The sequence below is a fragment of the Mesorhizobium sp. M0816 genome (assembly GCF_040320005.1).
Lineage (GTDB): Bacteria > Pseudomonadota > Alphaproteobacteria > Rhizobiales > Rhizobiaceae > Mesorhizobium.
This window is the reverse complement of record NZ_JAMYOT010000013.1, coordinates 1-180,961: the sequence shown is the minus strand read 5'-3', so window position 1 is coordinate 180,961 and position 180,961 is coordinate 1. Positions and strand designations below refer to the sequence as shown.

General features: G+C 62.3%; 175 protein-coding genes, 1 tRNA gene and 1 pseudogene. 113 read left to right on the top strand and 64 right to left on the bottom strand.

The features are described 5' to 3' along the window. Positions 1–502 precede the first annotated feature (502 nt). The gene (gene dnaE, locus NKI17_RS21480; RefSeq protein ID WP_352568807.1) at positions 503–4,030 is read left to right on the top strand and encodes a DNA polymerase III subunit alpha; all 3,528 of its coding nucleotides are present in this window, start codon (positions 503–505) and stop codon (positions 4,028–4,030) included. Positions 4,031–4,044: 14 nt separating this feature from the next. Here dnaE and NKI17_RS21475 read toward each other — a convergent pair whose 3' ends face one another. Then, entirely contained in the window at positions 4,045–4,926 is an 882-nt protein-coding gene (locus tag NKI17_RS21475) for a DMT family transporter (protein ID WP_023679994.1), read from the bottom strand. A 173-nt stretch (positions 4,927–5,099) separates the two neighbouring features. Here NKI17_RS21475 and NKI17_RS21470 point away from each other — a divergent pair, with 173 nt between their 5' ends. Continuing rightward, positions 5,100–5,606: a hypothetical protein gene (locus NKI17_RS21470; protein WP_352568806.1), complete on the top strand. Its 507-nt coding sequence runs from the start codon at positions 5,100–5,102 to the stop codon at positions 5,604–5,606. A gap of 623 nt (positions 5,607–6,229) precedes the next feature. Here NKI17_RS21470 and NKI17_RS21465 read toward each other — a convergent pair. Both NKI17_RS21465 and NKI17_RS21460 read right to left on the bottom strand, forming a co-directional pair. Next, positions 6,230–6,517, bottom strand: a complete 288-nt coding sequence (locus NKI17_RS21465; RefSeq protein ID WP_352568805.1) for a GIY-YIG nuclease family protein — start codon at positions 6,515–6,517, stop codon at positions 6,230–6,232. 248 nt (positions 6,518–6,765) lie between these two features. Beyond that, on the bottom strand, positions 6,766–8,094 hold the full coding sequence (locus tag NKI17_RS21460) for a DNA polymerase IV (protein ID WP_352906778.1): 1,329 nt from the start codon (positions 8,092–8,094) through the stop codon (positions 6,766–6,768). Positions 8,095–8,162: 68 nt separating this feature from the next. Between NKI17_RS21460 and NKI17_RS21455 the strand changes: the two genes are divergently transcribed. Next, entirely contained in the window at positions 8,163–8,738 is a 576-nt protein-coding gene (locus NKI17_RS21455) for a GNAT family N-acetyltransferase (protein ID WP_352906777.1), read from the top strand. A gap of 110 nt (positions 8,739–8,848) precedes the next feature. Then, entirely contained in the window at positions 8,849–10,336 is a 1,488-nt protein-coding gene (locus NKI17_RS21450; RefSeq protein ID WP_352786508.1) for a hypothetical protein, read from the top strand. Positions 10,337–10,402: 66 nt separating this feature from the next. Here NKI17_RS21450 and NKI17_RS21445 read toward each other — a convergent pair whose 3' ends face one another. Further along, positions 10,403–10,702, bottom strand: coding sequence for a DUF3572 domain-containing protein (locus NKI17_RS21445; protein ID WP_352455643.1), 300 nt, complete (start codon positions 10,700–10,702; stop codon positions 10,403–10,405). 217 nt (positions 10,703–10,919) lie between these two features. On the opposite strand from NKI17_RS21445, the gene NKI17_RS21440 reads away from it, so the two are divergent. The 8 genes from NKI17_RS21440 (at position 10,920) to NKI17_RS21405 (ending at position 19,444) form a co-directional block, all read left to right on the top strand. Next, the gene (locus NKI17_RS21440) at positions 10,920–11,291 is read left to right on the top strand and encodes a response regulator (RefSeq protein WP_006334976.1); all 372 of its coding nucleotides are present in this window, start codon (positions 10,920–10,922) and stop codon (positions 11,289–11,291) included. Positions 11,292–11,324: 33 nt separating this feature from the next. Further along, positions 11,325–12,698 carry a PleD family two-component system response regulator gene (locus NKI17_RS21435; RefSeq protein ID WP_352692320.1) on the top strand — a complete coding sequence of 458 codons (1,374 nt, stop codon included), beginning with the start codon at positions 11,325–11,327 and terminating at the stop codon, positions 12,696–12,698. Positions 12,699–13,160: 462 nt separating this feature from the next. Beyond that, on the top strand, positions 13,161–13,895 hold the full coding sequence (locus NKI17_RS21430; RefSeq protein WP_023679986.1) for a FadR/GntR family transcriptional regulator: 735 nt from the start codon (positions 13,161–13,163) through the stop codon (positions 13,893–13,895). Then, positions 13,892–15,079 (top strand): PLP-dependent transferase, encoded by a 1,188-nt coding sequence (locus tag NKI17_RS21425; RefSeq protein ID WP_352568800.1) that lies wholly within the window; start codon positions 13,892–13,894, stop codon positions 15,077–15,079. The genes NKI17_RS21430 and NKI17_RS21425 overlap by 4 nt, the downstream gene beginning before the upstream one ends. A gap of 29 nt (positions 15,080–15,108) precedes the next feature. Continuing rightward, entirely contained in the window at positions 15,109–16,386 is a 1,278-nt protein-coding gene (locus NKI17_RS21420) for an ABC transporter substrate-binding protein (protein ID WP_031212851.1), read from the top strand. Between the two features lie 214 nt (positions 16,387–16,600). Continuing rightward, positions 16,601–17,524, top strand: a complete 924-nt coding sequence (locus NKI17_RS21415; protein WP_352455645.1) for a carbohydrate ABC transporter permease — start codon at positions 16,601–16,603, stop codon at positions 17,522–17,524. Next, positions 17,524–18,372 (top strand): carbohydrate ABC transporter permease, encoded by an 849-nt coding sequence (locus NKI17_RS21410; protein ID WP_352455646.1) that lies wholly within the window; start codon positions 17,524–17,526, stop codon positions 18,370–18,372. The genes NKI17_RS21415 and NKI17_RS21410 overlap by 1 nt, the downstream gene beginning before the upstream one ends. Positions 18,373–18,376: 4 nt before the next feature. After that, the gene (locus NKI17_RS21405) at positions 18,377–19,444 is read left to right on the top strand and encodes an ABC transporter ATP-binding protein (protein ID WP_352568799.1); all 1,068 of its coding nucleotides are present in this window, start codon (positions 18,377–18,379) and stop codon (positions 19,442–19,444) included. A 67-nt stretch (positions 19,445–19,511) separates the two neighbouring features. Here the strand turns inward: NKI17_RS21405 and rpmG are convergent, their stop codons facing one another. From rpmG to NKI17_RS21360, 9 genes are all read right to left on the bottom strand, one after another. Beyond that, a complete protein-coding gene (rpmG, locus tag NKI17_RS21400) occupies positions 19,512–19,679 on the bottom strand; it encodes a 50S ribosomal protein L33 (protein ID WP_006201775.1) in 168 nt (55 codons plus the stop codon). 319 nt (positions 19,680–19,998) lie between these two features. Continuing rightward, entirely contained in the window at positions 19,999–20,367 is a 369-nt protein-coding gene (locus tag NKI17_RS21395; RefSeq protein ID WP_352455648.1) for a YybH family protein, read from the bottom strand. Positions 20,368–20,418: 51 nt separating this feature from the next. Next, positions 20,419–20,880, bottom strand: coding sequence for a YqfO family protein (locus NKI17_RS21390; protein ID WP_352906776.1), 462 nt, complete (start codon positions 20,878–20,880; stop codon positions 20,419–20,421). 109 nt (positions 20,881–20,989) lie between these two features. Further along, positions 20,990–22,165, bottom strand: a complete 1,176-nt coding sequence (locus tag NKI17_RS21385; RefSeq protein ID WP_023679978.1) for an MFS transporter — start codon at positions 22,163–22,165, stop codon at positions 20,990–20,992. A gap of 16 nt (positions 22,166–22,181) precedes the next feature. Then, on the bottom strand, positions 22,182–22,916 hold the full coding sequence (locus NKI17_RS21380) for an NUDIX hydrolase (protein ID WP_352568797.1): 735 nt from the start codon (positions 22,914–22,916) through the stop codon (positions 22,182–22,184). A 72-nt stretch (positions 22,917–22,988) separates the two neighbouring features. Continuing rightward, positions 22,989–23,441 carry a DUF983 domain-containing protein gene (locus NKI17_RS21375; protein WP_023679976.1) on the bottom strand — a complete coding sequence of 151 codons (453 nt, stop codon included), beginning with the start codon at positions 23,439–23,441 and terminating at the stop codon, positions 22,989–22,991. Continuing rightward, a complete protein-coding gene (gene rnr / locus NKI17_RS21370; protein WP_023679975.1) occupies positions 23,441–25,747 on the bottom strand; it encodes a ribonuclease R in 2,307 nt (768 codons plus the stop codon). Before rnr ends, NKI17_RS21375 begins: the two co-directional genes overlap by 1 nt. Before the next feature lie 6 nt (positions 25,748–25,753). After that, on the bottom strand, positions 25,754–28,369 hold the full coding sequence (topA, locus tag NKI17_RS21365) for a type I DNA topoisomerase (protein WP_352906775.1): 2,616 nt from the start codon (positions 28,367–28,369) through the stop codon (positions 25,754–25,756). 448 nt (positions 28,370–28,817) lie between these two features. Continuing rightward, positions 28,818–29,195 carry a COG4315 family predicted lipoprotein gene (locus tag NKI17_RS21360; protein ID WP_352568795.1) on the bottom strand — a complete coding sequence of 126 codons (378 nt, stop codon included), beginning with the start codon at positions 29,193–29,195 and terminating at the stop codon, positions 28,818–28,820. Positions 29,196–29,382: 187 nt separating this feature from the next. Here NKI17_RS21360 and NKI17_RS21355 point away from each other — a divergent pair, with 187 nt between their 5' ends. Beyond that, positions 29,383–30,129: a cytochrome c biogenesis CcdA family protein gene (locus NKI17_RS21355; protein ID WP_031212847.1), complete on the top strand. Its 747-nt coding sequence runs from the start codon at positions 29,383–29,385 to the stop codon at positions 30,127–30,129. 53 nt (positions 30,130–30,182) lie between these two features. On the opposite strand, the gene NKI17_RS21350 is transcribed toward NKI17_RS21355, so the two are convergent. Beyond that, the gene (locus NKI17_RS21350; RefSeq protein ID WP_352906774.1) at positions 30,183–31,088 is read right to left on the bottom strand and encodes an SDR family oxidoreductase; all 906 of its coding nucleotides are present in this window, start codon (positions 31,086–31,088) and stop codon (positions 30,183–30,185) included. A 129-nt stretch (positions 31,089–31,217) separates the two neighbouring features. Here NKI17_RS21350 and NKI17_RS21345 point away from each other — a divergent pair, with 129 nt between their 5' ends. After that, positions 31,218–32,165 carry an AraC family transcriptional regulator gene (locus NKI17_RS21345; protein WP_352646445.1) on the top strand — a complete coding sequence of 316 codons (948 nt, stop codon included), beginning with the start codon at positions 31,218–31,220 and terminating at the stop codon, positions 32,163–32,165. A gap of 129 nt (positions 32,166–32,294) precedes the next feature. Then, entirely contained in the window at positions 32,295–33,656 is a 1,362-nt protein-coding gene (gene glmU / locus NKI17_RS21340; protein ID WP_352906773.1) for a bifunctional UDP-N-acetylglucosamine diphosphorylase/glucosamine-1-phosphate N-acetyltransferase GlmU, read from the top strand. A 1-nt stretch (position 33,657) separates the two neighbouring features. Here the strand turns inward: glmU and NKI17_RS21335 are convergent, their stop codons facing one another. Continuing rightward, positions 33,658–34,011 (bottom strand): ADP-ribosylation/crystallin J1, encoded by a 354-nt coding sequence (locus NKI17_RS21335; protein ID WP_352906772.1) that lies wholly within the window; start codon positions 34,009–34,011, stop codon positions 33,658–33,660. Positions 34,012–34,238: 227 nt separating this feature from the next. Here NKI17_RS21335 and glmS point away from each other — a divergent pair, with 227 nt between their 5' ends. Together glmS and NKI17_RS21325 are read left to right on the top strand one after the other, a co-directional pair. Then, positions 34,239–36,062 (top strand): glutamine--fructose-6-phosphate transaminase (isomerizing), encoded by a 1,824-nt coding sequence (gene glmS, locus NKI17_RS21330; RefSeq protein WP_352455656.1) that lies wholly within the window; start codon positions 34,239–34,241, stop codon positions 36,060–36,062. Positions 36,063–36,142: 80 nt separating this feature from the next. Further along, positions 36,143–36,895 (top strand): DUF502 domain-containing protein, encoded by a 753-nt coding sequence (locus tag NKI17_RS21325; RefSeq protein WP_023680026.1) that lies wholly within the window; start codon positions 36,143–36,145, stop codon positions 36,893–36,895. Here the strand turns inward: NKI17_RS21325 and recG are convergent. Next, positions 36,847–38,955, bottom strand: a complete 2,109-nt coding sequence (recG, locus tag NKI17_RS21320; RefSeq protein WP_352906771.1) for an ATP-dependent DNA helicase RecG — start codon at positions 38,953–38,955, stop codon at positions 36,847–36,849. The two genes, NKI17_RS21325 and recG, sit on opposite strands and share 49 nt — an antisense overlap. Positions 38,956–39,046: 91 nt before the next feature. On the opposite strand from recG, the gene NKI17_RS21315 reads away from it, so the two are divergent. From NKI17_RS21315 to NKI17_RS21295, 5 genes are all read left to right on the top strand, one after another. Further along, a complete protein-coding gene (locus tag NKI17_RS21315; RefSeq protein ID WP_352692317.1) occupies positions 39,047–39,334 on the top strand; it encodes an FAD assembly factor SdhE in 288 nt (95 codons plus the stop codon). A 13-nt stretch (positions 39,335–39,347) separates the two neighbouring features. Next, complete coding sequence (gene mfd, locus NKI17_RS21310) at positions 39,348–42,845, top strand: transcription-repair coupling factor (protein ID WP_352692316.1); 3,498 nt, start codon at positions 39,348–39,350, stop codon at positions 42,843–42,845. 179 nt (positions 42,846–43,024) lie between these two features. Beyond that, a complete protein-coding gene (locus NKI17_RS21305) occupies positions 43,025–44,398 on the top strand; it encodes a class II 3-deoxy-7-phosphoheptulonate synthase (RefSeq protein ID WP_352448710.1) in 1,374 nt (457 codons plus the stop codon). A gap of 149 nt (positions 44,399–44,547) precedes the next feature. Beyond that, on the top strand, positions 44,548–44,967 hold the full coding sequence (locus NKI17_RS21300; RefSeq protein ID WP_352574951.1) for a GFA family protein: 420 nt from the start codon (positions 44,548–44,550) through the stop codon (positions 44,965–44,967). A gap of 77 nt (positions 44,968–45,044) precedes the next feature. Continuing rightward, positions 45,045–45,404 (top strand): diacylglycerol kinase, encoded by a 360-nt coding sequence (locus tag NKI17_RS21295; protein WP_254820160.1) that lies wholly within the window; start codon positions 45,045–45,047, stop codon positions 45,402–45,404. Between the two features lie 22 nt (positions 45,405–45,426). On the opposite strand, the gene NKI17_RS21290 is transcribed toward NKI17_RS21295, so the two are convergent. Continuing rightward, a complete protein-coding gene (locus tag NKI17_RS21290) occupies positions 45,427–45,723 on the bottom strand; it encodes a hypothetical protein (protein WP_352692315.1) in 297 nt (98 codons plus the stop codon). A 4-nt stretch (positions 45,724–45,727) separates the two neighbouring features. Between NKI17_RS21290 and NKI17_RS21285 the strand changes: the two genes are divergently transcribed. After that, the gene (locus NKI17_RS21285) at positions 45,728–46,033 is read left to right on the top strand and encodes a hemerythrin domain-containing protein (protein WP_352692314.1); all 306 of its coding nucleotides are present in this window, start codon (positions 45,728–45,730) and stop codon (positions 46,031–46,033) included. Between the two features lie 3 nt (positions 46,034–46,036). On the opposite strand, the gene NKI17_RS21280 is transcribed toward NKI17_RS21285, so the two are convergent. Beyond that, the gene (locus NKI17_RS21280; RefSeq protein WP_352574954.1) at positions 46,037–46,624 is read right to left on the bottom strand and encodes a DedA family protein; all 588 of its coding nucleotides are present in this window, start codon (positions 46,622–46,624) and stop codon (positions 46,037–46,039) included. After that, positions 46,621–47,184, bottom strand: a complete 564-nt coding sequence (locus NKI17_RS21275; protein WP_023680015.1) for a DUF1003 domain-containing protein — start codon at positions 47,182–47,184, stop codon at positions 46,621–46,623. Before NKI17_RS21275 ends, NKI17_RS21280 begins: the two co-directional genes overlap by 4 nt. 83 nt (positions 47,185–47,267) lie before the next feature. On the opposite strand from NKI17_RS21275, the gene NKI17_RS21270 reads away from it, so the two are divergent. The 5 genes from NKI17_RS21270 (at position 47,268) to gltX (ending at position 53,865) form a co-directional block, all read left to right on the top strand. Beyond that, complete coding sequence (locus tag NKI17_RS21270) at positions 47,268–47,981, top strand: DNA-3-methyladenine glycosylase I (protein WP_352754784.1); 714 nt, start codon at positions 47,268–47,270, stop codon at positions 47,979–47,981. Between the two features lie 65 nt (positions 47,982–48,046). Next, on the top strand, positions 48,047–49,729 hold the full coding sequence (locus NKI17_RS21265) for an NAD+ synthase (protein ID WP_352754783.1): 1,683 nt from the start codon (positions 48,047–48,049) through the stop codon (positions 49,727–49,729). A gap of 27 nt (positions 49,730–49,756) precedes the next feature. Continuing rightward, positions 49,757–50,170, top strand: coding sequence for a GNAT family N-acetyltransferase (locus tag NKI17_RS21260; RefSeq protein WP_352619846.1), 414 nt, complete (start codon positions 49,757–49,759; stop codon positions 50,168–50,170). A gap of 382 nt (positions 50,171–50,552) precedes the next feature. Continuing rightward, complete coding sequence (locus tag NKI17_RS21255; protein WP_352568776.1) at positions 50,553–52,358, top strand: ABC transporter ATP-binding protein; 1,806 nt, start codon at positions 50,553–50,555, stop codon at positions 52,356–52,358. A 133-nt stretch (positions 52,359–52,491) separates the two neighbouring features. Further along, positions 52,492–53,865: a glutamate--tRNA ligase gene (gene gltX, locus NKI17_RS21250; RefSeq protein WP_352568775.1), complete on the top strand. Its 1,374-nt coding sequence runs from the start codon at positions 52,492–52,494 to the stop codon at positions 53,863–53,865. Here gltX and NKI17_RS21245 read toward each other — a convergent pair. Next, positions 53,783–54,997 carry a DUF2865 domain-containing protein gene (locus NKI17_RS21245; protein ID WP_352568774.1) on the bottom strand — a complete coding sequence of 405 codons (1,215 nt, stop codon included), beginning with the start codon at positions 54,995–54,997 and terminating at the stop codon, positions 53,783–53,785. The genes gltX and NKI17_RS21245 overlap by 83 nt on opposite strands. Positions 54,998–55,260: 263 nt before the next feature. On the opposite strand from NKI17_RS21245, the gene NKI17_RS21240 reads away from it, so the two are divergent. Continuing rightward, entirely contained in the window at positions 55,261–55,881 is a 621-nt protein-coding gene (locus NKI17_RS21240) for a DUF1287 domain-containing protein (RefSeq protein WP_051406245.1), read from the top strand. 12 nt (positions 55,882–55,893) lie between these two features. On the opposite strand, the gene NKI17_RS21235 is transcribed toward NKI17_RS21240, so the two are convergent. The 5 genes from NKI17_RS21235 to NKI17_RS21215 all read right to left on the bottom strand — a co-directional run bounded on the left by NKI17_RS21235 (position 55,894) and on the right by NKI17_RS21215 (position 60,296). After that, positions 55,894–58,218, bottom strand: coding sequence for an NADP-dependent malic enzyme (locus tag NKI17_RS21235; protein ID WP_352568773.1), 2,325 nt, complete (start codon positions 58,216–58,218; stop codon positions 55,894–55,896). Between the two features lie 214 nt (positions 58,219–58,432). Then, positions 58,433–58,741: a hypothetical protein gene (locus NKI17_RS21230; RefSeq protein WP_352568772.1), complete on the bottom strand. Its 309-nt coding sequence runs from the start codon at positions 58,739–58,741 to the stop codon at positions 58,433–58,435. After that, complete coding sequence (locus tag NKI17_RS21225; RefSeq protein ID WP_352568771.1) at positions 58,738–59,001, bottom strand: hypothetical protein; 264 nt, start codon at positions 58,999–59,001, stop codon at positions 58,738–58,740. Before NKI17_RS21225 ends, NKI17_RS21230 begins: the two co-directional genes overlap by 4 nt. Positions 59,002–59,053: 52 nt before the next feature. Next, the gene (locus NKI17_RS21220; RefSeq protein ID WP_352568770.1) at positions 59,054–59,353 is read right to left on the bottom strand and encodes a hypothetical protein; all 300 of its coding nucleotides are present in this window, start codon (positions 59,351–59,353) and stop codon (positions 59,054–59,056) included. 163 nt (positions 59,354–59,516) lie between these two features. Continuing rightward, the gene (locus NKI17_RS21215) at positions 59,517–60,296 is read right to left on the bottom strand and encodes an SDR family oxidoreductase (RefSeq protein WP_352448726.1); all 780 of its coding nucleotides are present in this window, start codon (positions 60,294–60,296) and stop codon (positions 59,517–59,519) included. Between the two features lie 120 nt (positions 60,297–60,416). Between NKI17_RS21215 and NKI17_RS21210 the strand changes: the two genes are divergently transcribed. Both NKI17_RS21210 and NKI17_RS21205 read left to right on the top strand, forming a co-directional pair. Continuing rightward, complete coding sequence (locus tag NKI17_RS21210; RefSeq protein ID WP_352568769.1) at positions 60,417–61,238, top strand: UDP-2,3-diacylglucosamine diphosphatase; 822 nt, start codon at positions 60,417–60,419, stop codon at positions 61,236–61,238. 127 nt (positions 61,239–61,365) lie between these two features. Beyond that, on the top strand, positions 61,366–62,583 hold the full coding sequence (locus tag NKI17_RS21205; protein WP_352502483.1) for an MFS transporter: 1,218 nt from the start codon (positions 61,366–61,368) through the stop codon (positions 62,581–62,583). Here NKI17_RS21205 and dgcA read toward each other — a convergent pair. Beyond that, positions 62,554–63,537: an N-acetyl-D-Glu racemase DgcA gene (gene dgcA, locus NKI17_RS21200; RefSeq protein ID WP_352646457.1), complete on the bottom strand. Its 984-nt coding sequence runs from the start codon at positions 63,535–63,537 to the stop codon at positions 62,554–62,556. The two genes, NKI17_RS21205 and dgcA, sit on opposite strands and share 30 nt — an antisense overlap. A 78-nt stretch (positions 63,538–63,615) precedes the next feature. Here dgcA and NKI17_RS21195 point away from each other — a divergent pair, with 78 nt between their 5' ends. From NKI17_RS21195 to NKI17_RS21180, 4 genes are read left to right on the top strand one after another with little or no spacing between them, the layout of a single operon-like run. After that, entirely contained in the window at positions 63,616–64,800 is a 1,185-nt protein-coding gene (locus NKI17_RS21195) for an MlaE family ABC transporter permease (RefSeq protein WP_352568764.1), read from the top strand. Position 64,801: 1 nt separating this feature from the next. Next, positions 64,802–65,620, top strand: a complete 819-nt coding sequence (locus NKI17_RS21190; RefSeq protein WP_352568763.1) for an ABC transporter ATP-binding protein — start codon at positions 64,802–64,804, stop codon at positions 65,618–65,620. Positions 65,621–65,633: 13 nt separating this feature from the next. Then, positions 65,634–67,007, top strand: a complete 1,374-nt coding sequence (locus NKI17_RS21185) for an MlaD family protein (RefSeq protein WP_023679998.1) — start codon at positions 65,634–65,636, stop codon at positions 67,005–67,007. A 37-nt stretch (positions 67,008–67,044) separates the two neighbouring features. Then, complete coding sequence (locus NKI17_RS21180; RefSeq protein ID WP_352568761.1) at positions 67,045–67,698, top strand: ABC-type transport auxiliary lipoprotein family protein; 654 nt, start codon at positions 67,045–67,047, stop codon at positions 67,696–67,698. 104 nt (positions 67,699–67,802) lie between these two features. Here the strand turns inward: NKI17_RS21180 and NKI17_RS21175 are convergent, their stop codons facing one another. Then, entirely contained in the window at positions 67,803–74,189 is a 6,387-nt protein-coding gene (locus tag NKI17_RS21175) for an apolipoprotein A-IV repeat region-like domain-containing protein (protein ID WP_352906770.1), read from the bottom strand. 285 nt (positions 74,190–74,474) lie between these two features. On the opposite strand from NKI17_RS21175, the gene NKI17_RS21170 reads away from it, so the two are divergent. From NKI17_RS21170 to NKI17_RS21160, 3 genes are all read left to right on the top strand, one after another. Then, the gene (locus NKI17_RS21170) at positions 74,475–74,843 is read left to right on the top strand and encodes an Hpt domain-containing protein (protein ID WP_292660938.1); all 369 of its coding nucleotides are present in this window, start codon (positions 74,475–74,477) and stop codon (positions 74,841–74,843) included. A gap of 97 nt (positions 74,844–74,940) precedes the next feature. Continuing rightward, positions 74,941–75,261, top strand: coding sequence for a 2Fe-2S iron-sulfur cluster-binding protein (locus NKI17_RS21165; protein ID WP_023674833.1), 321 nt, complete (start codon positions 74,941–74,943; stop codon positions 75,259–75,261). A gap of 82 nt (positions 75,262–75,343) precedes the next feature. Further along, positions 75,344–76,372, top strand: coding sequence for an NAD(P)/FAD-dependent oxidoreductase (locus tag NKI17_RS21160; RefSeq protein ID WP_352906769.1), 1,029 nt, complete (start codon positions 75,344–75,346; stop codon positions 76,370–76,372). A gap of 26 nt (positions 76,373–76,398) precedes the next feature. Here the strand turns inward: NKI17_RS21160 and NKI17_RS21155 are convergent, their stop codons facing one another. Both NKI17_RS21155 and NKI17_RS21150 read right to left on the bottom strand, forming a co-directional pair. Continuing rightward, positions 76,399–77,880, bottom strand: coding sequence for an MDR family MFS transporter (locus NKI17_RS21155; RefSeq protein WP_352455682.1), 1,482 nt, complete (start codon positions 77,878–77,880; stop codon positions 76,399–76,401). Positions 77,881–78,082: 202 nt separating this feature from the next. Next, positions 78,083–78,700 (bottom strand): DUF922 domain-containing Zn-dependent protease, encoded by a 618-nt coding sequence (locus NKI17_RS21150; protein WP_023674836.1) that lies wholly within the window; start codon positions 78,698–78,700, stop codon positions 78,083–78,085. A gap of 96 nt (positions 78,701–78,796) precedes the next feature. Between NKI17_RS21150 and folP the strand changes: the two genes are divergently transcribed. The 3 genes from folP to folK are packed head-to-tail and all read left to right on the top strand — an operon-like array spanning position 78,797 to position 80,513. Continuing rightward, a complete protein-coding gene (gene folP / locus NKI17_RS21145) occupies positions 78,797–79,642 on the top strand; it encodes a dihydropteroate synthase (RefSeq protein ID WP_352906768.1) in 846 nt (281 codons plus the stop codon). Between the two features lie 3 nt (positions 79,643–79,645). After that, positions 79,646–80,005 (top strand): dihydroneopterin aldolase, encoded by a 360-nt coding sequence (folB, locus tag NKI17_RS21140; RefSeq protein WP_023674838.1) that lies wholly within the window; start codon positions 79,646–79,648, stop codon positions 80,003–80,005. Beyond that, positions 79,989–80,513 carry a 2-amino-4-hydroxy-6-hydroxymethyldihydropteridine diphosphokinase gene (gene folK, locus NKI17_RS21135; protein WP_352568754.1) on the top strand — a complete coding sequence of 175 codons (525 nt, stop codon included), beginning with the start codon at positions 79,989–79,991 and terminating at the stop codon, positions 80,511–80,513. Before folB ends, folK begins: the two co-directional genes overlap by 17 nt. Before the next feature lie 24 nt (positions 80,514–80,537). On the opposite strand, the gene NKI17_RS21130 is transcribed toward folK, so the two are convergent. Both NKI17_RS21130 and NKI17_RS21125 read right to left on the bottom strand, forming a co-directional pair. After that, positions 80,538–81,089 carry a DUF924 family protein gene (locus NKI17_RS21130; protein WP_502894566.1) on the bottom strand — a complete coding sequence of 184 codons (552 nt, stop codon included), beginning with the start codon at positions 81,087–81,089 and terminating at the stop codon, positions 80,538–80,540. Between the two features lie 17 nt (positions 81,090–81,106). Continuing rightward, positions 81,107–82,942, bottom strand: a complete 1,836-nt coding sequence (locus tag NKI17_RS21125) for a monovalent cation:proton antiporter-2 (CPA2) family protein (protein WP_352754780.1) — start codon at positions 82,940–82,942, stop codon at positions 81,107–81,109. A gap of 229 nt (positions 82,943–83,171) precedes the next feature. Between NKI17_RS21125 and NKI17_RS21120 the strand changes: the two genes are divergently transcribed. Continuing rightward, on the top strand, positions 83,172–83,438 hold the full coding sequence (locus NKI17_RS21120) for a hypothetical protein (protein ID WP_352906767.1): 267 nt from the start codon (positions 83,172–83,174) through the stop codon (positions 83,436–83,438). Positions 83,439–83,501: 63 nt separating this feature from the next. Here NKI17_RS21120 and NKI17_RS21115 read toward each other — a convergent pair whose 3' ends face one another. The 4 genes from NKI17_RS21115 to NKI17_RS21100 all read right to left on the bottom strand — a co-directional run bounded on the left by NKI17_RS21115 (position 83,502) and on the right by NKI17_RS21100 (position 87,279). Beyond that, the gene (locus tag NKI17_RS21115) at positions 83,502–84,056 is read right to left on the bottom strand and encodes a hypothetical protein (protein WP_352697724.1); all 555 of its coding nucleotides are present in this window, start codon (positions 84,054–84,056) and stop codon (positions 83,502–83,504) included. An 87-nt stretch (positions 84,057–84,143) separates the two neighbouring features. Further along, positions 84,144–85,238 (bottom strand): YcjF family protein, encoded by a 1,095-nt coding sequence (locus NKI17_RS21110; protein WP_352448741.1) that lies wholly within the window; start codon positions 85,236–85,238, stop codon positions 84,144–84,146. Continuing rightward, positions 85,235–86,713 (bottom strand): YcjX family GTP-binding protein, encoded by a 1,479-nt coding sequence (locus NKI17_RS21105; protein WP_352697722.1) that lies wholly within the window; start codon positions 86,711–86,713, stop codon positions 85,235–85,237. Before NKI17_RS21105 ends, NKI17_RS21110 begins: the two co-directional genes overlap by 4 nt. A gap of 62 nt (positions 86,714–86,775) precedes the next feature. Beyond that, positions 86,776–87,279, bottom strand: a complete 504-nt coding sequence (locus tag NKI17_RS21100; RefSeq protein ID WP_352574988.1) for a SixA phosphatase family protein — start codon at positions 87,277–87,279, stop codon at positions 86,776–86,778. Between the two features lie 260 nt (positions 87,280–87,539). Between NKI17_RS21100 and dksA the strand changes: the two genes are divergently transcribed. Further along, complete coding sequence (gene dksA, locus NKI17_RS21095) at positions 87,540–87,956, top strand: RNA polymerase-binding protein DksA (RefSeq protein ID WP_023674847.1); 417 nt, start codon at positions 87,540–87,542, stop codon at positions 87,954–87,956. An 83-nt stretch (positions 87,957–88,039) separates the two neighbouring features. Here dksA and NKI17_RS21090 read toward each other — a convergent pair whose 3' ends face one another. Further along, positions 88,040–88,792, bottom strand: a complete 753-nt coding sequence (locus tag NKI17_RS21090; protein WP_352754776.1) for a hypothetical protein — start codon at positions 88,790–88,792, stop codon at positions 88,040–88,042. A 203-nt stretch (positions 88,793–88,995) separates the two neighbouring features. Between NKI17_RS21090 and cckA the strand changes: the two genes are divergently transcribed. Together cckA and NKI17_RS21080 are read left to right on the top strand one after the other, a co-directional pair. Continuing rightward, positions 88,996–91,569, top strand: a complete 2,574-nt coding sequence (gene cckA / locus NKI17_RS21085; RefSeq protein WP_352906766.1) for a cell cycle histidine kinase CckA — start codon at positions 88,996–88,998, stop codon at positions 91,567–91,569. An 83-nt stretch (positions 91,570–91,652) separates the two neighbouring features. Continuing rightward, positions 91,653–92,363, top strand: a complete 711-nt coding sequence (locus NKI17_RS21080; protein ID WP_352448746.1) for a purine-nucleoside phosphorylase — start codon at positions 91,653–91,655, stop codon at positions 92,361–92,363. A 45-nt stretch (positions 92,364–92,408) separates the two neighbouring features. Here the strand turns inward: NKI17_RS21080 and NKI17_RS21075 are convergent, their stop codons facing one another. Next, positions 92,409–92,804, bottom strand: coding sequence for a hypothetical protein (locus tag NKI17_RS21075; RefSeq protein WP_352455693.1), 396 nt, complete (start codon positions 92,802–92,804; stop codon positions 92,409–92,411). Between the two features lie 301 nt (positions 92,805–93,105). Between NKI17_RS21075 and urtA the strand changes: the two genes are divergently transcribed. The 6 genes from urtA (at position 93,106) to NKI17_RS21045 (ending at position 99,295) form a co-directional block, all read left to right on the top strand. Next, entirely contained in the window at positions 93,106–94,416 is a 1,311-nt protein-coding gene (gene urtA / locus NKI17_RS21070) for an urea ABC transporter substrate-binding protein (protein ID WP_352906765.1), read from the top strand. A gap of 100 nt (positions 94,417–94,516) precedes the next feature. After that, entirely contained in the window at positions 94,517–96,133 is a 1,617-nt protein-coding gene (gene urtB, locus NKI17_RS21065; RefSeq protein ID WP_352574996.1) for an urea ABC transporter permease subunit UrtB, read from the top strand. Then, positions 96,130–97,362 (top strand): urea ABC transporter permease subunit UrtC, encoded by a 1,233-nt coding sequence (gene urtC / locus NKI17_RS21060; RefSeq protein ID WP_352568744.1) that lies wholly within the window; start codon positions 96,130–96,132, stop codon positions 97,360–97,362. The genes urtB and urtC overlap by 4 nt, the downstream gene beginning before the upstream one ends. 7 nt (positions 97,363–97,369) lie before the next feature. After that, a complete protein-coding gene (gene urtD, locus NKI17_RS21055) occupies positions 97,370–98,116 on the top strand; it encodes an urea ABC transporter ATP-binding protein UrtD (RefSeq protein WP_023674855.1) in 747 nt (248 codons plus the stop codon). Positions 98,117–98,186: 70 nt separating this feature from the next. Next, entirely contained in the window at positions 98,187–98,882 is a 696-nt protein-coding gene (urtE, locus tag NKI17_RS21050) for an urea ABC transporter ATP-binding subunit UrtE (RefSeq protein ID WP_352568743.1), read from the top strand. 212 nt (positions 98,883–99,094) lie between these two features. Then, complete coding sequence (locus tag NKI17_RS21045) at positions 99,095–99,295, top strand: hypothetical protein (protein ID WP_023674857.1); 201 nt, start codon at positions 99,095–99,097, stop codon at positions 99,293–99,295. Positions 99,296–99,340: 45 nt separating this feature from the next. On the opposite strand, the gene NKI17_RS21040 is transcribed toward NKI17_RS21045, so the two are convergent. From NKI17_RS21040 to NKI17_RS21000, 9 genes are all read right to left on the bottom strand, one after another. Continuing rightward, on the bottom strand, positions 99,341–100,147 hold the full coding sequence (locus NKI17_RS21040) for a DUF72 domain-containing protein (RefSeq protein ID WP_352568741.1): 807 nt from the start codon (positions 100,145–100,147) through the stop codon (positions 99,341–99,343). Positions 100,148–100,175: 28 nt separating this feature from the next. Continuing rightward, positions 100,176–100,646, bottom strand: a complete 471-nt coding sequence (locus NKI17_RS21035) for a GNAT family N-acetyltransferase (protein ID WP_352568740.1) — start codon at positions 100,644–100,646, stop codon at positions 100,176–100,178. After that, positions 100,643–101,053 (bottom strand): DUF302 domain-containing protein, encoded by a 411-nt coding sequence (locus NKI17_RS21030; protein WP_352568738.1) that lies wholly within the window; start codon positions 101,051–101,053, stop codon positions 100,643–100,645. The genes NKI17_RS21035 and NKI17_RS21030 overlap by 4 nt, the downstream gene beginning before the upstream one ends. Further along, complete coding sequence (gene uvrA, locus NKI17_RS21025) at positions 101,053–103,974, bottom strand: excinuclease ABC subunit UvrA (protein WP_352646465.1); 2,922 nt, start codon at positions 103,972–103,974, stop codon at positions 101,053–101,055. The genes NKI17_RS21030 and uvrA overlap by 1 nt, the downstream gene beginning before the upstream one ends. Before the next feature lie 696 nt (positions 103,975–104,670). After that, positions 104,671–105,069, bottom strand: a complete 399-nt coding sequence (locus tag NKI17_RS21020; RefSeq protein WP_352593513.1) for a hypothetical protein — start codon at positions 105,067–105,069, stop codon at positions 104,671–104,673. Then, the gene (locus NKI17_RS21015; protein WP_352502501.1) at positions 105,066–105,671 is read right to left on the bottom strand and encodes an ATP-dependent Clp protease proteolytic subunit; all 606 of its coding nucleotides are present in this window, start codon (positions 105,669–105,671) and stop codon (positions 105,066–105,068) included. Before NKI17_RS21015 ends, NKI17_RS21020 begins: the two co-directional genes overlap by 4 nt. 26 nt (positions 105,672–105,697) lie before the next feature. Continuing rightward, complete coding sequence (locus NKI17_RS21010) at positions 105,698–106,192, bottom strand: SRPBCC family protein (RefSeq protein ID WP_352646467.1); 495 nt, start codon at positions 106,190–106,192, stop codon at positions 105,698–105,700. Positions 106,193–106,218: 26 nt separating this feature from the next. Further along, entirely contained in the window at positions 106,219–106,533 is a 315-nt protein-coding gene (locus NKI17_RS21005) for an ArsR/SmtB family transcription factor (RefSeq protein ID WP_352448759.1), read from the bottom strand. Between the two features lie 83 nt (positions 106,534–106,616). Next, the gene (locus tag NKI17_RS21000; protein ID WP_352906764.1) at positions 106,617–107,006 is read right to left on the bottom strand and encodes a cupin domain-containing protein; all 390 of its coding nucleotides are present in this window, start codon (positions 107,004–107,006) and stop codon (positions 106,617–106,619) included. A 209-nt stretch (positions 107,007–107,215) separates the two neighbouring features. Between NKI17_RS21000 and NKI17_RS20995 the strand changes: the two genes are divergently transcribed. Further along, complete coding sequence (locus NKI17_RS20995) at positions 107,216–107,728, top strand: single-stranded DNA-binding protein (protein ID WP_023674867.1); 513 nt, start codon at positions 107,216–107,218, stop codon at positions 107,726–107,728. Positions 107,729–107,851: 123 nt separating this feature from the next. Further along, the gene (locus tag NKI17_RS20990; protein WP_352455706.1) at positions 107,852–108,277 is read left to right on the top strand and encodes an OsmC family protein; all 426 of its coding nucleotides are present in this window, start codon (positions 107,852–107,854) and stop codon (positions 108,275–108,277) included. An 8-nt stretch (positions 108,278–108,285) separates the two neighbouring features. Here NKI17_RS20990 and NKI17_RS20985 read toward each other — a convergent pair whose 3' ends face one another. Continuing rightward, positions 108,286–108,915, bottom strand: a complete 630-nt coding sequence (locus tag NKI17_RS20985) for a MarC family protein (RefSeq protein WP_023674869.1) — start codon at positions 108,913–108,915, stop codon at positions 108,286–108,288. Positions 108,916–108,989: 74 nt separating this feature from the next. After that, positions 108,990–109,520 (bottom strand): hypothetical protein, encoded by a 531-nt coding sequence (locus tag NKI17_RS20980; RefSeq protein ID WP_352455708.1) that lies wholly within the window; start codon positions 109,518–109,520, stop codon positions 108,990–108,992. Between the two features lie 86 nt (positions 109,521–109,606). On the opposite strand from NKI17_RS20980, the gene NKI17_RS20975 reads away from it, so the two are divergent. Both NKI17_RS20975 and gyrA read left to right on the top strand, forming a co-directional pair. Then, on the top strand, positions 109,607–110,434 hold the full coding sequence (locus NKI17_RS20975) for a helix-turn-helix transcriptional regulator (RefSeq protein ID WP_352682886.1): 828 nt from the start codon (positions 109,607–109,609) through the stop codon (positions 110,432–110,434). 148 nt (positions 110,435–110,582) lie between these two features. Next, positions 110,583–113,393 carry a DNA gyrase subunit A gene (gyrA, locus tag NKI17_RS20970; RefSeq protein WP_352906763.1) on the top strand — a complete coding sequence of 937 codons (2,811 nt, stop codon included), beginning with the start codon at positions 110,583–110,585 and terminating at the stop codon, positions 113,391–113,393. Positions 113,394–113,446: 53 nt separating this feature from the next. On the opposite strand, the gene NKI17_RS20965 is transcribed toward gyrA, so the two are convergent. Continuing rightward, positions 113,447–113,599 carry a hypothetical protein gene (locus tag NKI17_RS20965; RefSeq protein WP_254817366.1) on the bottom strand — a complete coding sequence of 51 codons (153 nt, stop codon included), beginning with the start codon at positions 113,597–113,599 and terminating at the stop codon, positions 113,447–113,449. Positions 113,600–113,794: 195 nt separating this feature from the next. Between NKI17_RS20965 and coaD the strand changes: the two genes are divergently transcribed. From coaD to NKI17_RS20925, 8 genes are all read left to right on the top strand, one after another. Next, on the top strand, positions 113,795–114,295 hold the full coding sequence (gene coaD, locus NKI17_RS20960) for a pantetheine-phosphate adenylyltransferase (protein WP_023674874.1): 501 nt from the start codon (positions 113,795–113,797) through the stop codon (positions 114,293–114,295). A gap of 75 nt (positions 114,296–114,370) precedes the next feature. After that, positions 114,371–114,961: a peptidylprolyl isomerase gene (locus tag NKI17_RS20955; protein WP_352471695.1), complete on the top strand. Its 591-nt coding sequence runs from the start codon at positions 114,371–114,373 to the stop codon at positions 114,959–114,961. A gap of 29 nt (positions 114,962–114,990) precedes the next feature. After that, the gene (locus NKI17_RS20950) at positions 114,991–115,503 is read left to right on the top strand and encodes a peptidylprolyl isomerase (protein ID WP_023674876.1); all 513 of its coding nucleotides are present in this window, start codon (positions 114,991–114,993) and stop codon (positions 115,501–115,503) included. Next, positions 115,500–115,898: a hypothetical protein gene (locus tag NKI17_RS20945; protein ID WP_352568726.1), complete on the top strand. Its 399-nt coding sequence runs from the start codon at positions 115,500–115,502 to the stop codon at positions 115,896–115,898. The genes NKI17_RS20950 and NKI17_RS20945 overlap by 4 nt, the downstream gene beginning before the upstream one ends. 12 nt (positions 115,899–115,910) lie before the next feature. Continuing rightward, complete coding sequence (gene queA / locus NKI17_RS20940) at positions 115,911–116,996, top strand: tRNA preQ1(34) S-adenosylmethionine ribosyltransferase-isomerase QueA (protein WP_352906762.1); 1,086 nt, start codon at positions 115,911–115,913, stop codon at positions 116,994–116,996. Continuing rightward, on the top strand, positions 116,986–117,255 hold the full coding sequence (locus NKI17_RS20935; RefSeq protein ID WP_023674879.1) for a hypothetical protein: 270 nt from the start codon (positions 116,986–116,988) through the stop codon (positions 117,253–117,255). Before queA ends, NKI17_RS20935 begins: the two co-directional genes overlap by 11 nt. An 8-nt stretch (positions 117,256–117,263) precedes the next feature. Then, entirely contained in the window at positions 117,264–118,394 is a 1,131-nt protein-coding gene (tgt, locus tag NKI17_RS20930) for a tRNA guanosine(34) transglycosylase Tgt (RefSeq protein WP_352906761.1), read from the top strand. Positions 118,395–118,615: 221 nt separating this feature from the next. Further along, positions 118,616–119,995 (top strand): glycosyltransferase family protein, encoded by a 1,380-nt coding sequence (locus tag NKI17_RS20925; RefSeq protein WP_352906760.1) that lies wholly within the window; start codon positions 118,616–118,618, stop codon positions 119,993–119,995. A gap of 9 nt (positions 119,996–120,004) precedes the next feature. On the opposite strand, the gene NKI17_RS20920 is transcribed toward NKI17_RS20925, so the two are convergent. After that, the gene (locus NKI17_RS20920; RefSeq protein ID WP_352568720.1) at positions 120,005–120,424 is read right to left on the bottom strand and encodes a DUF4864 domain-containing protein; all 420 of its coding nucleotides are present in this window, start codon (positions 120,422–120,424) and stop codon (positions 120,005–120,007) included. Between the two features lie 242 nt (positions 120,425–120,666). Between NKI17_RS20920 and NKI17_RS20915 the strand changes: the two genes are divergently transcribed. The 15 genes from NKI17_RS20915 (at position 120,667) to glpK (ending at position 137,121) form a co-directional block, all read left to right on the top strand. Beyond that, the gene (locus tag NKI17_RS20915; RefSeq protein ID WP_023674883.1) at positions 120,667–120,903 is read left to right on the top strand and encodes an Lrp/AsnC ligand binding domain-containing protein; all 237 of its coding nucleotides are present in this window, start codon (positions 120,667–120,669) and stop codon (positions 120,901–120,903) included. 173 nt (positions 120,904–121,076) lie between these two features. Next, complete coding sequence (locus NKI17_RS20910) at positions 121,077–122,489, top strand: circularly permuted type 2 ATP-grasp protein (RefSeq protein WP_352448777.1); 1,413 nt, start codon at positions 121,077–121,079, stop codon at positions 122,487–122,489. A 185-nt stretch (positions 122,490–122,674) separates the two neighbouring features. Continuing rightward, positions 122,675–123,616 (top strand): alpha-E domain-containing protein, encoded by a 942-nt coding sequence (locus tag NKI17_RS20905; RefSeq protein ID WP_023674885.1) that lies wholly within the window; start codon positions 122,675–122,677, stop codon positions 123,614–123,616. Between the two features lie 61 nt (positions 123,617–123,677). Beyond that, on the top strand, positions 123,678–124,472 hold the full coding sequence (locus NKI17_RS20900; protein WP_352455718.1) for a transglutaminase family protein: 795 nt from the start codon (positions 123,678–123,680) through the stop codon (positions 124,470–124,472). A 31-nt stretch (positions 124,473–124,503) separates the two neighbouring features. Continuing rightward, positions 124,504–125,235 (top strand): proteasome-type protease, encoded by a 732-nt coding sequence (locus tag NKI17_RS20895; RefSeq protein WP_352593478.1) that lies wholly within the window; start codon positions 124,504–124,506, stop codon positions 125,233–125,235. Between the two features lie 61 nt (positions 125,236–125,296). Continuing rightward, positions 125,297–126,709, top strand: coding sequence for a pyridoxal phosphate-dependent decarboxylase family protein (locus tag NKI17_RS20890; protein WP_352906759.1), 1,413 nt, complete (start codon positions 125,297–125,299; stop codon positions 126,707–126,709). Positions 126,710–126,838: 129 nt separating this feature from the next. Further along, positions 126,839–127,606, top strand: coding sequence for a DeoR/GlpR family DNA-binding transcription regulator (locus NKI17_RS20885; protein ID WP_023674889.1), 768 nt, complete (start codon positions 126,839–126,841; stop codon positions 127,604–127,606). A 125-nt stretch (positions 127,607–127,731) separates the two neighbouring features. Continuing rightward, positions 127,732–129,258 (top strand): glycerol-3-phosphate dehydrogenase, encoded by a 1,527-nt coding sequence (gene glpD, locus NKI17_RS20880; RefSeq protein ID WP_352636767.1) that lies wholly within the window; start codon positions 127,732–127,734, stop codon positions 129,256–129,258. 39 nt (positions 129,259–129,297) lie between these two features. Next, positions 129,298–130,377, top strand: a complete 1,080-nt coding sequence (locus NKI17_RS20875; RefSeq protein ID WP_352636766.1) for an ABC transporter ATP-binding protein — start codon at positions 129,298–129,300, stop codon at positions 130,375–130,377. Between the two features lie 9 nt (positions 130,378–130,386). After that, the gene (locus tag NKI17_RS20870) at positions 130,387–131,454 is read left to right on the top strand and encodes an ABC transporter ATP-binding protein (protein WP_352455722.1); all 1,068 of its coding nucleotides are present in this window, start codon (positions 130,387–130,389) and stop codon (positions 131,452–131,454) included. 1 nt (position 131,455) lies between these two features. Continuing rightward, positions 131,456–132,322, top strand: a complete 867-nt coding sequence (locus tag NKI17_RS20865) for a carbohydrate ABC transporter permease (RefSeq protein WP_023674893.1) — start codon at positions 131,456–131,458, stop codon at positions 132,320–132,322. Between the two features lies 1 nt (position 132,323). Continuing rightward, positions 132,324–133,238, top strand: coding sequence for a carbohydrate ABC transporter permease (locus tag NKI17_RS20860; protein ID WP_352523506.1), 915 nt, complete (start codon positions 132,324–132,326; stop codon positions 133,236–133,238). 173 nt (positions 133,239–133,411) lie between these two features. Continuing rightward, complete coding sequence (locus NKI17_RS20855) at positions 133,412–133,678, top strand: DUF2160 domain-containing protein (protein ID WP_031193610.1); 267 nt, start codon at positions 133,412–133,414, stop codon at positions 133,676–133,678. A gap of 78 nt (positions 133,679–133,756) precedes the next feature. Beyond that, positions 133,757–135,481: an ABC transporter substrate-binding protein gene (locus NKI17_RS20850; protein WP_352906758.1), complete on the top strand. Its 1,725-nt coding sequence runs from the start codon at positions 133,757–133,759 to the stop codon at positions 135,479–135,481. 146 nt (positions 135,482–135,627) lie between these two features. Further along, on the top strand, positions 135,628–137,121 hold the full coding sequence (glpK, locus tag NKI17_RS20845) for a glycerol kinase GlpK (protein WP_352593470.1): 1,494 nt from the start codon (positions 135,628–135,630) through the stop codon (positions 137,119–137,121). Between the two features lie 86 nt (positions 137,122–137,207). Here the strand turns inward: glpK and NKI17_RS20840 are convergent, their stop codons facing one another. Continuing rightward, on the bottom strand, positions 137,208–137,681 hold the full coding sequence (locus tag NKI17_RS20840; protein ID WP_023674898.1) for a BA14K family protein: 474 nt from the start codon (positions 137,679–137,681) through the stop codon (positions 137,208–137,210). A 317-nt stretch (positions 137,682–137,998) separates the two neighbouring features. Here NKI17_RS20840 and NKI17_RS20835 point away from each other — a divergent pair. After that, positions 137,999–138,074, top strand: a tRNA-Lys gene (locus tag NKI17_RS20835). A gap of 88 nt (positions 138,075–138,162) precedes the next feature. Here NKI17_RS20835 and NKI17_RS20830 read toward each other — a convergent pair. From NKI17_RS20830 to NKI17_RS20810, 5 genes are read right to left on the bottom strand one after another with little or no spacing between them, the layout of a single operon-like run. Continuing rightward, a complete protein-coding gene (locus tag NKI17_RS20830; protein WP_352646487.1) occupies positions 138,163–138,558 on the bottom strand; it encodes a hypothetical protein in 396 nt (131 codons plus the stop codon). Between the two features lie 46 nt (positions 138,559–138,604). Next, positions 138,605–139,729: a DNA-processing protein DprA gene (gene dprA, locus NKI17_RS20825; protein ID WP_352540581.1), complete on the bottom strand. Its 1,125-nt coding sequence runs from the start codon at positions 139,727–139,729 to the stop codon at positions 138,605–138,607. Then, positions 139,726–140,313 carry a glycerol-3-phosphate 1-O-acyltransferase PlsY gene (gene plsY / locus NKI17_RS20820; protein ID WP_352455728.1) on the bottom strand — a complete coding sequence of 196 codons (588 nt, stop codon included), beginning with the start codon at positions 140,311–140,313 and terminating at the stop codon, positions 139,726–139,728. The genes dprA and plsY overlap by 4 nt, the downstream gene beginning before the upstream one ends. 58 nt (positions 140,314–140,371) lie before the next feature. After that, entirely contained in the window at positions 140,372–141,658 is a 1,287-nt protein-coding gene (locus NKI17_RS20815; protein WP_352646489.1) for a dihydroorotase, read from the bottom strand. Then, positions 141,658–142,620, bottom strand: a complete 963-nt coding sequence (locus NKI17_RS20810) for an aspartate carbamoyltransferase catalytic subunit (RefSeq protein ID WP_023674903.1) — start codon at positions 142,618–142,620, stop codon at positions 141,658–141,660. The genes NKI17_RS20815 and NKI17_RS20810 overlap by 1 nt, the downstream gene beginning before the upstream one ends. Positions 142,621–142,775: 155 nt before the next feature. Here NKI17_RS20810 and NKI17_RS20805 point away from each other — a divergent pair, with 155 nt between their 5' ends. The 3 genes from NKI17_RS20805 to NKI17_RS20795 all read left to right on the top strand — a co-directional run bounded on the left by NKI17_RS20805 (position 142,776) and on the right by NKI17_RS20795 (position 145,429). Next, a complete protein-coding gene (locus tag NKI17_RS20805; RefSeq protein WP_352455730.1) occupies positions 142,776–144,404 on the top strand; it encodes a DNA alkylation response protein in 1,629 nt (542 codons plus the stop codon). Positions 144,405–144,563: 159 nt separating this feature from the next. Further along, positions 144,564–145,118, top strand: coding sequence for a hypothetical protein (locus tag NKI17_RS20800; RefSeq protein ID WP_352646491.1), 555 nt, complete (start codon positions 144,564–144,566; stop codon positions 145,116–145,118). After that, on the top strand, positions 145,118–145,429 hold the full coding sequence (locus tag NKI17_RS20795; protein WP_352448794.1) for a DUF6105 family protein: 312 nt from the start codon (positions 145,118–145,120) through the stop codon (positions 145,427–145,429). The genes NKI17_RS20800 and NKI17_RS20795 overlap by 1 nt, the downstream gene beginning before the upstream one ends. On the opposite strand, the gene ruvX is transcribed toward NKI17_RS20795, so the two are convergent. Next, on the bottom strand, positions 145,396–145,881 hold the full coding sequence (gene ruvX / locus NKI17_RS20790; RefSeq protein ID WP_023674907.1) for a Holliday junction resolvase RuvX: 486 nt from the start codon (positions 145,879–145,881) through the stop codon (positions 145,396–145,398). The genes NKI17_RS20795 and ruvX overlap by 34 nt on opposite strands. A gap of 116 nt (positions 145,882–145,997) precedes the next feature. On the opposite strand from ruvX, the gene NKI17_RS20785 reads away from it, so the two are divergent. The 6 genes from NKI17_RS20785 (at position 145,998) to NKI17_RS20760 (ending at position 150,365) form a co-directional block, all read left to right on the top strand. After that, on the top strand, positions 145,998–146,705 hold the full coding sequence (locus NKI17_RS20785) for a metal-dependent hydrolase (protein ID WP_352620060.1): 708 nt from the start codon (positions 145,998–146,000) through the stop codon (positions 146,703–146,705). Between the two features lie 24 nt (positions 146,706–146,729). Next, complete coding sequence (locus NKI17_RS20780; protein ID WP_352471669.1) at positions 146,730–147,146, top strand: hypothetical protein; 417 nt, start codon at positions 146,730–146,732, stop codon at positions 147,144–147,146. A gap of 76 nt (positions 147,147–147,222) precedes the next feature. Further along, a complete protein-coding gene (gene gatC / locus NKI17_RS20775) occupies positions 147,223–147,510 on the top strand; it encodes an Asp-tRNA(Asn)/Glu-tRNA(Gln) amidotransferase subunit GatC (protein ID WP_023674910.1) in 288 nt (95 codons plus the stop codon). Between the two features lie 7 nt (positions 147,511–147,517). Then, the gene (locus tag NKI17_RS20770; protein ID WP_352620059.1) at positions 147,518–147,976 is read left to right on the top strand and encodes a GNAT family N-acetyltransferase; all 459 of its coding nucleotides are present in this window, start codon (positions 147,518–147,520) and stop codon (positions 147,974–147,976) included. Continuing rightward, positions 147,976–149,541 carry an amidase gene (locus NKI17_RS20765; RefSeq protein ID WP_352624901.1) on the top strand — a complete coding sequence of 522 codons (1,566 nt, stop codon included), beginning with the start codon at positions 147,976–147,978 and terminating at the stop codon, positions 149,539–149,541. The genes NKI17_RS20770 and NKI17_RS20765 overlap by 1 nt, the downstream gene beginning before the upstream one ends. A 29-nt stretch (positions 149,542–149,570) precedes the next feature. Next, the gene (locus tag NKI17_RS20760) at positions 149,571–150,365 is read left to right on the top strand and encodes a YdcF family protein (RefSeq protein WP_023674913.1); all 795 of its coding nucleotides are present in this window, start codon (positions 149,571–149,573) and stop codon (positions 150,363–150,365) included. Here NKI17_RS20760 and NKI17_RS20755 read toward each other — a convergent pair. After that, a complete protein-coding gene (locus NKI17_RS20755) occupies positions 150,314–151,057 on the bottom strand; it encodes a DUF599 domain-containing protein (RefSeq protein ID WP_023674914.1) in 744 nt (247 codons plus the stop codon). The two genes, NKI17_RS20760 and NKI17_RS20755, sit on opposite strands and share 52 nt — an antisense overlap. Positions 151,058–151,227: 170 nt before the next feature. Here NKI17_RS20755 and NKI17_RS20750 point away from each other — a divergent pair, with 170 nt between their 5' ends. From NKI17_RS20750 to NKI17_RS20735, 4 genes are all read left to right on the top strand, one after another. Continuing rightward, positions 151,228–152,631 carry an L-serine ammonia-lyase gene (locus NKI17_RS20750; RefSeq protein WP_352906757.1) on the top strand — a complete coding sequence of 468 codons (1,404 nt, stop codon included), beginning with the start codon at positions 151,228–151,230 and terminating at the stop codon, positions 152,629–152,631. Between the two features lie 85 nt (positions 152,632–152,716). Then, positions 152,717–153,154 carry a DUF1489 family protein gene (locus NKI17_RS20745; RefSeq protein ID WP_352697684.1) on the top strand — a complete coding sequence of 146 codons (438 nt, stop codon included), beginning with the start codon at positions 152,717–152,719 and terminating at the stop codon, positions 153,152–153,154. Between the two features lie 124 nt (positions 153,155–153,278). Beyond that, positions 153,279–154,010, top strand: coding sequence for a vWA domain-containing protein (locus tag NKI17_RS20740; protein WP_352593453.1), 732 nt, complete (start codon positions 153,279–153,281; stop codon positions 154,008–154,010). Continuing rightward, positions 154,010–154,708 carry a DnaJ domain-containing protein gene (locus NKI17_RS20735; protein ID WP_352906756.1) on the top strand — a complete coding sequence of 233 codons (699 nt, stop codon included), beginning with the start codon at positions 154,010–154,012 and terminating at the stop codon, positions 154,706–154,708. Before NKI17_RS20740 ends, NKI17_RS20735 begins: the two co-directional genes overlap by 1 nt. 47 nt (positions 154,709–154,755) lie before the next feature. On the opposite strand, the gene NKI17_RS20730 is transcribed toward NKI17_RS20735, so the two are convergent. Further along, complete coding sequence (locus tag NKI17_RS20730) at positions 154,756–156,144, bottom strand: SPOR domain-containing protein (RefSeq protein WP_352906755.1); 1,389 nt, start codon at positions 156,142–156,144, stop codon at positions 154,756–154,758. 297 nt (positions 156,145–156,441) lie between these two features. Between NKI17_RS20730 and NKI17_RS20725 the strand changes: the two genes are divergently transcribed. From NKI17_RS20725 to clpA, 3 genes are all read left to right on the top strand, one after another. Beyond that, positions 156,442–156,771: a phasin family protein gene (locus NKI17_RS20725; protein WP_352471661.1), complete on the top strand. Its 330-nt coding sequence runs from the start codon at positions 156,442–156,444 to the stop codon at positions 156,769–156,771. A gap of 274 nt (positions 156,772–157,045) precedes the next feature. Further along, complete coding sequence (gene clpS / locus NKI17_RS20720; RefSeq protein WP_023674921.1) at positions 157,046–157,372, top strand: ATP-dependent Clp protease adapter ClpS; 327 nt, start codon at positions 157,046–157,048, stop codon at positions 157,370–157,372. Between the two features lie 6 nt (positions 157,373–157,378). After that, entirely contained in the window at positions 157,379–159,847 is a 2,469-nt protein-coding gene (clpA, locus tag NKI17_RS20715; RefSeq protein ID WP_352906754.1) for an ATP-dependent Clp protease ATP-binding subunit ClpA, read from the top strand. Between the two features lie 94 nt (positions 159,848–159,941). On the opposite strand, the gene NKI17_RS20710 is transcribed toward clpA, so the two are convergent. The 4 genes from NKI17_RS20710 to NKI17_RS20695 all read right to left on the bottom strand — a co-directional run bounded on the left by NKI17_RS20710 (position 159,942) and on the right by NKI17_RS20695 (position 162,955). Next, positions 159,942–160,373 carry an HIT family protein gene (locus tag NKI17_RS20710; protein WP_352575014.1) on the bottom strand — a complete coding sequence of 144 codons (432 nt, stop codon included), beginning with the start codon at positions 160,371–160,373 and terminating at the stop codon, positions 159,942–159,944. A 119-nt stretch (positions 160,374–160,492) separates the two neighbouring features. Next, entirely contained in the window at positions 160,493–161,707 is a 1,215-nt protein-coding gene (locus NKI17_RS20705) for a GNAT family N-acetyltransferase (protein ID WP_352705692.1), read from the bottom strand. A gap of 40 nt (positions 161,708–161,747) precedes the next feature. Continuing rightward, positions 161,748–162,476 carry a glycerophosphodiester phosphodiesterase gene (locus NKI17_RS20700; protein ID WP_023674925.1) on the bottom strand — a complete coding sequence of 243 codons (729 nt, stop codon included), beginning with the start codon at positions 162,474–162,476 and terminating at the stop codon, positions 161,748–161,750. Positions 162,477–162,490: 14 nt separating this feature from the next. After that, positions 162,491–162,955, bottom strand: coding sequence for a RidA family protein (locus NKI17_RS20695; RefSeq protein WP_352448812.1), 465 nt, complete (start codon positions 162,953–162,955; stop codon positions 162,491–162,493). A gap of 138 nt (positions 162,956–163,093) precedes the next feature. Between NKI17_RS20695 and NKI17_RS20690 the strand changes: the two genes are divergently transcribed. The 5 genes from NKI17_RS20690 (at position 163,094) to tsf (ending at position 167,721) form a co-directional block, all read left to right on the top strand. Then, positions 163,094–163,921 (top strand): cell envelope integrity EipB family protein, encoded by an 828-nt coding sequence (locus tag NKI17_RS20690; protein ID WP_023674927.1) that lies wholly within the window; start codon positions 163,094–163,096, stop codon positions 163,919–163,921. 135 nt (positions 163,922–164,056) lie between these two features. Further along, positions 164,057–165,355, top strand: a complete 1,299-nt coding sequence (locus NKI17_RS20685) for a lysophospholipid acyltransferase family protein (protein WP_352754763.1) — start codon at positions 164,057–164,059, stop codon at positions 165,353–165,355. 43 nt (positions 165,356–165,398) lie between these two features. After that, positions 165,399–165,677, top strand: a complete 279-nt coding sequence (locus NKI17_RS20680; protein ID WP_352471792.1) for a DUF4031 domain-containing protein — start codon at positions 165,399–165,401, stop codon at positions 165,675–165,677. Between the two features lie 203 nt (positions 165,678–165,880). Next, positions 165,881–166,678: a 30S ribosomal protein S2 gene (gene rpsB / locus NKI17_RS20675; RefSeq protein WP_352568701.1), complete on the top strand. Its 798-nt coding sequence runs from the start codon at positions 165,881–165,883 to the stop codon at positions 166,676–166,678. A gap of 119 nt (positions 166,679–166,797) precedes the next feature. Further along, positions 166,798–167,721, top strand: a complete 924-nt coding sequence (gene tsf, locus NKI17_RS20670; RefSeq protein WP_352906753.1) for a translation elongation factor Ts — start codon at positions 166,798–166,800, stop codon at positions 167,719–167,721. Here the strand turns inward: tsf and NKI17_RS20665 are convergent, their stop codons facing one another. Beyond that, on the bottom strand, positions 167,722–168,660 hold the full coding sequence (locus NKI17_RS20665; RefSeq protein WP_352624880.1) for a LysR family transcriptional regulator: 939 nt from the start codon (positions 168,658–168,660) through the stop codon (positions 167,722–167,724). It abuts the gene before it with no gap. A gap of 114 nt (positions 168,661–168,774) precedes the next feature. Between NKI17_RS20665 and NKI17_RS20660 the strand changes: the two genes are divergently transcribed. The 13 genes and pseudogenes from NKI17_RS20660 to NKI17_RS20600 form a co-directional block, all read left to right on the top strand. Then, positions 168,775–169,203: a nuclear transport factor 2 family protein gene (locus NKI17_RS20660; RefSeq protein WP_352624878.1), complete on the top strand. Its 429-nt coding sequence runs from the start codon at positions 168,775–168,777 to the stop codon at positions 169,201–169,203. Between the two features lie 55 nt (positions 169,204–169,258). Next, positions 169,259–170,365, top strand: a complete 1,107-nt coding sequence (locus tag NKI17_RS20655; RefSeq protein WP_352568697.1) for an aldo/keto reductase — start codon at positions 169,259–169,261, stop codon at positions 170,363–170,365. A 132-nt stretch (positions 170,366–170,497) separates the two neighbouring features. Then, positions 170,498–171,220 (top strand): UMP kinase, encoded by a 723-nt coding sequence (gene pyrH / locus NKI17_RS20650; protein ID WP_023674934.1) that lies wholly within the window; start codon positions 170,498–170,500, stop codon positions 171,218–171,220. Between the two features lie 91 nt (positions 171,221–171,311). Beyond that, positions 171,312–171,866, top strand: a complete 555-nt coding sequence (gene frr / locus NKI17_RS20645; protein ID WP_084640965.1) for a ribosome recycling factor — start codon at positions 171,312–171,314, stop codon at positions 171,864–171,866. A gap of 32 nt (positions 171,867–171,898) precedes the next feature. Continuing rightward, the gene (locus NKI17_RS20640; protein ID WP_352906752.1) at positions 171,899–172,621 is read left to right on the top strand and encodes an isoprenyl transferase; all 723 of its coding nucleotides are present in this window, start codon (positions 171,899–171,901) and stop codon (positions 172,619–172,621) included. Positions 172,622–172,624: 3 nt separating this feature from the next. Beyond that, positions 172,625–173,458: a phosphatidate cytidylyltransferase gene (locus NKI17_RS20635; protein WP_352474281.1), complete on the top strand. Its 834-nt coding sequence runs from the start codon at positions 172,625–172,627 to the stop codon at positions 173,456–173,458. Positions 173,459–173,562: 104 nt separating this feature from the next. Next, positions 173,563–174,705 carry an RIP metalloprotease RseP gene (gene rseP, locus NKI17_RS20630; protein WP_352906751.1) on the top strand — a complete coding sequence of 381 codons (1,143 nt, stop codon included), beginning with the start codon at positions 173,563–173,565 and terminating at the stop codon, positions 174,703–174,705. Positions 174,706–174,922: 217 nt separating this feature from the next. Beyond that, the gene (bamA, locus tag NKI17_RS20625) at positions 174,923–177,277 is read left to right on the top strand and encodes an outer membrane protein assembly factor BamA (protein WP_352906750.1); all 2,355 of its coding nucleotides are present in this window, start codon (positions 174,923–174,925) and stop codon (positions 177,275–177,277) included. A 179-nt stretch (positions 177,278–177,456) separates the two neighbouring features. Next, positions 177,457–178,515: a UDP-3-O-(3-hydroxymyristoyl)glucosamine N-acyltransferase gene (gene lpxD / locus NKI17_RS20620; protein WP_352448823.1), complete on the top strand. Its 1,059-nt coding sequence runs from the start codon at positions 177,457–177,459 to the stop codon at positions 178,513–178,515. Further along, the gene (fabZ, locus tag NKI17_RS20615; RefSeq protein WP_023674942.1) at positions 178,508–178,972 is read left to right on the top strand and encodes a 3-hydroxyacyl-ACP dehydratase FabZ; all 465 of its coding nucleotides are present in this window, start codon (positions 178,508–178,510) and stop codon (positions 178,970–178,972) included. The genes lpxD and fabZ overlap by 8 nt, the downstream gene beginning before the upstream one ends. A 13-nt stretch (positions 178,973–178,985) precedes the next feature. Beyond that, positions 178,986–179,819 carry an acyl-ACP--UDP-N-acetylglucosamine O-acyltransferase gene (lpxA, locus tag NKI17_RS20610; RefSeq protein ID WP_352906749.1) on the top strand — a complete coding sequence of 278 codons (834 nt, stop codon included), beginning with the start codon at positions 178,986–178,988 and terminating at the stop codon, positions 179,817–179,819. A gap of 6 nt (positions 179,820–179,825) precedes the next feature. Beyond that, complete coding sequence (locus NKI17_RS20605; RefSeq protein WP_352448825.1) at positions 179,826–180,728, top strand: LpxI family protein; 903 nt, start codon at positions 179,826–179,828, stop codon at positions 180,726–180,728. After that, a pseudogene (locus NKI17_RS20600) lies at positions 180,718–180,961 on the top strand (lipid-A-disaccharide synthase); the annotation flags it as partial. The gene NKI17_RS20605 and the pseudogene NKI17_RS20600, both read left to right, overlap by 11 nt.

The following is a 180,961-nucleotide window of genomic DNA, read 5'->3' as shown; positions in this document are numbered from 1 at the left end:
CGAAGCTCAACGCCAAGCCCGGCGACAGCCTTGCCGTCGACGCGGTGATCATGGAATTTGCGTGAGTACTGAAATCCGCCCTCGACGCCCGTCAGAAGTTGGCAGGACAGAGGGGGGCGCGAAGGAACGCGACTTTGCAATTGGTTGAGCATGCTCGCTTGAGGAGGGACAAGGCGAGGCCGTGAGGAATTCGCACTTTTTTGCCGTCACAGCGTATTTTGTTCTTGCTTTGTGCCGGCAGCTATGCTACTAATTTGGCTATGGTGCTAATTGGCTCCAATGACCCGCCCGCTGTGGCGGGTTTTGTGTTTCCGACCTGAGGTTGGCGGGACAGCGCCCTCTCTGTCCTGCCGGACATCTCCCCCACGAGGGGGGAGATTGGCAGCTTCGGCGGTTGCTCTAAACTTCCAAAGCTCCAATCACTACCGCTGGACTCGTGTTACCCGGTGCCGGACAATACATCTTCATCGACTGAGTCCTTGTGAGGCGGCGCGAAAAAACCATGGCGGATGAAAGACTTCCACGCGATCCCTTGCTGCGCGAGGCCTATGCAAAGGCGTCGCGGGCGGAGGCGGCGGCGCGTCGGTTCATTCATCTGCGCGTGCATTCGGCCTATTCGCTGCTCGAAGGTGCCTTGCAGCTCGGCAAGATCGTCGGCCATGCGGTGCAGGACGAATGCCCGGCAATCGCCGTCACCGACACCAACAATCTGTTCGGCGCGCTGGAATTCGCCCAGAAGGCGGTAAAGGACGGCATCCAGCCGATCATCGGCTGCCAGATCGACCTCGCCTTTTCCGGCGAGGCGAGCGACAGCCAGCGCGACCGCAGGCGGCAAGGACCGGAGATGCGGCCGGTCGTCCTGATCGCCGCAACCGAGGCCGGCTACGGCAATCTGGTCAGGCTGGTCAGCCGCGTCTACCTCGAGACACCGCCCGGCGAAGCGGTGCATCTGACGAGCGAGATGCTGCAGGGCCACACCGACGGATTGATCTGCCTTACGGGCGGGCCGCGCGGTCCGATCGGCACTGCCTTGAAACAGGATCGCCGCGAACTCGCCGAGACCCGGCTCTCGGCGCTCAAGAGCCTGTTCGGCGACCGGCTCTATGTCGAGCTTGAGCGGGTCTCCGGCTACGACCGCGCCATCGAGCAGTCGTCGGTCGATCTCGCCTACCGCCACGATCTGCCGCTGGTTGCCACCAACGAGGCGTTTTTCTTCTCTCGTGAAGACTATGAGGCGCATGACGCCCTGATCGCCATCGCCGAAGGTTCCGTGGTTGCGGCCGACAATCGCCGCCGCCTTTCGCCCGACCACTTCCTGAGAAGCCAGGCCGATATGGCGAGGCTGTTCGCCGACCTGCCGGAAGCAATCGACAACACCGTCGAGATCGCGCTGCGCTGCTCGTATTACCCGAAGACCCGCAATCCGATTCTGCCGCGCTTTGCCGGCCGCGATGTCGCCGACGCCGATGCTGCGGTGAAGGCTGAGGCGCAGGAGCTTGCCAGGCAGGCGCATGAAGGGCTAGAGGCGCGGCTGGCGGCGCACGGGCCGACGCCCGGCTATACCGTCGAGCAATATCGCGAAAGGCTGGATTTCGAGCTCGGCGTCATCGAGAAGATGAAATATCCGGGCTATTTCCTGATCGTTGCCGACTTCATCAAATGGGCCAAGGCACAAGGGATTCCGGTCGGCCCGGGCCGCGGTTCGGGCGCCGGCTCGCTGGTCGCCTATGCCACGACCATCACCGACATCGACCCACTGCGTTTTTCGTTGCTGTTCGAGCGCTTCCTCAATCCCGACCGCGTGTCGATGCCCGACTTCGACATCGACTTCTGCCAGGACCGGCGCGAGGAAGTCATCCGCTACGTCCAACGGAAATACGGCCGCGACCAGGTTGGCCAGATCATCACCTTCGGCACGCTGCAGGCGCGCGCGGTGCTGCGCGACGTCGGCCGCGTGCTGCAGATGCCTTACGGGCAGGTCGACAAGCTGAGCAAGATGGTGCCGTCGAACCCGGCCAATCCGGTCAAGCTCGCCGACGCCATCGCCAACGAGCCGCGCTTTGCCGAAGAGGCGGAGCGTGAGCCGATCGTGCAGACGCTGCTCGATACGGCGCAGAAACTGGAAGGTCTTTATCGGCACGCCTCGACGCACGCCGCCGGCATCGTCATCGGCGACCGGCCGCTGTCGGAGCTGGTGCCGATGTACCGCGATCCGCGCTCGGACATGCCGGTCACGCAGTTCAACATGAAATATGTCGAGCAGGCCGGGCTGGTGAAATTCGACTTCCTTGGCCTGAAGACGCTGACGGTGCTGGACAGGGCCGTCAAGCTGATCCGCCGCCGCGGCATCGAGATCGATCTTGCCCACATTCCGCTCGACGACCCCGAAACCTACGCCATGCTGTCGCGCGGCGAGGTGGTCGGCGTGTTCCAGGTGGAAAGTGCCGGCATGCGCAAGGCGCTGATCGGCATGCGGCCCGACTGTATCGAGGACATTATCGCGCTGGTCGCGCTCTACCGGCCGGGGCCGATGGAGAACATACCGACCTACAACGCCAGAAAGCACGGCGAGGAGGAGATGGCGTCGATCCACCCGAAGATCGACCATCTCGTCAAGGAGACGCAAGGCGTCATCGTCTACCAGGAACAGGTGATGCAGATCGCGCAGGAGCTCTCCGGCTATTCGCTGGGCGAAGCCGATCTGCTGCGCCGCGCCATGGGCAAGAAGATCCGCGCCGAGATGGACAAGCAGCGCGAGCGCTTTGTTTCGGGCGCGGTCGAGCGCGGCGTCGGCAAGCCGCAAGCCGACTTCATCTTCGACCTGCTGGCAAAGTTTGCCGACTACGGTTTCAACAAATCGCATGCCGCCGCCTATGCCGTCGTCTCCTACCAGACCGCCTATCTGAAGGCGCATTACCCCGTCGAATTCCTGGCGGCATCGATGACGCTCGACATGGGCAATACGGACAAGCTCGCCGATTTCCGCCAGGATGCGCTGCGCCTCGGCATCGAGGTGGTGGCGCCGTCGGTCATGACGTCGTTCCGGGATTTCGAGGTAGGCGAGAACCGCATCTTCTATTCGCTGGCCGCGCTCAAGGGCGTCGGCGACGCGGCGGTCGAGCACATCGTCGCCACGCGCGGCGAAAAACCCTTCAAGAGCCTCGCCGATTTCTGTGAAAGGGTCGATCCGAAGATCGTCGGCAAGCGCGTCTTCGAAAGCCTGATCATGGCCGGCTCGCTCGACTGCTTCGGTCATGACCGCGCGGCGATGATGGCCGGCGTCGAGCGGATGATGGGGCTGGCGTCGCTGGCGCAGCAGAATGCCGTCACCGGCCAGCATGACATCTTTGGCGCCTCGCTCGGCGCACAGTCGCAGGCGCTCAACTTGCCGGCGACCGATCCCTGGCTCGCCGCCGACCGCCTGCACCGTGAATTCCAGGTGGTCGGGTTCTATCTCTCGGCGCATCCGCTCGACGAATACAAGGCGGCGCTGCAGAAAATGCGGGTGCAGACCTGGGGCGAGTTTTCGGCCGCCGTTAAACGCGGTGCTGCCGCCGGCCGGCTCGCCGGCACGGTGACCACCAAGCAGGAGCGCAAGACGCGCACCGGCAACAAGATGGGCGTCGTGCAATTCTCCGACACGTCCGGCCAGTATGAAGCGGTGCTGTTTTCCGAGGGGCTGGCGCAATACCGCGACTTGCTCGAACCCGGCCGCTCGGTGGTGATCACCGTTTCGGCCGAGGACAGGCCTGAAGGCGTCAATCTGCGCATCCAGACCGTGCAGTCGTTGGAGGAAGAGGCAAGCCGTATCCAGAAAGCGTTGCGCATCTTCGTCAGAAATGACGCACCGGCATCGACAATCCAATCGCAGCTTGGCCAGCGTGGCGACAGTCAGGTGAGCATCATCGTCATCAAGGAAGGCGGCGAGGGCGAGGTCGAGATCGAGTTGCCCAACCGCTACCGCGTATCGCCTCAGATCGCGTCGGCGATGCGGGCGGTGCCGGGCGTGGTCGAGGTGGAACTGGTCTAAGAGTTAGCGCACGCTTATGAAGCGGCGATCTCCGCCGGTTGCGGTGCTCTCCGCTGCAGGTTGAGCAGATTTCCCATGAGGATCAGCAGGGCGCCACCGGCGGTGAAGGCGTCGATCTGCTCGTGATAGAGCAGCCATCCGATCACCGCCGACAGCGGCACGCGCAAAAAGTCCATTGGCGAGATGACCGTCGCATCGGCATAGACAAGTGCGCGGGCCATGCAGAAATGCGACGACATGCCGGTGAAGGCGATGAGCAGGATCCACGGCCAGAGCTCAAGCGGCGGGTTTTGCCATTCGTAAAGCGCCGGGACCAGGCCAAGCAGCGACTGGATGATCAGCATCCAGAAGATGATGCGCACGACGCTGTCCGTCCGCGTCAGCGACTTGACGAGGACCACCGAGACGCCGAAGCAGACCGCGGCTCCCAGCACGATTACATGTCCCGGATTGACCGCGCCGACGCCCGGACGCACGATGATCACAACGCCGATCAGCCCGAGCACGATCGCTGCGAGCCGTGGCCGGGAGAGCCTTTCGCCGAGGAAACCGACGGCCAGCAAAGCAGTCCAGATCGGCGTCGTGAATTCGATCGAGATCAGTACCGCAAGCGGGATCAGCGTCAGGGCGTAGAGCCAGGCAGCCTGGCCGGTATAGTGGACGACGTTGCGGGCGATATGAGCCAGCGGGCGTCCGGTGCGCATCGCCGCAAAACCGCCTGACATCATGACCAGCGGCAACAGGATGAAAAAGCCGATCACCGAGCGCAGCTCGAGCACCTGGAAGACGTTTAGTTCGGCCGTCGTGGCGCGGCCAGCCACCGACATCGCCAGGAACGAGGCGATCGACAGCGCCATCCAGAACGCGGCCTTGGGGATCGAGGGTGCGGGTGCCATGCGGCTATGTCGCAAGCCGGAGCGCTCATCGCAACCGCTAGCCGACGCATTCGGCTGGGCCAGCCGTGCAGCGCTTCACGCAGTGATGTTGAAGCCGGAACTCGCGACTGAGGGAAGCGTTGGTCTGTCACTGCTTGCGTTCTGTGTTTTGGATACCAACGAGGAGCGGTCCGATGAAATCATTCGCACGATTTGTACTTGCCGGCTGCCTGACGGCCGGGGCCGGCGCAGCGCATGCCGACGATCCGGATTTTCTTCGCTCATTCCAGGGGAATTTCGCCGGCAAAGGCATCGTCAAGGTGACCACCGATGCGCCGACGGTGAATGTCTCCTGTCATTTCAATTCCGACGCAACGTCGAGCTCGCTATCGCTCGACGGCAGCTGCCGCGGTCTTATCGTGGTAACGCGCGCCATCAGCGCCGATCTCAAATCGAGCGGGACGAAATACACCGGCACCTATGTCGGATCGCGCACCGGGCCGGCGCAATTGAGCGGCAGCCGCTCCGGCAACGCAATCAATCTCGGCATCCGTTGGGCGAAGGAGGTCAATGGCGATCGCAAGGCGCAAATGACGGTCGAGAAGAACGGCGAGGATGGCATGCGGCTGATCGTCGTCGATACCGATCCGAAAACCGGGAAAAGTGTGGTGACCACCCGGATCGATCTGCAGCGCACGTGATCTTCTTGTTTGATCATGATCTTTTCGCGTACGCGGACCTTCGGTTCGGGATCATGGTCTGGTTGTGAAAATCTGACGCTTAGTACCGACGCGAACGACGGCTCGGGGTGGGCAGCAGTCAGTCCCGGCACAGCGATCTTGACAGGTTGGAAGCCGATCGGCAGCCAAGATTTCATCGTTCGTTTCGTTGGACCTTCATAAACATTCGGGATCGGCCGAAACTTCCCCAACTTCGTCATCCTTGGGCGAAGCAGGAGCGAAGCGCCGTCGCGGAGACCCTGGGATCCATGCGGTAACCTTAGCCGAAGAGTGCAGCGGAGCACAATTCCGCACCACGGCAGCGCTCTGATGTCGCGGCATGGATCCAGGGGTCTGCGCCGCGTCGCTTCGCTCCTTGCTCCGCCCCAGGATGACGAAGCGATGGGCGTTTGCGCTAATCGCTAAGCCGATCGGCAGCAACCGTCGATAGTTCTGTCAGCGGCCAATTTCAGTGGCAAACCGCTAACTTCGGAGATTGGCTGAAACATCCCTCCAATTCGTCATCCCAGGGCGGAGCAAGGAGCAAAGCGACGCGGCGCAGACCCTGGGATCACGCGGCAGTGCGCCTGCGGACCAGAACCGAACTACCACCCCGTTCCGCGAAAAAGCTCGAACCACTCTGGATTGGTCTTCTCGATCAGCTCGATCTTCCACTGCCGCGGCCAGCGCTTCAGCGACTTCTCGCGCTGAATGGCGTCACGAATGTCGAAATGTTCCTCGTACCAGACCAGGCGCTGCACGCCGTAGCGGCCGGGGAAGCGCGAACCTTGGCCGGATTTGTGCTCCGGCATGCGGCGGCCGAGATCGTTGGTGACGCCGATGTAGATCGTGCCGCGCTTCTGGCTCGCGGTCATGTAGGTATAGCCGGTCATGGCTGAAGGGTAGCTGGCACAGTTGCGGATACAAGCGCCGTTCTGAGCCGCTGTATTCTTCGGCTGACGTCACGGCATGGATCCCAGGGTCTCCGCGACGTCGCTTCGCTCCTGCTCCGCCCTGGGATGACGAAGACGTGGTGGCTTATCGCTAATCGCAACCTTGGAGATTGGCAGCCCGATCGGCAGGCTCCCATCCACAGCCCTTTCAGGCTCTGTCAAAGAACCAAAACCTCTGTGCAGAGGAACTAGTCCTCGACCGGTTCGGGCGGATGGGCATCGCGGCCCTTGCCGAAGGTATAGCCGGTTTCCACCGCCCTGCGGCCGAACTTGCCGCGCAGCGTGTCGATGGCGCCTTCGGCCATGGCGCGCTTGCGTAACTGGACGTCGACCAGGTCGGGCGGGTCCGCCCGGTCATCGTCGGAGAGATCGCTGACGCCAATGCCGAGCAGCCGGTATTTCGTGCCATCCGCTTCCTTGCGCAGCAGCTCGAGCCCGGTCTGAAAGATGCGGTCGGCCAGCCGGGTCGGATCGCCGAGCTGGCGATTGCGCGTGCGGATCTTGAAATCCTGGGTCTTCAGCTTGAGGACGACGGTGCGTCCGGCAATGCCGGATTTCTTCAGCCGGGCCGAGACTTTTTCCGACAGCGCCCTCAGCACCGAAACCAGTTCGTCGACGGAGGCGATGTCGGTATCGAAAGTGGTTTCTGCCGACACACTTTTCGCGTCCTGGTCGGGAACGACGCGACGGTCGTCCTCGCCGCGCGAAAGCCGGTAGAGCCGGTCGCCCATGACGCCGTAGCGGCGCATCAGATCGCCACGTTCCATGCGCTGCAACTGGCCGATGGTGCGGATGCCGTCGCGCTCGAGCGTGGCGGCAAAGGCCTTGCCGACCCCCCAGATCAGCGTCACCGGCTGCTCGGCCAGGAAGCCGATAGCCTCGGCCTCGCCGATCACCGAAAAGCCGCGCGGCTTGCGGAAGTCCGACGCCACCTTGGCCAGGAACTTGCAGTAGGAAAGGCCGGCCGAAACGGTGATGCCGATCTCCTTTTCCACGCCGAGTGCGAAGCGCGCCAGCACCACCGCAGGCGGCAGGCCATGCAGGCGCTCGGTGCCGGCGAGGTCGAGAAAGGCCTCGTCGATCGAGAGCGGCTCGACCAGCGGCGTCAGCGCCTGCATCATGGCGCGCACCTCGCGGCCGACGCGCACGTATTTTTCCATGTCCGGCGGCAGGACCACCGCTTCCGGGCAGGCTTCGAGCGCCTTGAACATCGGCATTGCCGAGCGCACGCCGTGGATGCGGGCAATGTAGCATGCGGTGGAGACGACGCCGCGCTTGCCGCCGCCGATGATCAATGGCCGGTCCTTCAACGCCGGGTTGTCGCGCTTTTCGACCGCCGCGTAGAACGCGTCGCAATCGATATGGGCAAGGCGCAGCCGGTAGAGCTCCGGATGGCGGGCGAGCCGTGGACTGCCGCAGCGCTCGCAACGGCCTGCCTCGCTGCGCTGAAAACTCAGGCAGTCGCGGCAAAAACCGTGTTCGGGATTGTTGACAGGGGCCGCCATCGCTGCGAACATAAAGAGAACAAATGCAATGGTACGTCAGGACGGACGCCACGACAAGGCGGTGGGCCGGGAGAGAGCTCATGAATACGACCATAGCGCCGCTAGTGCCCGAGCTTTGGGCGGATTTCGAAGATCTTTTCGGTAGGCAAGGCGCCTGCTACGGCTGCTGGTGCACACATTTCCGGCTGTCGCCCGCAGCGCGCCGCGCGAGCAACCGGGAGCGCAACAAGGACCACATCAAGGCGCGGATCGAGGCCGGGCCGCCGCCCGGCCTGTTGGCTTTCGAGGGTGGCCAGGCGGTCGGCTGGATGCAGATCGGCCCGCGTGCCGACGTGCCCGAATGGAACAATAAGGGCAGGGGGTCGGCTCCCGTCGACCCAGCCGATGCGACCGATCCGGGTGTCTGGGCGATCTCCTGTTTCTTCATCCGGACCAAGGCGCGGGGTAGGGGCGTGTCGCACCGTCTGGTCGCGGGCGGCATCGAGTTCGCCCGCCAGAACGGCGCGCGGCTGATCGAAGCCTGCCCGATCGATCTATCGAAGGATTCGCGCTCGATCGGGCTGTTCGTCGGCTCGTCGCGGGTCTTCGAAAAGGCCGGGTTCCAGCGGTTGGTCGAACGTAAGCCAGGCCGACCGCTGATGCGGCTGGTGCTTTAGGCAATGCCGCGGTCGACATCGATCCGTCCGGCTCGCCTTGCGGTTGTGATAGTAATTCCCTACGAAATGAGAAAGGGCAGAAAATTCCCATGGCCCAACGGAGAACAAGCGTGAACCGTGTCCTGCCAGTCGTCTTTGTTCTCGCGCTCAGCGCGCCTGCCTTCGGCCAAACCGTTGATGAGCAGGGCGCGAAGCAGCTGTCCCAAGATTTGTCTCGCTATGTCGGCAAAAAGGCGGTCGATATCGGAATGATGAAGGTTTCGGTTGAAGGCGGTGCCTACAAGATCGCCGTCGACTTCAAACCTGTCGTCGACTTGCTTGCTAAGCAGCAGCCCTCCTTCAGGTTCGACTTCACCCCCTACGTTCTGCTGGCTAAGCCGCGCAAAGACCGTTTGTGGGACGTCTCGCTGGACACTTCGCCGAAGGGATCGTTTGACCTGGCTGGCCCCCAAATTCCGCAGCACTTCAGCATTTCAATCGCGAACAACAAGTTCTCTGGCGTTTATGATCCTGGCCTAGCCGCATTCTCGAGCGCTGCTGGTTCTACGGCAGGCATGACGATGATTTCGCGAAATCCCATGCAGAGCGTGGAAGCAACGATCGGTGCCGGGGCTGGCAGCATGAATGCGACCAAATCCGCGAATGGCGGGATTGATTTTACTTATTCGCAGACGATGGCTGACTTTGCCGAGGCTGTCAGATTTGACGATCCTAAGCACGCACTCAAATTTTCGTACACGGTCAAGTCTCCCGCACTTTCGGTGAATGCAACAGGAAAAGGACTGAAGACAAAGCCGCTCCTCGACCTTTTGGCATTTGCGGTGGCTAATGAGGACGAGGCCACACTCAAAGCCAACCAGGCGCAACTCAAATCGCTCTTGCTCGCCGCATTGCCACTATGGGAGCGGATCGACGGAACCTACGGGTTCAAGGATCTAGCGGTGGAAAGCCCCGTCGGGTATTTCGGCGCGACGGAACTGGGCACGAGCTTCGGGAGCGACGGCATCGCGCAGAATGGGACGATTAATTATTCGATCACAGCGGCAGGGCTGACGATCCCTCGAAACGTGGTGCCCGCCTGGAGTGCCGCGCTGCTGCCCACCGAAATCGACCTGAATTTCGGCGGCGCCAACATCGATCTCGACAGCGTGACTAAGAAAACGATCGAAGCCTTTGATCTGAATAAGAATCCGCCGCTGCCGGCCGACTTTGGCGATCAGATCAAGGCCGATTTCATGGCCAAGACGCCGAAATTCGTCATCGGACACAGCACGGTGAAAAACGGCGGCATCGAGATCGCGCTGGAAGGCGAGATGATGTTTCCAGGGGCGAAGCCCGTGGCAAATGTAACCCTCGACGTCACCGGCTACGACAGAATTGTCGAGAGTCTGCAGACCGCGGCAAAAACCGATCCGGCGGCCGCGCAGTATTTTACCGGCGCGCTGGCGATCAAAGGGTTTGGCAAGACGCTGCCGGACGGCCGGCTTGAATGGGTGATCAACACCAAAGCCGACGGTTCGGTGACGGTCAACGGCGCCATGCTGAAGCCGGCCGACCCCGTTGGGACGGACAACAGTGGGGAAGAGGCAACGCCATAAAGCACCAGCAGCGGCCCATCGCCGGCGGCAGGTTCTTCGATCTGCCCGCAGTCTCGGGATCGCCGCTTATATCGAATGCTCATGATTGTCGTCGCCGAGCGGCAGCGCCCGCAATGCCTTGCCGACTGCGGCGGGCGGCGTTCCGGTCTCCTCGGAAAAACGCATCAGCGTCGGCTCGTGGGCAAGGATGAACTGCAGCACGCCGGCCAGGAATCCCGGCTCGCCGGCCGCCCGGCGGATGGAATGGGCTTCGATGCCGGTGATCGCCAGGAAGCGGGGCAGAAGTTCCGGATCGGCGGCGACGAAGCCCAACGCCTTTACGGCAACCGTTTCCGCTTCCTCGCGCATTGACGCTGCGTTTGCCATCGCTACCTTCCTTCATGGGCGGAATCGTTCTGTTTTCGCAGTAGTGGCAAGTGTCGCCGGCAGCAAGCTCGCCGACCTGGAATCCGAACGCTTTTAGGGCGACCGGTTTCCGTTTCGTCAATCATATTGCCGTATAGTGGGAACAGGTTTGGTGCGTGCCGACAAGGGGCGCATGACGGCACCCTTCGCGTGGAAGGCCAGCCGGGACGGGAAATCGATGCCAAAGAAGGTTATGATCGTCGAAGACAACGAGCTCAACATGAAGCTCTTTCGCGACCTCATCGAAGCGAGCGGCTACGAGACGGTGCGCACACGCAACGGCCTGGAAGCGCTGGATCTGGCGCGGCAGCACAGGCCGGACCTCATCCTGATGGACATCCAGCTGCCGGAAGTGTCGGGCCTCGAGGTCACCAAATGGCTGAAGGAGGACGATGATCTTCACGTCATCCCGGTCATCGCCGTCACCGCCTTCGCGATGAAGGGGGACGAGGAGCGCATTCGCCAGGGCGGCTGCGAGGCATATATCTCCAAGCCGATCTCGGTGCCGCGTTTCATCGAAACAATCAAATCCTACCTGGGCGATGCCTGATGTATCTTTCCAGCCGAGCCGGAGCTTTGTGAAATGACCGCGCGGATCCTCGTCGTCGACGACATCCCAGCAAATGTCAGGCTGCTGGAGGTTCGGCTGCTCGCCGAATATTTCGAGGTCCTGACCGCCACCAACGGGCCGGACGCGATCGAGATCTGCGAGAACGGCAAGGTCGACGTCGTGCTGCTCGACGTGATGATGCCCGACATGGACGGGTTCGAGGTCTGCCGGCGGCTGAAGGGCGACCCGGCGACATCGCACATCCCTGTCGTGATGATCACCGCGCTCGACCAGGTTTCGGACCGGGTGCGCGGCCTCGAGGCCGGCGCCGATGATTTTTTGACCAAGCCGGTCAACGATCTGCAGTTGATGACGCGCGTCAAGAGCCTGGTCAGGCTGAAATCGCTAACCGACGAGCTGCGGCTGCGCGCCTCGACGACACGCAATATCGGCATCGAGGAGCTTTTGAGCCGCAACTTCGCTACCGACGATGCGGTGCCGAAGGTGCTGCTGGTCGACGAGCGCAAATCCTCGTTCGAGCGCATCCAGAAGATGCTGCGCGGCAGTGCCGATCTCGACGTCGCCAACGATCCGCATGCCGGCTTCTTCCAGGCCGCCGAGCAGCCGTATGAATGCGTGATGATCTCGACGGCCTTCGCCGATTTCGACCCGCTGAGGCTCTGCTCGCAATTGCGCTCGCTCGATCGCACCCGTTTCCTGCCGATCATCCTTCTGGCGGACGAGGGCGAGGAGGGGCGTATCATCCGCGGCCTCGAACTCGGCATCAACGATTATCTGATGCGGCCGATCGACCAGCAGGAGCTGACCGCGCGGCTGCGTACGCAGGTGCGCCGCAAGCGCTACAACGACCAGCTTCGCGCCAGCGTCACCCAGACCATCGAGATGGCGGTGACCGATGCCCTGACCGGCCTGCACAACCGCCGCTATCTCGACAGCCATTTGCAGACGCTGTTCGACCGCGCCGTGGCACGGCGCCGGCCGCTGTCGGTGATGATCACCGATCTGGACCGCTTCAAGAGCATCAACGACGCGCATGGCCATGACGGCGGCGACGATGTGCTGCGCGAATTCGCGCGGCGGCTGCGCAAGAATGTGCGCGGCATCGATCTAGCCTGCCGCTTCGGCGGTGAGGAGTTCGTCGTGGTGATGCCGGACACCGACGGCGCGGTAGCCGAAAAGGTCGCCGAGCGCATTCGCGCCGAAATCGCCCAGCTGCCGTTTGCCGTCGGCACCGAAGGCAAGGCCGTTGAAGTCACCGTCAGCGTCGGCGTGTCGTCGGTGCTGAAAGGGGTAGACACGGTCTCGGCGCTGATGAAACGCGCCGACCTCGCGCTCTACGAAGCCAAGAGCGGCGGCCGCAATCGCGTCGTCGCCAAGGCGGCTTAGCACCGAACACCAATTGCCCGGTCAACGCGACAAGGTTACGAATTTACCTTAATCCAAGCGATTTGCGAGGCTTGGTTAAGAAACGGTTGATTTCCATAAGTTGTTGCGCAAATGTGCAGCCCTTAGACGTAACCGGCACGAGGCTAGATCGCCGGTTCGACCCGAAGAATACCCCATGATGCTCAGGTCCGCCGCATCTCCTGGGTCCGTGGGGTCGGCCGGCCGGCGCTGGCACATAGTGGCCTCCTCGTACCGCTGCCAAACGCCGGCCGGCCCCCAATTTTCAAAACACATCAGGATTCTACGCCAAGACCCGGAAAACGCTTGGTTTTTGTTGCGGCAGCGACAGCGCCCTTTGAAATAGCCGGCTGGGCAGAGCGTATGCGCCCGCAGTCGGTTGACAGGGCCTGTCTTCTATGCAGAAATTGGTTGGACCATTGAGCCATTTGGTGACCCGTTGGCATGACCGAATTCGGCCTTTCCCCCATACAGGCAACTGCTCGCGACGACGCGGTGCTCAAGGCGCTGGCCGGCTTTGTGATGCGGGAAGCTCTCGGGCCCGGCCAGAGACTGCCGACCGAACGCATCCTTGCCGAGCGCCTCAAGGTGAGCCGCAACACCGTGCGCGAGGCGCTGACGCGCTGGGAAGGGCTCGGCCTGGTCGAACGGCGGCAAGGCAGCGGCACCTATCTCAAGGGAGTGGTCTCGCTGGACATGCTGCACATGCCGCTGACGCTGGCCGGCGGCAATGATTTCACCAGCCTGATGCAGACGCTGGAAATCCGCCGGGCACTGGAAGCGGAAGCCGCCGCCCTGTGCGCCGTCCGCGCGGGCCAGGCAGATCTCGTCGAGATCGGGCGCAAGCTCGACATTATGGAGCAGGCCTTCCACACCCGCGCCGGGATGTCGGCGGAGGAGGACTGGGAATTCCACCAGTCGATCTACCGCAGTTCCGGCAATCCGCTGTTCGAGCAGATCATCGCCGCCATGCACGAACTGTTCCATCGTTTCTGGGAGCATCCGCTCGGCGTGCGTGATTTCGGCCACGCCAGCTTTCCTTACCACCGCACCATCTACGAACGCATCGCCGCGCACGATCCGGAGGGGGCCCGGGCCGAGGCGCTCAAGCTGATCGCCACCGTCGAGGACGATCTGAAGCGCGGCGCGGCCAAACTCGAACTTTCAGGCCAGAAATGAGCGATCATCCCGCCGGTTTCGAAAACGACTATCTCGCCGAGGCAGCGACGCTTCTCGCCCATGACGAGCCTTTCCCCGGCGGCGCGGTGGTCCCGCCGATCTACCAGACTTCGCTCTTCACCTTCGCCGACTATGCCGAGATGGCCGACACATTCGCCGGCAGGCGACGTCAGCCGATCTATTCGCGCGGCGACAACCCGACGGTCATGGAGTTCGAGGCGCGTGTCGCCGCTCTCGAAGGCGCGGAGGCCGCGCGCGGCTTTTCCAGCGGCATGGCGGCGATCAGCGCCACGGTGCTTGCTTTCGTCGGTGCCGGTGAGCGCATGGTTGTCGTGCGCAATTGCTACGGCGATGCCTACCGGCTGTTCGAACGGCTTTTGCCACGGCTCAACATCAAGGTCGACTATGTCGACGGTTCCGATCCGGACGCGGTCGCGGCAGCACTTCCCGGCGCCAAGCTGCTCTACCTGGAAAGCCCGACGTCGATGATGTTCGAACTCCAGGACATAACCCACCTGGCGCGGCTGGCCAAAGAGCAGGGCATCATCACCTCGATCGACAATTCCTGGGCGACGCCGGTGTTCCAGAAGCCGATTTCGCACGGTGTCGACCTGGTGCTGCATTCGGCCTCGAAATATCTCGGCGGCCACAGCGACACCGTCGCCGGTGTGGTGGCCGGTTCGGCCGCCCATATCCGACATATCAACGAGCAGACCTATTCCTATCTCGGCGGCAAACTTTCGCCTTTCGAGGCCTGGCTGTTGCTGCGTGGCCTGCGCACATTGCCGCTGCGGTTGCCGCATCACATGAAGAGCGGGCTGACCATCGCCGAACGGCTGAAAGCGCATGACCATGTCGAGCGGGTCAACCACCCGGCCTATTCCAACCATCGAGGCAAGGCGACGCTTGCCGGCTATGCCGGGCTGTTCTCGTTCGAAGTGACGGAAGACGTCGATATCCCGGCTTTCGTCGATGCGCTGAAACTCTTTCGCATCGGCGTCAGCTGGGGCGGCCATGAGAGCCTGGTCGTTCCGGCAAAGGCCTCGCTCGAGCAGACGCCGGGCCTGAATTCGATGGCGCGCTTCGGCGTCAGCCCACGAACCATCCGCTTCAGTGTCGGATTGGAAAGTGTCGAAGACCTGTGGGCGGATGTTGCCCAGGCCTTCGACAGAGCAAAAAGATAAAGGAGCCGTTCAAAATGGGAGTGCTGAACATGAAAAAACTGAGCATCCTTCTTGGTGCCGTCGCGGGTCTGGCGATTTCCGCCGGCAGCGTGCTGGCCGATTCCACGGTCAAGATGGTCGAGGTCATCACCAGCCCGCCGCGTACCGAATTCCTCAAGAAGCAGATCGCCGAATTCGAGGCGGCCAATCCGGGTGTCAAGGTCGAGCTGGTATCGCTGCCCTGGGGCCAGGCGTTCGAGAAGTTCCTCACCATGGTGCAGGCCGGCGACACGCCCGACATCGTCGAGATGCCGGAACGCTGGATGGGTCTTTATGCGACCAACGGCCAGCTCGAGGATCTCGGGCCATACATGGCCAAATGGGACGATGCCAAAACGCTTGGCGAGCGTGCCAAGCAGTTCGGCTCGACGGTCGATAATAAGCAGTACATGATCCCTTACGGCTATTACCTGAACGCGCTGTTCTGGAACAAGAAGCTGTTCAAGGAGGCCGGTCTGGACGGTCCGCCGGCGACGCTCGATGAATTCGTCGAAGACTCCAAGAAGATCTCGGCGATACCGGGCAAATACGGCTACTGCCTGCGCGGCGGCCCGGGCGCCTTCAACGGCATGCATATGTTCATGAACATCGCCGCCGGCAAGGGCGGCTATTTCAACGAGGACGGCACCTCGACCATCAACGAGGAAGGCTCGGTCAAGGGCCTGCAGATGCTCGCCGACATGTACAAGAACGGCCTGGCGCCGAAAGATGCGGTGAGCTGGGGTTTTAACGAGACCGTCACCGGCTTCTACAGCGGCACCTGCGCCATGCTGAACCAGGATCCCGACGCGCTGCTCGGCATCGCCGACAAGATGAGCGCCGACGATTTCGCCGTGGCGCCGATGCCGGTCGGGCCGAGCGGCAAATCCTATCCGACGCTCGGTTATGCCGGCTGGGCGATGTTCGCCAATTCCCAGCACAAGGACGATGCCTGGAAGCTGATGGCGACGCTGTTGTCGCCCAAGGACAATCTGGAATGGGCAAAGGAAGTCGGTGTCATTCCAATCCACAACGGCGCCGACCAGGACGCCCACTTCAGGACCGAGCAGTTCAAAGGCTGGTTCGAGGAACTGAACAACGGCGACAAATACGAGATGGTGACGCCTCCGACGCATCTGGAAAACCTTGGCAATTTCGTAGACCAGGTGGCGATCAAGAATTTTCAGGAAGTGCTTCTTGGCCAGAAGGCGGCCAAGGACGTGGCCGACGAATGGGCCAAGTTCCTGACCAAGGAACAGCAGGACTGGCTGGCCAAGAACAAGAAATAGCTTTTGTTCCTTCTCCCCGTTCACGGGGAGGGGGTGTCACGACGTGACGGATGAGGGGCGGCGCCAACCCGACTTGGCTCGCGCTGCTTCTCATCTGCCTGCCCGTCCTCCGCAGCAGCTGCGCTGCAGCTGCGGAGGGTGGACCGGCATCTCCCCGTAAACGGGGAAGGCGCTGTCGCCAGCCCGTGCTTACCCAGGAGACGATCAAGTACCAATGACCTATGCCGTGTCCGAAATCCGATCCGCCGGCAGGCCGCGAAAGAAGCGGCTATCCCATGCCGCGATCGAGCCTTGGCTCTATCTCAGCCCGGCGATCGCGCTGCTGGTCGTCGTGCTCCTGGTGCCGCTGGTTATCGGTGTCGGCTACTCGTTCCGCAAATTCTCCGCTTTCAAATCCGAATATGTCGGGCTTGGGCAGTATCAGGCGATGCTGTCGGATCCTGTGCTCGGGCAGGCGCTCGTCAACACGCTATGGTGGACGGCAGCCAGCCTGTTCTTCCAATTTTTCCTTGGACTTGGCCTGGCGCTGCTGCTCGATACGCCGTTCCGGGGCAGAAAGATCGTGCAGGCCGTGGTGTTCCTGCCTTGGGCGGTACCGTCCTTCCTCTCGGGCCTGACCTGGGCCTGGCTGTTCAACCCGATCATCGGGCCGCTGCCGCATTGGCTCTACGCCTTGGGGCTGAAAGCCGAGCCAACCAACGTGCTCTCCGATCCCTCGACAGCCATGTGGGGGCCGATCGTCGCCAATGTCTGGTTCGGCATTCCCTTTTTTGCCGTCACGCTTTTGGCGGCGTTGAAGTCGATCCCGTCAGAACTGCATGAGGCGGCGGCGATCGACGGCGCCTCGCCGTGGCAGCGCTTCACCAAGGTGACGCTGCCGTTCCTGGCGCCGACCATCGTCATTACCGTCATGCTGCGCACGATATGGATCGCCACATTCGCCGACCTGATCTTCGTCATGACCGAAGGCGGGCCTGCCGGTTCGACCGCCACGGTGCCGGTCTATATCTATGTCAGCGCGTTCAAGTCACTGGATAAGGGCTATGCCTCGGCGGTGGCGGTGCTGCTGCTTGTGCTGCTCATCGTCTATGCGATTGCGCTGATAGGCATCCGCCGCTCGCTGGTGAGGCACGTCTGATGATTGCCGGACGCTCCGTCTCCTCGCGCATTCTCGGCGGCATCGGCCTTTACGGCGCCATCGCCGCCTATATGGCCTTCGCGCTGTTCCCGATCTTCTGGACGTTGAAGATCTCGGTCACGCCGGAGCGGCTGCTCTATTCCGAAGGCATCACTTTCTGGCCGTCGCAAACGACGCTGCAGAACTTCGTCACCGTGCTCGAAGCCACCGATTTTCCGCGCTATTTCCTGAACAGCGTTATCGTTTCGGTGTCGACGGCAGCCTTCGTAACGGTCATTGCCACGCTGGCCGGCTACGCCATGTCGCGATTTTCCTTCCGCGGCAAGGCGACCCTGGCCATCCTGCTTTTGCTCACCCAGACTTTTCCGCTGGTGATGGTCATTCCGCCGATCTACCGCATCATGGGACAGATCGGCCTCATCAACAGCCTGACCGGCCTCGTCATCATCTACACCGCGTTCAATACGGCCTTTGCGACCTTCCTGATGCAATCTTTCTTCGACGGCATCCCGCGAGACCTGGAAGAGGCAGCCATGATCGACGGCTGCACGCGCCTGCAGGCGATGCGCAAGGTGATCGTGCCGCTGACGCTACCCGGCATGGGCGCGACGCTCGGCTTCGTCTTTACCGCCGCCTGGAGCGAGTTGCTGTTTGCGCTGATGCTGATTTCCAGCGACGACCAGAAGACCTTCGCGGTCGGCCTGCTCACCTATATCGGCAAATTCGCGGTCGACTGGGGACAGATGATGGCTGCTTCCATCCTGGCGCTGATCCCGGTCTGCGTCTTCTTTGCCTTCCTGCAACGCTACCTCGTCACCGGCCTTACCGCCGGTGCCGTCAAGGGATAGATCGATGGCCTCCGTTACACTCGACAAAGTCCGCAAAGACTATGGAGCCGTGCGCGTTCTGCACGCGGTCGATCTCGAAATCGCCGACGGCGAGTTCGTCGTTCTGGTCGGCCCGTCCGGCTGCGGGAAATCGACACTGCTGCGTATGATCGCCGGGCTGGAGGAAGTCTCCGACGGCGAAATCCATATTGGTGAGCGCCTGGTCAACGACATTGCGCCAAAGGACCGCGACATTGCCATGGTGTTCCAGTCCTACGCGCTCTATCCGCACATGGACGTGTCGAAGAACATGGGTTTCAGCCTGATGCTGAGAAAGGCCGGCAAGCCGGCGATCGATGCAAGGGTGGACAGTGCCGCCAAGCGGCTCGGGCTCGATGCGCTTCTGCAACGCCTGCCGCGGCAATTGTCCGGCGGCCAGCGCCAGCGCGTCGCCATGGGACGGGCCATCGTGCGCGACCCGAAGGTCTTTCTCTTCGACGAGCCGCTTTCGAACCTCGACGCCAAGCTGCGCGTCCACATGCGTGCCGAGATCAAGGCGCTGCACCAGCAATTGAAGACCACTTCGGTCTATGTCACCCACGACCAGACCGAAGCGATGACAATGGCCGACCGCATCGTCGTCATGCATGACGGCCTCGTCCAGCAGGTCGGTGTGCCGCTCGATCTGTACGACCGGCCGGTCAACATGTTCGTCGCCGGGTTCATCGGCTCGCCCGGCATGAATTTTCTGCCTGCCGTAGTTGAAAAGGGCGCCAAGCCGGATGCCATCCTGGCCGACGGCCAGAAGCTGAGGCTGCCGGACGGCCTGCCGCTCAGGGATGGCGATGCGATCACCGTCGGCTTGCGGCCCGAGCATATCCGGCTCGCCGACAATGGCGCGCTGAAGGGCGAGGTGGGTGTCGTGGAGCCGCTCGGCCTGTCCACCCAGTTCTATGCCGGGCTTGCCGGCCAGCAGGTCTGCGTGTTTGCCATGGGCCGGGCCAGCGTGAAGCCGGGTGAGGCCGTGCGCCTATCGGCTGATCCGGCATCGCTCCATCTGTTCGATCCGGCAAGCGGCGATCGCATCGGCTAATCCTGCATCCCGAAATGAAAAACGCCGCCCGGAAGGCGGCGTTTCGGTACTGCGAGAGAAAACCCGATTACTTGATCTTGGTTTCCTTGAATTCGACGTGCTTCTTGGCGACCGGGTCGTATTTGCGGAACGACAGCTTGTCCGTCTTGGTGCGGCTGTTCTTGCTGGTCACGTAGAAGAAACCGGTGTCGGCGGTCGACAGAAGCTTGATCTTGATGTTTGCGGCTTTGGCCATGATGTTCGTCCGTTAATGTTCGTGGAGTTTTGGCCGCTGGAGCACGGGAAACACCCGGACGCGGGAAACTTGCCGCGACACATAAAGAACGCGCCCGGAAAGTCAACCCTTGTCCAGGTTCTGTGTCGTAAGCAGATGAGTTGTCCGGATTAGGTAGCACATGAGTTGTCCGGGTTTATTGCCAGCCGATGGAGGCTGGGGACGAAGCGGACATTGATGTGCTACCAAAACCCGACAATTTGATTGGGTGCCGACAGCCGCGGGAGGCTCCTGTGTGCCTCCGGCCGTCCTCCGGGTGGCGTCTCAGTTTGAATGCTAGCTATGAGTATCGAGCGATGGACGGCTGATCGATCACCCAAAGCCAGTTCCCGTCACCTTGCCGGCGAGCGATTTCCGCAGTAACGGTGCCATCGGCAAGGCGCGTGGAAGTGAGCGCCAAATCCCTGTTGATGATAGCCGGACGCTGATCTCCGAGATCAAACTTTCGTCCCGCTGCCACCAACTTGGCGTAAAATCGGCGGATGGCATCTCTGCCGCAGGCCAACTGTCCGTTGCCGGTAGCGAGGATGGCACCGGGTTCGTAAAGAGCAGCCATTCCTTCCGCGTCTCCCGCTTGCTCGCGAGAAACCAATAGCCGCGCCAGGTCCTGGGGATCGCTTGCCGGTTTGCGGTTTGCTTCATCATTCATCGGCAGGCTTCCTGACAGCCAAATTCAAACCGAGATACGACCAGGTTCCGGTCACTCCGCCGCGACGGTTTCCGGTTGCAACGCCTTCTTCCAGTCTCCCGTCGTGTTCCACCAGCGGTTCGGGTTGGCGCGGTCGTCGAGACCCTTGGAGCGGCTGGCAAGCAGTGGCTGAATGCGGATCACCGGCTCCTGATAGCTATGAACCTGGTAAATCGCTTCGACGACGCGAGCGGCGAGCTTCTGGTCGTCAGGCAGTTCGAACGACACCTCGACAGTCCCTGGCCGCCTGCGCAATTCCGTCTCGGCGCCGGCGGCGGCACCTTCAAGCGGCCGGTAGCGTTCGATGCCGTCCGCCGACTGGAAAGCATTGCTGTCATATTTGCCCATTCCGAGCGGTACGATCGCGACCACCGCCTCCATGATGCGGTCGACATCGGCTGCCGGTGCCTGAAAGGTCACCAGCAGCAGCATTTCCATCCGCAGCGATTTCGTTTCAAAGCCACTATCGATCATCCGAGGTCTCCCTGCTATGCATTTTGGGGGAGCATATACTCGAGCCCTCCTGACATGGTTGTGTCAGGAGTTGGTCAGCAGTGGGAGCGATGTCGGCAGCTGGGCCGACTCAGAGGATTTTGCGGAGCAGCCTGGTGCCGACCAGCACGATATAGCAGGCGAAGAACAGGCCGAGCGCCCAACCGAAGCCCGACGGCCCGAAAGCGTCCATGCCGATGCCGATTGCCTGCGGGCCAAGCACCATGCCGACGCCGTAGCAGAGAACGAAGGCGGCGTTGGCGGAGGCCAGTTCGTGGCCGGAAAGCTGGGAGCCGAGGTGAGCAAGACCGATTGTATACATAGCGGCGACCACACCGCCCCAGATGAACAGAAGCGCTGCCATCAAATGCCAGTTATGCGCGAAGAACGGCATGAAGACCGTGCCGGCAAGCCCGACAGTGGCACAGGCCATCAGCAGATAGCGGCGGTCGCTGACGCGGTCGCTGATCATGCCGATCGGGATCTGCAACAGCACATTGCCAAGCCCGATCATGGTGAGCAAAAGGGCGGCGTCCGCCTCTGAGTAGCCGATGCGGCTACCGTAGACCGGGAACAGTGCAAAGCCGCCGGTCTCGACCGCGCCGAACACCAGCACGGCGGCGGTTGCCGTCGGCACCAGCCAGATGTAACGCAGGAAATTGCTGGTTTCGCCGTCCGAGACGATCGTCGGGCTCTCGTTGCGTGCCGCCAGGACCGGTATGGCAGCGAGCGTAACCAAGGCGATGGTAACGCCGAAGGGCAGGAAGCCACTGCTGCCGAGATGGGCGAACAGCCAAGGCCCGGCGGCAAAGCCGAGAGACAGCACGGTGGCATAGATGCCGAGGACCAGTCCGCGCCGGTGTGGCGGCGCCGAGGTGCTGATCCAGAATTCCGACAGGATGAACAGCACCGTCAGCGCGATATGCAGCAGCACGCGCAGCGGAAACCACATCCAGAAAGCTGGCGCGAAATGGAAACCGACAAATGCCAGCGCCCCGGCGGCGATCATGGCAAGCATCGTCCAGGCGACCCCGAACCGCATGGCGAGCGGGGTGGCGAGCGGCGCGCCGGCGATAGAGGCGAGGCCGGCGACCGCGGTGTTGAGACCGATCATCGACGCGGAATGGCCACGCGTTTCCAGGATCACGCTGAGCAGCGGCATGCCAAGGCCGATGGCAATGCCGACGACGCTGATCGACGAGATCGCCGCGACCATCGGCAGCCAGTGTACGCGTTCCTTGCCCTGCGGCTGGATATCGACTGTCATGGAATGCCTGGCTGCTCTAGAGAATTTCGCGGACGAAGCGATTGCGGACAAGCCGGTAGAACGGCACGGGACCGCCGGGGCTCAGCAGCGGATCCCGGACGAGCCGGGTTTCCAGCTCCTCCAGGACCGTGCGCGTGATGTCTGGAATATCGACTTGCCGGGCCTTGGCCAGCGGCAGCCAAACGACGTCTTCCAACTCGTCGGTCGGACCGCCATCCGGCAGTTGCACGGCGACATCGTCGCGCCATGCGGCGAGAAAGCGCGTATCGAAGCGGCGCACCCGGTTGGGCGGGGTGATGGCGCGTGCGACGAAGCGCAGCGCTTGCAGTGATGGGATGACGCCGTGTTCGACAAAGCCCTGCCAGTCGCGCCTGGCGGTTGCGAACACGCCTTTTTGACCGATCAGCAGGCCGGCCTCCTCATAGGTTTCGCGGATTGCCGACAAGGCAATGGCGCGGGCGCGAGCCGGGCTGGTGCGACCGATGCCAGCGGTCAATCTCGCTTCTTCCTCGGGATGAAGTGCGGTGGCTATCGGGATGCGGCTGTCGGCCGGATCTGTGCGGCCGCCAGGAAACACGAATTTTCCCGGCATGAAGGCATGACGGGCGTGGCGCCGGCCCATCAGCACCAGGAATTCGTCGCTTTTGCGATCGAGCAGGATCAGCGTCGCGGCGTCGCGCGGGCGTATAGGCTTGGCCTCGAGCGCGTTCCGCTCAACCTTGTCGACTTCCGCCTTGGTCATAACGTCCATGCGCTCGACCTAGCGGAATCTTCTCCGATGCGAAAGTGGCGTCCAGCCATGCCGATTGCGCCAGCCTCGGTTTCAAGCCTCGGGATGCGACTCGATCAGATCTTCTTCACCGCCAAAGCCGTGCATATAAAACGCCCATTGCAGGCCGATGACAGCGCCCTTGACCGGCTGCAGCAGGACGACGGCGAGAATGATGGTCAATGGCACCCAGATGGCGATGTGCTGCCAGGTCGACAGCGTCGAGGTTGCCTCGACACCCATGAAGGCGCCGAGCACGATGTGGCCGACAATGACCACCACAAGATAGGCCGGCAGGTCGTCGGCGCGATGGTGGTGAAGTTCCTCGCCGCAATGATCGCATTTGTCGACGGTTTTGACGAAGGCGCGAAACAGCTTGCCCTCGCCGCAATGCGGGCAGCGGCCGAGCATGCCGCGCTTCATTGCCGTCCATAGCGGCCGGGCGGTCCGGCCCGAGTGATGTTCGCCGCCGAAAATCCGTTCTTCCACCTGCAGTTCTGTTGGCATTACCGTCTCCTGCCGCGCGAGCCTGGACGCGATTGCGACGCCCGGGCGCGGCCTTTGGCCTTGTGGAACGACCGTTTGGAGCCGGGCAGCGGCTTTGGCTCGGTCAGCATCTCGAAACGCATCGCGCCGGCCATCGGCGCCACCTCGATCAGGCGAACCTCGACGCGATCAGCAAGCTGATAGCCCTTGCCGGTGCGTTCTCCGAAAAGCGATCGAGCAGTTTCGTCGTATATATAGTAGTCGCCGCCCAGGGTTGAAACCGGAATGAAGCCATCCGCGCCATACTGCGGCAATTGGACAAACAGGCCCGATTTGGTGACGCCCGAGATGCGGGCGTCGAAACGGTCGTCGATGCGCTCGGCGAGATAGGCAGCGATCAGCCGGTCGACCGTGTCGCGCTCGGCGGCCATCGCGCGCCGCTCGGTCGCCGAAATCAGCGCCGAGACCTCTTCCAGCCGCTCCGCCTCGTCCTGCGTCAGGCCCCCCGGACCAAGGCCGAGTGCGGCAATCAGCCCGCGATGCACGATCAGATCGGCATATCTGCGGATCGGCGAGGTGAAATGCGCGTAGCGCTTCAGGTTGAGGCCGAAATGGCCGATATTGGCGGGCGAATATTCGGCCTGGCTCTGCGAGCGCAGCACCACTTCGTTGACGAGCCCCTCATTGTCGGCGCCGCGCACGCGAGCGAGGATGCCGTTGAACTGGTTCGGCCGCATTTGCGCGCCGCGCGCCAGCGACAGGCCGAGCGTCTGCAGGAATTCACGCAACGATTCCTGCTTGGCGAGCGAGGGCGCATCGTGGATGCGGTAGACCAGCGCCTGGCGCTTCGCCTCGAGTGTCTCGGCGGCGGCGACATTGGCCTGGATCATGAACTCTTCGATCAGCTTGTGCGCGTCGAGCCGCTCCGGCACGACGACCTTGTCGACGGTGCCGTCCTGCTTGAGCAGGATCTTGCGCTCGGGCAGATCGAGCTCAAGCGGCTGGCGCGTGTCGCGGCCGCGCTTCAGGATCGTGTAGGCGTCCCATAGCGGCTTCAGCACCGTATCGAGGATCGGGCCGGTCGTGTCGTCCGGTGCGCCGTCGATCGCCGCTTGCGCCTGCTGATAGGCGAGTTTCGCCGCCGACTTCATCATGACGCGATGGAAGGAGTGTCTGAGTTTGTGGCCATCGGCCGAGAAAGTCATACGCACCGCTATCGCCGGACGATCCTGGCCCTCGCGCAGTGAACAGAGGTCGTTCGAGATGCGCTCCGGCAGCATCGGTACGACGCGGTCGGGAAAATAGACCGAATTGCCGCGCTTCAGCGCTTCGCGATCGAGCGCCGTGGCATAGCGCACGTATGCAGCGACATCGGCAATGGCGACGGTGACAACCACGCCGCCGGCGTTCTTCTCGTCGGTGTCGGGCATGGCGAACACCGCGTCGTCATGATCCTTGGCGTCGGCCGGATCGATGGTGAGCAGCGGCAGCTCGCGCCAATCCTCGCGTCCGGCAAGCGTCGCCGCCTTGACCGCCTCCGCCTCGGCGATGACGTCGGTGGGAAAAATATGTGGAATGTCGTGTGCATGGATGGCGATCATCGAGACCGCCTTTTCGCTGGTCAGCGACCCCAACACCGCCAGAACCTTGGCTCGCGGCAGCCCGTAGCGCGAGGCCCGCGCCGGCTCGACTTCGACCAGGTCGCCGTTCTTGGCGCCGTTCTGGAATTCCTTGTCGACGACCAGCTCCGGCTGGCGCCTTTCCACCGGCTCGATGCGGAACGTGCCGTCCTTCAGCACACGGAAAACGCCGAGAACCGCATCGGTGCGCTTCTCGAATATCTTCATCACCCGGCCGGTATAGGCCGGGCCTGCCGGATCGTCGGTCGGAAAGGTCTTGGCCAGCACGCGGTCGCCGATGCCAGGCGTCGGCCCATTGCCGCCGCGCGACACGCGGATCGCTATGACCGGAGGTTCGCCATTGCCGATCGCTTCGGTCGGGTGCGCCAGCAGCACACCGTCGGCGTCACGGCCGAAGATGTCGAGCACCGCGACGTGGGGCAGGGCGCCGACACGGGCAAGCCGCTTGCGCTCCTTGGTCAGCAGGCCTTCATCCTGCAGGTCGCGCAAGACGTCCTTCAGCCAGATGCGGTCTTCGCCGCGCAGCGCAAACGCCTTGGCGATGTCGCGTTTTCCGGCGCGGTCCGGATTTTCGGCGATGTAACGCAGTATCTCGTCGCGTGAAGGCCGGTAATTGTCCCTGACCTTGGCACGGGTATCGGCGGTGCGCAGATCGCCGTGGCTTCTTCCGGAGACTTTGCGCGCCAACCCGTCCTATCCCTTTTTCCTGGCCGCCGGTTTTTTGGCCGCAGCCGATTTCTTCGCAGGCGCGGCCGCTTTGCGGAAGGGCTTCCTGGGGCCATTGCCGCCCTTGGCTTCCTTTTCCGCAATGAGCGCCACCGCATCCTCGATCGTCACCGATTGCGGATCCTTGCCCTTCGGCAGCGTCGCATTGACCTTGCCGAAATTCACATAAGGCCCGTATTTGCCGTCGCGCACGACGATCTTGCCGCCGCCGGCAGGATGCTCGCCAAGTTCCTTGAGCGCAGCGGCTGTGCCGCCATTGCGGCCGCCTTTGCCCTTCAATTGCTTCTCGGCGATCACGGAGACGGCGCGATTGAGGCCGATCGAGAACACGTCCTCGATGCTGTCGAGATTGGCGTAGGTGCCGTCATGCAGCACGAACGGCCCGTAGCGCCCCAGCCCGGCCGAAATCATCTTGCCGGATTCCGGATGCTTGCCGACGTCGCGCGGCAGCGACAAAAGGGCGAGTGCTTTTTCGTGATCGATCGAATCGACAGTCCAGCCCTTGGGCAGGCTGGAGCGCTTGGCATCCTTGCCGTCGCCGCGCTGGATATAGGGGCCGAACCGGCCATTGCGCAGCGTGATCTCCTCGGCGGTATAGGGGTCCTTGCCGAGCACTTTGGTGCCGTCTTCGCCACCGCCGTTCTCGCCATTGGGATTGGCGGCGTCGCCGAGCTGGCGGGTGAAGGAGCATTCGGGATAGTTCGAACAGCCAACGAAGGCGCCGAACTTGCCGAGCTTCAGCGACAGGTTGCCGGTGCCGCATTTCGGACAGATGCGCGGGTTCGAACCGTCTTCCCGCGCGGGAAAGACCAGCGGCGCCAGTTCCTCGTTCAATGCATCGAGGACGTCGGTGACGCGCAACTCCTTGATGTCGGCGACGGCGCCGGAAAAATCCTTCCAGAAATCGCGCAGCACGTCCTTCCATGCGAGCTTGCCGTCGGAAATCTCGTCGAGCTTTTCCTCCAGCGAAGCGGTGAAGTCGTACTCGACATAACGCTCGAAGAAGCTTTCGAGGAAGGCCGACAATAGCCGGCCCTTTGCCTGCGGCACCAGCTTGCGCTTGTCGATGGTGACATAGTCACGATCCTCGAGCGTCTTCAGGATCGCCGTATAAGTCGACGGCCGGCCGATGCCCAACTCTTCCAGCTTCTTGATCAGCGAAGCTTCCGAATAACGCGGCGGCGGCTCGGTGGTGTGCTGGGTGGCGTTGATCGCCTCGCGTGTGAGCTGCTCGCCGGCACGGATCTCGGGCAGGCGGCGGCTTTCCTCGTCTTCCGAATCTTCTTCCTTCTGCTCGATGTAAGCGGCAAGGAAGCCGTCGAAGCGAACAACCGAGCCTACAGCGCGAAGCTCGGCGGTGCGCGGGCCGTTGACTGCCTCTATCTCGACCGTGGTGCGCTCTATCTCGGCCGGCTGCATCTGGCTGGCGATGGCGCGTTTCCAGATCATCTCGTAAAGCCGCGCCTGGTCGGCGTCGAGATACTGCTTGACGGAAGCAGGCGTGCGCATGAAATCGGTCGGACGGATCGCTTCGTGCGCCTCCTGGGCATTCTTGGCCTTGGCGGAATAGACGCGCGGCTTTTCAGGCAGGTATTTAGAGCCGAATTCCTTGGCAATCGCATCGCGCGCGGCAGAGATCGCCTCCGGCGCCATCTGCACGCCGTCGGTTCGCATGTAGGTGATCAGGCCGGTGGTCTCACCGCCGATCTCCATGCCCTCATAGAGCCGCTGCGCCACCTGCATGGTGCGGTTGGCCGAAAAGCCGAGACCCGATGAGGCTGCCTGTTGCAGCGTCGAGGTGGTGAAGGGCGGCCCGGGATTGCGCTTGGTCGGCTTGGCTTCGACAGACGCCGCCTTGAAGCTGGCGCCTTCGAGCATCGCTTTGATGTCGTCGGCCTGCGCCTTGTTGGAAATGTCGAGCTTTTGCAGCTTCTTGCGCTCGAAGGCGGTCAGCCGCGCCTCGAAATTTTCCTTGCGCGGCGTGCCGAGAATGGCGGCGACCTGCCAGTATTCCTCGCGGATGAAGCGCTCGATCTCGGATTCGCGGTCGCAGACCAGACGCAGCGCCACCGACTGGACGCGGCCGGCGGAGCGGGCGCCGGGCAGCTTGCGCCACAGCACGGGCGACAGCGTGAAGCCGACCAGATAGTCGAGCGCACGGCGGGCGAGATAGGCATCGACTAGCGGCGCGTCGATCTGGCGCGGATTGGCCATCGCCTCCAGCACGGACGCCTTGGTGATGGCGTTGAAGACGACGCGGCTGACCGGCTTGTCCTTCAACGCGCGCTTTTGCTTCAGCACTTCCAGGACATGCCAGGAGATCGCTTCGCCCTCGCGGTCCGGATCGGTGGCGAGAATCAGGCCGTCGGCGTCCTTGACCGCCTTGGCGATATCGGCGAGACGCTTTCCAGACGCGGTGTCGACGGCCCAGGACATGGCAAAGTCCTCATCCGGACGCACCGAGCCATCCTTGGCCGGCAGATCGCGGACATGGCCGAACGAGGCCAGAACCTTGTAGTTCTTGCCGAGGTATTTGTTGATTGTCTTCGCCTTGGCCGGCGATTCGACGACGACGACGTCCATACGGTCTCATATCAGTTGTGATGCGGCAGAAGAATTCCGCTGCGCGCGACGAAATCTCGTTCAATGTGTCGCTCACATGGCCGCGCTTTTGCATCCGGTCAAGGCCAAGCAGTCAAAATGCGGCCCTGTACCGAATGCGCAACCCAGCGGCGCGCCATGCGATTTTCCGCAATCCTGGATAAGGGAAATGGCCAGCCTATCACTGGACAAGCCCGGCAATTGATCCTGGAGAACGGGACAAACTCTCCCGCGGATATAAGAGAAACATCGAGCACGCGCCAGCCCTGCTTGAACAGATGCTGTGAAGCGCGCAATCGGTAGCCCGGCATTTTGCTCGGACAGTCGCAAGGAAGTACCGTGCTGAAAAGCTGGCCGCCGGGGCGGTTGGGTCGAGTTCCCAGCGACCAGCCGTGTTACCGCCTGTTACAGCCGATCAGAAGCTCAAGGCCTAGTCGGCCTTGGCGATATGCCAGACGCCGCCGACACCCTCGCCGGTCACGTCGCCGGCCTTCTTGTCCTTGATGAACGTGTAGAGCGGCTTACCTTCGTAGGCCCACATCCTGGTGCCGTCGGTGCGGTCGACGATCGTCCACTCGCCCTCGGCCTTGGCGTTGGCGTCAGCCTTCAGCGGCGGCCAATTGGCGGCGCATTTGTCGTAGCAGTTCGACTTGCCCGCCTCGTCCTTGTCGTAGGTGTAGAGCGTCATGCCGCTGGCGTCGGTGTAGATCTTGGTGCCGCCGACCTCCGCTTCCTTCCACGCCTCGGCGGCGAAGGATGCGGCAGTGCCGAGCAAAAGCGCGGCCATGCCAGTTGCGATCGTTTTCATGGATTTCTCCCTGGATCATTCGAAAAGCGCGCGGAACAACGCAGCTTCGTATGATCAACGCTGCCTGGCTGCCCTTTCTTCCCGGGCGGGCGTCGACTTGCTACCCAATGTGATGGGGCCACGCGATGGTGATTGGCGGACAGCTGTTGTCGCGGCTATATGGCTGCGCAGTCATCGGGAGACGGAAATGGCATTGGACGTCGGCTATGTCAGTGCGATCGGGGCGGGAGCGATTTCGTTCCTGTCGCCTTGCGTGCTGCCGCTGGTGCCACCGTACCTGTGCTATATGGCCGGCGTGTCGGTCGACGATTTCCGCGGCGAGGCCGGCATTACGGCAAAGGCCGGTGCGCGAGGCGCGCTGGTTAATTCCTCGATCGCCTTCGTGCTCGGCTTCTCGACCGTCTTCGTCGCGCTCGGCGCCGGCGCCTCGACCATCGGCCATCTGCTGCGAGTCTGGCAGGAGCCGCTGGCAATGGCGGCCGGCGTGCTGATCATCCTGATGGGGCTGAATTTCCTCGGCGTACTGCGCATCCCTTTGCTTTCACGCGAGGCGCGCTTCCAGTCACAAGGCAAGCCGGCCAGCCTGATCGCCGCTTACGTAATGGGCCTGGCCTTCGCCTTTGGCTGGACGCCCTGTATCGGCCCGGTGCTGGGGCCGATCCTGACGCTTGCCGGCGGCCGCGAGACGGTGGGCGAGGGCGCGCTGCTGCTTGCCGCCTATTCGCTCGGCCTCGGTATTCCCTTCCTCGTTGCGGCGCTGTTTTCAGGCGCCTTCATGCGCTTTCTCGGGAAATTCCGCGTCCATCTCGGCCGCGTCGAAAAGGCCATCGGCGCGTTGCTGGTGGTCGCCGGCGTGTTTTTCCTGACCGGCGGCGTGCAGGCGGTGTCCTATTGGTTGCTCGAGAATTTTCCGGTGCTGGGGCAATTGGGATAGGTTTGCCGCCCGGCCGAAGCGCGAGGCCGTAGCTGCGGCGCAAGGCACCGCAGCTACGCGGTCCATTCACCTTCGAAATAGCCCGGCTGGTCGATATCGGCGATGAGCCCGGGTCCGCTCGGCGCCCACCCCAGCAGCGCGCGAGTCCGCTCGCTTGAGGTCGGGACATCCATCGCCGCGAACATCGCGAACCAGCCAAAATGATCGGCGGCTTCTTCCGCGGACTTGGCGACGACCGGCACGTTCAGGCGCCGGCCGATCACGCCAGCGATGTCCTTGAACGGCACGCCTTCTTCGGCGATCGCGTGATATCGCCCGCCATCGGCTCCATGCTCGAGCGCAAGCCGGTAAACGCGGGCGGCATCGAACCGATGCACGGCAGGCCAGCGATTGAGCCCTTCGCCGATATAGGCCGACACGCCCTTCTTGCGAGCGAGGTCGATGAGAATAGGAACGAAGGCGTGGTCGCCTTGGCCATGGACCGACGGAGGAAGGCGCACAACCGACGCGCGCACGCCGCGTGCCGTCAGCGCGGCGGCTGTCGCTTCGGAGGCGCGGGGATACGAAGCGGAAGAGGGGACAGGCGCATCTTCCTCGGTCGCGATACGGCCCCGCGCCTGGAGCGCGGTTCCGGAGGTGACGAGCAGGGGCCGCTCGGAGCCTTCGAGTGCACCGCCCAAGGCCTCGATGGCGCGCCGGTCCATCTCGCAATTTCGCGCGAATTTCGAGAAGTCGTGGTTGAAGCCGGTATGGATCACTCCATCAGCTGCCGCTGCGCCCCTGCTGAGGCTTTCGAGGTCTTCGAGGTCGCCTCGATGCACCTCGGCTCCGGTGGCTGCAAGCGACTTGGCCGACGCCGCCGAGCGGGCGAGGCCGAGCACCTGATGGCCGGCGCCGATGAGTTCTTGAACGACGGCAGAACCGACGAATCCGGTCGCTCCGGTAACGAAAACACGCATCACGACTTCTCCTTGTTCGTTTCTGACCACGACCATTTTCGCGGCTCAGTTATGTCGTGATAGGCGCTTGAGAAAATACGATCTATGCGATAAAGTCCGTATTATCTTCGCAATCGTCCGGAATGACCTGTGGATCCCCTTTCAGATGTGCTCTCGCTGCTGAAGCCGCGAAACTATATGTCGGCCGGTTTCGATGCTGGTGGTGAATGGTCGATCCAGTTCCCCGACCAGCAGCAAAGCATCAAGACCGGAGCGGCGGTCTCCGGCCGGTGCTGGCTATCTGTGGAGGGCGTTGCTGACGCAGTGCGCCTTGAGACGGGAGACTGCTTCCTGCTGCCGAGTGGACGGCCTTTCCGCCTTGCAAGCGACATGAGCTTGACGCCTGTTGAAGCCGTCAAGATTTTTCCGCCTGCGCGAGCCGGCGGTGTCGTGACCCACAATGGCGGTGGTGATTTCTTTCTGGTCAGCAGCCGCTTCGCGCTTGGCGGCAATCATGCCGGCATCCTGTTGCGGATGCTGCCAGCCATTGTGCATATCCGCAAAGAGTCGGACCAGTCGGCGCTGCGCTGGTCGGTGGAGCGGATGATGCAGGAGCTGCGCGAGCCACAACCGGGCGGCTTTCTGGTGATCCAGCACCTCGCCCACATGATGCTGGTTCAGGCGCTGCGGCTGCATCTTTCGGAAGGATTGAAAGGTGGCATCGGCTGGCTCTTTGCCCTGGCGGACAAACAGATCGGCGCGGCGATCAGCGCCATGCATGACGATCCGGCGCATGGCTGGACGTTACAGGAACTGGCGGAACGGGCCGGCATGTCGCGATCGACCTTTGCGCTCAGATTCAAGGAGACGGTTGGCGCGTCGCCGATGGACTATTTGACGCGCTGGCGAATGCTGCTGGCCGGCGAACGGCTGACGAATTCCAGCGATCCCGTCGCCGTCATAGCGCTTTCGCTCGGCTACGAATCCGAAAGCGCCTTCAGCACAGCCTTCAAGCGGGTCATGAACTGTTCGCCACGGCAATACGGCCGTGGCCGAGCCTCCAGTTTCGCATCACGCAACGAGGCGGAAGCCGCGTGAGCCGATCGGCTTGAGCGTGTCGCGGGTTGGAGGTTCCACCGTCTCACCGGAATTTAACCGCATTGGTGCAGCATGGCGCCAGTGCTACTAACGCTTCGATTCCAGACCCCTTTCAACGGTTGCCATCCCATGAGCCAGAGAACCTGCCTGTCCATCATCCTCGCCGCCGGCGAAGGCACGCGCATGAAGAGTGTAGTGCCGAAAGTGCTGCACACAATCGCCGGCCTGCCGATGGTTGCCCATGTCGTCAAGGCGGCCGAAGCCGCCGGCAGCGGCGAGTTGGCGCTGGTGATCGGCCATGGCGCCGATGAGATGCGCAAGGCGGCACTCAAGTTTGCGCCGAAGGCCGAGGCTTTCGTCCAGGAAAAACGTCTCGGCACCGCGCACGCCGTGCTTGCCGCACGCGCAGCAATATCAAAAGGTTATGACGACATCTTGGTGATGTTTGGCGACACGCCGTTGATCGATCCGGAAGCGCTCGCGGCGGCGCGGCTGAAGCTGGCGGAAGGTGCGGCCGTCGTCGTGGTCGGCTTCCGTACGGAAAATCCTTCGGGCTACGGCCGGCTTATCGAAAAGGCCGGCAAGCTCGTGGCCATCCGCGAGGAGAAGGACTGCTCGGACGAGGAGAAGAAAATCACCTTCTGCAATGGCGGGCTGATGGCGGTCGCCGGCAGGCACGCGCTGAATCTGCTCGATCAAGTCGGCAGCAAGAACGCCAAGGGCGAGTATTATCTCACCGACATCGTCGAGATCGCCGCTGCGCAGGGACTTGATGTCGTAGCCACCGAAGCCAGTTTCGAGAACGCGCTCGGCATTAACAACCGTGCCGAGCTTGCCCAGGCGGAAGATATCTGGCAGCAGCGCCGCCGGCGCGAGGCGATGCTTTCTGGCGTTACGCTGATCGCGCCCGAAACCGTGTTCTTCTCGCACGACACCGAGATCGGCGCCGATACGATCGTCGAACCCAATGTCTGGTTCGGGCCGGGCGTGAAAATCGCCACGGGGGCCAAGATCCATGCCTTCAGCCATATCGAAGGCGCCACCATCGCGTCGAATTGCGATGTCGGGCCGTTCGCGCGGCTGCGGCCCGGGGCCGATCTGAGAACCAAGGCCAAGGTCGGCAATTTCTGCGAGGTAAAGCAGGCGATCGTCGAGGAGGGCGCGAAGGTCAACCATCTGACCTATATCGGCGATGCCCGCATCGGCGCCGGTGCCAATATCGGCGCCGGCACCATCACCTGCAATTATGACGGCTATTCGAAATTCTTCACCGATATCGGCGAAGGTGCCTTCATCGGCTCAAACTCCTCGCTGGTGGCGCCGGTGTCGATCGGCAAGGGCGGCTACATCGCCTCGGGCAGCGTCATCACCGAAAGCGTACCCGACGATGCGCTGGCCTTCGGCCGCGCCCGCCAGCGGACTCTACCCGGCAAGGGCAAGGAGTTGCGAGAGCGTTTTTCTCAGGCCGCGGCGGCCCGCAAAAAAGGGTAGACTAGCGGAACTCGGCGACAAGCTCGATTTCGCCAACGATTGCATCGTTGAAGGCCGACAGGTCTTCGGCCGGGATCCAGTATTCCAGATGCGCCCGGCTGCCGGCATGCTGGACGCTGTAACGGTCCAGAAAGTTGCGACGCACCTCGAAACGCGTCACGAAACCTGATCCGCTCGCGGGCACATTCCAGTCTCGGGCGATCTGGGTGGCATAGGCCTCGCTGGTGACCGGATAGAAGATCGGCTGATCGGCAAATCGAGGAGGAAAGGCGCGCATCCCTGCCCTCTGGATCAACTCCAGTTCGCGGGGCCCAACCGGACGCCAAAGCGTCACCGTGTCAATTCGTTCGTTCATAGCCGCATCATGTCTTTGACTGATTTCTGGAGCCGTTGAGCCGAGATAGGATACATAAGCGGAGAAACTGAGCAATTGCAGTAACCGGATTGCAAGTGCGCCCTGTCATGGTGCATCTGTGCAGGATAGTCCGGCTGATACCGGACGAAATGGAATGTGATTTTTCGCGACAGCCCGGCAGTCTCTAAATAGCGCCGGGTTTGAGGTCGGAATCGGGGGCAAGCGCCATGTGCGGTATCGTTGGAATTGTCGGTAACTCGCCGGTCGCGCCGCTTATCGTCGATGCGCTGAAAAGGCTCGAATATCGCGGCTATGACTCGGCCGGCGTCGCCACGATCGAGCACGGCAGGCTTGACCGCCGCCGTGCCGAGGGCAAGCTGGTCAATCTCGAGCGCCGGCTGAAGGACGAACCGCTCGACGGCATGATCGGCATCGGCCACACGCGCTGGGCCACACATGGCGTTCCGAACGAGAGCAATGCGCATCCGCATTTTTCCGACGGCGTCGCCATCGTCCATAACGGGATCATCGAGAATTTCGCCGAATTGCGCGACGAGCTGATGCGCGACGGCTACAGCTTCGCCTCGCAGACCGATACCGAAGTCGTCGCTCATCTGGTGGCGCGCGAACTGGCCAAGGGGCTGAAGCCGGTTGAGGCGGCGCACAAGGCGCTGAAGCGGCTGGAAGGCGCCTTTGCGCTCGCCATCATGTTCAAGGGCGACGAGGATCTGATCGTCGGCGCGCGCAATGGCCCGCCGCTCGCGGTCGGTCATGGCGACGGCCAGATGTTCCTTGGCTCCGACGCCATTGCGCTTGCCCCTTTCACCAATTCGATCACCTATCTGGAAGACGGCGACTGGGCGGTGGTGCGCCGCAACGAGGTCGATATCTTCGACATGGGCGGCAACAAGGTCGACCGCAAACGCCAACAGTCGCTCAGCACGAGCTTCATGGTCGACAAAGGCAACCGCCGCCATTTCATGGAAAAGGAAATCCATGAGCAGCCGGAAGTGATCTCGCACACGCTGGCGCATTATGTTGATTTCGTCAGCGGCGTCTCGAAGCCGCTCGACCTGCCGTTCGATTTCGCCAAGATCGACCGGCTGGCGATCTCGGCCTGCGGCACCGCCTATCTCGCCGGGCTGATCAGCAAATACTGGTTCGAGCGCTATGCGCGGCTGCCGGTCGACATCGATGTCGCTTCGGAGTTCCGCTACCGCGAGATGCCGCTGTCGAAGAACGATGCCGCTTTCTTCATCTCGCAATCGGGTGAGACCGCCGACACGCTGGCGTCGCTGCGCTACTGCCGCAAGGCCGGCATGAAGATCGGCGCGGTCGTCAATGTGCGCGAATCGACCATGGCGCGCGAATCCGACGTCATCCTGCCGACGTTGGCCGGCCCGGAGATCGGCGTCGCTTCGACCAAGGCGTTCACCTGCCAGCTTTCCGTGCTGGCCTCGCTGGCGGTGCGGGCGGGCGTGGCGCGCGGAACGATTTCGCAGGAGCAGGAGAAAACGCTGATACGCGAGCTGTCGGAAGCGCCGCGTTATGCGAACCAGGTGCTAAAGCTCGACGGGCAGATCGAAAAGGTCGCGCGCGACCTCTCGCACTACAAGAATGTGCTTTATCTCGGCCGTGACACCAATTTTCCGCTGGCCATGGAAGGTGCGCTGAAGCTCAAGGAGATCTCCTACATCCATGCCGAAGGCTATGCTGCCGGCGAGTTGAAACACGGCCCGATCGCGCTGATCGACGAGAACATGCCCGTCATCGTCATCGCGCCGCATGACCGCATCTTCGAAAAGACCGTGTCGAACATGCAGGAGGTCGCGGCACGCGGCGGCAAGATCATCCTGATCACCGACAGCAAGGGCGCCGCACACGCTACGGTGAAGACGATGGAGACGATCGTTTTGCCGGACGTGCCGGAAATCATCTCGCCGATCATCTACGCGCTGCCGATCCAGATGCTCGCCTACTTCACCGCCGTGTTCATGGGTACGGACGTCGACCAGCCGCGCAATCTGGCGAAATCGGTAACGGTGGAATAGGTCTCGTTTAAAAACTTCGCCATTCCAAAGCGCCTTGGGGTTCAGTAGTGTCGCGCTGCAAACACACGCTGCGGTGAACCATGTCGGATGCTCTCAAGACCTCAGGCATGACCCGGCTGAGAAACTATTTCCTGACCGGCTTCGTCGTTTGCGCGCCGCTGGCGATTACCGCCTACATTGCCTGGTCGCTGATCGGCTGGGTTGATTCCTGGGTGAAACCCTACATTCCGGTACGCTACAATCCGGACACCTACCTGCCGTTTCCAGTGCCGGGTTTTGGGCTGATCGTTGCCTTGATCCTCATCACCTTCATCGGCTTTATGACCGCCAATATCGTTGGCCGCGCCATCGTCAATTTCGGCGAGCGCCTGCTTGGCCGCATGCCGCTGGTGCGCGGCATCTACCGTTCGCTGAAGCAGATTTTCGAGACCGTGCTGTCGAACAAGGGCGACATGTTCCGCCAGGTCGGGTTGGTCGAATATCCGCGCAAAGGGGTCTGGTCGCTGGTCTTCGTCGCCAGCGAGAAGGAAACCGAGATCAACCAGAAGCTCGACCGGGAAGGCGATCCGCTGATTGCCGTATTCATGCCGTGTACGCCCAACCCGACGACGGGCTTTCTGATGTATGTGCCGAAATCCGACATCGTGCTGCTCGACATGACAATCGAGGACGGAGCCAAGCTGATCGTGTCGGCCGGCTTGGTGGCGCCGGCGGTCAAAATGGTGACGGTGAACGGCGAGCAGATCCACGGCGCGCTTGCCAATCCTCCGCTCGACACGATGCCTCAGCCGGCACGCAGGAGCCGCACGGCCTCGTCGCGGCCGAACAGATAGAGCAACAGGCGCAGCGCCGTGCCGCGTTCGGACTGCAATTCCGGATCGCGCGACAGGATCAGCCGCGCATCGTCGCGAGCGGCCTCGAGCAGGTCGGCATGCGCCTCGATGCGCGCCACCTGGAAGCCCGGCGTGCCGGACTGGCGGGTGCCGAGCAACTCGCCTTCGCCGCGCAGCTTCAGATCCTCTTCGGCGATACGGAAACCGTCCTCGGTCTCGCGCATCACCGACAAACGGAGTTTTGCCGTCTCGCCGAGCGGATCCTTGTAGAGCAGCACGCAGGATGAAGGCTTGTCGCCACGCCCGACCCGGCCGCGCAATTGATGCAACTGGGCGAGGCCAAAACGCTCGGCATGCTCGATGACCATGATCGTCGCATCAGGCACATCGACGCCGACCTCGATGACGGTGGTGGCGATCAGGATACGGGTGTCGCCCTGCTTAAAGGCGCGCATCGCCTCGTCCTTGTCGGCGCCTTTCATGCGACCATGCACCAGGCCGACGCGGTCGCCGAACAGCGGCTTCAGCGAGGCAAAACGGTCCTCGGCCGACATCAGCTTGATCTCCTCGGATTCCTCGACCAGCGGACAGATCCAGTAGATTTTCTGGCCATCGGCGACGGCGTCGAGCATGCGTCCGATCAGTTCGTCGAGCCGTTCAAGCGGCAAGGTGACGGTGCGGATCGGCTGGCGGCCGGCCGGCTTTTCCGTCAGCTTCGACACATCCATGTCGCCGAATGCAGTCAGCACCAGCGTCCGCGGTATCGGCGTTGCCGTCATCACCAGCATGTCGGGCGCGTCGCCCTTGGCGGTGATCGCAAGGCGCTGGTGGACACCGAAACGGTGCTGCTCGTCGACGACGGCGAACACGAGGTCACGGAACGTCACCGTTTCCTGGAACAGCGCATGGGTGCCGACGACAATGTCGATGTCACCATTGGCCAGCCCGGTCAGCGTGTCGGCACGCTCGCGGCCCTTTTCGCGACCTGTGAGGACAGCGACACGCAGGCCGGCCCGTTCCGCCAACGGCGCAATCGTTGCCAGATGCTGGCGCGCCAGGATTTCGGTCGGCGCCATCAATGCCGCCTGGCCGCCGGCCTCGACGGCACGCGCCATGGCAAGCAGCGCGACCACCGTCTTGCCGGAGCCGACATCGCCCTGCAAAAGGCGCAGCATGCGTTCGGGGTCACCGAGATCGGCGTTGATTTCGGCAAGCGCCATTTCCTGCGACATGGTCAGCGAATAGGGGAGTGCCACGCGCAGTTGTTCGACTATGCGGCCGTCGCCGACGAGTGGCCGGCCAGATAATCGGCGGACCTTGGCCCGCACCAGCGCCAGCGATACCTGGCCGGCCAAGAACTCGTCATAGGCAAGGCGCCGCCACGCTGCGCCGTCGACAGAGACGTCGATCGGGTCGGCAGGATTGTGGATGCGGTTGAGCGCATCGCTAAAAGCAGGAAAGGCGTGGCGGCGCCGGAACTCACCGTCCTGCCATTCGGGCAGCACCGGCAGGCGGGCCAGCGCCTGGCCGATGGCCCGGCGCAGCACCTTGCCCGAGAGCCCGGCGGTCAGCGGATAGACCGGCTCGACCAGCGGCAGGTTTTCCGCGTCGCCGGCAAGTGCGATATGGTCGGGGTGAACCATGGTCGGGCGGCCGTTGAACCATTCCATGCGGCCGGAGACGACGACATGCTCGCCTGCGGGCATTGCTTTTTCGAGATAGGCGGCATGGGCATGGAAGAAGGTCAGCGCGATCTCGCCGGTGTCGTCATGGGCGTAGACCCGGTACGGGACCGACCTGTTGCCGCGTGGCGGCGGCTGGTGGCGATCGATGCGGACGTCGAGCGTAACGATGGCGCCTTCCGCCGAGCCGGCGATGCCAGGCCGGTTGCGGCGGTCGATGACAGTATGCGGCAGCACGAACAAGAGATCCCCGGCGCGCGCGGCCCGGTCGCCGAGGTCGGCTGCTACGACTTTTTCGATCAGGGCGCCAACTTTTGGCCCGACCCCGGCAAGCGAGGTGATCGGGACAAACAGCGGATCGAGGAGGGAGGGACGCATGATGTCAGCTTATGTTGCGGCGACTGTAGCGCAAGGCTGACACCGCCTTCTATCCACGCTATATGCGCCGCCTGGGCAAGGATGTTGCAAGATGACCGGAACGAAACGATCAAGCGAGGGGCTCGATGCCCGCCGCCGCAAGCTTCTGTTTCGTTCGTGGCACCGCGGCATGCGCGAGATGGACCTTATACTCGGCAGCTTCGCCGACGCCGAGATCGGCGCCTTGACCGTCGACGAAATCGACCAATATGAGAGGCTCCTCGACATTCCCGACACCGAATTCCTGCCTCTCGTCACTGGCGAACGCCCGGTTCCGGCGGATATCGACTGTGCCGTCCTGCAAAAAATCCTGGCTTCGCGCCGGGAGATGACCTTCTGAACAACGTGTAGCCATGAGCCTTATCCCTACGATCGGTCTGCCGAAAGGCCGCGCCGGCCAGTTCATCGTCGATGGCGTCGCCGACGGCTACGAAGCCTTTGCGCTGGTGCAGGCTGCGCACGAGATCGCCCCCGACAAGCCGGTGCTGTTCGTGGCGCGCGACGGCCAGCGTCTGCCGGCGATCGTCGAGGCGCTTGCCTTTGCGGCGCCGGGCCTGCCGGTGCTGGAACTGCCGGCCTGGGACTGCCTGCCTTACGACCGCGTCTCGCCCGGCGCCGATGCCGCCGCAAGGCGGCTCGATGCACTGGCCGCAATGATTGCGCTGGCGAAGAAGCCGCACCGCGCCGTCGTCCTCACCACTGCGAATGCGCTGTTGCAACGCATTCCGCCGGCTGAACTCGTCGAGGCGCAGACCTTCCACGCCAAACCCGGCAACCAGATAGACATGAACGTGCTGGTGTCGCGGCTGGAGAATTCCGGCTTCGAGCGAGTGCCGACAGTGCGCGGCATCGGCGAATTTGCGGTGCGCGGCGGCATTCTCGATCTCTTCGCGCCCGGCTGGACGGAGGCACTGCGCCTCGATTTCTTCGGCGATACGCTGGAATCGATCCGCGTCTTCGACACCGCAACCCAGCGCACCATCGGCCAACGCAAATCGATGGCGCTGCAGGCGATGAGCGAGGTGGCGCTGACGCCGGAAACCATCAGCCGCTTCCGCCGCGCCTACATCGAAGCCTTTGGCGCGCCCTCCCGCGACGATGGGCTCTATGCGGCGGTCAGCGAGGGCAGGCGGTTTGCCGGCATGGAGCACTGGCTGCCGTTCTTCTATGAGCGGCTGGAAACCGTCTTCGACTACCTGCCCGATGCGCCTGTGGTTTTCGACCATCTGGCGCATGAGGCACTGGCCGAGCGCCACACTCTGATCCTCGACCACTACGAAGCGCGCAAGAAGCAGGCCGACGGCGCCTTGAAGGACGCGGTGCCCTACAAGCCGGTGCCGCCGGATCTGCTCTATCTGTCGCCCGAGAACCTGATTGCCTCGCTTGGCCCGCGCGAGGCGATAGATTTCACGGCCTTCGACGCGCCCGATGCCGGCGCGAAAAAGGTGTTCCATGCCGGCTCGCGCCACGGCCGCAGCTTCGTCGAGGAACGCGCCGATCCTAACGCCAACGTTTTCGACGTCGTCGTAAAACACATTTCCGACGAGCGCGCTGGACGCCGCCGTGTCGTCGTCGCCGGCTGGACTGAAGGTTCGCTCGACCGGCTCGGCCAGATCCTGGTCGAGCATCACCTTGGCAATCTGAAGCCGGTGGCGACGCTTGCCGAAGCCGAAAGGCTTGAGCCAGGGCAGGCGGGACTGGCCGTGCTGCCGCTCGAATCCGGCTTCGAGACTGAGAAACTGGTCGTCGTCGCCGAGCAGGACATTCTCGGCGACCGGCTGATCCGGCGCTCGAAGCGCAAGAAGCGCGCGTCCGACTTCATCGCCGAGGCTTCGGCATTGTCTTCAGGCGATATCGTCGTCCATGCCGACCATGGCATTGGCCGCTTCATCGGGCTGCGCACCATCGAGGCGGTCGGTGCGCCGCACGATTGCCTCGAAATCCACTATGCCGGCGACGATCGGCTATTCTTGCCGGTGGAAAACATCGAGCTGCTGTCGCGCTATGGCTCGGATTCGGCCGAGGCGACGCTCGACAAGCTTGGCGGCGGCGCCTGGCAATCGCGCAAGGCGCGGCTGAAGAAGCGCCTGCTCGACATGGCCGGGCAACTGATCCGCATCGCGGCCGAGCGACAAATGCGGGCCGCGCCGGCGTTGGTGCCGGCGGAAGGCCTCTATGGCGAGTTTGCAGCGCGTTTTCCCTATGAGGAGACCGATGACCAGCAGACGGCGATCGATTCGGTCATGGATGATCTAGGCGCCGGAAAGCCGATGGACCGGCTGATCTGCGGCGATGTCGGCTTCGGCAAGACCGAAGTTGCACTTCGCGCCGCCTTCATTGGGGCGATGGAAGGCTTTCAGGTGGCCATAGTGGTGCCGACGACATTGTTGTCGCGCCAGCATTTCAAGACCTTCTCGCAGCGCTTCTCCGGCCTGCCGATCCGCGTCGCCCAGGCCTCGCGGCTGGTCGGCGCCAAGGAATTGGCGGAGACCAAGAAGGGCATCGCCGAAGGCCAGATCGATATCGTCGTCGGCACGCATGCACTGCTCGGCTCCTCGATCTCGTTCAAGAATCTTGGTCTGCTGATCATCGATGAGGAGCAGCATTTCGGCGTCAAGCACAAGGAGCGGCTGAAGGATCTCAAGACCGACGTCCACGTTCTGACTTTGTCGGCGACGCCGATCCCACGCACGCTGCAGCTTGCCTTGACCGGCGTGCGCGAGTTGTCGCTGATCGCTACGCCGCCGGTCGACCGCCTGGCGGTGCGCACCTTCATCTCGCCCTTCGATCCGCTGGTCATCCGCGAGACGCTGCTCAGAGAACGCTACCGCGGCGGCCATTCCTTCTACGTCGTACCGCGCATCAGCGATCTCGCGGAAATCCATGATTTTCTGCGCGAATCTGTACCTGAGCTGAAAGTGGCGGTGGCCCATGGCCAGATGCCGCCCGGCGAGCTCGACGATATCATGAATGCCTTTTATGACGGCCAGTACGACGTGCTTTTGTCGACCACAATCGTCGAATCCGGCCTCGATATACCGACCGCCAACACGCTGATCGTGCATCGCGCCGACATGTTCGGCCTGTCGCAGCTCTATCAGTTGCGTGGCCGCGTCGGCCGTTCGAAGGTGCGCGCCTATGCGCTGTTCACGCTGCCCGCCAACCGCAAGCTAACCGATACAGCCGAGCGTCGGCTGAAAGTGCTGCAGTCGCTCGATACGCTAGGCGCCGGTTTCCAGCTGGCCAGCCACGACCTCGACATCCGCGGCGCCGGCAATCTGCTTGGCGAAGAGCAGTCGGGCCACATCAAGGAGGTCGGTTTCGAGCTCTACCAGCAGATGCTGGAGGAGGCGGTGGCCGAAGTGAAGGATTCCGGCGAGGTGCAGGACGGCGGCTGGTCGCCGCAGATCGCCGTCGGCACGGCGGTGATGATCCCGGAAAGCTACGTCCCGGATCTGCAGCTCAGGCTGGCGCTCTATCGCCGTCTTGGCGATCTCGAAAATACGGAAGAGATCGATGCTTTCGGCGCCGAGCTGATCGACCGGTTCGGGCCGCTGCCGGAAGAGGTTGAACATCTGTTGAAGATCGTCTTCATCAAGGCGCTTTGCCGCAAGGCCAACGTGGAGAAGCTCGACGCCGGGCCGAAAGGCGTCGTCATCCATTTCCGCAAGCGGGAATTCCCCAATCCGGTCGGGCTGGTCAAGCTCATCGGCGAACAAGGCTCGCTGGCCAAGATCCGACCCGACCAGAGCGTCGTCTTCAGCCGTGACTGGGCGACGCCCGAGAAGCGGCTGGCTGGCTCAGCGGTTGTCATGACGCAGCTGGCGCGGCTGGTGGAGAAGGCGGCGTAGCAGCGCGTCGGTGGTGCTCTGGGCACAACCGCACCGGCACTTTCGCAGTGCCGTGCTCATTCGCCACGCGACCACTTCCGGTCTAGAATAGGAAATCGGCTTCGTGTATGGAGCCGCGACCCCATATGGGGCGGATTGGCGGGCGATGGCGTCCGTGTGAAAGAGCGTTAGGTGCTTCGATGACGAAATGGTCGCCGAATTCGTGGAGAGCTAAGCCGATCCAGCAGGTTCCTGCCTATCCGGATCTTGCCGCGCTGAGGAACACGGAAGCCCAGCTTGCCACGTTTCCGCCGTTGGTTTTTGCAGGTGAGGCACGCAAGCTGAAGAAGCAGCTTGCAGCCGTCGCTGCCGGTGACGCATTCCTTCTGCAGGGCGGCGATTGCGCCGAGAGCTTCGCCGAACATGGCGCCGACAATATCCGCGACTTCTTCCGCGTCTTCTTGCAGATGTCGGTGGTGCTGACCTTCGCCGGCGCCCAGCCGGTGGTGAAGGTCGGCCGTGTCGCCGGCCAGTTCGCCAAGCCGCGCTCGTCCGACAATGAGACCAAGGGCGGCGTGACGCTGCCGAGCTATCGCGGCGACATCATTAACGGCATCGAGTTCGACGCCAAGTCGCGCATTCCCGATCCTGCAAGACAGGAGATGGCGTACCGCCAGTCGGCGGCCACGCTCAACCTTTTGCGTGCCTTCGCCCAAGGTGGCTATGCCAGCCTGGAGAACGTGCATCAATGGATGCTTGGCTTCGTGTCCGACAGCCCGCAGGGGGAGAAATACGAGTCGCTCGCCAACCGCATCACCGAGACGATGGACTTCATGAAGGCCGTCGGCATCACCTCGGAGACCAATTACGCGCTGCGCGAGACCGACTTCTATACCAGTCATGAGGCGCTGCTGCTCGGTTATGAAGAGGCGCTGACTCGCGTCGATTCGACTTCGGGCGACTGGTACGCCACCTCTGGCCACATGATCTGGATCGGTGATCGCACGCGCCAACCCGACCATGCGCATGTCGAATATTGCCGCGGCATCAAGAACCCGCTCGGGCTGAAATGCGGTCCGTCGCTGACGCCGGATGGCCTCTTGCAGCTCATCGACCTGCTCAATCCGGAGAACGAGCCCGGCCGGCTGACGCTGATCGCGCGCTTCGGTTCCGACAAGGTCGCCGATCATTTGCCGAAGCTGGTGCGCGCGGTGCAGAAGGAAGGCCGCAGCGTGGTGTGGTCGTCGGACCCGATGCATGGCAACACCATCGAGGCCGCCGGATACAAGACACGGCCATTCGACCGCATCCTGAAGGAGGTGCAGACCTTCTTCGAGGTGCATCGCGCCGAAGGCACGCATCCGGGCGGCATCCATGTCGAGATGACCGGCAAGAACGTCACGGAATGCACCGGTGGCGCCCGCGCCATCACCGCCGAAGAGCTGCAGGATCGCTACCACACCCATTGCGATCCGCGCCTCAACGCTGACCAGGCGATCGAGTTGGCGTTCCTGGTCTCCGATCTGCTCAAGAAGACCCATCCGGTCCAACACAAGCAGGCCGTCAATGGCTGATACGATCTGAACTGTGATGTCATTGAAGAAGCGCCGGGCGAAAACCGGCGCTTTTTCTATTCAATCCCGCCGGTGTCGCATTTGCTCGTGCCTAACGCGCGCAAAACTGGAATCCTGCCAGGCGATGGCAATTGCATCGGGAGGCCGACATGGCTGACAGTCACAGCGGATCATGCTTGTGCGGGGCAGTGCGGTTCCAGACACGAGGACCGCTACGCGGTGTCGTCTACTGCCATTGCTCGCAGTGCCGGAAGCAGAGCGGGCATTTTTATGCGGCGGCCAACGTTGCCGACCGCGACATCACAATCACCGGCGCGGAGAGCATCACCTGGTACGAGGCCTCTTCGTTCGCCAGGCGCGGCTTCTGCAAGACATGCGGCTCTCTGCTGTTCTGGAAGCCGAGCGATGACGGCTATGTTTCGGTCATGGCAGGGCTGTTCGACGCGCCAACCGGGCTTCAAGGAGAATGCCATATCTTCGTCGGCGACAAGGGCGATTATTACGCCATCGATGACGGGCTGCCGCAGTTCGAGAAGTCGACGCCGTCGATCAAGGTGGCAGGCGACTGATTTTTGAAGAGGTCGCCTTATTCCCTTGGTCCAGCCATTGCGCTAATCCCCTGCCGGTGATTCCGAAGGGTTTTGGCATGCAGCGGCTGATCGACGCTTTTTACAACTCGGTGCGGGCGTTTCGCAAACTGGCCGCCAGCGAGGAGGCCTTCCAGCTGGAGCTGACGCTGCTTGTGCTTGCCTTGCCGCTCGGCTGGTTCCTTTCGGAATCGTGGCGCGGCTATGCGCTGCTTATCGGCGCGGTGCTGCTCATGATCATGATCGAGGTGTTGAACACCGGCATCGAGGCGGCATGCGACGCGTTCAGCCGCGAATTCAACATCGATATCCAACTGGCCAAGGATTGCGGTTCGCTGGCGGTGCTTATTTCGGTGGTAATCGCTGCAGGCGTCTGGGGCGTCGCCATCGTCGAGCGGATCCTCGGGGTACCGATCTGACGTTTCAAACACTACATGCCGGTCAATTGAGGGAACCGACATGACCGATACCGCCGGATTTCTGCTGCTCGAACGTGAGGGCCTGCCGGACGATCTGCGCTGGCTGGCCGAAAAATATCCGCGCGAGATCTGGCAGGCGCATGCCAACATCCACGGCGTGGCCAATATGTGGCTGCAGCGGCACGATATGTTCCGCGAGCTTGGCGGCATGCTCACCAATGGTATCGGCGATTATCGAGAAGGTAGGCTGAACGCGCCGGAATTCGCGCGCTGGTTCGCGCCGCGCCTCAACCATTTCCTCGGCAATCTCGACGGCCATCACAATGTCGAGGGACCATCATTATTTCCCGGTCTTCGCCAGGGCCGAGACCCGTCTGAAGCGCGGCTTCGAGATTCTCGATGCCGATCACCACACAATCCATGAGGGACTGGAGCGCAATGCCGAGGCGGCAAATGCCTTCATCCGCACGCTTCAGGAGAGCGAAGACAAACAGCGTTTCGCCGCCGATGCCTATGCCGACGAGAACAGCCGGCTGATCGCCATGCTGACCAGGCATCTTGCCGACGAGGAAGACCTGATCATCCCGCTGATCCTGGAAAAGGGTGACCGTGCGCTCGGCATAGATTGACGATCAGCTTCCCTTGCGAAGCTCCTTCTTGGCGAGGAAGTGCGACGCCAGCCAGCCGAGGATAGCCACAACGAGGCCGATTGCCAGAGCGATCAGCAACCGCTCGTGGCGGGCCAGCGCCTGGCCGACGATGTGCTCCGCGCCCAGCCCGAAGACATAACCGACAGTGCAGAACAGTGCCGCCCAGACTACCGACGAGATGGCGTTGAGGATGATGAAGCGCGCCGCGGCGATGCCCGACAGCCCGGCCGCGATTCCGCCGACCAGTCGCAGGCCATAGATGTAACGGTTCGACAGCACGAAAATGTTGGGATGAGAGGTGACAAGGCGGTAGGCGTGGCTGAAGCCCGGCCGGGCTCGGAGCCTGATCACGAATTTATGGTCGGCGAAGCTCCGTCCCAAGATGAAGAACAACGTGTCGCCACCGAAGGCGCCGAGCGCGGCTGCGAGAAACGCCTGCCACGGGACGAAGACATGCTGATGCGCAAAAAAACCGCCAAGAATTGCGGCGCTTTCGCCCTCGGCGACGCAGCCCAGAAAAACCGCGACCAATCCATATTGCTCAATGAGACGATGGATGACTTCCGTCATGAAGACGTTCGCTGCTTCGACAGAATGTCGTCGATGCGCTTCACCTGCTCGGCCAGCCGGGCGATCTCGTCTCGCATGCCGATGATCTGGCTGTGGCGCAGTTCGTCGAGCTTTTCGTGTAACGCCATGATCTCGATCTCGGCCTTGAGATTAACCTCATAGTCGTGGGCGGCGTCGATTCGATCGCGCTCCGTCTGGCGGTTCTGCGCCATCATGATCACTGGCGCCTGCAGGGCGGCAACCATGGAAAGCACGAGATTGAGGAAGATGAAGGGATAGGGATCGAAGGCGGCGCGCGACAAGAGCCAGACATTGCCTGCCGTCCACAGGATCAGGAAGCCAATGAATGCCAGGATGAAGGACCACGAGCCGCCGATCCGGGCGATGGTGTCGGCCAGGCGATCTCCAAACGTCTGGTGAAAGGCGACGGCCTTGTTGGTGTCCTTGGAGATCGTGGTGCGCTCGAGCGTAGATTGCAGTACCCGGCTTTCGAGCGCGCTCAGGCCGTCCGGCTTTCGCTTCAGCCAGCGGCTTGCCAGGTCCTCGATCGTTTTGTTCATCGTCGCCTCCGTCGTCAGCGATGAGGTAGAAGCTGCCGGTTCATACGGGAAGTGGTAGATTGACGCGATGGGGTCAGGAAACAATGGTGGATTTTCAGAAAATTCGCGCCCGTGCAGCGAAGCGCAAAGGCGGTGAGGCAGCGCTGACGTCGCTGCTGGGTCCTATGCCCGACAATGCCGCGGTGGCAAAGATTGCGGACGACCGGATCCTGTCGACCATGGCCGAGCGGGTTTTTGCCGCCGGCTTTGTCTGGCGCGTCATCGAGCAGAAATGGCCGGGTTTCGAGGAAGCATTTCTTGGCTTCGAGCCGAAGCGGCTGCTGTTCCAGCCTGACGATTTCTGGCACGATCTCACAGCCGACAAGCGCATCGTCCGCAATCCGCAGAAGATCAAATCCGTACGCGACAACGCAGCCTTCGTCGAGCGCGTGTCGAAGGAGCATGGCAGCTTCGGCAAGTTCCTGGCCAATTGGCCGGCGGATGACCAGGTCGGATTGATGGCCTATCTCGGCAAGCATGGCAGCCGGCTCGGCGGCAATACCGGCCAGTATTTTCTGCGCTGGCTGGAGTGGGACGCCTTCATCGTCTCGGCCGACATGGCGGCAGCGCTGCGCGACGCCGGGCTCGACCTCGCGCAGAGCCCAACATCGAAGAAGGACCTGGGCAAGATCCAAGTGCAGATAAACGCCTGGGCGGCGGAAACCCGGCTGCCGCGCCGGCACATTTCGCGCATTCTGGCAATGTCGATCGGCGAGAACCATCCGCCGGAAGCCTTGCGCGAATATATGGGCGAATAGGATCGACTGTTTGGTCCAAACGAACGCCATTGCTCGACGAATTTTGCCGCGCTAAACCCACGGGCATGACAGAAAAGACCGCTCCAGACATATTGCGCATCGCCGTCGCCCAGCTCAATCCGACGGTCGGCGACGTCGCCGGCAATCTTGCCAAGGCACGCGAGGCGAGGGCGGATGCCGCCCGCCAAGGCGCCGACCTCGTGCTGTTTACCGAGCTTTTCCTTGCCGGCTATCCGCCTGAGGATCTGGTGCTGAAGCCCGCCTTCCTGAAGGCCTGCGAGCGGGCGGCGGAGGATTTCGCCGGCGATACCGCCGACGGCGGCCCGGGTTTCGTCATCGGCACGCCGTTGAAGCGCAAGACCGGCACGCACAATTCGATCATCTTTGCCGATGGCGGCAAGATCCTTGCCGAACGCTACAAGCTCGATCTGCCGAATTACGGTGAGTTCGACGAGAAGCGCGTCTTCCAGGCCGGCCCCGAGATCCAGGGGCCGGTCAATTTCCGCGGCGTGCGCGTGGGAGTGCCGATCTGCGAAGATATCTGGGGCGAGGTTGCTGTCTGCGAGACGCTGGCCGAAAGCGGCGCGGAAATCCTGCTGGTCCCGAACGGCTCGCCCTATTACCGCGGCAAGGTCGACGTCCGCCACCAGATCGTCATCCGCCAGGTCATCGAATGCGGACTGCCGATTATCTATGCCAACCAGCTTGGCGGCCAGGACGAGCTGGTTTTCGATGGCGCATCGTTTGCCATAGGTTCTGACAAGACGCTGGCCTTCCAGATGAGCCAGTTCGAGGAGACGGTCAACGTCACCACCTGGAAGCGAAAGAATGACATCTGGTTCTGCTCTGACGGACCGATGTCGAAAATCCCGGAGAAGGAGGAGGCCGACTACCGCGCCTGCATGTTGGGCCTGCGCGATTACGTCAACAAGAACGGCTTCAAGAATGTCGTGCTCGGCCTTTCCGGCGGCATCGATTCGGCGATCTGCGCGGCACTTGCCGTCGATGCGCTGGGCGAGGAACGGCTGCGCGCCGTGATGATGCCTTACCGCTACACTTCGAAGGACTCGCTGAAGGATGCCGAGGACTGCGCCCGCGCACTCGGCTGCCGCTACGATATCGTGCCGATCTTCGAGCCGGTCGAGGGCTTCCTGCACACGTTGACACAGCTTTTCGAGGGCACCAACGAAGGCATCACCGAGGAAAACCTGCAGAGCCGGGCCCGCGGCACCATCCTGATGGCGATTTCCAACAAGTTCGGCTCGATGGTGGTCACCACCGGCAACAAAAGCGAGATGTCGGTCGGCTACGCGACGCTCTATGGCGACATGAATGGCGGCTTCAATCCGATCAAGGACCTCTACAAGATGCAGGTCTATGCGCTGTCGCGCTGGCGCAACGCGCATGTGCCGCCGGGTGCGCTCGGTCCGTCCGGCGAGGTGATCCCGACCAACATCATCGACAAGGCGCCCTCGGCGGAACTGCGAGAGAACCAGACGGACCAGGATTCGCTGCCGCCCTATCCGGTGCTCGACGACATATTGGAGTGCCTAGTCGAAAACGAGATGGGTGTCGACGACATCGTCGCGCGCGGCCATGACCGGGCGACGGTGACGCGCGTCGAGCACCTGCTTTACGTCGCCGAATACAAGCGCCGGCAGGCGGCACCCGGTGTGAAGATCACCAGGAAGAATTTCGGCCGCGACCGCCGCTATCCCATTACCAACCGGTTCAGGGATGGCGGGTAGGCGATTGGCCTGTTTAACGGTTTAGCCATGGCCAACCTTGAAATCAGCTTCGACCCGTCGCGGATCGACTTCCGGGCGACGTCCGACATTTTGAAGGAGAGCTATTGGGGCAGCGGCCGCAGCGATGAACTGCACCGCCGCGCCTTCGCCAACTCACTGTGCGTCGGCGCCTATGTCGGCGGCAATCAGGTCGGCTTCGGCCGGGCGATCACCGACCGTACGGTATTTGCCTATCTCGCAGACATAATTGTCTGGCCCGGGTATCGCGGACAAGGCATCGGAACCCGGCTTGTCCAGGCGCTTATCGACCACTCGGACGTCAAGACGGTCACGCATTGGAGCCTGTCGACCAACGACGCCCATGCGGTTTACGAAAAGCTCGGCTTCAGGCCTTCCACCGACGGCCGCTATATGCGCTTCGACCGTATCCCGGCAACCTGAACAGAGGCAGCGCACAACCCGCGATTGTTGCAAAATCGTCTCACTGCTTGGACCAGATGCGCTTTTGGCTATCTACTGACTTGGCGCGGCGTTGAGGCGTCTCTATAAACACCTCTCCGCGATTCCCCTTCAGGAGGAACCGAATGCCAGGATTTGACATCGTTATGCGAGGCCGCGAAGCCTAGGTCTTGGTCAGTGCGCCGCGAGATAGCCTCGCGGCAAGGCTGAACCGAGGCAGGTATTTCGCCGCTGCCGGTCGCCGCCCCTCTACAGGGCCGCCAAATACGCCAAACCTCCGCATCTCCGGGCGCCAAACGGCGCCGACGCGGTTTTTCAATTTCTACTTTCGTGGGATCGGGCTCGTTTGCGCCCGAATGACATCATGACTCGTTTTCGAATAGATTTGCGCGCGGGCGCCTTTCGCAGCGTTCTTGGCTTCACGCTCAGCCATTGGCGGCGTCAGCCGTGGCGACTTGCCGGCATTATGGGCACGTTCCTGCTGTCGACCTTGGCCGACGTGCTGACGCCGCTCTATTCCGGCCGGCTGGTGGATGCCGTCGCCAGCAGTGCTGCGGCCGACGATGTTGCGTGGAACGCGGCGACAGCGGCCTTTTCGATGCTGGTGGCCCTGGCGCTCACCGGTGTCGTGCTGCGCAATCTCGCCTTCATGGCCATTGTCGAGCTGACGTTGAAGATGATGGCGGATATCGCCGCCGACGCCTTCCACCGCGTCCAGCGCTTCTCCACCGACTGGCACGCCAACAGCTTCGCCGGATCGACGGTGCGCAAGATAACGCGCGGCATGTGGGCGCTCGACCTGCTCAACGACACGATCCTGATCGCGCTGCTGCCATCGGTCGTCATGCTCGTCGGCTCGACGCTGCTGCTTGGCTGGTTCTGGCCGCTGATGGGTGCTGTCGTCGCCACCGGTTCGGTTCTGTTCATCGCGGTGACGACGATGCTGTCGCTTGGCTATGTCGCGCCCGCGGCAAGGCTTGCCAATGCGTGGGATACACGGCTCGGCGGCTCGCTGGCCGACGCGGTGAGCTGCAATGCCGTGGTCAAGGGTTTTGGCGCCGAGGAACGCGAGGAGACACGGCTTGCCGAGGTCGTCGCTAAATGGCGCGGTCGCACGCGCCGCACCTGGATGCGCGGCACCGTCAACGGCACCACGCAAGGGACGATGCTGCTGCTTTTGAGGGCAGCGGTTATCGGATTCTCCCTGCTGTTGTGGTCGTGGGGGCAGGCGAGCGCCGGCGATGTCGCCTTCGTGTTGACCTCATTCTTCGTGCTGCAAGGCTATCTGCGCGACATCGGCACACATATCCGCAATCTGCAGCGCTCGATCAACGACATGGAGGAACTGGTCGACTTCCAGTCCGAACCACTCGGCATCGAGGATCGGCCCGGAGCCAAACCGATCCGGATCACCGATGGCCGTATCACCTTCGACAAGGTCACGTTCCATTATGGCAGCCACCGCCTGCCGCTCTATCGCGACTTTTCGGTGGACATCGCGCCGGGCGAACGGGTTGGGCTGGTTGGCCATTCGGGCTCCGGCAAGACGACATTCGTCAAGCTGATCCAGCGCCTCTACGACGTGACTGCGGGCAATATCCTGATCGACGGCCAGGATATTGCCAATGTGGCGCAGGCGTCGCTGCGCGCACAGATCGCGATTGTCCAGCAGGAGCCGATCCTGTTTCACCGGTCGCTGGCCGAAAACATCGCCTATGCCCGGCCGGCCGCCATGCAGGCCGAGATCGAGCACGCGGCGCGATTGGCCAGCGCGCATGACTTCATCGCCAATTTGCCGAAAGGCTATGGCACGCTGGTCGGCGAGCGTGGCGTAAAGCTATCGGGTGGTGAGCGTCAACGCGTTGCAATCGCACGCGCCTTTCTTGCCGATGCGCGCATTCTCATCCTGGATGAGGCAACGTCGAGCCTCGATTCGGAATCGGAGGTGCTGATCCAGCAGGCGATGGAGCGCTTGATGGTCGGCCGCACGACGCTGGTCATTGCCCACCGGCTGTCGACGGTGCGGGCGCTGGACAGGCTTTTGGTGTTCGATCGCGGCCGCATCGTCGAAGAGGGCTCGCATGACCAGCTGATCCGGCTGCAAGGCGGCATCTACCGCCGGCTGTTCGAACGCCAGGCGCTTGAGCTGACCAAAGGCATGGTGATCTGACGGTTGCGGCGCCGCGCGTCCTGATGGACGCGTGGCGCTGCAGTCTTTTCTTCGCCTTCGTCATGTTCTATGTCTGCCGCCGAGCGCGGGGGCGCGTCTTGTCAATAGCAAAACCATCCGGTACGCCCCGCTCATGACAGTTACCGTCCGTTTCGCCCCGTCACCGACCGGCCGCATCCATATCGGCAATGCGCGCACCGCTCTGTTCAACTGGCTGTTCGCCATCAAGAACAAGGGCCGCTTCATCCAGCGCTTCGACGACACCGACGTTGCCCGTTCGACGCAGGAATTTTCCGACGCCATCCTTTATGACCTGCATTGGCTGGGCATCTTCCCCGACGCCACGGAGTATCAGTCGCGGCGGGTCGAAATCTATGATGCCGCACTGCAGAAGCTGAAGGAGGCGCGCCTCGTCTATGCCTGCTATGAGACGCCTGAAGAGCTCGACCTGAGGCGCAAGGTGCGCCGCACGCGTGGCCTGCCGCCAGTCTATGGCCGCGAGGCGCTGACGCTGGCACCCGAGCAGGTGGCGGAATATGAGGCCGATGGCCGGCGGCCGCACTGGCGCTTTCTGCTGCCCAACTTCAGCAGCGATCCGCTGCAGCCGGAGCGCACCGAAATCCAGTGGAACGACCTGGTGCGCGGCGAAGAGACCGTCGACCTCGCCTCGCTTTCAGACCCGGTTCTGCGGCGTGAGGACGGCACCTACCTCTATACATTGCCTTCGGTTGTCGACGACATCGACATGGGCGTCAGCCATGTCATTCGCGGCGACGACCACGTCACCAATACCGGCGTCCAGATAGCCCTGTTCCGAGCACTTGGCGCGGAGCCGCCGGTGTTCGGCCACCACAATCTCCTGACAACGGCATCAGGCGAGGGACTTTCGAAGCGCACCGGCGCGCTGTCCATCCAGAGCCTGCGTGAGAGCGGCATCGAGCCGATGGCGATCGCTTCGCTGGCGGTGCTCGTCGGCACCTCGGAAAACGTCGTGGCGGTGCCAACGATGGCCGAGCTAGCCGAGCGCTTCGATCCGGCTGCAACATCGAAATCCGCCGCCAAATTCGACCCGGACGAGCTCTTCGTGCTCAACCGCACGCTGCTGCATCACATGCCGTTTTCCGAGGCGCGCGACCGGCTGATCGTGCTCGGCATCTCCGGCGAACAGGCCGAGCCTTTCTGGCTGGCCGTGCGCGGCAATCTCGACAGGCTGGCCGATGCGGCGATCTGGTGGCGTACGCTTCGAGACGGTCCAGAGGAGCCGGCGGAGTTTTCCGACGATGACCGCGACTTTCTTCGCCAGGCGTTCGAACTGCTGCCGGAGGAGCCTTGGAACGGCACCGTCTGGAAAGACTGGACCGGCAAGATCCGAGAGGCGAGCGGCCGTAAGGGCAAGGCGCTGTTCATGCCGCTCAGGCTGGCGCTTACGGGACAGCCTTCGGGTCCGGAGCTTGCAGATCTGTTGCCGCTGCTGGGTCGGGAAGGAACGTTGGCCCGACGACCCTGACCTTGCGCTGTTCTGGCGGGGGCAGGGACGTCGGCGAAGGCACGGGCTTGACGGCAAGGCGTCTGATCGCCTCACGGTCGAGACCGTCTTGCGCATTGGCCAAGGACTCCGGGTCGGCGCCCGGATCAGGCCTAGCAACCGGCAGCGGAATGAACGGGGTACTCTCTACATTCGCCTCAGATTGTGCCCGGGTTGGCGGGTTGCCGGCGATGATCTCGAAATTCTGCGCGGCATTGCAGCCGCAGGTCGGCGGCCGCGGCATGTCGGACTGCTTGTAGAGGTAGGCCGTCGGCAGTTCGATATAAGGCCTGCCGGTCACCGAAGACGTCATGGACGCCGAATCGCCATTCATGCCGCGCGTGTAGAAAACCTGCATTTCTGTGCCGGGGCAGCTCGATTCGCAATTCTTCTGGTCGCGCTCGAAATCGCCCAGTGAGGCGGCATTCGACATCGGAAAGAAATAACCGTCGCAGGTCCGCACGCACATGGTGCGGAATTCGCCTCGCGGCTGGCCCAACTCGTCGGCGTTGTTGAGCATGGTGCGAATGTTGCGCGGCTGACTTAGTTCTTCAGCCTGGTCGGGCTCTTCAGGCTGATCGGGCGCACCGGGTTCAGTTGCGTCACTGCCCAAAAGCTGGTCGAGCAGGTTTCGCTTGCCGTTTTCACGGCTGGCTTCGCGGACCGGCGCGGGCGTCCGCGCCGCCCCATCATCGCGGCAGCCATTGGCGTCAAGCAACGTCAATATGCGCGCGCGATCGCGTCGCGAACCACCGCCGGCAAGGTCGGCGCGCTTGGCCTGGAGGGCGTCGAGATTGGCTGCCATGCGATCGATGGTGGCGTCGAGTGCCGCGCATGCATTGGCGTTGCGGCGAGACAGCGAAAAGCCGCAGCCGGCGCTGCTGGCCTGGCTGACGGCCTTTGAAATCTGCTGGCGCTGCCGGACGATTGCGTCGTCATATTTCCTGAGCAAAGCCGGTTTGCCGCCGCCACCACGAGAAGCGGCGGCAAGATCGGCTTCAAGCTGGCGGCAGAGGCGCGGAGCGGCCTGCGCCTGAGTGACGGCAATGCCGCACAGTAGCAGAGCGCCGAGCAGCGCGGCGGCCCGCGTCAGCTTCCAACATGCGCCCGTCATCCCTCCGAAACTCCGCCTGCCTGTCGTTCAGAAAGCTACCGCGCTTGCGGTTAACCGTTTGTTTAGCATACCGCCGATTCCGGCTTCATCCCAAATCGGATGGCTTGCGCCGGTGCGCGGCTTCGACCACGACCAGCGCTGTCATATCGACCACGCCGCACGACATACTCGGACAGAGCCACGACCGAGACATCCTGGCGATGCACGAAAAAGGCGTATTCGCCCAGAAGAATGCCCGGATCCAGAATGCCCGGAGGCTTGGCATGACCGCGATTACCCGTCGAGCCGCAGTGCAGTTTGGTCTTTTGTGCCTGGCGATGCCGGATGCCATGGCGCAGGAAAAGCCCATCACGCCGGATTGGGGTACCAAATTGGTCGAAGCTGCCCGTGAGCAGATCGGCGTCACCATGCTCTACGATCCGACCTATACACGCCTGGCCTATCCGGGCGGGGACGTTGGGCCCGAGCGGGGTGTGTGCACGGATGTCGTGATCCGTGCCTATCGCCGCGCCTTCGATCTCGACCTGCAAGAATTGGTGCATGAGGATATGCGGGCCAATTTTGCCGCCTATCCGAAGGCTTGGGGCTTGAAGGCGCCCGACCGCAACATCGACCACCGCCGTGTGCCCAACCTTGCGGTCTATTTCGAGCGGCGCGGTGCTGCCTTGCCCGTCAGCCAAGACCCGGCCGACTATCGGCCAGGGGATCTCATCGCCCAGATGCTGCCCGGCAATCTGTCGCATATTGCCATCGTGTCGTCCAATCGCTCCACTTTGGTACCGACAAGAAGACTGGTCATTCACAATATCGGCGGCGGCGCCAGGGAAGAGGACACTTTGTTTGCCTTCAGGCAGACAGGACATTTCCGGTTCAGGCCAATCTGAGAAAGCCCGCGGCTATTCCAGATCGACGATGGCTTGCGCCTTGTGCGCGGCTTCGACCACGGCCAGTGCCGTCATATTGACGACGCCGCGCGACGTCACCGACGGCGTCAATATATGCGCCGGGCTGTCGGTGCCGAGCAGGATCGGGCCGACATGCAGCGCGTCCATCATTGTGCGCAGCGCCGTCAGTGTGATGTTCGCCGAATCGAGATTGGGGAACACCAGCAGATTGGCTTCGCCTTTCAGCCGCGAATGCGGATAGACGCGTTGGCGCAGCTGCTCCGATAGTGCCGAGTCGGCATGCATCTCGCCGTCGCATTGCAGGTCGGGCGCGATGCGCGCCAGGATTGCCGCTGCCTGCCGCATCTTCATGGCGCTTGGCGAATCGCGAGAGCCGAAATCAGAATGCGAAAGCAGGGCTGCCTTGGGCTCGATGCCGAAACGCTGAATTTCCTCGGCCGCCAAAACGGTCATTTCCGCTATTTCTTCGGCGGTCGGGTCGACGGAGACATGGGTGTCGGTGAGGAAAATGATGCCGCGCTGCGAGATCAGCATGGAGAGCGTCGACAGGTCGCGATCCCTAATGCCGGCGCGTGGCCCGATGATCAACGTCACGTTGCGCAGATGGCGCTCGAATCGGCCTTCGAGGCCGCAGACCATGGCGTCGGCGTCGCCGCGCTTCAGGGCAAGGGCCGCGATCACCGTATTATCGGTGCGCACCATGGTGCGCGCGGCTTCCGTCGTCACCCCACGCCGGCCGGCAAGCTCGATCAAAAGGTCGACATAGTGGCGGTAACGCGGATCGTCTTCCGGGTTGATCAAGCCGAAATCGATGCCCGGCTTGATGCGCAGCCCGTAGCGCTTCAGCCGCACCTCGATGACATGCGGGCGGCCGATCAGGATCGGTTCGGCAATGCCTTCCTCGAGCACGACCTGCGCGGCGCGAAGCACGCGCTCGTCCTCGCCGTCGGCATAAATGACGCGCTTGGCGCTCGACGTCTTGGCCATCGAGAATACCGGCTTCATGACCAGGCCGGAGCGGAAGACGAAGCGGTTCAGCTTGTCGATATAGGCGGCGAAATCTGTGATCGGCCGGGTCGCGACGCCGGTCTCGCACGCTGCCTTGGCGACAGCAGGGGCAATGCGCAGGATCAGCCGCGGATCGAAAGGCGAGGGGATCAGGAACTCCGGACCAAAGATCGGCGTCTCGCCGGAATAGGCACGCGCGGCAACGTCGGACGGCTCTTCGCGGGCAAGCGCTGCAATCGCTCGCACGGCGGCCATTTTCATCTCTTCGTTGATGGCGCTTGCACCACAATCCAGCGCGCCACGGAAGATGTAGGGAAAACAGAGTACGTTGTTGACTTGGTTGGGGAAATCGGAGCGGCCTGTGCAGATCATCGCGTCGGGCCGTGCTGCCCGCGCCGCTTCCGGCATGATCTCGGGATTGGGGTTGGCCAGCGCGAGGATCAACGGCTTGGGCGCCATGTGGTGGAGCAGTTCCGGTTTCAGTACGCCGGCGGCAGACAGGCCGAGAAACACGTCGGCGCCGGGCAGAACGTCAGCCAGCGCGCGCGCCTCGGTATCCTTCACGTAGGGGTCTTTCCAGCGGTCCATCTCCTCGACGCGGCCCTTATGGGCGACCCCGAACCGGTCGGTGACCCAGATGTTTTCGACCCGCGCGCCGAGCGAGACCAGAAGGTTGAGGCACGCAAGCGCCGCAGCACCTGCGCCCGACGTGACGATCTTGATGTCGGAGATGGACTTGCCGGCGAATTCCAGCCCATTGAGCACAGCGGCGGCGACGATGATGGCGGTGCCGTGCTGGTCGTCATGGAAGACCGGTATGCCCATGCGGGCTTTCAACTGTTCCTCGACTTCGAAGCATTCGGGCGCCTTGATGTCTTCCAGGTTGATGCCGCCGAAGGTTGGTTCCAGCGCCGAGATCGTCTCGACCATGCGCTCGATGCCCGGTGCATCGATCTCGATGTCGAAGACGTCGATGCCGGCGAACTTCTTGAACAGTACGGCCTTGCCTTCCATCACCGGCTTGGAGGCGAGCGGACCGATATTGCCGAGGCCCAGCACCGCCGAACCGTTGGTGACAACGCCGACCAGATTGGCGCGGGCTGTATAGTCGGCGGCGGTTGCCGGGTCGTCGCGGATTTCAAGGCAGGGGGCGGCGACCCCCGGCGAATAGGCAAGCGCCAGGTCGCGCTGATTGCCCAGTGGCTTCGTCGCCTGGATTTCCAGCTTTCCGGGACGGGGGTGCTTATGGAAATAGAGCGCTGCTTCGTCGAGGTCGGATCGGGCCGCCTTCTTGCTTTCGCCTGTCATGACGGCCGCCTCCTCAGTTCAGTCCGTTTGGTGTTTTGAGTCTCTTAGCATGCAGCCGCAGCTTTTCGAGGGGTGATATGTCGCAAGCGCGACGCTCTGCCTCGCATTAGCCTAACTTTGCGATCTGCTGTGGAAGATGTTTGCGACGAAGTAGTGCTGCGGCGAGCTATGTCGGCGCCGGTTCGAATGATCATTATGTGTGGAGGGCGGTCGCTTAGTTCTCGACGATAAAGGTGCCGTCCGTGTCTTGGTAGACGAACAACTCGACGGCGTCGTGCTTTTGACGGTCGGTCGAGATCGCGACGAAGTCATCCCCTTCCAAGTGAAAGGTAATCTCTTGATCGGTAGATGTGACGCGTTCGATGTGCGAACCGCTTGCTGCGTCACTCATGCGCAGCGACACCTCTGAATAGGCGGTAAGGCCGGTGCCGTCGGAGAAAAGAACAGTAATCCCGTACCCTTCTTCACTTCTTCCAACGGACCGTATCGACTTGCCGATCATTCTTTCTGCGAAGGTTTTCACAGTACTCCTCCCGATCCGTCGTTAGGAGAAACAGGATCAGTCGGTGGCAGGCGAACCTTGGCTTTAGCAATCATCCATTCGACTACTTCAACGGAAACCTCGGGCTGACCTAAGGTAATCGTCATCTTTCCATCAATGTCCGAGAAAAAAATCTCGCCCACTATGTGATTGTCCTGGTCGACGAGCTCCAGGTACATGCCATCCCGTTGAACATCACTGCCAATCGTTGCTTCATAATTCCGCCCGGCCAGTTCAACCATGCCGCCAGTATCTGCGAAAGACGCAAGGCCCGCAATGGATGGAAAGCGGACGCTACAGTCCCGTCGAAAGGCGGCTCTGCAGCGCTTGCACCTCTTCTCGCGAAAGGGGCGCGCTCTCGTCTGACAGGAAGAACAGAACCTCCAAGACGCCCTCGTCCGCAAAGTTGAAGTCGTCGCTCATGATCAGCGCATCGGCAACATAGGCGGCGGCTTGGACCGGGAGCGTGCCGTCCGCCAGCCCGTTAACCAGCACGTCCACATGCCGACGGTCAATGATCGTATTTGGCCCCTCAGTGATGATGACATGCCCCACGGAGCCAGGCTTGGATGCGGCGGTCACGCATTCGGTCACTTCGGCTTCAATCTCCTGCCAAAGCTCGTCCGGTAGTTTGTCGCCGTTGAGGAAGGATACGAGGGACGAGTGTTGCATTGGCGGAGCTTATGCTGATGGCTACAACGTCCGCAATGGGTCGTTTCCCGCCGTTCCCAGCGGATACCAAAGCGTCAGATACCCACTAAAACGCGCTGACATAGAGGCCGCCGTCCACCGGTATGTTCTGTCCGGTCAGATAGCCGGCATGGACCGAGCACAGGAAGGCGCAGATCTGGCCGAATTCCTCCGGCGTGCCGAGTCGCTTGGCCGGAACATTGGCCGCTGCTTGCGCCTTGCGCGCGGCGGCGGCGGCCGGATCTTCGGGCGTGCCGGCCTCGTGCGGGCCGCGCAGCCGGTCGGTATCGAGTTTTCCCGGCAGCATGTTGTTGATCGTCACATTGCGGTCGATCACCGTGCGCGCGACGCCGGCGAGGAACGAAGTGAGGCCGGCGCGGGCGCCGGACGACAGGTCGAGGCCGGGGATAGGAACATAGACCGACAGCGAGGTGATGTTGACGATGCGGCCGAAGCCGCGCGCCGCCATGCCGTCGATCACCGCCTGAACCAGTTCGACAGGGGTCACCATGTTCTGGGTGACGCCTTCGAGGATCTTTTCGCGGTCGAGCGCGCGGAAATCGCGAAACGGCGGACCGCCATTGTTGTTGACGAGGATGTCGGGATCGGGGCAGGCGGCAAGCAGCGCCTTCTGGACATCGGGCTTGGATACGTCGCCGACGATTTCGGTCACCTTGACGCCGAATTTCTCGCGCAGTTCAGCGGCAGTTTTGGCCAGCACGTCGGCGTTGCGGCCATTGACCACCAGATCGCAACCTGCCTCTGCCAGTGCCATGGCGCAGCCGCGTCCCAAGCCTTTGCTGGAAGCGCAGACGATGGCCTTCTTGCCGCGAATGCCGAGATCCATGGTGATTTTCTCCTCCGATTGCCGCGGCAACCTATCCGGATGGCTGGACCAATCGCAACCGTCATACGGTTGTTGCATGAATCGGGGCATAGCCTCACGCGAAAGCAACGGTGACAAATGATGTCCGGCGCAGAGCCCCGCACTTTCCGCAGCATGTTCATCTCCGACGTCCATCTCGGATCGAAGGCGGCGAAGGCCGAGTTCCTGATCGATTTCCTGCGCCATCACGATGCCGATATCATCTATCTCGTCGGCGACATCGTCGACGGCTGGCGCTTGAGACGAAGCTGGCATTGGCCGCAGAGCCACAATGACGTCGTCCAGAAATTGCTGCGCAAGGCGCGCAAGGGCGCCAGCATCACCTACATCGCCGGCAATCACGACGAGTTCGCGCGCCAGTTCCAGGGCGTGCATTTCGGCGGCATTGTCGTCGCCGATCGCGCCATCCACGAGACGGCCGATGGCAAACGCCTTCTTGTCATCCATGGCGACCAGTTCGACACCGTCGTCCATAATGCGCGCTGGCTGGCCTATCTCGGCGACTACGCCTATGACGCGGCGATGCTGGTCAACCGCGTCATCACGCGCCTGCGCCAGGTGCTCGGCCTGCCTTACTGGTCGTTCTCGTCCTGGGCCAAGGTCAAGGTCAAGAAGGCGGTGAATTTCATCGGCTCGTTCCAGACCGTGCTGACCGAGGAGGCGCGCCGCTCGCATGTCGACGGCGTGATCTGCGGGCACATCCACCATGCCGCGATCGAACGCTATGAGGACGTGCAATACATCAACACCGGCGATTGGGTGGAGAGCTGCACGGCGGTGGTCGAGCATTTTGACGGCCGGATGGAGATCCTGCACTGGGCGCATGTCCTGCCGGAGACTCCGGTCGGCAGCGAGGTGCTCGTGCCGATCGACATCAAGGGCAGGGCAGTCCAGGCGGCTTGACCAAATCCGGCCGCATCTCGCTTCAATCGGTTAGTCCAGCGGTTTCATCGACTTTTTCGCCGTGTTAAGCAGCGGCAGGTGTGGCGGGCCGACCCGGCTGAATGCCGTGCCGACGGATCGCCTGTCAATGTCCTCGCTGCCGCCGCTTTCGCCCGAACAGCTCGTCAAGCCACGCCATTTCGAACTGCGCATGAGCTTGATCTTCTTTACGCTCTTCGTTCCGCTCGGGACGCATGTGCCGTATTTCCCGCTGTGGCTGCAGGCGAAGGGGTTCCATGCCGAACAGATAGCCGTGATCCTCGCCGCGCCGATGTTCCTGCGCGTGGCGACGACGCCTTTTCTTACTGCGCTGGCAGACAAAGCGAGCGACCGCGCCAATGTCTATGTTGCGCTGGTCGCCGCATCGCTGATCCTGTCCGCCGGCTACCTCCTGCCGCCGACCTACGCAACGGTACTTGCCGTGTCGTTGGCCCTGACGGTCGTCTGGACGCCGCATTCGCCGATTGCCGATTCGCTCGCCCTTTCAGGTGTTCGCCGCTTCGGCTCGAATTACGCAAGCATGCGCAAATGGGGCTCGATCTCCTATCTCTGCGCCAATCTCGCCGGCGGTTTCATCCTGTCGGCGAGCGGTGCCCAGGCTGTCCCGGTGATCATCTTCGCGGCGCTGTTTGCCGCGCTAGCCGCCGGACTGATTGCGCCGCGCCTCGGCCGTCCACGCCGCGCCTCGCCGCTTTCGGCCGCCGATATCCAGCAATCGGCACCGAAACTCCTCAACCGGTACTTCCTCTATTTTTCGACAGGCGTCGGCGTCATCACCGCCAGCCACGCATTTCTCTACGGTTTCGTGTCGATCTACTGGAAGTCGATCGGCATCAGCGATTCGGTTGTCGGGCTTCTGTGGGGGTGGGGCGTCGTCGCCGAGATATGCATGTTCGTCGTTTTCACCCGCGCTTTCGCCTCCTTCTCGGTCGTCTCGATCATGCTGATTGCCGGGATTGGCGCGATCGTGCGCTGGTTCGCCTTTCCGCTGATCTGGCCGCTTGGGCTTGGCGTTGGCGGGTTTTTCGCGATCCAGACGCTGCACGCGGTTTCTGTGGCGCTGGTGCTGATCGGCCTGCAAAAGATGATCGGTGAGACGGTCGCGGAAGAACGCACCGGGGCGGCGCAAGGCATCGCCTACTTCTCCAATGGCTTCTTCATGGCGGCGGCGACGCTGATTTCCGGTCCTCTTTACGACCGCTTCGGCGCGAATGGCTTCTTTGCGATGATCCCGATCGCCCTGACGGGCCTGGCTCTGATCGGGCTTGCCGCGCGTTCAGCCCCACAGCGCCCGCTCGGGCGGTGACACCAGCGAACCTTGGTAGACGAGACCGGGAACGCGGTCGCGGGCCAGCAGCAGCGGACCGTCGAGATCGACGAAATCGGCATCCTGCGCCAACAGCACGGCCGGCGCCATCGCAAGCGATGTGCCGACCATACAGCCGACCATGACACCAAGACCCAGTTCGCGGGCGCGGTCGCGAAGCACGAGTGCAGCGGTCAGGCCACCCGATTTGTCGAGCTTGATGTTGACGGCGTCATAAAGGCCGACAAGCGCTTCAAGGTCCTTCGCCTCGTGCACGCTTTCGTCGGCACAGATCGGTACCGGATGCGCGATGTGGCGAAGAATACGGTCATGTCCCGCCGGCAGCGGCTGTTCGATCAAGGCGATACCGTGCTCGGCGGCAAAGGCGAGGTTTGCGACGATATTGTCGTCATTCCAGCCCTCATTGGCGTCGAGAATGATTCGGCTGTCGGGTGCTGCCGCCGTCACTGCACGGATGCGCGCGATGTCGTTGTCGCCGCCGATCTTGACCTTGAGTAGCGGGCGCTGGGCGTTAGCGCGGGCCTGCGCCGCCATCGCCTCCGGCTCGGCGAGCGACAATGTATACGCCGTCTCAAGCGGTCGTAACGGAACGGTTCGTATCGTATGCGCCACCGGTGTTCCGCTGATCTTCGCTTCCAGGTCCCAGAGCGCGCAGTCGATGGCACTGCGTGCCGCGCCGGCAGGCATGGCATCGAGCAGGGCGATGCGGCTGATGCCGCGCGAGATCTCGCTGCGCATCGCCTCGATCGCGTCGCGCACACCCTCCATGGTCTCGCCATAGCGCTTGTAAGGGACGCATTCGCCGCGTCCTGTACGGCCGTTTTCGGTGATGGCGCAGGAAATCACCTCCGCTTCGGTCTTCGAGCCGCGCGAAATGGTAAAGGTCCCGGCTATCGGAAAGCGCTCGGCCTCGACCGAAATGACACGCGCCATATTTTTCTGCTCCAGCTGTGCGACAAGGAGGATATCGGCAAATCGACAGGTCGGCCCCGTCAGGCTAAACAGGATGCCATGTTGACCATCCGCAAACGCGACGCAAGCGGCCCTGCCACGGAGCCCGACCACCAGCCGCGCATCGCGATCGGCGAGGAGGGCGACGTTCTCGGCTGCGCTTTCTCGGGAACCTGGACGACACGTACCGTTGCCCTGGTCGATGCCGAGATGCGTAAGATCGAGAAGCGCGGCGGCTTCAAGACGCTGGCGCTCGACCTTTCACAAATCGAGAAGATGGACACTGCCGGGGCGTGGCTGATCGACCGCCTGGTCAGCAGCTTCGAAAAGAAGAGCGTCGAGATCACGATGCAGGGGCAAAGCGAGATTGCCTCGATCCTGCTCGGCGCCGTCGGTGATGCGGTCCGACGCGAGCCCGAATCAGGTCCGGCAAAGCCGCCCAACATCATCATTCGCGGGCTCGAGGCGGTTGGCCGGCGCGTTTATGAGATGCGCGACGATTTCCTGGCCGCAATGAATATCCTCGGCGCCACGATACGCGGCTCGCAGATGAAGCTTGGCCGTGGCCATGCCGTCAACATGGCGGCGATCTTCAACCAGATCGATCGCATGGGTGTCGGCGCCATACCGGTAGTCGTGCTGATGTCGGCCATCGTCGGTGCGATCGTCGCCCAGCAAGGCGCTTATCAGCTCAGCTATTTCGGCGCCGACATCTTCGTCGTCGACCTGGTCGGGGTGCTGATCCTGCGCGAGCTCGGCGTGCTGATGACGGCGATCATGATCGCCGGCCGCTCCGGCAGTGCGATCACCGCCGAGATCGGCTCGATGAAGATGCGCGAGGAGGTCGATGCGCTGAAGGTGATCGGTCTTAATCCAATCGGCGTGCTGGTGTTTCCGCGGCTGGTCGCGCTGGTCATCGCGCTGCCTTGCCTGACGATCGTCGCCAACTTTGCCGCGTTGGGCGGCGGCATTTTGGCTGCATGGCTCTACTCCGATATTGCACCGGCAGCGTTCATCGACCGGCTGCGTGTCGCAATCGACCTCAGCACCATCTTTGCCGGCCTGATCAAGGCGCCGTTCATGGCCATGATCATCGGCATAATTGCCTCGGTCGAGGGCATGAAGGTTGGCGGCAGCGCCGAATCGCTTGGCCAGCATGTGACCGCCTCAGTGGTGAAGTCGATCTTCGTGGTCATTATCCTCGACGGGCTTTTCGCCATGTTCTATGCAGCGATCGAGTTCTGACATGGCGCTGCCGGGCACAAACACGACCAAGGTGGCGGCGAAAGCCAAAGAAGACGAGATCGTGCTGTCGGCGCACGACATCACGGTGTCGTTCGGCGACCAGGTCGTTCTCGACAAATTGTCGCTCGATATCTGGCGCGGGGAGATTCTCGGCTTCGTCGGTGCCTCCGGTGCCGGCAAATCTGTTCTCTTGCGCACCATCCTTGGCTTGACGCGCAAGCAATCGGGAACAATCAAACTGTTCGGCGTTGACGTCGAGAAGGCAACCGAAAGGGAGCGCCTTCGCATCGACATGCGGCTTGGCGTGCTGTTCCAGCATGGCGCCCTTTTTTCGGCGCTGACGGTCCTCGAAAACGTCCAGGTGCCGATGCGCGAATATCTCGATTTGCCGAAGAAGCTGATGGACGAACTTGCCATGCTCAAGGTCGAGCTGGTCGGATTGCCGCCGGATGCGGCGCAGAAATTCCCCTCCGAGCTCTCCGGCGGCATGATCAAGCGTGCTGCGCTGGCGCGCGCCCTGGCACTCGACCCGGATATCGTTTTCCTCGACGAACCGACGTCCGGGCTCGATCCGATCAGCGCGGCTGAGTTCGACGAATTGGTCGTCAAGCTGCGCGATACGATGGATTTGACCGTGTATATGGTCACACACGATCTCGACACGCTGTTTACGGCGTGCGACCGCGTGGCGGTGCTCGGCAACAAGAAAATGCTGGTCGAGGGCACGATCGACGACATGCTCAGGAGCGAGGAACCCTGGGTAAAATCCTATTTCCGCGGAAAACGCGCCCGGCAACTTGATCTTGCGGCGCGCGCATAGCCATAAGTGAGCAATGGAAACCAGGGCCAACTACGTCATTGTCGGCATTTTCACGCTGGCCGCGATCCTCGCGGCTTTCGCTTTCGTCTATTGGACGGCGGCAATCGGCGAAAAGGGTGAGACGACGGTGCTGCGCGTGCGCATTCCAGGCTCCGCTTCGGGGCTCGGCCGTGGCAGCTTCGTGCTGTTCAATGGCGTCAAAGTCGGCGACGTGCGCCGTGTCTATATCGACGTCGACAATCCGACCGCTGCTATCGCCGACACCGAAATAGACCGGAATACGCCTATCACCAAATCGACGCAGGCCGATATCGGGCTTGCCGGCCTCACCGGCCAGGCCAACATCGAGCTCAAGGGCGCCGACCCCAAAGAGCCAAAACTTCTCGACGAGGCGGAAAAGGAAGGCCGTGTCGCCGAGATCGTTGCCAACCCGTCGGCGGTCACCAATCTGCTACAGACAGCGCAGAACATCTTCACCCGCGCCGACAAGGTCCTTTCGGAGCTCGAAGGCTTCACCAAGGATGTTCGCGGGCCGCTGACGCAGACCGTCAACAATGTCCAGACCTTCTCCGATGCACTGGCCAGGAATGCGGACGGCGTCGACAAGTTCCTGGCCAGCGTCAGCTCGCTGGCGGACGAACTGAAGGGTGTTTCGGGCAAGCTCGACGGCACCCTGAAGGCGGCGGAAGGGCTACTCAACGCCGTCGACAAGGACCAGATCAAGAGCATCGTCGCCAATGTCGACACGGTCACTTCCAACCTCAAGGAAACCAGCAAGCAGTTCGACACGGTCATCAAGAACGTGGACACCGCAGTAGGCTCGATCAACGAGTTCGCCCAGAAGACGCAAGGCACGCTGGCCAAGGTCGACGGCGTTCTCGACGGCATCGATCCGGCTGAGGTTCGCACCGCGCTGGCCAATATCCAGAAGGCCAGCGAAAACGCCAATGAAGCTGCCGCCGACATCGCCAAGGTGACCAACAAGTTCGCCAACCGGGCCGACGACATCGACGAAACCATCAAAGACGCGCACCAGCTCGCAGGACGCCTCAACGATGCCTCGGTGCGAGTCGACGGTATCCTTGCCAAGGTCGACAAACTGCTCGGCTCCGGTCAGGCCGACGGCGTCATGGCCGATGCCAGGGCGACGCTCAAATCGTTCAAGCAGGTCGCCGACACGCTGAACGCCCGCCTCGGCACCATCACCGACAATCTGGCGCGGTTCTCGGGACAGGGGCTGCAAAACGTCGAATCGCTGGTCCAGGACAGCCGTCGTTCGATCAACCGCATCGAAGAGGCGGTGACCGACCTCAGCCGCAATCCACAGCGGATCCTGTCCGGCGGCGAGGGTGAGGTCCGGCAGTTCGACGGCAGGGTGCGCCGTTGACTTCGGCCTGCGCCCACCGCAAGAACATAGCTTGCGGATGCGCGTTGTTTCCACGATCCGGGGGGGATCGCGTTTGAAGTCGATCAGTTCAGGCAGCGTCAGATCGAGTGGGTTCAAGGCCGGAGCGGCACTGCTGGCGCTTTCGCTCGCCGGCTGCGCGGCGCTGGGCGGCAAGCCGGCGCCGCTGGATACGTTTGAGCTTTCGGCGCCGTCGCTGGAAGCGCGTGCCCACAGCCGTCGCCAGATACTCATCGCTCAGCCATCGGCGCTCAAGGCGCTGGACAGCCAGAACATCGTCATTAAGCCATCGCCGCGATCGATCCAGTATCTCAAGGGCGCGCAATGGGCCGACCGGCTGCCGATGATCGTACAGGCGCGGCTGGCAGAGACGTTCCAGCGCTCGGGCAGCTTCACCGGCGTCGGCAAGCCAGGCGAGGGGCTGGCGATCGACTATCAGGTGATCGTCGAGATCCGCTCGTTCGAGGTGCGTGTCGACGGTGGCGAACATGCCGAGGTCGAGCTGTTCGTGCGCCTGTTGAACGATCGCAACGGCGAAGTGCGGTCTTCGAAGACGTTTAGCGCAATCGCGCCCGTTTCGGGCAATGGCAACCAGGCCTATGTCGGCGCGCTCGATGCCGCGTTCGGCGATGCGGCAGGGCAAATCGTCCGCTGGACGGACACCGTGATCTGACACAGCCGGAACTGCCGGCACGGCACTCTACAGCGCCAATGGAATTCAGTACGGCATGAAAAAGGCGGGAAATCCCGCCTTTTCGTTTGTTCTCTGTCGCCCGCTTAGTGCAGGCGGCCGCTGGCGTGGGCCAGCATGGTGTAAACCTTGCCGGTATCCGACGTCAGGTAGGTCTGCGCCATGATGTTGTCGCGGTCGTTGCGCGACACGTCCTTGAGCAGCTTTTCGAAATCGTCGCAGTAACGATCGACAGCAGCGCGGAACTCCGCCTCTGACTGATATTTGCGGCGGATCTCGTCGAACGTCTGCTGGCCCTTCAGCGTGTAAAGTCGGCGCGTGAAGACGTCGCGCTCGCCGCGCCGGTAGCGGTTCCACAGCTCGATCGAGGCATCGTGATCGATGGCGCGTGCGATATCGACCGAGAGCGAGTTCAGCGATTCCACGACATGAAGCGGCGAACGCGCAGCGGGAGCCGGGCGCGGCGCTTCGGCAGGCGCTGCCGGCTTGGCGTCGTCTTCGCGTGATGCACCGGTCAGGAGGTCACGCACCCAACCGCCCTGCGGCGTGCGGCCGTTGGGGTCGCGCTGGCGCGGCGCTTGGTCTGCGGGACGTTCGAGGTCGAGCGTGCCGCGCAGCGCCGTCTCGCCCGAAGGCGCCTGCGGTGCACGGCGCTGTTCGGGAGCCGGAGCCGGGCGACGTGGCGGTTCGGCGGGGCGTGCGGCAGGCGCTTGCGGCGCCGGACGCAGGTTGCGCTGTTCCGAACTGTCGGCGCTGCGGCCAGATTTCGCAACGATTTCAGAAAGTTCCTTCAGCGCGTTGATCTGCTCTGAAACGGCACGGCGGATAGCCGTGGTTGATTCCTTTGCCTCTTCCGGCATCTCGATGACGCCTTTCTTAAGCTCGGCCCGGGTGAGGTCGAGCTCGCTCTTGATCGAGCCGGCGGTACGCCGCATCTCCTCGGTCGCATCGGCAAAGCGCTTGGTTGCCGAATCGACCACTTCGGAAATCGCGGTACGGATCTTGTCGGCGGATTCCAGCGTCTTGCCTTCGGCGTTCTGCAGCGTCTGGCCGACCAGATTCTCGAACGAGCGCATGACCCTTTCGAGATCTTCCGACTTCTTGACAAGGCCGACGGCAAGGTCCTCCAGCGACGATTGCCTTTCGAGCGTGTGCTCAAGATTGCTCTGGGCCGAGCTCAACAGGTCCGAGGCACTGGAAAGCAACCGGCTGTGCTCGTCGAACTTGGTGGCGATTGAAGCAACCTCGCGCAAGGTCGACGACGACAGCTCGGTGAGCCGCGTCGTGTTCGAATCGACCAGACGCGCCGAACTGGCGAAGGTCTGCGCGGTCTTTTCCGTGGTCGCCGCGAAGCTTTGCGTGCTCCCGGTCAGGCGTTCGTCGACCTGGCCGAGATTGGTCGCCGCCTGCTCGATCAATTGACCGAGCTGCGAGCTGGAGGTGGTCATGCGGCCGATGAGGTCGGCAACGCTGTCGGCAAGCGTCGAGCGCGCGCCTTCGACGGCCGACAGGGTTTCGGCCGTGCGGCTGGCGATGGCATCGACGAGGGCGGCGTTTTGATTGCGCAGCTTCTCGGTCGCACGTTCGGTGACCTCTTCCATGCTCTTTTGCAGCTCGGAGCCGCCCTGGGCGAAGCGCTCGACCAGAGGCCGTGCCGTCTCGTCCAGGATTTTCGATATTTCGGCCGAACGTGCCGCAAGCATCGTATTGAGTTCGCGAGTATTGGCACCGATGGTCTTTGCAGCGTCGTTGGTGCTCTGGCCGATATGCTGGCCGACCGCGGTAAAGGTCTCGGCGATCGAGTTGGCACGCGAGACCAACTGCGCCTCGGCACCCGAGACTTGTTCGTTGAGCTTTTGGCCCATTGTCTCGGCGGAGTAGGCGAGGCGGTTCTCGACGCTGGCGACCTGCTCCTCGACGCGGGCCGCAGTGGCGGCAGCACTCGATGCCAGGCGTTCGTCGGCACCGGCAAGCAGCTGCTCGATTTCACGGGCATGGACGGCGAGTTCCTGGCCAGTCTGCCTGGCGCGTTCGGCAACCCGCTGCTCGGTGCTGGTGAAGGCACCGACAATGGTGTCGGCATGTTCGCCGATTGCGGTGCTGCTGTCAGCGATACGGGACACCAGGCGATGATCCGCCTCCTCGAAGATGCGGCCGATCTCGGACGCACGGGCCGAAAGTGCTTCGGAGCCTTCGGCAATGCGCGAAATAAGTTGCTGGTCGGCGGCATCGAAAATGCGGCCGAGATCCGACGCACGTGCCGCGAGCGCTTCGGCGGATTCGCCGATGCGCACGCCCAGCCGCTCGTCGGCTGTTTCGAAATTGCGCAGGATGTCGCCGGCACGTGCCGCCAGCGACTGGGCCGTTTCGATGGCGCGAGAGACCAGCCGGTGGTCCGCCGCGTCGAAGGTACCGGCAATCTCACTTGCTCTGGCTGCCAGCTGATCGGCCGTTTCCTGGGCACGCGCGAGCAAGCTGTTCGACGTGTCGTCGACGCGGGCAATCAGTGCGCTCGACGTGTCCTCGGCGCGGGCGGCGAGGCGACGATCCGCCTCCTCGAAGGTGCGGGCGATGTCCTCCGCCCTGGCGAGCAGGGCGGCCGAGGTCTGCTCGGCGCGCTCGGCGATCTTGCGGTCGGCATCGCTGAATGCCGCGCCCGCCTGCTCATGCAGCGCGCTCGTAACTTCCATGACCTTCTCGCGCAGCGCGCCGGCGACGAAGACCGCGCTTCTTTCGAGCACACTGCGCACGTTGTCGACACCCGTCGACAGCGCCCGCTCCATTGTGCTGGCGCGCTCTTCAATGATGCCTGTCTGCCGGCTGAACGCCTGCTCGATCTTTTCTACGTCCGCAGCGATCGCATCGGAGATGTCGGTGCTCCTGGCGGCGATCTGGTCGATATGGCCGGACAGCGAACGGTCGACATCCTTACGCGTTTCGGCGAGCCTGGAGAGATCGTCCTGCAATGCGCGGGTCAGCATGTCGCGGCCCTCGCTCAGCTTGCCGACATGACCGGCGACGATCTCGTCGACTTCGCTGCGGCTCATTGCAAGCCTCTCCAGATCGGCTTCCAACGCGCGCCTGAGTATGTCGCGGCCTTCCGCCAGTTTCTCAACCTGGCCGGCAACCAGCCCATCGATGCTCGAGCGGCTTTCGGCCAGCTTGGCGAGATCGTCCTCGAGCGCCTTCGACAGGGTCGAGCGGTCCTGGACGAGCTTCTCTGCGTGGGTTGCGACAAGGCTGTTGACGTTGCCGAGATCGGCTTCCAGCGCACGCGAAAACTGCGCGCGATTATCGGTCAATAGCTGCGACTGATCGGCGATGGCGCCCCTGATCGTGCTGAGATCGGCCTCCAAGGCGCGCTTGAGGATGTCGCGGCCTTCGGCCAGCTTCTCGACCTGGCCGGAAACCAGTCCGTCGATGCTCGAGCGGCTTTCGGCCAGCTTGGCAAGATCGTCTTCCAAGGCGCGCTTGAGGATGTCGCGACCCTCGGCCAGCTTCTCGACCTGGCCTGCGACCAGCCCGTCGATGCTCGACCGGCTCTCTGCCAGCCTGGCAAGATCGTCCTCGAGCGCCTTTGACAGGGCCGAACGGTCCTCGGCGAGCTTGTTCATATGTTCGGAGACGACGCCCCGCACGGTCTCGAGATCGGTCTCTAGTGCCCGCGACAGCTGACCACGATCCTCGGCCAGCTTCTCGGATTGGCCGGCGATGACATCCTTGACAGTGCTCAGATCGGCTTCGAGCGCACGCTTGAGGATGTCGCGGCCCTCTGCAAGCTTTTCGACCTGGCCGGCAACCATCACATCGATGCTCGAGCGGCTTTCGGCCAACTTGACGAGATCGTCTTCGAGCGCCTTCGAAAGGGTCGAACGGTCTTCGGCGAGCTTGTCCATGTGATCGGAGACAACGCCCCGCACAGCCTCCAGGTCGCTCTCCAGTGCCCGCGACAACTGGCCACGGTCTTCCGCCAGCTTTTCGGACTGGCTGGCGATGACGCCCTTGATCGCGTTCAGGTCCGATTCAAGCGCGCGCTTGAGGATGTCGCGGCCTTCGGCCAGCTTCTCGACCTGGCCGGCAACCAGCCCATCGATGCTCGACCGGCTTTCGGCCAGCTTGGCAAGATCGTCTTCAAGCGTCTTCGAAAGCAGGCTGCGGTCATCGGCGAGCCTGCCAGAATGATCGGCGATCAGGCTCCTGATGTCGGACAGGTCGTTATCGAGTGACTGGGAAAGCCCGCTGCGGTCTTGCGCCAATTTCGCCGAATGAGCCTCGATGAGGCCATTGATGCCGGCGATGTCGGCTTCCAACGCACTGGCGAGTATGGCGCGACCCTCGGCGATCTTTTCGACTTGACCGGCGACGAGGCCGTCTATGCCGGCGCGACTCTCTGCCAGCTTACCGAGGTCGGCCTCGAGCGCGCGCGAAAGAATGCTGCGGCCTTCAGCGAGCTTGCCGACGTGTCCGGCAACCATTTCATCAATTATCGTGCGGGCTTGCACGAGTTTTCCAGAGTCTTCGTTCAAGGCCTGGGCAAGCCTGTTGCGACCCTCTTCAAGGCTTTCGAGATGGCTGCCCAGCGAAGCGTCGATCGCTGCGCGCGATTCGTTGACCTTGCGCAGGTCCTCTTCAAGGGCGCGCGAGATCAGGCCGCGGCCTTCGGCTAGCTTCTGCACCTGGTTGGCCACCGCTGCGTCGATTTCGGCGCGACCTTCGGCGAACTTCGCCAGATCGGCCTGCATTGCCGCCGCCATCCGGTCGCGGCTTTCGGAAAGCTTGCGGCTGTGGTTCTCGACGGCTTCCTCGATGCCGGCGCGAGCATCGGCAAGCCGCTGGATGTCCGTATCGAACGAACGCGATACGACATGGCGCGCCGCTTCCATGCGCCCGGCGAAATCGCCGGCGCGGGCTTCAAGCATGGTCGAGGTCGATGAAATGATGTCGGCCATGTCGGCGCCGATCTGGGTCTTGCCCTGATCGATCATCGCCGACAGCGTCTCCCTGCTATCCTGGAAGGTGTGGGCGATTTCGCGCGCGCGCTCGACCAGCGTCTCGTTGATCTGGCGTGCGCGAGCCTCCAGCGCGGCGTTGAGCTTCTGCGTGCCGGTGTCGAGCGCCTCGGCGCGGGTCTGGAACTCGCTGATCAGCGCCTGGCCACGTTCAGCAAGCGTCCGCTCGATGCCGTTGAGGCTGGCTTCGAATTCCGAATTGAGTGTGCGGGCGGCACCGCCGAGCAGCGACACCATGCCGCTCGTGCGGTCGTCGAGCAGGTCGGTCAGCGACCGCGTCAGGCCATCGGTGGTGTCCGTCAGCTTGGCGATCCGGGTGTCGAGCAGGCTGGCGAAGGCCTCGCCCGACGTCGACAGCCGATCGGTGATCGATTCGAGCCGGCCTTCCACCGAATCGAAGATCGACAACGAGCTTCCGTTGATCCTGTCGATCAGCGTGTCGCCGGATTCGTTGATCGTCATCGACAGCTTGGTCGAGGCGTTGAGAATGCTGTCGCGAATGATATCGCTGGCGGCGTTGATCTCGTCTTTCAGTGTCTCGTGGGCCCCGGTGATCGAGGCGCGCACGCGCTCGGCATGGGTGACGACCGCTTCGCGCTCGCTGCCCAGCCCGTCGACCAGCGAGCGGATGCGGGACTCGTTCTCTGAATAGGAGCGCTCGATCTGGTTCACCTCGCTGTGGACCAGCGTTTCGAGCTCGACGGCACGCGCAAGCGTGCGTTCGATGCCTTCGCCCATGGCTGCCACCTCGCGGCGAACCGCTTGGCCGATCATCATGACGCGATCCTGGGCAAGATTTTCCGGCTCGGCCAGACGGAAGGCCACCTCGGTCATCGACTGCGCGGCAAGGCGCATCTCCTGAGCGCGGCGAATCATCACTGCGAATGCCCAGAACAGGATGACGGGCACGATTGCCGCGACCGCCAGGCCGATCAGCTCCGGACGGGCGAAAAACTGATCGAAGGTGCGGATGTTCCAGATGCCAGGTCCGAACAACAGGTTCGCAAGGCCGCCAGCGCCGGCGATCCAGGCCAGCGAAACGAAAGCCACGACCCAGTAGATCGTGTTCGAGGCGCGCCGATTGAGGGTGTGCAGGAGCGTCTTATAGTCTTTTTGACGATCGTCGTTGGCCGGCGAGAAAGCTGCCGGCTGCGAGCCATTGCGCGTTGCGACAGGACGCAACTCAGCCGGCTTGGCCTTTGGCGCGGGTTTTGCGATCTGGCTTTGATTGGCGGCAGGTGCCGCGTTCTGGGTCTGGTCCGGGGCAGGCGCTTCGTTCTGGCTGCGACCTTCGCGCGCCAACTCGTCGGCGGCTTGCGATATTTGCGCTTCGAGATCTTCCATGGATGCAGCCATGTCGAAGTCGCCGCCGGCATCGCCGCTCAGATCGATATCAAGTGCCTTTTCAAGTTCCCTGGCTACGTCGCTGTCGAGCGTTCTTGTCGTCGTTGGTTTCTTCGCCATGCCTTCGCTACCCTGTACAAGCTGCCGCGGGACTTATGGTTCTGCTTATTGATTCTGCCTAGCGTGTCCCGCGCAGGAGGCTGAAAATGGACCTGTCGTATCGTAATGACACAGCCGGGTAAAGAAAACATGCATTCCGCCCGATACGTAAAACTTTAAATATAAGGTTAACACAGCCGTGATTCCGGCGCCGTTATCGCGACATTTTTCCGGGCCAATCATTAACCCGTTGTCCACCGGATACGCCTAGTTTTTGCGGCGGTCGAAGAACGGAGTCTCAAAGTGATACGTGGCGAAAACGGCATTGCCTTCTCGATGCCCGGTGGCGACGTGTCGGGGACAGCCGGGGCGCGGCCGATCGACCTGGCGCATCTTGCGCGCCAGACGATGGGCGATCGGAGCCTCGAGCAGGAGGTGCTGGCTCTGTTCGTGCAGCAGGCGCTGTCGGTGCGCGACAAGATCGTCGATGCGGATGTCAGGCAGCGGCTGCTATTGGCACACGGGCTCAAAGGCTCGGCGCGCGGGGTCGGCGCCTTCGCCATTGCCGATTGCGCCAGCGCGATCGAATGCCGGCCCGAAGACGCCAGCACGCTGAAGCGGCTTGGCTCGCTGATCGAAGAAGTGCGCGACTTCGTCGCCGCCATCAGCCGATAGGACTTATCCCAAAGACGCCACGCACGGGCGCTTTCGCGCCGCAGTTGACTTGTCCGGCAGAGTGATTATGTCGGCTCAGACTCCCTTCAGGTGACAAATGACCAAGCTGACCTTCATCGCCCATGACGGCACGCATTTTGACGTGGATGCCGAAAACGGCTCGACCGTCATGGAAAATGCGATCCGCAATGCGGTGCCGGGAATAGAAGCGGAATGCGGCGGCGCCTGCGCCTGCGCGACCTGCCATGTTTATGTCGACGAAGCCTGGACGGCGGAGGTCGGCGAGCCGGAAGCCATGGAAGAGGACATGCTGGATTTCGCCTACGAGGTCCAGCCGAACTCGCGGCTGTCATGCCAGATCAAGGTGCGCGACGCTCTCGACGGGCTGGTCGTGCGCGTGCCGGCCCGCCAGGGCTGAAGCCGATTTTTGCGGCTGCCGCTTGGCAGCGGACCAATGGTCATGCAGTGTCGCGCCGTTTTCCCATAAAGGCGCATGCTTCATGACCGCTATCACCAAGACGGACGTACTCATTGTCGGGGCAGGGCCTGTCGGCCTGTTTGCCGTATTCGAGCTCGGCCTCTTCGACATGAAGTGCCATCTGATCGACATACTCGACCGGCCCGGCGGGCAATGCGCCGAACTCTACCCGGAAAAGCCGATCTACGACGTTCCGGGCTGGCCCTCGATCTCGGCGCAAGGCCTGGTCGACAAGCTGCTTGAGCAGATCGCGCCGTTCAAGCCCGAATTCACCTATAGCCGCATGGTTTCGAGCCTGGAAAGGCTGGACGACGGCAGCTTCCGCGTCATTACCGACGAAAACGAGGTGTTCGAAGCCAAAATTGTGGTGATTGCCGCCGGCGGCGGTTCGTTCCAGCCGAAGCGGCCGCCGATTCCAGGCATCGAACCCTATGAAGGCAAGAGCGTGTTCTACTCGGTGCGCCGGATGGAGGACTTTCGCGGCCATGACCTCGTCATCGTCGGCGGCGGCGATTCGGCGCTCGACTGGACGCTGAACCTGCAGCCGGTCGCCAAGAGCGTGACGCTGGTGCACCGGCGGCCTGAATTCCGCGCAGCGCCCGACAGTGTCAACAAGATGTATGCCATGCAGGAGATGAAGCAGCTGGAATTCCAGGTTGGACAGGTGACTGGCCTGACCGGCAGCGACGGCCAGCTAGTCTCGGCCACGATCAAGGGGCCGGAGGGCGATGTCGAAGTGCCGTGCACGCGGATGCTGCCGTTCTTCGGCCTGACGATGAAGCTCGGCCCAATCGCCGAATGGGGCCTCAACCTCCACGAGAACCTGATCCCGGTCGACGCCGAAAAATTCCAGACGTCGGTGCCCGGCATCTTCGCCGTCGGCGACATCAACTGGTACCCCGGCAAGCTGAAGCTGATCCTGTCGGGCTTCCACGAGGTCGCCTTGATGGCGCAAGCGGCCAAGCGCATCGTCAGCCCCGGCGAGCGCATCGTTTTTCAGTATACGACCTCGTCAACCAGTCTGCACAAGAAGCTCGGCGTGGTCGACTGAAGCTCGCCGGATTTCGCCGGACAGGTCTATTCGGCCAGGGTTGGGGCCACAGCCTCGGCATGGCCGCGAAGCGTTTTCTCCGGCATCAGCCAGAGCGTGATGAGCGACAACAGCAAGATCGCGGCCGCGGCAAGAAAGATCATCACGAACGGCATGGCCGAGGCGATATGGCCGGCCGGCTGCGTGCCTTCGCTGGCCAGCGGCAGGCCGTAGCCAAGGGCGACGGCACCAAGCATGGCGACGCCAAGCGCACTGCCCAGCGAGCGCAGGAAGGTGAGAACGCCGGTCGCCACGCCAAGGTGCATACGATCGACGGCGTTCTGGACCGAGACGGTGGCAACCGGAAAGGTCGTGCCTGTGCCCAGGCCTACGCAGGTCGTCAACACCTCGACGAGCAACAGTGAGGCATGCCCGGCGACCAGGCTGAGCACGCCGAGGCACAGGATCGAGAAAACAGTTCCGATCATGGCAATGCGTTTATAGTGAAAAAAGCGCGGGATCATTCGCGCGCTAAAGGTCGCACCGGCCACCGTGCCGAGCATCAGCCCAAGCAATGCGGTGCCCGATTGACTGACCGACAGGCCGACGACCGACTGCAGGTAGACCGGCAGATAGACCGACAAGCCGACATTGGCGGCCTGCAGCAGGAACATCGACAATGTGCCGGCGAGAACGATCGGATTGCCGAGCACTTCGAGCGAGATCAGCGGTTCGGCCGCGCGCATGAGCCGCAGCGCGAACGCGCTCCAGAACACCGCTGAGCAGGCGAGCAGTCCAAGGATTTCAGGTGACAGCCACGGATACTCGCTGCCGCCCCAGTTCAAGGCAAGCAGCAGCAGCGAGGTGGCCGCGACCAGAAGCAGCGCGCCGAGGCCGTCGATGCGATGATGTTTTGCGGCGATCGGCAGCTTCTTGAGCGGGTTGTTGATGATCGCCATGGCCAGCAGGCCGAGCGGAATGTTGATCCAGAAGATCAGCGACCAATGCAGATGTTCGGCGAAGGTGCCGCCGAGCAGCGGCCCGGCGATGCTGGCGACGGCCCATGTGCCCGAGATCCAGGCGGCGTATCGGGCCCGCTCGCGCGGCGGCACGAGGTCGCCGATCACGGTCTGCGTCAGGGCGAACAGGCCGCCGCCGCCGGCGCCCTGGATCGCCCGGCCGACAACCAGGACCAGCATGTTAGGGGCCGTGGCGCTGACCAGCGAGCCGGCGAGAAAGATCAGGATTGCAGCATAGACGGTCGGCCGGCGACCATAAATATCGGAGATCTTGCCGTAGAGCGGCGCCACGGCGGTCGCGGTCAGGAGATAGCCGGTCACGATCCATGGCAGATATTCGGCATGCCCGAGCAGACGTGCCATCGTCGGCATCGCCGGCGCGACGATGGTCTGGTCGAGCGCCGCCAGCAGCATCGACAAAAGCACGCCGCCGATGATGGCGTTTTTCTCGGTTTCGGTCAGCGGCGCGCTGGTTTCCACCATCGTTTGCTTGTCGACAGCCTGGTCCATATCCGTTCATCCATTATGCCTGCGTGCACGTCCGCGACGGGCTGGGAAGCATCTAGTACGCCGATTGGCGTTTGCCGGAGGCTGATCCCTGCGAACCTGGCATATGTCGTTCGCTATAGGCCGATTTCGACAGCGGCTCGAAAGTTTTCCGAAGCTGGCACTTATGTTTCGGCAAAATTGGCTTTGTCCGACGACGCGGAGTTCAGCCGGGAGCGAGCCGGCCGTTCTCAATGCGCTCGATGCGATAGTGCAAAAGCCGCAGGATGCGGCTTTGGAAATTGGCGCTTTCGACACGATCGAAGCGCATCTGGTCCTGGTCGTGTTTGGCAAGCATGGCCGCAGTGATTTTTGCGGCCTTGGCCTTTGCCAGTTCGCAGGTCTTTTCCGGGTAGCTCGCCTTCAAGGCGTCTTCTAGTTCGCGGCCGTGGTTCTTGGCAATCTCGACGTGGCGTTCCTCATGGCGCTTGATGTCGGCGGACAACGTATCCCAGAACAGCCTGACGCCGGCATCGGCTTTGCGCGGGCGGCGCCACTCAGGAAGGATGACCTTGACCTTGACGGTGACGACAGCGTCGGCAATCCAGCACGAGCCCGGCTTTTGCGCATAGCTGACGCGGGTGGTGAACGCCATCTGGGTAGCTCCCGGATGCCGCGACCCGGTGCTCTTCACCTGAGGCCCGAGTTTCGACAGCTGGGTCTCGATGTCGTCGAGCGTCCTGCCGCCGATCGGGAAATAACTATATGTCTTGACGAGAGTTGCAGCGCCGGCCGGGAATGCGGTCAGAGCGAGCATCAGGGCGCAAAGGAGGGATCGTTTCATCGTGTTGCCTCTTTGCCCACCTTGCTTTACCGCCGTCTCCGGCGCAACGGAATTGATCCCTGGCCACGCCGCGGGATCGAACATGGTTGATGGGCAATGATGACAGGGCGATGGCAGTTGGCGCACGGACGCCATCTCGACATTGGCGGCAAGGCCGTGGTCGTCGGCATCCTCAACATCACGCCGGACAGTTTTTCCGACGGCGGGCTGTTCGAGGCTCCGGAAAAAGCGGTTGACCAGGCGCGCCGCATGGTCGAGGAGGGGGCTTCCGTCATCGATGTCGGCGGAGAATCGACACGTCCCGGCGCCTCCGCGGTTTCCGCAAAGGAGGAACAAACCCGCATACTGCCCGTCATCGAGGCGCTCGCGACGTCTGGCGAAACGCTGATCTCGGTCGATACCTATCGCGAGGATACGGCCCGGCTTGCCGTCCAAGCCGGCGCGCATATCGTCAATGACGTCTGGGGCCTGCAGCGCGAACCGGGCATTGCCCGCGTCGCGGCCGAAACCGGCGCTGGCCTTGTCGTCATGCACACGGGACGGGACCGGCAGAAACTGCCCGACGTGATTGCCGATCAGCTCTTCTTCCTCAGGAAGTCGCTAGAAATCGCGCGGCGGAGCGGTGTTGCCGACGATCATATCGTGCTCGATCCGGGCTTCGGCTTCGCCAAGGAGACGGCAGCGGAAAATCTTGACCTGATGGCACGGTTTTCCGAACTTCATGCGCTGGGTTTTCCACTGATGGCCGGCACATCGCGAAAGCGCTTTATCGGCACCGTCACCGGCCGCGACGCAGCCGCAAGAGGCGCCGGGACCGCGGCCACCAGCGTTATCCTGAGGCTCAAAGGCGCGCATCTCTTTCGCGTCCACGATGTCGCAATCAACGTGGATGCGCTGGCCATCGCCGATGCTATGCTGGCACGTGAGATCGGGGAAAGCTGAGCCATGTATGTCATCCGCATGAAGAACTGCGCCTTCTTTGCCCGGCACGGTGTGCTGGACGAAGAAGAGACGCTCGGCCAGCGCTTTTATGTCGATGCGGCACTCACGGTGGATCCCGGGCGGGCGCTGGTCGAGGATTCCATCGAGGACACCGTCAATTACGGCATCGCCTTTGCGGTCATCGAGAAGATCATTACCGGCGAACGGCGCTTTCTGATCGAAGCGCTGGCGCTCGAAGTGGCGAGGGCGCTGACGGCGCGGTTTCCGCAGATCAAAAAGGCCGAAATCACCGTGCGCAAGCCGAACGCCCCGGTGCCGGGTGTGCTCGATCATGTCGAGGTGACCGTTGTCTGGCCAGAATAGTAACAACAACAACACCGTCTATCTCAGCCTTGGCGGCAATCTCGGCGATCCGGCGAAGTCGATGGCTGCGGCACTGGGCATTCTGGATGCCAACGAGAGAACGCGCGTCGTTGCCGTTTCGTCGCTCTACCGCACGCCCCCCTGGGGCAAGCTCGATCAGCCGGATTTCCTCAACGCGACGGCCGAAATCTCGACCGCGCTCGCGCCACGGGCTTTGCTCGACCTTTGCCTCGACGCCGAGCGAAAACTGAAGCGGGTGCGCGAGGAGCGCTGGGGTCCACGCCTGATCGATATCGACATTCTGGTGTTCGGCGACCGCATCATCCACGAGACCGGACTGGAGGTGCCGCATCCGCGCATGCTGGAGCGCGCCTTCGTGCTGGCGCCGCTGGCAGAAATTGCGCCGGAGCTTGTGGTCGACGGCAAGAGCGTATCGGAGCGGCTGGCCGCCGTCGACACATCGGGCATTGAACGGCTGCCGTCAGGCCGGGATTGGTGGAAAACCTGATGCTGCCGCCATCGGTGCCTGAAATCAGCCGGAGAACCCACCTCCGTCGAGGAACATTTGTTCGTCCGGTGTCGTCTCGCGGCCAAGCATCCTGTTTCGATGCGGAAAGCGGCCGAAGCGCTGGATGATGTCGCGATGCTCGATCGCATATTTCAGATAGATCGGGGCTTTGGCGGCGGTAAGCTCTGCCGATTTGAGCTGATCGGCGAGGTCCTCCGAATGCTCATAGGGCAGATAGAGAAAAACGCGGAGCTCTTCGTCGAGTGCCAGGTCATGGCCGGCAGCGATCGCTTTCCCAGCGAAATGCCGCGCCAGCGGGTCCGTGGCGTACATGTGGCCGGTGGCGCGAAAGCAGTTTCGCGGAAACTGGTCGAGCAGGATCATCAGTGCCAGCGACCCTTCGGCGTGTTCGGACCAGCCGTCGCATTCGCGGCGGGCGGCGGCAAAGTGCAGATCGAGAAACCGGGTGCGGAAGTCGGCATCAAAGGCGTCGTTCTTCTCGAACCACGCGTCCTCCCCGGCGTCGCGCCAGAATCTGGTGATGGAGACAGCGCGCTCGTCCAGTTCGTTCATCATTCGCGTCTTTCCAACGTTTAATCGGCCGGTTCGGATTTCTGCAGCACGCCGGCGGTCTCCTCGTTGAGCGCCTGGCCCACGCGCCGTGGCGTGCTGAGCGGCGTCGGGATGGGGGTGCCGATATTGCCTTTGAGGAAGCGCCGACCGGCGCGGATGCCTTCTGCCTGTTGAAGTTCGAAACGGGCAGCATCGCGGCGGCGGACGTCCTCGACTACCTCGGCGACCTCTTCCGGATCGACGCCGAGAGCTTCCAGTGTCGAGCCGCCGAAGACAAGCGCCGATTCGAACGTCTCGCGGAGCTGATAGTCGACGCCGGCACGAATGAGCTGCAACGCCGTGCCGCGGTCGAAAGCCCGCGCCAGCACCGTCAGCAACGGAAACTCCGCCTTGATGAGCTCGGCGATGCGCACGGCGGCATCGGGCTTGTCAACGCAGATCAGCACGGCGCGTGCGCGCCCGGCTCCCGCGGCACGCAGGATGTCCAGCCGCGTGCCGTCGCCGTAATAGACCTTGAAGCCGAAATCGGCCGCTGCCTGGATCATCTCGACCTCATTGTCGATGATCGAGACGTCGATGCCGCGCAACAAAAGCGGCTGGCTGGCGATCTGGCCGAACCGGCCAAAGCCGATGATCAGCACGCTGCCGGTCAGGCCGTTGGCGACATCGACGCCTTCAAGCGACTGCTCGTCGCGCGGCGTCAGATACCGCAGGGCTATGATTGCCAACGGCGTCAGCACCATGGAAATGATGACGATGGCGGTTAGCATCGCATTGGCCTGGCTATCGATGATCCCGACTGCCGCTGCTGCGGAATAGAGGACGAAGGCGAATTCGCCGCCTTGCGCCATGAAGACCGCGCGCTCGAGCCCTTCCCGGTGGCCGGTTTTGAGAATGCGGGCGACGATATAGATGCCGATCGCCTTCATCATCATGTAGGCGACGACATAGATGGCAATGAGCTGCCAGTTGACGACGACCACATGCAGGTCGAGCGACATGCCGACGGCGAGGAAGAACAGTCCGAGCAGAATGCCGCGGAACGGTTCGATGTCGGCCTCCAGCTGGTGGCGGAAGGTCGATTCCGACAAAAGCACGCCGGCCAGGAAGGCGCCCATCGCCATCGACAGGCCGGAAAGCTGCATGGCGAGCGCCGATCCGAGAACGACCAGAAGGGCGGCTGCGGTCATCACCTCGCGGGCGCGCGCATCCGCCAGGATACGGAAGAACGGATTGAGCAGATAGCGTCCTGCAAGCACCAGCCCGACGATCGCGGCAAGGCCGATGCCGACCTCCGTCAACCGATCCGACAGGCTCATATCGGCGCCGCCCGGCGCGAGGAAGGCGATCAGCGCCAGCAGCGGCACGATGGCCAGGTCTTCCAAAAGCAGGACCGAAACGATGCGCTGGCCCTTGGGCGTGGCCAGTTCGCCGCGTTCTTCCAGCAATTGCATGACGATGGCCGTCGAGGTGAGCACGAAACCGGCGCCGGCGACGAAGGATTGCGCGATAGGAAAACCTCCCGCCAGCCCGACGCCGGTCAGCAGGACCGCGCAGACGCCGACCTGCAGCGCGCCAAGCCCGAAAATCTCGCGGCGCATGCCCCATAGCCGTGACGGCTGCATCTCCAGCCCGATGATGAACAGAAACATGACGACGCCGAGTTCGGCGACATGAAGAATGGCTTCCGATTCGGAAAAGATGCGCAGCCCGAACGGACCGATCACGACGCCGGCCGTCAAATAGCCGAGGATGGAGCCAAGTCCGATGCGCCTGAAGATCGGCACCGCAACGACGCCGGCGGCGAGCAGCGCCACCACCTGGATCAGATCGCCGTTCGATGCCTCTGCCGCCATGCCTGCCGTTCCGCTCTCTTGCAACAAGCGGCCAAGATAGGGGCTTCGGGGCGGATCGAACAGTGCGAATCCGGCGTGTTGTGAAGGCGATATTGCAGGCGCACTGAACAGGATAATGGGCTCCCGCGCGTTGCTTGTTCCAGCAATCCGGCGCTAAGGACGCCCGGCTTCGGCCAGTGAAGGGCGAGCGACGATCAAGTCGCGGCCCTTTTTTGAGGAGATGACTGACATGAAGAAGTTCTTGCTGCTTGCCGTTGGCATCGCGGCACTTGCCAGTTCTGCCTGTTCGAAGGCGCCGGAGTGCACGACCGAGATGCTGACCAAGAAGGCCCAGGACATGACTGCGGCACTTCAGGCTGCGATTACCAAGAATCCGGCCAAGGCAGCCGACCTCGGGGCCAAGGTCCAGGCGGTCACAACCAAATATCAGAGCGGCACGACAGCGGCTGAGGCCTGCAAGGCCTATGACGAAGTGATTGCCGCGATCAAGGACTGAGCGCCCATTTGCAAATCAAAAGAGGGCGGCGCCGTTTGGCCGCCGCCCTTCTCACGCTGAAAGTCAGTTCGGAGTTATGGAGCCGACCTCGACTGCATCGATCCGCTTCAGCTTCATGCCGATGACCGGGACCAGCTGCTGGTCGACGCGCACGGCAACGGTCACCGTCATTGAATTGTCGTCGGGGACAAGCGCCTGCATAACGCCGCGCAACTGATTGCGATTGATGGTGAAAACCACCTTGTGCGCATCGACGACATTGCCGCCGATAATGTCGAGGCCGGAGCCGGCGGCCCCGCCCATAAAGCTGCCCTTGTAGCCCTGCCGGCCCTTGTGTTCGATCGTTGCCGACATCTGCTGAGTGAACATACCGACCCGGCAGCCGCCGTCGAGCGACATGCCGACCTTGCCGTCAGGCGTCGAGCCGATGAAGCTGCAGGTGAATTTCGTGCCTTTGTATTTGCCGGCAACGATTTCTCCGGGGCCGACCCATTTGCCTTCGACCGATCGAAAGAACTGCTTGTCCGGTTCCGCCGCCGAAGCGTTTCCGGCAATGCCGACGGTTGCGACAAGCGCGAGCGCCACGGGCAGCCCGCTGGACAGAATAACGCTTTTCATCGACGACACCCGGCAACAAAGAGACTGGTTTGGACGCTTCCGACCATGGACAAGATTGGTTAATGCTTTGTCACCCCAAGGCAATAGTCACGTTCCGGAAGCGGATGTTTCTTTTTCTTTCTTTGCTGCAAAGGAGGTCAGCGCGGAGAGGAAATCGCCCAATCCGGGCCGCCTGACCGCGTAAAAGGGCAGGGGCCTTGCGGTTTCCATCGCTGCAATGCCGATGCGCGCAGTCATCATGCCGTTGACGACGCCTTCGCCGAGCTTGGCCGAGAGCCGGGCGGCAAGGCCGTGGCCGACGATCTGCTGGACGAAACTGTCGCCGACGGCGATCGACCCGGTGACCGCGAGATGGGCCAGAACGCTGCGCGCCAGGCGAAAAAAGCCAAGCGTGCCGGGGCGGCCGCCATAAAGCTCCGACAGCCGGCGAATCAACCGGCCGGCTTCGAACACGACATAAGCGACGTCGACCAGCGCGCGGGGGCTGACCGCGGTCACCAGCGAGACGCGCTTCGCCGCTTCGAGGATCATCACCCTGGCGCGGGCATCGAGCGGGCCGAGTATCTCGGTCTCGGCCAGCCGCACCAGATTGCCGCCGTCAATGATCTCGCCGCGCAATTCGGCCAGCGAGCGCCTGCCGGCCGCGGTTTCAGGCTTGGCCGAGACAAAGACCGACAACTCGTCGACCACGGCGCGGGCGGCCTTCGGATCGTCACGGGCAATCGCATCGAGCGCCCGCTTCTGCAACTTTTCGACCTCGGCAAGGCGGGCAATCGCCATGAATTCGCGCACCAGGATGATCAGAAGCGCCAGGATGGCGATCGCGGCCATAGCGGCAGCCAGCCAGCCCAGCCACTCGGCGCGCTCGAACAGGTCGCGAATCAGCTGGTCGGTCCAGAGGCCGACGGCGAGCGAAACCAGAACGCCCAGCGCGCCGAAGAACAGGCTGCCAAGCGGCGAACGTTTTCGCGGCGCAATCGCCGGCGGCGGTTCGGCAGCGACGATATCAGGCTCGTCGAAGACGTCGATCTCCGCCGGTGTGACCACGGCAAGATCCGCCGTCACGGTACGCGGCTTTCGCGCCGGCGCGGCCTCGGACGCAGCATGGTGAGCCGTCGAATCTTCCTTCTGCTGGGGCTCCGGCTCTATGCGAAAGGCCGCCGGTCTGCGGGGCGCACTCATGCGAGATGATCTCCGATCAGGAACTGCAGCGCGCGGTCGAGCCTGATATGCGGCAGCGACAGCGTCACACCCTCGGCGGTGCGCTCGAGTTTCGGCGGGCGAAAGCGCACGAAGCGGATCGCGGGGTCGTCATTGTTCTGCCGGCGGGTCGATTCGGAAACGTCGAACACCGCATCAACTTTCTCCGGCAAGTCACCGGGAAATATGGCTGTTTCGGTCTTTCCGTCAAAGGTTTCGCCATCGATTTTTTCGCCGCGCAATGGCGTGCCGATAATGACCGGCAAAGTCTCGCGGCCCTGCTTGACCGTGCCTTCCCGGGTCGCGCGCATGGCAGCCATAGCGACGACGTCGACGTCGGCGCCGGTGAAATTCGCCCGCGCCACGGCTCGGTCGGCTAGCCGCCGCACGATCGCCTGCAGCCGGTCGTGGCTTTCGTGGTGCAGATGGTCGGCCTTGGTCGCGGCCACCAATATGCGGTCGATACGCCTCGAAAACAGGTCGGTCAGGAAGTTGCCCCGGCCGGGCCGGAAACAGGACAGGATTTCGGTGACCGCGCGCTCCAGATCGGCCATCGCACCGGGGCCGGCATTCAATGCCTGCAATGCGTCGATGAGCACGATCTGGCGGTCGAGACGCGTGATGTGTTCGCGAAAGAACGGTTTGACGACATGCGTCTTGTAAGCCTCGTAGCGCCGCTCCATCATAGCCTGCAGCGATCCCGAGCGGGCGCGCCGGCCGCCCAGATTCGGCAGCGGCGCGAAGGTGAGAGCGGGCGAGCCTTCAAGATCGCCGGGCATCAGGAAGCGGCCGGGCGGCAAGGTCGAAAGCGCCCGCTCGTCGAGTTTGCAGGCCTTGAGATAGGCCGCGAAGCTCTCAGCGAGACGGCGCGCCGTCATCTCGTCGGCCTCGGCGTTGGGGTCGACCGGATTGGAGAGCGCCCGCCATTCCCGCGAAAGGTCGACACGCACCGGCAACACGGCCATCTCGAAGGCCTCACGCGAAAAATCGGCGTAGGACTTGCCGAGCAGCGGCAGGTCGAGCAGCCATTCGCCGGGATAATCGACGATGTCGACCGACAATTTGCCGGCGGAAAACATGCGGCTCCAGCCAGAGGCCGATTCGTATTCGATGGTGAGCCTCAGTTCGGAAATCGCACGCGTCGAATCCGGCCAGACGCGATCGTCGACAAGAGCCGCGATGTGATCCTCGTACTGGAAGCGTGGTACCGCGTCGTCCGGCTGCTCTTCGAGAAAAGCCCGGGCGATGCGCCCCGATTTTTGTGCCTCAAACAGCGGCAAGCGTCCGCCATGGACCAGATTGTGCACAAGGGCCGAGATGAACACCGTCTTGCCGGCGCGGGACAGCCCGGTCACGCCAAGACGCAGTGACGGAGCGAAAAGCCCGGCAGCGCGGCCTGACAACGTATCCAAGGCAATCTTCGCCTCGTCGGTAAAAGTCGTCAGCGATGATGCCAAATCTGTTCTCGCGGGCCGGTCAGGATCCGATATAGGCTTTGATGCGCGGCTTTGAAATGGCCTCAGATATCGGCAGGTGTCAGGAAGGCTTCGAGATAGCCGGTGCCTGGCGCAGCCTCGGCAAGTCTGCCGTTGAACCGGACCACCGCAAGTGCGGAGGTCGGGAAGCCGTGGTTCAGCATGGCCCGCGCGGTCTCGTTGCCGTCGCCTGAGAGCGCCATGGCGAGATCCTCGATCATCGGATTGTGGCCGATGACGAGCAAGGCATCCAGCCCGCCATTCTGCCGGATGGCAGTGAGGTACGCGGCGGCATCGTCGCTGTAGAAGGTGTCACAGAACAGCACCCGGCCCGTGTCCGTATGGCCAGCCAAGCTTTCCAGCGTCTGGCGGGCGCGCTTGGCGCTTGAGCAAAGGGTGCGGGCCGGTGCGTATTTGCGGGAACGCATCAGCACGCCCATCGCTTCGGCATCGGCGAAGCCGGATGGATCGAGCGGGCGGTCGAAGTCAGCCACGCCAGGCAGCGCCCAGCCGGCCTTCGCATGCCTCAGCAGGTAAAGTCTGGTCACCGGATCCCCGTTGTGCCGGGCACCGAACCCGTCAGCACGCCGCAGGATTTGCCATCAGAAGAGCTCCGTGCGCAATGGCAAGCGCCCCTCAAGCATAGCGAATCATGTACGGATTCGGTCGTATTCTTCGCAAAAAGGGCATCGCAGATGCTGATTTGTCCGAGACTAACAATTGCGTGAAACTGTCGTCGATTGACCTTGTGCAGCTTTCGGTCCGCGAATATATAGGCGCCAAATTTGGGGTTTGTTGGGTGAGTCGAATGAACGACATCGTTACCGCCGATTACGTACCCTCCGAAGACGAGCCGTTCATGAACGAGCGGCAGAAATCCTACTTTCGCATGAAGCTCGTCACCTGGAAGAACGACATCTTGCGCGAAGCGCGCGAAACTCTCGAAATCCTGCAGCAGGAAAACGCCAACCACCCCGACCTCGCCGATCGCGCCTCCTCCGAAACCGACCGCGCCATCGAACTTCGCGCCCGCGATCGCCAGCGAAAACTCATCTCCAAGATCGATTCGGCCCTCCAGCGCCTTGACGAAGGCACTTACGGCTATTGCGAGGAGACGGGCGAGCCGATCGCGCTGAAGCGGCTCGACGCGCGCCCGATCGCCACCTTGTCGATCGAGGCACAGGAGCGCCATGAGCGGCGCGAGAAGGTCTACCGCGACGACTGAGTCGCCGGGAAAAACAGCGGCATCAGTAAAGCGTTCACAATGGCCGGTTTTCCGGCCATTTTCATTGGCCGTTCGCTATCGGCCTATCTTTTCTGATTGGACAACTCGCCGAGGAGCTTCGTCATCTCGTCGTCGAGAGAGGGCGATGCCTTCGCCACCGGCTTGCTCGGCGTTTGGCTGAAGCGTGGCTCGTCGAGGGAAACCTCCAGCTCCTTCATCAGCGCATCGTCAATCGACTCGTGCTGTGCAGGCGGCTCGTATCTTGCCGGGGAGTCCTGTCTTGCCGGCGGCTGCGCATGCCGCGAGGCATTGGCGTTGACGGATCCATAACTTGGCAACGGTGTGACGTTCGATGCCGGTTTCGGCGCCGGCGCCGGCATTGTTGCCGGCATCGTCGCCGTCTGGCGGGCTCGGACAGGGGTCGCGGTTACGCTTGCCGGCTGCGGTGGCGCTTGCCTCACCGGCGCGGCGGTGGTCGAAGCAGACCTTGCTGCCGGCTGGTGGCCGTTGTCTCCGGTCAATGCCGGGCGCCGCAGCGCCGAGAGCCTGATGTCGCGCTCGACGACGACGTCGGTCGGACCACCGATCAAGAGCAGGTGCTCGATATCGTCACGGCGCACCAGCACCAGCCGCCGGTGACTGTCGACCGCTGTGGCATCCATGACAGCCAGCCGCGTCTTGCGGTTCCTGCCGCCGGCGACGAATGTCCCGAACGTCAGGCTGCGGACCAGCCTGATGATAAGAAGAATGATGAGCAGAAGGACAAGTACTGCAAACGTCCATAGGATTGCTGCGGCATAACCAGGACCCGCCACGCCATCCAGCCATTGCAGCATTGGTTCCCCCAAAATCAGCTTTCGAAGAGAGGCGACACTAGACTGTTGCGGCAGGGCACCGCAAGTTGCCTTTCACGCTTCGTGAACAGCTTGAAACGCCGGGAGCCGAACGGCGTCATTTTTAGCGGACATCTGCAGCCGGGCCTTTTCCCAACCCTGAGAATATGATTCAACCGACACCGGAATTCACGAGCAGGGGGCACATGGCCAAGGAAGCGCGCGGCGATTTCTATCCGGTACCTATCGTCGACCAGAACACGCGGCCGGGAGCGGTCACCCGGCTCATCGTCTTCATCGTCGTCTTGACTGGGGCAGCGATCGTCTTCGGCCTTTTCCGCGAGCGCCTTGGCGATCCATTCCTGCTCGGCATGCTTGGCGTGCTGGCGATGATCGGCGTCGGCTTTCTATTCGCCACTGCGATCGGCTTCGTGCATATCACGCCGCGCTCGACAAGCGACGAACTGTCGAAAGCTTTCGTCGATTCGATGTCGCAAGGTCTCCTGGTCACCGACACCAAAGGCCGTATCATCTACGCCAACCGGACCTATGCCGATATGACGGGTGCCGAGTCGGCCGCCGACCTCAAGACCGTCGAAGGTTTGCTTTCAGACGTTCCCGAGGCCTCGGTGACCATATACCGGCTGGCGTCAGGCCTGCGGGACGGCCAGCCGGGCGACGGCGAGTTTCGGCTCGCGCAGTCCATTCGGCCAGGCGCCGAACCGGGCGCGCGCTGGTACCGCGTTCGAGCCCGCGCCTTCAGCGTTCCCGGCCAACGGCTGCCCATGCTTGCCTGGCAGCTTGCCGATATCTCGCGGGAACGGGCCGAGCAGGAGCGGTTCTTTCTCGACCTGCAAAAGGCCATCGATCACCTCGACCATGCGCCGGCCGGGTTCTTTTCCGCCGACCAGGAAGGCCGCGTCACCTATATCAACGCGACCCTTGCCGAGTGGCTTGGCATCGATCTGGCCAGCTTCACTCCCGGCGCCATCACGCTGCCGGAGATCGTCGCCGGCGACGGCATGGCGCTGGTCCGTTCGGTCAGGGCCGACGCTGGTACCACGCGCAATGCCGTTATCGACCTCGATCTGACGACGATGACCGGCGAGGCGCTGCCGGTGCGCTTCATGCATCGTGTCTCGGCCAGCCGAGAGGGGCTCAACGGCCCGACTCGCACCATCGTGCTCAACCGGACGCAAGGCGAGGACGCTTCGGCCGACCTCCGCGCATCGGAAATACGCTTCACGCGGTTCTTCAACTCGACGCCGATGGCGATAGCCGGCGTCGACCATGCCGGCCGCATCCTGCGCACCAATGCGCCGTTCCTGTCGCTGTTTTCCTCGGTCGTCGACCGCGACGCGGTCGATCGGCGTGTGCGGCTGGATACGGTGATCCACGAGCGCGACCGGCCGGCTTTCGCCGCGGCCTTTGAAAAGGCACGCCAGCAACAGGCTGACATCGAGCCGATCGATACGGTGCTGCCCGGCAATGAGGAGCGCCACATACGCTTCTACGTCAACGCGGTCGCAGACGGTACCGGTGGCGAGGGCGCCGAGGAATCGGCCATCGTCTATGCCGTGGAGACCACTGAGCAAAAGGCCCTCGAGGGCCAGATGGCGCAGAGCCAGAAGATGCAGGCGGTCGGCCAACTCGCCGGCGGCATCGCGCATGATTTCAACAATGTGCTGACCGCCATCATCATGGCCTCGGACCTGCTGTTGACCAACCACCGGCCGTCCGATCCGTCATTCCCGGACATCATGAACATCAAGCAGAATGCCAACCGGGCGGCCTCGCTGGTGCGGCAGTTGCTGGCCTTCTCGCGCAAGCAGACGCTGCGGCCGGAGGTGCTCAACCTGACCGACGTGCTCGCCGATCTCAGGATGCTGCTTGCCCGGCTGGTCGGCAACGACATCAAGCTCAAGATCGACCATGGCCGCGACCTGTGGCCGGTCAGGGTCGATATCGGGCAGTTCGAGCAAGTGGTGGTCAATCTGGCGGTCAATGCGCGCGATGCGATGCCGGCCGGCGGCGACCTCACCGTACGCACCCGCAACGTCAGCGCCGGGGAATGCAAGACCTTTTCCTATCGCGAACTTACACCGGCCGACTATGTGCTGGTCGAGGTCGAGGACAGCGGCAGCGGCATCGCGCCTGATGTGCTGAAAAAGATCTTCGAGCCCTTCTTCACGACAAAGGAGGTTGGCAAGGGAACTGGCCTCGGCCTGTCCATGGTCTATGGCATCATCAAGCAGACAGGCGGCTTCATCTTCTGCGATTCCGAAGTCGGCAAGGGATCCGTGTTCCGCATCTTCCTGCCGCGGCACATTGCGGAGGCAAGGAAGGCGGGCGAGGCTGGAGAAGTGCCGGCCGCCCCTGCCAAGATCGCCGACTCAGCCAAGGATCTGTCGGGCTCGGCCACTGTGCTGCTGGTCGAGGACGAGGACGCCGTGCGCATGGGCGGCATGCGGGCGCTGAAATCGCGCGGCTACACCGTCCACGAGGCGTCGTCGGGCGTCGAGGCGCTTGAAGTCTACGAAGCGCTCGGCGGCAAGGTCGACGTCGTGGTGTCGGACGTGGTGATGCCGGAAATGGATGGCCCGACGCTGCTTGGCGAATTGCGCAAACGGCAGCCCGACATCAAGTTTATCTTCGTGTCCGGCTATGCCGAAGACGCGTTCGCCAAGAACTTGCCGGCCGACGCGCATTTCGGCTTCTTGCCGAAGCCGTTTTCGCTCAAGCAATTGGCCACGATCGTAAAGGACATGCTGGAATCCTGACCCTTCCAACGCTCCGCTTGCGCAATGTCGTGAGACTGCCATGATTGCAGGCGAAACGGGCGACGGGTTTTGGAAAGCATGCCGTGACGCCACACAACGAGGCTAGCAAAGGCGACTACGCAAGCACGGTGCTGCTGCCGGGCGACCCGCAGCGCGCTGAATGGATGGCGGAGACCTTTCTGGAAGCGCCGCGCTGCGTCAACCGCCGCCGCGGCGCGCTCGGCTTTACCGGGTTGTTTCGCGGCAAGCCTGTCAGCGTCCAGTCCACCGGCATCGGCGTCCCGTCATTCCTGGTCTACGTGCACGAGCTGCTGGATTTCTACGGTGCGAAAACGTTGATCCGCACCGGCACCTGCGGCGGCCTGACCGCTGAGGTGGTGCTGCGCAGCCTGGTGATCGCGCAATCGGTGCGTGGCGAAAATGCGGAGAGCGGCCAGGTTTTTGGGCTCTATCGTGCCGATGCCGGCCCCGATCCGGCATTGTTGGCCCAGGCGTTGGCCCGGGCTGCGGAACTCGGCATCGACCATCGGGCCGGGCTGACCATCTGCAGCGACATTTTTTATCATCCGCTGGGGCGCGAACGCTTTGCCGAAGCACAGGCACAGGGGGCGCTCGCCGTGGATATGGAAACCAGCGCACTCTACCGCATTGCGGCCGATTTCGGCGCCCGGGCGCTGTCGATCCTGACCGTCGTCGACAATGTGGCAACCGGCGAGCAGACCGACTATTCCGAACGCCAGGGCCTTTTCACCGATATGACCCGGCTGGCGCTCGACATGGCGGCGGAGAGCTAGGCGGCTTCTACTTCGGAGTACGGAACCTCGCCAGGTTCCGTACTTTCAACGCTTCGTGCAGGTCGAGGCGGTAAAGGCGCCGTCTGGCTGCTTCATGATGATGTCGAAGGACGGGGTGGTTCCGCTTTCCAGCGTCGCCTGCGTAAGCGAGATCGAGTTGCCGCCACTGGTGTAGCCGCCCAGCGGACCCAGCCAGGTGATCACGCCGTCTGCATCCATCTGGTAATTGTAGCTTTGCGGCGCGATGCCGAAGCTCACCGGACCGCTATAGACGTTTCCCTTGATGGTGATGTCGCCGAGGCTGAGGAACATGCCAAGCAGATAGACTTCGCAATGATAGGAGCCGTCCGGCAGCTTGCCGTCGCTGAAGCCGGCGCGCGCTACGGTCGTCGCCGCCAACAGAAGAATGGCGGTGAAAATGCAAGAAGCTCTGAAGGCCATGGAGGTCCCCCGTTAAGGGTTCGAACTTGCCTCATTTCGCTCCGGCGCTGCAATCCTCGCCAGCGCTCATATGATGCTGCTCAAAATTCGGGCATTGGCCTGTATATGAGTAAAACTTAGGCTGATACGAGTGATCTTTTCTCATCTAAAACCTGGCAGGCGAGGTTCATCTCCCGCGGCTAATACATTAACCGACTGACAGGGCTGGGAAATCTCAAACCCTCCGATCTTTCGCCGGTGATTGGCACAGCCGTTGCATGGTCTGTTCCGATGCAGTTAACCAGCTTGGGAGTTTAAAAGTATGAGGGGCAGTTTCTCGACAATAACAAAAATGTTTTCGGCCGGCGTGGTCACCGCCGGCCTGCTGATGAGCGTTCCCGCCAAGGCGGCCGACGACACCATCAAGGTCGGCATCCTCCATTCGCTGTCGGGAACCATGGCGATCTCGGAGACGACGCTGAAGGACGCCATGCTGATGCTCATCGAAGAGCAGAATGCCAAGGGTGGCCTGCTCGGCAAGAAGCTCGAGGCGGTGGTCGTCGATCCGGCTTCCAACTGGCCGCTATTCGCCGAAAAGGCGCGCGAGCTGATCTCGAAGGACAAGGTCGCGGCGGTGTTCGGCTGCTGGACCTCGGTGTCGCGCAAATCGGTGCTGCCGGTGTTCAGCGAACTCGACAACATCCTGTTCTACCCCGTCCAGTACGAAGGCGAGGAGAGCGAGCGCAACGTGTTCTACACCGGTGCGGCGCCGAACCAGCAAGCCATTCCCGCGGTCGACTATCTGATGAGCGAGGACGGCGGTTCGGCGAAGCGCTGGGTTCTCGAAGGCACCGACTACGTCTACCCGCGCACCACCAACAAAATCCTCGAGGCCTATCTGAAGGCCAAGGGCGTCGCTGCGGAAGACATCATGGTCAACTACACGCCGTTCGGCTTCTCCGACTGGCAGACCGAAGTCTCGGCGATCAAGAAATTCGGTTCGGCCGGCAAGAAGACCGCCGTCGTCTCGACCGTCAACGGTGACGCCAATGTGCCGTTCTACAAGGAACTCGGCAACCAGGGCATCAAGGCCGAGGATATTCCGGTCATGGCCTTCTCGGTTGGTGAGGAAGAGCTTGCCGGTCTCGACACCGCGCCGCTGGTCGGCCATCTCGCCGCCTGGAACTATTTCGAGAGCGTCGACACACCCGAGAACGCGAAGTTCATCGCCGACTGGCACAAATTCATCAAGAACGACAAGCGCACCACCAACGACCCGATGGAAGCCCATTATATCGGCTTCAACATGTGGGTGAAGGCGGTCGAGAAGGCCGGCACCACCGATCCGGACAAGGTCATCGACGCCATGGTCGGCGTCTCGGTGCCGAACCTGACCGGCGGTTATTCGACGATGATGCCGAACCATCACATCACCAAGCCGGTGCTGATCGGCGAAATCCAGGCCGACGGCCAGTTCGAAACCGTCTCGCAGACGCCCGGCCTGGTGATGGGCGACGAGTGGTCCGACTATCTGCCTGACTCCAAGGACCTGATCTCCGATTGGCGCGCGCCTCTGTCCTGCGGCAACTTCAACGTTGCCACCGGCAAATGCGGCGGCAAGGGAACCAACTGATCCTCCCGGTCTGTCCTCCCAGACCCGCAAGCCTCCGGGCAGGCTCCTCCTCCAGCCTGCCCGGAGGCGACATTCAACCTTCAAGAGCGACCAGAAACCAATGATCCTGATCCGCGCGATTGGCCTGATGCTGCTCCTCCTCCTGGGGACGCTGCTGCCGTCGAACGCCAGCGAAGCAGATCTGCGCGTGGTCATCGCCAAATTCGCCACCGCCGCCAATTTTCCGGCGATAGAAGCCGTGGTGCGCGAGCTTGCGGCTACCGGCGATCCGGCCGTAGAACGGCCGCTTGCCGCGCTTGTGGAGGGCAGCCTTTACGTGCGCAAGGCCGATTCACTGGTCTTTGTCGGCAAGGAGAGCGGCGACGGCATCGAGCTGCTCGATGCGCTTACCGGCGAAAGATCGGGCGAAGCTGCCAAGACCGACATCACCAAGATCAAGGTCAACAACACGCTGCGCCGCGTCATTCGCGATGCATTGGGCACACTGACGCTCGGCTCCAAGGATCCGGCCGTGCGCATTGCCGCCGCCGACACAATGTTCAAGACGCCGGACGCGGCAAACATCGAGCCGCTCGACACCGCGATCGCCAATGAGAGCGTGGCAAGCGTCAAGGCGCTGCTAGAACAGGCCCGCGCCGCGTCGGTTCTCGTTTCCGACAGGCCGGCGGCCGATAAATTGGTGGCAATCGGGCTCATCGGTGCGCGCAGCGACCGCGATGCGGTGTCGCTGCTCACGTCGGTAGAGGCCAATTCCGAAGGTGCGGTGAAGGACGCGGCGACCGCGGCGATCGCCAACATCAATTCGACGCTGGCGCTGTGGGATGCCGGCCAGAATATCTGGTATGGCATATCGCTTGGATCGGTGCTGCTGCTGGCGGCGATTGGCCTGGCCATCACCTTCGGCGTCATGGGCGTCATCAACATGGCGCATGGTGAGATGGTCATGCTCGGCGCCTACACGACCTTCGTCGTGCAGGAGGTTATCCGTAATTCCTTTCCCGGTCTGTTCGACTGGTCGCTGGTCATCGCCCTGCCGCTGGCCTTCCTGGTGGCGGCGCTCGTCGGCCTTGTCATCGAGCGCGGGCTGATCCGCTTCCTCTATGGACGGCCGCTGGAGACGCTGCTGGCGACATGGGGTGTGTCGCTGATCCTGCAGCAGGCCGTACGCACCATCTTCGGGCCGACCAACCAGGAGGTCGGCAACCCGTCCTGGATGTCCGGCTCGTTCAATATCGGCCAGCTTGCCGTGACCTGGAACCGGCTCTGGATCCTCGTATTCGCGCTCGGCGTGTTCGCTGTGCTGCTCTACGTGATGAAACGCACGCCCTGGGGGCTGCAGATGCGTGCCGTCACCGCCAATCGCCGCATGGCCGCCTCGATGGGCATCAGGACGCCTTGGGTCGATGCGCTAACGTTTGCACTCGGCTCCGGCATTGCCGGCATCGCTGGTGTCGCGCTCAGCCAGATCGACAACGTCTCGCCCAATCTCGGCCGCGGCTACATCATCGACAGTTTCATGGTCGTCGTTTTCGGCGGTGTCGGCAATCTCTGGGGCACGCTGGTCGGCGCTTTCTCGCTCGGCATCGTCAACAAGTTCCTCGAACCTTATGCCGGAGCAGTGCTCGGCAAGATCGTCGTCCTGGTGCTGATCATCCTGTTCATCCAGAAACGCCCGCGCGGTCTGTTCGCGCTAAAGGGCAGGTCGGTGGAAGCATGATCACGGGACGCTTCTTTGCCGCCGGCGCCGACCGCCGCGTCGCCATCACCATCTTCATCCTGCTGGCGGTTGCAATCGTCGTGCCGCTGCTCAATCTTGCGGTCTCGCCGACAAGTGCGTTTTACGTGCCGTCCTATATCGTCGCGCTCACCGGCAAATACCTCTGCTACGCACTGCTCGCCTTGGCGCTCGATCTCGTCTGGGGCTATTGCGGCATCCTCTCGCTCGGCCACGGCGCCTTCTTCGCACTCGGCGGCTATTCGATGGGCATGTATCTGATGCGCCAGATCGGCTCGCGCGGCGTCTACGGCAATCCGCTGCTGCCGGATTTCATGGTGTTCCTTAACTACAAGGAATTGCCATGGTTCTGGTATGGTTTCGACCATTTCTGGTTTGCCGCGATCATGGTGCTTGCGGTGCCCGGCCTGCTCGCCTTCGTCTTCGGCTGGTTTGCCTTCCGCAGCCGCGTCACCGGCGTCTACCTGTCGATCATCACCCAGGCGATGACCTATGCGCTGCTGCTTGCGTTTTTCCGCAACGACATGGGTTTCGGCGGCAACAACGGCCTAACTGATTTCAAGGACATTCTAGGGTTCAACGTGCAGGCCGACATGACGCGGTCGGCGCTGTTCGCGGCCAGCGCCGTCATGCTGGCGTTTGCCGTCTTCGTCACCTGGGCAATCGTCGGTTCCAAGTACGGCAAGCTTTTAATGGCGGTGCGCGATGCCGAGAGCCGCACGCGCTTTCTCGGCTGGCGGGCGGAGAACGTCAAACTGTTCGCCTTCACCGTGTCGGCGGTGATGGCCGGCATCGCCGGTGCGCTTTACGTGCCGCAGGTCGGCATCATCAACCCTGGCGAATTCGAGCCGTCCAATTCGATCGAGGTGGTGGTGTGGGCGGCCGTCGGCGGGCGCGGCACCATCGTCGGGCCGATCATCGGCGCGCTTCTGGTCAATGCCGGTAAATCCTGGTTCACCGGCGTGCTGCCGGAATTCTGGCTGTTTGCGCTGGGCGGACTGTTTGTCGCCGTCACGCTGTTCCTGCCCAAGGGCATCATCGGCATGTGGGATTCCTGGCGCGGCAACGCCAAGGCGCTGCGGGCGGCCTCGGTTGCCGAGGAAGTCGGCATCGATCCCGATGCGCCGGTGCCGCCGAAAACCGACCGCTCGGCGGCGAGAAGGCCGGGCGACTGGTCGGCCTCCGGCGCCGAACCGCAGCCGGCGGAGTGATGGCCTGATGTCGAAGAGCAACACCATCCTCTATCTCGACGGCGTGTCGGTTTCCTTCGACGGGTTTCGCGCTATCAACAACCTTTCGCTGGTGCTCGACAAGGGCGAGATGCGGGCGATCATCGGCCCCAACGGCGCCGGAAAGACGACGATGATGGACATCGTCACCGGCAAGACGCGGCCCGACGCGGGTGAAGTTTTCTTCAACGGTGAGGTCGACCTAACCAAACACGACGAGGCCGAAATCGCCATGATGGGCATCGGCCGTAAATTCCAGAAGCCAACGGTCTTCGAAAGCCACACGATCGAGGACAATCTGATGCTGGCGCTGAAAGGCCCGCGCTCGATCTTCCCGGCACTGTTCCATCGTCGCTCGGCCGCGGACGTGCGGCAGATCGACGACATCCTCGGCATCATTCGGCTTGGCGACAAGCGTGACGAACTCGCCGCCAATCTGAGCCACGGCCAAAAGCAATGGCTCGAGATCGGCATGCTTCTGGCGCAGGATCCGAAGCTGCTGCTGGTCGACGAACCGGTTGCCGGCATGACCGACGCCGAGACCGAGGAAACCGCGCGGCTGCTCAGGGACATCGCGCGCGACCATTCTGTCATCGTCGTCGAGCACGACATGCATTTCGTGCGCGAGCTCGGCGTCAAGGTCACCTGCCTGCACGAAGGCTCGGTGCTTTCCGAGGGCAGTCTCGACTTCGTTTCGGCCGACGAGCGCGTCGTCGAAGTCTATCTGGGGAGATGAACATGGTCTGGCGCGTTCCGTTCCATCATTTCGACCTTTCGTTCTTCACGCGTTGGAGAAAGCGCTGACCATGCTCGAAGTCTCCAATGCCACGCTGCACTACGGGGCTGCCCAGGCGCTGCGCGGCGTCTCGCTGAAGGCCGGCGCCAGCAAGATCACCTGCGTGCTCGGCCGCAACGGCGTCGGCAAGACCAGTTTGATGAGATCGATCGTCGGCCATCACCGGCTGACGAGCGGAAGCGTTGCCTTCGAGGGGAAGGCGCTCGACCGGAGCGCGGCGTATGATCGCGCCCGGTCGGGCATCGCATTCGTGCCGCAGGGCAGGGAGATATTTCCGCTGCTTACGGTGCGGGAAAACCTCGAATCGGGTTTTGCGCCGTTGAAGCGCGCCGATCGCAACATTCCCGGTCACGTCTTCGAATTGTTTCCGGTGCTGAAGCAGATGCTCGCGCGCCGCGGCGGCGATCTTTCCGGCGGCCAGCAGCAGCAGCTTGCCATCGGCAGGGCACTGGTGATGCGGCCGAAGCTGCTGGTGCTCGACGAGCCGACCGAAGGCATCCAGCCGTCGATCATCAAGGACATCGGCCGCGCCATCCGCTATCTGCGCGACCAGGCCGGTATCGCCGTGCTTCTGGTCGAACAATATCTCGACTTCTGCCGGGAATTGGCCGACGAGGTCAACATCATGGACCGCGGTCAGATCGTCCATACCGGCCCCGCCGAGGATCTCGACCGGGCGGACGTCCGCAAATTCCTGACTGTCTGAATTCTTATTGATTCCATTATTTTGCAACTCTGGCGCGCTGCAGATTGCGTGCTAGATTTTGCTTGGCCTTGGTGAGTCGGCCGCTTTCCGTACCAGTTTCAACTTGGCAGATCAGGGGAAGGCGCGGCCCGCGTCGGCACGCTTGCGCGCAAGCCCTTCCAGCGATCTGTTGTCGTCCAACATTTCGGGTGCTTGGGAGCCAGGGCCAGTCGATGGAGCGCTATGTCGAGGACTACCAGAAACGACGGCTCACGGAGCGCGTCGATATCCTGACAGCCATCAACATTCTGAAATCGCAGGGGTATGACCACGACGAACTCATCGCGGAGATCACCAAGGTCTTCTATGTCGATCTCGATGCTTTCAACGAGATCGTCAGGGTTGATCGGCGTCCGGACGAGCGCGCCGCATAGCCGGTAATTGAGGACCCGGCCAGGCGGACCACCGACAGCGGGGCGTCAGCCTGCGACCCGCTTCATCAGCGCGATGGCGCCGAATGGAGCGCGGACCTTGCCCTCTGTGATGAAGTAGACGAACACATCGCGTGGCTTGACCGGCGCGTCGGTTGAAGGATCGGCGCGCGACAGGTCGGCCGGCACCTTGCCTTCCGCCCAGGTTTTTGCGCGCGCCGCCCATTCGTCGAGCGCCTTTGGCGTGTAGCAATCGGAATTGTCGTCGCTGCCGGTCTGCAGCCGCGCATAGATGAAATCGCCGGTAACGTCGGCAATCCCCGGATATTTGGCGTGGTCGGCATAAACGATGGCGGCCTTGTGCTTTCGCGCCAAGGCGGCGAACTCCGGCACGACGAAGCTGTCGTTGCGCACCTCGACCGCGTGGCGCAGCGCAACGCCGTCCTGCTTTTCCGGCAACAGCTTGAGGAAGGCCTCGAAATCGTCCGGGTCGAATTTCTTGGTCGGCGCGAACTGCCACAGGATCGGCCCGAGCTTGTCGCCAAGTGTCGCGACGCCCGACCCGAGGAAGCGCATGATCGATTCCCCGGCCTCGCCGAGCACGCGGCGGTTGGTGACGAAGCGGTTGCCCTTCAGCGAATAGACGAAACCATCCGGCGCCTCGTTGGCCCATTTGACGAAGGTCGGCTCCTTGAAGCTCGAATAATAGGTGCCGTTGACCTCGATAGTGGGCACCTGCCGGCTGGCATAATGCAGTTGCTTGGCCTTCGACAATTTGTCCGGGTAGAAGGACGTGTCCCACGGCTCGAAGGTCCAGCCGCCCATGCCGGCGCGGATTGTTCCTGATTGAGTCATGGTCGTCCTCCCGGTTTGCAGAAAAGGATCACGCGATGGCGGTCGTCTCGACGGCTTTCGCCATGTCGACGATCGTCCATCCTGGCCGATATGGATTGGGCCGGCGACCCGTTTCGCGAAAGCCGTAGGCCTTATACAACGAAACGTTCCGTTCCATTCTGGCATTGGTGTAGAGTCGGATTTCAGGCAAGCTCCACAAGCGCGTCTGTTGCTCGGCCCAATCGAGCAGCCCGATGCCGAAACCCTTGCCCTGAAAGGCGGGCGCAACGGCGACGCTGAAGATCATTGTATGGTCCGCATGTCGTTCCAGAACGATCAAGCCGGCCGGCTGTCCGTCCTGCTCCGAAAGCCAGACCTCGCCGCGTTCTATGCGCGGCGCATAGTCCTCGGTGACGGGGATCGGCGGCGCTCCGAACAGGGCAGTGTAGGGCGCGTAGGCGTCGGTGGTGAGCGAGATCACCGTGGGGAGATCATCGGCCCGAGCGGCTCTCATGATCAAAACTGGCCCGCGCCGGCAGCGGCCGCAATCACCTTGTCCATGCCGGCCGCTATCGCGGCGACGGCATTGCGACTGGCGTCGCCCAAGCCGTGGCGCTCAGCGAGCCAGTGCGCGTCATTGTAGGAGAGCCAGACCTTGCCTTGCTCGTCCTCCCAAGCCAGTGCCTTGACCGGCAGATCGATGCCGGCAAGCTGCCGGTCCTGCATCAGCGGCGTGCCGCCTTTCGGGTTGCCAAAAATCAGAAGCTGGGTCGGACGCAGAGAAGCTTCGACACTGCGCGCACCGGCGGCGTGGTCAATGCGGGCGAAGACTAGCAATCCTGCACCTTCCACAGTCCCGACCAGGCGATCGATCGTCTCGGCCACGCCGAAGCGGCTTTGGACCGTGATGAGACCGTTCTTTGCCATCACTCCGCCGCTTCGCGCTTGCCTCCGGGGCGCCGCTCCAGCAATTCCCTCAGGAACTGCCCGGTATAGCTGCGTTTTTCGCGAACGATGTCCTCAGGCGTGCCGGACGCTACCAGCTCGCCGCCGCCGTCACCACCTTCGGGGCCAAGATCGAGCACCCAGTCAGCGGTCTTGATCACCTCTAGATTGTGCTCGATGACAACGACCGTGTTGCCCTGGTCGACCAGCTCGTGCAGCACTTCAAGCAGCTTGGCGACGTCGTGGAAATGCAGGCCGGTGGTTGGCTCATCGAGAATGTAGAGCGTCTTGCCGGTCGCCTTGCGCGACAGTTCCTTGGCAAGCTTGATGCGCTGCGCCTCGCCGCCCGACAAAGTCGTTGCCTGCTGGCCAACATGGATGTAGCCGAGGCCGACCCGTTTCAGCGTCTCCAGCTTGTCGCGCACACCGGGCACGGCGGCGAAGAAATCGACGCCTTCCTCGACCGTCATGTCGAGAACGTCGGCGATTGATTTGCCCTTGAACAGGACGTCGAGCGTCTCGCGGTTGTAGCGCTTGCCGTGGCAGACGTCGCAGGTGACGTAGACGTCGGGCAGGAAGTGCATCTCGATTTTGATGACGCCGTCGCCCTGGCAGGCCTCGCAGCGGCCGCCCTTGACGTTGAACGAGAAGCGGCCCGGCTGGTAGCCGCGCGCCTTGGCCTCCGGCAGGCCGGCGAACCAGTCGCGGATCGGCGTGAAGGCGCCGGTATAGGTGGCAGGGTTGGAGCGCGGGGTGCGCCCGATCGGCGACTGGTCGATATCGATGACCTTGTCGAGGAATTCCAGCCCCTCGATTCGGTCATGCTCGGCCGGATGCTCGCGCGAGCCCATGATGCGGCGCGACGCCGCCTTGAACAGGGTCTCGATCAGGAAGGTCGACTTGCCGCCGCCGGATACGCCGGTGACGGCGGTAAAGGTGCCGAGCGGGATTTCGGCGGTGACGTTCTTCAGGTTGTTGCCGCGCGCGCCGACGACCTTCAGCCGGCGGTTCTTCTTGGCCTCGCGCCGAACCGCCGGCGTCGCCACTTCGAGCTCGCCCGACAGATACTTGCCGGTGATCGAGGCGGGGGTCGCCATGATCTGCTGCGGCGTGCCCTGCGCGATGATGTGGCCGCCATGGATGCCGGCCGCCGGGCCGATATCGACGACGTAGTCGGCATGCAGGATGGCGTCCTCGTCATGCTCGACGACGATGACCGTGTTGCCGATGTCGCGCAGATGCTTCAGCGTGTCGAGCAGGCGGGCATTGTCGCGCTGGTGCAGGCCGATCGACGGCTCGTCGAGCACATAGAGCACGCCGGTCAGGCCGGAGCCGATCTGCGAAGCCAGCCGGATGCGCTGGCTCTCGCCGCCCGACAACGTGCCGGAGTTGCGCGACAGCGTCAGATAGTCGAGACCGACATCGTTGAGGAAGCGCAGCCGCTCGCGGATTTCCTTGAGCACGCGCACCGCGATCTCATTCTGCTTGTCGTTGAGCGATGCAGGCAGGTCGGTGAACCACTGGTCGGCCTTGCGGATCGACAGCTCGGTGACCTCGCCAATGTGCTTGCCGGCGATTTTGACCGCGAGCGCCTCGGGCTTCAGCCGATAGCCGCGGCAGGCCGGGCAGGGCGTGGCCGACATGAAGCGCTCGATCTCCTCGCGCATCCAGGCGGATTCCGTTTCCTTCCAGCGGCGCTCGAGGTTGGGGATGACGCCCTCGAAGGTTTTCGTCGTCTTGTAGGAGCGCAGGCCGTCATCGTAATGGAAGGTGATTTCGCGCTCGCCGGTGCCGTGCAGGACGGCTTGCTTTGCCTCCTCGCTCAAATCCTTGAACTTGTCGCCGAGCTTGAAGCCATAGGCAACGCCCAGCGCTTCCAGCGTCTGCGCATAGTAGGGCGAACTCGACTTCGCCCAAGGGCTGACGGCGCCGGCCCGCAGCGAGACATTCTCGTCGGGCACGACCAGGCTGGCATCAATGGCGCGTTGGCTGCCGAGCCCGTCGCAGGTCGGGCAGGCGCCGAACGGATTGTTGAAGGAGAATAGCCTGGGCTCGATCTCGGGAATGGTGAAGCCGGATACCGGGCAGGCGAACTTTTCCGAGAACAGCATGCGTTCATGCGTCTCGTTCTTCGATTTGTTGACCGAATCCTCGCCGGTCTGGCTGGCGTCGAGCGGCTTGTCGGCAAATTCCGCCACCGCCAGCCCGTCGGCCAGCTTCAGCGCGGTCTCGATGGAATCGGCGAGCCGCGTCGCCAGATCGCCGCGCACGACGATGCGGTCGACGACGACGTCGATGTCGTGCTTGTACTTCTTGTCCAGCGCCGGCACGTCGGCGATCTCATAGAAGACGCCATCGACCTTGACGCGCTGAAAACCCTTCTTCTGCAGCTCCAGCAGCTCCTTGCGGTACTCGCCTTTGCGGCCGCGCACCATCGGCGCCAGGATGAACAGCCGGGTGCCTTCCACGACTGCAAGCACCCGGTCGACCATCTGCGAGACCGTCTGGCTCTCGATCGGCAGGCCGGTGGCCGGCGAATAGGGTACACCGACGCGGGCGAACAAAAGCCGCATATAATCGTAGATCTCGGTGACGGTGCCGACCGTCGAACGTGGGTTCTTCGAGGTGGTCTTCTGCTCGATGGAGATGGCTGGCGACAGGCCGTCGATCTGGTCGACGTCCGGCTTCTGCATCATTTCGAGGAATTGCCGTGCATAGGCCGAAAGGCTCTCGACATAGCGGCGCTGGCCCTCGGCGTAGATGGTGTCGAAGGCAAGCGACGACTTGCCCGACCCCGACAGGCCGGTCATGACGATCAGGCTGTCACGCGGCAGGTCGAGATCGACATTCTTCAGATTGTGTTCGCGTGCCCCGCGAATGGAGAGATATTTATGGTCGGCCATCGCCGGTCGCCGCCTCAGAATCTGGAATTCGTGGGATGGGCGGGTTTTCCCGACCACCCCCTATGTAGGCAATTTCGCCGCCTTTTCGAGAGACGCCACAACTCTCGACCAAAGCGTTTAACCGCCTTTCGCGCGAACGGGCAAGCGGAAAGAACAAAGGCCGAACACGCTCCTGACAAAAGCTGCCCGTGGGGCCGGCTTCCCAAAACGTCTCGCGATCACATTTTTCGGTAATCGGCTATTCAAGGTTGACGTCCCTGCACCGTGGGGGCAGACTCCAGACGTCAACGAAGCCGGCCGTCTTTCGATGGCCTCGCGGCCTGGGGCTAGCCTGCGAGACGCCGCGGGTTATGCGATGAGCGCTTCGACGACGACAGTCGCAACCAACAGAAGGAGAGCAGAGGCATGACTCCACCGGATTGTTCGTTGAGGCTCCACGTGTCGCTGGAGCCGCGGCAGGTATAAGTGGCCAGGGTCAGGCGTTTTCGCTGCCCGCCAAACGGACCTGCTGATCCCCATAAAATCAGAGACTGCTAGTCGGATCGTCGGCTGAATGCCGCGAAGCATCCGAAATAAAATGCCGGCAGTACACTCCCGGCAATTTGGATTTCAGATCCAAGAAGCCCCGTCAGTTGCAAACGCAATGGCGGGGCTGTTCGTTTGAAGCGCAATATTTGTGGTTCACACCAGGCGAGCTTAGCGGCTGGAGGGCCTGATCCCGCCGGTAGCGACATCGATGGTGATGCTACCGGAAATCCGAACGTCGGTATCGCCAATCTTGAAGGTGCCGTTGCCGCTGCCTGGAGCCATATCGTCAGGCTCAGGCCGCGGCGCTGGCTCGGCGATGCGATAATCGCTGGTCACACCGGGCAGGGCGCCCTTTTGCGAAGACATCGAATTATCTTGGGCAAGTGCCATACCCACCAGCATGTTCGTGCCGGCTACGGTAGCGATAGCAAGGCATAACAGGCTGGACGAGCGGCTGGCGGTCATCGCCGGACTATAGTGCCGCGATAGCGGCAAGACCAGACCGATGTCGCTGAAATTGCGGGCGCTCAATCGCGTCAGTTCCGTCCGCCGGCCCGGCTCGTTCATGCGGCCTGCTTGCGAGTGTCGAAAACATGGTCGACGAGGCCCCAATCCTTGGCCTCCTGCGCGGTCATGAAAAAGTCGCGGTCGAGCGTGCGTTCCACTTCTTCGTAGGTGCGGCCGCAATGGCGGGCGTAAAGATCGGTCATGCGCCGCTTGGTGCGAAGGATGCCCTCGGCATGGCGCTGGATATCGGAGGCTTGGCCCTGGAAACCGCCGAGAGGCTGATGCAGCACGATGCTGGTGTTGGGTAGCGCGATCCGCCGCCCCGGTGTGCCGGCCATCAAAAGGAACGAGGCCATCGAGGCGGCGAAGCCCATACAAACCGTGGAGACCGGGCAACTGATATACTGCATCGTATCGTAGATCGCGAAACCGCTGGTCACCACGCCACCCGGCGAGTTGATGTAGAGCGAGACCTCCTTGTCGGGATTGTCGGATTCCAACGACAGAAGCTGGGCGCAGACCAGCGCCGAGGTGCCGTCGTCGATCGCCCCGTTGATGAAGACGATGCGCTCGCGCAGCAGCCGCGAAAAAATGTCGAAGGCGCGTTCGCCGCGGCTCGACTGCTCGATCACCATTGGCACCAGATTGGCAAGGCCGCTCATCGGTTCTCTCCGTTGACTGTTGTCGTTCAGGCCGCGCGCAGGAAGAGGCGCGGCGTGTTTGCGGCGATCTGCTTGTGTCTGGGAGTGCGCGCTTCAAACGAAAGCCGGCAACCGGCGCCTGCCATCGCGATCTCCGGCACTGCTGCCCGAGCAAAACCATCATGGACGATGCGCAGATGCGTGCCGCCGGAAACGGTGCGGTCGAGCGTAAAGGTGACGATGCTGTCCACTGGGCTGTCGTTCATTGCGCTGTCCAGGGGGCTGCCGGGCGGCACCTGCGTATCGCCGGGCGCCGGCCGCTCCCGCCAGGAATAGCGCAGCAGCCGTCCGGGATCCGCGTCGAGGATTTCGCACTCGATCGGCGCATTCGGCGCTTTAAAGGCAAAGCGGTTGCCGATTTCGGGCTTGATGTCGTTCGGCATCATCCAGGCCGCGAGCAGGTCCGGCACCGTCAGCGCCCGCCACACCTTTTCCGGCGGTTCGGGCAGCTCGCACTCGAACTCGATCTTGTCTGCGGCCATTTCGGCGCGTTCTGTGCCTCGGCTGGTCATTGGTCCATGTCCTTCAAAACCGTCTTGAGTCTTTCGATGCGCTCTGGCCAGAACGCACGGTAGCGTTCGATCCAGCCGAGCAGTGGCGCAAGCCCCTTCGGATCGACGCGGTAATAGGCATTGCGACCGGCCCGGCGCTCGACCACGAGGCCGGCGCCGCGCAGCACTGCGAGATGTTGCGATACCGCCGGCTGCGATACCGGTATGCCAGTGCGCAGTTCCGACACCGTCATCTCGCCGTCGGCGAGCCGCTCATAGACGGCGCGACGCGTTGGATCCGCTAGTGCCCGAAAAATGTCTGCTTCGATCATGCCGAAAGCATAAGTCAATACTTATCGGTTTGGCAAGCCGTGTTTTTTAAGACAGGCGGTGTTTTTTAAGACAGGCGAGGTTTTTACAAACTCGCTGGAAGCCAGCGTCTCACCATGTCGGGGGATCCGTTGAACGTCGCCTCGAAAACTGGTGACGCGAGCACAGCATGAATATGAAGCAATTCGGAGCCGACGTTGCGGAAGCCATGTTGCCTGTGCGCGGCAACAACAAGCGACTGTCCGGCAGTCAAGACGAGATGCTCTTCGTCGATCCACATCTCGGCCCTGCCAGCGATGACGGTAAGCACTTCCTCGACCGGGTGCCAATGTGTCGGGGCGCCAACCGTGGGTTCGACCCATTGTTCGAATATGCAAAGTTGAGTTGCGCCGTTGCAGGCCGAGACATGCATGCGGGTCTTTACTCCCGTCCGCCATTCTTCTTGCGGCTGATCGTCATGCGCGACCATCTTCATTGAGTTCGCCTCGATCCCATGGTCTGTGGAAATTCGACACCAAGACACTACTTCTTACTGACAACTATTGACAGTGCAGGGCCTCTCCTATAGAACGAAAAGAGAACAAAAACGTTGTGGGAAAAGGCAGCGACGGCAGGCAGGGATTGTCCATAGCCTGTAAGGTGCAGCGACAGAAATCTGGTTTCGGATGAGTGCGGAGAAGTATCATGGCGGGTAGCGTCAACAAGGTCATTCTGGTGGGCAACCTCGGGGCGGACCCTGAAATCCGCCGCTTGAATTCGGGTGACCCGGTCGTCAACATCCGCATCGCGACGTCGGAAAGCTGGCGCGACAAGACATCCGGAGAGCGCAAGGAAAAGACCGAGTGGCACAATGTCGTGATCTTCAACGACCAGATCGCCAAGGTGGCCGAGCAGTATCTGAAGAAGGGCATGAAGGTCTATGTCGAGGGCCAGCTGCAGACGCGCAAATGGCAGGACCAGACCGGCAATGACCGCTATACGACCGAAGTCGTGTTGCAGAAATTCCGCGGCGAGCTGCAGATGCTCGATGCGCGGGGCGAGGGCGGGGGCCAGGTCGGCAACTATGCCGGTGGTGGTGCGAGCCGCGGTTCCGATTTCGGCCAGTCCGGCCCGGGCGAAAGTTTCAATCGCGGTGGCGCCAACAAGGGCGGCGGCGGTGGTTCGTCGCGCGAGCTGGACGACGAAATCCCGTTCTGATTTCTCGGGGCGGACTGCCCTTGCGGCGAAAAGCGCCGGCACCTTGGCCACGAAATGGCGTCCCGAAAATCTGTCTTGGATTTTCGGGACGTTGTGCGTTTGAGCGGTGAAAGGACGTATCAGGTGAAGGCAAGGGTCAAATGGGTCGAGGAGCGCACTTTCGTTGGCGAGTCCGCCAGTGGGCACAAGCTGGTGCTAGGCACTGCGTTCGGGCCGGAGGGCAAGACGCCGGGGCCGAGCCCAATGGAACTGGTGCTGATCGGCACCGGCGGCTGCTCGGCCTATGACGTGGTCCATATCCTCGAAAAGGGGCGCGAGGCGGTCGAAGATTGCGTAGTCGAACTCGATGCCGACCGTGCAGAAGCCGATCCCAGAGTATTCACCCGCATTCACATGCATTTTGTCGTCAAGGGCCGGGCGCTATCACACGACAAGGTGAAGCGGGCGATCGGGCTTTCGATCGAGAAATACTGCTCAGCCTCGGCAATGATGGCCAAGACTGCCGAGATTACCCACGACTTCGAAGTCATTGAAACGACAGCGAAGTAGGGCTGTTCCTACGTCGCCATCAGCGCCTTGATGCCGTCGGCGACGAACTGTACGGCGAGCGCCGCCAGGATGACGCCGAGCAGCCTTGTCAGGATCGAACGGCCGGTTTGGCCGAGGATACGGTCGATGCGCTCTGACAGCACGAACACCAGGTAGGTGATGACGAGGCAGATGGCGATGATGCCGACAAGGGCTGTCTGCGCGCCCAAACCCTGAAACGAGCTTGAGAGCAGGACGGTCGCCGAAATCGCGCCGGGACCGGCAATAAGCGGGATCGCCAGCGGAAAGGCGGCGATGTTGTGGATCATGTCCCTGGTGATGGCGACGTCGCCGATCTTCTCCTTGCGGTCCTGTCGGCGCTCGAACACCATTTCGAAGGCGATGAAGAACAACAGAAAGCCGCCGGCGACGCGGAAGGCCGGCAGAGTGATGCCGAAGACTGACAGGATCGACGCGCCGGCGATTGCGAACAACGCCATTACCAGGAAGGCGATGACCGACGCGCGCACGGAGACCTGGTTGCGCTCCTCGCGGTTCATGCCGCGGGTCACGGCGAGGAAGAGCGGCGCCAGGCCGGGCGGATCGATCGTCACCAGTATGGTGACGAAGGCGTTGAACAGGCTGTCGAAGCTCGGCATGCTGACCCTCCCCGCCGGCAAAGCCGGATAACGGGATTGGTAGAGCAAAGCGGAGGCAGTGGAAACCGCGCGGATCAGGGGCTGACGGCCCGGCGCGCCAGAAACTCGACTTCGAGACGCCAGGTGGCGCCGTCGTCCTGTGAGCGTTCGCCCAGCCAGCGGAACGAATTTTCGGTGATGCGCGAAAAGCTCCAGCGCACAGCAGATCCGGTGCCGTCTGCGCCTTGCTGGATGATGGTGTCGCCCTCGGCACGGCCGAGCTGGCGGCTGTAGTACTGATTGCGCGGATCGCTCCAGAAGATGTGCCAGGCGTCAACGCCGGGATCGTAGACGCGCAACGTCGTGCCATAGAAGGTCCATTTGCCGAGCGAGGGCGAGGGGCCGGCGTCACGGGCAGGCAGGATCCATACGTCCTGGATCGCGCGGCCTTCGAGCACCCAGCCGAAATGCACTTCGCCGCGCCCGGTCAGCACCTGACCGTCCTCGAGATGGCGCGTGGCGTCGAACGTCCAGGCGCCGACGAAGCGGCCATAAAGATTCAGTTTCTCGGCAAGGGCCGGTACGGGCCCATCGCTGTGCAGGGCCTTGGCAAAGGAATTGGACATGGCTTCGCTCTCATCTTGTCAGGAGACCGGCAAGCATAGAGGCCGACAGGGGTTCTGCGCTTGGGAAAAGTTGCTATGTTTCGGCGATGACGACGAGCGCGCACAGGCTGGCGTCGGGCCGAGGCTGGCAGGTGTCGGATGTCATCTGCACCGCCAGCGCCGCCGACAGGCCATTCGAGGAGGAGCATCGGGATTTCTGCGTTGCCGCCGTAACCAACGGCACCTTCCGCTATCGTGCGCGCGAGGGCACGGCGATGCTGGCGCCGGGCGCGCTCCTGCTCGGCAATCCCGGCACATGCTATGAATGCGGTCACGAGCATGGCGCCGGCGACCGCTGCCTCTCCTTCCATTTCGGACCGGCCTATATGGAGCGGATCGTCGCCGACGTGCCGGGCACGAAGACGCTCGATTTCGGCACGCCGCGCCTGCCGCCCTTGCCGGCGCTGGTGCCGCTGCTTGCCGAAGCGGAGGCGGCGCGCGAGATGGCCGACACCGGCGCGTTCGAGGAACTCGCCCTGCGCATTGCCGGTGCCGCGGTGACAGCGGCTTGCAGCGCCACGGATCGGGGACGGACGCCGAGCCGCCGTGACCAGAAGCGTGTTGCCGAAGCGGTGCGGCGCATCGAAGTCGATGCCGACCGGCCGATCTCCCTTGCCGAACTCGCCGACGAGACCGCCACCAGCCCTTACCATTTCCTGCGCACCTTCCGGCACGTCGCCGGCATGACGCCCTACCAGTTCCTGCTGAGAGCGCGGCTGCACAGGGCAGCCGTGCGGCTGCGGACGTCAGATCAGACGATTTCGGCGATCGCCTTTGCGGCGGGGTTCAACGATCTGTCGACCTTCAACCGCCGTTTCCGGCGGCTGATGGGCGAGGCGCCGGGTACTTATCGCGCCCGCCGGCGACGCCCGTGAAAGGGTGCCACGGCCATATCGTCGCAATTGGTTTATCCTTTTGAATTTGCCGCTAAAAACCACACTGGAAAACTGCCGCGATTGTTGGAGTTTCGGGCCGGCTTCCTATATAAGCACCAAGTGATTCCTGATTAGATTGTGATCCAATTTGACCGACCAAAAGACACCGCGCGGCGCCGACGGCGGCCCCACCGGCATCGAGCCGATATCCATCATCGAGGAGATGCAGCGCTCCTATCTCGATTACGCCATGAGCGTGATCGTCAGCCGTGCGCTGCCGGACGTGCGCGACGGCCTCAAGCCAGTGCATCGCCGCATCCTCTACGCCGCCTATGAGAGCGGCTATCACTGGAACCGCAAATATGTGAAATCGGCACGCCCGGTCGCCGACGTGATGGGTAAATACCATCCGCATGGCGACGCCTCTATCTACGACGCTTTGGTGCGCATGGCGCAGGACTGGTCGCTGCGCGTGCCGCTGATCGACGGGCAGGGCAATTTCGGCTCGATCGACGGCGATCCGCCGGCGGCGATGCGCTACACGGAATCGCGGCTGACCAAGGTCGCGCATGAGTTGCTGGAAGACATCGACAAGGACACCGTCGATTTCCAGGACACTTACGATGCGTCGGGCAGCGAACCGAAAGTCCTTCCGGCGCGCTTTCCGAACCTGTTGGTCAACGGCTCCGGCGGTATCGCCGTCGGCATGGCTACCAACATCCCGCCGCACAATCTGGGCGAGGTCTGCAACGGCGCCATTGCCCTCATCGATAATCCGGCGATCGACCTTCCGGCACTGATGGAGATCATTCCGGGGCCGGATTTCCCGACCGGCGGCATCGTGCTCGGCCGCTCCGGTATCTACAGCGCCTATTCGACCGGCCGCGGCTCCATCGTCATGCGCGGCCGCGTCAACGTCGAGGCGCGCGGCAACGATCGTGAATCGATCGTCATCACCGAGGTTCCCTATCAGGTGAACAAGGCGTCGATGATCGAGAAGATGGCCGAGCTGGTGCGCGACAAGCGCATCGAAGGCATTTCCGACATTCGCGACGAGAGCGACCGCCAGGGCTACCGCGTCGTCATCGAACTGAAGCGCGACGCCGTCGCCGATGTCATTCTCAACCAGCTTTACCGCTTCACTCCGCTGCAGACGTCCTTCGGTGCCAACATGGTGGCGCTGAACGGCGGCAAGCCGGAATTGCTGACGCTGACCGACATGCTGAAGGCGTTCGTCGCCTTCCGCGAGGAGGTGATCAGCCGGCGCACGAAATTCCTGCTGCGCAAGGCGCGCGACCGCGCCCATGTGCTGGTCGGCCTTGCCATCGCTGTTGCCAACATCGATGAAGTCATCAAGCTGATCCGCAGCGCTCCGGACCCGCAGACGGCGCGCGAGCAGTTGATGGAGCGGCGCTGGCCTTCGGGCGACGTGGAATCGCTGATTCTTCTGATCGACGACCCGCGCCATCGCATCAACGAGGACGGTACCTACAATCTCTCCGAGGAGCAGGCGCGCGCCATCCTCGAACTGCGCCTGCAGCGCCTGACCGCGCTCGGCCGCGACGAGATCGCCGACGAGCTGAACACGATCGGCGACGAGATCAAGGACTACCTGGACATCCTGTCGTCCCGCGCCCGCGTCCAGCAGATCGTCAAGGACGAGCTCACGGCCGTGCGCGACGAGTTCGGCACGCCGCGTCGTACCGAGCTCGCCGAGGGCGGGGCGGACATGGAAGACGAGGACCTGATCCAGCGCGAGGACATGGTCGTCACGGTCAGCCATTCCGGCTACATCAAGCGCGTGCCGCTGTCGCTCTACCGGGCGCAGCGCCGCGGCGGCAAGGGCCGCTCCGGCATGTCGACCAAGGAAGAGGATTTCGTCACCCGGCTGTTCGTCGCCAACACGCACACGCCGGTGCTGTTCTTCTCCTCGCGCGGCATCGTCTACAAGGAAAAGGTCTGGCGCCTGCCGATCGGCAACCCGCAATCGCGCGGCAAGGCGCTGATCAATATGCTGCCGCTCGAACAGGGCGAGCGCATCACCACGATCATGCCGCTGCCGGAGGATGAGACGAGTTGGGGCGAGCTCGACGTCATGTTTGCCACCACGCGCGGCACCGTGCGTCGCAACAAGCTGTCGGACTTCGTCCAGGTCAACCGCAACGGCAAGATCGCCATGAAGCTGGACGAGGAAGGCGACGAGATCCTCGGCGTCGAGACCTGCACCGACAATGACGACGTGCTTTTGACGGCAAGTTCCGGCCAGTGCATCCGCTTTCCGGTCAGCGACGTACGCGTCTTCCAGAGCCGCAATTCGGTCGGCGTGCGCGGCATTGCGATGGCCGATGGCGACCGGGTGATCTCGATGGCGGTGATCGAGCATGTCGATGCGCCGCCGGCGGAGCGTGCCGCCTACCTCAAGCGGGTGGTGGCCGAACGCCGGCTCGCTGCTGACATCGCGGCCGGCGAGGAGGAAGAAATCCAGCTCACCAATGAAGAGGTCGGCGAAGAGGCGGAGCTTTCCGACGACCGCTATGAATTCCTCAAGGCGCACGAGCAGTTCGTGTTGACGGTGACGGAATATGGCTACGGCAAGCGTTCATCGTCCTACGATTTCCGCCTGACTGGCCGTGGCGGCAAGGGTATTCGCGCCACCGACGTCTCGAAAACGGCCGAAATCGGCCGCCTGGTGGCGACCTTCCCGGTCGGCAATGACGATCAGATCATGCTGGTTTCGGATGGCGGCACCGTTATCCGTGTTCCAGTGAACGGCATTCGTTTCGCCAGCCGCGCCACCAAGGGCGTTACCATCTTCAATACCGCAGAGGGCGAGAAGGTCGTTTCGGTGGAGCGAATTTCAGAACCGCAAGCGGATGAAGAGATCGAAGAGAGTGTCGATGCTGAAAGCGGCGCTGTTGCCGATGCCGAAGGTAGGGAGCCTGATACTACCGTCGAGTGAGTTTGCCACGACGGCGCCAGCCCTATGGGCCGGTGTGTGAAGACACCCGCAATCTAGAAGTGGCGATAAGGCTTGCGGTTGCCGAAGCCTTCGAACCGCTTGGTATTGGCCTTGGCGCGGACGCGCTGTGCTTCCTGATGCAACCCGAATACGGTAGCGATCAGCATGGCGACGGTCATTGCGGTGGCGAGCATGTAGATCAGCATGTGCGTGTTCTCCTGCGCCTAACAACGATTAGATGGGTGTTTGGTTTCATCTTCTGCAGCTGCAACTTAGTGAACACTGCGTGAAGCTGTTGTGAGCGGCACATTCATCTGTCGTTCACGTCGGCCAAAAGGTTCATGGGGCGGGCTGGCGATCGGATTTGCCTTTAGGGGAGAGGCTCGCTAGAAGCACCTGCCATGACCGAACGCATCGCCCTTTATGCCGGCTCTTTCGACCCGCTGACCAACGGCCATCTCGACGTGCTGAAGGCGTCGCTGGCCGTGGCGGATACAATCTATGCGGCGATCGGCATCCATCCCGGCAAGAAGCCGTTGTTTTCCTTCGAGGAACGGGTTGGCCTGATCGAAACGGCCGCGAAGGCGGAATTCGGCAGCGACGGTGCGCGTATCAAAGTAGTCGCCTTCGACGGGTTGGTGATCGATGCGGCCAGGAAGCATGGCGCCTCGATCATCATCCGCGGCCTGCGCGACGGCACCGATCTTGACTATGAGATGCAGATGGCCGGCATGAACGAGACCATGGCGCCGGAGCTGCAGACCGTGTTCCTGCCCGCCAGCCCTTCAGTGCGCACCATTACCGCCACACTTGTGCGCCAGATAGCTTCGATGGGAGGCGACATCCGCCCCTTCGTGCCGGCGGCCGTGGCCGGCGCGCTCACCGCCAAATTCGCGAAATAAATGCATGTCACCCAAAAGTGGAACCCGGCTTTGGGTAACGACATGCATGAACGAAGATATTCGGAGAAAGATCCCATGCAGCTGAAAAAGCTTGCCTTCTTGCTTGCCGTGCTTGCCGGTCTTGTGACCGCATCCGTGTCGGCCTTTGCCGCCGATCCGGAAAACACCATGATCGTAACGCTGAAGGACGGCGACGTGACCATCGCGCTGAGGCCCGACCTTGCGCCGAAGCACGTCGCGCAGATCAAAAAGCTGGTGCGCCAGGGCGCCTACGACAACGTCGCCTTTCACCGCGTCATCGACGGCTTCATGGCGCAGACCGGCGACGTCAAGTTCGGCAACATGAAGAGCGGCTTCAATGCCGACGCTGTCGGCACCGGCGGCTCCGATCTTCCTGACCTGCCGGCCGAATTCTCCAGCACCGAGCACTACCAGCGCGGCGTGGTCGGCATGGCCCGCTCCGACGATCCGAATTCCGCCAATTCGCAATTCTTCATCATGTTCGCGCCGGCACCGCCGCTCGATGGCCAGTACACCATCGTTGGCAATGTCGTCAGCGGCATGGAGCTGGTGGACCACATCAAGAAAGGCGACGAGGCGCAGAACGGGACGGTGACCGACCCCGATCGCATGATCAAGGTGCGCATCGCCGCGGACGGCAAGTAACCCCAATTGTTCAAAAGGATATTTCTGACATGGCCGAAATCAAGGACCGCGAGAACGCGCTTATCATGGACACGACCAAGGGCAAGGTCGTCATCGAATTGTTTCCAGATCTGGCGCCCGGCCATGTCGGCCGTATCAAGGAACTGGTACGCGAAGGCGCCTATGACGGCGTGGTCTTCCACCGCGTCATCGACGGCTTCATGGCGCAGACCGGCGACGTGAAGTTCGGCAATTCCAACAAGCCGTCTTTCGCGCCATCGCGCGCCGGCACTGGCGGTTCCGACAAGCCCGATCTGAAGGCCGAGTTCTCCAACGCCAACCACGGCCGCGGCACCTGCTCGATGGCGCGCTCGCAGAACCCGAACTCGGCCAATTCGCAGTTCTTCATCTGCTTCGACGATGCCGCCTTCCTCAACCGCCAGTACACGGTATGGGGCCAGGTCATCGAAGGCATGGACAACGTCGACAAGATCAAGCGCGGCGAACCGGTGCAGGATCCTGACAAGATCGTGTCGCTCAAGGTCGCGGCCGACGTGAAATGACCGGCCGGGCTGTCGCGGCCATCGCATTTGTGCTCGTCGCGGCTGCCACCCCGGCGCTGGCGACGGAATCGATCGTCTGCAGCGCCGACGGCGGCGCGGCATCGATTGATGTTTTGATGGGACACACGGCCGTCATTGCGGTCGCGCGTGTGTGGCTGGATGCCGGCGGCAAGACATGGACCACGGACGGACAGGCAGGCTCAACGAAAGTCATCGTTGGACAGGCATTCGAAGACGACGAGCGCATGCTGATCGATCTCACTGATGAGGGCCTCAGCTCGATCGTCGCCAAATTGCGGCTGGTCAAGGCCAGCGAGCAGTCCAGCTTCGCAATGGGCGGTACGCTGAGCATAGACAGTGTCGGCGCCTGGGCGGTGACCTGCCCGGAACCTTGAGGCGGGGATTTCTTGCGCGTCGACCTTTTCGACTTCGATCTGCCGGAGGAGCGCATCGCGCTTCGCCCAGCCGAGCCGCGCGACAGTGCCAGGATGCTGGTGGTCAGGCCGGGTGAGGGGCTCGAAGACCGGACGGTGCGCGACCTGCCGGCCCTGCTCAAGGCCGGTGATGTGCTGGTCTTCAACGACACCAAGGTCATTCCGGCACAATTGAAGGGCATCAGGCGGCGCGGCGAAGCAGCAGCGCAGGTCGAAGCCACGCTGCATATGCGGATGGCGCCCGACCGGTGGCTCGCCTTCATGCGTCCGGGCAAGCGCATCGCCGCCGGCGATCGCATCCATTTCGGTCATGACGCCAATTCCTGCTTTCTCGGCCAGCTCGACGCGACAGTGATCGAGAAGGGAGAAGGTGGCGAGGTGCTGCTCGGCTTCGACCTGTCAGGTCCGTTCCTCGACGAGGCGCTGCATGCCGTCGGCCACATCCCGCTGCCGCCCTACATCGCTTCCAAGCGTGACGACGACGAACGCGACCGCAGCGATTACCAGACCATTTATGCCAAGGAGGAGGGCGCCGTGGCCGCGCCGACGGCAGGGCTGCATTTCACGCCGGAGCTGTTTGCGACGCTCGACGCCAAGGGCATAGAGCGCCGTTTCGTCACGCTGCATGTCGGCGCCGGCACGTTCCTGCCGGTGAAGGCGGACGACACCGCCGACCACAAGATGCACGCCGAAACCGGTTCGGTCAGCCCGGAAACCGCCGCGGCGCTGAATGCGGCGAAAGCAAAAGGAGGGCGCATTATCGCCGTCGGCACGACATCGCTGCGCTTGTTGGAGAGCGCGGCTGGCGAGGACGGCAGGCTGGCAGCATGGTCAGGCCCGACCGACATCTTCATCACGCCCGGCTATCGTTTCAAGACCGCAGACATGCTGATGACCAATTTCCATCTGCCGCGTTCGACGCTGTTCATGCTGGTTTCGGCCTTCTGCGGTTTGCAGACGATGCGCGCGGCCTATGCGCATGCGATCGAGAACCGCTACAGGTTTTATTCCTATGGAGACGCAAGTCTTCTGTTCAGGGAGGATACCGATGGACGATGACCTGGAAACCTTCGGCCGCGAAGCCTTGATCGCCGAGGTCAGGAAACTGCGCGCCGGAATCCGCCAACACCGCGACGCCACCGGCCATGATCTGTGCTGGCATCATCCCGACCTCTGGTCGCTTTTGCCCGAAAAGACCGAGCCGGCGATTGCCGTGCCGCCGTGGCCGAAATTCATGCGCGGCTGCATCCGCTACCGGCAATCACTCGACAAGCAGGCCCCGGACGCGCCGGTATTCGACAAGGAGTTCGATGGCTAGGGAATTCAATGACTGACGCATTCACCTTCAAGGTGCTGGCGACCGACGGCAGGGCGCGGCGTGGTGCAATCACCATGCCGCGCGGGGAAATCCGCACGCCTGCCTTCATGCCGGTCGGTACCGGCGGCACGGTGAAGGCCATGTATATGGATCAGGTGCGCGGCGTCGGCTCGGACATTATCCTCGGCAACACCTACCACCTGATGCTGAGACCCGGCGCCGAGCGCGTGGCGCGGCTCGGCGGCCTGCATGAATTCGCCCGCTGGCAGCATCCAATCCTGACCGACAGCGGCGGCTTCCAGGTGATGTCGCTGTCGAAGCTGCGGAAACTGACCGAGAACGGCGTTACCTTCCGTTCGCATATCGACGGCGGCGCCTACGAGATGTCGCCGGAGCGTTCGATAGAGATCCAGGGGCTGCTCGATTCCGACATCCAGATGCAGCTCGACGAATGCACGGCTCTGCCGGCCAAGCAGAACGAGATCGAGCGTGCCATGGAGTTGTCGTTGCGCTGGGCCGAGCGTTGCAAGACGGCATTCGGCGAGCAGCCCGGCAAGGCGATGTTCGGCATTGTGCAAGGCGGCGACGTGCCGGATCTGCGGCTGCGCTCGGCGCAGGCGCTGAAGGCAATGGAGCTGAAGGGCTATGCGATCGGCGGGCTGGCTGTCGGCGAGCCGCAAGCGGTGATGCTGGAGATGCTCGACATCAGTTGCCCGGAGCTGCCGGCTGACCGGCCGCGCTACCTGATGGGCGTCGGCACCCCGGACGACATTTTGAAGTCGGTGGCGCGCGGCATCGACATGTTCGACTGCGTGATGCCGACGCGGGCAGGGCGCCACGGCCTTGCATACACACGGCGCGGCAAGGTCAATCTGCGCAACGCCCGCCATGCCGACGATCCGCGTCCGCTCGACGAGGAAAGCGACTGCCCGGCCGCACGCGACTATTCGCGGGCCTATTTGCACCATCTGGTGCGCTCGCAAGAGGCGCTTGGGGCGATGCTCCTGACCTGGAACAATCTGTCCTATTACCAGCAGCTGATGCGCGACATTCGTGAAGCGATCGAGGCTGGCAGGTTCGCCGAACAAGCCGAGATCATCACGCAGCAATGGGCAAACGGTGACCTCGCCGTCCGATAGGCATGCTCGCCAGGAATCCGGCTCCAGGGAGGAGTTGCCCCTGCCATGAACTGTTTTGAAACGACTGCCTAATAAGCATTGCCGGACGACATCAGGCGAGGATCAAGAACCTGTTCGTTTCGGGGCAAGTTTCAGTTCCTGGCACGACGGTGCGGACGAACGGCATCGCCGAGCCTTCGCCTTCGACCCCCATCGCGGTTCAGCGATGGACGGCTGGGTCGTTGCTTGCCATTCTGGCGATCGCAGTGACCGGCCTGGTCTTGCGCTTACTTGGCGCGCGCGGCGACCTTTGGCTGGACGAGATCTGGAGCTTTGCGCTGATCGAGCCGCTGACCTCGATCGACCAGATATTCTGGCGCGTCAATCACGACAACAATCATTTCCTCAACTCGGTCTATCTCTATCTCATTGGCCCCGATGTTTCGCCGCTGATCCAGCGAGGTCTGTCGATAGCATTAGGTGTTGCCACGATCGGTGCGGCGGCAGCGAGCGCCGCATCGCGCGGACGACAGGCGATGATTGCCACAAGCCTGTTGTTTGCCGTGAGCTACCCAATGATCCATTACGGCTCGGAGGCGCGCGGCTATGCCGGCCTTGTGCTGTTCACGCTGCTTTCGGTCATTTTTCTGGAGCGCCGGCTCGACAGTAGACGGTGGTCTGGCGTGGCCTTGGCAGCGGCGATCCTTTTCGGCTTCCTGTGCCACCTCACCATGATCGGAATGGTGGCGGTCCTCGCAATATGGACCGCCTGGCTCGCCTGGCAGCGTACGGCGAAGGTCGGCCGTGTCGTTGCGGACCTGGCGTCGATCTTCCTGCCGGGCTTGCTTGCCGTGCTGCCGCTGGCTGTCGGCGTGTTTGTCGGCGGCAGGCTGTTCGGCTTCAGTGTCGGTGGTGTTTCGCCGTTCTCGATTGCCGCCTTCGCGCAGGGCTATGGCGGGATGATCCGCTCTCTGTTCGGGCTGCCACCCTGGTTCGGCGACGGGCCCTACATCGTTGCCGCCTGCTGTCTTGTCGGCCTCTCCGCCGGTGTCTGGCGCGGTCGCCGAGCCAGCCTTTATGCTATCGGGATTATCGGACTGCCTTTGCTCATGGCGGCGGCGCATCTGCCCAACCTCGAGTTCCCACGCTATTTCATCATCAGCGGAACATTGCTGCTGCTCTGGGCCGGCGAGATGATTGGCCGCGGCCTGGATGCTCGCGGGACTGCCAGGCTACTTGCGATGGGAGCGCTGGCGATCGTGGTGAGTGGAAGCATTTCGTCGCTGCTTCAGTTCTATCAATATGGACGCGGCTCCTACGCCGCTATCGTCGATGAAATGACCAGGAACGGCGCAACCACCTATGCCAGCGACGGCAATTTCCGCACCCCCATTGTCGTCGACTATTTTGCGGCGCGAATGGATCGTCGGGCATTGCTGGTTCCAGACGACGGGATGTGCACCGAACGGCCCGCCTGGCTGGTCCTCGAGGGGGACGTGGACAAACAAGCCGAACATGTCGAACCGACGGCCGCATGCGCTCTGGCCTATGAACGGGCCGATGCGTCGAGGCATTGGGGGTTTTCAGGCCTGAGCTGGACGCTCTACCGGCGACAGGATTGAAACACCCCTTTAGGTGCTGAGCGACGTGGACGCACGCAGGCTGCAGCCGGTGATCCGAAAGCTGCCGTCAGGCTGTAGTTCGAGCGTGTAGACCGCCTCGTAGTCCTTGCCATCCGGGCCGACGATCAGCACTTGCTGGATGATCGAGGTCGGGCTCGTCTCGCGAACCTTGCCGAAGGAGTAGGTCTGCGGTTGGCGCACCGGCAGATAGCCTTTTGTCACCATGTTCATGAAGGTATCGACGGTCGGAAAGATGCGTTTCACATTCGGTGCGGCAAAGCTGTAGGCCGTCATTCCGTCATTGGCGATGAAGGCCCTCAACTGCCCATCGATGACCGTCTGCGCCGCTTTGACTTCGGCGTCGCCAGCAAAGGCCTGGGATGCGAAAATGAATGGAACGACTGCGAATGCGAAAAACGCGCGGCGCATGGCCTGTCTCCGTTGTCCCTGAGAAATCGCTGCCTGAAGGTACATAATACCATACGCTTTGCAGTGCTTCAGGGTTTCAGCCGAGCGCAAACATTCGGCGTGGCAGTCCGTGTCCGAGCCGAGAAAGCATTGTCGAGGCGAGAACAGCCTGAGCGATTGCCGATGCTTGAAAGGCGAACGGCAGTCTGCCACAAGGGCCGCTCGATTATACCTAGAGCGTGCGATGTGAGCAGGACCAGGCAATGAAGGCATTTTTCGTGCAGATAAAGTGCGATCTGGGCAAGGCCTACGACGTTGCCAGCGCCCTGGCCGATGCCGAGATTGCTTCGGAAATCTACTCGACAGCCGGAAACTACGACCTGCTCGCCAAATTCTATGTCGACGACGAGGAAGACATCGGCCACTTCGTCAACGAGAAAGTGCAGATTCTTCCCGGCATCAAGGACACGTTCACGGTCGTCACCTTTCGCGCGTTTTGATCCGCATCCGGGCATCTGCCCGGACACCAGGCAAAGCCTGATCAAGGCCCTATTGGTGCTGCCTTAATTTTAGGCAAGTGCGATATACTGATCGCCGGCGCCCAACAAATCACCGATTGCGCTTGATTTTCTCCAGCGAGGCCAGTGAAATGGCGCCACAGGGGAGTATGCGATTGGCAGCGTTCGATGAAATGCTTCCGGAAGTTTCCGGGCTGAGAAAACCGTATTCGGCTTACGATCGCTGGCTGAAGGAACAGGACCCGGCCAGACTTACCGAGAAGATGCAGGACGCCGAACGCGTCTTTCGCAAGACAGGCATCACTTTCGCCGTCTACGGCGAGCAGGAAGCATCGGAGCGGCTGATACCCTTCGATATCGTTCCGCGCATCATTTCGGGCAATGAATGGCGACGGCTGACGCAAGGCATCGAGCAGCGCGTCCAGGCGCTGAACGCCTTTCTCGACGACATCTACCATCGCCAGGAGATCTTGCGCGCCGGCCGGGTGCCGAAGGAGTTGATCGCCAAGAACGAGGCGTTCCTGCCCGAGATGATCGGGGTGCGGCCGCCGGCCGGCGTCTATACCCACATTATCGGCGTCGACATCGTACGCATCAGCGAGAACGAGTTCTACGTGCTGGAGGACAACGCGCGCACGCCGTCCGGCGTCTCCTACATGCTGGAGAATCGCGAGACGATGATGCAGCTCTTCCCCGAGCTGTTCCAGCAGATCAAGGTGCGGCCGGTTGAGAATTACCCGCAGCTCTTGCGCCAGTCGCTGGCGGCAGTGCGGCCGCAAAGCACCAAGGGCGCGCCGACCATTGCCGTGCTGACGCCGGGCAGCTTCAACTCAGCCTATTTCGAACATGCTTTCCTTGCCGACCAGATGGGCGTGCAGCTTGTCGAGGGGCAGGATCTGCGCGTCGTCGATGGCCATGTCGCGATGCGCACCACCGAGGGCTACAAGCAGATCGACGTGCTTTACCGGCGTGTCGACGACTCGTTCCTCGATCCGCTGACCTTCCGCCCCGACTCGGCACTTGGCGTGCCGGGCATTATGGACGTCTACCGCGCCGGCAACATCACGATCGCCAATGCGCCGGGAACCGGCATCGCCGACGACAAGGCGATCTATTCGTACATGCCCGAGATCGTCGAATTCTACACCGGCCGCAAGGCGATGCTCGGCAACATCCCGACCTGGCGCTGCTCGGAGCCGGACAGCCTGAAATACGTTCTCGAGCACATCGATGAATTGGTTATCAAGGAGGTCCACGGGTCCGGCGGTTACGGCATGCTGGTCGGTCCGGCGGCGACCAAGAAGGAATGCGAGGATTTTTCCAAAAAGCTCGCGGCAAAACCGTCGAACTACATTGCTCAGCCGACGCTGGCGCTGTCGACCTGTCCGATCCTGACGGACAAGGGGCTGGCGCCGCGCCATGTCGATCTGCGCCCCTATGTGCTGGTTTCCGACCGTATCCAGATCGTGCCCGGCGGGCTGACCCGAGTAGCGCTCAAGGAAGGCTCGCTGGTCGTCAATTCCTCGCAAGGCGGGGGCACGAAGGATACGTGGGTGTTGGATGATTAGAGTGGAAGTAGCGAGTAGGGAATAGCGAATAGTGAATAGTGAATAGTGAATAGTGAATAGATAAGGATATGGGTCGTTAATGTTGGTGAAATGCCCTGAAGTGAAGCGCGCGGAATCGTGCCCTGGAATCTGGATAGTCACCATTCACCATTCACCTTTCACTATTCACCACAGGACCGCCTGACATGCTTCTCGGCCGCACCGCCAACGGGCTCTACTGGATGAACCGCTACATCGAGCGGGCGGAAAACATGGCGCGGCTGGTGGATGCCGGCTTGCGCATGGCGCTGACTCGTACCCAGAACGCTTCGGAGGAGTGGAATTCGGTGCTGCTCAGCGCCGGTTCGGACGCCAGCTTCACGCAGAAATATTCCGACTACACCGCCGCCAATGTCGCCGACTATCTGCTGCGCGACACATCGAACCCGTCGAGCACGATGTCGTCTATCGAAACGGCCCGTAACAATGCCCGCATGGTGCGTACCGCACTGACGCGTGAAACCTGGGAAAGCATCAACGAAGCCTGGATGTCGCTGAAGCGGATGCTGGCCAAGCCGATCGACGAGCGCGACCTGCCCAATGCGCTCGACGCAATCAAACGCGAGACGGCGCTGATCCGCGGCTCGTTCTACGGCACGATGCTGCGCAACGAGATTTTCGATTTTTCGCAGCTCGGCACGTATGTCGAACGCGCCGACAACACCGCGCGCATCCTGGATGTGAAATACTACGTGCTGTTGCCGTCGATCTCCTGGGTCGGCTCGACGCTCGACAACTACCAGTGGGAATCGATCCTGCGCTCGGTGTCGGCGCACCGTTCCTATCGCTGGGTCTATGATGCCGACTACAAGCCGAGCAACATCGCCGATTATCTGATCCTCAACGTCCGCATGCCGCGCTCGCTGACCTTTTGCTACCGCTTCCTGACGGAGCATCTCAAATTCCTGGGTGACGACTATGGGGAGCGCCACGCCTGTCATGCAACGGCTGCCAAGACCCAGGCCATGCTGACGGCCGGGTCGATCAAGGATATTTTCGACGCCGGCCTGCACGAATTCCTGGCCAATTTCATCCGCGACAACACCAGGCTCGGCGACGAGATCGCGCAGGATTACAGGTTCTATTGAGCATGATCCAAGAAAGCGGAGATCGGTTTTCGGAAAAGCTCATGCTCCAGGGACGAGAGCGATGCGGCTGAAGATCACCCACCGAACCGAATACCGCTACGATGCGCCCGTGCATTATCTGTTGCAGCGTTTGCGGCTGCTCCCGGTGAACGGGCGCACCCAGACGGTACTGTCCTGGGCGCTGAAGATCGAAGGCGCACGCGAGGAAGTGCGCTTCACCGACCATTTCGGCAATGATACCCGGCTGTTGAGCGTCGAGGGCGAGCGCGACTTCATCACCGTCGAAGCAGCCGGCGAAGTGGTGACGCGCGACACCGCTGGCGTCTGCGGACCGCACCAGGGTTTCGCGCCGCTCTGGCTGTTCGGCCAGGAAACGCCGCTGACGACGATCGGCAGCGGCATTCGCGAGCTTGCTGCCTCGGTCGGCAAGGGTACCGACATCGAAAGGCTGCACCGGTTGATGGCGGTGATCGGCGAGCGCGTCGCTTATACGCCGGACACCACCAACGTGACGACGCCGGCCGAAGAGGCCCTGGCGCTCAAGACCGGCGTTTGCCAGGACCACAGCCACATCTTCGTTGCCGCGGCGCGTGCCATGGATTTTCCGGCCCGCTATATCAGCGGCTACCTGATGATGGATGCGGCCATCGAGCAGGCGGCAAGCCACGCTTGGGCCGAGGCGCATGTCTCGGGCCTCGGCTGGGTCGCCTTCGATGTCGCCAACGGCATTTCTCCGGACGAGCGTTATGTGAAGGTGGCGACCGGCCGCGATTATCGCGACGCCACGCCGGTATCTGGAATTCGGCTGGGACAGGCGGAAGAACAGCTTGCGGTCACCGTCACCGTGGAGCAGTAATCCCCGGCAAGATTGTTGCCAAAGAGATTCGATGACCTATTGCGTCGGCCTGAAGATCGATCGCGGGCTCGTGTTCATGTCGGACACGCGCACCAACGCCGGCATGGATTCGATTTCGACCTTCAGGAAGATGCATGTCTGGGAAGAGCCGGGCGAGCGCGTCATCGTTTTGATGTCGGCCGGCAATCTGGCGACGACCCAGGCCGTGGTCAGCCTGCTCGACGAACGCACCAAGGCAGTGGCGGAGCGCCGTGCCACGCTGCTCGAAACGCCCTCCATGTACCAGACAGTCCGGTTGGTCGGAGACACCGTCAAGGAGGTCATCGCCAGTTCGTCGCCGGCTGGCGAAAAGGCGGATTCCTACTTCAACGCCTCCTTCATCCTCGGCGGTCAGATCAAGGGCAGCGCGCCGCGCCTGTTCATGATCTATCCGGAAGGCAATTTCATCGAATCGACCGACGACACGCCGTTCTTCCAGATCGGTGAGACCAAATACGGCAAGCCGATCATTATCCGCGCTTATGAAAGGACGATGAGTTTCGCCGAGACGGTGAAATTGCTGCTGGTGTCGTTCGACTCGACGCTGAAGTCGAACCTGTCGGTCGGCCTGCCGCTCGACCTGCTGTTCTATGAAAAGGACACTTTCAACGTCGGCCTCAAAAAGCGAATAACCCAGGACGATCAATATTATCGTACGATCTCGGATAGCTGGTCGAACGCGCTGAAGACCGCCTTTGCCAGTCTGCCTGATTTTCCCGAATGAAAACCTTCGTTTTTCGTGCTCTTTGATCGCGGCTCGATGAGGCGCCACGGAGGCGAAGAAGATGAATAGCAACGAATTCCGCGAGTGGTCGCTGCGAGCGGCTGAATGGGGCGTCGACTACAGAAACAGCCTTCGCGAGAGACCGGTGCGGCCGCTTGTCGAGCCGGGCGAAATCTTCAAAAGCATCGATGCCGCGCCGCCGGAAGACGGCGAAACGATGCAGGCAATCTTCGCCGATTTCGAACAAAAGATCCTGCCTGGCATGACGCACTGGCAGCATCCGCGTTTCTTCGCCTATTTCCCGGCCAATGCGGCACCGGTCTCCGTCGTGGCCGAGTATCTGGTTTCCGCGATGGCCGCGCAATGCATGCTCTGGCAGACCTCGCCGGCGGCAACCGAGCTCGAGACGCGTGTCGTCGACTGGATGCGGCAGGCGCTTGGTTTGCCGGAGGGATTCTCCGGCGTCATGCAGGATTCGGCTTCGTCGGCGACGCTTGCCGCCGTGCTGACCATGCGCGAGCGCGCGCTCGACTGGCAAGGCAACAAGAACGGCTTGCAAGGGCAGCCGGTCGTGAGGGTCTATTCTTCCGACCAGGTCCATACTTCCATCGACCGGGCGATCTGGGTGTCGGGCATCGGCGAGGCGAACCTCGTGCGCATTCCGGTCGCCGGACCCTTCCGCGCCATGCAGACGGCGGCTCTGGAAGCCGCGATCGTTACCGACCGCGAAAACGGCATGCTGCCGGCGGGCATCATCGCCAGCGTCGGCGGCACAAGTACCGGCGGCACCGACAATGTGGCGGCTGTTGCCGAGGTGGCGAAGCGGCACGGGCTCTACCTGCATGTCGATGCCGCATGGGCCGGCTCCGCCATGATCTGCCCCGAGTTCCGGCATTTCTGGACCGGCGCCGAAAATGCCGATTCCATCGTCTTCAACCCGCATAAATGGTTGGGGGCACAGTTCGATTGCTCGATGCAGTTCATCCGCCAGCCGGAAGACCTGGTCCGCACGCTGGCGATCAAGCCCGAATTCCTCAAGACGCATGGCCGCGACGGGGTCATCAACTACTCCGAATGGTCGGTGCCGCTCGGACGGAGGTTCCGCGCGCTGAAACTTTGGTTCCTGCTGCGTGCGCATGGCTTGGAAAATCTGCGGAACATGATCCGCAACCATGTCGCCTGGAGCGAGAGCCTCGCCGCGCGGCTGGCTCGGGAACCGGATTTCGAGATCGTCACGGAACCGATGCTGTCGCTATTCTCATTCCGCCATCTCGCGGCTGCGGCCATCGACTCTGACGAGCACAATTTGCGGCTGGTCAGCGCGATCAACGATGACGGCCGCATCTACCTGACGCAGACCCGGGTGGACGGGCAGGTGGCGATCCGCTTTCAGGTCGGGCAGTTCGAAACGACTGCGGCGGACGTCGATACTGCTTTCGAGGTCATCACTGAGATCGCGCGGGGGCTGAGTTGATAGCCTCGTCGAGATTGCGCCGGAGCTTTTCTCTCTGCAGTCGCCCGATTTTCATTAGCCGGCCCATACCTGTTCATGGCTTTCGTTTTCAGCTATAGACGAGAAAAACGAAAATGAGAGGTTTGCTAGATGTATCTGTCGCCGCGTCATTCCGAAATCATCCAGATGGCCAAGGACCATGGCCGCGTACTGGTCGAGGAGCTGGCGACGCATTTCAACGTGACGCCGCAGACGATCCGCAAGGATCTCAACGATCTCTGCGACCAGCGGCTTTTGTCCCGCATCCATGGCGGGGCATTGTTCCCCTCCGGCATCGAGAACATGGAATATGAGGCTCGGCGCAAGATCGCCGCCGAGGAGAAGGAGGCGATCGGCCGCGCAGCAGCCCGGCTGATCCCCGACAACGCGTCTCTGTTCATCAATATCGGGACAACGACGGAAGCTGTCAGCAAGTCGCTGCTCGATCACAGCGGCCTGATGGTCATCACCAATAACATCAATGTTGCCAACAGGATGCGCATATATCCTTCGATCGAGGTGGTGATCGCCGGCGGTGTCGTGCGCGGTTCCGACGGTGGTGTGGTCGGCGAGGCCGCGGTCGATTTCATCAGGCAGTTCAAGGTCGATTTTGCGGTGATCGGCGCCTCGGCCATCGACCATGACGGCGCACTGCTCGACTTCGATTTTCGCGAGGTGAAGGTGGCTCAGGCGATCATCGCCAACGCCCGACATGTGATCCTGGTGTCGGACCAGACCAAATTCGAGCGCACCGCGCCCGTCCGCATCGGCCATCTGTCGCAGGTCAACACCTTTATTACCGATCGTTGCGACATCCCGTCGGTGCGTAAGATCTGCCAGGAGGCAGAAGTTCAGCTGATCGAAACGTCGCTCTCCTAGAGATGCCGTAGCGGCATCTTCCGCCTATCATATTTCGTTTGACATTCGTTATCATTTCGAAATAATTCCTCGACGGTTTCGCAAGAACCCAAAAATGCTGCAATGCGAAATCGAGGGAGGATTCTTTGAGCGCATCACCGATTCATGACATTTTCGTCATCGGTGGCGGCATCAATGGCTGCGGCATCGCCCGCGATGCCGTTGGACGTGGCTTTTCGGTTTTTCTTGCCGAGATGAGCGATCTGGCCAGCGGGACCTCTTCCGGCTCGACCAAACTGATCCACGGCGGCTTGCGGTATCTCGAATTCTACGAATTCCGTCTGGTGCGCGAAGCGTTGATGGAACGCGAGGTCCTGTGGAAGAACGCGCCGCATATCATCTGGCCGATGCGCTTCGTGCTGCCATACGCCAAGGGACTGCGTCCGGCCTGGCTCATCCGGCTCGGGCTTTTCCTCTACGACCATATTGGCGGGCGCAAATTGCTGCCGCCGACGAAAACGCTGGACATGGCCAAGGATCCGGCCGGCAAGCCGCTGAAGCCGCTGTTTCGAAAGGCGTTCGAATATTCGGACGGTTGGGTCAACGATGCCCGGCTGGTTGTGTTGAACGCCCGCGACGCTGCCGAGCGCGGCGCAACCATTCGAACCCGAACAAAGGTCGTCAGCGCACGCCGCGAAGGCAATTTCTGGACGGTCAGGCTTGAAAATGTGCGGACCGGCGATACCGAGGAGGTCAAGGCGCGGCTGCTGGTCAATGCCGCCGGCCCGTGGGTCGATCAGGTGCTGTCGGCCACCGTCGGTTTGAACGACGTGCACAATGTCCGCCTCGTACAAGGCAGCCATATCGTCGTGGGCAAGAAATTCGACGACCCACGCGCCTATTTCTTTCAGAACAAGGACGGGCGCATCATTTTCGCCATCCCTTACGAGGACGAATTCACGCTCATCGGCACGACCGACCGTGACTATCCCGGCGATCCGCACAACGTCAGGATCAATGACGCCGAGATCGACTATCTCTGCGCTGCGGCAAGCGAATATTTCGCGCAGCCGGTCAAGCCGTCGGATATCGTCTGGACCTATTCCGCGGTGCGACCGCTCTACGACGATGGCGCCTCAAAGGCGCAGGAAGCCACCCGAGACTATGTGCTGAAGGCCGATGGAGGCGAGGGTGCCGCCCCGATCGTCAACGCCTTTGGCGGCAAGATCACGACCTACCGCCGATTGTCGGAATCGATGCTCGAGAAGATCGAGGGTTTTCTCGGCAAGCGCGGCAAACCATGGACGGCAAACGCGCCGCTGCCCGGCGGTGACTTTCCCGTCACCGGCTTCGATGCCGAGGTGGCGAAACTGAAAACGGCGTACCCGTTCCTCGACGCCCGGCTGGCCCGCCGGTTGACCCGGCTCTACGGCACCCGCGCAAGGAAGCTGCTGGGCCTCGCCAAGTCGAACGTCGATCTTGGCCGCAACTTCGGCGCCGATCTCTACGAAGCCGAGGTGCGCTACCTAGTCGAAAACGAATGGGCGATGACTGCCGAGGATGTATTGTGGCGCCGGACCAAGCGCGGCCTGCGTCTCAGCCGTGAGCAGGCGGCAGTGCTCGACGAGTTCATGCGCGGAATAAGCCGGCAGCACGTAGCGGCTGCCGAATAGGAACGGCCGACTGATGCAGAAAGCCTGGGAGGAGGCATCATGCTTGAACTGAGAAACGTGACGAAGACGGTGGGTGCGGCGGAACATATCCGCGACGTCTCGCTGACGCTTCAGCACGGCTCGCTCAACGTCCTGCTCGGGCCGACGCTCTCCGGCAAGACCAGCCTGATGCGGCTGATGGCGGGCCTCGACGTGCCGACCTCGGGCTCGGTCTGGTTCGATGGCAAGGATGTCACCGGCATGCCGGTGCAAAGGCGCAACGTCGCCATGGTCTACCAGCAATTCATCAATTATCCGGCGATGACGGTCTACGAAAACATCGCCTCACCGCTGCGGGTGGCCGGCACGGATCAGGCAACGATCGACAGGGGGGTGCGCAATGCTGCCGCCCTTCTCAAACTAACGCCCTATCTCGACCGGACGCCTCTCAGTCTGTCGGGCGGCCAGCAGCAGCGCACCGCGCTGGCCCGCGCCATCGTCAAGAATGCCAGCCTCGTGCTGCTCGACGAGCCGCTCGCCAATCTCGACTACAAGCTGCGTGAAGAATTACGCGCGGAACTGCCGAAAGTCTTCGCGGCCGCCGGTACAATCTTTGTTTATGCCACGACCGAGCCGCACGAGGCCTTGCTGCTCGGCGGCAACACGGCAACGCTTTCCGAGGGCAGCATCACCCAGTTCGGGCCGACCATCGAAGTGTTCCGCAAACCGGTCGATCTGGTGACGGCGAGAACCTTCGCCGATCCGCCGCTCAACACCATCGTGCTTGCCAAGAAGGGCCTGGATTTCCTGCTCGAGGGCGGCGTGAAATTGCCGGTGCCGGCGGAACTCTTCGGCATTGCCGATGCGATCTATACGATCGGCTTCCAGCCGCATCATCTGTCCCTCGATCGGCCCAACGCCGCCGCAGTGCCGGTGCGCGCAAAGGTGACGATCACTGAGATCACCGGATCGGAAAGCTTCATCCATCTCGATTTTGCCGATGCGCGCTGGGTCATGCTGACCCACGGCATTCGCGACTTCGAGCCGGACGAGGAGGTCGAGGTGTTCATCGACCCGCGCCACATCATGGTCTTCGACGAGCACGGCCGCGCCGTGGCCGCGCCGAAGCTGGCGGCTTAGGAGGAAGCGATGGCGCGCATCGATGTCAATCATATCCGCCACTCCTATCTGCAGAACCCGCGCACGGATGCCGATTTCGCGCTGAAGGAAGTGCACCACACGTTCGAGGATGGCGGCGCTTATGCGCTGCTCGGCCCATCCGGCTGCGGCAAGACCACGCTGCTCAACATCATTTCGGGATTGCTGCATCCGTCGCATGGCCAGCTGCTGTTCAACGGCAGGGACGTGACCAATCTGTCGACCCAAGAGCGCAACATTGCCCAGGTCTTCCAGTTCCCGGTGATCTACGACACGATGACCGTCTACGACAATCTGGCATTCCCGCTGCGCAATCGCGGCGTGCCGGAGGCCGACGTCGACCGCAAGGTGCGCGAGACGCTGGAGATGACCGGGCTGGCCGATATGGCCAAACGAAAGGCGCGCGGACTGACCGCCGACCAGAAGCAGAAAATCTCGCTCGGACGCGGGCTGGTGCGCTCCGACGTCAATGCTATCCTGTTCGACGAGCCTTTGACCGTCATCGACCCGCATATGAAATGGGTGCTGCGCTCGCAGTTGAAGCAGCTTCACCGCCGCTTCGGCTACACCATGGTCTATGTCACGCACGACCAGACCGAGGCGTTGACCTTCGCCGACAGGGTAGTCGTCATGTATGACGGCGAAATCGTGCAGATCGGCACACCGGCGGAGCTGTTCGAGCGCCCGCGCCACACCTTTGTTGGCTATTTCATCGGCTCGCCCGGCATGAATGTCATGCCGGTGGCGATCGACGGCAAGACAGCCAAGCTGGGCTCGCAGCAGATCGAACTGCCGGGCGTGCCCAAGGCGGGCGGCGGCGCCATCGAGCTCGGCATTCGTCCCGAATATGTGCGCCTGGGCAGCCAGGGCATGGCCGTCCGGGTCAGCAAGGTCGAGGACGTCGGCCGCCACAAGGTGGTCCGTGCCAATCTCGAAGGACGCGAGATCGCCGCCGTCATCGGCGAGGACGAAACAGTTCCGGCTGATCCGAAGGTGCGGTTCGACCCGGCCGGCATCAACATCTATGCCGATTCCTGGCGCGTCGAGATGGGAGCCTGAAGTGGAAAAGACCTGGAACAACAGAGCCTGGTTCCTGGTGCTGCCGGTGCTGCTGCTGGTGGCGTTCTCGGCGGTCATACCGCTGATGACGGTCGTCAATTATTCGGTGCAGGACACTTTCGGCAATAACGTCTTCTTCTGGGCCGGCACGGAATGGTTCGAGGAACTGCTTTCCTCCAGCCGCTTCTGGCAGGCGATGATCCGCAACCTTGTCTTCTCCTTCATCATCCTGGCGATCGAAGTGCCGCTCGGCATCTTCATTGCGCTCAATATGCCGAAGAAGGGTTGGGGCGTGCCTGTTTGCCTTGTTTTGATGGCGTTGCCGCTGCTGATCCCGTGGAACGTCGTCGGCACCATCTGGCAGGTGTTCGGGCGCAACGACATTGGCCTGCTCGGCTATTATGTCAACGCGCTCGGCATCGACTATAATTATGTGCAAGACCCATATGACGCCTGGGTCACGGTCATCATCATGGACGTCTGGCATTGGACCAGCCTCGTCGTTCTGCTCTGCTATGCCGGCCTGGTCTCGATCCCGGATGCCTTTTATCAGGCGGCCAAGATCGACGGTGCCTCGCGATGGGCGGTGTTCCGTTACATCCAGCTGCCGAAGATGAACCGCGTGCTGCTGATCGCCGTGCTGCTGCGCTTTATGGATAGCTTCATGATCTACACCGAACCGTTCGTGGTGACCGGCGGCGGACCCGGCAACTCGACGACCTTTCTTTCGATCGATCTCGTCAAGACGGCGCTCGGCCAGTTCGACCTCGGCCCGGCGGCGGCGATGTCGCTGGTCTACTTCCTTATCGTCCTGTTGTTGTCATGGGTGTTCTACACCGTGATGACCAATTACGACGCGGAGCGCTGAGATGAGCCGCGCTGACGAAAGAGCCGACAGAGTGAGCGAGACGACAGCTTCGGAAGGGCTTGCCAGCACGCTAAGGCAGGACGAGATCGCACGGCTGATGCGCCGTCGCGGCGAGGAGTCGCGCTGGTGGTGGATCGTGCCGACGCTCTACATCATCGTTCTGCTTTTGCCGATCTACTGGCTCATCAATATGAGCTTCAAGACCAACGGCGAGATCGTCTCGTCGCTGACGCTCTACCCGCACGCACCGACATTGGCGAATTACCGCACCATCTTCACCGACGCGTCCTGGTACTCTGGCTACATCAACTCGATCACCTATGTGGTTATGAACATGGTGATTTCGGTGGCTGCGGCACTGCCTGCTGCCTATGCCTTTTCGCGCTATCGCTTCCTCGGCGACAAGCATCTGTTCTTCTGGCTGCTGACCAACCGCATGGCGCCGCCGGCGGTGTTCGCGCTGCCATTCTTCCAGCTTTATTCGGCCTTCGGCCTTATCGACACCCACATCGCCGTGGCTCTGGCGCATTGCCTGTTCAACGTGCCGCTGGCGGTGTGGATCCTCGAAGGCTTCATGTCGGGCGTGCCTAAGGAGATCGACGAGACCGCCTATATCGACGGCTATTCGTTCCCGCGCTTCTTCATCAAGATCTTCATGCCGCTGATTGCGAGCGGCATCGGCGTCGCGTGCTTCTTCTGCTTCATGTTCTCGTGGGTGGAGCTCTTGATCGCCCGTACGCTGACGACAACCGATGCCAAGCCGATCGCCGCGACCATGACCCGCACCGTTTCGGCCGCCGGCATGGATTGGGGGCTGCTCGCCGCAGCCGGCGTGCTGACGCTGATTCCCGGCGCGCTCGTCATCTGGTTTGTGCGCAACTACATCGCCAAGGGCTTTGCCCTGGGGAGGGTATGATGGAGCAGGTCGACAGAAGCCCATGGTGGTGGGCCGTGCTGCTTCTCGCCCTGGTCGTCGTGGCCTGGGTGGCACTTCAAATCGATTTCGTGGCAATAACGGTAGGCTTCAGCGATCCGGCTGATATCCGCCTGTGGGGATTTAACCTCTCGTCCAACCTCGATTTTTCGTGGATGGCCTGGACGTGGCCGACCGCGGCCTTCTTTGGAACCATCTTTCTGCTGCTTTGCGGCATGGCGGTGTGGGAATACGTCTCGCCGGGCGGCAATCCGCGCGTCGGCGTGCTGCGGTTCGAAACGACGCGTGGCGACCGCCTGTTCCTGTCGCTGCTTGGCAGCGCCTTTATCCATCTCGCTTGGCTGGGTCTAGTCGGACCCAATCTGTGGTGGGCTCTCGCTCTCTCCGTGGTCTACGCCGTCGGCGTGTTCCGCTACGTATAGAGGGGGAAACTGTTGGAACGGCGGCGTGCCGGCCGCCGATCCAGATCGCACTTTGAACTTTAACAGTGGAGGAAATACATGCGACAATTCTTGACATCAACAACTGCGCTTGTCTTATTGCTCGGGGCAAGCAATGCCTATGCCGGAATGGACGAGGCCAAGGCCTTCCTCGATAAGGAAATCGGGCCCCTTTCGACGCTTTCGCGCGCCGACCAGGAAGCCGAGATGCAATGGTTCATCGATGCCGCGAAACCTTTCGCCGGCATGGATATCAAGGTGGTTTCCGAAACCATCGCCACGCATCAGTATGAATCGCAGGTGCTGGCGCCGGCCTTTACGGCCATCACCGGCATCAAGGTTACGCATGACGTCATCCAGGAAGGCGACGTCGTCGAGAAGATCCAGACCCAGATGCAGACCGGCCAGAACCTCTATGACGGCTGGGTCAACGATTCCGATCTGATCGGCACGCACTGGCGCTACCAGCAGGTGCGCAACCTGACCGACTGGATGGCAGGCGACGGCAAGGATGTCACCAATCCGAATCTCGGCCTGAAGGATTTCATCGGCACCTCGTTCACCACCGCGCCCGACAAGAAGCTCTACCAGCTTCCCGACCAGCAGTTCGCGAACCTCTACTGGTTCCGTTACGACTGGTTCAACGACGAGAAGAACAAGGCGGACTTCAAGGCCAAATACGGCTACGACCTCGGCGTGCCGGTCAATTGGTCGGCCTATGAGGACATCGCCGAGTTCTTCACCGGGCGTGAGATCGATGGCAAGAAGGTCTACGGCCATATGGATTATGGCAAGAAGGACCCGTCGCTCGGCTGGCGGTTCACCGACGCCTGGCTGTCGATGGCCGGCAATGGCGACAAGGGCATTCCGAATGGTCTGCCCGTCGACGAATGGGGCATCAAGGTCGACGAGAATTCGCGTCCGGTCGGTTCCTGCACGGCGCGCGGCGGCGACACCAATGGTCCGGCTTCCGTCTATGCCATCCAGAAGTACCTCGATTGGCTGAAGGCCTATGCACCGGCGGAAGCCCAAGGCATGACCTTCTCCGAATCGGGGCCAGTTCCGGCGCAGGGCGCGGTTGCCCAGCAGATCTTCTGGTACACCGCCTTCACCGCCAGCATGGTCGACGCCAGCGCCAAGGCGGTGCTGAACGACGACGGCACGCCGAAGTGGCGCATGGCGCCGTCGCCGCATGGCGTCTACTGGAAGGACGGCATGAAGCTCGGCTATCAGGACGTCGGTTCCTGGACTCTGATGAAGTCGACGCCGACCGACCGCGCCAAGGCCGCCTGGCTCTACGCGCAGTTCGTCACCTCGAAGACGGTCGACGTGAAGAAGAGCCATGTCGGCCTGACCTTCATCCGCGAGAGCACGATCCACGATAAGAGCTTCACCGAACGTGCGCCAAAGCTCGGCGGCTTGATCGAGTTCTACCGCTCGCCAGCGCGCGTCCAGTGGTCGCCGACCGGCACCAACGTGCCGGACTATCCGAAGCTGGCACAGCTCTGGTGGCAGGCGATCGGCGATGCTTCGTCGGGTGCCAAGAGCGCGCAGGAAGCGATGGACTCGCTCTGCGCCGAGCAGGAAAAGGTGATGAGCCGCATCGAGAAGTCGGGCGTCCAGGGCGATATTGGCCCGAAGATGGCCGAAGAGCATGACCTCGCCTACTGGAATACGGACGCGGTCAAGAAGGGCAATCTCGCTCCTCAGCTCAAGATCGAGAACGAGAAGGAAAAGCCGGTCACCATCAACTACGACGAGCTGGTGAAGAGCTGGCAGCAATAGGACCGTTTGATGCGGGCGTCCGCGCCCGCATCGCCATGCTCAGGGGAGGCGGCATGTTGCCGTCTCCCCTGTTTGCGTGAACGGCTCCGCGCCATCCGGGGTCGAGACATCGCAGCACCTTTGAACTCGCTTCGACGGGAGAGAGAATGACCGGATATATCCTTGCAATCGACCAGGGGACGACATCGAGCCGGGCGATCCTGTTCGACGACAAGATGAAGGTCGTCGGCAGCGGGCAAAAGGAATTCACCCAATATTATCCGGCCTCCGGCTGGGTCGAGCACGATCCCGAGGAGATATGGGCAAGCGTCGTGGAAACGGTGAAAGCCGCGCTGAAGACAGCCGGCCGCAACGCAGCGGAAGTCGCCGCGATCGGCATCACCAACCAGCGCGAAACGGTCGTCATCTGGGACAAGGAGACCGGCAAGCCGATCCACAACGCGATTGTCTGGCAGGACCGCCGCACCGCGCCGCTGTGCCAGAAACTGAAGAAGCTGGGGCTGGAGAAGAAATTCACGAAAAAGACCGGCCTGCTGCTCGATCCCTATTTCTCCGGCACCAAGATCGCCTGGATGCTGGACAAGGTGAAGGGCGCCAGAAAACGTGCCGAGAAGGGCGAACTGCTGGCTGGCACCATCGACAGTTTCCTGATTTGGCGCCTGACTGGCGGCAAGGTCCACGCCACTGACGCCACCAATGCCTCGCGCACACTGGTCTACAACATCGAACAAAACGCTTGGGACGACGAGCTGCTGGCCATTTTCGGCATACCTGCAAGAATGCTGCCGCAGGTGAAAGATTGTGCCGATGATTTTGGAATCACCGACAAAAGCCTGTTTGGTGCAGAGATCAGAATCCTCGGTGTGGCCGGCGACCAGCATGCGGCGGCGATCGGCCAAGCCTGTTTCGAGCCAGGCATGATGAAATCCACCTACGGCACCGGTTGCTTCGCGCTGCTCAACACCGGCAGCGATCTGGTGCGTTCGAAGAACCGGCTTTTGACCACCATCGCCTACAGGCTGAACGGCAAGACCACCTACGCTCTGGAAGGCTCGATCTTTATCGCGGGCGCCGCCGTGCAATGGCTGCGCGACGGCATCAAGGTAATCGGCAAGGCCGAGCATAGCGGCAAATTGGCAGCGGAAGCCGATCCGACGCAGAACGTCTATCTTGTGCCGGCTTTCGTCGGGCTCGGGGCACCGCACTGGGATGCCGGAGCGCGCGGCGCCATCTTCGGGCTGACCCGCAATTCGGGGCCGGCGGAATTTGCCCGCGCGGCACTGGAATCCGTTGCGTTCCAAACACGCGACCTGCTTGACGCCATGCGCAAGGACTGGAAGGCCGCCTCGGCCAAGACCGTGCTCAGGGTCGATGGCGGCATGGTGGCGTCGGACTGGACCATGCAGCGGCTGGCCGACATTCTCGATGCGCCGGTCGACCGGCCGACAATTCTCGAGACGACAGCACTCGGTGCGGCATGGCTGGCCGGCTCGAAGGCCGGTGTCTGGCCGAAGGCGCGGGAATTCGCCAGGAGTTGGGCGCTCGAGCGCCGGTTCAAGCCGGACATGGATGCTTCGACACGTGCGGCCAAGCTGGCCGGTTGGCGCCACGCTGTGCGCAGGACGCTAAGTACGCAATAGGCAGGGATGCCCCGATGCCCCGGGATTCGCACTAATGAAAAACCCGCGCCGTTTCGGGCGCGGGCTTGCAGCCTCTAATCTGGGACTCAGTAAGGCGACCGGCACTGCCGGCGCGGACCGTAGTTGGGCTGGTAAGTGTTGTCAGAAGCGCGATAGCTCCGATAACGGTCATAGCACCACTGCACGTGGGCATCGCCACGATAGACACGATTCTGGTTGACGATCGCGCCGGTAATCAGCGCTCCAGTAGCAAACGCAGCCAGCGGGAACCAGAAATCGCCGTGACGGCGATAGCCGCGACGATATTCGCGATAGCCGCGATGGCCACGCCAGTACATGCCGTCGTCACGCGAAAAATTGCGACGGAAATCGCGACGCGAGAAATCGCGATTGAAATTCCGGTGCCTCCGCCACGGCTCGTACTGGACGGTCTGGACATTCGAGGTGAGCCCCTGGGCCGGGGGCGCATAGCTGGGCTGAGCGTTGACTGGCACGATCTCCGCGGCAGCGAATGAGATCGAAAGAGTGGTCGCCAGCAGGCCCGACATGATCCTATTCATGGTCTTCTCCGTCTTCTCCTTGAAACGCATGTCCCTTATCGCGGGAAACGGGCAGGCTGCGCAAATTGTTCCGCCAAAAATCCCAAGTTGCTGATCCGCAAAGGTTCTTCCGATTTGCTGCTTGCCTTTGTCGGCATAGAGGGCGAGCTTCGGTCTTGCGCGAGAACGAGGCCGTTCCGTCGACGCCGAAGCGCTCCGCACGGCATGATGACACTGCAGGACAGTCCGGTTTGCGAGCCGTCTTTTTCCGGTTGACCGGCAGAGGCACTCTCCCTATGTTCCGCGCAATTTCGAGGGCGGCCTTTCTGAGCCCGCGGGAGCGCGTAGCTCAGCCGGTAGAGCAACTGACTTTTAATCAGTAGGTCATGGGTTCGAATCCCATCGCGCTCACCAAAATCAAAAGTGTCCAACCCGGAGACATAGGTAACAGATTGTACCTAAGACTTGGGTGACAACCTCGTGCCGAACGCATGCAGTGGCTTTAGCCGCCCGCCCCATCGTCCAGCATGGTGCCTGTGAGTGCCTCATAGGCCTTGCTGCACAGCTGAGAACCCGGACAATCCTTCACGATAAGCACTGGCGCCACGGTAAGAACCGCTGCGGCAAGGATTTGTACACCGAGACGGGTAGCGCTTACCTTCCTGCCCAACACACCGGCCAAGAAAAAGTAGAGACCCTGGGCCATGCAGGCTGCCGTCAGAATGCCCAAAAGCGTGCTGGTCGCTCTTGCGAAGGGCGTTATGTAGCCGTCGGGAAAACCCGACATGCCGAGATCCATCGACCATTGCAGCGCCAGTATGACGCTCAGCGCTGACCAGACGAGGGCCGTCGTGCGAGTGAACAGCGTCTGCTTTGGTTTGTTGCTCGGATCGGCCATCGGGATCACGTCGGGATTGCTTGCCGTGACATGCGCAAGCTCTCGGTCAGATCAGTGAGACGTTGCCGCCGGCGTGGCGTTCGAGCCGGCCGGCGAGGTCGAGCTCCAGCAGCACCATGAAGACTTGCGCGGGATGCAGGCCGGTGTGGCGGATGATCTCGTCTACCGCCACCGGCGTCGGGCCGAGCGCCTCGACGACGCGGTCGCGGTCGTCCTCGCGCGGCGGCGGCGTTGCCGAAAAGTCGGGCGGCTCCTCAAGCGGCGATGTCCTTGGGGCCCAGGCGCCGACCAGCGGGGCGATCGCACTGGTGATATCGGCGGCCTCGGTGACAAGGGTTGCGCCATCCTTGAGCAGGCCATTGGCGCCGGCAGCGCGCGGATCGAGCGGCGAACCGGGAACGGCAAAGACCAGCCGGCCCATCTCGCCGGCAAGCCGGGCGCTGATCAGTGAGCCGGAGCGCTGTGCGGCCTCGACCACCACCAATCCCAATGCAGCACCGGCGACGAGCCGGTTGCGGCGCGGAAAATCCTGTGCGCGCGGCTGCCAGCCAAACGGCATTTCGGAAATGATGGCGCCGCCGCGCTCGGCGATCTCGTCGCACAGGCCGGCATTTTCGGGCGGGTAGGGCAAATCGAGGCCGCCGGCGAGCACGCCGATTGTGCCAGTCGCAAGGCTGCCCTGGTGCGCGGCCGTATCGATGCCGCGCGCCAGGCCGGAGACGATGCCATAGCCGTCGCGGCCGAGATCCGCCGCCAGCATCCGCGCCATCTTGATGCCGGCCAGCGATGCGTTGCGAGCGCCGACGATGGCGACCGCTGGCAAGCGGAACACCGCGCTATTGCCCCTGACCGCGAGCAGCGGCGGCGGATGATCCATGCTTTTCATCAGCGGCGGATAATCCGCTTCGCCGATGCCGACGAAGCGGGCGCCAGCCCGCCGGGCGGTCTCCAGCTCCGCCTCGGCCTCGGCAATGGACGGGATGCGGACGATTTTTTTGGCGCCACCCGAAATCATCAGCTCGGGCAGCATCGATAGCGCTGCTTCGGCCGAACCGAACCGGTTGATCAGGTCGCGAAAGGAAGCCGGGCCGACATTCGGCGTGCGGATCAGACGAAGCCAGCTCAGCCGCTGCCGGTCGCTGAGGCGCGGCCCGGCGTCGGGCTCGCTCACTCCTTGGCCCCGATCTTACCCTCGGTGCCGGCAAGCAGCCGCGCAATGTTGGCGCGGTGCTTTACGATGACGATTAGGCTCATCGCCGCGAAAAGCCCGGCAATCTGCGGCGTGCTCAGGAAATACAGCGCCATGGGCACCACGACTGCTGCCGTCAATGCCGCAAGCGAGGAGAAGCGGAACAGGAAGGCCACCGCCAGCCAGACGACGGCGAAGATCAGCGCCGCCTGCCAGGCAAGGCCGATCAGCACGCCAAGGTAAGTGGCGACACCCTTGCCCCCCTTGAAGCCGAGCCAGACCGGAAAGAGATGACCTAAAAACGCGCCGAAGCCGGCCCAAAGTCCGAGCTCGGGCGCAAAGCGACCTGCGATCAGCACCGCCGCGGTGCCTTTAAGGGCGTCGAGCAGAAGCGTGGCCGCGGCCAAGCTCTTGTTGCCGGTGCGCAGCACATTGGTGGCGCCGATGTTGCCGGAGCCGATGTTGCGCACGTCGCCGAGGCCGGCGGCACGGGTGATCAGCAGGCCAAACGGGATCGAGCCGAGAAGATAGCCGAACACCAATGCCAAGACGGGACTGTAAGCCATTGTTCCCCCGAACTTTCCTTGGCTGAGCGGATTTTAAGCCGTGACGCCTGTTTTCGTCCTAGGCCGAAAACACTGTGCGGCCCGCCACCATCGTTTGCAAGACCTTGCCTTGCAGTCGAGCGCCTTCGAAACAGGTGTTTTTCGAGCGTGAGCGGATGCCGCTCTCGCTGACGACCCATGGCTCGTCCAGATCGACGAGCGAAAGGTCGGCCAATGCCCCCGGTTTCAGCGTGCCGCCGGGCAGGCCGAACAATCTTGCCGGCGCGGTCGACAGTGTCTCGACCAGCCGGAGCAGCGTCACGTCGCCATTGTGATAGAGCCGCAGCGCTGCGCCTAGCAGCGTTTCCAGGCCGATGGCGCCGGCCGCGGCATCGGCAAAGGGAAGGCGCTTGGTGTCGACGTCCTGCGGGTCGTGCGAGGAGACGATGAGATCGATGGTGCCGTCCTTGATCGCTTCGATCATTGCCAGCCGGTCTTCCTCCGCGCGCAGCGGCGGCGTCAGCCGGAAGAAGGTGCGGTACTCGCCGACATCATTCTCGTTGAGCGACAGATTGTGGATCGACACGCCTGATGTGACATTGGCGCCATCGGCTTTCGCGCGTGCTAGCGCGCTTGCCGCCATAGCCGTCGAAATCTTGGCAGCGTGATAGGCGCCGCCGGTCAGCCGAGCCAACGCGAGATCGCGCTCCAGGGGGATCGATTCGGCTTCGCGCGGAATGCCGGCAAGGCCAAGCCAGCTTGCGTAAAGGCCTTCGTTCATCACGCCGGCCGAAGCGAGGTCGGCGTCTTGGGTTTCATGCGCGATGACGCCACCGAAATCGCGCGCATAGGTCAGCGCGCGGCGCATCACCAGCGCGCTGGCAATAGAATGCCGGCCATCGGTGAAGGCGACCGCGCCGGCCTCGCGCAGCAGGCCGAATTCGGTCATCTCGCGGCCTTCCAGCCCCTTGGTGATCGCTGCTGCCGGCAAGATGTTGACGATTGCGGTGTCCTTGGCGGTGCGCAGCACGAACTCGACCAGTGCGACATTGTCGATCACCGGGTCGGTATCGGGCATCATGACGATTGAGGTGACGCCGCCGGCCGCCGCAGCGATGCTCGCCGAAGCAATGGTCTCCCGGTGTTCGCCGCCGGGTTCGCCGATGAAGACGCGCGCGTCGATCAATCCAGGAATGATAGTCTTGCCGGCGCAGTCGATGATGGTGGCGCCTTCGGGCGCGCCCTGGTTCAAAGCCGCCTTGCCGGCGGCAACGATTTTGCGGCCTTCGACGATGACGGTGCCGACCTCATCGATGCCGCGCGACGGGTCGACGATGTGGGCCCGGCTGAAGACCGTTATGCTCATCAGGCGCGGCCCTCGTGGTTTCGACGGGGGTCGAGCAGCGCTTCCATAACCGCCATGCGCACGGCGACGCCCATCTCAACCTGTTCCTGGATAACGCTTTGCGGGCCGTCGGCGATCTCGGAGGCGATCTCGACGCCGCGGTTCATCGGGCCGGGATGCATGACCAGCGCACCGTCCTTGGCCGCCTTCAGCTTCTCCGCGTCGAGGCCGAAATAGCGGAAATATTCGCGCACCGACGGTACGAAAGCGCCTTCCATGCGTTCGCGCTGCAGGCGCAGCATCATCACCACGTCGGCGTCCTTCAGACCCTCGGCCATGGAACGGGTGACGATGACGCCCATCTTCTCGATGCCGGCGGGCAAAAGCGTCGAAGGGGCGACGACCCTGACCTGGGCACCAAGCGCGTTGAGCAGGATGATGTTGGAGCGGGCCACGCGCGAATGCAGGATGTCGCCGCAGATCGCCACGATCAGCTTCGGCAACGGACCCTTGACGCGGCGGATGGTCAGTGCGTCGAGCAGCGCCTGGGTAGGGTGCTCATGGGCGCCGTCGCCGGCATTGACCACCGAACAGCCGACTTTTTGGGCAAGAAGTGCTGCCGCGCCGGCCGATTGATGGCGGATGATCAATATGTCGGGACGCATGGCATTCAGCGTCATCGCCGTATCGATCAGCGTCTCGCCCTTTTTCACCGACGAACTCGCTACGGACATGTTCATGACGTCGGCGCCGAGCCGTTTGCCGGCCAGCTCGAATGACGATTGCGTACGGGTCGAGGCTTCGTAGAAGAGATTGATCTGGGTGCGGCCGCGCAGCGTCGATGTCTTCTTGTCCGACTGCCGCGAGATGGCAACGGCCCTGTCCGCCCGGTCGAGCAGAAGCTCGATGTCGGCAGGGGAAAGATCGCGGATGCCCAGAAGATGGCGGTGGGGATAAAGCGGCAGGGACGATGCGTCGGTCATCTCAAGTCGCTGCTATAGGGGGGAGGCTCCGCGGCTGCAAGCACCGGCTTGGGATTGGATTGGTTCTCCCCGGTATTTTCGTCGCGCGCCGCTGGCCATAGGCTATAAACCGCCTTGGCTTTGGATTCGCAGCCTTCAGGTGATAAGGACGAAGCGTGACTGACGACGTGACCAACCAGCCGCCGCCGCTGGCCGGCGGCAACGCCTGGCGGGGCGATCCGTTGCTTATCCAGCTTGCCGAGCGCTTTTCCGATCCGGTGCGCAAGGACCTCGACGGGCTTGGCCGTTTCGTTCTGACCCATGAGGCGCAGGAACTGGCCCGTCTTGCCAATGTCGAGATGCCGAAGCTCAGGACCCATGACCGCCAGGGCCGGCGCATCGACCAGGTCGAGTTCCATCCCGCCTATCACGCGCTCATGCGCCGCTCTGTTGCCAACGGGCTGCATTCGTCGGTCTGGGAGAATGGCGACGCCGAGATCGGCCGCCGCCACCAGGTGCGCGCTGCACGCTTTTACCTCACGGCTGAGCTCGAGACCGGACATCTCTGCCCGATCACCATGACCAGCGCTTCGCTGGCAGCGCTGATGGCCAGCCCGAAGCTGTTTCGCGAATGGGCGCCTCGGGTGACGACGCGCAAATACGATCAAAGCCAAAAGCCTCCGGTCGAAAAAGCCGGGCTGACGCTCGGCATGGGCATGACCGAGAAGCAAGGCGGCACCGATGTCCGTGCCAACGTCACCAGGGCCGAGCGCGCCGGCAGCGGGTTTTATCGCCTGACCGGCCACAAATGGTTCATGTCGGCGCCGATGTCGGATGCCTTCCTGGTGCTCGGACAGGTGCCAGAGGGACTGTCGTGCTTTCTCGTTCCCCGCCTGCTCGGCGACGGATCCGGCAACGGCTTCCGTTTTCAACGGCTGAAGGACAAGCTCGGCAACCGATCCAATGCCTCGTCGGAGGTGGAATTCGTCAATGCCATCGGCGAGATGGTCGGCGAGCCCGGCGCGGGCGTGAAGACGATCATGGACATGGTGACCCTGACGCGGCTCGACTGTGCCGTCGCCTCGTCGGCGATCATGCGGGCCGGACTGGCCGAGGCCGTCCACCACACGCGGCACCGCAAGGTGTTTGGAACCAATCTGATCGAGCAGCCGCTGATGCAGCGTGTGCTGGCCGATATGGCGCTCGACGTTGCCGCCGCTACCGCGCTGTCGTTCCGGCTGGCGCGCTCCTTCGACGAGGCGGCCGGCGACCGCGGCGAGGCGGCCTTCGCCCGCGCCATGACGCCGGTCGTCAAATACTGGGTCTGCAAGATTGCGCCGCCGCTGCTCTATGAAGCGATGGAGTGCCTCGGCGGCAATGGCTATGTCGAGGAGGGGCCGCTCGCCCGCTACTATCGCGAAGCTCCGGTCAACGCGATCTGGGAGGGATCCGGCAACGTCATGGCGCTCGACGTGCTACGTGTGCTGGGGCGTGCACCCGGCCTGTTCGATGACGTGCTGGCCGGCATCGACCGCGATCTCGGCGCCGGCGGACGCGGCACCGTCGGCGTGCTCAAGGCGGCAATGCAGGTCGCTGCAACCGACGAGGGCTCGGCGCGGCTCTTGACCGAGCAATTGGCATTGTCGGCGGCGGCAGCAGAGCTTCGCAGGCTGGGGGCAGGGCGGATCGCCGACGCCTTCGTCGAAACGCGCCTCGCCGGCCAGTGGCGCAATACCTATGGCATGATCGATTCCCGCCATGATGCGCGCATGATCATCGATACGCTCTACCCGCCGATCAACTAAGGGCCGTCGCCCAATTCGCTGCCGCTCTCGCGACCCTGTGGATGGCCGTTAACCTTAACGAATGGTTTCCATTGCGGCGGCCGGTGGCAAAGCCCAGTGTTATGGTTAAGGCAAGGATTGTTCAGCTTGAGCGGCTTTGCCCTGCGAAGCAGGAGCGTCATGCGGCATATTCTGAGCTCTTTTCTGGCATTGCATTGGGCGGCCGTTTTCGCCCTGCTGGCGTTCATTTGCATCGACGGGAATCGAGGCGTGGCGACGGCCCTTGGCGTACTGGGCGTTCCCGTCCAGAACACTCGATTTGCCGATCTCGAAAACGCCGTCGTTGTGGCGCCGCTCGCCGTGGCACTGCTTGTCGTCGCGGTGCTGTTCTGCTGGGCCTTTGTTGAAGCACTGACCAGCGACACGACCAACCCGGATCCCGCCGATAGCGTCATGCGAATCGCCTTCATTTCCGCCTTGGGCGTGCTGTCGCTGATCGTCATCGGCGGCGCCGCGCAAGGCATCAATGGGCTGTTCATGATTGTCGCGGTGCAATTGGCGGCACTTCTGGCGTCCTATGTCGCGATGCTCGCGGAGCGGCGGTCGACCGTTGCCGCGGCAGTTCCAGGGACCGGCGAAATCCGAGCGGCCGCGCATGTCATGGCCAAGGCAGCGGCGCATAATTCCTCGCTTGCCCGCATTTCCGGCCGGCTGGATTCGAGGGATGACCGCTGATGCGCACCTTGTTCGCGCTGTGGGCGGCTCCGCTCCTCTTGTTTTGGGGCTGGTTCTTTCTGTCGCTCAACGACATCAATTTCGGCTATGTCATCCTGAGCCGCCAATTACACGATCTCGTCTTCCAGCTCTATGGACAGATGCTCGGCGTTGATCCGGCGCTTATTCCGGGCATGGTGGCGAAAGCTTGCGTGTTCGATGGGCTGCTGCTGGTGGCGTTCTGGGCATTTCGCCGCCGCAAGGCGATTGGTGGCTGGATCACGGCGATGCGCAACCGCTATTTCGACCAGGCATCGACGCCGAGCGCCTGAAGCCGGTCGAGAACACCTTGGAGGATAAAAGCGGCCGCCGCAGAATCGATCTTGCCGGCGCGTTTCTTGCGGGAAAAATCCATCTCGATCAGCGTCCGCTCGGCCGCCACCGTCGACAGCCGTTCGTCCCAAAAGAGGAAGGGCAGATCGGTCAATCCAGCCATGTTGCGCACGAAAGCGCGGGATTTTTGGGCGCGCGGGCCTTCGGAGCCGTCCATGTTGATGGGGAGGCCGATCACCACGGCGCCGGCATTTTCCTTCTGTAGCAGAGCGAGCAGCACTGCGGCATCGAGCGAGAATTTCCTGCGCATGATGACAGGGCGCGGGTGGGCGAACGACAAGCCGCGGTCGGAAACCGCCACGCCGATTGTCTTGTCGCCGAGGTCGAGACCGGCCAGGGTCTTGCCGCCGCCAAGCCGGGCCGGCAACTCCTCGATGGTGATGATGCCCAACGGCTTTTCCTTTGACCGCGACGCCGCACGTCCTATACGCGCAAAGCGTGCGCGGCACTTTAATTTCGCCGTCGGCGTTCTATCCTCTACCGAAGCAAAAATCGAGGAAAGCATTGATGAAACTGACCTGGTACGGACATTCGGCATTCCGAATCGAAATCGAAGGCGCGAAAATCCTCATCGACCCCTATCTGGTCGGCAATCCGTCATGGACGGGCGGCTGGGAAGGGCCGGCCGAAGGGATCACGCACGTGTTGCTCACCCATGGCCACAGCGACCACATCAGCGGCGCCATCGAAGTGCTCAAGAAGAGCGGCGCGATGCTGGTCGCCAATTTCGAGATTTGCATGTACCTGGTCGGCAAGGGCGTCGGTGACAAGCAGATCAATCCCGGCAATATCGGCGGCACCGTCGATTGCGGCGGCTTCACCACCACCTTCGTTCAGGCTCTGCATTCATCGTCCTTTCCGGGCGAGGGTGGCCAGAATACCTATCTCGGCAATCCTGGTGGGCTCGTCCTGCACTTTCCCGAGGACAAGACGCTTTATCATATGGGCGACACCGACATTTTTTCCGACATGGCGCTGATCAACGAGTTGCACGAACCGAAGATCGGCATCGTGCCGATCGGCGACCGCTTCACCATGGGTGGCGCGGTAGCAGCCCTTGCCTGCCAGCGTTTCTTCAAGTTCGAGACGGTCGTTCCCGCTCACTTCGGCACATTTCCGATGATCGATCAGACCGCCGACAAATTCGTGGCCGGGCTGGATGGATCGGGTGTGAAAGTTGCGTTGCCGAAGATCGGCGAGACGATTACGGTGTAAAGAAAGCCGGTCCGGAACGATACGATGCGCTTGAGAAATTCTCTTTGCATTTCCATGCTGGTTGCCGCGTCGCCGACGCTGGCCGCGGAAAATTTCATCGAGGGCGTCTATCTGCAATCGGAGGACCTCTGCGCGCAGGCCAAAAAGGATACGCTGCAGACGGTGATCGAGGGCGGCAATATCGTGCTGTCGGCAAATGGCCTGGAAAGCATCGAATATAATTGTGAATTCCTGCAGATCACCAAAGCGACACGCTCACCAAGCTGGGCGGTGACCGCTATATGCCAGGAGCCGGGCTACGTCTTTCCCGATGTTCTCTCACTGACACAGATGAGCCCGAAGCAGATCGACTTGGTATCGGTTCGGCCTGCCGCCGACGAAGGCGAGCAGAGCGGCAACGGCGGCAGTTATTTCCTCTGCGACGGCGTGGCGATGCCATAGGGCAGTTGAAGGCACGATGCATGTTGCGCGGCACGCGCCGCGCCGCTATAGCGCTGGTTTTCCCCGAGGCACAAACATGTCCGTTGATATAAAAACCGTGAAGCGCGTCGCGCATCTTGCCCGTATTGCGGTGAGCGAGGAGGATGCAGAGCGCATGACCGGCGAATTGAACGCCATTTTGGGCTTTGTCGAGCAGTTGAACGAGGTCGATGTTTCCGGCGTCGAGCCGATGACCTCGGTCACGCCGATGGCAATGAAAAAGCGCCAGGACGTCGTCACCGACGGCGGCAAGGCAGCCGACATCGTCGCCAATGCACCGGCGACCGAAGAGAATTTCTTCCTTGTGCCTAAGGTCGTGGAGTAGCTGGCCGATGGCAATCGAGATCGCCACGGAGACGCCGCTGCAGGACGATGTGCGTGGGCTGGTCGAGGAGCTCAACGCCACATTGCTGGAGCTGACGCCGCCGGAGCATTGCTACCATTTGACGGTCGAGCAGATGGCGGACCGCGACACGACCGTCTTCATCGCCCGCGACAACGGCCTTGCCATCGGTTGCGGCGCACTGAAGCGCCACGATGCTGTCGTAGGCGAGGTCAAGCGCATGTATACGCGACCTTCGCATCGCGGCCACAAGATCGGCGCGAAGATTGTCGAGCGTATCGAGGCGCTGGCGCGCCAAGAAGGGCTTAAGCGTCTGGTGCTGGAGACGGGCGACCGTCATCCCGCCGCCTGGACCGTCTACGAACGCGCCGGTTTTTCGCGTTGCGGCCCGGTACTGGATTATCCCGATTCCGAGTGGTCGGTGTTTTACGAAAAGAGCCTTGCCTGATGAGCGACCTTACCCAGCTGACGATTTCGCAGGCCCGCGCCAAATTGCGCTCCAGGGAGATCACCGCCACCGAAATCACCGAGGCTTATCTATCGGCGGTCGAGCGAGCCAATCCGGCGCTCAATGCCTACGTCGTGGTCACCGACGACAAGGCGCGCGACATGGCCAAGGCCTCCGACGCGAAACTGGCCAAGGGCGAGGGCGAGTCGCTCGAGGGTATCCCGCTCGGCATCAAGGATTTGTTCGGCACCGAAGGTGTCCACACCCAGGCCTGCAGCCATGTGCTGGATGGCTTCAAGCCGCGCTATGAATCGACTATCACCGCCAATCTTTGGGCGGATGGCGCCGTCATGCTCGGCAAGCTCAACATGGACGAGTTCGCCATGGGCTCGTCCAACGAGACCTCGTATTACGGGCCGGTCATCAACCCGTGGCGGCGTTCGCGCCTCGACACGGTGGTGATGCCGACGACGCATCAGGGCGAGGGCGGCTTCGTTTCGGCGGGCGGCACCAGGACCGCGCGCACGTTGGACAATGCCCAACTGGTGCCGGGCGGTTCGTCCGGTGGCTCCGCATCAGCGGTCTCGGCCTTCCTGTGCGCCGGCGCCACCGCCACCGATACCGGCGGCTCGATCCGCCAGCCCGCCGCCTTCACTGGCACAGTCGGCATCAAGCCGACCTATGGCCGCTGCTCGCGCTGGGGGATCGTAGCCTTCGCCTCGTCGCTCGACCAGGCCGGGCCGATCGCGCGCGACGTGCGCGATGCCGCGATCCTGTTGAAGTCGATGGCTTCGGTCGACCCGAAGGACACGACGTCCGTTGACCTGCCGGTGCCGGACTACGAGGCGGCGATCGGCCGCCCGATCAGGGGCATGAAGGTCGGCATTCCCAAGGAATATCGTGTCGACGACATGCCCGCGGAGATTGAGGCGCTGTGGCAGAAAGGCATTGCCTGGCTGCGGGATGCTGGTGCCGAGATCGTCGATATCTCGCTGCCGCACACCAAATATGCGCTGCCGGCCTATTACATCGTGGCGCCGGCCGAAGCCTCGTCCAACCTCGCTCGTTACGACGGCGTCCGCTATGGGTTGCGCGTGCCCGGCAAGGACATTGTCGACATGTATGAAAAGACCCGCGCCGCCGGCTTCGGGCGTGAGGTCAAGCGCCGCATCATGATCGGCACCTATGTGCTTTCCGCCGGCTATTACGATGCCTACTATCTGCAGGCGCAGAAAGTTCGCAACCTGATCAAGCGCGATTTCGAAAATGTGTTCGCAGCAGGCGTCGACGTCATCCTGACGCCGGCAACGCCTTCCGCTGCCTTCGGCATCGCCGACGAGGACATGGCCGCCGACCCGGTCAAGATGTATCTCAACGACATTTTTACGGTGACGGTGAACATGGCCGGCTTGCCCGGCATAGCGGTTCCAGCCGGGCTCGACGCCAAGGGGCTGCCGCTCGGCCTGCAGCTGATCGGCCGGCCCTTCGACGAGGAAACGCTGTTCCAGACCGCCCATGTCATCGAACAGGCGGCGGGCACATTTCAGCCGGAAAAATGGTGGTAGGATCGTTTCTCATCTTGAGGGGGTGAGGGATGTTCTTCTATGTCTCCAAGGTTCTCGGGTTCTTCGTCGAGCCGTTGAATCTCGCGATCTTCCTGCTGCTGGCGGGGCTGATCGCGGCGATGTTCGGGCGGCGACGGTTGGCGACCGCCGGCAGCGCTCTTGCCTTCCTCATTCTGGCGGTTTCGATATGGAGCCCGCTCGGCCCCATGATGCTCAATCGGCTGGAGGAACGCTTCCCCAGGCCGCCGCTGCCGGAAAAGGTTGACGGTATCATAGTGCTTGGCGGCAGTCTGGATGGCGCCGTCAATCTGGTGCGTGGCGGCTATGAAATGAACTCCAGCGGCGACCGGATGGTCGAGGCGGCCGTGCTGGCGCGGCGGTTCCCGACAGCGAAAGTCGTTATCTCCGGTGGCAGCATCGAAACGTTCCGCGGCGGCGAAGGCGATGCAGATACCGCGCCGCGTTTTTTTGCCGCTTTCGGCGTGGCGGCCGATCGGCTGATCCTCGAGAACAAATCCCGCAACACCTACGAGAACGCTGTCTTTACCAGGGAACTGGTGACGCCGAAACCGGGCGAGACCTGGTTGCTGGTGACCTCGGCCTTCCACATGCCACGCGCCAAGGCGCTGTTCGACAAAGCCGGTTTTTCGACCGTTCCGTGGCCGGTCGACTATCGCACTTCCGGCAAGGAAAGCATCGGCACCTTGCCTTATCCCGGCGACTGGCTGGAGGTCACCACTGTTGCGATCCGCGAATGGATAGGGCTCACCGCTTATTGGCTGTCGGGCCGCATCGATCGGCCTTTCCCCGGACCGGGCGGCTGACCGAGCACCGCCTGCCGCGCCGCCGAGAAAAACTGGCGGCGCACCAGTACCGCCAGAAGCAGCAGCGTCGATAGCACGAAGACGGTGGGATCGACGAACCAACCAAGATAGCCGATCGAGAAGAACACGCCGCGCAGGCCCGAATTGAAATGCTTTCCGGCCAGCATGTTCATGCGCGCGGCACGCCACACCGCCGTTTCGGTGACCGGATTGCGCGACGCCTCGCCATGTGGAATCGGCACGGCGCCGATCAGGATCGAGCAATAGTTGAACAGCCGGTAAGCCCAGCCGAACTTGAAGAAGGAAAAGGCCAGGATCAGCACCAGCCCGAACACCTTCGTCTGGAAGGCCGCGCGTGAGGACGTGGCGCCAAACGGCAGGTCGCTCAGCACGGTCAGAACCTGATCGGAGGCGCCGAGCAGGGCAAAACAGCCGCCGATCGCAATCAGCGAACTGGAGGCAAAGAAGGCGGTCCCCTGTTGCAGCCCGCTCATGATAGCGGTGTCGACGATGCGGATCTCGCGTTCGGCCATGGTCCGCATCCAGGCCTCGCGCTGCGCGTTCATAGCCCTCGTCAGCGACATGCGGCTGACCAGCATTCCGTCGGCGGCGAGCGTATGCAGCACCCACGCGGTAAGGAAGAACCCCAGCGCCGCAAGGTCGGCCGTCGATAGATGAAAGGAATCGCTCATGCGTTGCTTTTACCACAGGCGGAGGGGGCGCTTCGATGGTCGAAGCTGGAATGTCGCTGCCGGAGCAAACGAGGTCGGCAGGCGCAGCGCGGCGGTCTTTAAAACAGCGGAAAACATCATGGGAATTCCTATATGTAGACCTCAACAGGGTCCCAGGAGAAAACGCCCACGTGTTCCTTTCGGTTTTCGACTTGTTCAAGATCGGCATCGGCCCATCGAGTTCGCACACGATGGGGCCGATGACGGCCGCGCGGCGGTTTCTCGACGAGATTGCGGGAGACGACTGGCCGCGCCCGGCCGGCGCCAAGGTCGACCGGATCGCGGCCAGCCTGCATGGCTCGCTCGCCTATACCGGCATCGGCCATGGCTCCGATCGTGCCGTGGTGCTCGGCCTCGCCGGCCAGACGCCGCAGACGGTGGATCCCGACCTAGCAGACGGCATCGTCGCTCGCATCGCCGCCGAGAAGCGGATTTCGCCGCCCGGCCATTCGTCCTACCGTTTCGACCCGGCAACGGATCTTGTGCTGGATCGCAAGACGCCACTGCCGGGTCACGCCAACGGCATGGCCTTCTCTGCCTATGATGCCGGCGACCGGTTGCTGCTGAGGCGCGTCTACTATTCGATCGGCGGCGGCTTTGTCGTTTCTGAGGAAGAATTGCAGCGGATGAAGGCGAGGGGCTCGGCGACAACCGAAGGCAAGAAGGTTCCATATCCGTTCAAGAACGCCGTCGAAATGCTGTCCATGGCAGCGAAAAGCGGGCTTTCCATTGCCGAGATGAAGCGCGTCAACGAGGAGACGCAGATGTCGCGCGGGGAGCTCGACGCCGGCCTCGACGGCATCTGGAGCGCCATGAAGGGCTGCATCGAGCGCGGCCTGTCGCAAGACGGCATCATGCCGGGCGGACTCAAGGTGCGCCGCCGTGCCCGGATGCTGCACGACAAGCTGCAGGAGCAATGGCAGCAGAACCGGCCCAACCCGCTGCTCGCCAACGACTGGCTGTCGATCTATGCGATGGCGGTCAATGAGGAGAACGCTGCCGGCGGCCGTGTCGTCACCGCGCCAACCAATGGGGCGGCCGGCACTCTGCCCGCAGTGCTGCGCTACTGGTTGCATTTCCATCCCGAAGCCGACCAGCCCAGCATCCGCGATTTCCTGCTGACGGCGGCGGCCGTCGGCGGCATCATCAAAACCAATGCTTCGATCTCGGGGGCGGAAGTCGGCTGCCAAGGCGAGGTCGGTTCGGCTTCGGCAATGGCTGCGGCGGGATTGTGCGCCGTCATGGGCGGCACGCCCGAGCAGGTCGAGAATGCTGCCGAGATCGCGCTGGAACATCATCTCGGCATGACCTGCGATCCGGTCGGCGGGCTGGTGCAGGTGCCGTGTATCGAGCGCAACGCGCTTGGTGCCGTCAAGGCGGTGACCGCCGCTTCGCTGGCCATCAAGGGCGACGGCGTTCATTTCGTGCCGCTCGATGCCGCGATCGAGACGATGCGCCAGACCGGCCTCGACATGAACGAAAAGTACAAGGAAACCAGCCTTGGCGGATTGGCAGTCAATGTCGTGGAGTGCTGAGCGCCAATCTGGCGGCCTGGACCACCACTGTGGAGAAGTCGATCAGGCCGTTGACGCGTTCGCGTGCTGGACTAAACCTTAAACGATGTCTCTCAATCTCATAAAGCTTTGCGTCGGCTGTGACAGCGTCGAGGATCTGGAAGAGTGGATTGCCTTCCGTCTCGACGAGCCGCGCCGCGCCGGCGAACCGGCCGAGCACTACCACACCACCCGCATGGTGCCGACGCGTGGCGCCGAGATTACCGGCGGCGGCTCGCTCTACTGGGTGATCAAGGGCAATGTCCAATGCCGCCAGCTGATCACCGAAATCCGGCCCTTCACCGATGACGAGGGCATCGGCCGTTGCCATCTGATCCTCGATCCCGAGGTCGTGCGCACTGACTGGCAACCGCGCCGTGCATTCCAGGGGTGGCGCTACCTGAAGCCGGCGGACGCGCCGGCCGATCTCGGCAAGGGCAAAGCCGGGCTGATCGAGATGCCGCCGAAGCTCAGGCGTGAGCTTGCCGATCTCGGCCTGCTCTGACGCCAAGAAACGCAACGCCAAGACCACCAGCCGAAGCGTTGTCCGCAGGTGCCATCATCACCGGTCCTCCAGGTCGCCTCATCTGGGCTTGCAAGCCGGGGAACAACGCCACATCTTGAATGTCATGAGCGACAAGAAGCAGCCCGTGTCTGCAAAGGCCAATCCTGCGCCGGTCGAGTCTCAATCGAGCACCGGCGAGATCGACGCGTTTCTCCGTCAGGCAAGGACGCTCGCTGCATCCGCCACCGGTTCAGGTAGGCTGATCCTGTCCCTCGACGCGACGATGAGCCGCCAGCCGACCTGGGATCTCGCCTGTGCGCTGCAGGCCGAGATGTTCGACGCCGTCGGCAAGGCCGGGGCGCTCAAGGTTCAACTTGTCTATTTTCGCGGCCTTGGCGAGTGCCGCTCGTCCGCATTCGTCACCGATACCGAAGCTCTGAAACAGCTGATGACGCGCATCGACTGCCGCAGCGGCCATACCCAGATCGGCAAGGTGCTCGCCCATGCGCTGAAACAGACGGCGGCGGCCAAGGTCAACGCGCTGGTCTATATCGGCGACGCGATGGAAGAAAACATAGATGATCTGGCCGAAAAGGCCGGCAGCCTCGGTCTGCACGGCGTTCCTGTCTTCGTCTTTCAGGAGGGCCATGATGCCGCTGCGGAAAAGGCGTTCAAGGAAATTGCGCGGCTGTCGAAAGGGGCCTGGTTCCGGTTCGATCGGCGGGCTGCCGCGACGTTGGCCGGCCTGCTTTCGTCTGTCGCCGTGTTTGCGACCGGCGGGCTGAAAGCACTGGAGGCCCGGGGCAGGCCGGAGGATCGGCTGATGATCGAGCATATGCGGGGCGGCGGAAACTGATGGGCGCGATTATCGCTTTCGTAGCATTGCTTCTGGTGTTTCTCGGCACGGTCACTGTCTTCCTGCGCGCCGATCCGGCGAAGCTTGCAGGCGGCATGAGGACGCTTGGACCTGTGCTGCTCGGGCTGGTCGGCGTCGCCGTGCTGCTGGTCGGGCGCGAGGGCATCGGCGGCTTGATCCTGTCGGCTGCGCTCGCCTGGTACGGCTCCATGCGCATGAATCGGCCGGCGGCAAAACTGACACCAGGCAAGCGTTCCACAGTTCGTACGGCGGCGCTTGAGATGGAACTCGATCACGATACCGGCGGCCTCGAGGGCCTTGTGCTGGCTGGGCGCCATGAAGGCAAGATGCTTGGCTCGATGGGGCTTGCCGAATTGCAGCAACTCTATCGCGAACTCTCCGGCGATCCGGAGAGCCGCCAATTGCTAGAGACGTATCTTGACGGCAGATTTCCCATCTGGCGCAAAGACGCTGATGCGAATGGTGGCGAAGGGCTGGGTGTTGCGCCAGGTTCTGGCGCCATGACTAAGGAGGAGGCCTACAAGATCCTTGGTCTTGAAGCGGGGGCTGCCGCGGCGGATGTCCGCAAGGCGCACCGCCGCCTGATGCAGCGCCTGCACCCCGATATCGGTGGCACGTCTTTCCTGGCGGCGCGGATCAATGAAGCCAAGGACGTCTTGCTCTCCAATCACAACTAGTCTCCTTCGACGCAGAACTTCGGGAAAGATATCGTTTCGCGCGCCGCTTACTGCTGGACGGCGTAGCACTCGATCTTCTTCTTTTTCAAAGCGTTGCAGGCTTTCCAGGCAGCCGTCTTCGAACCGAAACCACCGAACCGGGCGCGGTAGTAGGTGACACCGTCCTTGTCGAAGGCGACGGTGAAACCGGAGGCATCGGTCAGAACGGAGGGCGCCTGCTTCGTCGCCTTGTCGAGGAAAGCCTTCGCTTCGGCCTGTTTTGGCGAAGAGGCGACCTGTATTGCCCAGCCGGATGGCACCGACGCCGTGCTGACCGGATCGACCTCTGCCGCCGGTTCGGCATAGGCTGCGGCGACCCGGGCTGTCGCCACGTCGTCCACCGTCGACACAGCCGTCGTCTTGACCCTCTTGGCCTGAACGACCGGAGCGGTCTCTTCAACGACGGGCGCATTTTCCTCGACAAGAGAGGCAACGGCATCGTCGTCCGGCTTACTGTCCGGTGTCGGCGCGTCATGCTTCGGTAGAAGCACCTTGGCCAAGGCTGAAATCGGATTGCCGCCGCCGGCCTTGGCAATCAGCACGCCGCCGCCGCGCGACGACGCCTGCGGCATGTAGGCATTGATCAACCCGGCCATCTGGCTGTCGCGGCTGCCGCCGGACCTGCCGCCCATGACCACCGCTACGATGCGCCGATCGCCATCCGAGACCGAGGAGACCAGATTGTAACCGGAGGCGCGGGTGTAACCGGTCTTGATGCCGTCGACGCCCTTGATGCGTCCGAGCAGACGATTGTGGCCGTTGATGCGCTGCCGCCCGTAAAGAAAGGAGCGCTGCGAGAAATAGCCGTAATATTGCGGGAAATGCTCTCTCAGGGCGATGCCGAGCATCGCCATGTCGCGCGCGGTCGTGAACTGGCCGGGATCAGGCAAGCCGTTGGCGTTGCGGAAAACGGTTCCCCTCATGCCCAGCGCCCGCGCCTTGGCGGTCATCATGCGGGCGAAATTGGCTTCATTGCCGCCAAGCATCTCGCCAAGCGCCGTTGCGGAATCGTTTGCCGATTTGGTCACCATCGACAGGATCGCGGTCTCGACCGTGACCGAGCCGCCCCGCTTGACGCCGAGCTTCGTCGGCGGTTCGGCAGCGGCATTGGCCGAGAACACGACCGGGGAATTCTTGCTGATCCTGCCCTTCGCCAACGCCTCGAACGTCAGATAGAGCGTCATCATCTTGGTAAGCGAAGCCGGATAGCGCCGGCCATCGGCATCCGACGAATAAAGCACCTTGCCGGTCTTGGCATCGATGACGATGGCCGCCGACTTGGCCGCCATGGATGAAGCCGCGTCCGCGACGACGAAGCTCATCGCCATGGCGAGGATCATGATCGTTTTGAAGGGGGACGCGGATTTGGAAACGAAGCCCGACAACGCCTTACGCACTGATAGTTCCTTTGAATTTCCGTTGCCTTGGAGGCGGCAAAGGGTCCTGCCTCACCTCCGGCCACGCTAACGCGGGCAGCGTTACCAATCCGTTTATGGTAACCGCCGCGTTCACCATTTTCTGTGGGATTGAGCTTCGCTTTATTCGAATCTTAGCGATTGCCGGCAGCTCACGATCCGCATTGCCGCGGGAATCTTGACTTTGTGCACTGCACAATATATTTACACGCATTGCACAACGCGGCCCGGACAAGCCGCGTCTATCGTCCAAGGCAACCGTTCAAGGGAATGCGTGAAATGACCCAGACCTATGAAGATTTCAGCAAATACGGCAAGGAATTTGCGGACACCGGATTGAAGAGCTTCGCCTCGCTGTCCAAGGGTGCGCAGGCTATCGCCGCCGAGGCGGGCGAGTACACCAAGAAAAGCTTCGAAGCCGGTAGCGCCGCTGTTGAGAAGCTCTTTTCCGCCAAGTCGCTGGACAAGGCGATCGATATCCAGTCCGACTATGCCAAGCAGTCCTATGAGAGCTTCGTCACCGAAGCCACCAAGCTTGGCGATCTCTATGCCGAACTCGCCAAGGAAGCCTACAAGCCGTTCGAATCGATCGTCGCCAAGGCGAAGTAAATTCGACGAACATTCCGAGCCGGCCCCTGGGCTTGCAAAGACAGACCCGGTCGCGAACGCGCGGCCGGGTTTTTTCATGCCAGCTCGAAATCGGGGGCCTGCGGTCTTCACGATTTGAAAAATCGGTCAAGTTTGGCCACCTAGCCATATTGTCAGCTAAACAGAAGGGCTTAAAATCGTCCATCGAACACCTACATGTCGAGCATGCATGAGGATTCGAAAGAGGCAGGACTACGTGACTACAGGTTTGACTGCCACGAGCTACGTGGTGCGAATGCAGAACGGCAGCAACGGCAATGAGGCCGGTCGCGGCACGGCCGTCATCACGCGCACAAAAACCAAGACCAAGAAGCCCAGTCTGTATCGGGTCCTCATTCTTAACGACGACTACACACCCATGGAATTCGTGGTCCACGTGCTGGAGCGCTTTTTCCAGAAGGACCGCGAAGCCGCCACACGCATAATGCTTCATGTTCACAATCATGGGGTGGGCGAGTGCGGGGTCTATACATTCGAGGTGGCCGAGACCAAAGTGGCTCAGGTCATGGATTTCGCCCGACAGAATCAGCATCCGCTGCAATGCGTGATGGAGAAGAAGTGAGGTAACATGCCGGCTTTCTCCCAAGGCCTGGAAAAGGCGCTTCACCAAGCGCTGACGCTCGCCAATGAGCGGCACCATGAATATGCAACCCTTGAACATTTGCTGCTCGCCCTGATCGACGACACCGAGGCGGCGGCCGTCATGCGTGCCTGCAACGTCGATCTCGACGAGTTGAAGCATACGGTCCTCACCTATATCGACACCGAGCTCGACAACCTCGTCACCGGCTACGATGAAGATTCCAAGCCGACTGCCGGTTTCCAGCGCGTCATCCAGCGCGCGGTGATCCATGTGCAGTCGTCAGGTCGCGAGGAGGTGTCCGGCGCCAACGTGCTCGTCGCCATCTTCGCTGAGCGCGAGAGCCACGCCGCTTACTTCCTGCAGGAACAGCAGATGACCCGCTACGACGCGGTCAACTATATCTCGCATGGCATCGCCAAGCGCCCCGGCGCTTCCGAGACGCGGACGCCGCGCGGCGCCGACGACGAGCAAGGCGGCCAGAGCGGGGCCGAGCCGCAAGAGGAAGGCGGCAAGAAGAAGCAGCAGCAGGACGCGCTGACTGCCTATTGCGTCAACCTGAACAACAAGGCCAAGGCCGGCAAGATCGATCCATTGATCGGTCGCGAGAGCGAGATCAACCGGACCATCCAGGTGCTGTGCCGCCGCTCCAAGAACAACCCGCTCTATGTCGGTGATCCCGGCGTCGGCAAGACGGCAATCGCCGAAGGCCTCGCCAAGCGTATCGTCGAGGGCGACGTTCCCGAAGTGCTGCACAATGCCACCATCTTCGCGCTCGACATGGGCACGCTACTGGCCGGCACCCGCTATCGCGGCGATTTCGAGGAGCGGCTGAAGCAGGTCGTCAAGGAGCTCGAGGATTATCCCGGCGCCGTGCTGTTCATTGATGAGATCCACACCGTGATCGGGGCAGGGGCCACCTCTGGCGGCGCCATGGATGCGTCGAACCTGTTGAAGCCGGCGCTGTCGTCCGGCGCGATCCGCTGCATCGGCTCGACCACCTACAAGGAGTTCCGTCAGTTCTTCGAGAAGGACCGCGCGCTGGTGCGGCGCTTCCAGAAGATCGACGTCAACGAGCCGACCGTCGAGGACGCCATCGAGATCATGAAGGGCCTCAAGCCCTATTTCGAGGAGTTCCACAAGGTCCGCTACACGAGCGAGGCGATCAAGGCTTCGGTCGAACTCTCGGCGCGTTACATCAACGACCGCAAGCTGCCGGACAAGGCGATCGACGTGATCGACGAGACCGGCGCCTCGCAGATGCTCGTGCCGGAAGCCAAGCGCAAGAAGACCATCGGCATCAAGGAGATCGAAGCGACGATCGCCACGATGGCGCGCATCCCGCCGAAGACAGTTTCCGCCGACGACGAGAAGGTGCTGCAAGGCCTCGACATCGAGTTGAAGCGCGTCGTTTACGGCCAGGACACCGCGATCACCGCGCTGACCTCGGCCATCAAGCTGGCGCGGGCCGGCCTGCGCGAACCGGAAAAGCCGATCGGCTCGTACCTGTTCTCGGGCCCGACCGGTGTCGGCAAGACGGAAGTGGCCAAGCAGCTCGCCGCCTCGCTCGGCGTGGAGCTGATCCGCTTCGACATGTCGGAATATATGGAACGCCACACCGTTTCACGGCTGATCGGCGCGCCTCCCGGCTATGTCGGCTTCGACCAGGGCGGCCTTCTGACCGACGGCGTCGACCAGCATCCGCATTGCGTGCTGTTGCTGGACGAAGTCGAGAAGGCGCATCCGGATCTGTTCAACATCCTGTTGCAGGTCATGGATCACGGCAAGCTGACCGACCACAACGGCAAGCAGATCGACTTCCGCAATGTCATCCTGATCATGACCACCAATGCGGGCGCGTCCGACGCGCAGCGCGCGGCCATCGGTTTCGGTTCGACCAAGCGCGAAGGCGACGATGTCGAGGCGATCAACCGGCTGTTCACGCCGGAGTTCCGCAACCGTCTCGATGCGATCATTCCGTTCGGCTCGCTGCCGGTGCCGGTCATCCATCAGGTGGTGCAGAAGTTCGTCATGCAGCTGGAAGCACAGCTTTCCGAGCGTGGCGTGACCTTCGACCTGTCGCAGGATGCAATCGCATGGCTGGCCGACAAGGGCTATGACGAGCGCATGGGCGCCCGGCCGCTTGGCCGTGTCATCCAGGAGCACATCAAGAAGCCGCTGGCCGACGAGGTGCTGTTCGGCAAGCTCAAGAAGGGCGGCACGGTGCGTGTCACCGTCGAGAAGAAGGAAACCGGCGAGACCGGCCTGAAGCTCGAATCGCTCGCCGATGAGGCGCCGGTGAAGCCGAAGAAGGAAGAGCCGGACGACGTGCCGAAGGCCAAGAAGGCCGTGGCGAAGAAGCCCGCCGCGAAAAAGGCGGTGGCGCAGAAGCCGGAGCCGAAAGGCAAGGACGGTGGCAAGCGCAGCCTTGTGCCGCAACTGCCGCGTAAGAACTGACGAATCCGCAAGTCAAAAAAGCCCCGGCAACGGGGCTTTTTTTATGACATTTTCCGGTTAACCGCCCGGCGTCCGCCAGAGCGGTTGCGCCGGTTCAGCTTGCCAGCGCCATCCGTATCTTGCCGGCGTTTTCGGCCAGGACTTCAGGCTTTTCCATCTGTCCGCTGTGCGGCTTCAAGGGAATGCCGTCGAAGCGCGGAATGACATGGACATGGAGGTGGAAAACGGTCTGCCCCGAAGCTGGTTCGTTGAACTGCATAACCGTGACGCCATCGGCATCGAAGGCCTTCTTTACGGCCCGCGCAACTTTCTGGACGTGAGCGAAGAGCGGGCCAAGCGCCGCCGGATCCGCGTCAAGCAGGTTGCGCGACGGCGCTTTCGGCACCACCAGCGTGTGACCCTGTCCTTGCGGCATCACATCCATGAAGACGATGACCGCGTCATCCTCGTAGATGCGGTGCGAAGGGATTTCTCCGCGCAGGATTTTTGCGAAGATGTTGCTGCTGTCATAGGTTGCTTCGGCCATGGCGCGCGCTCCGGTTCTTGGCTCGCTGTCTCGTGTAGCGAAGCTATTCCGGGCGGGCAAGACGATCGGCCGACATCGGCCATGCGGCCCGCGTGGCTGAGCGACTGGGTCTCGCTGCTCTACTCCGCCATGTCCTTGCGGAACGGGGTGTGCTCTTCCAGATATTCGCTCATCCGCTCGACTTCGCGCCGCTCGCGCTGGAGGTAGTCGGCCACTGCATTGCGCAGACCTGGATGGGCGATGTAGTGCGCCGAATGCATCGTCACGGGCCGGTAGCCGCGCGCCAGCTTGTGCTCGCCCTGCGCACCGGCTTCAACCACCTTCAGCTTGCGCGAGATGGCGAAATCGATTGCCTGATGGTAGCAGACCTCGAAATGCAGGAATGGGTGGTCCTCGATGCAGCCCCAATTGCGGCCGTAGAGCGCGTCTGAGCCGATGAAGTTGATGGCGCCCGCTATGTAGCGCCCGTTGCGTTTGGCCATGACCAGCAGGATGTCGTCGGCCATGCGTTCGCCGATCAGCGAGAAGAAATCGCGGTTGAGGTAGGGCCGGCCCCATTTCCTGCTGCCGGTATCCATGTAGAACGCGAAAAAGTCGTCCCAGGCCTTTTCGGTCAAATCCTTGCCGGTCAGCCAGTCGATCGAGATGCCGTCGGCGAGGGCCTCGCGCCGCTCTTTCTTCATTGCCTTGCGCTTGCGCGAGGCTAACGTTGCGAGAAAATCGTCGTAGCTCGAAAAGCCTTCGTTGAAGAAGTGAAACTGCTGGTCGGTGCGATGAAGGAAGCCGGCCGCCGCCAATATCTGGACGTCGTCCTCCGGCGCGAAAGTAACATGCGCGGAAGACACGCCGAGCTTATCCGTCACCGCCTTCAGGCCGGCCGCAAGACCGGCCTTGACGGTGGGGCTGTCCTCGCCCCTGCCGACCAGCAGGCGAGGGCCGGTGACGGGTGTGAACGGCACCGCGCATTGCAGCTTCGGATAGTAGCGCCCGCCGGCGCGTTCGAACGCGTCCGACCAGCCATGGTCGAAGACATATTCGCCCTGGCTGTGCGACTTCAGATAGCAGGGGACCGCCCCGAGCAGCTTGCCTCGCGCGGTTTCCAGCCTGAGGTGATGGCCTTGCCAGCCGGTGCGCCGAACAGCGCAGCCGGAATCTTCCAGCGCGCTCAAAAAAGCGAATGAAACAAGCGGGTTGTAGCCGTATTCTGCATCGCCGCGTGTAGTGCCGCCGAGGCTGTCCCATTCAGCGCTGGTAAAGGCGCCGATGCCCGCGGCGATGCGGATCGACAGCTCCGCATTCGCCGTTTGTCTTTCGCAGTCGTCCCCTTGATCCATGAGGCTTACTTAAGCTCGCTGCGGACCCATACAAGCCCGCTCAGGCGAGCCGTACCAGATCGGGCTCGAATCCTTCGAACGTCATCTGGTCGGCATATTTGAAGGTCAGGTCGACGGCAGGCTGGTCGTGCACGGTCCAGGTGATCACCGGCATGCCGAGTCTCTCTCGCACGAAGGAGACGAACCGGTTCGGCAGGTCGCCGGCAGCGTAGGAGGTGAAGGCGATGTCATGCGCCAGCATGGCGAAATGCGCCTCGATCAGGTGGTTGTCGTTGCCGTAGGCGGTCAACCCGCCGGGTATGCCGGGTGCATATTTCGGGAACTCGCGGATCAGCCAATGGTCGAACGACATGATCGCGGTCTTGCCCTTGTAATGCTTGAGCATCTTGCCGACGCTTTCGACCAGGCCTTCGTCGTGCCCGGCAGCACCTTTCAGCTCGACAACCATCGGCACACGGCCGTCGACCAGATCAAGCGCCTGCTGCAGCGTCGGCAAATGGTCGGCGGTGCCGCCGACCTTCAGCGCCGTGATCTCGGCAGCCGTACGCTGCCAGACGAAGCCGTCCTCGCCGGTCAGCCGCCGCAGATCGCCATCGTGGATGATGACGGGGACGCCGTCGGATGATAGGTGCACGTCGCATTCGATCGCGTAGCCGCGCTCGGCCGCCGCAGCGAAGGCGGAAAGGGTGTTCTCCCAGCGCGTCTTGTTCATGTCGTGGAGGCCGCGATGGGCGACGGGCCGGGCGGTCAGCCAGGAAAGATCGGTCATGGTTGCAGTCCCGGTCATTCGACTTCGAAGATCGCTTCGATTTCCACTGCGGCATTAAGCGGCAGGGAGGCGGTGCCGACGGCGGAGCGAGCGTGCTTGCCGCGATCGCCGAGCACGGCGGCGAGAAAATCCGAGGCGCCGTTGGCAACCAGATGCTGTTCGACAAAATCCGGTGCCGAGGCGACGAAGACGGTGATCTTCACCAAGCGACGGATTTTCTCGAGATCGCCAAGTGCCGCCTGAGCCTGGGCCAATATGTTGATCGCACAGTATTTTGCGGCTTCCTTGCCGGTCGCGGTGTCGACATCGCGGCCAAGCAGTCCGCTCGCCTGGAGCTTGCCCTCCTTGAGCGGCAACTGCCCGGCGGTGAACAGCAGATTGCCGGTCCGGCAATAGGGCACGTAATTGGCGGCGGGCGCGGCGGCGGCCGGCAGCGTCACGCCGAGATCGCTTAGCCGCTTTTCGATTGTTTCGCTCATGCTATTTCCCTATTGCTTGAAGGTGCCGCGCAGGCCGGGCCGAAATTGCTATTTTTGCCTCGCTTCCGCCACGACTTTTTTTAAGCTGGACCATCTTTCCATGCGGCTTGCCATTAGCCGCGATGATCGGAGCACCCCATGCGCGCAACGCGCCTCGCATTCAACGCCGTTCTGTTGACAGCGGCTTCCTGGGCGGCTCCCGCTTTTGCGGTGCCTGCGCTGCAGGCGCATCGTGCTGTTTACGACATTTCACTCGACAAGGCTTCAGACCGTTCCGGCATTACCGGCATCACCGGCCGCATGGTCTACGAGTTCAACGGCTCGCCTTGCGAGGGCTATACGGTAAAGTTCCGTTTGGTGACCCAGATCGTAACCAGCGACAACACCAGGCTGACCGACCAGCAGATGACCACCTTCGAGGATGCCGAGGGCAAGACCTTCTCCTTCGTGAACAAATCCTTTGTCGACCAGAACCTCGACAAGGAGGTCAAGGGTACCGCAACGAAGGAAGCCAACGGTCTCAAGGTCGATATCGACAAGCCCGAGAAGAACAGCCTGGAACTCGCGCCGACCCAGTTCCCGACCCAGCAAATGGTCGAAATGATCGGCAAGGCGGAAAAGGGCGAGCGTTTCTACGAAACCAACCTGTTCGACGGCTCTGAGGATGCCAACAAGGTGGTGACCACCACCGTCGTCGTCGGCAAGCAAGCCGATGCCGACAATGCCGATCCGGAAGCGCCGGCGCTGGCCAAGCTCGCCACCGACAAATACTGGCCGGTCGACATCGCCTATTTCGATGATGCCGACAAAGGCGGCGAGGAGGTGCCGGAATACCGGATCAGCTTCAAGCTGCACAAGAACGGCATCACGCGCGATCTCGTCATGGACTATGGCGAGTTCTCGATGACCGGCAAACTGGTCAATCTGTCGCTGTTCGATCAGCCAAAGACCTGCCCGTCTAAATAAGCTCGAGTGAACGGCAAGCCGCCGGCCGCTATCCGGGATAGTAGCGCTTAATCTTGCGGGGCAAGTCGCATCGACTTGAGCATGCCGCAATTGCCTATCAACGTCTTATGACGGTATGCGCCGCGGGGGAGCAGGTTGAGCAGGATCGACGTTTTTGTGGCGCCGCGGCCCAATGCGACGCTGATCAACGCTATGACATTCGTCAACCGGATTGTCATGCTGCACGGCATTCCAGGCTTTCGCGACCTGTTGCCATTCAACCGTCTGGCCGGTTTGCGCGGCGTCGCCAATGTCCGCCACATCGATTTTCCGGAGGATGACCGGCAAAGGCTGAAGGCTTGTTGCGGCGCGGGCAAGGCGACGTTCATCACGCCCAACCATCCCGAATTCTTTACCGACTGGATGATCGACAAGGAGGTCGTCTCGCGGGTAAGCCCGCTGGCGGCATCCTGGGCCACGCACGGCGTCGTCAACGGGCTTGGCCGGCTGATGCAGAAATTCTGGTTGGCCAACAATCTGATCGCGCAAATCCCGGGCAACAGCGCGGCGGCCAAGGAACATTCGGTGGCCTGGGCGCTGAAGGGGCACGGCGTGCTCCTGCATCCCGAAGGCGGTGTCGGCTGGCATGCCAACATCATTGCCCCGCTGCTGCCGGGCGCGGTCGAAATGGGGTTCGAGGCGCTGAAGCGCGGCCGCCTGACGGATCCGGATTTCAAGGTTTGGATCGCGCCCGTGATCTGGAAGCTTGCTTTCACGGGGAATGTCGAGGCAGTGCTGGCAAAGGAATGCGCCTATGTCGAGCACAGCCTGAAGATCGAACGCCGTGCCGCCGATTCGCTGCCCGAGCGCATCCATCATATCTATGCGACGTTGCTGTCGCGCGATGAGGCTGCATATGGCCTGCGGTCCGATGAGCGGGCTTCGTATGACGCACGTCAAAAGGACCTGCTGACCGAACTCGGCCGTCGCCTTGCCGAACTTGTCTCGGTCGACGCCGGCACGCTCGACAATGCCGACCTTTTGCGCCGTTCGCGGCGCTGGCTGCGGGAAAACACGGATGGCAGTGGAAGCCAGAAGCAGGTCCGAATGCTGGCGGATACAATCCAGCGCGTGCAGCGTGTCGGGCCGTGGGCTTCAGCCAACCCGCGCATTACGCAGGAGGAGATCGCCGAACATTTGAAGCGGATCCGCAACGATTATTGCAAGGGTACGCTGCGCGATTCGATCAACCGATTCGTGCCGCAGCCGGCAGGCCCACGCCGCGCCTATGTCCGGGTACCGGAGCCGCTAGGCTTGCACGCCTATCAAGGCTCCGTCGAGGAGGCACTCGCCGAACTGCACGACCGGATGCAGGAGACCGTCACCAGGACGATGACGCAACTCGAGGCCGGCGGCGGCTTCATTTTCTATGCCAATCCCTTCTATCATCGTTAGCGATGTGTTGGTCGGCGCAAGATGAAGGAGTGCGGCAAGCCTCATGGCGGTCTATGTCGATGCGGCGATCTGGAAATGGGTCGGCCACCGCTGGTGTCATCTGCTGGCAGACGACACCGACGAACTGCATCGCTTTGCCGGGCAGCTCGGCATCAAGCGCGCGTCCTACCAAGGACCGCCGAAGACATCGGCACCGCATTATGACATAACCGGGTTCGAGCGCGACCGCGCAGTGCGGCTAGGCGCCATCGAATGCAGCCGCGAGGAGATCGTCGCTGTTTTCCGGCGTGTGCGGGTGCCGAAGGGGAAGATGCGGCGATGACACCGGTGCGCTGATCGCCGCACGCTGAAACACAGACGCCACAACGCTTGCGTTTGTCGCGCTTCCCCTCTATATGCGCGCTCATTCCACACACGGACTTTGGTGTCTGCCCGGGAGAAATCCGGCTGAAACCTCCGGTGGCGTTCGAGGACAAAGTCCAAAAATGCCTGTGTCCGTGGAGGCTAACCGGAAAGGAAATAAGAATGGCTCTGCCTGATTTCAGCATGCGCCAGCTATTGGAAGCTGGCATTCACTTCGGCCACCAGACCCACCGCTGGAACCCGAAAATGGCGCCCTATATCTACGGCGCCCGCAACAACATACACATCATCGACCTCTCGCAGACGGTGCCTTTGCTGCACCAGGCGCTGAAGCAGGTTTCCGACACTGTTGCCAAGGGCGGCCGCGTGCTGTTCGTCGGCACCAAGCGCCAGGCCTCCGACATCGTCGCCGATGCCGCGCAGCGCTCGGCCCAGTACTATGTCAACTCGCGCTGGCTCGGCGGCATGCTGACCAACTGGAAGACGATCTCGAATTCCATCCAGCGCCTGCGCAAGCTGGACGAAATGCTGGCCGGCGAGGCTCAGGGCCTGACCAAGAAGGAGCGCCTCAACCTCGACCGCGAGCGTGAGAAGCTCGACAAGGCGCTGGGCGGCATCAAGGATATGGGTTCGACGCCCGATTTGATGTTCGTGATCGACACCAACAAGGAAGCGATCGCCATTCTCGAGGCCAAGCGTCTCGGCATCCCGGTCGTTGCCATCATCGATTCCAACTGCGACCCGGACAAGATCGACTTCCCGATCCCCGGCAATGACGACGCGGCCCGCGCCATCCAGCTGTATTGCGATTTGATCGCCAAGGCAGCTATCGACGGCATCGCCCGTCAGCAGGGCGCGCTCGGTGTCGATATCGGCGCATCGGTCGAGGCTCCGGTCGAGCCGGCGCTCGATCAGACCCCGGGCGCCGAGAGCCCGGCAGCCCAGACCCCGGAAGCATAGTAGCGAAGGCCGGCTGCGGCCTTCATCTTTCCAATATGTTGGCGCGGTAAGCGCTACCGGCACCAGGCGCATCATCGAAAATCGATGGTGCGTCAGTGCATTTAGACAAAGAGGCGACAATGAGCATTTCGGCTGCACAGGTCAAAGAACTCCGCGACTTGACCGGCGCGGGCATGATGGACTGCAAGGCGGCGTTGAACGAGACCAACGGCAATATGGAAGAAGCCATCGACTGGCTGCGCAAGAAGGGCATTTCCAAGGCCGACAAGAAGGCTGGCCGTACCGCTGCCGAAGGCCTGATCGGCGTAGATTCCGGGGTCCGCGAGGCAGCGATCGTCGAGGTCAATTCCGAGACGGACTTCGTTGCCCGCAATGCTGCGTTTCAGGAGATCGTCGCCAATGTCGCGAAGGTCGCGCTTGCCTATGGCGGCAAGACCGAGGCCGTTGCCGCCGCTCCCTATCCGGGCTCGGGCAAGTCGGTCGCCGAGACCATCAAGGACGCTGTCGGCACCATCGGCGAGAATCTGGGCTTCCGCCGCTCGGCCAAGCTCACCGTCGAGCACGGCGCTGTCGCAACCTACGTTCACAATGCGGTCGCCGACGGCCTTGGCAAGCTCGGCGTGCTGGTGGCCATCGAGACGACAGGCAACGCGCATGCCGCCAACGCCTTCGCCCGTCAGGTTGCCATGCATGTCGCTGCCACCAATCCGATGGCCCTGACCACCGAAGAGCTCGATCCGGCCGCAGTGGAACGCGAGAAGGCGATCTTCGCCGACCTGGCGCGCCAGTCCGGCAAGCCGGAAGCGATCATCGAGAAGATGGTCGAAGGCCGTTTGCGCAAGTTCTATGAAGAGGTCGTGCTGCTCAAGCAGGCTTTCGTGCTCAATCCCGACATTACCGTCGAGAAGGCGCTGAAGGATGCCGAAAGCGAAATCGGCGCGCCAGCCAAAATCGCTGCCTATCTGCGCTTCGCGCTCGGCGAGGGCATCGAGAAGGAAGAGACCGATTTCGCGGCGGAAGTCGCGGCAGCGGTCAAGAAGTAACTATTCGTTTGAAAGGCTTTTTCGGCCGGGTATCCGCGAGGATGCCCGGCCGATTTCTTGCGCGGTGTCGATGAAGGCGCGGAGCTTCGGGGCCATCGCGGCGCGGCGCGGGAAATAGAGGAACAGTCCCGGTTCCTCGATCGATGCCTCGCCAAGGACTTCGACCAGCCGGCCTGCCTCGATGTCGGGCTTGACAAGCGGCTCGAACAGATAGGCGAGGCCGATGCCGGCAAGCGCCATTTCCCTTGCCGACAGCGGATCGCTGACGACCACGCTGCCGCGTGTCTCGACGCTGATATCCTTGCCCTGATCGGACAGATCCCAGCGATAGAGCGCACGTGATCGCAACAGCCGATAGCCGATGCAGTTGTGCGCGGCGAGATCGGCCAACGCCCATGGCCGCCCGCGCCGGCCGACATAGGCCGGCGAGGCAACGATGATGCTGCGGAAAGGCCCTGTCAGTCGCACCGTCACCATATCCTCGGCGATCATCTCGCCCAGCCGGATGCCGGCGTCGAAACCCTCGCCGACGATATCGCTCAGACGTTCGTCGGTGACGATCTCCACCGTCACGTCAGGGTAACGTTCCGCCATCGCCGTCAGGATGGGCATCAGCGCCAGAGGCAGCGCCAAACGCGGCGCGTTGATCCTGAGCAGTCCGCTTGCCCGGCCTATGACAGAGCGGATACGTTCGATCCGGTCGGCAATGTCTTCCAGCGCCGGCTCCGCCGCAGCGACAAGCGCGGTGCCAGCCTCGGTCAGCGAGACGCTGCGCGTGGTGCGGGCAAACAACGGCTGGCCGATTCGCTCCTCTACCAGCCGAACCGCATGGCTGACCGCTGACGGGCTCATGCCGAGCTCGGCGGCTGCCGGCGCGAAGCCGCCACGCCGCGCGACGGCAACGATTATAGGTAGGTGGCTAAGCAGATCGCGATCCATTCATGCATGATATCGCATAGTCCATTCGGATAATGCAATCTTATCGGTGGGGAAAGGACGGCGCATCTTTGGCTGCATCACACGGCAATCGCCGAGCAGCCAAGGAGACGTCTAATGACCGACCTCGATTCCGAACGAACCCGTAATCTCGAGACCGTGCGTAAATTCTTTGATCTGATGCACCGCAAGGACATTGAGGCATGGGGCGACCTTTGGGCTGAAGATGGCCGTATACTTGTCTTCTACCCGCCGGCAGGATTTGGAAACAGCATCGATGGTAAGGCCGCGATCCTGGCGGCCTTCCGAGGCCTCTTCGGCAATTTCGAATCCTTCGATTCGCAGCTGACAGCCATCTATCCGGCAGCGGATTCGGACGCGATCGTCGTTGAGTACAAGAACCGCGCGGTGCTGATCGGCGGCACTGAATACACCAACAGCAATATTGCGATTTTCCACTTCAAGAGCGGTCTGATCAGCGCCTACCACGATTATTTCGATCCGCGCCGCTTCCAGGTGGTGGTCGATGCGCTGGCCAAGGCCTGACTGCGTATCCCAGGCAAGACCTCAATCCCGCTTTTCAAACTTCAGGAGAAAATCCATGACCATGTCCTACTACACGCTCGGCAACAGCGGGCTGCGTGTCACCCGCCTGGCGCTCGGCACCATGACGTTCGGCACGGAATGGGGCTGGGGCGCGGAGAAGGAAACCGCGCGCGCCTTGGTTGATGCCTATGTCGAAGCCGGTGGCAATTTCTTCGATACCGCCGATCTCTATACCGGTGGCACGGCCGAAACCTGGCTCGGCGAATTCATCGCCGAGCGTGGGCTGCGCGACAAGGCGGTGATCAGTACCAAATTCACCTACAACGCCGAACCGGGCAACCCGAACGCCGGGGGCAACGGCCGCAAGAACATCCTGCGGGCGATAGACGGTTCGCTGAAGCGGCTCGGCACCGACTACATCGACCTCTATATCCTCCATACCTGGGACAGGCTGACGCCGCCGGAGGAGGTGATGCGGACGCTGGACGATCTGGTGCGCGCCGGAAAGATCCGGCATGTCGGTCTGTCCGACGTGCCGGCCTGGTACGCAAGCCGGGCGCAGGCCGTCGCCGAGCATCGCGGCTATGAACCGGTTTCGGCGCTTCAGCTCGAATATTCGCTGGCCGAGCGCAACATCGAGCACGAGTTCGTGCCGTTCGGCACGCGCTATGGCGCCGGAATCATGGTCTGGAGTCCATTGGCCAGCGGCCTGCTCAGCGGAAAATACCGTTTCGATACAATCGTCGAGGATGGTGGCCGGCTGGAGACAATGCGTGGTTCGACCAATCCCGGTTTCCAGAAATTCACCGATCGCAACTGGCAAATCGTCGCCGAACTGGAGAGGGTTGCCGGCCAGCTCGGCCGCAGCATGGCCCAGGTCGCCCTGAACTGGACGGCAAACAGGCCAGGCATTGCGTCCGTCATCGTTGGCGCCACCAGGCTTGACCAGCTCAAGGACAATCTCGGCGCGCTTGATTTCGACATTCCCGAAGATCTTCGGGCACGGCTCGATGCGGTGAGCCGGCCGGTCACGCCCTTTCCGTATTCGTTCTTCGGTCCTGAAATACAAGGCGGCCTGACCGGTGGGCAGGCGGTTGGCGGTAAGCCGGCAAGCTATCTGCCGGATCTGCTCATGCGAGGCACTTTTGCCGGCGTGAGCTGACGGCTATCCCGGTCCACGATCTCAACTTTCCGGCTCGGGCGCCGCGTGACAGCGCGGCGCCCTTCGTGTATCGGAACGCCCAGTGTTTCGGGGCGCACCGAAACGCGTCACACGCGCGATGACGAGGACCAGATGACGGTGAAGCCCCTCTACCGACGTGTCTTGCTGAAAGCGTCGGGCGAAGCGTTGATGGGCGAGCAGCATTTCGGCATCGACGTATCGGTGGTCGACCGCATCGCCGCCGACATCGCCGAGGCCCGCGCATTGGGCATCGAAGTCGGTGTCGTCATAGGCGGCGGCAACATCTTCCGTGGCGTCGCGGTTGCGTCAAAAGGCGGAGACCGCGTCACCGGCGACCATATGGGCATGCTTGCCACGGTTATCAATTCGCTGGCGCTGCGAACCTCGCTCAACAAGATCGGCGTCGACGCCGTGGTGCTGTCGGCGATCGCCATGCCCGAGCTTTGCGAAAGTTTTTCGCAGCGTCAGGCGACCGCCTACATGAACCAGGGCAAGGTCGTCATCTTCGCCGGCGGCACCGGCAATCCGTTCTTCACCACCGATTCGGCTGCAGCCCTTCGCGCCGCCGAGATCGGCGCCGATGCTCTGTTCAAGGGCACCCAGGTCGATGGTGTCTATTCGGCTGATCCCAAGAAGGACCCGCATGCGACACGTTTCGAGCGGATCAGCCATGACGAAGTCATCAAACGCGGGCTTTCGATCATGGATACGGCGGCGATTGCACTTGCGCGCGAAAACAACATTCCGATAATCGTCTATTCGATCCACGAGAAGGGTGGCTTCGGCGATATCCTGAGGGGCGGCGGCCGTTGCACGGTTGTCGCAGACGATTGACCGGACCATGAACCCGAAAGGGACCGGTTGCGGATGAGGCTCGAACAGGGCCTAAGCAGTGAACCCGGGTTAACGGGTCGAGGAGACGATGATGAGTGGCGAGTACGACGATCTCAAACGGCGCATGGACGGGGCGATCGCCGCGTTCAAGCATGATCTGGCTTCGCTGCGCACCGGCCGCGCGTCGAGCAACCTGCTCGATGCCGTCCAGGTGCAGGCCTATGGCACCACCATGCCGATCAACCAGGTGGCAACAGTGTCGGTGCCGGAACCGCGCATGATTTCGGTTTCGGTCTGGGACAAGTCGATGGTCAGCGCAGTCGACCGCGCCATCCGTGAAGCCAATCTCGGCTTCAATCCTATCGTCGACGGTACCAATCTCAGGATTCCGCTGCCCGAGCTCAACGAACAGCGCCGCAAGGAGCTGGTCAAGATCTCGCACGGTTATGCCGAGAATGCCCGCGTCGCCGCACGCCACGTTCGCCGGGACGGCATGGACTTTCTGAAAAAGGCGGAAAAGGACGGCGACATCAGTGAGGACGACCATCGCAAACGGGCCGACCAGGTTCAGAAACTGACCGACGAGACAATCAGCACCATCGACCACCTGCTTTCCGACAAGGAAGCGGAAATCATGCAGGTCTAGGGTCTGGCCACGCCTGGCCCGGAAGCGAGAATATGGCAACGCCCGCGCATGTCGCGATCATCATGGACGGAAACGGACGCTGGGCCAAGGCGCGCGGCTTACCGCGGCTGGCCGGTCACCGCGCCGGCGTCGAGGCGCTGCGCAAGACAGTTCGCGCCGCCCCCGGCCTCGGCATCTCCTTCCTGACCGTCTACGCTTTTTCGTCGGAAAACTGGTCACGGCCGAAATCCGAAGTCAGCGACCTCATGGGCCTGCTGAAGCTTTTCATCCGACGTGACCTCGCCGATCTGCACCAGAGTGGGGTGCGGATCAGGGTCATCGGTGACAGGGCAGGGCTGCAGCCCGACATAAGGGGGCTGCTCGAGGAAGCCGAAACGCTCACTCTCAGCAACGAGGCGCTGACACTGGTCATTGCCTTCAATTACGGCGGGCGCGACGAGATCGTGCGCACCGCGCGCAAGCTCGCAGCGGCGGCGGCGCGCGGTGAGATCGAGAGCGAGGCGATCACGGCCGATTCCTTTGCCAGCTCGCTCGATACAGAGGGCATTCCGGACCCGGAACTGGTCATCCGCACCAGCGGCGAGCTTCGGCTGTCCAACTTCCTGTTATGGCAGGCCGCCTATAGCGAACTCGTTTTCCTGCCTTGCTACTGGCCCGACTTCAGTCGCGAGCACCTGTCCGATGCACTGCGCGATTTCGCCGGCCGCGAGCGCCGCTTCGGCGGACTTGCCGCCCAAGATGTCGCCTCAGGCTGAGGAATGAGCAACCTCCAACTCCGGGTCATTTCGGCCGTCGTGCTTGCCATCGTCACGCTTGCCCTGACCTGGCTCGGCGGACTGTCCTTCCGGTTGCTTTGCGCCGCCATGGCGGCGGTGATCTTCTACGAGTGGACGCGGATGAGCCGCCCCGTTGCCCCGGCAGGTGCTGGTGCCACGGCAGGTCTCGGCTTTCTGCCCGAGGCGCTGATCGTGGTCTTTATTGGTGCCCTCGTCGCCGGCCTGCCTGCGTCTTTGCTGCTGCCGCTCGTCGCGGCTCTGGTTGCTGTCACTGCCGTCGCTTCTTCCATGCGCAGGGCAGGACCGTGGGAAGCATCCGGCCTTGCCTATGCGGCCGTGTCCGGCTTGTCGCTGGCCTTCTTGCGTGACGGCGACCATTCAGGGCTGCTGGCCATTCTGTTCCTATTCGCCGTGGTTTGGGCGACCGATATCTTTGCCTATTTCGTCGGCCGCTCCATCGGTGGTCCAAGGCTGGCGCCGTCGATCTCGCCGGGCAAGACGCGGAGCGGGGCGCTCGGTGGGGTGGTCGGCGGCGTAGTGGCCGGGCTGCTTCTGGCCGCCGTAGCCGGAACGGGCAACCTCGTCGTGCTTGGCGTGGTCGCACTGGTGCTTTCGATTGTCGCGCAGGCCGGCGACCTGTTCGAATCATGGGTCAAGCGACGCCACGGCCGTAAAGATTCCGGCACGCTGATACCCGGCCATGGCGGCATCATGGATCGGGTAGATGGGCTTGTCGCGGCGGCTTTCGCCCTATACGTCATCGGCTGGATTTCCGCGACCGCCGACCATCCGGCACAGGGGCTGTTTCCGGTTTGAACGGCATCGTCGGTGGGCCGGCGCGGGGCTGCGTCATGGATTCGCCTGGATTGATGTCACAGTCGCGGCGTGATCTGTGCCGTGGATGAATTTGAGGGCATGAATTGAACGAGATTTTTCACGCGGTTTTCAGCACAGAGGGCTTTGTCCTCGGCACGCTGGTGCCTTTCCTGTTCGTGCTGACCGTGGTCGTTTTTGTCCACGAAATGGGCCATTACCTCGTCGGGCGTTGGTGCGGTATCGGCGCAAAAGCCTTTTCGATCGGTTTCGGCCCAGAGATCATCGGCTTCAACGATAGCCGCGGCACGCGCTGGAAGCTTTGCGCCATACCGCTCGGCGGCTACGTCAAGTTCGTCGGCGACATGAACGCGACGTCGAGCCAGCCCAGCTCGGAGGAGATCGAGGCGCTGAGCTTCGAAGAACGCAAGGTTGCCTTCCACACGCAGCCGATCTGGAAGCGGGCGGCGACCGTCGTGGCGGGGCCGCTGTTCAACTTCCTGCTGACGATCGCCGTCTTTGCCGTGCTGTTTTCCGTCCATGGCCGGCCCGTGCTGGAGCCGATGGTGGCTGAGGTCACCGTCGGCAGTCCGGCCGCCGCGGCCGGCATCATGCCCGGCGACCGATTCGTCAGCGTCGACGGCAGCAAGGTCGAGACCTTTGCCGACGTCCAGCGTCTGGTCTCTGGCCGCGCCGGCGACAGCATCACCTTCGTCATGTTACGCGCCGGCAAGGAAATCACCGTCACGGCGACGCCGCGCTTGATGGAACAACAAGACGCACTGGGCAACAAGGTCCAGGTGGCCGTGATCGGCGTCGTCAACAACAAGGAACTCGGCCAGCCACGGCTGATCACCTATAGTCCGGCCGGGGCGGTCGGGGCAGCGGTCCAGGAAACCGGACACGTCATCCAGCGTACCGGCCAGTTCCTGCAACGTTTCGTTGTCGGTCGCGAGGACAAGTGCCAGCTGGGCGGCCCCATCAAGATCGCCAAGATGTCGGGTCAGGCGGCAAAGCTCGGCTTTGAATGGCTCGTGCAGCTTGTTGCATTCCTGTCAGTCGGGATAGGGATTCTCAACCTTTTGCCGATTCCCCCCCTCGACGGAGGGCATCTTCTGTTCTACGGCGTGGAGGCTGTCATCCGGCGGCCGGTGTCCGAACGCATGATGGAAATGGCTTACCGAAGCGGCCTCATATTGGTGCTCGGGTTCATGGGCTTTGTTTTCTGGAACGATCTGTTTGGGTGCTGAAATCATGAAGGAATTTGGCTTCGGCACGAGCAATGTTGAGACGCCGTTTACCATGCGTGGGGATATGCGTGACGCGAAAGCCACGCCTCAGGGTTAAGTAAATACAAATTAACCAGAAGCCTTGCGTGTAGGGAAAATCCGGTTAATACGGTAGGGGAAATTACCGCACGTCCGGTTTTCTCGCCGTGGGGACTTCGAGAAAAGGTACAAAAGCCCGATGAAGGCAGCATCCAAGTTTCTGAGCGCCGCGTCCGCGGTGGCTATGTCCGCCGCTCTGGTTGTACCAGGCGCGCTCGCAGTGCAGTTCGTTGCCACATCGGCCGCCGAGGCGGCTGTCGTCTCCAGAGTCGAAGTCACCGGCAATCAGCGTGTCGACGCGGACACCATCCGCAATTACGTGACGATCAAGCCCGGCAAGGCGTTTTCCAGTTCGGATATCGACGATGCGGTCAAGGCGCTGTTTGGCACCGGGCTGTTTTCGGATGTGCAGATCAACCAGGTCGGATCGACGCTGGTCATCAAGGTGTCCGAATACCAGGTCGTCAACCAGGTGCTGTTCCAGGGCAACAAGAAGCTTAAGGACAACGCGCTTGAGGCCGCGGTGCAATTGAAGCCGCGCGGCACCTTCTCGCAACAACAGCTCGACGCCGATGTCGAGGCGGTCAAGGCCGCATACCGGCGTATCGGCCGCGACGATGCCGCCGTGACCACCCAGATCATGGATCTCGGCGACAACCGGGTAAATGTGGTCTTCAACATCAACGAAGGCGGCCGCACCCAGATTGCGGCGATCAATTTCGTCGGCAACAGCGCCTATTCGAGCCGCCGGCTGTCGGACATCATCTCCACCAAGCGTTCGTCCTTCCTGTCGTTCGTGCTGCGCGACGATGTTTATGACGAGGACAAGCTGCGCGCCGACCAGGAGCTGCTGCGCCGCTTCTATTATAATCACGGCTATGCCGACTTCCAGGTCGTCTCGGCTGTCGGCGAACTCGACGACACAACCAACAAATACACCGTCACCATCACGGTGCAGGAGGGCGAGCGTTATACGTTCGGGGATGTCAGCGTCGAAAGCACGATCCCCGAGGTCGACGCCAAGTCGCTCGAATCGGTGGTCGAGACCCACAAGGGCGATGTCTACAACGCCAAGAACGTCGAGGACACGATCATCGCCTTGACCGAAAAGGTCGCTGGATCCGGCTATGCCTTCGCCCAGGTGACGCCGCGCGGCGACCGCAACTTCGAAAACCACACGATCTCGGTGGTCTATACGGTCGATCAGGGCACCAAGGCCTATATCGAGCGCATCGAGATTCGCGGCAACGATCGGACGCGCGACTACGTCATTCGCCGCGAGTTCGATGTCAGCGAAGGCGACGCTTTCAATCAGGTCCTCATCCAGCGCGCGAAGAGGCGGCTGGAAGCGCTCGATTATTTTGAAAAAGTCGAAATTTCCACCGTTCCGGGTTCTGAGCCGGATCAGGTTGTGCTGGTGGTGGATGTGGTCGAGAAATCGACCGGTGAGTTCACCGTCGGCGCCGGTTATTCGAGCGGCGGTGAAACGTCAGGTCCGTCCGTCGAAGGTTCCGTCAGTGAGCGCAACTTCCTCGGTCGCGGCCAATTCATCAAGGTGGCAGCGGGCGGTGGCAAGAACTCGCGCGACTACAGCTTCTCTTTCACCGAACCCTATTTCCTCGGACGCCGCATCGCGGCCGGCTTCGACATCTACAAGCAGAGCCGAAACTACGACCATTACGACAGCGACACGACAGGCGCGACCGTTCGCTTCGGCCTGCCGATCACAGACAATATCTCGACGCAACTCGCTTATAATATTGCGCAAGAGAAGTACGAGTTCGATGAGGGCTGCGACCCAGCGGCCGGTTGCGACGTGTCCCAGGCGATCCAAAACGGCGTTAACGAGAGCCCATGGCTCAAGTCTTCGGTCAGTCTCGGCCTGATCTACAATACCATCGACGACATGAAGAACCCGCATGACGGTATTTATGCCAATGTCGGCACGGAAGTGGCCGGCCTCGGCGGCGACGCCAAGTTCATCAAGGTCACGGCGCGCGGCAGCATTTATCAGACGCTGTCCGAACAATTGGACCTGGTGGGCCTCATTTCGGGCGGCGCCGGCCATGTCCAAGGCTATGGCAACGGCGATCTGCGCGTCTTCGACCATTTCCAAAGCAGCGACCGTATGATCCGCGGTTTCGAATACGGCGGCATCGGCCCGGTTGCTTCGGACAACAGCAATGACCATCTCGGCGGCACCACCTACTTCAATGCCTCGGCGGAAGCGCAGTTCCCGCTGCCGGTCATCCCCGAAAGCTTCGGTTTGCGTGGTGCTGTGTTCGCCGATGCGGCAACGCTCTACGGCAGCAAAATCGCAAGTGGCCTTGTCAATCCTTCGACAACCGGCATGGAATGGCGCGCTTCCGTCGGTGTCGGTTTGATGTGGGCATCGCCTTTCGGCCCGATCCGCATTGACTATGCGATCCCGGTCAAGAAGGAAAAGACCGACGACGTGCAGGAATTCAACTTCGGCATATCGACCCGCTTCTGATGTGCGGGCAATGATGCTTCCGGCTCGTTTGGATCCGGATGGCAGTGATGCGATACTACAGCGCAGCGCGTCCTATCGGACGCGCAAAGGACGTTGTAGCACTTTGATTTGCGCATGATCCTTTCCGAGGGTCGATTTCCGATTTTCGGGTCATGCGCTAGCTGGATATTGCTTCTGGAATGACCGATCCGGTGTTCTTCGCGCCCTCACGCCGGTATACGGCCGGCGAAGTCGCGAATCTGACCGGCTCGACGCTTGTTGATTCCGGTCTCTCCGACGTATCGATCGAGGCTCTGGCGCCCGCCAACGAAGGCGGCGAGAACGCCCTTGTCTTCGTCGATGGCAGGCGCAATTTCGCCCTGATGCAGTCACTGCGGGCGGCGGCGGTTCTCTGCCCTGCCGAATTTGCCGGCAAGGCGCCGGCGGGCATCGCGGTGCTGGTGCATCCGCGCCCGCAGCAGGCCTTCGCAATGGTCGGGCGTCTGCTTTTTCCGGCGGCTGCAACGCCTGGACCGATGACCGGCGAAACCGGTATCTCGCCGCACGCCCATATCGATGCGACCGCCCATGTCGAGGCCGGCGCGATCATCGAAGCGGGTGCGATCATCGGACCTCGCGCTGCCATCGGCAGCGGGACCGTCATTGCCCCGCATGCGGTCATCGGTCCGTCTTCGCAGATTGGCCGCGACGGCTATGTCGGTCCAGGTGCCAGCGTGCAATATGCGTTGATTGGCAATCGCGTCATCATCCATGGCGGTGCCAGGATCGGCCAGGATGGCTTCGGTTTCGTGGCCGGCGCCAAGGGTCCGGAGCGGGTTCCGCAGATCGGCCGCGTCATCATTCAGGACGACGTCGAGATCGGGTCGAATACGACCGTCGATCGCGGCGCCATGTCCGACACGATCATCGGCCAGGGCACCAAGATCGACAATCTGGTGCAGATCGCGCACAACGTTCGCATCGGCCGCAATTGCATAATAGCCGGGCTTTCGGGTATTTCCGGTTCCGTGACGGTAGGCGACAACGTCACCATGGGTGGCGGTGTCGGCCTTGCGGATCATTTGACCATCGGGTCCGGGGCCAAGCTTGCGGCAAGAAGCGGGTTTATGAGCAATGTGCCTGCCGGTGAGATTTGGGGAGGATATCCGGCGCAGCCGATGGCGGAAGCCATGCGCGAGATAGCGGCCTTGCGCAGACTTGCACGGACGCGCAAACAGGGTGAGGGGGGAAATGGCTGACATCGCAGCGGCGACGCTCGAAGCGGTTGACATAATGCGGCTGATGAAGCTCCTGCCGCACCGCTATCCGTTCTTGATGATCGACCGTATTGTCGACATAGATGGCGACGAATCCGCCATCGGCATCAAGAACGTCACCATAAACGAGCCGCATTTCCAAGGTCATTTCCCCGACCAGCCGGTCATGCCCGGCGTGCTGATCATCGAGGCGATGGCGCAGACGGCCGGCGCCATCTGCATCCGCAGCCTTGGTACCGAAAAACCGTCGCTGGTTTATTTCCTGACCATCGACAATGCCAAGTTCCGCAAGCCGGTCGTTCCAGGCGACCAGCTGAAAATTCATGTGAAGAAAATCAAGAAACGCGGCAATCTTCTCAAATTCGCTTGCGAGGCCCTCGTCGATGGCGCCAAGGCGGCGGAAGCCGAGATCTCGGCGATGATGGTCGCAAGCGGCTGACAAACGAATGCTAATGAAAATCCAGACAGTCATCCATCCATCCTCGGTCATCGAGGCAGGCGCCCAAATCGGCGAAGGCGCCCGCATCGGGCCCTTCTGTCACGTCGGCCCCGACGCCGTGGTCGGCGACCGCGTCGAACTGGTCAGCCATGTCTCGGTGATTGGCGCGACCACCATCGGTGCATCGACCAAGGTCTATCCGATGGCGATACTGGGCGGGCCGCCGCAGAACACCAAGCACAAGGGCGGCCGTACCACGCTGGTGATCGGCGAGAACTGCACGATCCGCGAAGGTGTCACCATGCATGTCGGCACCGATTCCAGCCGCGGCGAGACGACGATCGGCAACAACGGCAATTTCCTTGCCTATGCCCATATTGCCCATGACTGCGTGGTCGGCAAGAACGCCACCTTCGCCAATCAAGCGACGTTAGGCGGGCATTGCGAAGTCGGTAACAATGTCTACATCGGCGGCCTTACCGCGGTTCATCAGTTTGTCCGCATCGGCGATAACGCCTTTCTCGGCGGTTGCTCGGCGATCGTCGGCGACGTCATTCCTTACGCCATCGCCGTTGGCAACCGTGCCAGCCTTCGCGGTCTCAACATCATTGGCTTGAAGCGCGCCGGCCTGCCGCGTTCGGAGATCCACTTGCTGCGCAAAGCCTACAAGACGATCTTCGATCGCTCCCGGACCGTCGGCGAAAACATCGAATTCGCCAAGGCGGAATTCGCCTCGTCGCCGACTGCCATGAAGATCGTCGACTTCATCGCCGGTCGCGGCAAGCGGCACTACGCCGTGCCGTCGCTCAAGGGTAGCGACGGCGACGATACCGATGATGAAGACTGAGGGCAGATGACGAAGATTGAGGCTGCCGGAAAGGGCCTTGATCTCGCGCCAGATGCCAAGGTCGGCATCATCGCCGGCGGCGGCAGTCTCCCGGTCGAAATTGCCCGAGCGCTCGCCCGGCAAGGCAAATTGCCCTTCGTCGTGATGGCGGCCGGCGAGGTAGATCGCATAGCCGATTTCGAGCCCTATGAGCAGGCAACCTTGAGGCTGGAAGACGTTGGCTCGCTGCTGCCGATCCTTAAGCGGCATCACGTTACGCATCTCGTAACCGCGGGTCATATCACGCGCCGCCCCAGGCTGAGCGCCATGCGCCTCAATTTGGGCCTGCTCGCGTGGCTACCCAGCCTCTTCGTCGGTGTAACCCGGGGGGACGATACGGTGCTGAAACTGTTCGTGCGCAGGATCGAGCGCAGCGGCATCAAGGTCGTTGGCGCTCACGAGATCGTGCCGGAGCTGGTCGCCGCCGAAGGCCTGCTGACCAAGGCGGCGCCACGCAAATCCGACTGGCGCGACATCGAGGCGGCGCACGCGGCGGCAAAAGCCATCGGCGCGCTGGATATCGGCCAAGCGGCTGTTGCGGTCGGCGGCCGCGCCATTGCGTTGGAAGGCGTCGAAGGCACCGACGGGCTGCTCGAGCGGACAAGGGAGTTGCGCGGGCACGGCAGGCTGGCCGGCGGGAGCCGAGGTGTTCTGGTCAAATGCGCCAAGCCCGGTCAGGAACTGCGTGCCGATCTGCCCTCCATCGGCCCGCTGACCGTCGAGGCGGCGCATGCCGCCGGACTGGCCGGCATTGCCGTCGAAGCCGGTCGCTCGCTAGTGCTCGAAGGTCCCGCCACCATCGGACGTGCCAATGCGCTCGGCCTGTTCGTAATCGGCCTGCCTGCTGCGGAGCCGGCGCATGGCGAATGAGCGGCCGTTGAAGATAGCCGTCGTCGCCGGCGAGGAGTCCGGCGACCTGCTTGGCGCCGACCTTGTGCAGGCGCTCAAGCGCATGACCGGGCGCGAAGTTCGGCTTGTCGGCATCGGCGGCCGCCATTTGCAGGCGCTCGGCCTGGCGCCATTGTTCGACGGCAGCGAGATCGCACTGATGGGGCTTAGCGCCATCCTGCGCGACCTGCCGCGCCTGATGCGGCGGATCGGCC

Excerpts from the sequence above, each read along its gene's own strand:
- NKI17_RS21300 (WP_352574951.1), top strand. The coding sequence starts at position 44,548 with ATGGCTGACAGTCACAGCGGATCATGCTTGTGCGGGGCAGTGCGGTTC.
- NKI17_RS21155 (WP_352455682.1), bottom strand. The coding sequence starts at position 77,880 with ATGGACCAGGCTGTCGACAAGCAAACGATGGTGGAAACCAGCGCGCCG.
- glmU (WP_352906773.1), top strand. The coding sequence starts at position 32,295 with ATGAGCCAGAGAACCTGCCTGTCCATCATCCTCGCCGCCGGCGAAGGC.
- NKI17_RS21075 (WP_352455693.1), bottom strand. The coding sequence starts at position 92,804 with ATGGCCTTCAGAGCTTCTTGCATTTTCACCGCCATTCTTCTGTTGGCG.
- NKI17_RS21175 (WP_352906770.1), bottom strand. The coding sequence starts at position 74,189 with ATGGCGAAGAAACCAACGACGACAAGAACGCTCGACAGCGACGTAGCC.
- glmS (WP_352455656.1), top strand. The coding sequence starts at position 34,239 with ATGTGCGGTATCGTTGGAATTGTCGGTAACTCGCCGGTCGCGCCGCTT.
- clpA (WP_352906754.1), top strand. The coding sequence starts at position 157,379 with ATGCCGGCTTTCTCCCAAGGCCTGGAAAAGGCGCTTCACCAAGCGCTG.
- NKI17_RS20725 (WP_352471661.1), top strand. The coding sequence starts at position 156,442 with ATGACCCAGACCTATGAAGATTTCAGCAAATACGGCAAGGAATTTGCG.
- gatC (WP_023674910.1), top strand. The coding sequence starts at position 147,223 with ATGTCCGTTGATATAAAAACCGTGAAGCGCGTCGCGCATCTTGCCCGT.
- NKI17_RS20745 (WP_352697684.1), top strand. The coding sequence starts at position 152,717 with ATGTCTCTCAATCTCATAAAGCTTTGCGTCGGCTGTGACAGCGTCGAG.
- NKI17_RS21440 (WP_006334976.1), top strand. The coding sequence starts at position 10,920 with ATGCCAAAGAAGGTTATGATCGTCGAAGACAACGAGCTCAACATGAAG.
- NKI17_RS20770 (WP_352620059.1), top strand. The coding sequence starts at position 147,518 with ATGGCAATCGAGATCGCCACGGAGACGCCGCTGCAGGACGATGTGCGT.
- fabZ (WP_023674942.1), top strand. The coding sequence starts at position 178,508 with ATGGCTGACATCGCAGCGGCGACGCTCGAAGCGGTTGACATAATGCGG.
- NKI17_RS20900 (WP_352455718.1), top strand. The coding sequence starts at position 123,678 with ATGCGGCTGAAGATCACCCACCGAACCGAATACCGCTACGATGCGCCC.
- glpK (WP_352593470.1), top strand. The coding sequence starts at position 135,628 with ATGACCGGATATATCCTTGCAATCGACCAGGGGACGACATCGAGCCGG.
- NKI17_RS20935 (WP_023674879.1), top strand. The coding sequence starts at position 116,986 with ATGGACGATGACCTGGAAACCTTCGGCCGCGAAGCCTTGATCGCCGAG.
- NKI17_RS20710 (WP_352575014.1), bottom strand. The coding sequence starts at position 160,373 with ATGGCCGAAGCAACCTATGACAGCAGCAACATCTTCGCAAAAATCCTG.
- NKI17_RS20870 (WP_352455722.1), top strand. The coding sequence starts at position 130,387 with ATGGCGCGCATCGATGTCAATCATATCCGCCACTCCTATCTGCAGAAC.
- rpsB (WP_352568701.1), top strand. The coding sequence starts at position 165,881 with ATGGCTCTGCCTGATTTCAGCATGCGCCAGCTATTGGAAGCTGGCATT.
- tsf (WP_352906753.1), top strand. The coding sequence starts at position 166,798 with ATGAGCATTTCGGCTGCACAGGTCAAAGAACTCCGCGACTTGACCGGC.
- NKI17_RS21010 (WP_352646467.1), bottom strand. The coding sequence starts at position 106,192 with ATGGCCGCAGACAAGATCGAGTTCGAGTGCGAGCTGCCCGAACCGCCG.
- NKI17_RS20985 (WP_023674869.1), bottom strand. The coding sequence starts at position 108,915 with ATGCCGAGCTTCGACAGCCTGTTCAACGCCTTCGTCACCATACTGGTG.
- bamA (WP_352906750.1), top strand. The coding sequence starts at position 174,923 with ATGAAGGCAGCATCCAAGTTTCTGAGCGCCGCGTCCGCGGTGGCTATG.
- lpxD (WP_352448823.1), top strand. The coding sequence starts at position 177,457 with ATGACCGATCCGGTGTTCTTCGCGCCCTCACGCCGGTATACGGCCGGC.
- NKI17_RS21120 (WP_352906767.1), top strand. The coding sequence starts at position 83,172 with ATGAAGAAGTTCTTGCTGCTTGCCGTTGGCATCGCGGCACTTGCCAGT.
- folP (WP_352906768.1), top strand. The coding sequence starts at position 78,797 with ATGATGACAGGGCGATGGCAGTTGGCGCACGGACGCCATCTCGACATT.
- NKI17_RS21150 (WP_023674836.1), bottom strand. The coding sequence starts at position 78,700 with ATGAAACGATCCCTCCTTTGCGCCCTGATGCTCGCTCTGACCGCATTC.
- NKI17_RS20915 (WP_023674883.1), top strand. The coding sequence starts at position 120,667 with ATGAAGGCATTTTTCGTGCAGATAAAGTGCGATCTGGGCAAGGCCTAC.
- NKI17_RS21425 (WP_352568800.1), top strand. The coding sequence starts at position 13,892 with ATGAGCGATCATCCCGCCGGTTTCGAAAACGACTATCTCGCCGAGGCA.
- NKI17_RS21405 (WP_352568799.1), top strand. The coding sequence starts at position 18,377 with ATGGCCTCCGTTACACTCGACAAAGTCCGCAAAGACTATGGAGCCGTG.
- NKI17_RS21360 (WP_352568795.1), bottom strand. The coding sequence starts at position 29,195 with ATGAAAACGATCGCAACTGGCATGGCCGCGCTTTTGCTCGGCACTGCC.
- NKI17_RS21445 (WP_352455643.1), bottom strand. The coding sequence starts at position 10,702 with ATGGCAAACGCAGCGTCAATGCGCGAGGAAGCGGAAACGGTTGCCGTA.
- urtA (WP_352906765.1), top strand. The coding sequence starts at position 93,106 with ATGAGGGGCAGTTTCTCGACAATAACAAAAATGTTTTCGGCCGGCGTG.
- recG (WP_352906771.1), bottom strand. The coding sequence starts at position 38,955 with ATGCGTCCCTCCCTCCTCGATCCGCTGTTTGTCCCGATCACCTCGCTT.
- NKI17_RS20760 (WP_023674913.1), top strand. The coding sequence starts at position 149,571 with ATGTTCTTCTATGTCTCCAAGGTTCTCGGGTTCTTCGTCGAGCCGTTG.
- NKI17_RS20920 (WP_352568720.1), bottom strand. The coding sequence starts at position 120,424 with ATGCGCCGCGCGTTTTTCGCATTCGCAGTCGTTCCATTCATTTTCGCA.
- NKI17_RS21030 (WP_352568738.1), bottom strand. The coding sequence starts at position 101,053 with ATGGCAAAGAACGGTCTCATCACGGTCCAAAGCCGCTTCGGCGTGGCC.
- NKI17_RS21165 (WP_023674833.1), top strand. The coding sequence starts at position 74,941 with ATGACCAAGCTGACCTTCATCGCCCATGACGGCACGCATTTTGACGTG.
- NKI17_RS20800 (WP_352646491.1), top strand. The coding sequence starts at position 144,564 with ATGCGGCATATTCTGAGCTCTTTTCTGGCATTGCATTGGGCGGCCGTT.
- NKI17_RS20690 (WP_023674927.1), top strand. The coding sequence starts at position 163,094 with ATGCGCGCAACGCGCCTCGCATTCAACGCCGTTCTGTTGACAGCGGCT.
- NKI17_RS21235 (WP_352568773.1), bottom strand. The coding sequence starts at position 58,218 with ATGACAGGCGAAAGCAAGAAGGCGGCCCGATCCGACCTCGACGAAGCA.
- NKI17_RS20855 (WP_031193610.1), top strand. The coding sequence starts at position 133,412 with ATGGCCTGGACGTGGCCGACCGCGGCCTTCTTTGGAACCATCTTTCTG.
- NKI17_RS21125 (WP_352754780.1), bottom strand. The coding sequence starts at position 82,942 with ATGGCGGCAGAGGCATCGAACGGCGATCTGATCCAGGTGGTGGCGCTG.
- rpmG (WP_006201775.1), bottom strand. The coding sequence starts at position 19,679 with ATGGCCAAAGCCGCAAACATCAAGATCAAGCTTCTGTCGACCGCCGAC.
- plsY (WP_352455728.1), bottom strand. The coding sequence starts at position 140,313 with ATGGCTTACAGTCCCGTCTTGGCATTGGTGTTCGGCTATCTTCTCGGC.
- NKI17_RS20945 (WP_352568726.1), top strand. The coding sequence starts at position 115,500 with ATGACCGGCCGGGCTGTCGCGGCCATCGCATTTGTGCTCGTCGCGGCT.
- mfd (WP_352692316.1), top strand. The coding sequence starts at position 39,348 with ATGAGCCTTATCCCTACGATCGGTCTGCCGAAAGGCCGCGCCGGCCAG.
- NKI17_RS20980 (WP_352455708.1), bottom strand. The coding sequence starts at position 109,520 with ATGTCCAATTCCTTTGCCAAGGCCCTGCACAGCGATGGGCCCGTACCG.
- NKI17_RS21420 (WP_031212851.1), top strand. The coding sequence starts at position 15,109 with ATGAAAAAACTGAGCATCCTTCTTGGTGCCGTCGCGGGTCTGGCGATT.
- NKI17_RS20780 (WP_352471669.1), top strand. The coding sequence starts at position 146,730 with ATGCGCTTGAGAAATTCTCTTTGCATTTCCATGCTGGTTGCCGCGTCG.
- NKI17_RS21160 (WP_352906769.1), top strand. The coding sequence starts at position 75,344 with ATGACCGCTATCACCAAGACGGACGTACTCATTGTCGGGGCAGGGCCT.
- NKI17_RS21295 (WP_254820160.1), top strand. The coding sequence starts at position 45,045 with ATGCAGCGGCTGATCGACGCTTTTTACAACTCGGTGCGGGCGTTTCGC.
- NKI17_RS20895 (WP_352593478.1), top strand. The coding sequence starts at position 124,504 with ATGACCTATTGCGTCGGCCTGAAGATCGATCGCGGGCTCGTGTTCATG.
- NKI17_RS21350 (WP_352906774.1), bottom strand. The coding sequence starts at position 31,088 with ATGCGTGTTTTCGTTACCGGAGCGACCGGATTCGTCGGTTCTGCCGTC.
- NKI17_RS20695 (WP_352448812.1), bottom strand. The coding sequence starts at position 162,955 with ATGAGCGAAACAATCGAAAAGCGGCTAAGCGATCTCGGCGTGACGCTG.
- NKI17_RS20885 (WP_023674889.1), top strand. The coding sequence starts at position 126,839 with ATGTATCTGTCGCCGCGTCATTCCGAAATCATCCAGATGGCCAAGGAC.
- lpxA (WP_352906749.1), top strand. The coding sequence starts at position 178,986 with ATGAAAATCCAGACAGTCATCCATCCATCCTCGGTCATCGAGGCAGGC.
- NKI17_RS20905 (WP_023674885.1), top strand. The coding sequence starts at position 122,675 with ATGCTTCTCGGCCGCACCGCCAACGGGCTCTACTGGATGAACCGCTAC.
- NKI17_RS21210 (WP_352568769.1), top strand. The coding sequence starts at position 60,417 with ATGTCCGGCGCAGAGCCCCGCACTTTCCGCAGCATGTTCATCTCCGAC.
- NKI17_RS21280 (WP_352574954.1), bottom strand. The coding sequence starts at position 46,624 with ATGACGGAAGTCATCCATCGTCTCATTGAGCAATATGGATTGGTCGCG.
- NKI17_RS20680 (WP_352471792.1), top strand. The coding sequence starts at position 165,399 with ATGGCGGTCTATGTCGATGCGGCGATCTGGAAATGGGTCGGCCACCGC.
- coaD (WP_023674874.1), top strand. The coding sequence starts at position 113,795 with ATGACCGAACGCATCGCCCTTTATGCCGGCTCTTTCGACCCGCTGACC.
- NKI17_RS21430 (WP_023679986.1), top strand. The coding sequence starts at position 13,161 with ATGACCGAATTCGGCCTTTCCCCCATACAGGCAACTGCTCGCGACGAC.
- NKI17_RS21205 (WP_352502483.1), top strand. The coding sequence starts at position 61,366 with ATGTCCTCGCTGCCGCCGCTTTCGCCCGAACAGCTCGTCAAGCCACGC.
- NKI17_RS21190 (WP_352568763.1), top strand. The coding sequence starts at position 64,802 with ATGGCGCTGCCGGGCACAAACACGACCAAGGTGGCGGCGAAAGCCAAA.
- NKI17_RS21130 (WP_502894566.1), bottom strand. The coding sequence starts at position 81,089 with ATGATGAACGAACTGGACGAGCGCGCTGTCTCCATCACCAGATTCTGG.
- NKI17_RS20840 (WP_023674898.1), bottom strand. The coding sequence starts at position 137,681 with ATGAATAGGATCATGTCGGGCCTGCTGGCGACCACTCTTTCGATCTCA.
- NKI17_RS21005 (WP_352448759.1), bottom strand. The coding sequence starts at position 106,533 with ATGATCGAAGCAGACATTTTTCGGGCACTAGCGGATCCAACGCGTCGC.
- folB (WP_023674838.1), top strand. The coding sequence starts at position 79,646 with ATGTATGTCATCCGCATGAAGAACTGCGCCTTCTTTGCCCGGCACGGT.
- NKI17_RS21435 (WP_352692320.1), top strand. The coding sequence starts at position 11,325 with ATGACCGCGCGGATCCTCGTCGTCGACGACATCCCAGCAAATGTCAGG.
- NKI17_RS21375 (WP_023679976.1), bottom strand. The coding sequence starts at position 23,441 with ATGCCAACAGAACTGCAGGTGGAAGAACGGATTTTCGGCGGCGAACAT.
- NKI17_RS21275 (WP_023680015.1), bottom strand. The coding sequence starts at position 47,184 with ATGAACAAAACGATCGAGGACCTGGCAAGCCGCTGGCTGAAGCGAAAG.
- NKI17_RS21225 (WP_352568771.1), bottom strand. The coding sequence starts at position 59,001 with ATGGTTGAACTGGCCGGGCGGAATTATGAAGCAACGATTGGCAGTGAT.
- urtE (WP_352568743.1), top strand. The coding sequence starts at position 98,187 with ATGCTCGAAGTCTCCAATGCCACGCTGCACTACGGGGCTGCCCAGGCG.
- NKI17_RS21185 (WP_023679998.1), top strand. The coding sequence starts at position 65,634 with ATGGAAACCAGGGCCAACTACGTCATTGTCGGCATTTTCACGCTGGCC.
- NKI17_RS20850 (WP_352906758.1), top strand. The coding sequence starts at position 133,757 with ATGCGACAATTCTTGACATCAACAACTGCGCTTGTCTTATTGCTCGGG.
- NKI17_RS20815 (WP_352646489.1), bottom strand. The coding sequence starts at position 141,658 with ATGAGCATAACGGTCTTCAGCCGGGCCCACATCGTCGACCCGTCGCGC.
- NKI17_RS20660 (WP_352624878.1), top strand. The coding sequence starts at position 168,775 with ATGACCGACCTCGATTCCGAACGAACCCGTAATCTCGAGACCGTGCGT.
- tgt (WP_352906761.1), top strand. The coding sequence starts at position 117,264 with ATGACTGACGCATTCACCTTCAAGGTGCTGGCGACCGACGGCAGGGCG.
- NKI17_RS20830 (WP_352646487.1), bottom strand. The coding sequence starts at position 138,558 with ATGGCCGATCCGAGCAACAAACCAAAGCAGACGCTGTTCACTCGCACG.
- NKI17_RS20955 (WP_352471695.1), top strand. The coding sequence starts at position 114,371 with ATGCAGCTGAAAAAGCTTGCCTTCTTGCTTGCCGTGCTTGCCGGTCTT.
- uvrA (WP_352646465.1), bottom strand. The coding sequence starts at position 103,974 with ATGGCCGACCATAAATATCTCTCCATTCGCGGGGCACGCGAACACAAT.
- NKI17_RS21090 (WP_352754776.1), bottom strand. The coding sequence starts at position 88,792 with ATGCTGCAATGGCTGGATGGCGTGGCGGGTCCTGGTTATGCCGCAGCA.
- urtB (WP_352574996.1), top strand. The coding sequence starts at position 94,517 with ATGATCCTGATCCGCGCGATTGGCCTGATGCTGCTCCTCCTCCTGGGG.
- NKI17_RS21260 (WP_352619846.1), top strand. The coding sequence starts at position 49,757 with ATGGCCAACCTTGAAATCAGCTTCGACCCGTCGCGGATCGACTTCCGG.
- NKI17_RS20890 (WP_352906759.1), top strand. The coding sequence starts at position 125,297 with ATGAATAGCAACGAATTCCGCGAGTGGTCGCTGCGAGCGGCTGAATGG.
- NKI17_RS21335 (WP_352906772.1), bottom strand. The coding sequence starts at position 34,011 with ATGAACGAACGAATTGACACGGTGACGCTTTGGCGTCCGGTTGGGCCC.
- NKI17_RS20755 (WP_023674914.1), bottom strand. The coding sequence starts at position 151,057 with ATGAGCGATTCCTTTCATCTATCGACGGCCGACCTTGCGGCGCTGGGG.
- NKI17_RS21385 (WP_023679978.1), bottom strand. The coding sequence starts at position 22,165 with ATGACAGTCGATATCCAGCCGCAGGGCAAGGAACGCGTACACTGGCTG.
- NKI17_RS21315 (WP_352692317.1), top strand. The coding sequence starts at position 39,047 with ATGACCGGAACGAAACGATCAAGCGAGGGGCTCGATGCCCGCCGCCGC.
- NKI17_RS20995 (WP_023674867.1), top strand. The coding sequence starts at position 107,216 with ATGGCGGGTAGCGTCAACAAGGTCATTCTGGTGGGCAACCTCGGGGCG.
- NKI17_RS21355 (WP_031212847.1), top strand. The coding sequence starts at position 29,383 with ATGGCATTGGACGTCGGCTATGTCAGTGCGATCGGGGCGGGAGCGATT.
- pyrH (WP_023674934.1), top strand. The coding sequence starts at position 170,498 with ATGACGGTGAAGCCCCTCTACCGACGTGTCTTGCTGAAAGCGTCGGGC.
- NKI17_RS21460 (WP_352906778.1), bottom strand. The coding sequence starts at position 8,094 with ATGTTCGCAGCGATGGCGGCCCCTGTCAACAATCCCGAACACGGTTTT.
- NKI17_RS21305 (WP_352448710.1), top strand. The coding sequence starts at position 43,025 with ATGACGAAATGGTCGCCGAATTCGTGGAGAGCTAAGCCGATCCAGCAG.
- NKI17_RS21380 (WP_352568797.1), bottom strand. The coding sequence starts at position 22,916 with ATGGACGTTATGACCAAGGCGGAAGTCGACAAGGTTGAGCGGAACGCG.
- NKI17_RS20705 (WP_352705692.1), bottom strand. The coding sequence starts at position 161,707 with ATGGATCAAGGGGACGACTGCGAAAGACAAACGGCGAATGCGGAGCTG.
- NKI17_RS20700 (WP_023674925.1), bottom strand. The coding sequence starts at position 162,476 with ATGACCGATCTTTCCTGGCTGACCGCCCGGCCCGTCGCCCATCGCGGC.
- NKI17_RS20640 (WP_352906752.1), top strand. The coding sequence starts at position 171,899 with ATGGCAACGCCCGCGCATGTCGCGATCATCATGGACGGAAACGGACGC.
- NKI17_RS21415 (WP_352455645.1), top strand. The coding sequence starts at position 16,601 with ATGACCTATGCCGTGTCCGAAATCCGATCCGCCGGCAGGCCGCGAAAG.
- NKI17_RS21470 (WP_352568806.1), top strand. The coding sequence starts at position 5,100 with ATGAAATCATTCGCACGATTTGTACTTGCCGGCTGCCTGACGGCCGGG.
- dksA (WP_023674847.1), top strand. The coding sequence starts at position 87,540 with ATGAACGACATCGTTACCGCCGATTACGTACCCTCCGAAGACGAGCCG.
- NKI17_RS21270 (WP_352754784.1), top strand. The coding sequence starts at position 47,268 with ATGGTGGATTTTCAGAAAATTCGCGCCCGTGCAGCGAAGCGCAAAGGC.
- cckA (WP_352906766.1), top strand. The coding sequence starts at position 88,996 with ATGGCCAAGGAAGCGCGCGGCGATTTCTATCCGGTACCTATCGTCGAC.
- NKI17_RS20740 (WP_352593453.1), top strand. The coding sequence starts at position 153,279 with ATGAGCGACAAGAAGCAGCCCGTGTCTGCAAAGGCCAATCCTGCGCCG.
- clpS (WP_023674921.1), top strand. The coding sequence starts at position 157,046 with ATGCAGAACGGCAGCAACGGCAATGAGGCCGGTCGCGGCACGGCCGTC.
- NKI17_RS20635 (WP_352474281.1), top strand. The coding sequence starts at position 172,625 with ATGAGCAACCTCCAACTCCGGGTCATTTCGGCCGTCGTGCTTGCCATC.
- NKI17_RS21475 (WP_023679994.1), bottom strand. The coding sequence starts at position 4,926 with ATGGCACCCGCACCCTCGATCCCCAAGGCCGCGTTCTGGATGGCGCTG.
- urtC (WP_352568744.1), top strand. The coding sequence starts at position 96,130 with ATGATCACGGGACGCTTCTTTGCCGCCGGCGCCGACCGCCGCGTCGCC.
- NKI17_RS21195 (WP_352568764.1), top strand. The coding sequence starts at position 63,616 with ATGTTGACCATCCGCAAACGCGACGCAAGCGGCCCTGCCACGGAGCCC.
- frr (WP_084640965.1), top strand. The coding sequence starts at position 171,312 with ATGAGTGGCGAGTACGACGATCTCAAACGGCGCATGGACGGGGCGATC.
- gltX (WP_352568775.1), top strand. The coding sequence starts at position 52,492 with ATGACAGTTACCGTCCGTTTCGCCCCGTCACCGACCGGCCGCATCCAT.
- urtD (WP_023674855.1), top strand. The coding sequence starts at position 97,370 with ATGTCGAAGAGCAACACCATCCTCTATCTCGACGGCGTGTCGGTTTCC.
- NKI17_RS20975 (WP_352682886.1), top strand. The coding sequence starts at position 109,607 with ATGACGACGAGCGCGCACAGGCTGGCGTCGGGCCGAGGCTGGCAGGTG.
- NKI17_RS20655 (WP_352568697.1), top strand. The coding sequence starts at position 169,259 with ATGACCATGTCCTACTACACGCTCGGCAACAGCGGGCTGCGTGTCACC.
- dgcA (WP_352646457.1), bottom strand. The coding sequence starts at position 63,537 with ATGGCGCGTGTCATTTCGGTCGAGGCCGAGCGCTTTCCGATAGCCGGG.
- NKI17_RS21455 (WP_352906777.1), top strand. The coding sequence starts at position 8,163 with ATGAATACGACCATAGCGCCGCTAGTGCCCGAGCTTTGGGCGGATTTC.
- NKI17_RS20860 (WP_352523506.1), top strand. The coding sequence starts at position 132,324 with ATGAGCCGCGCTGACGAAAGAGCCGACAGAGTGAGCGAGACGACAGCT.
- NKI17_RS20950 (WP_023674876.1), top strand. The coding sequence starts at position 114,991 with ATGGCCGAAATCAAGGACCGCGAGAACGCGCTTATCATGGACACGACC.
- NKI17_RS21285 (WP_352692314.1), top strand. The coding sequence starts at position 45,728 with ATGTCGAGGGACCATCATTATTTCCCGGTCTTCGCCAGGGCCGAGACC.
- NKI17_RS21015 (WP_352502501.1), bottom strand. The coding sequence starts at position 105,671 with ATGAGCGGCCTTGCCAATCTGGTGCCAATGGTGATCGAGCAGTCGAGC.
- NKI17_RS21240 (WP_051406245.1), top strand. The coding sequence starts at position 55,261 with ATGACCGCGATTACCCGTCGAGCCGCAGTGCAGTTTGGTCTTTTGTGC.
- NKI17_RS21245 (WP_352568774.1), bottom strand. The coding sequence starts at position 54,997 with ATGACGGGCGCATGTTGGAAGCTGACGCGGGCCGCCGCGCTGCTCGGC.
- NKI17_RS20965 (WP_254817366.1), bottom strand. The coding sequence starts at position 113,599 with ATGCTGATCTACATGCTCGCCACCGCAATGACCGTCGCCATGCTGATC.
- NKI17_RS21180 (WP_352568761.1), top strand. The coding sequence starts at position 67,045 with ATGCGCGTTGTTTCCACGATCCGGGGGGGATCGCGTTTGAAGTCGATC.
- NKI17_RS21215 (WP_352448726.1), bottom strand. The coding sequence starts at position 60,296 with ATGGATCTCGGCATTCGCGGCAAGAAGGCCATCGTCTGCGCTTCCAGC.
- NKI17_RS21410 (WP_352455646.1), top strand. The coding sequence starts at position 17,524 with ATGATTGCCGGACGCTCCGTCTCCTCGCGCATTCTCGGCGGCATCGGC.
- NKI17_RS21265 (WP_352754783.1), top strand. The coding sequence starts at position 48,047 with ATGACAGAAAAGACCGCTCCAGACATATTGCGCATCGCCGTCGCCCAG.
- NKI17_RS21020 (WP_352593513.1), bottom strand. The coding sequence starts at position 105,069 with ATGAACGAGCCGGGCCGGCGGACGGAACTGACGCGATTGAGCGCCCGC.
- NKI17_RS21325 (WP_023680026.1), top strand. The coding sequence starts at position 36,143 with ATGTCGGATGCTCTCAAGACCTCAGGCATGACCCGGCTGAGAAACTAT.
- NKI17_RS21040 (WP_352568741.1), bottom strand. The coding sequence starts at position 100,147 with ATGACTCAATCAGGAACAATCCGCGCCGGCATGGGCGGCTGGACCTTC.
- NKI17_RS21255 (WP_352568776.1), top strand. The coding sequence starts at position 50,553 with ATGACTCGTTTTCGAATAGATTTGCGCGCGGGCGCCTTTCGCAGCGTT.
- NKI17_RS21000 (WP_352906764.1), bottom strand. The coding sequence starts at position 107,006 with ATGAAGATGGTCGCGCATGACGATCAGCCGCAAGAAGAATGGCGGACG.
- NKI17_RS21290 (WP_352692315.1), bottom strand. The coding sequence starts at position 45,723 with ATGGCCGTCGAGATTGCCGAGGAAATGGTTGAGGCGCGGCGCGAACCA.
- NKI17_RS20810 (WP_023674903.1), bottom strand. The coding sequence starts at position 142,620 with ATGACCGACGCATCGTCCCTGCCGCTTTATCCCCACCGCCATCTTCTG.
- NKI17_RS21110 (WP_352448741.1), bottom strand. The coding sequence starts at position 85,238 with ATGAGTGCGCCCCGCAGACCGGCGGCCTTTCGCATAGAGCCGGAGCCC.
- NKI17_RS20665 (WP_352624880.1), bottom strand. The coding sequence starts at position 168,660 with ATGGATCGCGATCTGCTTAGCCACCTACCTATAATCGTTGCCGTCGCG.
- NKI17_RS21390 (WP_352906776.1), bottom strand. The coding sequence starts at position 20,880 with ATGATCGATAGTGGCTTTGAAACGAAATCGCTGCGGATGGAAATGCTG.
- topA (WP_352906775.1), bottom strand. The coding sequence starts at position 28,369 with ATGGACGTCGTCGTCGTCGAATCGCCGGCCAAGGCGAAGACAATCAAC.
- NKI17_RS21045 (WP_023674857.1), top strand. The coding sequence starts at position 99,095 with ATGGAGCGCTATGTCGAGGACTACCAGAAACGACGGCTCACGGAGCGC.
- NKI17_RS20875 (WP_352636766.1), top strand. The coding sequence starts at position 129,298 with ATGCTTGAACTGAGAAACGTGACGAAGACGGTGGGTGCGGCGGAACAT.
- NKI17_RS20785 (WP_352620060.1), top strand. The coding sequence starts at position 145,998 with ATGAAACTGACCTGGTACGGACATTCGGCATTCCGAATCGAAATCGAA.
- NKI17_RS20765 (WP_352624901.1), top strand. The coding sequence starts at position 147,976 with ATGAGCGACCTTACCCAGCTGACGATTTCGCAGGCCCGCGCCAAATTG.
- dnaE (WP_352568807.1), top strand. The coding sequence starts at position 503 with ATGGCGGATGAAAGACTTCCACGCGATCCCTTGCTGCGCGAGGCCTAT.
- NKI17_RS21115 (WP_352697724.1), bottom strand. The coding sequence starts at position 84,056 with ATGAAAAGCGTTATTCTGTCCAGCGGGCTGCCCGTGGCGCTCGCGCTT.
- NKI17_RS20605 (WP_352448825.1), top strand. The coding sequence starts at position 179,826 with ATGACGAAGATTGAGGCTGCCGGAAAGGGCCTTGATCTCGCGCCAGAT.
- NKI17_RS20795 (WP_352448794.1), top strand. The coding sequence starts at position 145,118 with ATGCGCACCTTGTTCGCGCTGTGGGCGGCTCCGCTCCTCTTGTTTTGG.
- NKI17_RS20735 (WP_352906756.1), top strand. The coding sequence starts at position 154,010 with ATGGGCGCGATTATCGCTTTCGTAGCATTGCTTCTGGTGTTTCTCGGC.
- NKI17_RS21395 (WP_352455648.1), bottom strand. The coding sequence starts at position 20,367 with ATGAATGATGAAGCAAACCGCAAACCGGCAAGCGATCCCCAGGACCTG.
- NKI17_RS21465 (WP_352568805.1), bottom strand. The coding sequence starts at position 6,517 with ATGACCGGCTATACCTACATGACCGCGAGCCAGAAGCGCGGCACGATC.